The organism is Planctomyces sp. SH-PL14 (genome assembly GCF_001610835.1).
Classification (GTDB): Bacteria; Planctomycetota; Planctomycetia; order Planctomycetales; family Planctomycetaceae; genus Planctomyces_A.
On sequence record NZ_CP011270.1, the window covers coordinates 1,614,804 to 1,845,489 of the forward strand.

The 230,686-nt window shown below is 65.8% G+C and carries 159 protein-coding genes and 1 pseudogene (2 of these 160 only partly in view); 84 read left to right on the forward strand and 76 right to left on the reverse strand.

The annotated features are described in order from the left end of the window. Window positions 1-780, reverse strand: the start of a protein-coding gene (locus VT03_RS06380; protein WP_075092221.1) for a DUF4159 domain-containing protein. 1,650 nt of this gene lie to the left of the window's left edge; only the first 780 of its 2,430 coding nucleotides appear in the window; the start codon lies at window positions 778-780; its stop codon lies beyond the left edge, outside the window. A gap of 790 nt (window positions 781-1,570) precedes the next feature. Between VT03_RS06380 and VT03_RS06385 the strand changes: the two genes are divergently transcribed. From VT03_RS06385 to VT03_RS06395, 3 genes are all read left to right on the forward strand, one after another. Continuing rightward, the gene (locus tag VT03_RS06385) at window positions 1,571-1,945 is read left to right on the forward strand and encodes a co-chaperone GroES (RefSeq protein ID WP_075092222.1); all 375 of its coding nucleotides are present in this window, start codon (window positions 1,571-1,573) and stop codon (window positions 1,943-1,945) included. A 106-nt stretch (window positions 1,946-2,051) separates the two neighbouring features. Then, window positions 2,052-2,522 (forward strand): GNAT family N-acetyltransferase, encoded by a 471-nt coding sequence (locus tag VT03_RS06390; RefSeq protein WP_075092223.1) that lies wholly within the window; start codon window positions 2,052-2,054, stop codon window positions 2,520-2,522. 50 nt (window positions 2,523-2,572) lie between these two features. Beyond that, window positions 2,573-3,031: a hypothetical protein gene (locus VT03_RS06395; protein WP_075092224.1), complete on the forward strand. Its 459-nt coding sequence runs from the start codon at window positions 2,573-2,575 to the stop codon at window positions 3,029-3,031. A gap of 7 nt (window positions 3,032-3,038) precedes the next feature. Here the strand turns inward: VT03_RS06395 and VT03_RS06400 are convergent, their stop codons facing one another. Both VT03_RS06400 and VT03_RS06405 read right to left on the reverse strand, forming a co-directional pair. Next, window positions 3,039-3,839 (reverse strand): enoyl-ACP reductase, encoded by an 801-nt coding sequence (locus VT03_RS06400; protein ID WP_075092225.1) that lies wholly within the window; start codon window positions 3,837-3,839, stop codon window positions 3,039-3,041. After that, window positions 3,839-4,864, reverse strand: a complete 1,026-nt coding sequence (locus VT03_RS06405; protein ID WP_075092226.1) for a hypothetical protein — start codon at window positions 4,862-4,864, stop codon at window positions 3,839-3,841. Before VT03_RS06405 ends, VT03_RS06400 begins: the two co-directional genes overlap by 1 nt. A 167-nt stretch (window positions 4,865-5,031) precedes the next feature. Between VT03_RS06405 and VT03_RS06410 the strand changes: the two genes are divergently transcribed. The 3 genes from VT03_RS06410 (at window position 5,032) to VT03_RS06420 (ending at window position 9,482) form a co-directional block, all read left to right on the forward strand. Continuing rightward, window positions 5,032-7,407 (forward strand): FG-GAP-like repeat-containing protein, encoded by a 2,376-nt coding sequence (locus VT03_RS06410; RefSeq protein ID WP_197489220.1) that lies wholly within the window; start codon window positions 5,032-5,034, stop codon window positions 7,405-7,407. A gap of 132 nt (window positions 7,408-7,539) precedes the next feature. Next, window positions 7,540-8,484, forward strand: coding sequence for a prenyltransferase/squalene oxidase repeat-containing protein (locus VT03_RS06415; RefSeq protein ID WP_075092228.1), 945 nt, complete (start codon window positions 7,540-7,542; stop codon window positions 8,482-8,484). A 152-nt stretch (window positions 8,485-8,636) separates the two neighbouring features. Beyond that, on the forward strand, window positions 8,637-9,482 hold the full coding sequence (locus tag VT03_RS06420; protein ID WP_075092229.1) for a lysophospholipid acyltransferase family protein: 846 nt from the start codon (window positions 8,637-8,639) through the stop codon (window positions 9,480-9,482). Between the two features lie 227 nt (window positions 9,483-9,709). Here the strand turns inward: VT03_RS06420 and VT03_RS06425 are convergent, their stop codons facing one another. Together VT03_RS06425 and VT03_RS32590 are read right to left on the reverse strand one after the other, a co-directional pair. After that, window positions 9,710-10,993, reverse strand: coding sequence for a DUF1501 domain-containing protein (locus VT03_RS06425; RefSeq protein ID WP_075092230.1), 1,284 nt, complete (start codon window positions 10,991-10,993; stop codon window positions 9,710-9,712). Between the two features lie 110 nt (window positions 10,994-11,103). After that, window positions 11,104-13,029 carry a DUF1549 domain-containing protein gene (locus VT03_RS32590; protein WP_075092231.1) on the reverse strand — a complete coding sequence of 642 codons (1,926 nt, stop codon included), beginning with the start codon at window positions 13,027-13,029 and terminating at the stop codon, window positions 11,104-11,106. 258 nt (window positions 13,030-13,287) lie between these two features. Between VT03_RS32590 and VT03_RS34540 the strand changes: the two genes are divergently transcribed. The 7 genes from VT03_RS34540 (at window position 13,288) to VT03_RS06465 (ending at window position 25,875) form a co-directional block, all read left to right on the forward strand. Beyond that, entirely contained in the window at window positions 13,288-14,796 is a 1,509-nt protein-coding gene (locus VT03_RS34540; RefSeq protein WP_075092232.1) for a Clp protease N-terminal domain-containing protein, read from the forward strand. Window positions 14,797-15,547: 751 nt separating this feature from the next. After that, the gene (locus VT03_RS06440) at window positions 15,548-18,109 is read left to right on the forward strand and encodes an ATP-dependent Clp protease ATP-binding subunit (protein ID WP_075092233.1); all 2,562 of its coding nucleotides are present in this window, start codon (window positions 15,548-15,550) and stop codon (window positions 18,107-18,109) included. A gap of 468 nt (window positions 18,110-18,577) precedes the next feature. After that, window positions 18,578-19,219, forward strand: a complete 642-nt coding sequence (locus VT03_RS06445) for a TetR/AcrR family transcriptional regulator (RefSeq protein WP_075092234.1) — start codon at window positions 18,578-18,580, stop codon at window positions 19,217-19,219. After that, window positions 19,216-20,544, forward strand: a complete 1,329-nt coding sequence (locus VT03_RS06450; RefSeq protein ID WP_075092235.1) for an efflux RND transporter periplasmic adaptor subunit — start codon at window positions 19,216-19,218, stop codon at window positions 20,542-20,544. Before VT03_RS06445 ends, VT03_RS06450 begins: the two co-directional genes overlap by 4 nt. 104 nt (window positions 20,545-20,648) lie before the next feature. Further along, window positions 20,649-23,759: an efflux RND transporter permease subunit gene (locus VT03_RS06455; protein WP_075092236.1), complete on the forward strand. Its 3,111-nt coding sequence runs from the start codon at window positions 20,649-20,651 to the stop codon at window positions 23,757-23,759. Window positions 23,760-23,971: 212 nt separating this feature from the next. Next, on the forward strand, window positions 23,972-24,553 hold the full coding sequence (locus tag VT03_RS06460; RefSeq protein WP_075092237.1) for an RNA polymerase sigma factor: 582 nt from the start codon (window positions 23,972-23,974) through the stop codon (window positions 24,551-24,553). 209 nt (window positions 24,554-24,762) lie between these two features. Beyond that, window positions 24,763-25,875, forward strand: a complete 1,113-nt coding sequence (locus VT03_RS06465) for a prolipoprotein diacylglyceryl transferase (RefSeq protein ID WP_075092238.1) — start codon at window positions 24,763-24,765, stop codon at window positions 25,873-25,875. Window positions 25,876-26,060: 185 nt separating this feature from the next. Here VT03_RS06465 and VT03_RS06470 read toward each other — a convergent pair whose 3' ends face one another. The 5 genes from VT03_RS06470 to VT03_RS06490 all read right to left on the reverse strand — a co-directional run bounded on the left by VT03_RS06470 (window position 26,061) and on the right by VT03_RS06490 (window position 33,141). Further along, window positions 26,061-26,255: a hypothetical protein gene (locus VT03_RS06470; RefSeq protein ID WP_075092239.1), complete on the reverse strand. Its 195-nt coding sequence runs from the start codon at window positions 26,253-26,255 to the stop codon at window positions 26,061-26,063. A 759-nt stretch (window positions 26,256-27,014) separates the two neighbouring features. Further along, a complete protein-coding gene (locus VT03_RS06475; RefSeq protein ID WP_075092240.1) occupies window positions 27,015-29,099 on the reverse strand; it encodes a DUF1553 domain-containing protein in 2,085 nt (694 codons plus the stop codon). Further along, window positions 29,096-29,656, reverse strand: a complete 561-nt coding sequence (locus tag VT03_RS06480) for a sigma-70 family RNA polymerase sigma factor (RefSeq protein WP_075096960.1) — start codon at window positions 29,654-29,656, stop codon at window positions 29,096-29,098. Before VT03_RS06480 ends, VT03_RS06475 begins: the two co-directional genes overlap by 4 nt. A gap of 245 nt (window positions 29,657-29,901) precedes the next feature. Then, the gene (locus VT03_RS06485) at window positions 29,902-31,179 is read right to left on the reverse strand and encodes a DUF1501 domain-containing protein (protein WP_075092241.1); all 1,278 of its coding nucleotides are present in this window, start codon (window positions 31,177-31,179) and stop codon (window positions 29,902-29,904) included. Between the two features lie 309 nt (window positions 31,180-31,488). After that, window positions 31,489-33,141 (reverse strand): DUF1549 domain-containing protein, encoded by a 1,653-nt coding sequence (locus VT03_RS06490; RefSeq protein ID WP_231870608.1) that lies wholly within the window; start codon window positions 33,139-33,141, stop codon window positions 31,489-31,491. Between the two features lie 470 nt (window positions 33,142-33,611). On the opposite strand from VT03_RS06490, the gene VT03_RS06495 reads away from it, so the two are divergent. Then, window positions 33,612-34,592: a glycosyltransferase family 2 protein gene (locus tag VT03_RS06495; RefSeq protein WP_075092242.1), complete on the forward strand. Its 981-nt coding sequence runs from the start codon at window positions 33,612-33,614 to the stop codon at window positions 34,590-34,592. 138 nt (window positions 34,593-34,730) lie between these two features. Here the strand turns inward: VT03_RS06495 and VT03_RS06500 are convergent, their stop codons facing one another. Together VT03_RS06500 and VT03_RS06505 are read right to left on the reverse strand one after the other, a co-directional pair. Beyond that, entirely contained in the window at window positions 34,731-35,570 is an 840-nt protein-coding gene (locus tag VT03_RS06500; RefSeq protein ID WP_075092243.1) for a glycerophosphodiester phosphodiesterase, read from the reverse strand. A 107-nt stretch (window positions 35,571-35,677) separates the two neighbouring features. Continuing rightward, the gene (locus tag VT03_RS06505; RefSeq protein ID WP_197489221.1) at window positions 35,678-36,988 is read right to left on the reverse strand and encodes an MFS transporter; all 1,311 of its coding nucleotides are present in this window, start codon (window positions 36,986-36,988) and stop codon (window positions 35,678-35,680) included. 293 nt (window positions 36,989-37,281) lie between these two features. On the opposite strand from VT03_RS06505, the gene VT03_RS06510 reads away from it, so the two are divergent. The 3 genes from VT03_RS06510 to VT03_RS06520 all read left to right on the forward strand — a co-directional run bounded on the left by VT03_RS06510 (window position 37,282) and on the right by VT03_RS06520 (window position 41,907). After that, window positions 37,282-38,844 carry a hypothetical protein gene (locus tag VT03_RS06510; protein WP_075092245.1) on the forward strand — a complete coding sequence of 521 codons (1,563 nt, stop codon included), beginning with the start codon at window positions 37,282-37,284 and terminating at the stop codon, window positions 38,842-38,844. 160 nt (window positions 38,845-39,004) lie between these two features. Next, a complete protein-coding gene (locus VT03_RS06515; RefSeq protein WP_075092246.1) occupies window positions 39,005-39,874 on the forward strand; it encodes a DUF1570 domain-containing protein in 870 nt (289 codons plus the stop codon). A gap of 242 nt (window positions 39,875-40,116) precedes the next feature. Beyond that, window positions 40,117-41,907 (forward strand): hypothetical protein, encoded by a 1,791-nt coding sequence (locus VT03_RS06520; RefSeq protein WP_156514331.1) that lies wholly within the window; start codon window positions 40,117-40,119, stop codon window positions 41,905-41,907. A 457-nt stretch (window positions 41,908-42,364) separates the two neighbouring features. Here VT03_RS06520 and VT03_RS06525 read toward each other — a convergent pair whose 3' ends face one another. Continuing rightward, window positions 42,365-43,297: a dihydrodipicolinate synthase family protein gene (locus tag VT03_RS06525; RefSeq protein ID WP_075092248.1), complete on the reverse strand. Its 933-nt coding sequence runs from the start codon at window positions 43,295-43,297 to the stop codon at window positions 42,365-42,367. Between the two features lie 315 nt (window positions 43,298-43,612). Here VT03_RS06525 and VT03_RS06535 point away from each other — a divergent pair, with 315 nt between their 5' ends. The 8 genes from VT03_RS06535 to VT03_RS06570 all read left to right on the forward strand — a co-directional run bounded on the left by VT03_RS06535 (window position 43,613) and on the right by VT03_RS06570 (window position 52,675). After that, window positions 43,613-44,452 (forward strand): hypothetical protein, encoded by an 840-nt coding sequence (locus VT03_RS06535; protein WP_075092250.1) that lies wholly within the window; start codon window positions 43,613-43,615, stop codon window positions 44,450-44,452. A gap of 117 nt (window positions 44,453-44,569) precedes the next feature. Then, the gene (locus VT03_RS06540) at window positions 44,570-45,247 is read left to right on the forward strand and encodes a response regulator transcription factor (protein ID WP_075096962.1); all 678 of its coding nucleotides are present in this window, start codon (window positions 44,570-44,572) and stop codon (window positions 45,245-45,247) included. Continuing rightward, the gene (locus tag VT03_RS06545; protein ID WP_075092251.1) at window positions 45,244-46,683 is read left to right on the forward strand and encodes an ATP-binding protein; all 1,440 of its coding nucleotides are present in this window, start codon (window positions 45,244-45,246) and stop codon (window positions 46,681-46,683) included. The genes VT03_RS06540 and VT03_RS06545 overlap by 4 nt, the downstream gene beginning before the upstream one ends. Then, on the forward strand, window positions 46,680-47,690 hold the full coding sequence (locus tag VT03_RS06550) for a DUF1559 domain-containing protein (RefSeq protein ID WP_075092252.1): 1,011 nt from the start codon (window positions 46,680-46,682) through the stop codon (window positions 47,688-47,690). Before VT03_RS06545 ends, VT03_RS06550 begins: the two co-directional genes overlap by 4 nt. Before the next feature lie 485 nt (window positions 47,691-48,175). After that, window positions 48,176-48,820: a methyltransferase family protein gene (locus tag VT03_RS06555; RefSeq protein ID WP_075092253.1), complete on the forward strand. Its 645-nt coding sequence runs from the start codon at window positions 48,176-48,178 to the stop codon at window positions 48,818-48,820. Window positions 48,821-48,938: 118 nt separating this feature from the next. Beyond that, window positions 48,939-50,216: a UDP-N-acetylglucosamine 1-carboxyvinyltransferase gene (gene murA / locus VT03_RS06560; RefSeq protein WP_075092254.1), complete on the forward strand. Its 1,278-nt coding sequence runs from the start codon at window positions 48,939-48,941 to the stop codon at window positions 50,214-50,216. A 408-nt stretch (window positions 50,217-50,624) separates the two neighbouring features. Next, complete coding sequence (locus VT03_RS06565; protein ID WP_075092255.1) at window positions 50,625-51,296, forward strand: ABC transporter ATP-binding protein; 672 nt, start codon at window positions 50,625-50,627, stop codon at window positions 51,294-51,296. After that, complete coding sequence (locus VT03_RS06570) at window positions 51,293-52,675, forward strand: ABC transporter permease (protein WP_075092256.1); 1,383 nt, start codon at window positions 51,293-51,295, stop codon at window positions 52,673-52,675. Before VT03_RS06565 ends, VT03_RS06570 begins: the two co-directional genes overlap by 4 nt. Before the next feature lie 34 nt (window positions 52,676-52,709). Here the strand turns inward: VT03_RS06570 and VT03_RS34095 are convergent, their stop codons facing one another. Continuing rightward, window positions 52,710-54,215 (reverse strand): endonuclease/exonuclease/phosphatase family protein, encoded by a 1,506-nt coding sequence (locus tag VT03_RS34095; protein WP_197489222.1) that lies wholly within the window; start codon window positions 54,213-54,215, stop codon window positions 52,710-52,712. 164 nt (window positions 54,216-54,379) lie between these two features. Between VT03_RS34095 and VT03_RS06580 the strand changes: the two genes are divergently transcribed. Beyond that, entirely contained in the window at window positions 54,380-55,450 is a 1,071-nt protein-coding gene (locus tag VT03_RS06580) for an HlyD family secretion protein (protein ID WP_075092257.1), read from the forward strand. A 330-nt stretch (window positions 55,451-55,780) separates the two neighbouring features. Here the strand turns inward: VT03_RS06580 and VT03_RS06585 are convergent, their stop codons facing one another. Both VT03_RS06585 and VT03_RS06590 read right to left on the reverse strand, forming a co-directional pair. Next, on the reverse strand, window positions 55,781-56,992 hold the full coding sequence (locus VT03_RS06585) for an iron-containing alcohol dehydrogenase (protein WP_075092258.1): 1,212 nt from the start codon (window positions 56,990-56,992) through the stop codon (window positions 55,781-55,783). Between the two features lie 79 nt (window positions 56,993-57,071). Then, the gene (locus VT03_RS06590) at window positions 57,072-57,530 is read right to left on the reverse strand and encodes a glycine cleavage system protein H (protein WP_075092259.1); all 459 of its coding nucleotides are present in this window, start codon (window positions 57,528-57,530) and stop codon (window positions 57,072-57,074) included. A gap of 298 nt (window positions 57,531-57,828) precedes the next feature. On the opposite strand from VT03_RS06590, the gene VT03_RS06595 reads away from it, so the two are divergent. The 3 genes from VT03_RS06595 (at window position 57,829) to VT03_RS06605 (ending at window position 61,102) form a co-directional block, all read left to right on the forward strand. After that, window positions 57,829-59,880, forward strand: coding sequence for a carboxy terminal-processing peptidase (locus VT03_RS06595; RefSeq protein ID WP_075092260.1), 2,052 nt, complete (start codon window positions 57,829-57,831; stop codon window positions 59,878-59,880). 204 nt (window positions 59,881-60,084) lie between these two features. Next, window positions 60,085-60,546, forward strand: coding sequence for a nucleoside-diphosphate kinase (ndk, locus tag VT03_RS06600; protein WP_075096964.1), 462 nt, complete (start codon window positions 60,085-60,087; stop codon window positions 60,544-60,546). Between the two features lie 64 nt (window positions 60,547-60,610). After that, window positions 60,611-61,102, forward strand: a complete 492-nt coding sequence (locus tag VT03_RS06605) for a DUF420 domain-containing protein (RefSeq protein WP_075092261.1) — start codon at window positions 60,611-60,613, stop codon at window positions 61,100-61,102. Window positions 61,103-61,239: 137 nt separating this feature from the next. On the opposite strand, the gene VT03_RS06610 is transcribed toward VT03_RS06605, so the two are convergent. The 3 genes from VT03_RS06610 to VT03_RS06620 all read right to left on the reverse strand — a co-directional run bounded on the left by VT03_RS06610 (window position 61,240) and on the right by VT03_RS06620 (window position 68,558). Then, a complete protein-coding gene (locus VT03_RS06610) occupies window positions 61,240-63,957 on the reverse strand; it encodes an MGH1-like glycoside hydrolase domain-containing protein (RefSeq protein WP_197489223.1) in 2,718 nt (905 codons plus the stop codon). Between the two features lie 261 nt (window positions 63,958-64,218). Further along, window positions 64,219-66,771 carry a ComEC/Rec2 family competence protein gene (locus VT03_RS06615; protein WP_075092263.1) on the reverse strand — a complete coding sequence of 851 codons (2,553 nt, stop codon included), beginning with the start codon at window positions 66,769-66,771 and terminating at the stop codon, window positions 64,219-64,221. 110 nt (window positions 66,772-66,881) lie between these two features. Then, on the reverse strand, window positions 66,882-68,558 hold the full coding sequence (locus VT03_RS06620) for a SpoIIE family protein phosphatase (protein WP_075092264.1): 1,677 nt from the start codon (window positions 68,556-68,558) through the stop codon (window positions 66,882-66,884). Between the two features lie 300 nt (window positions 68,559-68,858). Between VT03_RS06620 and VT03_RS06625 the strand changes: the two genes are divergently transcribed. Beyond that, on the forward strand, window positions 68,859-69,143 hold the full coding sequence (locus tag VT03_RS06625; protein WP_156514333.1) for a hypothetical protein: 285 nt from the start codon (window positions 68,859-68,861) through the stop codon (window positions 69,141-69,143). A gap of 35 nt (window positions 69,144-69,178) precedes the next feature. On the opposite strand, the gene VT03_RS06630 is transcribed toward VT03_RS06625, so the two are convergent. Both VT03_RS06630 and VT03_RS06635 read right to left on the reverse strand, forming a co-directional pair. Further along, the gene (locus tag VT03_RS06630; protein ID WP_082845999.1) at window positions 69,179-70,426 is read right to left on the reverse strand and encodes an ABC transporter permease; all 1,248 of its coding nucleotides are present in this window, start codon (window positions 70,424-70,426) and stop codon (window positions 69,179-69,181) included. A gap of 54 nt (window positions 70,427-70,480) precedes the next feature. After that, window positions 70,481-71,635, reverse strand: a complete 1,155-nt coding sequence (locus tag VT03_RS06635) for a substrate-binding domain-containing protein (RefSeq protein ID WP_075092267.1) — start codon at window positions 71,633-71,635, stop codon at window positions 70,481-70,483. Between the two features lie 228 nt (window positions 71,636-71,863). Here VT03_RS06635 and cmk point away from each other — a divergent pair, with 228 nt between their 5' ends. Continuing rightward, window positions 71,864-72,517 (forward strand): (d)CMP kinase, encoded by a 654-nt coding sequence (cmk, locus tag VT03_RS06640; protein WP_075092268.1) that lies wholly within the window; start codon window positions 71,864-71,866, stop codon window positions 72,515-72,517. Between the two features lie 119 nt (window positions 72,518-72,636). Here cmk and VT03_RS06645 read toward each other — a convergent pair whose 3' ends face one another. Next, window positions 72,637-73,500 (reverse strand): tetratricopeptide repeat protein, encoded by an 864-nt coding sequence (locus VT03_RS06645; RefSeq protein WP_075092269.1) that lies wholly within the window; start codon window positions 73,498-73,500, stop codon window positions 72,637-72,639. Between the two features lie 59 nt (window positions 73,501-73,559). Then, complete coding sequence (locus VT03_RS06650; protein WP_075092270.1) at window positions 73,560-73,895, reverse strand: rhodanese-like domain-containing protein; 336 nt, start codon at window positions 73,893-73,895, stop codon at window positions 73,560-73,562. 494 nt (window positions 73,896-74,389) lie between these two features. On the opposite strand from VT03_RS06650, the gene VT03_RS06655 reads away from it, so the two are divergent. Beyond that, on the forward strand, window positions 74,390-75,415 hold the full coding sequence (locus tag VT03_RS06655; RefSeq protein ID WP_075092271.1) for a sugar phosphate isomerase/epimerase family protein: 1,026 nt from the start codon (window positions 74,390-74,392) through the stop codon (window positions 75,413-75,415). A gap of 107 nt (window positions 75,416-75,522) precedes the next feature. Here VT03_RS06655 and VT03_RS34100 read toward each other — a convergent pair whose 3' ends face one another. From VT03_RS34100 to VT03_RS06700, 9 genes are all read right to left on the reverse strand, one after another. After that, window positions 75,523-76,365, reverse strand: coding sequence for an HNH endonuclease signature motif containing protein (locus VT03_RS34100; protein ID WP_075092272.1), 843 nt, complete (start codon window positions 76,363-76,365; stop codon window positions 75,523-75,525). A 153-nt stretch (window positions 76,366-76,518) separates the two neighbouring features. Beyond that, window positions 76,519-78,066: an NADH-quinone oxidoreductase subunit N gene (locus tag VT03_RS06665; RefSeq protein WP_075092273.1), complete on the reverse strand. Its 1,548-nt coding sequence runs from the start codon at window positions 78,064-78,066 to the stop codon at window positions 76,519-76,521. Between the two features lie 27 nt (window positions 78,067-78,093). Beyond that, window positions 78,094-79,728, reverse strand: a complete 1,635-nt coding sequence (locus tag VT03_RS06670; protein ID WP_075092274.1) for a NuoM family protein — start codon at window positions 79,726-79,728, stop codon at window positions 78,094-78,096. Between the two features lie 98 nt (window positions 79,729-79,826). Beyond that, window positions 79,827-81,818 (reverse strand): NADH-quinone oxidoreductase subunit L, encoded by a 1,992-nt coding sequence (gene nuoL / locus VT03_RS06675; protein ID WP_075092275.1) that lies wholly within the window; start codon window positions 81,816-81,818, stop codon window positions 79,827-79,829. Further along, window positions 81,811-82,260, reverse strand: coding sequence for an NADH-quinone oxidoreductase subunit NuoK (nuoK, locus tag VT03_RS06680; RefSeq protein ID WP_075092276.1), 450 nt, complete (start codon window positions 82,258-82,260; stop codon window positions 81,811-81,813). The genes nuoL and nuoK overlap by 8 nt, the downstream gene beginning before the upstream one ends. Next, the gene (locus VT03_RS06685) at window positions 82,257-83,024 is read right to left on the reverse strand and encodes an NADH-quinone oxidoreductase subunit J (protein ID WP_075092277.1); all 768 of its coding nucleotides are present in this window, start codon (window positions 83,022-83,024) and stop codon (window positions 82,257-82,259) included. Before VT03_RS06685 ends, nuoK begins: the two co-directional genes overlap by 4 nt. Window positions 83,025-83,129: 105 nt before the next feature. Further along, entirely contained in the window at window positions 83,130-83,831 is a 702-nt protein-coding gene (locus VT03_RS06690) for a NuoI/complex I 23 kDa subunit family protein (protein ID WP_075092278.1), read from the reverse strand. Between the two features lie 78 nt (window positions 83,832-83,909). Further along, window positions 83,910-85,106, reverse strand: coding sequence for an NADH-quinone oxidoreductase subunit NuoH (gene nuoH, locus VT03_RS06695; RefSeq protein WP_075092279.1), 1,197 nt, complete (start codon window positions 85,104-85,106; stop codon window positions 83,910-83,912). A gap of 93 nt (window positions 85,107-85,199) precedes the next feature. Next, window positions 85,200-86,837: a molybdopterin-dependent oxidoreductase gene (locus VT03_RS06700; RefSeq protein ID WP_075092280.1), complete on the reverse strand. Its 1,638-nt coding sequence runs from the start codon at window positions 86,835-86,837 to the stop codon at window positions 85,200-85,202. Between the two features lie 319 nt (window positions 86,838-87,156). Here VT03_RS06700 and VT03_RS06705 point away from each other — a divergent pair, with 319 nt between their 5' ends. Beyond that, window positions 87,157-88,791 carry a DUF1549 domain-containing protein gene (locus tag VT03_RS06705; RefSeq protein WP_075092281.1) on the forward strand — a complete coding sequence of 545 codons (1,635 nt, stop codon included), beginning with the start codon at window positions 87,157-87,159 and terminating at the stop codon, window positions 88,789-88,791. 74 nt (window positions 88,792-88,865) lie between these two features. Further along, window positions 88,866-90,140, forward strand: coding sequence for a DUF1501 domain-containing protein (locus VT03_RS06710; RefSeq protein WP_075092282.1), 1,275 nt, complete (start codon window positions 88,866-88,868; stop codon window positions 90,138-90,140). Between the two features lie 479 nt (window positions 90,141-90,619). Here VT03_RS06710 and VT03_RS06715 read toward each other — a convergent pair whose 3' ends face one another. Then, window positions 90,620-91,189 (reverse strand): hypothetical protein, encoded by a 570-nt coding sequence (locus VT03_RS06715; RefSeq protein WP_075092283.1) that lies wholly within the window; start codon window positions 91,187-91,189, stop codon window positions 90,620-90,622. Window positions 91,190-91,197: 8 nt separating this feature from the next. Further along, entirely contained in the window at window positions 91,198-91,794 is a 597-nt protein-coding gene (leuD, locus tag VT03_RS06720; RefSeq protein WP_075092284.1) for a 3-isopropylmalate dehydratase small subunit, read from the reverse strand. A gap of 378 nt (window positions 91,795-92,172) precedes the next feature. On the opposite strand from leuD, the gene VT03_RS06725 reads away from it, so the two are divergent. Further along, entirely contained in the window at window positions 92,173-93,255 is a 1,083-nt protein-coding gene (locus VT03_RS06725) for a WD40 repeat domain-containing protein (protein WP_075092285.1), read from the forward strand. A gap of 136 nt (window positions 93,256-93,391) precedes the next feature. On the opposite strand, the gene VT03_RS06730 is transcribed toward VT03_RS06725, so the two are convergent. Then, entirely contained in the window at window positions 93,392-93,814 is a 423-nt protein-coding gene (locus tag VT03_RS06730) for an Hsp20/alpha crystallin family protein (protein ID WP_075092286.1), read from the reverse strand. Window positions 93,815-93,882: 68 nt separating this feature from the next. Continuing rightward, window positions 93,883-94,317, reverse strand: coding sequence for an Hsp20/alpha crystallin family protein (locus VT03_RS06735; protein ID WP_075092287.1), 435 nt, complete (start codon window positions 94,315-94,317; stop codon window positions 93,883-93,885). A 446-nt stretch (window positions 94,318-94,763) separates the two neighbouring features. On the opposite strand from VT03_RS06735, the gene VT03_RS06740 reads away from it, so the two are divergent. The 15 genes from VT03_RS06740 to lepA all read left to right on the forward strand — a co-directional run bounded on the left by VT03_RS06740 (window position 94,764) and on the right by lepA (window position 121,544). Beyond that, window positions 94,764-95,780: an AAA family ATPase gene (locus VT03_RS06740; RefSeq protein ID WP_075092288.1), complete on the forward strand. Its 1,017-nt coding sequence runs from the start codon at window positions 94,764-94,766 to the stop codon at window positions 95,778-95,780. Window positions 95,781-96,008: 228 nt separating this feature from the next. Beyond that, window positions 96,009-98,021: a PD40 domain-containing protein gene (locus VT03_RS06745; protein ID WP_197489224.1), complete on the forward strand. Its 2,013-nt coding sequence runs from the start codon at window positions 96,009-96,011 to the stop codon at window positions 98,019-98,021. 78 nt (window positions 98,022-98,099) lie between these two features. Further along, window positions 98,100-100,058, forward strand: coding sequence for an EF-hand domain-containing protein (locus tag VT03_RS06750; protein WP_197489225.1), 1,959 nt, complete (start codon window positions 98,100-98,102; stop codon window positions 100,056-100,058). Window positions 100,059-100,207: 149 nt separating this feature from the next. Next, window positions 100,208-101,119, forward strand: coding sequence for a DUF58 domain-containing protein (locus VT03_RS06755; protein ID WP_075092291.1), 912 nt, complete (start codon window positions 100,208-100,210; stop codon window positions 101,117-101,119). Beyond that, window positions 101,116-103,131 carry a BatA domain-containing protein gene (locus tag VT03_RS06760; RefSeq protein WP_075092292.1) on the forward strand — a complete coding sequence of 672 codons (2,016 nt, stop codon included), beginning with the start codon at window positions 101,116-101,118 and terminating at the stop codon, window positions 103,129-103,131. Before VT03_RS06755 ends, VT03_RS06760 begins: the two co-directional genes overlap by 4 nt. Further along, entirely contained in the window at window positions 103,128-105,326 is a 2,199-nt protein-coding gene (locus VT03_RS06765; RefSeq protein WP_075092293.1) for a hypothetical protein, read from the forward strand. The genes VT03_RS06760 and VT03_RS06765 overlap by 4 nt, the downstream gene beginning before the upstream one ends. A gap of 286 nt (window positions 105,327-105,612) precedes the next feature. After that, a complete protein-coding gene (locus VT03_RS06770; protein ID WP_075092294.1) occupies window positions 105,613-108,873 on the forward strand; it encodes a hypothetical protein in 3,261 nt (1,086 codons plus the stop codon). A 3-nt stretch (window positions 108,874-108,876) separates the two neighbouring features. Continuing rightward, complete coding sequence (locus VT03_RS06775; RefSeq protein ID WP_075092295.1) at window positions 108,877-110,133, forward strand: hypothetical protein; 1,257 nt, start codon at window positions 108,877-108,879, stop codon at window positions 110,131-110,133. 95 nt (window positions 110,134-110,228) lie between these two features. Continuing rightward, entirely contained in the window at window positions 110,229-111,083 is an 855-nt protein-coding gene (locus tag VT03_RS06780; RefSeq protein ID WP_075092296.1) for a hypothetical protein, read from the forward strand. A gap of 45 nt (window positions 111,084-111,128) precedes the next feature. Next, on the forward strand, window positions 111,129-112,229 hold the full coding sequence (locus VT03_RS06785; protein WP_231870610.1) for a squalene--hopene cyclase: 1,101 nt from the start codon (window positions 111,129-111,131) through the stop codon (window positions 112,227-112,229). Between the two features lie 5 nt (window positions 112,230-112,234). Beyond that, window positions 112,235-115,162: a TlpA family protein disulfide reductase gene (locus VT03_RS06790; protein WP_075092297.1), complete on the forward strand. Its 2,928-nt coding sequence runs from the start codon at window positions 112,235-112,237 to the stop codon at window positions 115,160-115,162. A 432-nt stretch (window positions 115,163-115,594) separates the two neighbouring features. Then, the gene (locus VT03_RS06795) at window positions 115,595-117,196 is read left to right on the forward strand and encodes a hypothetical protein (protein WP_075092298.1); all 1,602 of its coding nucleotides are present in this window, start codon (window positions 115,595-115,597) and stop codon (window positions 117,194-117,196) included. Window positions 117,197-117,357: 161 nt separating this feature from the next. Then, entirely contained in the window at window positions 117,358-118,545 is a 1,188-nt protein-coding gene (locus VT03_RS06800; RefSeq protein ID WP_075092299.1) for an archaemetzincin, read from the forward strand. Continuing rightward, window positions 118,502-119,500: a S1C family serine protease gene (locus tag VT03_RS06805; protein ID WP_075092300.1), complete on the forward strand. Its 999-nt coding sequence runs from the start codon at window positions 118,502-118,504 to the stop codon at window positions 119,498-119,500. Before VT03_RS06800 ends, VT03_RS06805 begins: the two co-directional genes overlap by 44 nt. 241 nt (window positions 119,501-119,741) lie before the next feature. Beyond that, on the forward strand, window positions 119,742-121,544 hold the full coding sequence (lepA, locus tag VT03_RS06810) for a translation elongation factor 4 (protein WP_075092301.1): 1,803 nt from the start codon (window positions 119,742-119,744) through the stop codon (window positions 121,542-121,544). A 472-nt stretch (window positions 121,545-122,016) separates the two neighbouring features. On the opposite strand, the gene VT03_RS06815 is transcribed toward lepA, so the two are convergent. Next, window positions 122,017-123,513, reverse strand: coding sequence for a DUF1501 domain-containing protein (locus tag VT03_RS06815; protein ID WP_075092302.1), 1,497 nt, complete (start codon window positions 123,511-123,513; stop codon window positions 122,017-122,019). A 321-nt stretch (window positions 123,514-123,834) separates the two neighbouring features. Between VT03_RS06815 and gltX the strand changes: the two genes are divergently transcribed. From gltX to VT03_RS06830, 3 genes are all read left to right on the forward strand, one after another. Further along, the gene (gltX, locus tag VT03_RS06820; RefSeq protein WP_075092303.1) at window positions 123,835-125,400 is read left to right on the forward strand and encodes a glutamate--tRNA ligase; all 1,566 of its coding nucleotides are present in this window, start codon (window positions 123,835-123,837) and stop codon (window positions 125,398-125,400) included. 47 nt (window positions 125,401-125,447) lie between these two features. Continuing rightward, window positions 125,448-126,704, forward strand: a complete 1,257-nt coding sequence (locus VT03_RS06825) for a 5'-3' exonuclease H3TH domain-containing protein (RefSeq protein WP_075092304.1) — start codon at window positions 125,448-125,450, stop codon at window positions 126,702-126,704. A 378-nt stretch (window positions 126,705-127,082) separates the two neighbouring features. Beyond that, the gene (locus tag VT03_RS06830) at window positions 127,083-128,687 is read left to right on the forward strand and encodes a protein adenylyltransferase SelO (RefSeq protein ID WP_075092305.1); all 1,605 of its coding nucleotides are present in this window, start codon (window positions 127,083-127,085) and stop codon (window positions 128,685-128,687) included. 60 nt (window positions 128,688-128,747) lie between these two features. On the opposite strand, the gene VT03_RS06835 is transcribed toward VT03_RS06830, so the two are convergent. The 3 genes from VT03_RS06835 to VT03_RS06845 all read right to left on the reverse strand — a co-directional run bounded on the left by VT03_RS06835 (window position 128,748) and on the right by VT03_RS06845 (window position 129,814). Next, a complete protein-coding gene (locus tag VT03_RS06835) occupies window positions 128,748-129,029 on the reverse strand; it encodes a hypothetical protein (protein WP_075092306.1) in 282 nt (93 codons plus the stop codon). A 145-nt stretch (window positions 129,030-129,174) separates the two neighbouring features. After that, a complete protein-coding gene (locus VT03_RS06840; RefSeq protein ID WP_075092307.1) occupies window positions 129,175-129,402 on the reverse strand; it encodes a hypothetical protein in 228 nt (75 codons plus the stop codon). Further along, window positions 129,395-129,814 (reverse strand): DUF6321 domain-containing protein, encoded by a 420-nt coding sequence (locus VT03_RS06845; protein WP_075092308.1) that lies wholly within the window; start codon window positions 129,812-129,814, stop codon window positions 129,395-129,397. Before VT03_RS06845 ends, VT03_RS06840 begins: the two co-directional genes overlap by 8 nt. Before the next feature lie 159 nt (window positions 129,815-129,973). Between VT03_RS06845 and VT03_RS06850 the strand changes: the two genes are divergently transcribed. After that, window positions 129,974-131,830, forward strand: coding sequence for an ABC transporter ATP-binding protein (locus VT03_RS06850; protein WP_231870611.1), 1,857 nt, complete (start codon window positions 129,974-129,976; stop codon window positions 131,828-131,830). A gap of 164 nt (window positions 131,831-131,994) precedes the next feature. Here VT03_RS06850 and VT03_RS06855 read toward each other — a convergent pair whose 3' ends face one another. The 5 genes from VT03_RS06855 to VT03_RS06875 form a co-directional block, all read right to left on the reverse strand. Further along, window positions 131,995-133,626, reverse strand: coding sequence for an ArnT family glycosyltransferase (locus VT03_RS06855; RefSeq protein WP_075092310.1), 1,632 nt, complete (start codon window positions 133,624-133,626; stop codon window positions 131,995-131,997). 28 nt (window positions 133,627-133,654) lie between these two features. Beyond that, a complete protein-coding gene (locus VT03_RS06860) occupies window positions 133,655-133,975 on the reverse strand; it encodes a lipid-A-disaccharide synthase N-terminal domain-containing protein (protein ID WP_075092311.1) in 321 nt (106 codons plus the stop codon). After that, window positions 133,972-134,823 carry a glycosyltransferase family 2 protein gene (locus VT03_RS06865; protein WP_197489227.1) on the reverse strand — a complete coding sequence of 284 codons (852 nt, stop codon included), beginning with the start codon at window positions 134,821-134,823 and terminating at the stop codon, window positions 133,972-133,974. The genes VT03_RS06860 and VT03_RS06865 overlap by 4 nt, the downstream gene beginning before the upstream one ends. Before the next feature lie 571 nt (window positions 134,824-135,394). Further along, window positions 135,395-136,519 carry a ribosome small subunit-dependent GTPase A gene (rsgA, locus tag VT03_RS06870; protein ID WP_075092313.1) on the reverse strand — a complete coding sequence of 375 codons (1,125 nt, stop codon included), beginning with the start codon at window positions 136,517-136,519 and terminating at the stop codon, window positions 135,395-135,397. A 309-nt stretch (window positions 136,520-136,828) separates the two neighbouring features. Further along, window positions 136,829-137,332: an FHA domain-containing protein gene (locus VT03_RS06875; protein WP_231870612.1), complete on the reverse strand. Its 504-nt coding sequence runs from the start codon at window positions 137,330-137,332 to the stop codon at window positions 136,829-136,831. 447 nt (window positions 137,333-137,779) lie between these two features. On the opposite strand from VT03_RS06875, the gene VT03_RS06880 reads away from it, so the two are divergent. The 7 genes from VT03_RS06880 to rsmD all read left to right on the forward strand — a co-directional run bounded on the left by VT03_RS06880 (window position 137,780) and on the right by rsmD (window position 145,888). Continuing rightward, entirely contained in the window at window positions 137,780-138,154 is a 375-nt protein-coding gene (locus VT03_RS06880) for an SET domain-containing protein (RefSeq protein ID WP_082846003.1), read from the forward strand. Window positions 138,155-138,710: 556 nt separating this feature from the next. Further along, on the forward strand, window positions 138,711-140,564 hold the full coding sequence (thiC, locus tag VT03_RS06885) for a phosphomethylpyrimidine synthase ThiC (RefSeq protein ID WP_075092314.1): 1,854 nt from the start codon (window positions 138,711-138,713) through the stop codon (window positions 140,562-140,564). Window positions 140,565-140,631: 67 nt separating this feature from the next. Beyond that, window positions 140,632-141,231 (forward strand): hypothetical protein, encoded by a 600-nt coding sequence (locus VT03_RS06890; protein ID WP_156514335.1) that lies wholly within the window; start codon window positions 140,632-140,634, stop codon window positions 141,229-141,231. Then, window positions 141,215-141,418, forward strand: a complete 204-nt coding sequence (locus VT03_RS06895) for a hypothetical protein (RefSeq protein WP_075092316.1) — start codon at window positions 141,215-141,217, stop codon at window positions 141,416-141,418. Before VT03_RS06890 ends, VT03_RS06895 begins: the two co-directional genes overlap by 17 nt. A 143-nt stretch (window positions 141,419-141,561) precedes the next feature. Further along, the gene (gene aroC / locus VT03_RS06900) at window positions 141,562-142,707 is read left to right on the forward strand and encodes a chorismate synthase (protein ID WP_075092317.1); all 1,146 of its coding nucleotides are present in this window, start codon (window positions 141,562-141,564) and stop codon (window positions 142,705-142,707) included. Next, window positions 142,674-145,166: an ArnT family glycosyltransferase gene (locus VT03_RS06905; RefSeq protein WP_075092318.1), complete on the forward strand. Its 2,493-nt coding sequence runs from the start codon at window positions 142,674-142,676 to the stop codon at window positions 145,164-145,166. The genes aroC and VT03_RS06905 overlap by 34 nt, the downstream gene beginning before the upstream one ends. An 80-nt stretch (window positions 145,167-145,246) precedes the next feature. After that, the gene (gene rsmD, locus VT03_RS06910) at window positions 145,247-145,888 is read left to right on the forward strand and encodes a 16S rRNA (guanine(966)-N(2))-methyltransferase RsmD (RefSeq protein ID WP_075092319.1); all 642 of its coding nucleotides are present in this window, start codon (window positions 145,247-145,249) and stop codon (window positions 145,886-145,888) included. Window positions 145,889-146,319: 431 nt separating this feature from the next. Here the strand turns inward: rsmD and VT03_RS06915 are convergent, their stop codons facing one another. Then, the gene (locus VT03_RS06915) at window positions 146,320-147,519 is read right to left on the reverse strand and encodes a BON domain-containing protein (RefSeq protein WP_082846004.1); all 1,200 of its coding nucleotides are present in this window, start codon (window positions 147,517-147,519) and stop codon (window positions 146,320-146,322) included. A 302-nt stretch (window positions 147,520-147,821) separates the two neighbouring features. Beyond that, window positions 147,822-148,217: a Dabb family protein gene (locus VT03_RS06920; protein WP_082846005.1), complete on the reverse strand. Its 396-nt coding sequence runs from the start codon at window positions 148,215-148,217 to the stop codon at window positions 147,822-147,824. Between the two features lie 365 nt (window positions 148,218-148,582). On the opposite strand from VT03_RS06920, the gene VT03_RS06925 reads away from it, so the two are divergent. Next, on the forward strand, window positions 148,583-149,911 hold the full coding sequence (locus VT03_RS06925) for a hypothetical protein (protein WP_156514336.1): 1,329 nt from the start codon (window positions 148,583-148,585) through the stop codon (window positions 149,909-149,911). Window positions 149,912-149,992: 81 nt separating this feature from the next. On the opposite strand, the gene VT03_RS06930 is transcribed toward VT03_RS06925, so the two are convergent. Then, a complete protein-coding gene (locus tag VT03_RS06930; RefSeq protein WP_075092322.1) occupies window positions 149,993-150,856 on the reverse strand; it encodes a formyltransferase family protein in 864 nt (287 codons plus the stop codon). A 713-nt stretch (window positions 150,857-151,569) separates the two neighbouring features. Here VT03_RS06930 and VT03_RS06935 point away from each other — a divergent pair. Continuing rightward, a complete protein-coding gene (locus VT03_RS06935; RefSeq protein ID WP_075092323.1) occupies window positions 151,570-151,995 on the forward strand; it encodes a CBS domain-containing protein in 426 nt (141 codons plus the stop codon). Window positions 151,996-152,081: 86 nt separating this feature from the next. Here VT03_RS06935 and VT03_RS06940 read toward each other — a convergent pair whose 3' ends face one another. Continuing rightward, window positions 152,082-153,968, reverse strand: a complete 1,887-nt coding sequence (locus tag VT03_RS06940; RefSeq protein WP_075092324.1) for a CocE/NonD family hydrolase — start codon at window positions 153,966-153,968, stop codon at window positions 152,082-152,084. A gap of 819 nt (window positions 153,969-154,787) precedes the next feature. On the opposite strand from VT03_RS06940, the gene dnaE reads away from it, so the two are divergent. Continuing rightward, entirely contained in the window at window positions 154,788-158,531 is a 3,744-nt protein-coding gene (dnaE, locus tag VT03_RS06945) for a DNA polymerase III subunit alpha (RefSeq protein WP_075092325.1), read from the forward strand. 386 nt (window positions 158,532-158,917) lie between these two features. Here the strand turns inward: dnaE and VT03_RS35190 are convergent. Then, a pseudogene (locus VT03_RS35190) lies at window positions 158,918-159,175 on the reverse strand (DUF1883 domain-containing protein); the annotation flags it as partial. A 1,556-nt stretch (window positions 159,176-160,731) separates the two neighbouring features. After that, a complete protein-coding gene (locus tag VT03_RS06960) occupies window positions 160,732-161,499 on the reverse strand; it encodes a hypothetical protein (RefSeq protein WP_075092327.1) in 768 nt (255 codons plus the stop codon). A gap of 515 nt (window positions 161,500-162,014) precedes the next feature. Here VT03_RS06960 and VT03_RS06965 point away from each other — a divergent pair. Together VT03_RS06965 and VT03_RS06970 are read left to right on the forward strand one after the other, a co-directional pair. Continuing rightward, a complete protein-coding gene (locus tag VT03_RS06965; protein WP_075092328.1) occupies window positions 162,015-162,734 on the forward strand; it encodes an MIP/aquaporin family protein in 720 nt (239 codons plus the stop codon). A gap of 314 nt (window positions 162,735-163,048) precedes the next feature. Then, window positions 163,049-164,251, forward strand: a complete 1,203-nt coding sequence (locus VT03_RS06970) for a class I SAM-dependent rRNA methyltransferase (RefSeq protein ID WP_231870613.1) — start codon at window positions 163,049-163,051, stop codon at window positions 164,249-164,251. Window positions 164,252-164,281: 30 nt separating this feature from the next. Here VT03_RS06970 and VT03_RS06975 read toward each other — a convergent pair whose 3' ends face one another. The 6 genes from VT03_RS06975 to VT03_RS07000 form a co-directional block, all read right to left on the reverse strand. Next, on the reverse strand, window positions 164,282-164,623 hold the full coding sequence (locus VT03_RS06975) for a type II toxin-antitoxin system RelE/ParE family toxin (RefSeq protein WP_075092329.1): 342 nt from the start codon (window positions 164,621-164,623) through the stop codon (window positions 164,282-164,284). After that, a complete protein-coding gene (locus VT03_RS06980) occupies window positions 164,620-164,877 on the reverse strand; it encodes a hypothetical protein (protein WP_075092330.1) in 258 nt (85 codons plus the stop codon). The genes VT03_RS06975 and VT03_RS06980 overlap by 4 nt, the downstream gene beginning before the upstream one ends. 101 nt (window positions 164,878-164,978) lie before the next feature. After that, window positions 164,979-166,010 carry a DMT family transporter gene (locus VT03_RS06985; RefSeq protein WP_075092331.1) on the reverse strand — a complete coding sequence of 344 codons (1,032 nt, stop codon included), beginning with the start codon at window positions 166,008-166,010 and terminating at the stop codon, window positions 164,979-164,981. Between the two features lie 142 nt (window positions 166,011-166,152). Continuing rightward, a complete protein-coding gene (locus tag VT03_RS06990; RefSeq protein WP_075092332.1) occupies window positions 166,153-167,538 on the reverse strand; it encodes a DUF1501 domain-containing protein in 1,386 nt (461 codons plus the stop codon). 122 nt (window positions 167,539-167,660) lie between these two features. Next, the gene (locus VT03_RS06995) at window positions 167,661-170,534 is read right to left on the reverse strand and encodes a DUF1553 domain-containing protein (protein WP_075092333.1); all 2,874 of its coding nucleotides are present in this window, start codon (window positions 170,532-170,534) and stop codon (window positions 167,661-167,663) included. A gap of 213 nt (window positions 170,535-170,747) precedes the next feature. Then, the gene (locus tag VT03_RS07000) at window positions 170,748-172,139 is read right to left on the reverse strand and encodes an AI-2E family transporter (protein WP_156514338.1); all 1,392 of its coding nucleotides are present in this window, start codon (window positions 172,137-172,139) and stop codon (window positions 170,748-170,750) included. Window positions 172,140-172,647: 508 nt separating this feature from the next. Between VT03_RS07000 and VT03_RS07005 the strand changes: the two genes are divergently transcribed. From VT03_RS07005 to VT03_RS07015, 3 genes are all read left to right on the forward strand, one after another. After that, window positions 172,648-173,175, forward strand: coding sequence for a MarR family winged helix-turn-helix transcriptional regulator (locus tag VT03_RS07005; RefSeq protein ID WP_075092335.1), 528 nt, complete (start codon window positions 172,648-172,650; stop codon window positions 173,173-173,175). A 125-nt stretch (window positions 173,176-173,300) separates the two neighbouring features. After that, the gene (locus VT03_RS07010; protein ID WP_075092336.1) at window positions 173,301-174,776 is read left to right on the forward strand and encodes an efflux RND transporter periplasmic adaptor subunit; all 1,476 of its coding nucleotides are present in this window, start codon (window positions 173,301-173,303) and stop codon (window positions 174,774-174,776) included. A gap of 103 nt (window positions 174,777-174,879) precedes the next feature. Then, on the forward strand, window positions 174,880-177,186 hold the full coding sequence (locus VT03_RS07015) for an ABC transporter permease (RefSeq protein ID WP_075092337.1): 2,307 nt from the start codon (window positions 174,880-174,882) through the stop codon (window positions 177,184-177,186). A gap of 112 nt (window positions 177,187-177,298) precedes the next feature. Here the strand turns inward: VT03_RS07015 and VT03_RS07020 are convergent, their stop codons facing one another. Beyond that, entirely contained in the window at window positions 177,299-178,330 is a 1,032-nt protein-coding gene (locus VT03_RS07020) for an aldo/keto reductase (RefSeq protein ID WP_075092338.1), read from the reverse strand. Window positions 178,331-178,969: 639 nt separating this feature from the next. Between VT03_RS07020 and VT03_RS07025 the strand changes: the two genes are divergently transcribed. After that, window positions 178,970-180,631 (forward strand): alginate export family protein, encoded by a 1,662-nt coding sequence (locus VT03_RS07025; protein ID WP_075092339.1) that lies wholly within the window; start codon window positions 178,970-178,972, stop codon window positions 180,629-180,631. A gap of 290 nt (window positions 180,632-180,921) precedes the next feature. Here VT03_RS07025 and VT03_RS07030 read toward each other — a convergent pair whose 3' ends face one another. From VT03_RS07030 to VT03_RS07050, 5 genes are all read right to left on the reverse strand, one after another. Then, window positions 180,922-182,325 (reverse strand): DUF1501 domain-containing protein, encoded by a 1,404-nt coding sequence (locus VT03_RS07030; protein ID WP_075092340.1) that lies wholly within the window; start codon window positions 182,323-182,325, stop codon window positions 180,922-180,924. Between the two features lie 40 nt (window positions 182,326-182,365). After that, window positions 182,366-184,894, reverse strand: a complete 2,529-nt coding sequence (locus VT03_RS07035) for a PSD1 and planctomycete cytochrome C domain-containing protein (protein WP_082846008.1) — start codon at window positions 184,892-184,894, stop codon at window positions 182,366-182,368. Further along, window positions 184,891-185,550: a FadR/GntR family transcriptional regulator gene (locus VT03_RS07040; RefSeq protein ID WP_197489228.1), complete on the reverse strand. Its 660-nt coding sequence runs from the start codon at window positions 185,548-185,550 to the stop codon at window positions 184,891-184,893. The genes VT03_RS07035 and VT03_RS07040 overlap by 4 nt, the downstream gene beginning before the upstream one ends. A 495-nt stretch (window positions 185,551-186,045) precedes the next feature. Continuing rightward, complete coding sequence (locus VT03_RS07045; RefSeq protein WP_075092342.1) at window positions 186,046-186,708, reverse strand: response regulator transcription factor; 663 nt, start codon at window positions 186,706-186,708, stop codon at window positions 186,046-186,048. Then, on the reverse strand, window positions 186,662-188,200 hold the full coding sequence (locus VT03_RS07050; RefSeq protein ID WP_075092343.1) for an ATP-binding protein: 1,539 nt from the start codon (window positions 188,198-188,200) through the stop codon (window positions 186,662-186,664). The genes VT03_RS07045 and VT03_RS07050 overlap by 47 nt, the downstream gene beginning before the upstream one ends. A 503-nt stretch (window positions 188,201-188,703) precedes the next feature. On the opposite strand from VT03_RS07050, the gene VT03_RS07055 reads away from it, so the two are divergent. Both VT03_RS07055 and VT03_RS07060 read left to right on the forward strand, forming a co-directional pair. Then, on the forward strand, window positions 188,704-190,914 hold the full coding sequence (locus VT03_RS07055; RefSeq protein ID WP_197489229.1) for a PSD1 and planctomycete cytochrome C domain-containing protein: 2,211 nt from the start codon (window positions 188,704-188,706) through the stop codon (window positions 190,912-190,914). 7 nt (window positions 190,915-190,921) lie between these two features. Continuing rightward, window positions 190,922-192,394, forward strand: coding sequence for a DUF1501 domain-containing protein (locus tag VT03_RS07060; protein ID WP_075092345.1), 1,473 nt, complete (start codon window positions 190,922-190,924; stop codon window positions 192,392-192,394). Between the two features lie 440 nt (window positions 192,395-192,834). Here the strand turns inward: VT03_RS07060 and VT03_RS07065 are convergent, their stop codons facing one another. Further along, a complete protein-coding gene (locus tag VT03_RS07065; RefSeq protein ID WP_197489230.1) occupies window positions 192,835-195,207 on the reverse strand; it encodes a prolyl oligopeptidase family serine peptidase in 2,373 nt (790 codons plus the stop codon). Between the two features lie 318 nt (window positions 195,208-195,525). Between VT03_RS07065 and VT03_RS07070 the strand changes: the two genes are divergently transcribed. From VT03_RS07070 to VT03_RS07080, 3 genes are all read left to right on the forward strand, one after another. Further along, window positions 195,526-196,161 carry a biliverdin-producing heme oxygenase gene (locus tag VT03_RS07070; RefSeq protein ID WP_075092346.1) on the forward strand — a complete coding sequence of 212 codons (636 nt, stop codon included), beginning with the start codon at window positions 195,526-195,528 and terminating at the stop codon, window positions 196,159-196,161. Next, window positions 196,154-198,457, forward strand: coding sequence for an ATP-binding protein (locus VT03_RS07075; protein WP_075092347.1), 2,304 nt, complete (start codon window positions 196,154-196,156; stop codon window positions 198,455-198,457). The genes VT03_RS07070 and VT03_RS07075 overlap by 8 nt, the downstream gene beginning before the upstream one ends. Before the next feature lie 165 nt (window positions 198,458-198,622). Next, a complete protein-coding gene (locus tag VT03_RS07080) occupies window positions 198,623-200,257 on the forward strand; it encodes a hybrid sensor histidine kinase/response regulator (RefSeq protein WP_075092348.1) in 1,635 nt (544 codons plus the stop codon). Window positions 200,258-200,636: 379 nt separating this feature from the next. Here the strand turns inward: VT03_RS07080 and mgtE are convergent, their stop codons facing one another. Then, window positions 200,637-201,935: a magnesium transporter gene (mgtE, locus tag VT03_RS07085; RefSeq protein WP_075092349.1), complete on the reverse strand. Its 1,299-nt coding sequence runs from the start codon at window positions 201,933-201,935 to the stop codon at window positions 200,637-200,639. A 580-nt stretch (window positions 201,936-202,515) separates the two neighbouring features. Here mgtE and VT03_RS07090 point away from each other — a divergent pair. Beyond that, window positions 202,516-203,307, forward strand: coding sequence for an SDR family NAD(P)-dependent oxidoreductase (locus VT03_RS07090; RefSeq protein ID WP_075092350.1), 792 nt, complete (start codon window positions 202,516-202,518; stop codon window positions 203,305-203,307). A gap of 40 nt (window positions 203,308-203,347) precedes the next feature. Here VT03_RS07090 and VT03_RS07095 read toward each other — a convergent pair whose 3' ends face one another. Together VT03_RS07095 and VT03_RS07100 are read right to left on the reverse strand one after the other, a co-directional pair. After that, on the reverse strand, window positions 203,348-204,460 hold the full coding sequence (locus VT03_RS07095; RefSeq protein ID WP_156514340.1) for a hypothetical protein: 1,113 nt from the start codon (window positions 204,458-204,460) through the stop codon (window positions 203,348-203,350). A gap of 139 nt (window positions 204,461-204,599) precedes the next feature. Continuing rightward, window positions 204,600-205,976 (reverse strand): DUF1501 domain-containing protein, encoded by a 1,377-nt coding sequence (locus tag VT03_RS07100; RefSeq protein WP_075092352.1) that lies wholly within the window; start codon window positions 205,974-205,976, stop codon window positions 204,600-204,602. Between the two features lie 278 nt (window positions 205,977-206,254). Between VT03_RS07100 and coaD the strand changes: the two genes are divergently transcribed. The 4 genes from coaD to VT03_RS07120 all read left to right on the forward strand — a co-directional run bounded on the left by coaD (window position 206,255) and on the right by VT03_RS07120 (window position 210,975). Then, window positions 206,255-206,776, forward strand: a complete 522-nt coding sequence (coaD, locus tag VT03_RS07105; protein WP_075092353.1) for a pantetheine-phosphate adenylyltransferase — start codon at window positions 206,255-206,257, stop codon at window positions 206,774-206,776. 212 nt (window positions 206,777-206,988) lie between these two features. Continuing rightward, on the forward strand, window positions 206,989-207,483 hold the full coding sequence (purE, locus tag VT03_RS07110; protein WP_075092354.1) for a 5-(carboxyamino)imidazole ribonucleotide mutase: 495 nt from the start codon (window positions 206,989-206,991) through the stop codon (window positions 207,481-207,483). Then, window positions 207,480-208,631 (forward strand): 5-(carboxyamino)imidazole ribonucleotide synthase, encoded by a 1,152-nt coding sequence (locus tag VT03_RS07115; RefSeq protein ID WP_075092355.1) that lies wholly within the window; start codon window positions 207,480-207,482, stop codon window positions 208,629-208,631. Before purE ends, VT03_RS07115 begins: the two co-directional genes overlap by 4 nt. Before the next feature lie 643 nt (window positions 208,632-209,274). Then, complete coding sequence (locus VT03_RS07120) at window positions 209,275-210,975, forward strand: efflux transporter outer membrane subunit (protein WP_075092356.1); 1,701 nt, start codon at window positions 209,275-209,277, stop codon at window positions 210,973-210,975. A gap of 351 nt (window positions 210,976-211,326) precedes the next feature. Here VT03_RS07120 and VT03_RS07125 read toward each other — a convergent pair whose 3' ends face one another. Further along, complete coding sequence (locus VT03_RS07125) at window positions 211,327-214,839, reverse strand: acyl-[ACP]--phospholipid O-acyltransferase (RefSeq protein ID WP_075092357.1); 3,513 nt, start codon at window positions 214,837-214,839, stop codon at window positions 211,327-211,329. Window positions 214,840-215,200: 361 nt separating this feature from the next. On the opposite strand from VT03_RS07125, the gene VT03_RS07130 reads away from it, so the two are divergent. From VT03_RS07130 to VT03_RS07140, 3 genes are all read left to right on the forward strand, one after another. Next, window positions 215,201-217,918: a hypothetical protein gene (locus VT03_RS07130; RefSeq protein WP_075092358.1), complete on the forward strand. Its 2,718-nt coding sequence runs from the start codon at window positions 215,201-215,203 to the stop codon at window positions 217,916-217,918. Between the two features lie 615 nt (window positions 217,919-218,533). Beyond that, a complete protein-coding gene (locus VT03_RS07135) occupies window positions 218,534-219,388 on the forward strand; it encodes a hypothetical protein (protein ID WP_075092359.1) in 855 nt (284 codons plus the stop codon). 106 nt (window positions 219,389-219,494) lie between these two features. Continuing rightward, entirely contained in the window at window positions 219,495-220,583 is a 1,089-nt protein-coding gene (locus VT03_RS07140) for a phosphatidate phosphatase App1 family protein (RefSeq protein WP_197489231.1), read from the forward strand. Here VT03_RS07140 and murJ read toward each other — a convergent pair. From murJ to VT03_RS07180, 8 genes are all read right to left on the reverse strand, one after another. Next, window positions 220,566-221,924 (reverse strand): murein biosynthesis integral membrane protein MurJ, encoded by a 1,359-nt coding sequence (murJ, locus tag VT03_RS07145; protein ID WP_197489232.1) that lies wholly within the window; start codon window positions 221,922-221,924, stop codon window positions 220,566-220,568. The genes VT03_RS07140 and murJ overlap by 18 nt on opposite strands. 82 nt (window positions 221,925-222,006) lie before the next feature. After that, window positions 222,007-223,806, reverse strand: coding sequence for an asparagine synthase (glutamine-hydrolyzing) (gene asnB / locus VT03_RS07150; protein ID WP_075092362.1), 1,800 nt, complete (start codon window positions 223,804-223,806; stop codon window positions 222,007-222,009). Window position 223,807: 1 nt separating this feature from the next. Continuing rightward, window positions 223,808-224,365 carry a sugar transferase gene (locus VT03_RS07155; RefSeq protein ID WP_075092363.1) on the reverse strand — a complete coding sequence of 186 codons (558 nt, stop codon included), beginning with the start codon at window positions 224,363-224,365 and terminating at the stop codon, window positions 223,808-223,810. Beyond that, entirely contained in the window at window positions 224,365-225,201 is an 837-nt protein-coding gene (locus VT03_RS07160; protein WP_075092364.1) for an aldolase/citrate lyase family protein, read from the reverse strand. The genes VT03_RS07155 and VT03_RS07160 overlap by 1 nt, the downstream gene beginning before the upstream one ends. A gap of 97 nt (window positions 225,202-225,298) precedes the next feature. Then, a complete protein-coding gene (locus tag VT03_RS07165; RefSeq protein WP_197489233.1) occupies window positions 225,299-226,480 on the reverse strand; it encodes a LegC family aminotransferase in 1,182 nt (393 codons plus the stop codon). A gap of 51 nt (window positions 226,481-226,531) precedes the next feature. Then, on the reverse strand, window positions 226,532-227,515 hold the full coding sequence (locus VT03_RS07170; RefSeq protein WP_075096972.1) for an SDR family NAD(P)-dependent oxidoreductase: 984 nt from the start codon (window positions 227,513-227,515) through the stop codon (window positions 226,532-226,534). Beyond that, window positions 227,512-228,582, reverse strand: coding sequence for a nucleotidyltransferase family protein (locus VT03_RS07175; protein WP_075092366.1), 1,071 nt, complete (start codon window positions 228,580-228,582; stop codon window positions 227,512-227,514). Before VT03_RS07175 ends, VT03_RS07170 begins: the two co-directional genes overlap by 4 nt. Before the next feature lie 156 nt (window positions 228,583-228,738). Then, on the reverse strand, window positions 228,739-229,896 hold the full coding sequence (locus VT03_RS07180) for an acyltransferase family protein (protein WP_075092367.1): 1,158 nt from the start codon (window positions 229,894-229,896) through the stop codon (window positions 228,739-228,741). Between the two features lie 160 nt (window positions 229,897-230,056). On the opposite strand from VT03_RS07180, the gene VT03_RS07185 reads away from it, so the two are divergent. Beyond that, window positions 230,057-230,686, forward strand: the 5' portion of a protein-coding gene (locus tag VT03_RS07185) for a dihydroorotate dehydrogenase (protein ID WP_075092368.1). The gene runs 318 nt beyond the window's last position; only the first 630 of its 948 coding nucleotides appear in the window; its start codon is at window positions 230,057-230,059; its stop codon lies beyond the right edge, outside the window.

A 230,686-nucleotide genomic window follows, 5' to 3' on the forward strand; every position in this document is an offset into this window, starting at 1 on the left:
TTCGCCGTTCGGGAGCACGTCTTTGTCGTTCTGCAGGAACGAGTCGATGATGCTGAGCGAGGCGATCCCCGCCACGGTCATGCTGCCGGTCGTCGCTCCGTTGGCTCCGCCGCCGTTGTAGGACCAGCCCGCCCCGCCCGGGAGCGTCGGGTTCCCTTCCAGGACCTTCAGCCAGTGGTCCCGGGACCGCGTCCAGACCTGCCGGTTGACCTGGTAGCCGGCCACCGACGCCTCCCGCAGGCCGAGCATGGCGAACTGCGTGTTGCTGTTGTCCCACCACGAGTCGTCCGCGTGGTAGCCCCAGGCCCCCGGCTGGTTCCGGCTGTTCTGCGCCTGCTCCAGCCGTTCGGCGAACTGGGCGATGCGGGCGGTGTCCCGCTTGGGGTTCCGGGCGGCGACGAGCGCCTGGATGGTCATCGCGATGTCGTAGATCTCGGTCGGCTCGGGCATCCGCCGGAGGTATTCGAGCCCGCGGCTGACGACCGGGTCGTCGATTGGCTTTCCGGAGTTGATCAGCGAGAGCGTCGCCAGTGCCGCGACCCCCGCCTGCCACCGCCCACCCTGGATCGAACCGAACGAGCCGTCGTTCTGCTGCTGGGAGGTGATGTATTTCTGAGCCAGGTCGATTGCCTGCAGGACGTCCCGGCGGAGCTGCGCGTCGTCGCCGCGGGCCGCGGCCGGCCCCCAGCTGGCGTCGTTCCCGACTCCGCCCAGTCCGAGCACGAGAACCAGCAGGGCTGACAGGAGCCGACGGATACCGATGAACCTTCCCTTCGCCATTCCGATCCCTCTGACGATCCGTGCGGAAACGATCCGAGGCGCAATCCTGCGACTACGTCGGGCAGGGGCCCGTCGTCGAAGCCATCATAGTCCCGGGGGAAAGATTTCCGAACCTGTCGGAAGACTTGATCGTCTATACGGTGTGTTCGGTGGATGGAGGTAGGTGGTTTTTCGCTCAAGCACAGACCGATCTGTTGCGCAGTCCACCGGGTCCAGGGGCACCCTGGTCAGGGGGTGCAGGGGGCAGAATGCCTCTTGCCCGCCGGAGGCCTGGCCGTCGAGAGGTGTCTGAAGAAGTGCGTGTCCAAACGCGGACACCGTGCCGTATGCCCCCTCACCAACCCGCGGGGATTGCAAAACAAGGGTTCTGATGTGAGGGAGACCTCAACGCCGGTACCACAAAGGGGACATCCGTTGTGTCCCGCGGTTCCGCGACGAAAGTGCCTCCGGCGGCAAGGGGCCAAGAAAACAACACAGGCCCCCTTGACCCCAGGCTGCCGTCGCACGTTGGGTTTGAGGTGGCATAGTCGTGCCGGCCAGCACACGGCTGGACCACCATCCAGCGAAGCGCCCGCCTCCATGTTGTGCGAGGCGGCAGTCTCGACCCAAACGGCACGCTCCCCTGCGCTGGACGTTCCGGAGCGACGGGAAGTGGCGAAGCGTCCGGACGTCTCGCTTCCCTTTTCAGAATCCGCGGAGCGAAACTGATCCCGTCGTCGCTCGCGCCCGGTGGCCTCCGTATATAATTCCGCACGCTCCTGAGGGGAGCGGATTCTGAGGAACACGCACCGTGACGGAATTCGTCGAGCCGCTTGGCCCCCGCATCCTGATCCGCAAGGACGAGAGCCGCCAGAAAACCAAGGGCGGAATCGTCCTGCCGGACAACTCCGAGATTCCGACCATCACCGGCCGGGTGGTGGAGATCAGCGCCGAAGTCGGGAACAACGAGGACTTCCCGGTCCAGAAGTACGACAAGGTCCTGTTCCACCCCAAGAACGCGATCCCCGTCGACCTGGAACCGGACAATGTTCTCTATGTCGTTCCGATTACGGACGTTGTGGCGGTGTTCCGCCGGAACACGGCGGCCACGCCCCGGCCCGACGCGCTGGAAGAGGACCTGAATGACTTGTCGGAACTGTCCGATTCCGACGATGCTGCCGACTAGCGGGAGGTCTTGTCGCGTGCGGAACGCCGGTTGCCCCTGACGTTTCGCCCAGACCTTTTTGCCTCGGCCGCGCGTTTCGCGGTCTCTCCTCCTCCATTTTGCGTCCATGCAGACCAGTCCCTCCGGGGCCGAACCAGCCGCCGCTGCCGCCGTTTCCGTCCAGCCGTCGGTTCACGTCCGCGCGGCCCGGCCGGAGGATGTCGACGCGATCAAGACCTTCATCGTTCCGTTCGTCGAGGCGAAGAAGCTCCTGCCGCGGACGACGCGCGAACTGAAGAAGCTGGCCCAGACCGGTTTCGTGGCGATCGTCGACGAGAAGGTCGTGGGGTTCGCCACGCTCGAAATCTATTCGAAGAAGCTGGCGGAGCTGCGGAGCCTGTGTGTCGATCCGGCACTGCAGGGGCTGGGGATCGGCAAGGCGCTCACGCGGGCGTGTCTCGACCTGGCAAAGGACCGGCACATCTTTGAAGTGATGGTCATTACGTCGGCAGACCAGTTCTTCCTCTCCTGCGGCTTCGACTTCACTCTGCCGGGCGAGAAGAAGGCGCTGTTCCTGCAGATGCGCGAGGAGCCGTAGCGGCCCGGCTGTTTTTTGCCCCGATCCGTCCGTTCCGACGGGGAATTCCCGTGCCCGCCTTCAGCGAGTTGTCACCGCGCCCGAAGCGGAACGAGATTGCCCGCTGGCTCCTGCTGGTACCCGGAGCGGTCCTGGCCAGCGTGGCCGTTCGCCAGACCGTCGGCGCGGTCGTGCGGGCCATGAGATTGGCCGGCTCCCTGGACTTGGGTGGGGCCGGCTTCTGGCTGGCGACCGTCTCGTACTACGCGCTCCCCATGTTCGCCCTCGTTGTCGCCGGAGGCCGGATCGCGCCTCGACGGCCGTTGGCGGCGGCGCTCGTGCTGGCGGGAGTGGGGGGCGGGCTGTCGCTCCTGAAGCACGTCGTGATGCAGCATCTCTCCGGGAATCGGGTCGGGGCGATCAACTGGATTCACTTCAGTCTGGAGATGACCGGGCTGGTGGCCGGCGCGGTGTGCATCTCCCGGTGGAGGAGAGTCAGCGGGTTTGAACCACCTCGCGACGCTCGCTGAGCGGCAGCTACTTCGACGCCCGGGAGACGAGTTCCTGGTCGAAGTAGTTCGTCTCCATTCCCGCGTCGATCACGAGCCCTTGGGAATTGATCCCGGACGATCGCGGGCTCAGCAGAAAGGCGATGGCGTTCGCGACCTCTTCGGTCTGGACCGCCGCTTTCCGGAGCGTCGCCTGCTCGGCGAAGAGGTAGCTGTCGACGTAGCCTGGGATCCCGGCCGAGGCGGACGTCTTGAGCAGTCCGGGGCAGACGGCGTTGAACCGGACCTTCGAGAACGCCGAGAACGACTTCGCCAGGAAGCAGACCGCGGAGTCGAGGGCTGCTTTGACCGGGGCCATGTAGCCGTAGTTCTCCGCCGCCATCCGGGTCGTGGAGATTGACGTCGCGACGACGCTTCCTTGTTCCTTGTTGAGAAGGTCGCGGAAGGCGTTCGAGAGGGCCATCAGTGAGAAGCAGGAGACGTTGACCGCCTGGAGGAAGGCGGCCCGCGGCGTTTCGTGGAAGGGGAGCCAGCCGGCGGAGTAGTCGGCGAAGGCGACGGAGTGGACGAGGCCGGTGATTTCGGATCGGTCGCGGGCGACTTCATCGCGGAGGCGGTCGATCTGGTTCTGGTGCTCGACATCGCAGACGTAGATCGGGGCTTCGCCGACGAGTTTTCGGAGGGAGTCCCGCCGGGCTTCCGAGCGGACCGAGTAGATCACATCGGCCCCGACCTCGCGGAGGACCTGTGCGGTGTGCCAGGCGACGCTTTTGCGGTTGGCGACGCCGACGACCAGCACCGTCTTGCCTTCCAGCTTCAGGAAATCCATTACGACCTCGGGGCGGATTTGGGAGGAGGGGGAGAATCGTCCGCGATCCCGGTCGGGTCAAGCGGGGACTTATCGCCGTCGGTTGTGGGACGCAGCAAGCGATCGTCAGTCTGCAGAAAAAGGTGACGTGCGATCATGGTTGCCGTCACCGCTCCGACGAGCCCAAACAGCAGGCCTGGCATCCAGTGACCGGGCAGAAACGGAGTCCCAAAAGTGCTGCCCAAGATCGGCGAGCCCAGGACCGCCCGCAGGATTTCCGACCGGTCCTCCGCGGTCCGGTAGTACCAGCCGGGCACGGCGAACCGCAGCAGGCATCCCAGCCCGAAGCCGGTCCCCGCACAGGCTGGAATCATCGCGGAGAGCCAGGGCAGAGGTCCGAGCCAACCGGCCAGCCCGATCGTGACAGCCCACGCGCCCCACCCGCCGATCAGAGCACCAGTGATCGCTCCGAGAATAGAAAGACCTACGTAGACGAAACCCGGAAGACCGTCGCGTCTCCAGACCCGGCGGCAGGCACTGTCCTGCAGGATTTGCCCCCAGCGGGCCAGGGTTTCGGGCTCCAGGCCGCAGGCGACCTGACGGCCGGTCGGAAGCACGATCATGAGACACCGTCGACGTTCCCCGGTGAACCAGTAACGGCGATCGTCGGACGTCCAGCCGTCGAACCAGCAGCACTGACGCAGGGAGTAGGACTGTCGGCTGGACTCCTCGCGGACCACGACGGCACCGTGAACGAAGGCCACGCTCCGTTCATGATCGAAACGGTCGAAGCCGACTCGGCTGATCCCCGCGGCGACCAGCACGGGGAGGGCCAGGATCCCCAGGAAGACGATCGCCTCGCTGGCGTTGAGTCCATGCCATGTCGCCACCGCACCCACGATCAGTGCTGAGACACCGGCGACCGCCACCAGGGCCCGGAGCGTCACGAACGGACGGTGCCCCGGGGACTCGCTCGGAGCGGCAATGGTCTCACGGAAGATGTCGGTCGCGTCGTTCATCGCGTCGTCGGCCGGCGAAATGGTCACTGGACTTCAATCGAAGAGAACGGACCGGCTGCACGGTGGATCATCGTGATTTCTGTACGTGTCGCGAGATCCGCCCTCGTGCCCGGTCCCTCCGGATTTGTGCTAGGTCCCCCACCTCGCTCAAATGTCCTTCTCAGATGGACGTCACCGCAGTGAAGGAGAATCGGGTGCGCAACACTCTGCGACAACTCTTGCTCGGGCTCGTGGCCCTGTCCGGAACCGCGGCGGCCCAGGAAGAAGCCTCCCTCGTCGAACTCTCTCAATACTACGGCTTCCTGCCGGTCGAGATCTTCAAGGTCGAGTATCGCTCCCACTCCCTCGTCCCCGGCGACTTCAACCACGACGGCAAGACCGACCTCGCCATCGTCGACGACAGCCACAGCCGCATCGACCTCCTCCTCCAACGCGCCTCCGCCCCCGCGAAGCTCGAGGAACTCGCGAAGGTCAACGACATCCGCAGCCACTGGCGGTTCGAAAAGAAGAAGATCCCCGTCGACCGCGAAGTCCCCTCGCTCTCCGCCGCCGACCTCAACGGCGACGGACGGACCGACCTCGTCTACTTCGGCAACCCCGACCGGCTCGTCGTCCGCTATCAGCCCGCCTCCGGCGAGTGGACGGAAAAGAAGGAGTTCCGGCTGGCCGATGTCCAGGCCGCCGCCTGGACCGTCGCGACCGGCGACCTCAACAACGACGCCCTGGCGGACATCACGGTCCTGGGGAAGAAGAGCACCTACGTCCTGTACCAGAAGAAGGACGGCACGCTCAGCACGCCGGTCGAGTTCCGGAACACCGGCGCCGACCTCGGCCTCGGCATGGTCCAGGACCTCAATGGCGACGGTCGGAATGACCTCTTCTATCTGGCGAAGGACCAGGACGAGCGGGTCCTGAGCGGCCGGCTTCAGGATGAGCGCGGCCAGCTCGGGCCGGAGATCCAGTTCGGCGTCAAGAATCCCCGCGGCGTCGCGCTCTACGACATCGACGGCCAGGGGGGAGCGGAAGTCCTGGCGATCGACAACCAGACGAACCGCCTGCGGGTCCTGAAGCTCAAGAACCCGCAGCCCCGCGCCGGCGAGCCGGCGACGCGGCTTGTCCAGTACGGCATCGGGAGCGAGGGACGGGACATCGGCGAGGCGGCAATCGGCGACATCGACGGCGACATGCTGGCCGACATCGCGATCACCGTCCCCGGCGGGGCCCAGGTGATGGTCTTTCGGCAGCAGCGCGGGAGCGGCCTCGACCTCGGGACCGCGTATCCGAGCTACCTCGGAGCTCAGCAGATCCGGATCGCCGACGTCGACACCCTGCCCGGCAATGAAGTCGTCGTCCTCAGCAACAAAGAGAACACGATCGGGATCGCCAAGTTCGCGGAGGGACGGCTCGGCTTTCCCGAGACGCTTGCGACATCGGGAACGATCGTCGCCTTCGAGCTGGCGGATCTCGACGGGGACAACCACCCGGAGATCGTCGCCGTCTTCCAGGAGAAGGCGGGACGCGGACCGGCGAAATACTGGATCGGCGCGGTGAAGCGGACCGTCGCCGGTGAGTGGGAGAAGTTCAAGTTCGCCGGCGACAAGACGGAGCTGGAGATCAAGCCGGAGGACACGCCGCAGCGGCTGATGGCGGTCGACGTCAATCAGGATGGCCGCAAGGATTTCCTCTGCATCCTCAACGGCAAGGCCCCCCTCCTCCTGCTGACGAACGACGCCGGCGTTCCGGAGCCGGTCACGGTTTCGGGAGGCGTGCAGCTTGGCGACGTCGAGCCGGGGACGATCGAGTTCGGCCAGTTGCAGGAGCCGGCGCTCCTGATCGCCCAGGGGAGCTTCGCCCGGCACGTCCGACTCGATGAAGACCGGCGGTGGCAGGTTAAGGACCAGTTCAACTCGACCGAGACGAACGCCAAGCTCAAGGGAGTGGCGACGCTTGACCTCGACGGCCAGCCCGGGAATGAGCTCGTCCTTGTCGACTCCGGCCTCAACAAGCTGCGGATCTTCCGCCGCGAGAAGGACAGCTACCTGCCGTGGCGGGAAATCGACATCGGCAAGTTCCCGTTCAAGTCGACGGCCGTGGCGGACCTCAACAACGACCGCCGCGACGACCTGATCCTGATCGGCCAGGGCCGGTTCGGCGTCCTGTACTCGGGCCAGTCGGACTTCGAGCTCGACGAGCTCGCTTCGTTCGAGAGCTCGCAGAAGGACGCGTACCTGATGGACCTGGCGGCGGGCGACCTGAACGGGGACGGCCGGACCGACATCGCCCTGATGGAGACGGAGAACCACACGGTTCAGGTCGTGACCCGGGCTCACGACGGCAGCCTCAAGCTGGCCCTGAGCTTCAAGATCTTCGAAGAGAAGAGTTTCAACGACCGCTCCCGCCGCGGCGGCGTGCAGCCGCGGGAAGGGATCATCACGGACGTGACGGGAGACGGCCGGGCCGACCTGGTCCTCCTGGCCCACGACCGGATCCTGCTCTATCCGCAGGACACCGGCCAGGCGCAGTCTCCGCCGCCGATGAAGGAACTCGGCGCCGCTGGCGCGCGGCCGTAGGTCTTCGAAGAGTTAAACACCAAGGCACCAAGAACACCAAGGGTTTCCTCTGCGAGTTGCCCCCTTGGTGTTCTTAGTGAGGTCTTTGTGTCTTGGTGTTGAACATTCTGCTTCCCCCCTTCTTGAGCCCGCTTGAACGATTCCTTCCTCGTCCGTCTCGCCACTCGCCTCAATGCGGGGGCCGCCGCCTGGACAGAGGAGCGCCGCGCGCGGCATCTCCGTTACCTCCGCTCGCTCCTGCGGGCCGACGGCGGATTTGCGGGGCGTGAAGGGGACTCGGACCTCTACTACACGAGCTTTGCCGTCCGCGGACTGGCGATGCTCGGGGGGCTGTCGGTGGACATTGCGGAGCCGATCGCCGGCTACCTGCGGACCTTTCAGCCGACCGAACTGGGGGTCATCGACGCCATGAACTGGGTGGCGACGGCGGTCGCCCTGCAGGTCGGAAGCGGGATCGACCTGACCGCCGCGCTCCCCGCCGGCTGGGACGACACCGTCTGCGACCGGCTCGAAGCGCTGCGCCGCGACGATGGCGGCTACGCGAAGGCTCCCGAAGGAGCGGCCGGGAGCACCTACCACTCATTCCTCGCAGTGCTGACGTACGAACTGCTGGGGCGTTCCGTCCCCCGGCCGAACCGTCTGGTCCAGTTCCTGTTCGACCGGCAGCGGGACGACGGCGGGTTCGTCGAGATCGGCCCCATGCGGCACAGCGGGACGAATCCGACCGCCGCCGCCTGCGTGATCCTGAACCGGCTGGGGGCGATGGACGACGAGATCCGCTCCGACATCCGGGCGTTCCTGGGGGACGTCCGCTCCGCGGAAGGGGCCTACCAGGCGAACCGCCGCGTCCCGTTCTTCGACAGCCTGTCGACTTTCACCGCCGTCCTGACCTGCCAGGAGCTCGGCATCGAAGAAATTCTGCGGCCGGAGGCGATCCGGGGAGCGTTCGAATCGCAGCTCGAGTTCCCGACGGGGGGGATGCGGGCGGCGATGTGGGACGAGTCGACCGATGCAGAATACACCTTCTACGGTTTGGGAACGCTCGCCCTCCTGGGGGCGACCGCCGTCGAACCCTGAGAATTTCCGAGCCGCCGCGGAGTGAAGCCCCCCGGCCGGCTGCGGCGAAATTGAACGCAAAAACTGCTCTTCGCGGGAGTTGAGGAAAGTCCCTAGGATTCGCACCCGGGGACTTCGTAGCCTCGCGAAGCCCCTGCGGAACATTCGGCACCATGCCCTTTCTGTCGATTTCTTCAGAAACCGTCGCTGTCCTGACGCTCGCCGCTTACGCGGCGGTTGCGGTCGGGGTCATTTACCGGCAGGCCCGGGACTGTCCCGATGGCTGGCAGGTGTGGGTTCTGCACCTGATCGCCCGCAGCTACGCCCCGTGGGCCTTCGCGCAGCGGATCGACCGCCGGACGCTCCAGCCCTCGACGGGAGGGGCGCTTGTCCTGGCGAATCACCGCGGTCCGGTGGACCCGCTGTTCATCTTCGCAGCGAACTCGTTTCGCCGGGATGGGCTGAAGGTCCGGATCGTCGAGTTCATGACCGCCAGCGAGTACTGCGAGCTCAAGGGCCCGCTCGGCTGGATCGTCCGGACGATGCGGGTCATCCCCGTCGACCGCGACGGCGGCGACATGGAAGCGGCAAAAGAAGCCCTCAAACGCCTCAAGAAGGGCCGGATCGTCGGCGTCTTCCCGGAAGGACGGCTCAATACGGGCGAAGGCCTGATGGCCGGGAACCCGGGGATCGCGTGGCTCGCCCTCCGCGGCGGCGTCCCGGTCTATCCGATCTTCATCGAGAACGCTCCCCGGGCCGGCGGCGGGATGGTGAAGCCGTTCTACACGTTCCAGAAGGTCCGCATCCACTACGGCGAGGCGATCGACCTGTCCCATTTCGGCCGCATGCGACCGACGCCCGAGAACCTGCAGATGGTCACCCGCTATCTCATGGAGCATCTCGCGAAGCTCGGCAACACCTTCGTCCAGCCCTGCGAGACGCGGCTGCCGCCGATCAACAGCGTCAAGAAGCCGGACACGTTGCCGCTGGATGAGTCGGCGTTGTCCCGCGCCGGCTGAGACCGGCCGACGGCTGAGGCGCCCCCAAAAGAAAAACCCCGGGACCGCTCCCGGGGTTCTCCCAAGCAGCAACATGCCGCCCGGGCGCGGAGGTACGGAGTGGGATGAGGGGCTAGGAACCAGAGTTTTGAGCCCGATGCTTCGCGGCCATCAGACCTTTGTGCTCTTGGTGCCTTCTTTGTGTCTTGGTGTTTAACAACCCGCCTCCGCACCACTCGACACGCTCTCTAACTGAACAGCTCCTGCACGACCTCCCCGCCGTCGACGATCTTCATCGGTCGGCCGAGCGGACTGACGGTCTCCTTGGCCGGGTTGACCTGGAGGCAACGGCAGATCGAGGAGAAGAGGTCCGGGACGCTGACGGGGCGGTCGTCAATCGCCGAGCCATCGGGGCTCGTCCGACCGATCACTTGCCCTCCTTTAATTCCGCCCCCGGCGACCGCGGCATTAAACGCCCGCGGATAATGATCGCGGCCGTCACGGGGGTTGACCTTGGGTGTCCGCCCGAACTCTCCCATCCAGGCGACAACCGTGTTCTCGAGCATTCCGCGGTCCTTGAGGTCGGCGATCAGCGTGCCGAACCCCGGATCGACCTGCTCCGCGAGCGTATTGACGCGGGTGTGGACGTCGTCATGGGTGTCCCAGCCGTTCGAGCGGACTTCGACGAACGTCACCCCCTTTTCGATCAGCCGCCGGGCCAGGAGGCAGCCCTTCCCGAACGCCGACTCGCCGTACTTCTGGCGGAGGGCTTCCGGCTCGCTGCTGGTATCAAAGGCCTGCGTCAGCGGGCTGAGGACGAGCCGCGACGCCTTGTCGTAGATCTTCTGCTGGTTGTCGACGACCACCTGCCCGCCGCGGGCCGCGAAGTCCGCCTCCAGCCGCTTGAGGTGCTCCAGCCGCCGTTCGAGCCGCGCGGGACTGACGGTCGTACCGACGTTGCTCGGAAGGGAACCCGGGTTGTCGACGATGAACGGCTCATAGTCGACGCCGAGGTAGCCCCCGAGTCCTTCGGTCCGGCCGATCGAGACGACCGCCGGGAGGTCGTGCCGCGGATCGGCCAGCTCCTTGGCGATATTCGACCCGAATCCCGGGTGCTTGACGCTCCCGGCGGGGACGTAGCCGGTGTGGAGCTGATAGCTCGCCCGCTGATGGTTCCCTTCCTTGTTGGTCATCGACCGGACGAGGGCGATCTCCTTCATGACGCCGGCGACGTTCTCCCAGCCTTCGGCGATCTGGATCCCCGGCACGGCGGTCGAGATGACCCGCGTGCCGCCGCCGTTCTCGTGGTCCGGCTTGGGATCGAAGGTCTCGAGCTGGCTCGGTCCGCCGGACATCCAGAGCAGGATCATGCTCTTTCCCTGCCGGCGAAGCTCTTCCGCCTGGACCGACATGTAGTCCGAGAAGGTCAGGGTGCCCGCGGCCACCGCGGCGGCGGAAACCGTCCGCAGGAACCCGCGGCGGGAAACGCCCCGGCGATTGCAGAGGACCGATTCGTGGAGGGTGGTGAGCATGGTGGTTGGGTGGAAGTATCAGGTGCCAGGTATCAAGTATCCGTCAGAGTGGAGGGTCGTGGCCGTCGCTTCGGTCCCTAGTCTCCTGACCCTCGTCCCTGGACGCTCCCTCATCTCTTCGTCACGAACTCGCTGCTGTTCAGCAGGCTCCAGAGGATGTCTTCGAAGGCTTCCGAGCGGTTGCCGATGGTGCGGATGAGGGCCAGGTTGAGCTCCGTCTCCTGCTTGGACGGCTCGCGGGCCAGAATGACGAGATAGAGCTCGATGAGAGCGTCCTCGTCGTTCGAGTAATCCTTGAGGATCTGCGCGAGCCGCGTGTTGCCGGTGCCGCCCATCATTCGCTGGATGGCGGGGTTGTTCATCATGAACAGGGCCTGCGGGACGGTCCCGAGGATGTCCTCCTGCGGCGTCGAGGGGTCAAAGCCGAACAGCACGGCAAAGCCCTGCCGCTGCGAGAGGGGAAGCCGCCCCATCGGCCCGCCCCGTCCGCCGGCGATCCCCAGGTTGGAGATGCCGAGGACCGAGGTCAGCTCGTTGTAAATCTGGTCGGACCGGAGCCGCGTCGGCGCGGCGGCCGCGAACGCTGGCCCGTTCAGCGACGTCCCTTCGCTCCCCGCCAGCTGCCGCTGGTAGGCATCGGTCAGGGCGATCGTCCGGTACAGCCACTTCACGTCGTAGTTCTGCGCGGTGAAGCCGCGGGCCAGGGCGTTCAGGACCTCGCCGTACTGCGCTTCGCGGAGCGGGCCCATGTCGTCGATCGGGGTGAAGAACCCTTCGCCCAGCATCTCCGCCCAGACGCGGTTGACGAACGCCTTCGCGAACCAGGGATTGTCTTTCGCCGTGATGTGCTCGGCGAGGGCTTCGCGGCGGTCGAGGTCGTCCGTTCCCGCCTTGAGCTTCGACTTGTCGAGGAAGAACGCCGGCTCCATCAGCGTCCCCTTGGACTGCGGGTCGTTGAGGTCCGGCATGTAGTGCTCGGCCGAGCCGCGGCCGGGCTGGTTGGCGTCGGGCCGCGGAGCGTCCTTGAGTTCCTGCGGGGTGAGCTTGCCGTCCTTGTTCTTGTCGGCGAAGCCGAGGATCGTGTCGAACCGCGCGGCGAGCGGACCGCTCGCTTCTTCCTTCACCAGGAAGCCGTCGCGGTTGCGATCCATGAAGCGGAAAATCTGCTCGGGGTCGTACTGCCGCCCCTGCGGCTGACGCTCGAGGAAATCCGCCGAGGTGACGACGAACGACCGCAGGGTCTGCGGGGACTCGCGGCGGACTTGGATCCGGGGGAAGTAGGCGGCCAGCGTGTGGAACTCCTCGCGAGTCCACTTGTCATATGGATGGTTGTGGCAATTGGCGCACTGGATCTGGATCCCGAGGAAGATCCGGGAGACTTCCGAGGCGATCTCGTTCGGGTCCCCTTCCTGGGCGAAGATCAGGCCGATCTCGCCGTCGGTCTCCGTGTTGCCGGTGGCGCAGATCATCTCCGTGGCGACCTTGTTCCAGGGGGTGTTCGCCTGGAACTGCTCCTTGAGCCAGCCTTCAAAGACATCCTGAACGAGCCGCACCCGCTGGTTCGTGGCCCGGGAGAAGACCACTTCCCGCCAGTAGCCGGCCCAGTTCTCCGCGAAGGCGTCCGAGCCGAGGAGTTTGTCGATCGTCTTCTCCCGCTTGTCGGGATCGGCGTTCAGGCAGAAGAGGGTGACTTCCTTGGCGGTCGGGACGGTCCCCGCCAGGTCGAGCGTGACGCGGCGGAGGAAATCCTCGTCGCTGGTCCGCGCGCCGGCCGTGACTGATTCCTTCGCCAGGTGGGCGGCGATCAGACGGTCGACTTCTTTTGCGATCGTCTGCGACGAGTTGAGCTTTCCCTGCGTCCCCAGGACCGGCTTCGCAGTCCCCTTGGCGGTTGACTTGGCCGTCGCCGATTTGCCCGCATCCGATTTGGCGAGCGGCTTGTCGGCGGTGAGCGCCCCGGTCGTCAACAGCGCCGAGCCAACCAGAACGCAGCCACCGAGCAGCAGAATTCGGAGTGGTCGGCGGAGTGGTTTCATGGGGCGAATCCAGGGAAAGGCCGCGAGCGATTGGGTGTGACATCCAGTCCGACAGGAACTGAAACACCGATGAAGGGCGTTCGGTTTCGCCGGATTCCCATCCGGGAAATCCGGATTTCGTTGTGTGAAGCAGGAGCGAAGGCCGTAGTCTGGCTCGATCTGAAAGGGTGAGCGGCCGAATTCTGGAATCGCGGCGGGCAGGAGACGGGTGTTCACCAATGGTGAGCCCCATTTCCCCGGTTCCAGACTGAGCCTCCCATGTACGAACGCTTCACAGACCGCTCCCGAAAGGTGATGCAGCTGGCCAACGAGGAAGCGCAGCGGTTCCAGCATGAGTACATCGGCACCGAACACATTCTCCTGGGTCTCCTGAAGGAAGGTTCGGGGGTCGCTGCGAACGTTCTCAGGAACCTGGGTGTTGATCGCGACCGGATTCGCATCGAGGTCGAAACGATCTTGCGGTCGGAACGAGACCGCGTAGACAAGGGCGATCTGCCTCGGCCGCCGTGGGCCAAGAAGGTGATCGAGTACGCGATGGAGGAGGGCCGACACCTCAATCACAACTACGTCGGGACCGAACACCTCCTGCTGGGGCTGCTCCGCGAACCGGAAGGAGTCGCCGCCCGCGTCCTCATGAACCTTGGCCTCAAGCTGGGAGACGTTCGAGAGGAAGTCCTCAACCTGCTCGGCCACGGGATCGCGCGGGTCGAAGCCCGGGCACCGAAACCCGCGGAATTGCCTTCCGAAATGACCGCACGGGTGCGGCGGGTTCTCGAGGTCGCTCAGGAGGAGGCGGAGCGTCTCAACGTCGGATTCGTCGGGACGGAGCATCTCCTTCTCGGCCTGGTGCGAGACCAGGCGTGTGTGGCCGTTCAGATCCTGAGACTGGCGGGGGGAACTCAGGACCTGATCCGTGCGGAAGTCGAGAGAGTCGTCGGCGCGGATCCGACAAAGGGATCCCCGCCCCTCAAGGGAGCCGTTCCGTATTCCGAGGCGTTCAACCGTGTCCTCACGCTGGCGGAGCAGGAGGCCCGCGATGGCGAACATCTGGGGACCGAACATCTTCTGTTTGCCCTCCTGTCCGTGCCGGAGGGGCAGGCGGCTCCTGTCCTGGGGCGATTCGGTATCACTATCGGCAAGGCGCGGGAGGCCTATCGGCGGTGGCTCAGCCGCGGCATCTCACCGAGCCGAAGGCTCTTTCCGCGAGAGTCGGACACGGCCTTCGAAGATCGAGTAGCGGACGGGACGGAAGTTCTTTCGCCCGCGCACAGCCGGAGGGCCGCGCGGGTGATGAGGTACGCCAACCAGGAATCTCAGCGGTTCAACCACGAATACGTCGACACGGAACACCTCCTTCTTGGACTTGTGCAGGAAGGGAAGAGTGTCGCGGTGAACGTTCTAAAGAATCTCGGCATCGACCCGCGGAAGATCCGCCTGGAAGTGGAGAAGAGGATGCAGTCGGGCCCTGACATCCTGGCCATCGGCCGGCTGCCGCAGACACCCCGGACGAAGTGGGTGAGGGAGTATGCCACCGAGGAGGCCCGGCTTGCCGGTCATCCGGTCATCGGGACGGAGCATCTGCTGCTCGGCCTCCTGAGCGTGAGCGAGGGGAAGGCGGCCGAAATTCTCGGCGGTCTGGGTGTGACGATCGATGCGGTCCGCGCGGGAATTCGGGACGTGCTGCCGGATCCGCGGATCGCGGAGGATCAGTTCCTGGGAGACGCCCCCCTCGGCGATGAGCCGCAAGACGACTTCCCAGCCTCATGATTCGGGCTGGGACAAGGGATGTTGGCGAATGCCGAACCATCCGTATGCGTGGCTGGAAAGTCGATTGTCCCTTCCGGGAGGGCGAAGCTCCCGCTGAGCCGCGCGGGTTCGCAAACACGTTCCTTCTGTCATTCGACCTCCCGCCCCTCTTTCGGAGGAGCGGTCCAACCGCGATGGCACCCTTCGGGCGGAGTGAAGGGACGTTCCGGCACCTTCTCCACCGCCGCGGCTCGGCCGGAGCCTCGCCCTCCCGAGGTCTTTACCTCGAAAAGCGAGGTTCCCTTGATCCTCCCCTTGGCAGTTATCACTGACTCTCGGGATATGCACACCGACTATCGCTCCTGGCCGCTGCCGCCCGAAGGAACACCCGTGATCATCCACGGTTCAGCCGGGAGGGGCCTCCGGCGGCAAGAGGTCTGGATTGTCGTTGGCCCCTTGATCCCAGTGGCCGTCGCACGATGTGAGCCAAGCATCACTGCGCCGGCCAGCCCGCGTCGTGAGTCTTCGCCAGGGGGCGATCCTGTCCAATCCGTCGACTCCCCCGGCCAAGCTGACAGTCGCCACCCCCTGCCCCACCGGTACTACCGGAATACGTGAATCCCGATTGCGTCCACCCCGTTCTAGACGCTTTCCAGAACGCGGCCTAGAATTTCGCCGGTTGCCGGATGTTCAGAGTTTGACCTGACGCTTGCCGAAGGGATCTCAATCGCAAGTGTTTGTCCGGCAGGAAGTTGAACCAGGGGAATAACGAATGTACGAACGCTTTACTGACCGTGCCAGAAAGGTCATGCAGCTGGCCAACCAGGAAGCGCAGCGGTTCAACCACGAATACATCGGAACTGAACACATCCTCCTGGGCCTGGTGAAAGAAGGCTCGGGGGTCGCTGCGAACGTCCTCAAGAACCTCGACGTCGATCTCCGCAAGATCCGTCTCGAAGTCGAAAAGATCGTCCAGTCCGGACCGGACATCCTGGCCATCGGCAAGCTGCCGCAGACGCCGCGGGCCAAGAAGGTCATCGAGTACGCGATGGAAGAGGCCCGGAACCTCAACCACAACTACGTCGGGACCGAGCACCTCCTCCTCGGCCTCCTCCGCGAACAGGAAGGGGTCGCCGCCCAGGTCCTGATGAACCTCGGCCTCAAGCTGGAAGACGTCCGCGAGGAAGTCCTCAACCTGCTCGGCCACGGCATCGAACAGTCCGAAACGCAGGAGCGGGGCGGCGCCGCCCAGCAGGGGAAAGCCAACAAGAGCAAGACCCCCGCTCTCGACAGCTTCGGCCGCGACCTGACGGAACTCGCCCGCGGCTCCAAGCTCGACCCGGTCATCGGCCGGACGAACGAGATCGAGCGCGTCATCCAGATCCTCTGCCGCCGCCAGAAGAACAACCCGGTTCTCCTCGGTGAAGCAGGCGTCGGTAAGACGGCGATCGTCGAAGGGTTCGCCCAGATGGTCGTCGAAGGGAACGTGCCCGAGATCCTCCGCGACCGCCGGATCGTCGTCCTCGACCTCGCCATGATGGTCGCCGGCACGAAGTACCGCGGCCAGTTCGAGGAGCGGATCAAGGCGGTCATGAACGAAGTCCGCCGGGCGAAGAACATCATCCTGTTCATCGACGAGCTCCACACGCTTGTCGGGGCCGGGGGAGCGGAAGGGGCGATCGACGCCTCGAACGTCCTCAAGCCGGCTCTCTCCCGCGGCGAGATGCAGTGCATCGGTGCGACGACCCTCGACGAGTACCGCAAGTACATCGAGAAGGACGCCGCCCTCGAACGCCGCTTCCAGTCGGTCATGGTCGACCCGCCGGGCAAGGACCAGGCGGTCGAGATCCTGAAAGGCCTTAAGGACCGTTACGAGAGCCACCACCGTGTCCAGTACACGGACGACGCCCTCGAGAAGGCGGTCGAGCTGTCGAACCGGTACATCACCGGCCGCTGCCTGCCGGACAAGGCGATCGACGTCATCGACGAAGCGGGTGCCCGCATCCGTCTGAAGTCGATGGTCCGTCCGCCGGATCTGAAGGACCTGGAAGAAGAGATCGAGCGCCTCAACGCCCAGAAGGAAGAGGCGGTCGCCAGCCAGGACTTCGAAAAGGCGGCCTCGCTCCGCGACTCGGCCGACAAGCTCAAGAAGAAGAAGGAAAACATCAACCGCGAATGGCGGCAGAAGTCCAAGGAGACCGATGGCGTCGTCGACGCCGAGGTCATCGCGGAAGTCGTCGCCAAGATGACCGGCGTGCCCCTGACGCGCATGTCGAGCGAGGACACCGTCCGTCTGCTCGAGATGGAGAAGGAGCTGCACAAGCGGGTCGTGAGCCAGGATCAGGCGATCAAGGTCGTCTGCAAGGCGGTCCGCCGGGCCCGTGCCGGCCTCAAGGACCCCAAGCGGCCGATGGCGGCCTTCCTGTTCTCCGGTCCGACCGGGGTTGGAAAGACGCTGCTTGCCAAGACGCTCGCCGAGTTCATGTTCGGTGACGAAGAGGCCCTCATCCAGATCGATATGAGCGAGTACCAGGAGCGGCACAACGTGAGCCGCCTCATCGGTGCCCCGCCGGGATATGTCGGTTACGAAGAGGGTGGTCAGCTCACGGAGAAGATCCGTCGCCGGCCGTACGCGGTCGTCCTCCTCGACGAAATCGAGAAGGCGCACCCGGACGTCTACAACATGCTTCTGCAGATCATGGAAGAAGGCCGGCTGACCGACTCGTTCGGTCGGAAGGTCGACTTCAAGAACGTGATCCTGATCATGACGACGAACGTCGGGGCGAAGTCGATCGCCAGCAGCCCGTTCGGGTTCCGGACCGTCGCCAACGAGGTCCAGGAGCACGACAAGATGAAGACGAACGTCATGGCGGAGATCAGCCGGGTGTTCAAGCCCGAGTTCATCGGCCGTCTGGACGAGATCGTCGTCTTCCAGAAGCTGACCGACGAGAACATGCGGCAGGTCGTGGACATCGAGCTGTCGAAGGTCCGCAACCGTCTCAAGGAGCGGGGCCTGACGCTGCGTCTGTCCGACGAGGCGAAGCAGCTTGTGATCGACAAGACGCACGCCGATGGCGAGCGGGACAATGTCGATTACGGGGCTCGTCCGCTCCGCCGGTCGATTGAGATGTATGTTGAGGATCCGCTCTCGGAAGAACTGCTCCGCGGCGTGTTCCAGGGGAAGAACCTGATCACGGTGAAGGTGCGGGAAGTCGGGACGGAGAAGCAGTTCGACTTTGAGGGGGCGGTGGACGACTCCCTGGGTGTGGACGCGGCTCCGGAGTTGGCGACGGCGGGTGCGTCGTCGGACGAGACGGAGTCGGGCTCGAACTAGAGTCGAACTCGACAAGTGAGTGACAACGACACCGCGTGATGAACATCACGCGGTGTTTTTTTGCGCCTAGTACCAACCCAACCGGGGTCCAAGGGCACCCTGGTGGGGAGTGCAGAGGGGCAACGCCCCTTTGCCCGCCGGAGGCCCTCTCGTCGAGAGCTGTCTGAAGGAGCAAGTGTCCAAGCGCGGACACCATGCCGTATGCCCCCTCACCAACCCGCGGGGAGCACAAAGGGGACATCCGTTGCTGACCACGGTTCCTCATGGAAGCGCCTCCGGCGGCAAGGGGTTGCCCCCTTGACCCCAGTGGCCGTGGCACGACGGGTTTGAGCGAACATCGTCGTGCCGGCAAGCGAGCTATGCACCGCCCCTCAGAATCGGGAAGCGCACAAACTTCTCTTGCGTCCACTTTCCCTCCCCAGAAATAATTGACGGACGCGTCCGTCCGGTAATCTCTTCCGCGGGTTCATGGAAACACAGCCGACATCGGTCCGAGGGCCAGGACGCCCCCGGGACGAAGACCTCAGCGCCCGCCGCTCCTCCGAAATCCTCGAAGGAGCGGTCCGGTTCTTCGCCGAATTCGGCTACGCCGACGCGGACCTGCAGGTCCTCGCGGACCGGGTCGGCGTCGGCAAAGGGACCATCTACCGCTACTTCCCCAGCAAAGAAACCCTGTTCTTCGCCGCCGTCGAACACGGCCTGCACCAACTCCGCGAAGCGACCGAAACCGCCGCCGCCCAGGCCGAAACCCCGCTCCAGGCGATCGAACTCGCCATCCGGGCGTACCTCGGGTTCTTCGACCGGCACCCCGAGATCGTCGAACTCTTCGTCCAGGAACGGGCCCACTTCCGCGACCGCCCCCAGGCGACCTACTTCATCCACCAGGAAGCCCACTCGCAGGGCTGGCGGCAACTCGTCCTTCAACTCATCGCGGACAAGGTCATCCGCGACATTCCCGTCGACCGCATGATGGCCACCATTTCCCAACTGCTCTACGGCACCATGTTCACGAACTACTTCCGAGGTCGAACGCACGCGGTCGAAGACCAGTGCCAGGACATCCTCGACCTCACCTTCCACGGCATCCTCGAGCCGGGAGTCCGCACATGACCAAGCTCCTTCCCCGCCTCGCCGCGGCCTCTCTCCTGCTCATGACTCTCGCCGGTCCGCTCTGCCTCTCCGGATGCCAGAAGGGAGAGGCGGTCGCCGACACGAAGGCCGACGCCAAACCGGATCCGATCGTCGTCACGACCGCCCCCGTCGAGTCCCGCAAGGTCGAGCGGCGGGCTTCAGTCGTCGGCACGCTCAGCGGGTTCGAAGAGTTCACCATGACCCCCAAGGTCGAGGGCCGGGTCGCGTCGATCCTGTTCGACGTGGGAGACCGGGTGGATCCCGGGACCGTCATGCTGGAACTCGATTCCGTCGATTACCGGCTGGCGGTCGATGAAGCCGAGCGGGGACTGGAGACGGAACTGGCCCGGCTCGGAACCGCCCAGGTCCCGAACGAGTCGTTCGACATCGAGAAACTCCCCAGTGTCACCCGGGCCCGGCTCGTGATGGAGAACGCCAAGCGGCGGGCTGACCGGATCAACACGCTCTTCCGCTCTAACGCCGCCTCGGAGGACAGCCACGAGCAGGCGCAGTCGGAGCTCGACGTGGCCGACGCCACGCTGAAGCAGACCCGCCTCGACGCCCAGACCGCCCTGGCCGGCGTCCGCCACCGACAGGCGCAGCTCGCCACGGCGCGGCAGAAGCTCGCCGAGACGAGCCTGACGGCACCCAGGTTTTCTCCAGGTAAGGAGTTCGGCGAGGCCGCCGTCCAGTATGTCGTCGCCAAACGGATGGTCTCGGTGAGCGAGATGGTCCGGGCCTTCCCGTCGACACCGGTCTTCGAACTCGTCATCGACAACATCCTCAAATTCCGGACCGCGATCCCCGAGCGGTACCTCTCGCAGGTCCGCCTTGGACAGATGGTGGAGATCCGGGTCGAAGCGTGGCCGGACCGGGTTTTCCCCGCGCGGGTCTCGCGGATCGAGCCGACGATCCATCAGGAGAGCCGGACGTTCCTGGCGGAAGCACTCGTTGCGAACCCGGAACACAAGCTGATGTGCGGCGGTTTCGCCAAGGCGGAAGCAGTCCTCGATGAAAACGCCCACGCCCTCGCCGTCCCGCTCGACGCCATCGTCCAGTTCGCCGGGGTGACGAAGGTCTTCCGCGTGGTGAACGACGCGGCGGAAGAAGTCGTCGTCCGCCTCGGCGGCCGCGGCCCCGGCTGGGTGGAGGTGATCGGCGGTCTCTCGGCCGGCGATTCCGTCGTCACGAGCGGCCACTCGAAGCTCTCGAACGGGACGTCCGTCCGGATTCGCGAAAGCCTGGACGACAAGCCGACTCTCCCGGCGGACCCGAAGCCAGCCGTGACCGCCGCCAGACACTGATGCTGTCATCTGGCTGGGCCGCCACTCGTGGCCGCCGCCGATCCTGATCCAGACTCCCCGTTCTGGCCCTGGGCTCTCGCCCCGGGCCCCAGGCCTCCCCCCAAATGCGTATCTGGGAACTCTGCATCCAGCGTCCGATCTTCACCCTCATGCTGGTCAGCGCGCCGGTCGTGATGGGGCTCGCCGCCTACCCGCGGCTGGGGGTCGACCTGTTTCCGAACGTCGACCTCCCAACGACGGTCGTCACCACGACCCTCAAGGGGGCCGGCGTCGAGGAGATGGAGACCTCGGTAACGAAGCTCATCGAGGAGACGGTCAACACGATCTCCGGGATCGACGAGCTCCGTTCCGCGACGAAGGAAGGGTTCTCCCAGGTCATCATCCAGTTCGACCTGTTCAAAGACGGCGACATCGCCGCCCAGGAAGTCCGGGACAAGGTCTCGTCGATCCTGAGCCAGCTCCCGGTCGGGACCGATCCGCCGCTGATCGACAAGTTCGATCTCGACGCGTCCCCCGTGATGACGCTCGCGATTTCCGGGAAGCGGAACTTCCGCGAAGTGACCGAGATCGCCCGCAAGCAGATCAAAGAGAACCTGGAGACGGTCGGCGGCGTTGGTGCCGTGACGCTCGTGGGGGGACTCAAGCGGGCGATCAACATCTATATCGATACCGACAAGCTCGTCGGCTTCCGCCTCTCGGCCGACGATGTCCGCCAGGCGCTGATCCGCCAGAACCTCGAACTCCCCGGCGGCCGCGTCGACCAGGGCTCGAAGGAGCTCGTGCTGCGGACGATGGGACGGCTCGACAAGTCGGCGGACTTCGATGAGCTGATCATCGCCGACCGGGGGGGCTTCCCGGTTCGGGTCAAGGACATCGGCCGGGTGGAAGACTCCTTCGAGGAGCCCCGCGGCCTGAGCCGCCTCGACGGCGACAACGCCGTGAGCCTCATCATCCAGAAGCAGTCGGGCAAGAACACCGTCGAGGTGGTCCACGCGGTCAAGGCCCGCCTGGCCAGCATCCGCGACACGCTCCCCGCCGACATCCAGACGGTCGTCATCCGCGACCAGTCCCGGTTCATCGAGGCGTCGATCGAAGAAGTCCAGTTCCACCTGCTGCTGGCGGCGGTCCTCGTCAGCCTGACGATCCTGCTGTTCATCCGCGACTGGCGGACCACGATCATCGCCACGCTGGCGATCCCGACTTCGATGGTCCCGACCTTCGCCTGCATGTACTACATGGGCTTCACGCTCAATAACATCACGATGCTGGGCCTGATCCTGGCGATCGGGATCGTGATCGACGATGCCGTCGTCGTGCACGAGAACATCTTCCGCCACATGGAGGAAGAGGGAAAGGACGCCATGGAGGCGTCGAACAGCGCGACCGCCGAGATCGCCGGCGCCGTCGTCGCCACCACGATTTCGCTGCTCGTGATCTTCATCCCGGTCGCCTTCATGGAAGGCCGCGTCGGCCGGTTCTTCAACTCGTTCGGGTTCACGGTCGGCTTCGCCATCATGGCAAGCATGTTCGTCTCGTTCACCATGACCCCCATGCTCTGCTCGCGGTTCCTGGTCCTCGAGAAGGGACACAAGACGAGCAAGGAGGGGTTCTTCACCCGGATCATCGACGGCAGCTACCTCGCCATCCTCCGGTTCTCGCTGCGCCACCGCTGGGTCATCATCCTGGCGACGGTCCTGACGCTCCTCTCGACGCCGGTCATCTTCGGGATGATCGGGAAGGACTTCGTGCCGAAGGACGACCAGAGCGAGATGGAAATCGCCATGACCCTCCCCGAGGGCTACACCCTTGAGCGGGGCGACAAGGTCCTGAAGGAGATCGAGGAGCGGCTCAAGAAGCTCCGCGGCGTGACGCACGTCTTCACGATCATCGGCGACACGACCGGCCGCGTGGCGAAGGGCCAGGGGGACGTGACGCAGGCCAACATCTACTGCCGGCTCGTCGACCTCAAGGAGCGGGACTACTCCCAGTTCGACGTCATGAACGACGCCCGCCTCCTGATGCGGGACTATCCCGACCTCCGCTCCGCCGTCCAGGAAGTCTCCGCCATCCAGGCGACCGGGTTCCGACAGGTCGACATCGACCTCAACCTGGTGGGCCCCGACTTCGATGTCCTGCAGTCGTACGCGGACAAGATCATGGACTACATGCGGAAGAGCGGGCACTACGTCGACATCGACACCAGCCTCTCGATCAGCAAGCCGGAACTGCGGGTCCAGATCGACCGCGAGCGGGCCTCGGACCTCAGCATCCCGGTGCGGACGATCGCCTCGACGCTCGGGATCCTGGTCGGCGGGGAGCCGGTCAGCAAGTACAAGGAGGCGGACGAGCAGTACGACGTCTGGCTCCGGGCCGAAAAGAACTTCCGTGACGACCCGACGAGCGTCGACACGATGACGATCCCGTCGGAGAAGGTCGGTCTCGTCCGGCTCTCGAACGTGGCGAAGCTCGAACCCGCCCTGGGACCGACGACGATCAACCGCTACGGGCGGATGCGGCAGCTCGTCGTGATCGGGAACCTGAAGGGGATCGCCCTCGGCGAAGGGATCGAGGAGCTCGACCGGTTCGTCCGGACGCTCAACCTGCCGACCGGCTACCACCACGAGTTCATTGGCCGGGCGAAGCTCCTGCGGGAATCGAACTCGAACTTCCTGGTCGCGTTCCTGCTCAGCTTCCTGTTCATGTACATGGTCCTCGCGGCCCAGTTCGAGAGCCTGGTCCACCCGATCACGATCATGCTGGCCCTGCCGCTGACGCTGCCGTTCGCCTTCCTCTCGCTGTGGCTCCTGCGGACGAACCTCGACGTCTACGCGATCTTCGGACTGTTCATGTTGTTTGGCATCGTGAAGAAGAACGGCATCCTTCAGATCGATTACACGAACGTCCTCCGGGGCCGGGGGATGGAGCGGGACGCAGCAATCATGGAGGCCAACAAGACCCGCCTCCGTCCTATCTTGATGACCACCCTGATGCTGATCGCAGCAATGGTCCCGATTGCCCTCGGCCAGGGGCCGGGCGCCGGATCGCGGGCCAGCATGGCCAAAGTCATCATTGGTGGACAGGCGCTCTCCCTGCTTTTGACTTTGCTGGTCACTCCCGTGGCGTATTCGCTCTGGGACGACTTTACGGCGATCATCCGCCGCAGGCTGTCTGTGGCCAGGCCGCAGCCGCTCGCCGCCGCGGAAGGGTCGACCTAACCCGCAGGGCTGACGGCGGTTCTGTGGCTGCCCGGCTTCGCCGGCCAAAGAAAATCTTGTCCCGGATTCCGGTCCCGCTTACCATTGAGAAGGGAAGAGATACCCGCACGGACGTCGATCATGAACCGCACGGCACGAACTGTGCTGGGCCAGAAGTGCAGGCAGCAGTGCCTGACCGCCGGAATGACCCGGGTTGAGCGAAGGGACGTGTCGTGGCCTTTACAGACGTCGACCGCCGTTTATTGAAGCAGTGCATCAGTCGGGCTCCCGGAGGCTGGGAGGCCTTCATCGACCGCTTCCTGGGCCTGTTTCTCCATGTCATCAAGCACACGGCGAGCGCCCGCAGCGTGGCGCTGACGTCTGACGACGTCGACGATCTCTGTTCCGAGATCATGCTGATGCTGCTCCAGAACGACTTCGCCGTCCTGCGGCATTTCCGCGGGAAAGCGTCGCTCTCGACCTATCTTGTCGTCATCGCCCGCCGAGTCGTCGTCCGGGAGCTGATCCAGCGGAAGCAGGCCGAGGCGCTCGGGCACGTCGCCGCGCACAACAACGCGATGGACGCCGCCGGGAACATTTCCGAAGTCCAGCGGATCGAGAACTCCGACGAAGTGAAGCTGCTGATGGGGGTCCTGGGTCCCAGCGACTCCGAGATCATCCGGAAGTACCACCTCGAAGGCCGCAGCTACCGGCAGATCAGCGAGGAGCTGGGGATCGCCGAGAACTCGATCGGCCCGACCCTCAAGCGAGCCCGCGACCGCCTCCGCGAGATCAACGTCCGCAGCCGGGTTTGATCCACGGATTCCCCGCGTTTTCGAGTCCGCCGACAGGCGGCGGAGCAAGGCGGGGTCGACTCTTTTTGCCGCGGCAACGTATCCTGATGCCGGGGAGTGGCGGAGGCCGCTCCCGCGAGCTCGAGCGAATGCGGAGAGACTCGCGCCCTCACAAGAAGGTGCGTGGAGTCCGTCTCGAGACGCCCGTTTGCCGGTGAAGGGATCTGCCGATGCGTCCAGTCCTCCTCCTCTTTTTCCTCGATTCCCCCTGGGCGATCTGGAAACACGATCCGGCGCAGGGGCTGTCAGGGCCCGGTCTGGCGGTCGTGGTGTCTGTCTTCGCTCTGGCCTATCTCGCGTTCGCGCGGCTCCGGTACGGCCGGGTTCCGGAGGAGGACCGTCCGCCGCTCGTCTTCGCCGGGATCGTGGTGGGCCTCCTGACGGTCCACTCCGTGCTGGGGATGCATCTGCTCCCGCGCTCGTTCCCCCTCTTCGGCTATGGCGTCAGCGTTCTGATCGGCGTTCTCTCGGCCCTCTGGCTCACGCGCCGGCGTGCGCTCAAGTCGGGCAAGGATCCAGAACTGGTCATGGACCTCGCCCTCTGGATCGTCGTTGGCGGCGTTCTCGGAGGGCGGATCGCCTATCTCGTCCAGTTCCGCAACCAGGTCTTCATGCCCGGCATGGGGCTCGCGGAGGCCCTGTTCGCAGCGATCAATCTCACCGCCGGCGGACTCGTTCTGATCGGGGCTCTGGTGGGCGGGACCGCGGCGATGTTTGCGTTCAGCCGTTCTCGGCAGATCTCATTTCTCGATGTCGCCGATCTCGTCATTCCATCGGTCTTTGTCGGCGTCGGCTTCGGCCGCATCGGCTGTCTGCTGAACGGTTGCTGCTACGGCGACCCCACGTCGATGCCATGGGGGATCTGCTTCGCTCCAAACACACTGCCGTTTAAGGCGCTTGTGGCTGATGGCGTCCTCCCGTCCAATGCTGTCGCAACGATGCCGCTCCATCCGACGCAGATCTACAGTGCCCTCGACGGCTTCTTCGAAGCGGCTGTCCTGAGCTGGTTCTTCTGGCGTCGGCGGCGCGTCGGCGAGGTGTTCATCCTGGCGTGCCTGATGTACGCCACGTCCCGCTTCCTGATGGAGTTCCTGCGAGGCGACTCGCCGGGGGTCTTCGGAACGCCGCTGACGATCTCGCAGGTGTATTCGCTGGGGATCTTTGGAGCCGGCGTGGCGATGTGGGTCTTCCTCTCGCTCCGCCCCGCACCGCCGGCCACAACGACCGCCGCGGCTCCGACTCCCCCTTCGCCTCCACCAGCCCTTCCGCATCCGACGCGGTAAGCGTGCGTGTCGCTGGACTCGCCTGAGGGTTCAGGTGCGGGGTGTCCGCCTTCCCGTACGAATCGGAGAGCGCGGCCACGGTCCCTGGGAGTCGGCGGAAAGCAGCCGACGCAACGTGAGCCCGCGCGTCGGGTGGCTGGAACAAGGCCGGATCGGAGGCGTCGCCTGAATCGGCGGCCGAGGGCTTACCGCATCTCGCGGCGGGTGTCCCAGCCGAGGTAGATCACGATCAGGGCGGAGATGATGAACAGGATGTCCATGACCATCGTGTGCTTCCCGGAGAACGGGATGCCGGTCGCGATGTCGAGAACCGCGACGGCGGCCACGATTCCGGCGATGGCCATGGAGGCGACAACGAGGGTCTTGGGGGTGTCAGCCATGAGGATCGAAACCGTTTCGCGTCACGCCGCGGAAGGGAAACTCGGTAGAATGTCAGTATAGAGCATGGTGGAATCCCTCCTCCAGCCCCTTCGACTGGTTTCCGGGGGTAGGGGCGGGGAGCCACGATGTATCCGTTATGATCCGACGAACTCCTGCCCTGCGAGTCGCCGCCATGAGATGTGTTTTCGGACGGTCCTGCTGCTGTGTCGCACTCCTTCTGGCTGCGGCCGGGCCGCTCTGGGCTCATCCGGGGCATGGGACGACGGATCCGGGGAGTGTGGCGCACATCGCCGAGCCGGTGCATTGCGGGGCGATCTTTGCGGCCGTGGCGGCAGTGGCGGTCGCTGGGATCGTGGTCTGGTCCTTCCGAAAAGCGCGATCGCAACGACGGTAAGTAAGACCATACCGGGGTCCAGGGGCTGGCCCCTGGTGGGGGATGCAAGGGGGCGAAGCCCTCTTGCCCGCCGGAGGCCTGGCCGTCGAGAGATGTCTGAAGGAGAGCGTGTCCAAGCGCGGACACCGTGCCGTATGCCCCCTCACCAACCCGCGGGGATCGCAAAGCCAGCGATGTAGTGTGGAGGAATCCTCAACGCCGGTACCACAAAGGGGACGTCCGTGGTGTACCGCGGTTCCTCATGGAAGCGCCTCCGGCGGCAAGGGGGCCAAGAAACAACACAGGCCCCCTTGACCCCAGGCTGCCGTCGCACGTTGGGTTTGAGCTATCGAGTCGTGCCGGCAAGGACGGTGTTTGAGCGTCCTCAGTGATTGACGGCGAACTCGCTCGAATTGAGATACGCCCACAACACGTCGCTCAGCCCCTCATTCAACGCGACTTCCACCGGCTGCCGCCCCTCCTTGCGATACTTCCGCACCAGCTCGACCAGCCGCGACAGCTCCCGCGGCGTCGGCTGACGGGAGAGCGCCGTCTGACAGAGACGCCGGATCTTCTCCGCCTCGCCCCCCGGCTCGTTCAGGACTTCGTAAAGCGACGTCCCCGGCTGACCGCTGACCGCCTGCCGGATCAGGTCGCCGTTCATCATCATCAGCGTCTGGGCAAACGACCCGTCGAACGTGCTGACCTCGGCATTCTCGTCGTTGTCGACCGCCGCATAGAACTGATCCAGCCACGCCTGCCGCCGCGTCTCCACCTCGTTCCACGACACGCTGCGGTGCGCGTTCGTCGCCACCAGCAGCGAATCGAACATCTGCTCCGCCGACAGCGGCTTCACATACATCCGGCTGAAGAGAGGCGTGACCCCCTCCGACGGCTCGTCCGCCTGGTTGTCCGTACCGAACTCGCTCGTCAGCTGATACGCCGAGGAAGTGCAGATCCAGCGGATGAGCTGCTGGACGTCATACCCGCTCGCCACGAAGGCGGCGGTCAATTCATCGAGAAGCTCCGGGTGCGAAACCGGCGTATGCGGTCCCATGTCATCGACCGGCGTCGTGAAGCCGCGGCCGAAGAAGTGATTCCACATCCGGTTCACCATCGCCCGGGCGAGCTGCGGGCGGTCGCCGTCCGCGAGGAGCCGGGCGAGTTCCTGCCGGCGGTTCACCCCGGCACGGGAATCGACCTCGTGGCTCTCCAGCTTCGGATAGGCGACCCGGACCACCCCGCGCAGGTCTTCGTAAAACGTCGGACCACTGCCGCTGGGGTCGTTGACGAGCGCCCGGACTTTCTGCCGCTGGCCGGTCTGCGGATTGACCTCGTCCCGCTCGGCGACCGAAGTCTGCTGGAAGAAACTGTTGAAGCCCCAGAACTCGTCCTGCGACGCGCCGGTCGTGGGATGCTTGTGGCACTGCATGCAGTGCATCTGCGTGCACAGGAACAGCCGCGACGTGATCGCCGTGGCGGGGACCGCCTCATTGTTGAGATGGGCCAGAAGGAACGCGCTCGCGCCGTTCTCCTGCTCCGTCCCCTCGGCGGTGAGCAGCTGCCCCACCGTCTCCGACCACGGACGGTTCTCATGGAACTGACGGCGGAGGAACCGGGCCAGCGAAACCCGGTCAACCGGCTTGTTCGACGACCGCCCCACCAGCAGGTTCGTCCACTGGGTGGCGAAGTGCCGGGCGAAGTCGCTCCCGGCGAGCAATTCGTTCACCAGCCGCTCCCGGCGATCCTCGCGGCGATCGGCCAGGAAGGCGTCGACCGCGGCGACGTCGGGAATGTGACCGGCGATATCGAGATAGACCCGCCGAACCCATTCGGCGTCGTCCGCCCGCTTCGACGGGGTGACCCCGGAGAGCGTCCAGCCGGCGTTCAGGTGCGTATCGATCAGCCCCACCACCGAAACGACATCGGTCCGGACGGCCGGCGTCGCGGGAGGCGAAACGGTCTCCGGCGCCGAAGGCGGATTCGAAGTCGTTGCCGGCGTGTTGGCCCCCGCGATGTGAATCGGCGGGATCATCGGCACCGAGGGAATGACCTTCGCCGTGCCGGACGAACCATCGCCGGCCGGATCGGGCGTGCCGGGGCCGTTCGTCTTGGGATTCGGCGTGTCGACGGCGACCGGGGCGGGCCCCAGAACGCCTGCCGGACGCACGAGCAGGACGGCCAGCAGAACAGCCGCCGCCGAAGCGACCGTAGCACCGGCCCGGACGAGCCGCGAACGGCGCCAGCCGGTGGTCTGGGCTACGGCCGGGACCGGTTCGGGGGACGCGACGCCGAGAGCGGCGTCCCAGGCCAGATTGCCGTGCAGGCAGAGATAGTCGAAATAGAGCGACTGGGCGTCGCGATCCGCGAGCACGAGCTCCTCGATCTGCGCAATCTGCTCCGGGGTCGCCTGGTCGTCGACCAGGAGATCCAGCAGCTGCAGCAGGCGATGGCGGGTGTCGTGGGTCACGGGGAATTCTCAGCCGCCAGTCGGCGGCGCATGCACTCCAGTAATGTTCGTCGGATCCGGCCGACCGACTGGTACACCGAATTGGCCGGCCGCTCTAACTCATCGGCCAGATCCTTGCCGTGAGTCCCGGGCTGATACCGCTGGCGGATCAGCTCCCGGTCCTCCGGCTTGAGCCGGGCCATGCAGGCCTCCAGGGCCAGCCGCTTCCGTTCCCATTCGTCCGAAAGCCCCTCCGACTCCGTGGCGATCTTGTCCATGAAGTCTTCGGAGAACCGGAGCCGGTCCCGGTGGCGGGACTGGCGAAACTGCAGGACTTCGAACCGGGCCACCTGGCAGGCCCAGGCGAAAAAACTCGTCCCGAGCTGAAACTGGCTCGCCTTGGTCAGCAGCACGACGTTCGTGTTCTGCAGGACCTCTTCCGCCTCCTGCGTGCTCCCCAGTTGCGAGAGGAGAAACAGGTAGAGCGGACGCTGGAACTTCGTGAACAGCTGAATGAACTGCTCACTCGGCGCGGCGGGCGCAGAGCCAGAATCGGCGACGGGTTTCGGTGGTTCCACGCGCGTCGTCAAACTCGAAACTCGGACGGTTCTTCGCGAAGGCGATGGCCGGAATCGGCAGGGACCGGAGACGGTCCGGACGGGGCGAACGAAGGCAGGAGAAACGGCCGGTGGAAGCGAACACGGGGAGCCTGATGGCTCCCCGCTTCGAATGTCCACCACCGCGAATCACGGGATGCCGCAGAATTCGCGGTCGGACGACCTCCTCCCCTTCAGCGACTCTCGCTTCAGGGAGATCGGTCGGCCTAGGAGATGAGTCCCTTGATCGGCGTACCGCCGTTGGCGAGCCGCATCGGACGGCCGCGGCCGGAGGTGTGGACCGTGTCGAGCGGAATCTTCATGGCGTGAGCGATCGTCGCCCAGATGTCGCCGGGGAGGTAGCTCTCGCTGACGATCCGCATCCCGTCGGCATCGGTCTCACCGATGGCGCGGCCACCCTTGAGTCCGCCCCCGCCGATCATCACGGACCAGCTCTGGGCCCAGTGATCGCGGCCGGTGTTGGCATTGATCCGCGGCGTACGGCCGAACTCGCCCATACAGACGATCGTCGTGTGTTCGAGCAGACCGCGCTGCTTGAGGTCGGCCGTCAGGCCGGCAATCCCCTTGTCGAGGATCGGGAGCCGCTGGTTCTTGAGGGTGTTGAACACGTCCTGATGGAGGTCCCAGCCGCCGGGGAAGTTGACTTCCACGAACGGGACGCCGACTTCGACAAGGCGGCGGGCCATCAGCATGCTGCGGCCGAAGGCGGAGGTCGCCGGACCGTACATGTCGCGGACGGCAGCCGGCTCCTTCTCGGTCTTGAAGGCGTCCATCTGGGCGGAGGTCATCAGGTTGACCGCCTTGGAGTAGACGTCCTTGTGAGCCTGGCCGATGTCGCCGCGGTCGGACTTGATGAACGTGTCTTCGACCGCTTCGAGGATGCCGAGCCGCTTGCTGAGCCGGCCCATCGAGGCCTGGTCCATTTCGGCGTTCTGGATCCGGCCGTTGGAGTCGACCACGAACGGAGCGTGCGACATGCCGAGGAAGCCGGGGCTCATTCCGCCCCCGCCGATCGACACGAACGCCGGGATTTCGAGTTCCTTCCGCTGCTTCGCACCGACTTCGTAGCTGACGACCGAGCCGAAGGTCGGGTGAACGACGGTCGGGTTCGGCACGTAGGCGGTGTGCATGAAGTAAGAGCCGCGGCCGTGGTCGGCTTCGCGGGTGCTCATCGAGCGGACGACCGACAGGTCGCTCATGACCTTCGCGGTTTCCGGCATGTGCTCGGAAATCTGGAGGTCCCCCTTCGTCGAGACCGGGGTGAACTCACCGCCGTTCTTCGAGCCCGGCTTGAGGTCCCAGATGTCGATCGTCGGCGGTCCACCGCCCAGCCAAATCAGGATGCAGGCCTTCTGGGCCTTCTTGACTTCGGCGGCGTTCGCCTGGAGGTGATTCAGGAAGCTACCGGCCCCCAACGTCACGGCCCCGCCCATGGCCAGGTGACTCATGAAGTGCCGACGGTTCATGCCATTGGGAAGGAGCATTGGAAAATCCCCGGTTCTCTGGAGAGTGACTGTTTGAAGACGAATACAGCGAAAGGCTGATTCTGGGAGACTGACTTCTGTCGACCGACGACCGCACGTGTCCAACTCAATTTCACCATCGCATGGGTCAGACGTCCACGCGAATCGCCTTGTCAAAACCGCCCGGCGGAAGCTTTCGCTTGCCGCCGGGGCCGTGTTTCACACTCACCCGGCTCGTGACTTCTGGACCGCTGAGCTTCGCCTGCCGCCAAAAATGACAGCCGTCGAGTCTCAAACCACGCCCCGGCACGAAATTACCGGCAAACCACCTCAGTGGTTCGTCACAAATTCGTTGGAATTCAGAAGTGCCCAGTAGACGTCCTGGAGCCACTCCATCCGGTAATTCCCGTAGGCGGCCATCGTCTTCCGCAGGGCCGTCACTTCGGACTTGCCCGGCGTCCGCCCGAGGGCGGCGATGTACATCGACCGAATGATCTCGTTCTCGTTCTTCGGGTTCGACTTCATCGTCGCGGCGATGAAGCTCCCGTCCTCCGTGCTGATCGCGCTCTTCACGAGCGGGCCGTTCATCATCAGGAGGGCCTGGGGAATCGTGCCGCTGAACAGCGTCGGCTCGGTGTCTTCCGCTCCGCCGAAGATCCGCTTGAACTCGGTCAGCCAGCGATCCCGCTGAGCCTGGGCCGCCTCGTAGCTCCCCTGGCCCGCCCCGTGGGCGTTCGTGGCGATGATCAGGGAGTCGTAGAGCTGCTCAACCTGCAGCGGCTTGACGTACATGTGGCTGAAGAGCGGCACTTCCCCGCCGGCCGGGTCATCCACGCCATTCTTGGGATTGAACTGGCTCGTCAGGTTGTACGCTTCCGTGTTGCAGATCCACTCGCAGAGCTTCTTGACGTCGTAGCCGCTCTTCACGAATTCTTCAGTCAGCTTCTCCAGCAGCTCCGGATGGCTGGCCGGGTTGTGTGGTCCCATGTCGTCGACCGGCTTGGTGAAGCCGAAGCCGAAGAAGTGGCCCCACATCCGGTTCACCATCGCCTTGGCGACCTGCTTCGTGGAGTCGTTCTTGGTCATCATGGAGGCGAGCTCCTTGCGGCGCTCCGAGCTCCCCGGGTCGATTTCCTTGTCCATGTACTTCGGGTAGGCGACCTGGACGAGCCCCGCCCGGTTCTCGAAGTACACCGGGCCGGTGTAGTTCCGGAACACCAGCTCCGAGTAATCGTCATCCATCTGGCCGGTCTTCGGGTTGTACTTGTCGTGGTCGACCCGGCGGACCTGGCGGAGGAAGCTGTTGAACTCCCAGAACTGGTTCTGCTTCCACTCGTTGAACGGGTGGTTGTGGCACTGCGTGCACTGGACCTGCATTCCCAGGAAAATCCGCGTCAGCCGGGCGGTCGCCTCGACCGCGTACTCTTCGTTGTTCGGATTGCCGGTGAGCTGGGCGAGGATGAAGTTGACCGCGCCGTTCTCGGTGAAGTGCCCTTCCGCCGAGACCAGGTCGAAGACCATCTCGTTCCAGGGCCGGTTCTTGGCGAACCCTTCCCGCAGGAACTTCTCGAGGGCCGCCCGGTCGGTCCGGTCCGGCGTGTTCCGCCCGAGGAGGACGTTCGACCAGACGGTCGTCATGTTCCGGACATAGCCGGGGTCGGCCAGCAGTTCGGCGATCAGCTTCGACCGCTTGGCTTCATCCTTGTCCCGAACGAACGCCTCAACCTTGCTGGCCGGGGGAATGTGGCCCAGCACGTCGAGATAGACCCGGCGGAGCCATTCCATGTCGTCCGCGACGTCGCTCGGCTTGACTTCGTTGTCGGTCCAGCCGGTCCGGATCTGCTCGTTGATGGCGGCAATCAGGGGATCCGAAGACCCCGTGGTGAACTTCGATTCCGCTGCGCCGGCCTGCGTCCCCGCACCCTGCACGGCCGCAAACGCCAGACTGGCCACCGCGACACACCCGATCAGCGATCGACGCATCCGCAGCATTTCGCTACCCCTTCCGACTCTGGTCACGCGACTGGATCCAACAGACTACCGCATCTACCCGACACGTCTCCCCTGCCGTGTTCCACCCGCCGTCAACACAGCTCGGGAGGAGAAGGGGGACTACGCTGCCGCATTTCATTACCGCACACCTGCGGTCGATGTTCGGAAGAATTCTTCGGAACATCGGAACGGCCCACCCCGCGGCAATCGCCACAACAGTATAGACAGCGGGATTTTCAGTCGCAAATCGGAATCAACATTGACTGATCGGTCTGTAGAACAGGGGGCCCGCCGGCCCCCGATCCCGGACCATTGATTCTTTCGGAACCATCGGCCCGGATTGAGGTTCCAGCTCGGCAAACCGCACATCCTCGACACCACCGGGCCGGTCTGCCATGCTGCCGACCGGCTAGTGCCCCGTCTCCCTCCCGCTCCCGCTTGAACACCCGGCTGACCAGGACGTGCGGAAACTCTCGATCGTCGTCCCCGTCTTCAACGAACAGGGCAGCCTTGCCGAACTGGAACGCCAGATTCGCGAGGTCGTTTCGCAACAGGCCCTTACGGCGGAGATCGTGTTTGTCGACGACGGTTCCCGCGACGGTTCCTGGGAGCTGATCCGGTCGCTCGCCGCAGCGCCCCCGACCCCGCCGCTGACGATCCGGGGGCTGCGTTTCCGGCGGAACTTCGGGAAGGCCCAGGCTCTCCGGGCGGGCTTCGAAGCGGCGACCGGGGACCTGATCCTGATGATGGACGCCGACCTCCAGGACGACCCGGCCGAGATCCCGCGGCTGATCGCCAAGCTGGAAGAGGGTTTTGACGTCGTCAACGGCTGGAAGCAGCGGCGGCTCGACCCCTGGCACAAGGTCTATCCGAGCCGGGTCTTCAACTGGCTCGTCAGCCGTGGAACCGGCCTGACGCTCCACGACCACAACTGCGGCCTGAAGCTCTTCCGGGCCGAGGTCCCCGGCGAAATCCCGCTTTACGGCGAACTGCATCGTTTCATCGCGGCGCTGGCTCACTCGCGCGGTTTCCGCGTGACGGAGCTGGCGGTCAACCACCGCTCCCGCGTCCACGGCCACTCGAAGTACGGCTTCCGCCGGTTTCAGCGGGGGTTCCTCGACCTCCTCACGGTGATGTTCGTCACCGGCTACGGCGAGCGTCCGCAACACCTTCTGGGGGCCGCGGGGCTGTTCTGCTTCGGCATCGGCGGGCTCGGGCTGGCCTATCTCGCGGCGGTCTGGATCCTCGGGCACGGCCTCGGCCTGCTTCCGGATGTCCCGATCGGCTCCCGCCCGCTCATGTTCTACTCCGGCGTGCTGCTGCTCCTCGGGGCGCAGTTCATGTCGGTCGGCCTCCTGGCGGAACTCCTCGTCGCCTACCTCAGCAACCTGCGGGAGTCCTCCCCGGTCGTCGAACGAATCGAGCCGCCGACTTCCGAATGAAGAGTTAAACACCAAGACACAAAGAAGGCACCAAGGTCACCAAGGCCCTGGTCTCGCAAAATCTTGGTGTTCTTAGTGCCTCCTTGGTGCCTTGGTGTTTAACAAACAGCCCCCAATCTCGCCTCACTCCGGCCGAGGTCACTCGGGCAGTTTCTCCTTGGCCGCCTGGATCACGGTCGGGATGTCGGTGCAGTGGACTTCGATCCCCAGCCCCAGGGCGAGGTAGTAGTCCTGCACGCTCCGGCCGGGCCAGCCGTTGACGAGGAGGCCGTTCTTCCGGGCCTCCAGGACCGCGGCGCGGGAGGTGCCGTTCAACTGGCAGGCGATCCGGTCCGCCCCGACCGCCTTGGCCCGCTCAATGAAGTCGGCTGAGCAGGGCTTGCTGGCGATCAGCGACAGCGGGGCCTTGGCGTCCAGGGCGTGCATCGCTTTCAACGGGCGCTCATCGAAGGAGCTGTACACATAGGTCGAGCCGGCCGCTTTGCGGGCCTCGGCGGCGGAGTGCAGCTTGCGGCAGTAGTCATCAATGCGGTCGTCGGGATAGAGCGTCTTGGTCCGGGTCTTCATCTCGAGCTCGATGTAGACGCCCGGCTTGTCGGCGAAGTAGCCGAGGAACTCATCGAAGAACAGCAGCTTCTGGCCCTTCTTCGTCGTGACCTCCTTGAGTTCCGCCGCCGTCTTCTGCTCGACGGCCCCGGTCGCGTTGTGGGTCCGGTCGAGGCTGTCGTCGTGGAGGATCACCAGGACCCCGTCCTTCGTCATCCGGACATCGGTCTCGAAACCGCGAATCCCCCGCTCGTAGCAGGCTCGGAAACCTTCCAGCGTGTTCTCTTCGAACTCATACGCGCCGCCGCGGTGAGCGAGGATGATCGGGCCGCTCGGCTTAGCGGGGCTTTTGTCCTCGGCGGAGGCGCGGTTCGATTGGGGGACCACGCTCCAGGCGAGCAGGAGGCAGGCGATCCACGGTCGGAGAGTCATTCGCATTTCCGTTTCCCAGTCCTTTCATTGCCGCGACGTTCCGGTCGCGGCGGTGGGCATTGTCGGCGTTCTGGATGCCAACGCGTTCGTTCGGCCGAACGGAGGGGTTACTTCGCGTCCTCAGGGGGCGTCGTGAGTTCGCTCGCGGTTTCGACGGCGACCGCCATCCTGGGGAGGATCCCCGCCCGTTCGTAGTGCGGACGGACCTCTTCCCGCAGGCTCGGATAGATGCGGGCGAACGCGAGGGCTCCGGCGATGCAGACGAGCCCCGCCGAGAACGGCGCCATCGGCGGACCGAACCGTTCCGCGATCGCCCCCGCGACCAGGCTCCCGATCGGCGCGGTTCCCATGAAGGCCATCGTGTAGAGGCTCATCACCCGGCCCCGCTTGTCCTCGTCCGCGAGCGTCTGAATCAGCGTGTTGCTCGAGGCCATCTGGAGCATCATCGTGAAGCCGGTCAGGACGAGCAGTCCCATCGAGACCGGGATCAGCCGCGAGTACGAGAAGCCGATCATCCCCAGCCCGAACAGCCCCGTCGCCCACGACATCTTCTTGCCGAGCCCCAGGACGGTCTTCCGCGAAGCGAGATAGACCGCGCTCGACAGCGCCCCGCAGCCCGAGGCCGCGCTGAGGAACCCGAACAGGAGCGGGCCCCCCTTCAGGATTTCCTTGGCGAAGACCGGCAGCACGACCGAGAGCGACATCCCGCACAGGCTCACAAGGGCCATCATCAGAAGCAGCATCCGGATCGGCCGGAACCCGAAGGCGTACCGCACTCCCTCTTCGAGCCCCTGCCGGATCGAGCCCGCGAGCTTGAGCTCCCGCTGGGGAAGGTTCCGCATCGCGGCCAGCGCAATCAGGACCGCGACGTAGCTGAGGGCATTCAGCAGGAAGCAGGCGATCGGCCCGCCGGCGGCGATGAGGAGTCCCGCCAGGAAGGGGCCGACGAGGCGGGCGGAGTTGACGATCGACGAGTTGATGGCGATGGCGTTCGGCAGGTCGCGGCGGTCGTCGATCATGTCGACGAGGAACGCCTGCCGGGTCGGCATGTCGAAGGCGTTGATGAGTCCGCTGGCGATGCTGAGGGCGATCACCTGCCAGACGGGGATCGTTTCCAGCAGGGCCAGGCAGACGAGCGCGAGGGCCTGGGCCATGGCGAGCGTCTGCGTCAGCCGCAGTGTGCGGTGGCGGCTCCAGCGGTCGGAGAGGACCCCGGCGACAGGGGAGAGGAAGAGGGCCGGGATCTGGCCGGAGAAGGCGACGAGGCCGAGGATGAACGACGAGCCGGTCTGTTCGAAGACCATCCAGGAGAGGCCGACCTGCTGCATCCAGGTGCCGATCAGCGAGACCCCCTGGCCGATGACGTAGAGTCGATAGTTCCGATGGGCCAGCGCTCGTCCCAGGTGGGCCAGCGGCACGATTCACTCCTCTTCGTTCTGAGCGCGACCAGATCGACCTCCCGCCGTCCGGCCTCTCGCGAGTCAGGATCCGCAGCCTGAGCGCTCCCGCCCCCGCATGCAAGCCACGGGCGAGCCTCGCGGCTCCGACGGCACGAAACGATGGGATTGAGTGACGGACGAGTGTTAAGGCAGCTCCCGTTGATCCTGAGCGCGGCCCTCTGTCCCGGCCGCGGGGTTCCTCTATCATCCGAAGCTCCGTTCCGCTCGCCGGTTCGGACCTCGTCGATGTCTTCGTCCCGCGAAACGAACTTGTGAATCGCTCCGGAATCCTTCGTTCGATCCTCCTTCTCATCGGAGTGCTGGCCACGGTCGGGGTGATCGCCAATCCGGCCGTCCCTCTGGGGGTTCCGAACGAATGGACGTGGCCCCGCCGCACGCTGGCGGGGGAGGACTGGTTTGACCTCGGCCTCGCGGCGGGAGCCGGGGGGCTGTACTGCTGGTGGGCGATGGCCGGACGGAAACGGCTCGCCCGCTCAGGGGCCGCGTGGATCCGTGCCTGGGTCGCGGGGCTGTGGCCGGTGACGCTCGTCTGGTGGGGAGTCCTCCTGAGCCTCCTGCCGATCGGAACGGGGCTCGACCGGTTCCCCTGGGTCCTGGGCTTTCCCGGATCGTCGGGGTATTTCACGCAGGCTCAGAACGACGTCCATTCCACGCAGGAGTTTCTGCAGACCTACCGGAAGCGGGTGACCGAGGCGGAGGGGATGGACCGGTATCTCCACCTCGGAACACACCCCCCGGGGCTGACGCTCGTGTTTCATGGGCTGCGGCAGTTCTGCGAGGCGTCCCCCTTGGCGACGCGGCTGGCCGAAGCATCCCGTCCCGGCCGGGTCGTGGAGGCGTTCCAGGTTTTCAACTCGACCGCTCCGCCGGACCGCAAGCTGACCGCGCCGGATGCGGCGGCCCTCTGGCTGGGTGGTCTGCTGGCGATGTTCGGGGCGGCGCTCGGCGGGCCGGCGATCTACGGTCTCGCCCGCCGCTGGACCGATCCGGCCGGCGCGTGGAGCGCCGCCGCACTGTGGCCGCTTGTTCCCGCCATCATCGTGTTCCTTCCGAAGTCGGATGCCCTCTTCGGCGGGCTGGCGCCGGCGCTGGCCTGGATCTGGTTCCGGAGCGTCGACAAGGGATCCGCGTGGCGGGCGGTGCTGTTCGGGCTGCTGCTGTATGGATGCGTGACGCTCAGCCTGGCGTTTCTGCCGCTTGCGTTCCTGATCGGCGTGGCGTCGCTGCTCGAAGTCGGTTTGGTTCGAGGCGAGTCCCCTGCGTCGGCGGGGGAACTTGCCACCCCAGGGAAAGGCGCCCTCGGACGGACGTTCCGGAACGTCGCCTGGGCCCTGTGCGGCTTTCTGATTCCGTGGCTCGGGCTCTGGATCTGGGCCGGCTACGACACGCTGGGGGTGTGGCTGCAGAACCTGCGGAATCATGCCGAGTTCTATGCCCATTCGCCCCGGACGTATCTCCAGTGGCTGTGGGTCAATCCGCTGGAACTCGCCATGGCGGTCGGGGCGCCGATCGTCCTGTCCCTGGCGCTGTCGCTCGCGGCGGCTGGGCGAATCGCGCCGCGGCAGCGGGCGCAGATCGCCGCGTGGGGACTCGTCTGGGGCATTCTCTGGCTGACGGGGAAGAACATGGGCGAAGCGGCGCGGCTGTGGTGCTTCCTGCTCTCCTGGCCGATCCTGGCCGTGGCGGTGCCGCGTCCGTCTCCGGACGATCCCTCATCCGGGGCCTCCTCGGCGGAGTGGATCGTCCTGCTGCTGGGCCAGCTTGCGGTGTGCATCGTCACGACGTTCTACGTGAACGGCTTCAGTTTCGGATGATTCGGGACGAGGTGAGGGGGCCGAGCCGGACCGAAACCGCCCTTGTTCCCGCGCGGCACGATCTGCCACTATCCGCGGTTGCCCTCCCCGGATTCCGCGGGAGGTTCGCAGCAGCGCGGACGGCCGCGCCGGTTCGATTCCGCACGGATGCAAACGGCGAATGCCGCGATCGACCGAAAGTTTGCCCGGTTCCGACACTCCATCCCCAGGCGGGGGTGAGGGGGCGGCCCTGTCGCGCCGGGGGTTTCTGACGCTGTCGCTAGCAGGCCTGGCCTCGGCCGGCTGCTCGTTCCACCGCGGGACTCCGGTCGCCGCGCTTCCCAACGACTATCAGGTCAAGCGCGACCAGCTCATGGTCCGCTCGGACGTCAAGATGGATGACAGCCACCCGGCCCTGCGGGACCTGGAGGATGTCCGGAAACGGGTCACGACGACGCTCCGCCTCCCCGCGCCGACCAAGCCGGTCATCGTCTACCTGTTCCGCGACCAGTCCCGGTACTCGGGATTCATGACGTCCCGGCATCCGAACCTCCCGTCGAGGCGGGCGTACTTCATCGGAACCTCAACGGAGCTGGCGGTTTACGCCTTCCTGGGGGACAAGACGTCCGAAGACCTGCGGCACGAATACACGCACGGACTGCTCCACGCCTCCCTCAAGTCCGTCCCCCTCTGGCTGGACGAGGGGATCGCCGAGTATTTCGAGACGCCGCCGCTTATCCCGGGGCACCTGAACCGGGAGCACGTCGAGCGGCTCTCCGTCGCGATTCAGAACGGGTGGCAGCCGGACCTGTCGCGGCTGGAGAAGCTGGAAGACGTCAGCGAGATGCAGCGGTCGGACTATCAGGAGGCGTGGGCCTGGGTCCATTTTCTTCTGCACGGCTCGGAGGACAGCCGGGGGCTGCTGCTGGCGTATCTGCAGGGGCTCAAGACAGCCTCACACGCCCCGTCGCTGGCGAAACGCGTCCGAAGCGAGATGTCGGAGCCGGAGTACCGGCTTGTGGCGTACCTCCAGACGACGCTGCCGGGCTGACCTGCCGAGGTTTGCTGTCCCGGGCACAGAGATCGCTTGCGAGTCTCGCATCATCGTTTCGTTACGAATCGTTTCTTGCCCGAAATTTTTGAATCTCCTATCCTTCCAAGCCTTTCTGACCGGACGTGACCAGTCCGGATCAGTGGTCGACGGAGCGATCAGCGTGGTAACCCGCGCCTCGGTGTCCGTCAGCGATTAAGACCGACATCGAGTTGATGACGATTGCAAGGAGTCGCGTAGCCATGCTGTTCAGGTCGATTGTTCTTTCCGCCTTGTGTGTGCTGACCGGTGCTCAGGCTGTTCGAGCAGAGGAAAAGCCCGCCCGCATCTTCATGGGTCTGGCGAGTGCGGACCGGCTCATCGAGGACCTGCAGTACATCGTCGTCGACCTGGCGGGCGAGAAGGAACAGTGGGAGAAGAACGTTCTCCCCAACATTGAGGTGTTCCTGATCGGTGTCACGACCGACAAGCCGGTCCGGATGGACACCGTCATCGATGCCGCCGAAGGGAAGCGGAGCGTCTTTGTGATCCCCGTCGAGAAGGGGAACCTCAAGGAGTTCCTGGAAGACAACCTGGCTCCGATCGGGATCGACGCCAAGCGGACCAAAACCGACAAGGCGCTCTACGAGCTGACCGGCGACGTCCTGCCGGAAGTGCCGTGGTGGCTGCGGCACGCGTTCGAATACGTCACGATCACCCGCACTCAGGCCGATGTGCCGGCGACCATCGCCGATCCGCAGGAGGCCAACGCTGTCCACTTCGAGAGCGATCCCTCTTATGACATCGCCGTCCAGCTTCTGACGACCAAGGACGACGTCCCGTCGCGGAAGAAGGCGATCGAAAAACTCCGGTCGGAGTCCGACGGGAATCTCAAGACGGCCAACGAAGGAGAGTCGGACGCCGCCTTCCAGCTCCGCAAGGCGCTCGCCAATCAGCAGCTCGACACGATGGACCAGATCTTCGTCCAGTCGCAGGAGCTGTTCTTCGGCTGGATCACCGATCCCAAGGCCAAGTCGGCCCGCGGGACCATCCGGTTTGCCGCGCTCGAAGGGACCAAGCTCTTCGAGGCCGGTTCGGACCTGGGGACGAAGCCGAGCTATTTTGCCGGCATCCCGGAGGCGGAGGATCCGGTCCTCAAGGGGCGGATCACTCTCAACCTCGGCGCACAGAGCCAGAAGCGGATTGCCGAGATCGCGAAGCTGTCCGGGCCGGTCGCCCATGAGAAGATTGACAAGAAGGAAGGGATCACCGCCGAGCAGAAGGCCGCCCGCAAGGCGATCATGACCACGCTGCTCACGCTCCTCGAGAAGAACGCCAGCCTGGGGGTCCTCGACGCATTCGGAGAGCTCACCGCCCAGTCCGGCGGCAAGCACGTCTTCGTTGCCGGCCTGCGGGCGAATGAGGGGGCGGCGATCAAGGAGATTGTCGAGCAGCTTCCCAAGTCGGACAGCCAGTGGGTGACGAAGGCGAACGTCGAGAAGATCGGCGACGTCGAAGTCCATCACATCCAGAACACCAAGCCGAGCGACGTCGTCAAGGACTTCTGGGGAACCGGCGACATCTACATCGCCGCCGGCCCCGAGTCGGTGTGGATCGCGAAGGGACAGGGGAGCCTGGAGGTCCTCAAGACCTATGTCGAGAAGCAGAAGGGGACGCCGGACATGGCGAACATGCACCGCTTCGCCTCGCTGCGGATGCACGCCAAGCCGATCCTGTACATCAACGAGTCGTTCTGGGAAGAGCTGGACATCGACCTCAAGAAGCTGATCCAGTCGTCCGGGCTGATGCCCAAGAAGAAGGAAGCCAAGGCGACCGTCGGGCGGGACGGCAAGAAGCAGAGCACCGCGGACAAGCTCAAGAACTACGACTGGGCCGATCCAGCGCTCAAGGCGATGGAAGGGAAGGTCGACGTCATCGACATTGTCCTTGACCACGACGACAACAAGGTCAACGGCATGGTCGACATCCAGGTCGAAGTGCTGAAGGCCCTGGGAACGGTGATCGCGGACTTTGCGAAGAAGAATCTTCAGTAGGATCGCGGCGGCGAGCCAAAGTGGTCATGCCAAAGGGACGTCCGGACGGACGTCCCTTTTTTTGCGCCGAGATGAGAGACGCACTTGCTTGATGGTTTCGCTGAATCGAACCGTGTCCTTGCCGGACGGACTCTGATAGCTCAAACCCAATGTGCCACGGCCGCTGGGGTCAAGGGGGCCACGCCCCCTTGCCGCCGGAGGCCTCTTCCATGAGGAACTGTGGAACACAACGGATGTTCCCTTTGTGGCGCCAGCGTTGAGGACTCTCTTAACGCACACCGCCGGCTTTGCAATCCCCGCCGGTTGGTGAGGGGGCATCCGGCACGTCGTCCGCGTTTGGACCCCCACTCCTTCCGACAGTTCTCGACGAGAGGGCCTCCGGCGGGCAAAGGGGCGTTGCCCCTCTGCACTCCCCACCAGGGTGCCCCTGGACCCGATATGGAGCAGGCAACGTCGCTCAGCGCTTCGACGCCTGAAGCTGCGGGAACTCGCCGAGATCAACAAGGTGCTGACGAATCGTCGCCACCTGCGGCTCCGACAACGGATGGATCGGCTCCGCAAAGATCGCAGAGCAGATGTCGACCAGGCTCAGCGCAGACTTGATGCCGGTCAGATATCCGGTCGGCGCAGGCCCGACCTGATAGATCTTCGACGACATCCGCATCACCCGGTGCTGCAGCTTGGCCACCAGCCGCAGGTCGTCGCTGACCGCCGCCTCGAAGAGCTCGACATACAGCCGCGGCAACAGGTTGGCCCCACCGCACACACCGCCGTGGGCCCCCGCCAGAACCGCCTGGGCCATCAACTCCTCCGGCCCCATGAAGACCGCAAAGTCCGGCCGCTCCCGGGCCAGCTCAAGCAGCTGGTTGAAGTAGAGCATGCTCCCGGAGCTGTCCTTGACCCCGACGATCCGCGGGTTGTCCAGCAGCCGGGCGACGGTCCCGATATCGAAGGAGACCTTCGTGTGCGTCGGCATGTTGTAAAGGAGCGTCGGCAAGGCCGACTCCCGGGCGAACTCCTCCGTGTACTGCAGAAGGTCCGCCTGATGGACCGGGAAGTAGAACGGGGCGGCAAGCACGACGAAATCGGCCCCCGCTTCCGAAGCGGTGCGGGCCAGATCGACCGACTCGACGAACGACGGGTCAGTCACGCCGACGAAGACGGGGACGCGCCCCGCGACGATCCGGCCGGTCTGGCGGATCATTTCCCGCTGGAGACGGTGGCTGAGGCTCGGTCCTTCTCCTGTCGTTCCCAGGATGAAGACGCCGTGGACGCCCCCTTCAAGGACGTGCTCGATCAGCCGCTCCAGTGCCGCGACATCGAGGCGGTCCCGCCCGGTCAGGGGAGTGACGAGCGGGGGGACGATCCCTTTGCACGGAAAGGTGTTCACGAATAGAGCCTCGGACGATGCGGAGTGGCAACGCGCATGGCATACGGGATCGGCCAATTGATGTCGAGCGTGGGTTCCCCCGACATCTCCCCCCACTGGGGCGAGGGGCAGGTCGAGGGGCACCCTGGTGGGGGACGCAAGGGGGCCTGTGTTGTTTCTTTGGCCCCCTTGCCCGCCGGAGGCCGGGCCGTCGAGAACTGTCCGAAGGAGCACGTGTCCAAGATGTAATCGGCGATTCTGTCGAAACTCGCGCCGGAAGTGTGCGACAATGACGGTCCTTCCTCATTGGCTCCCCGCCACATCACGGACTCCGCCATGCTCCGCCGCCCTCTCCTCGTCGTTGCCCTGACATTCACGGTCGCCCTCTCGGCAACGACCGCACCGGCCGCTCCCCGCAGCGGGCGCTCCGGCCGCATGGTTCAGGTCCAGCGGCAGCAGGAGATCGCCCGCCTGCAGAAGCAGCTCGAAAACGCTCGCGATGCCCTCGACCGGCTCGGCAGCAAGATGGCGCGGAGCGAATCCGACCTGGCCGAAGCCCGGACGCGGGCCGCCGCCGCGCGACAGGACATCAACGAAGCCTCGTCCGCCCACAAAGAGTCCCACAAGAAACTCGAAGAACTCGAACACCAGATCATCGACCAGCAGTCGGATGACTCCGAGTTCGCCAAGGCGCTCTCGGCCCTCGAAACCGCTCAGCACGCCCTCGACGCGGAAATGCACCGCATCCTCAAGTGGCCGGCGCCGGAGCCCGGCGAGAAGGAAGCCGACCGCCTCAAGGAGTTCGGAAACCTGACGCGCGAGCAGCGGACGACGCTCAAAGAGAACGCCGCCTACAAGAAGCGGCAGGAGGAACTCCACGACGCCTCCGACGCCCTGAATCGAGCGAAGACGAAGCTCTACTCGGCGAACGCGCAGTGGAAGCGGCTCCACGAGGAACAGATCGCCGCCGACAAGGCGATGACCGAAGCGGAGCACGCCCGCGGCGGAGCCTCGAATGACCGCCTGGAGGCGGACCAGTCGCTCCGGAGTGCCGCGGAGATCCGGATGTCGCTGCAGCAGTCGATCCAGCAGCTCGAGGGGCGGATTCGTTCGCTCGGGGGACGACCGGATGCTCCCTCGACGTCCAAGTCCCCGGCGTCGTCCGGAAAGAAATAGCGATCTCCGGGGCCACCGCCGGAAAATGAAAATTCCCTTATCTCGGGCCCGGCGGTTTTCGAACGACGAGGCGGACTGATAACGTCCGGGGTGGAAGATCTCACGGAAGAGGCAACGATGTCCAACGTTCTGGTCTTGGAGGACCACCAGTCGCTGCGTTCCAGTCTTGAACGCGGCCTGCGGGAAGAGGGGCACACAGTCTTCCCGGTCTCGAGCCGCGCCGATGGGATGAACGTCGTCCGCACGGAACCGCTCGACGCCATCATTCTCGATCTCCAGCTCCCCGACGGCGACGGGCTCCAGTTCCTCCGCGAGGTGCGGCGGGATGGTCTGGCGGTCCCGGTCCTCGTGGCGAGCGCACGGGACACCGTCGACGAGCGGATCCTCGGCCTCGATTCCGGAGCGGACGACTATCTCGTCAAACCGTTCGCCTTCGGCGAGCTCGTCGCCCGCCTGCGGTCGCTCCTCCGCCGGGCCGCCGTCGTCTCCGACTCGGTCCTGCGGCACGACGACCTCCAGATCGACCTCCTGACTCGCAAGGTGACCCGCCGCGGCGAGGAGGTCTCGCTCACGCGCCGTCTGTTTGAGCTTCTCGAATACCTGCTCCGGCATCGCAATGAAGTCGTGACCCGCGAGATGCTGGCCCGCGACGTCTGGAAAGCCTCCACGGCGACGTGGACCAACGTCATCGAAGTCCAGATCCGCGAGCTCCGGCGACGAATCGAGCGGCCGGACTGGAGCCGCCTCCTGCACACCGTCCGGGGCGAGGGCTACCTGCTGGGAGACCGCCCGTGAGCCGTTGGACCATCCGCTGGCGGCTGACGTTGCGAAACGCCGCCGTCCTGACCGGGCTGTTCGCGGCGTTCTGCGCCGTCATGCTCTCGCTCGTCCACGACCACCTGCAGCAGCAGGCGGACCAGTGGCTTGGCGAGGAGCTGCGGGAACTCGCCGAGGAGGTCAACCTGGCGAACGATTCCAGCGAGCTGCTGGGAACGTTGCGGAAGCGGTACGCCGTCCACTCGCACTTCCACTTCCGCGTTTTGACGGAGACGGGCGAGCCACTGTTTCAGAGCCGGTTCCTGAGCAACGTCACTCTCCCGACGCCCGGTCCCGCGGCGGAGCTCCGCGGGCAGGTCGTCCAGGATCTGGAGATCCCCGAGGTCGGGACGTTCCGACTCGTGAGCTCGGCGATTCGGGATCCCCAATCCAAGCCGCTCATGCTGCAGGTCGCAGCACCGAAGACCGCGTTCCGTCGCGAGTTCCAATGGTACGTGGGAACCGTGCTGGCCATGGTGCCGATCGCGCTCCTCGTGGCGATCGCCACGGGTTACGGCCTCGCGCGGCAGGCACTCGCGCCCGTCGACGAGATGGTCGCCACGGCGGAGCGGATCTCCGCCGAGCGGCTCGACCAGCGGCTGCAGGTCGTGAATCCCCGCGACGAACTCGGCCGGCTGGCGGCGACGCTCAACGCGATGTTTGACCGGCTGCACCGGTCGATCGACCAGATGCGGCGGTTCACGTCCGACGCCGCGCACGAGCTGCGGTCCCCCATTGCCGCGCTGCGGACGGAAGCCGAGGTGGTCCTCCGGGCTCCGCGCGACGCCGAGGCCTATCGCCGGACCGTGGAACAGACCGCCGACGAGGCGACCCGCCTCGGCGAGCTCGTCAGCCAGCTCCTGACGCTCAGCCGCCACGACGCCGGGCAGGTCCCGATCTTCGAAGAGACCGTCCGCGTCGACCTCCTGCTCCTGGACGTCCTGGGACGGTTTCAGAACCGGTCGGTGGAACGGAGTGTGGCGCTGTCGTGCGGACCGCTGCCGGCTTGGCTCGTCGTCGGCGACGACCTGCTTTTGAGCCAGCTGTTCTACAACCTGATCGATAACGCCCTCAAGTACACGCCGTCGGGCGGAGCGATCCGTCTCTGGGGACACGTCTACGGGGGCGATCTGGTGATCGGCGTTCAGGACACCGGAATCGGGATTCCAGACGATCTGCTCCGCCGGATCTTCGACCGGTTCTACCGCGTCGATCCGTCGCAGAACGGCGATCGCGGCGGAGCGGGACTGGGGCTGGCGATCTGCCAGGCGATCGCCGAGATGCATCGCGGCCAGATCGAAGTCACGAGCGAGGCCGGTGAAGGGAGCTGCTTCCAGGTCACGCTGCCGGGCGAGCCGGACCACCAGCCGCTGACCGAGGAGGAGGACATCGCCCTCGCGGGAGAGGCGATATGAGCGGGTCGCGGCGCGGTTTCTCGCTGATCGAGCTGATGGTCGTGACGGCGGTCAGCGGCGTGCTGATGTCGCTCGCCCTGCCGGCCATTCAACAGGCCAGGGAAGCGTCCCGCGCCGCCGCCTGCCGGAACAACCTCAAGCAGATCGGCCTGGCGCTCCACAACTACGAGAGCGCCCACGGCCGGTTCCCGCCGGGGTCGATTCCGTCGGGGGCGGGGTCGTGGTCGGTTCATGGACGGCTCCTTCCGTTTCTCGATCAGGCGAACGTCTACGACCGGATTCAGTTCGAGTACCAGTGGGACGACCCCCTCAACCTGGCGGTCGGGGTCCAGCAGTTGTCCATCCCGAGCTACCAGTGCGGCAGCGATCCCAATTCGAGTTCGCTTTGCGACGCCGGCCCGGAGGAGGGGCTCGTTCGCCCCGTGAACTACGGGTTCAGTTTCGGGACGTGGTTCATCTTCGATCCCAGGACCCGGCAGGGGAGCGACGGGCCGTTCTTTCCCGGGAGCAGCCTGGGCTCATCGGCGATCGCGGATGGGCTTTCGAACACGCTCGCCATCTCCGAGGTGAAGACGTTCCAGCCGATGTTCGTGAACAGCGTCGACCCGGGGCCCGCGGTTCCGACGTCGCCAAACCAGTTCGCCGCGTGGGCGGGGGCGGCGTCGTTCGAGCTGGGTCCAAACCTCAATGACAACGGCGGTCATACGGAGTGGTGTGACGGGAACGTGCACGACACCGGATTCACGACCGTTTTCACGCCGAACCGGATTGTCGAGTACGTCCATTCGGACGGGCGGACGTATGACATCGACTTCAACTCGCGGCAGGAGGGGAGCAGCCCGACGCAGCGGACGTATGCGGCGATCACCTCCCGCAGTTTTCATCCGGGGCTGGTGAACACGACTCTGTTCGATGGTTCGGTCCGTTCGATCCAGGACGGAATCGCCCCCGAGGTGTGGCGGGCGCTGGGAACGCGCTGCGGTCAGGAGCGTCTCGGAGAGTTCTGACGCTCGTGTGTCGGTGCGGAACGGGGCAGGGTGTTCGCAGCAAACGGGAGGGCGAAGCTCCTGCTGAGCTGCGCAGGTTCCAGACCGCTTCGAATCCGGTCACCTCGGGCACACGGATGAGAAACTGTTCGCTTTCACCACCGCCGCGGCTCGGCTGGAGCCTCGCCCTCCCAGGATCCTGGGCCTGACCTTGGGGCGCAGCCCAAGCCCCCCAGAGCGTTCGTTCGATGAACTCTTCCTTAGAATGACGGATGCCCCCGGGGAGCTCTCGCTCTGTCCACTAGGATCACACCGCTCGCCTTGAGTCACGGCGTCTCCCGTCCAGGACGGATCCTACTCCGGAGATCGACATGTCTTCTGTCCCTGTTGAGCCGTTCCCGCGGCCTCTTGCCCGTCCGGCCGCACGGACGACGTTTGCATCGCAGCTCCCCCCGTTTCGTCCGGAGCCGCGTCGTTCGACATCGCTGCCAGTGACGACACCGGTCTTGACCACCGCATTCACCCCCGATGAGGGGAAACCGGCGACGGCGACGCAGTCCGCGATCCCCAACGTCCGCCGCGCCCTGGCCTACCGCATCCGCCTCCCGTTGACCGCCGTGTGCATCGTGAGCGGGGTCGCGCTGACGGTCCTGACCCGGCCCTGGCTGGCGGCGGATTCCGCGGGCGGGCTGGCCCTGACCGGCCTGGGGATGACGTTCGTCGTCTCCGGGATCGCGGTCCGGCTGTGGGCCCTGGCCTCGATCGGCCTGCGGAAGACGAAGCAGCTCGTGACGACCGGGCCCTACTCGCTCACCCGCAACCCGCTGTACCTGGGGACGCTTCTCATCGTCCTGGGCTTCCTGGCGCTCTGGCAGAGCCCGGTGCTGGCGGCCCTGGTCGTCCCTCCGATCCTGCTTTATCCCTTCGGTGTTGTTCCGGCAGAAGAACGGGTCCTTCGAGGCGAGTTCGGGGCGGAGTTCGATGCCTATTGCGTCCGGACGCCGCGGTGGTGGCCGCGGCTTCGGGGTTATGTTGCCGAAAGGCAACTCGCGACCGGCACCCCTGGATTCCGCCGGGAAGCTCAATGCGGGGTGTGGTGGATGTTCTTTGCGGCGGTGACGATCGCCGTCGTGGCTCTCCGCGGCGTCTGAGCGACGCGGGCTCCGGGATCCCGGGAGGCGCTCTTGCCGGAATGACCGCCGCGGGGCACACTTCCGCCGCTCGGGCTGTCTGGGATGCCCGACGTCACCGGCGAGAGTAGAGGCCCGCGTGGAGCGACTGGCGATCCAGGGTGGCAATCCATTGCGGGGGATCGTCCGCATCGGCGGGGCCAAGAACGCCGCGCTGCCGATCATGGCTGCGTGCCTGGCGGTCGAGGGCCGGACGACGCTTCGCAACGTTCCCGATCTGACCGATGTCCGGACCCTCTCCGACGTCCTGACGCGCCTCGGCCTGAAGGTGACCCGCGACGTCGACAACCACCTGACCATCGAAGAGGGAGGGGGGCCGCGGTCGCAGGTGGCGGACTATGAGCTTGTGCGGCAGATGCGGGCCAGCGTCTGCGTCCTCGGTCCACTCCTGGGCCGGTATGGCGAGGCGCGAGTCGCTCTCCCCGGGGGCTGCCAGATCGGACACCGGCCGCTCGACCTGCATCTCAAGGGGTTGGAGGCGCTCGGGGCCAGCATCCGGATCGAACATGGCGACATCATCGCCTCCGCCACGAAGCTGCGGGGGACGACGATCGATCTCGCCGGTCCGCGGGGCAGTACGGTGACCGGGACCTGCAACCTGATGACCGCCGCCGTCTTCGCCGAAGGGGAGACGGTGATCGAGCATGCCGCCCGCGAGCCGGAGGTGTGCGATCTGGCGGAGTTCCTCCGGGACTGCGGAGCGATCATCAACGGGCATGGGACGGAGACGATCCGCATTGCGGGATCGGCTCCGCTCTACGGGACCGACTACGCGATCATTCCCGACCGGATCGAGGCGGCGACCTTCATGACCGCCGTCGCCGCGACGGGGGGAGCCGCACGGATTGAGGGGCTGCGGCTCGACCACCTGGAGTCCGTTCTGGAGTGGGCGGCCGCGGCGGGGATCAACGTGAAGCCGGCTGGTCCGGATGCGATCCATGTCGCTGGCGGCGGGGCCCTGAAGGCGTGCGACTTTGCGGCGAGGCCGTATCCCGGGATCCCGACCGACGTGCAGGCTCAGCTCTCGGCGATCCTGTGTACGGCGCCGGGGACGAGCGTGGTGGTGGATACGGTCTTTCCGGATCGGTTCCTGCATGTTCCGGAACTGCAGCGGATGGGTGCGAAGATCGAGCGGGACGGGAACCGGATCCGTATTACGGGCGTGTCGCGGTTGAGCGGGACTGCGGTGCGGGCGACGGATCTGCGGGCGAGTGCGGCGCTAGTGATTGCCGGGCTGGCGGCGGAGGGGACGACGGTCATTGACGATCTGCCGCATCTTGACCGCGGGTATGAGCACCTGGATCGGAAGCTGCGGTCGCTGGGTGCCAAAGTCGCGAGAGTCTCAGCAGAGCTCTGACGGAACCGGGTCCAGGGGGCCCCTGGTCAGGGGGTGCAGGGGGGAGAATCCCCCTTGCCCGCCGGAGGCCTGGCCGTCGAAAGATGTCTGAAGGAGTGCGTGTCCAAGCGCGGACAACATGCCGTATGCCTCCTCACCAACCCGCGGGGATTGCAGAGCGAGTGGGGAGTCCTCAACGCCGGTACCACAAAGGGGACATCCGTTGCGTACCACGGTTCCTCACAGGAGTGCCTCCGGCGGCAAGGGGGCGTGGCACATTGGGTTTGAGCTATCGACGTCCGTCCGGCAAGGACACGGCTGCCGTCTTCATGAAAATTTTGTGCATCTGCACACTGGCCGTCACTATGGACTCGCACCACCGCCCGCTAGACTCGAAAGATCGACGGATCTGAGACTGGCGGAGGTGCGATGTCCCTGTTGTTGGAGAATGTCCGGAAGACGTATCGCCAGCCGGATGGCACACGTCTGAACATCCTGGGGATTCGGCGGTTCGAACTTCAGCAGGGAGAACAGGTCGCCCTCGTCGGCGGAAGCGGCGGTGGAAAAACCACGCTCCTCAACGTCATCTCCGGCGTGACACAGGCGGACAGCGGCGTCGTCCGCGTCGACGGCACCGACATCGCCCGCCTCCCCGAAGCGGTCCGCGACCGGTTCCGGGCTGAGAAAATCGGAATCGTCTTCCAGACGTTCCACCTCCTCCCCGCCTTCACGGCCTACGAGAACGTCCTCCTGGGAATGTCGTTCTCCGGCAAGGCCAATCGCGACTACGCCCGCTCCCTGCTGGAACGGGTCGGACTCGGCCACCGGCTGCACCACCGGCCGGGACAGCTCTCCGTCGGGGAACAGCAACGGGTCGCCGTCGCCCGGGCCCTCGCCAACCGGCCGCGGCTCATGCTGGCCGATGAGCCGACCGCCAGCGTCGACACCGCGAACCAGTCGACGATCCTCGGCCTCCTCCGCGACGCCTGCCGCGAAGGGAACGTGTCGCTGCTGCTCGTGACGCACTCGCCGGAGGTCGCCTCCCAGTTCTCGCGGGTCGATCGCCTTGCCGACTTCAACCAGCCGGGAGACCTGACATGAACCGCTTCACGATCGCCCTCAAGAGCATCCGCCAGCGGGGTCTCGCGTCGTCGCTCACCTCGCTCAGCGTGGCGCTCGGCGTCGCGCTGATGATCGCCGTCCTGATCCTGAACAACGCGATCTCCGGGCTCTTCAGCCAGCGGAGCACCGGCTACGACATGATCATCGGGCCCAAGGGGAGCGCCACACAGCTCGTCCTGAGCACCGTCTACCGCATCGAGCCCCCCATCGAAAATCTGCCGTGGCGGTACTACCGCGAGTGGCAGGCCAAGCCTGAAGTCGAGTACGCGATTCCGGTCGCCCTGGGAGACACGACCCAGGTGGGACAGTTCCCGATCGTCGGCACGACCGTCGACTACTTCCGGATCCCGTCCGGCTACAACCGTGGGAAGCCGGTGCCGTACCTGCTTGACGGCGAACTCCCCGGGGGAGCCTGGGACGCCGTCATCGGCAGCGAGGTCGCCCGGAAGAACGGATGGAAGGTCGGCTCCCAGTTCAAAATGATCCACGGCGGCCAGGACGAGCACGTCCACGACGAGCTGTTCACCGTCCGCGGCGTCCTGGGAAGGACCACGACTCCGAACGACCGGACGGTCTTCGTGAACCTGGAAGGCTTCTTCCTGCTGGCCGGGCACGACAAGCCGATCGACGAGGCGGTCGCACGCGAGGCGGACTTCTACCGGGAATCGGTCGAGCAGGTGCGGGAGCGCTACAAGGCGGACCTCGCGCATCTCAAGGAACATGCCCACCACGATCACGGGGCGGGGCATGACCACGCACACCACGACCACGGTCCGGTTCCGGACCTGCAGCGGGAAGTGACGTCGATCCTGGTCGTCGCCAAGCAGGACCCGGACTTTCCGTTCCAGTCCCAGTCGTTCGTGATGGGAACGATGGCCGACCTCAAGGAGGGCTTTCAGGCTCAGGCGGTCAGCCCGGTCAAGGTCATGACCGACATCATGACGAAGCTCGTGGGGAACATCCGGCTGGCGCTGATGATCCTGACGGGCCTGATCATCCTGGTCTCGGGGATCGGGATCTTCGTCAGCATCTACAACTCGATGTCCGACCGCCGCCGCGAAATCGGGATCATGCGGGCCCTCGGGGCCAGCCGCACCGCGGTCATGACGATCATCCTGGCGGAGTCGATCCTCCTGTGCGTCGGCGGGTTCCTCGGCGGACTCGTCCTGGGGCACGGCCTGATCGCTCTCGGAGCCCCGTTCATCGAGGCCCGCAGCGGACTCGTGATCGAACGATTCAGCTTCGATCCAATCGAACTCACGGTCTTCCCGGCGATCCTCGTCCTGGCCACGCTCGTCGGGATCGTCCCCGGCCTGACCGCCTACCGGACGGACGTCGCGGACGCGTTGGCGCACTGAGGCGGATTGCCGGCCCTCGCGGTGGAGGCGGTCCTCAGGGCGTGTCCGCGAATTCAAGAATCGTCAGGACCGGGCGATGGTCCGAGGCGACCGGCTCGGCAATGACCCGCGTTTCGACGACGCGGCAGGCGGCGGCCGGCCGATAGCCGACGAAGTCGATCTGCTGCTTCGGCTGATCCGAGGGGATCGACGGAATCTCGCGGTCGCCGCAGAGCGTCCACCGCGACGAGACGGCGGCGAGCGTCTCGCTCCCGCGATCGTCGTTGAGGTCCCCGGCGAGGATCGCGAATGCATTTCCAGCCTTCGCCGCGCGGTCATTGATGACCTGCATGGAGGCCCGGCGCTCAGCGTCGTCGCGGCGATGGTCCAGATGTGTGGCGAAGGCCTTGACCGGGGCCGCGAGCATCGGAACCGCAATCTCCGCCATCAGGACGCCGCGCTGCTCCCCTTTCGCGACCACGGGCAGTAGCACGTTCTCGGAACGTGAGATCGGATACCGGCTCAAAAGGGCGTTTCCGTATGCGCCCCCCTGGAGGGAGAGATTCCCACCGAATGCAACGTGGAACCCGAGCGCCTTGCCGAGGACCGCCGGCTGATCGACGCGGCCGCTTCGGGTCACGTTCCGATCCACCTCTTGGAGGCAGACGATGTCCGCCGCGCTGACCCGGATCACCTCCGCGATCCGGTCGAGGTCGAGCTTCCCGTCCGTCCCTTCGCCGTGGTGGATGTTGTAGGTCAGCACCCGCAGCCGCCGGGCCGCGAGACGCTCGGACTCCGCCACGAGCACTCGCTTTCGGCCGCGGTCGATCCCGACGAGGCCACCCGTCACAGGATCGGCGGCAATCCCCTGGCCGGTGAACGCGATCGGAACCTCTTCGACAAACTCGAGAACGGTCCCCGTCGCAGGGAGCCGCAGCCGGAACGCCATCCGGTCGTCATGGCCGGTCACGAGCAAGGTGTCGTCCGTCCAAATCCCGCCCGAGAGGCTGAACTTCCCGAGCCGCCCGAACAGCTCCGGCGGATAGGTGAACCGCGCGAGTTCCTTCCAGTCGGCATCAAACCGGACCAGAAACGTCTCGACGTTGTGTTCGCCAAACTTCGCGAAGTTGCACCACCACTCGTCCGGCGCCCGCTTCGGCTGATGAATCGCCCACGTCAGGCTGCCGCCGTAGTTCCCGAAGTCATGGAACGTCGTCAGCTCGCCCGTGGCCGGGTCGAACCGCTTGATCTGGCTCGACTCCGGCGTCTTCGGATAGTTCGAGTGGGCGGCGTACAGGACTCCGTCCCAGACGAAGCCGCTGTTGAGGTGTTTTGCGTCACCGCGGCTTTCACTCACCCGTGCGTCCGTCGCACGGTCGAACACCACCACCCGGTCGTTGGTAATGGCGTAGAGGTAGCGCTCGTCCGCCGCGGCCGCCTGGTTCGCCTCCGGCGCGGGAAGCTGACGGACGGATTTCCAGGTCTCGCCGCGGGCGGCCTCCCCTCCGGCCAGGAAAAGCACGGCCGCCACGAGAGCTCGGGAGAGCGGAGCGATCGACATCGGGATGGATTCCACAGACCGAAAAAGAGCGGAAAGACGATCCGCCGAAACGAGTTATGCCGAGGTTTCCCCGCGACGCAATCGAGTACGTGGGAATTCACTCGTTCCGCGTAGGCCGCGATGCGGAACGCCGCCTAGAATTCGCCACCTTCCGCGAGTGTGGCATGCTTCGATCGTTCATTCTTCCGGCGATTGCCGCCATCACCCTCCTCTTCGCGACGTGGCACGTCATCTCCCGGCAACAGCCGGTCGTCCAGAGCCCCCCTCCGTTCGCCCCGGCCACCTCTCCGTATCCGAATCGGGTCGCGGGGGCCGGGATCATCGAGTCCCGGACGGAGAACATCGCGATCGGATCGCACCTCCCGGGGATCGTCGAGACGGTCTCCGTCAAGGTCGGCCAGAAAGTGCGGCCGGGGGACCCGTTGTTCGTTCTCGACACGCGGCAGATCCGGACCGAGGTGAAGCTGCAGGAGGCCAAGCTGGCGGCCGCCCAGGCTCAGTTCCAGCGGCTGGCCGACGAGCCGCGGAAGGAAGACATCCCCCCCGCCGAAGCGGCGCTCCGGCAGGCGGCCGCCCAGGTGGCCCAGATCGAGGACGAGTTCAAGCGGATGGATCGCCTCATCAAGAGCGATGCCGCGACCGAGTCGCAGCTCGTCAGCTCGCGGGAGCGGCTGGCGGCCGCCAAAGCCCAGTTCGACCGGTCCGACGCGGAACTGAAGCGTCTGCTGGCGGGAGCCTGGGAGGCGGACAAGGCGGTCTCCCGCGCGGGGATTCTGCAGGCCCAGGCGGAGCTGGAGCAGCGGCAGATCGAACAGGAGCGGCACCGCGTTCTGACGCCAACCGTCCCGACGTCCGACGCGCCGGAGCTGGAAGTCCTGCAGGTCAATGTCCGCCCCGGCGAGGCGGTCGACACGATGGCCGGCCGCTCACTGATCGTCCTGGGCGACGTCCGGCAGAAGCGGGTGCGGGTCGATATCGACGAGCACGACGTCCCGCGGTTCCAGCCGGAGTCCCGGGCGTCCGGGAAGGTCCGGGGGGACAGCCAGACGGAGTACCCGCTGCGGTTCGTCCGGGTCGAGCCGTACATCATCCCCAAGCGGTCGTTGACCGGGGACAATACGGAGCGGGTGGATACGCGGGTCCTGCAGGTGATTTACGAGATCGAGAAAGGGACGGAGGACGTCTTCGTCGGGCAGCAGATGGATGTGTTTGTCGAGGCCGCAGCGGCACAGTAGGACACTGCCTGCTCTCGGCGAGCTTGCGAGCGGAGAGCAGGGGGTCAAGGGGGGAACCCCTTGCCGCCGGAGGCACTCCTGTGAGGAACCGTGGGACACAACGGATGCCCGCTTTGTGGAACCGGCGTTGAGGCCCCCCTCACATCACACAGCTGGGTTTGCAATCCCCGCGGGTTGGTGAGGGGGCATACGGCACCATGTCCGCGCTTGGGCACTCACTCCTTCAGACATCTCTCGACGAGACGGCCTCCGGCGGGCAAAGGGGCGTTGCCCCTCTGCACTCCCCACCAGGGTGCCCCTGGACCCGGTGAGGCAGGAGGGCCGTCGTAATCACCAGGCCGCCCGGTAAATTGCCAGCACATCCGCCTCGCTCGGCTGACCGGGCGTCGTCGTCATCAGCCGCTTGATCCCGTACGCCTTCGCGGCAAACTCCGGCAGCATCGCCTCCGTCACCCCCAGGTCCCGCAGCCGCTCCGGGATCCCGATCCGCCGCTTGAGACCGACGACCGCCTCAATCGCCCGGTCCGCCGCTGCCTCCGGCGTTCTTGCCGCCACGTCTTCGCCCAGGAACTCCGCAATGCTCGCGAACTCCGCGAGCCGCTCCCGACGCGTGAACTCCATCACGAACGGCAACAGCAGCCCGTTCCCCTCACCATGCGAGCAATGAACCGCCCCCCCTACGGGATACTCCATCGCATGGACCAGGGCCACGCCGCAGTTCGAAAACGCCAACCCCGCCAGCGTCGCCGCGAACGCCATCCCCTCGCGGTCCGGCAGACTGTCGAGTTGCTCCACCGAGCGGACCAGATGCCGCCCGACGAGCCGGATCGCCCGCTCCGCCAGCAGGTCCCCCATCGGGTTCTTCCCTTCGTAAGCGGCCAGCTCGCGCGGCGGAGTCGGCATGTCGCCGAACCGTGTATTGGTGAACGCCTCAATCGCGTGCGTCAGCGTATCGATCCCGCTGTCGGCCGACGGCTTCCGCGGGCACCCCATCGTCAGCAGCGGATCGACCAGAGCCACCCGCGGCCGCAGATGCTGGCTCTGCATGCTCAGCTTGATGCGGTTCTCGGTATCGGTCAGCACCGCCGAATGCGACACCTCGCTCCCGGTCCCGGCGGTCGTCGGGATGCACATCAGCGGAATCAGCGGGCCGGGGATCTGATCGAACCCGAACAGCGTCCGGAACTCGACCGGATGCGAGAGCCCGACCGCCACGACCTTCGCCAGGTCCATGTTGCTCCCGCCCCCCAGCCCGATCACGCCATCAGGCCGCGCGGACTTGGCGGATGCCAACGCCCGGTCGGTGATCTCAAACGACGGTTCGGGAGCCCCGCCGGTGAACAGGATCGGTTCCAGTCCCGCCTCGCGAAGCGAGGCCAGGATCGGCTCGACCAGACCGCAACGTTCCAGAACGGGATCGGTGACGACAAGCGGCCGGGACATGCCGGCGCGACGGGCCGCCACTCCCGTCTCGTCGGCCGCTCCGGGACCGAACAGGAGACGGTTGCCGTCATGAAAATTCCAGATGCGTCGCGGCGTCATGGGCAGCCCTCGTCATCGAGCGTGATGAACGTGCGTGCTCGAAATCGAACCCCAAAGCACTTCTGAAAACTGACGACTCTCAACTGCTCTCGTTGATCTGCCCTTTGATCAGCCGCTGCGTGTCTTCCCACTTCGATTCCAGCAGGGCGACGTACTGCTCCGCGGAAAGGAACTCCGCGTCGGTCCGGAACTCGTAGAGCCAGCCGTCGGAGCTTCCGGCGGTGTTGATCAGCGAAGGGTCGCTCAGGACGGCGTCGTTGAACGCGGCGACGACCCCCGCGGCGGGAGCGTACAGGCTCGACACCGCCTTCGAGCTCTCGACCTGCCCGATCTCCTGCTTCTTCTGAACGTGCGTTCCGCCGTCGACGAGCCAGTCGAGGAAATAGACGTCCTGCAGCAGCCGGATCGAGTACGCCGTAAAGCCGACGCGGAGGACATCCCCATTCGGCTGGAGCCAAAGGTGGTTCTCGGAGTACCGGCGATCAAGGGGGATCCGCGCCTCGTATTTCCCCATCATGAAGGTCAGGTGAGCGGACATCCGGGCAGTCTCAGGAGAGCGTTCGACTCAACGGGACAGCCTCGTAGGGGAGTGTCCTGCTGTCAATGACGCCCGGGCGGGAAGAAACCGCCGCCCGGCTCCGCTTCAGAAATCCTTTGGTGGCCGCAACCTTGCGGAGCGACCAGAGGGAAACTGCATCTTGTGACGGTTTTTTTGTTGGACTAGGATTGCGGACGGCAACTGGACAGGTTGACACCGCCTGCGCGTCGGCATGGTGCTGAAGTGGCGGCCGACTGATCCCGACCGGAGTGGGATCGTTTCTAAAGCGAGACGCAAGATGATTTCAGCTTCACGACGTGTCCGTTACGCCCTGGCGTTGTCGCTGGCGGCGGTGCTCGGCGGACAGCTGGTTCGCCCCGCTCTCGGGGATGCGGATGACAAGGACACGACGAAGCTCGTGGTGCAGATGGTCTCCCGGTTCCACCTGAGCCGGCCGCAGGTGGACGACGCGGTGTCGAGCAAGTTCCTCGACCTTTACATCAAGCACCTCGACCTTCAGAAGCTTTACTTCCTCAAGGCCGACATCGACGAGTTCAACAAGCACCGCACGACGCTCGACGACGAGCTCAAGGCCGGTGACGTCGGCTTCGGCGTGCTGGTCTTCAACCGCTACAAGGAGCGGATGCAGGCCCAGGTCGCCCTGGCCCACAAGTGGATCGACGCCAACCACGACTTCTCCGTCGAGGAGACGATGGTCACCGATCGGGATCAGGTCAGCTGGGCCAAGGACCAGGCCGAGCTCGACGACCGGTGGCGGCAGCGGATCAAGTTCGACCTGCTCCAGGCCAAGCTGGACGGGACCGAAATGGAGAAGGCGAAGGAGCGGCTCCACAAGCGCTACCGGAATGCCCTCCTCAACATCAACAACATGAGCCAGAACGAGGCGGTCGAGTTCTACCTCACCTCGTTCACGCAGGTTTTCGACCCGCACTCCACCTACATGTCCCCGCAGTCCTGGGAGAACTTCCAGATCGACCTGCGGCTGAGCCTCGACGGAATCGGCGCGGCCCTCCGCTCGGATGACGGGTTCACCATCGTCGCCGAGATCGTCAAGGGGGGAGCGGCGGACCGCGACGGCCGCCTCAAGGTCGGCGACAAGATCCTCGCCGTCGGCCAGGGAGACAAGGGTGACCTCGAAGACATCTACGAGGCCAAGCTGAACGACGTCGTCCGCAAGATCCGCGGCGAGCGGGGGACGATCGTCCGCCTGCAGGTGAAGCCGGAGGCGGGTGGCGACGCCAAGACGTACAACATCACCCGCGCCAAGGTCGAGCTCCAGGAGCGGGCGGTCAAGGGGGAGATCATCGACACCCTTCCGCGGACCGGGCGGCCGGGGCGGATCGGCGTGATCAGCCTCCCCTCGTTCTACCGCGACTTTGAAGGGGCCCAGGGAGGCGCCGAGAACTTCAAGAGCGCCGCCAAGGACATGGAGCTCGTCCTCCAGAACTTTGCCCGCGAAGGGGTCGACGCCGTGATCGTCGACCTTCGGGACAACGGCGGGGGAGCTCTGAGCGAAGCGATCGAAGTCTCCGGCCACTTCCTCGACCAGGGTCCGGTCGTCCAGGTCAAGGAGCCGAACGGCCGCGTGCGGGCTCTCGACGACGAACTCCAGGGAGTCCTCTACAACGGCCCGCTCGTCGTGGTCTGCAACCGCCTCTCCGCCTCCGCCTCGGAGATCTTCGCGGGGGTCATCAAGGACTACCACCGCGGGATTGTCGTCGGTGATACGACGACGCACGGCAAGGGAACGGTCCAGAACCTGATGGAAGTGGCGGCCAGCGAGCCGTTCCGGATCTTCCGCGGCGTCGATCGCGGCAAGCTCAAGATGACGATCCAGCAGTTCTACCGCGTCAACGGCCACAGCACCCAGAGCCGCGGCGTCCGGTCGGACGTCGTCCTCCCCTCGATCCTGGACCACCTCGATCAGGGCGAAGCGTTCCTCGACAACGCCTTGCCGTTCGACCAGATCCAGGAAGCGAGCCACGAGGACAACCGGATGGTCTCGCCGAACCTGGTCGCTCAGCTGCAGAAGGGGAGCGAAGGCCGCGTTGCCCGCGACGAGGAGTTCGGCAAGGTCAACAAGGCGATCACCCGTTACCTGGAGCGGAAGAGCCGCAAGTCGGTCTCGCTGAACGAGACCGTCCAGAAGGCCGAGCGGGATCTCGACAAGGAGATCATCGACCAGGAAGGGGAGAACACGGACGAGGAAGGTCTTCCGAAGAAGAAGGACGAGAAGTTCTTCCCGGAGAACGCCTACAACAAGGAACTCCTCAACGTGACCCTGGACTACATCGCCGGCCTCAAGAACCACGTTGCGGTTCAGAAGTAGCAGGCCGGTAGACGATTCCGACATCGACGCGGAGACCGAGTTTTCAGGACTCGGTCTCCGCATGCTTTTGCGGGCTCGGGTTTTGCATTAAGGTTCCCCCAAATTACGTTGGCAAATTCCGCAGGCAAACTGCCATCGGCAGCGGGCCGGGTCGCCCGCCGCGAAACGATCACTGATATTCGCACAGGTCACAGCATCATGGGTTTGGAACGGACACTGATTCTCTTCAAGCCGGACGCGGTCCAGCGCCGCCTGTGCGGCAAGCTGCTCGGCCGGATCGAGGATCGTGGTCTGCGGATCATCGGCCTCAAGATGCTGCAGGTCACTCCGGAGCTGTCCCGCAAGCACTACGCGGAGCATGTGAGCAAGCCGTTTTATCCTCAACTGGAGGCGTTCATCGTCTCCGGGCCGATCGTCGCCCTCGCCGTGGAAGGGCCGGACGCCATCCGCGTCATGCGGGACACGATGGGGAAGACGAACGCCCGCGATGCCGCCCCGGGGACGATCCGCGGCGACTTTGCCATCTCGCGGCAGATGAACCTGATCCACGGCAGCGACGGTCCCGAGGCAGCTGTGCGGGAGCTGGCGCTGTACTTCGGACCGGGGGAGCTGTGCCCTTGGACGTCGCCGCTGGACGGGGTGATCCTCGCTCCCGACGAAGTCTGAATCGGGAAGGGGCGCCCTGCGGCGATGACGTCGGAGTGGGCGTCCGAAGGGCATCGGGACCGGTATGCAGAACGGATTTCTGGGATTCGGCGCGTCGTTCATGCTCGACTTTGTGGTCGTGGCACTGATCGCGGTCGTCCCGGTCGTCCTGTGGAGCCTGTACGCGGTCCGGATTCAGCGGAACTACGCCCTGCACCGGAGCCTTCAGATCCTGCTGGGGGTGGTGCTGCTGGTGACGGTGGTCGCCTTCGAAGTCGACATGCGGATGCAGGGGGGATGGCAGGCGATCATCAACAAGCCTGGCCTGACGCCGCGTCGTTCAGCGGAGGAGATCGAGACGATCCGGAAGGTGCTGTACTTCCATCTCGTGTTCGCGATCTCGACGCCATTTCTGTGGGGGACGGCTCTGGTGCTGGCGCTGAAGCGCTTTTCGCGGCCGCCGCTTCCGGGGCCGCACAGCCGCCTGCATCGACGGCTGGGCTGGACGGCGACGGTCGATCTGGTGATGACGTCGCTGACGGGGCTGGTGTTCTATTACTTCGCCTTCATCCGCTGACGGCTGCTCCGTCAGAAGCGGCGAAAGGCGTTAAACACCAAGACACCAAGGAGGCACAAAGAGCACAAAGTTGATGCTCCCGGATAAGCCTCTTCGTGGTCTTGGTGTCTTCTTTGTGCCTTGGTGTTTAACTCTTCTCAGCCGACCGGCGCCTCGTCGATACACGGGATCCGGTTCGCCGCGAGCTGCTCGATGATCGGCGCAATCAGCGCCGTCCAACCCGTCTGATGACTCGCACCCAGGCCCCGCCCCGTATCACCGTGGAAATACTCGTAGAACAGAACCAGGTTCTCCCAGTTCGGATCATCAATGAACCGGTTCCCCCGCGAATAACACGGCCGCTTCCCCTCATCCGTCAGCAGGAACAGCTTCGTCAGCCGCGCACGGAGCTCATTGGCCACCTCCCGCAGATTCATGAAGCAGCCTGAACCGGTCGGACACTCCACCCGCAGATCGTCGCCATAGAACTGGTGGTACCGCTCGAAAGCCTCGATCAGGATGTAGTTCAGCGGGAACCACACCGGCCCGCGCCAGTTCGAATTCCCTCCGAACATGCCGCTGTCGGACTCGCCCGGCACATACTGAACCTTGAGCTCGCTCCCGTTCACGTGGAACACGAACGGGTTCTTCTCGTGGTACTTGGAGAGCGACCGGATCCCGAACGGCGACAGGAACTCGTCCTCGTCCAGCACGTACCGCAGGATCCGCTCGAGCTGCTCCCGGGTCGGAATCGCCAGGAGTCGCAGCCCCGCCCCCGCCTGCTCGGTCTCGGGCCCCTGCTTCTCCATGTAGGTCATCGTGTCGATGACCTCCTTGCGGTGATCGAGAAACCACCGCATCCGCTTCTGGAACGCCGGGAGCTTGTCGACGACGCGGTCGTACAGGATGTCGACGGTGAACAGCGGGACGATCCCCACGATCGAGCGGATCCGCAGCGGGATGCTCTTCCCGTCGATGTGGAGGTGGTCGTAGTAGAACCCGTCCTGCTCGTCCCACAGGCCGCTGCCGTCGAGCGAGTTCATCGCCGCGGCGATGTTCATGTAGTGCTCGAAGAACTTCGACGCCATGTCCTCATAGGCGGGGTTGCCGTCCGCCAGCTCGAAGGCGATCGAGAGCATGCTCGAGCAGTAGTACGCCATCCAGGCGGTCCCGTCCGCCTGCTCGAGATGGCCGCCGGTCGGAATCGGCTTCGAGCGGTCGAAGATCCCGATGTTGTCGAGGCCGAGGAAGCCCCCGGTGAAGACGTGCCGGCCGCGGACGTCCTTGCGGTTCACCCACCAGGTGAAGTTGAGGAGCAGCTTCTGGAAGCAGCGGGCCAGGAACTCGCGGTCCCGCTGTCCTTTCTGGGCGGTCATCTGGTACACCCGCCAGCAGGACCAGGCGTGGACCGGCGGATTGACGTCGCTGAAGTTCCACTCGTAGGCCGGGATCTGGCCGTTGGGGTGCATGTACCACTCGCGGAGCAGCAGGATCAGCTGCTCCTTCGCGAAGTACGGGTCGAGGTTCGCGAACGGGATCATGTGGAACGCGCTGTCCCACGCCGCGTACCACGGGTACTCCCACTTGTCCGGCATCGACAGGACGTCGCGGTTGAAGAGGTGCGACCAGTCGTGGTTCCGCGTCCGCTCGACCCACTCGTGGGCGTGGACCCGCTCGGGAGCCTCCTTCACCCAGTCGTCGACCGCGTAGTAGTAAAACTGCTTCGTCCACAGGAGCCCCGCGTTCGCCTGCCGCAGGACCCGCTTCTCGTCCTCGGAGAGCCCCGGCGAGACGAGCGACTCATAGTAGGAGTCCGCCTCGGTGATCCGGTCGCTGAAGACCTGCTCGAACCCCTTGCCGAACGGGGTCGGCGTCTTGAGTCCGGCGTCCGTCAGACGGAGACGGACCTCGGCCGAGCCCTTGGCCGGGACGTTGAGGGCGTAGACCGCCGCGGCCTTGGTCCCCTCGAGCCGCGGATTGACGATCGTCGTCCGCCGCTGGATCAGGTACTGGTGGAACGCGTCCTTGCACGACGGCGAGCTCCCCTCCTTCCGCTGCGAGCGGAGGAGGTTCGTCTCGTTCTCCGTGAAGAGCCACTTGGGCGACTTGCCGTCGGGTCCCTTATCGGCGCGAAGGACGTACTTGCCGAGGGTCTGGTGCGCCGCGGTGACTTCGTCGGTCCCGCTCGCCTTGATCTTCGGCTTGGGGATGTCCTTCTCGAACCCCGACTTCCACGCCCAGTGATTCCGGAACCAGAGCGTCGGCAGCAGGTGCAGCGTCGCGGCCTTGTCGGCCCGGTTGTGGACCGTGATCCGGATCGCCATGTCGTCCGGCGACGCCTTGGCGTACTCGATGAAGACGTCGAAGTACCGGTTGTCGTCGAAGATCCCCGTGTCGGTCAGCTCGAACTCGAGGTCGTGCCGACCTCGCTGGCCGTTCGCGGACCGGAGCGCCTCGTAGGGGTAGGCCTGCTGCGGGTACTTGTAGAGTCCCTTGCAGTAGGAGTGCGTCGGCGTGGCGTCGAGGTAGAAATACGCCTCCTTGACGTCCTCGCCGTGGTTCCCCTCGGGCCCCGTCACACCGTAGAGCCGCTCCTTGAGGATCGGATCGACGCCGTTCCAGAGGGCGATCGAGAAGCAGAGCCGCCCCTGCCGGTCGGACCAGCCGAGGAGGCCATCCTCCCCCCAGCGGTAGGCGCGCCAGACGGCGTCATCGTGGGTGAAGTAGCCCCAGGGGAAGGCGTTCGTCGAGAAGTCCTCGCGGACCGTCCCCCACTGCCGTTCGGCCAGGTAGGTGCCCCACCGCTTCCAGTTCGCGCCCGTGTCGAGGCGGGCTTCCGCGGCCAGACGGGCCGCTTCCACGGTTTCACCAGGCACTCTCAAATCCTTCTCTCACACCGCGGCATACGTTCCGGGACCGAGCCCCGGCGGAATCGCAATCCGCCGTTGGTCGCCGGGTATGCGCATCCGAGCGGGAGATGACATGCCCGCACACCCAGGTTCTTCGCATGTTAAGGATTTCATCGACCGATTGCGCATCCGGCTTGCCGGAAAGTCGCTCCCATCGGCAAGGTCTCACACGACTCGACCCGTGCGGACGGCACAGGCCGAACGTCGGTTGGGATCGATTGCCGTCGATCATCGACTCTGGCTCATGCCCGACGGCGCGGGCAGCGTGTTCCTCCCGGGAGACGGTCGCGGGGCGGGTTTGAGCCACGAGTCGACCTGCATGGCCCCGTCCGCGGGGAACGAGACCGTGATGCATCCGGCCTCCCCCGTCGAGAGGATGGGCTCCGCGTGCGGGTACACCTGCCGCAGATGGTCGATCCGATCTCCGCGGCCCGCGCTCACGACAACGACGCGCGGCGTGGCCCAGCGAGCGAGGTCCGGCGTGTTGCACGTGCGGGAGCCGTGATGCGGCGCGAGCAGCAGGTCGCAGACGCGAGGTCTCTGAGCCAGCAGCCGCAGCAACCCGCTCTCTTCCAGGTCGCCTGTCAGAAGGAGACGCTTTCCACGGAAGAGAATCTCAAGCACCAGGCTGTTGGCGTTGTCGAGCGGATCCTGACCCTCCGCGGGTGGATGGAGCACCGCGACCTTCAGAATCGGGTCGACTTGCAGCTGGTCTCCCTGCGACAGAAGCCGGATCGGAACGCCCGCCGCGGCGATCTGATCGAGGAGCGCCGCCACGCTGGGCTGCGACAGATCGCAGAATGCGCGGGAGACGAAGACTGTCCCGACCGGAACCGAATCGAGGAGCCGCGGCAGGGCGTTGAAGTGATCGGCGTCCGCGTGGGAGAGGATGACGGCGTCGATCCGCTGGCGGCCGTGTCGCCAGAGCTGATTTCGGATGCTCCTGGCCGCGGCGTCTCCTGCCGTCATCGCTCCCGCGTCGTACAGGAGCGTTCGCCCGTTCGGCGCTTCGACGAGGATTCCACCGCCGTGGCCCACCGAGACGAACGTGCATCGCAGCGCCGGCTCCTGGTCCGCGAAGAGACCGGGCAGAAGACCGACGATGACCCAGACGGCGACGGAGTGCGCCGCCCACACGCGCATCCGGCCGCGGGCGAAGAACAGGCCTCCCAGCAGCAGGACGTAGTAGACCGCGGTCCACCACACCGGCGGCCCCGGGGAGTCGAAGTGGCCCCACGGAGTGTTCGCGGCTCCCTGAATGATGGCGTGAAAGAGCCAGAGCGCCGCGGAGAAGAGCGCGGCCAGCGGCGGCGCGAGCCAGGGGGCGAGCAGGCCCACCCCGAGGAGTGCATAGCCCGTCCCCAGGATGACGACGACGAGCGGCGCGAGCAGGACGTTGGCCCCGAATCCGATCGGCGCCGCGATGTGGAACGTCGCCAGTTGGATCGGCAGCGTGAAGACAAACACCGCCGCCGTCAGAAGGAGGAGCGTCCAGGTCTGGGCCAGGAACCACTCGGCGGCCTTCCGCCACCACGTCGGGTCGGGGCTCAGGTCTGGTCCGTCGACACGCTCCGCCCGAAGGGTGCTCCGAAGCCGGGCCATCGCGACGAGAGCGGCCACGGCCAGGAACGAAAGCTGAGCCCCGATGTCGAACAGGTGGTGCGGATTCGCGAGCAGGAGCACGATCGCCGTCGCCGCGAGCGCGTTGAGTCCGGGGGCGATGCGTCCCCAACGGAGCCCCGAGAGGACGAACGCCGTGAGCAGGGCGGCCCGCACGACCGGCGGACGCTGATCGGTGAGATAGAGGTAGAGCGCGACGGCGGCCAGGAGCAGCCACGCCATCCTCCCCGGAGACACGTTGAATCCCCGCAGGACGATCCCGACGAGCATCAGGAAGATCACCACGTGCTGACCGGAGATCGCCAGGATGTGCATCGTCCCGCTGGCAGCGAACTCGTCTTCGACTTCGTCCGTCATCCCGGTCCGGTCCCCCAGCAGCAGGGAGCCCGCGAGGGCCGCGTCCTCCGGAGACAGTACATCCCGCAGGAGCGCCAGGGCGTGAGCCCGCAAACGAGCCCGAAGCCGCGCGACGCCATACCGCCAGTCGGACGGGCCCTCACGACGGATGACGGCGTCAGGATGGTCTGACCGCACGATCCGCCGGATTTCGCGCCCCGCCAGGTAGGCGGGAAAGTCGAAGTCGCCCGGGTTCATCGGAGGCGACGGTGTGGAGAGCCGGCCGACAAGTCGGACCGGATCGCCCGGTTCGAGGCCGAGCACATGGCCGTCGACCGTGACGGCGACCCGCCCCGTCGCCGGCGTGGGGCGGGTCGCCACCACGGCGGTCACATCGAGGTCAAAGCGGGACCGCACAATCCGCTGCCAGGCCGGGGCGGAGTCCGGCGGGTCGTGAAACTCCGGCGCGGAGGCAATCGTCCCTTCCAGTTCGACCGGAGAGTCGGCCGCGGCGGGGAAGAGGCTTGAGATGTCCGAAGGGGCCGGCGGGCCGGCGGCGAGTTCCCATCGCACGGCGCCGACGATCAGCCACGCGGCGAGCGCCGACCAGGCGGCCGCGCGGCCTCGAAACAGACTGCCCCCGATGGCTGCGACGGTCCCTGCCACAGCCAGAGGAAGAGGAGCCAGCGGCAGCGACCAGCCAAGCAGGATTCCGAGCCCCAGCGCCGTGGCAATCGCCACCAGCGGCTCCCGCGGCAGCGTCCGCCCGATCCGGTCCGTCGGCCGCGGCGACGAAAGTGACGGCAGCGGCGGCTTCGGTTCCACGAGGCTGGCCCGCTCGGGAGGAATCGGAACACGAGGATTACGGATACCGTCCGCCGCTCGACCGCCTTCCCGCGATCATTCCATGCGGTCTCATCCGGGAAGATCCGGCTCTACCCCGGATTGCGGCCGAAGACCATCAGCGTGATATCGTCGTTCTGCGGACGGCCCGCCGCGTGGCGCTTCACGTCCGCCCGGATCGCAGGCCCGAGAACCGACGCCCGGGGCGAATTCTGGGCCACGAAGTTCCGCAGGACATCCGTGCCGTACAGGTCTCCCGCGTGATTCATCGCCTCGCTGACGCCGTCGGTGAAGATCACCACGGTCTCACCCGGATTCAGCGCCCGCGTCACGGCATCAAAGGGATAATCTTCGACGACGCCGATCGGGACCCCCACGGTGTCCTCGGTGAACTCCTCGACCGTCCCGTCGGGCTTGCGGATCATCGGCGACATGTGGCCCGCATTCACGAGCGACATCTTGTGGTTGACCGTGTCGAGGATGACGTAGACGAAGGTGACGAACCGTCCCTCGACCGCCTTCGCGCACATGTGGTTGTTGATCTTGAACACCGCCTCCGCGGCATCCTGCACGAACTCCACCGTCGAGCGGACGACGCTCGAGATCCGCGACATCACCAGCGACGCCGGAACCCCCTTGCCGGCCACGTCCCCGAACGCCAGGCAGACCTTGCCGTCCACGAGCGGGATGACATCGTAGTAGTCGCCGCCGACCGCCTGGGCCGCCTCGTAGGTCGTGTAGAACTCGTACCCCGGGAGGTCCGGCATCCGCTCCGGCAGGAGGGCCCGCTGGACGTCGCGGGCGATGTTCATTTCGCTGTCCTGCTTCTGCTTCTCCACGTAGGACTGCAGCAGCCGGGCGCTCTCGTACGACATCGACGCCTGTCCCGCGACGGCGATCATGATGTCGAGGTCTTCCTTCTTGAACTGCGAGAGCGGATTGAGCGTGTCGATGTTGATGAGCCCCATCGGCTCCCCCGACATCGAGATCAGCGGGGCGCACATCATCGAGCGGATGCTGAGGGACGAGATCGACTCGCTCGCCTGGAACTGCGTGTCGGACGAGGCGTCGGCCGAGAGGATCGCCTTCTTCTGCTCCAGGACCGTCTTGACGATCGTCCGGCTGAGCTTGACCGACTCGTCGGTCTCGTCCCGGCGGTGCTTCATGGCCCGCGGGACCATGTTGCCGGCGGCATCCTTGAGGATGATCACCCCGCGGTCGGCGTGCGGAAAGATCGCAAACAGGGTGTCGAGGACCTTGGGCAGGATCTTCTCGACATCATGGCTCCCCGCCAGGCTGCGGGTGATCTCGAGGATCGCCTTGAGCTTGGCCTGCGGCTGAACGTCGAGCAGGCCGAAGCCTTCGGTGTGCTCGGCGGCCCCCATGATCGTCGACGTGATCTCGTCGGCGGCGATCTGGACGTCGGAGTACTTCTCCGCCTGCCGCAGGACCGCGGAACTGGAGTCGTCCGGCGCGTTGTCGCTGGCCGCCTCGACGCGGAACATGATCGGCCCGAGCTTGAGCCGGTCGTTGTTCTTGAGCGGCGTCAGCCCCTCGACCTTGGTCGTGTTGAGGAAGGTCCCGTTGCCGCTTCCCAGGTCTTCGATGGAGACCTTCTCCCCCTCGCACAGGATGCGGGCGTGCTTGCGGGAAACCATGTTGGAGTTGATCTGGATGTCGCACTCCGGGAGGCGACCAATGATGTTGTCCCCCTGCTTCAGATCAAACGGGGTAGCCTGCCCCTGCTGGAGGAGAACGATCCGCGGCATCTCGAACCCTCAAAAAGAAATCCACGCGAAGCGACGTTTCTCTTGTGTATGAAACCTCCGAGGCGAAATCCAGTGTGGGAAAATGAATGTCGCGCAATTTGACTTGATTGCGACCGGCACGAAACCGGTCCCCGCCGGCCGCGGAGGACCGCCCCTCCGCACACGTGTTTTCGGAACCGTCATCCCCCTTCCGGCGGCCTCCGGCAGAATCCGCCGGAATCCCTCAAGGTCGCGGGACCGAGCGGCCGATGTCGAGGAAATGACGTTGCCTTGTCGGTCGAACGCCTTATGGCCCGTCGCATGATTCGCGCGCTTCTGTTCGCCTTCGGACTCAGCGGAACCCTGATCGGGGCGGGGCTGTTCTACGTCGACTCGATCGCGCTGAAGCCGACCGTGAAGGGGATCGACGCGCCGTTCGTCGACCTGCTGATGTCGGTCGGCGAGAGCGGGGAGATCGTGATCCGGCCGGCGGCCTGGCTCCCCTACACGCTCGTCGGGATGAGCGCACTGACTGTCCTGTACTCGATCGCCCTTCCCCCCCGCCGCCGCCACGAGCACTACGGCCGGGGCCACCACCATCACTGAGTCGGCTCGGCCCCCGCTTCCCGCCCGCCATCGCGTCAGCCGGAGGCCCGGCTGCGGATCGACTCCAGCACGCGAACCGCGGTCAGCAGGACCAGGACCACGCCGCCGGCGATTATGCCGATTCGCTCGCCCGCGGTGACCAGGGCCAGCACCCCGGCGACCACCGACAGGATCGGAATCGCCATCAGGCCGAGCTTGCCATCGAACAGCCGTCGGCCGCGGAAGATCTGGTCGAGCTGGCTCACCGTCACCGCCAGCACGACGACGATCCCCACGATCATCCCTTCGTACATGTTCGAGTTCGTCTTCACAATCCGCTGGACCGCGTCGACGACCGCCTGCAGGAAGACCGCCCCCAGCACGGTCCCGATCACTGTCCCCACGCCCCCCTGGAGGCTGCAGCCGCCGACGACCGCCGCGGCGATCGCATTCAGCTCATGCCCCCCAGCCATCGTGGTGGGACTCAGGCTGTGCTGCTTGGCGATGTAAAACACGCCCGCCAGGCTGGCCGCCAGCCCGCTGAAGGCGTAGGCGAACCACTTGACGTTGTTGGTCCGGATCCCGCTCAGGATCGACGCCTGCTCGTTGCCGCCGAGAGCGTAGACGTGGCGTCCAAGAACCGTGCTGGAGAGCACGACCCAGATCACGAGGGCCAGGACCAGCAGCACCGTCACCGAGATCCAGACGTTGGAGTCCAGGTACTCGATGAACGGCTCGTTGAACTGGATCTCCTCGGAGCCGGTTCCGCCGCCGCGGTAATTCCGGGTCACCCACGACGTAATCGCCCGGGCGAAGCTCCGCAGTCCCACGAGCGTGCCGAGCGTCACGATGAACGGCGGCAGCCGCAGCGCCACGATCAGCCAGGTGTGCAGCGTCCCGACCATCAGCCCTGCGAGCATCGATCCCAGACAGGAGACCACGACAACCCACGTCGCCAGCGGCTTTCCGACACCGAACGTCCCCTCCGGCGAGAGGACGATCATCAGCGAGATGCAGATCGTCGCACAGAAGGCGGCCGTCGAGCCGAGCGAGAGATCAATCCCGCCGGCGATGATGACGACCGTCGCTCCCAGGGCGAGCATCCCGATCGGCGCCAGGTTGCGGAGGTTGTCCTTCAGGCACTGCTGGGGCTTCCGCAGATAAGCGTGGTTCGAGTCGGCCATCGCCGTCGCGGCGATCACCGCCAGGATGGACGCGATCAGGGCCCACTCGTGCGTACGGAGCAGCCACCCGCGACGCGCGCGTGGGGAACCAGCCGGAGGGGTGGACGGAGCTTCAGACATGAGCGCAAGCCGGGTCGTGGACGAGGCGAGGTCGAAGACGGGCGGCCGAACTCACTACGAGCTGATGAGCTTGTACTTGTCGAGCCAGCTCTTGAACGCGGGGAGTTCCATGAACTCGACCGTCTTGGAGTCGAACATCTCCGGCTTCAGGGGGGACTCCGGTCCCGGAACCACGACCCGCAGGCCGGTCGTGTAGACGTCCGCGCCCGGCTCGCCCGCCGGCTTCGGGAACATCTCCTTGATCGTCGCCTCGTCGTTCGCCAGCATCGCCTTCATCATCCGCACGGCCTGGAAGCCCATGTCGAACGGATTCTGGACGACCATCACGTCGATGTTCCCTTCCCCCATGTCGACGATCGCCTGCTGGTCGGCGTCGAACGTGCAGACGGCGAACTTGTCGCGGGCTTTCCGCTCCTTCACGACGCCGGCGATGGCCGGAGCGTTGTAGGCCCAGATGCCGACGAGGGCCACGAGGCCGTCCTTTTCGAAGTTGTCGATCGCGGCCCGGACGTTGTCGCGAGCCTTGTCGCGAGCCATCTGATCCGGCATCCGGTCGAGCTCCTTGTAGGACTCGCCGATCGTTTCCTGGAAGCCGTTCATCCGTTTGCGGGCGTTGTCATTGTCGCGGAAGCCGGCGAACTGGACGTACGCGCCGCTCTCTTTCTTGCGGCTCGCAAGGACCTGCTTGGCCGCCGTCCCCAGAACGCGACCGGCGACGAGGTTGTCCGTCCCGATGTAGTACGAGCGATGTCCCGGGTAGGTCTCCATGTTCAGGTCGCCGTCGACCGTGATGACCTTCACGCCGGCGTCCATCAGGCTCTTCATTTCCTTGGCGATGCCGACGTTGTCCGCATTGACCACCGAGATCGCGATCCCGGCGATGTCGGACTCCGTGCCGTACTGCTTGAGGCGATTGATCTGGCCGACTTCACCGCCGCTGTTCTTGTGGAAGTCGACGGTCAGCTTGGCGTCCTGGAGCCCGAGCGTCTTGGCCGCCTCCTGGAAGCCGGCGTTGCAGGTGTCCCAGAACGGGTCTTCCCCGTTGGTCAGGAAGATCAGCCGCTTTGTCCCCGCCGGAGCGGACGCCGACGGTTCCGAGTTGGACTTGGCGACGGGTTTGTCCGACTCAGCGCATCCAACGAAGAGGATTGCCAGCAGGCTGAGGAGCGAAAATCCCCGGAGCGGGAAGAGACGGCCGGGCGCGGGCATCTGGAACTCCCAACAGGCGACAGACTTAGATTTTGAAGACGTGAGGCTCGCCAGATTACGGCTGCCCATCAGCAAAATCAAATCGGTATCGGGAGGGAATCGTCGATCCGCTCCGATCGCCGCCGTCTTGCAAATCCGCCGGGGGGATCAACAATGCGGATTCGCGCTCTCTCTTTCCGCGTCGATCCGCCTCGACGCCAGTCCGGTGTTCATGCGAGTCAGCTGCTCATGATTGTGACGATCGACGGTCCGGCCGGAACGGGAAAGAGCACCGCCGCGCGGCGTCTGGCGGAGCAACTCGGCTTTCAGTTTCTCGACACCGGGGCGATGTACCGCGTTGTGGCGCTGCGGTGCCTGGAACAGACCGCCAATCCCGAAAGCGACGAGGCGAGCGGGGCCCTGGCCCGGTCGGCGGAGATCACCTTCGAAGACTGCCGGACGTTCCTGGGCGGCCGGGACGTCTCGCACCTGATCCGGGAAACGAACGTGACACAGGCGGCGTCGCTCGTCGCGCGGAACCCGTCGGTCCGGTCCGCGATGGTGGAACTGCAGCGGGCCTTCGCGACCGGCCGGGATATTGTCACCGAAGGGCGGGACCAGGGAACCGTGGTGTTTCCCATGGCGGAGCTCAAGCTCTATCTGACGGCGGATCCCGTCGAACGGGCCCGGCGGCGGTTCGACGAACTCCGCGCTCAGGGGCAGTCGGTCACGATCGAAGAGCTGCTCGAGCAGCAGGGACTGCGGGACCAGCGGGACCAGACGCGGGATGTCGCTCCGCTCCGCGCGGCCGACGACGCGGTCGTGATCGACACGACGTCGCTCTCGATCGAGCAGGTCCTGGAGCGGATGCTGGAGCTCGTGACCGCCCGGCGAAGCCGCTGATCAGTGAGCCAACCGGTTTCGCGGAGGCACTTCCGATCTGTGTCCATCTGTGTTGATCTGTGGCTGGTCAATTTTGAGCCACAGATCAACACAGATTCACACAGATCAGAGGACAAGGCTCAGTAGAGCAGCGTCGCCAGCCGTCGGCGGTATTGGCCCGCCAGTTCGTGGTCGGCCATCGTGCTCATGATCGTGAGCATCGATTCCTTGGCCGGAACGCCCGCTCCCGAACGGTCCCGGGCGATGTGTGAGAGGCACAGTTCCAGTGCCTCTTCGTAGTGCCCCGACGCCGCCAGCGTGTCGGCCAGTTCCATCTGGAGCGTCATGTTCTGGGGATCAGCTGAGGCTGCCTTCCGGGCCTTGTCGACATCACCGGAGAACGCGGCGGCGCCCGCCTGGACGTCGACTTGGGCCTTGAGCTGCTCCGCTTCCGGCTCCATGTAGCCGCGGGCTTCGAGCTTTTCGAGGATCGACCGTGCCTCATCGAGTTTCTTCATGGCCGCCAGGACCCGCCCGAGTCCGATCCAGGCGAACCAGTTCTCGGCGTCCTCTTCGACAACTCGGCGGTACTTTGCCTCGGCCTGCGCCGGCTCGGACGCTTCCTGCTCCACCGCCTCGGCGAGGAGGCGGTCCATCTCGGAGGGAAGAATCCGGTCCAGCCATTCGCGGATCTGCTTCTCGGGGAGGGCCCCCTGGAAGGCGTCGATCGGGCGGCCGTCGACGAAGGCGACGACGAGGGGGATCGACTGGACGCCGAAGGCTCCGGCGAGCTCCGGGTTCTGCTCGGTCTCGACCTTCGCCAGGATGAAGCGGCCCGCGTAGTCGTTGGCGAGCTTCTCGAGGATCGGGGCGAGCATGAGGCAGGGCTGGCACCACGTGGCCCAGAAGTCGATGACAACCGGGACGGTCCGGGACTTCTGGACGACCTCCACGTCGAAGGTTTCGGCGGTCGGCTCGATGATCCAGGGGGAGGCGCTGGCCATGGGAGAGATGTCTTTCTGTCGAAGGTCGCAAAACTCGCGGCGGGGAGCCGGGGGAGGGCTTAGTAGCGGGGGATCGTCGGGTCGACCTGGAGGGACCAGCCGTCGATTCCGCCGGCCATGCTCTGGGCCTGGGAGAAGCCCTGGGCCCGCATCCAGCGGGCGACGCGCAGGCTGCGGCCGCCGTGGTGGCAGTGGATGACGATGAGGTCGTTTTTGCGGGTGTCGATTTCGCCGATCCGTTCCTGGATCTGGCTCATGGGGAGGAGTTCGGCGCCGGGGATGCGGCAGCGGTCGAACTCGTCCTGTTCTCGGCAGTCGAGGAGGAGGAAGGGTTCTTTGGCATCGAGCCGGCTCTTGACGGTGGCGATATCGGTTTCGAGGGGGAGCTCGGTCATGTGTGCCTGCGGCGGGTGGAGGTGTGGTGTTCCAGAATAGGGATGTCGTTCGCGACTGAGAAGAAGCCGCGAGCTTGCCGGGAGGACGGTGCTACCTCAAACCCAACGTGCCCCGGCAGCCAGGGGTCAAGGGGGCCACGCCCCCTTGCCGCCGGAGGCATTTTCGATGAGGAACCGTGGGACACAACGGATGGCCGCTTTGTGGAACAGGCGTCGAGAACTCACCACTCGATTCGCAATCCCCGAGGGTTGGTGGGGGGGCATACGGCACCCTGTCCGCGTTTGGACACGCGATTCTTCAGACATCTCTCGACGGGCTAGGCCTCCGGCGGGCAAAGGGGCGTCGCCCCTCTGCACTCCCCACCAGGGTAGCCCCTGGACCCGGTTCATGGGGCGCGGTAACTCAATACCGCGGACACTGGGACTCTTCCACCACCAGCGATACGATCGCCACTCGCCACTTCTCTGAATCATCGCACTGGGAACATTCCTTCATGTCGCACGCCTATCCCAAACTCCACAACGCCATGTGGCCGGGACTCGTCGGAAAAGAACCCGGGACCGACCACCCCCCCATCAGCCTCGACCGGATGCTCGAACTCACCGCCAAGGCGGAAGTCAACGGCCAGAAGTTCGAAGGCGTCGACATCTTCCTCTTCCACCCCCACACCGATCCCGACGCCAGCAACGACGACATCCGCCGCATGGCTGACAAGATCGCCGCCCACGGCCTCAAGGTCGGCTCCCTCGTCGCACCCGTCTGGCCCGGGACCGTCGGCGACTCCGCCATGGGCTCCCCCGAACAACAGGCCAAGTTCGTCCTCGCCGTCGAAAAAGCCTGCCGCATCGCCGGCCTCCTCAACAAGCACGGCGTCCGCCAGTACGGCCTGATCCGCATCGACAGCGCCACCAGCCCCAGCCAGTGGGTCGAAGACCCCAAGGCCGGCACCAAGAAGATCGCCGAGACCTTCCGCAAGGCCGGCAAGGTCGCCGCCGACCACGGCGAACGCCTCGCCGCCGAAGGGGAAATCTGCTGGGCCGGGATGCACTCCTGGCGGGCCATGGTCGACCTCCTCGAACAGACCAACATGCCCGGCACCGTCGGCTTCCAGGCGGATCTCGCCCACACCTACCTCTACCTCCTGGGCTACAACGCCCCCGAGCATGCCCTCCTGAAGAGCGGCTACTCGGAGGAGGAGTTCGCGACCGCCTACAAGAAGATGACCGACGCCCTGCGGCCCTGGACGCTCGACTTCCACGTCGCTCAGAACGACGGCTCGGTCCACGGCACCGGCAACCACGACAAGACCGGCCGCCACTGCCCGGCGGACGATCCGAACGGCAAGCTCGATATCGTGAAGTGCTCGAAGTTCTGGCTCGAAGGAGCCGCCGAACGCGGCATCAAGCACATCTGCTGGGACGGCTGCATGTTCCCGAACGCCATGCTTGAAGAGCAGAAGACCTGGAACACGATCCTCGGCAAGATGATCCAGGTCCGCGACGCCGCGGGCTGGAACTGATAGGAAACTCCTGTGTGCCCATCAGAGCCGTGTGAGCAGTCTCACACGGCTCTTCCTATGTCGGTAGGCTGCACGGGACCACCGCAGGTCCTCCTCAGTTCGCGACGTTATCCGTGGTGAGCCCGTCGGTGGCAGTTCGGACACAATGCCATTGCGTTTTCAACCGTATCAGGGCCACCATCGGCAAGACGAACTCGGTGATGGACTTCCAAGTATGGACTTCCATCGGAACGCTTCATGAAAGGAGCTTGCTTCAGACATGACTCGCATGTGCCATCTGCACGACGTAACACAGCGACAATGACGGCCGCATTCCGGATGAAGTCGAGTGACAGAACCATCCTTCGCTGAGGAAGCGCTGGAGCGGATTTCAGTCGAGTTCGCAATTCTTCGTCGGATAGCATGGATAGCTCCGCAACTTTGCGGTTCATGTCCAACGTAGCACTCTCATCTGACACGACATCGGCACCGATATCGCGGACTTCGCTCCACTTCCCAGCCCTTGCCCGCTCCTGATAGGGTTGACCATCGCTGCATTTGATCAGATGCCTAACCGGTAAGACGATCGCTAGGCGGCGCAAGCTGCGCACCGTGATCAGATTGACGGAGTCTTTCCCGGATGTCTGATTCCCGTCGAAAAGCTCCAGTTCATCCGGCTGGATTTCTTTAATTATCCGCCGGATGTGTCTGCGACGAGCAACGGTCAGTTCTTGCTTGTCCTCCCAACGGACGATTTCGCCAACGTAGTACACAAAGTTGAAGTCCGTGTGTGGTGAAGCATAGAGGCGGATAGGTGATTCAACAGACGGGGCCACCCTTCGAAACATGGCCACCCTTCCCGAGGAGTGAGGTTGCAGAAAGCATTCCTGACTCGGTCGGTCACGCTGTACCGCTTCGATGTCCTCCAGAACGTGCTCGAAGATCCCGTTGATGAACAACGCGCTGGTCATCACACCCTCAGCAGGCCCGCATGAGCAGCGATGGTACATGAAACAACATTACACACCCAATCTCTCTGTTGGTGTGTACAGAAACTCGCTCGCCTTCGTTTCGAAGGCGCAGTTCCTAAAGTCGCGATGGACCCGTTAAATAACTTTTCGCGATCACCGCGTGGAACTGATCGCCGTCTCATCAATTGGCGCAGGTTGGGCAGTGATCGGAGCCGCGGCCGGCCGCTTCCCTTCCGCGGCGTTCCAGACGTGCTTCGGAGCCGCGAAGAGCACAATCGTCAGGACGCAGCAGATGATCGCGGCCGCGACGGGCGCCGGAGCGGGATGGCTCGCGCTCGGGCCGACGCCCGGATTCAGGTACATCGCGCCGATCAGGCGCAGATAGTAGTAGGCGCTGATCGCCGCATTCACGGCGAGGATGATGGCGAGGTACTGGCCGGCCGGGCTGGCATCGGACCACGCGGCCAGGAACAGGTTCAGCTTGCCGAGGAAGCCCGCCGTCGGCGGCAGACCGGTCAGGCTGAACAGCAGGATCGCCATCATGAAGGCGGAGGCCGAATGGTGGCGGCTCAGCCCCGCCAGATCCTCGATGTTCTGGAGCGAACGGCCCGGCGGGCTGATCGCGGCCAGGATGGCGAAGACGCCGAGCGTCATGATCCCGTAGGTCGCCAGGTAGAACAGCAGGGCCGAGGTCCCGTTCAGAGACCCGAAGGCCCCGACGCTGAGGCCGACCAGCATGTAGCCGGCGTGAGCGACGCTCGAATAGGCCATCAGCCGATGGATGTTCTTCTGCCGGAAGGCCATCAGGTTCCCGACGATCATCGTCAGGGCGGCAAGCGCCGTCAGGAGCGGCTTGAGGAGCCCCGCCAGCAGGCCGGATTCCAGGAAGCCGACCGAGCTGCTGCCAAGAGTGGTGAAACGGATCAGCGCGACGAACCCGACCACCTTGGGGATGAACGACAGCATCCCAGCCATGAAGGCAGGGGAGCCTTGGAAGACGTCCGGAGCGTAGAAGTGGAACGGGACGGCGGTGATCCGGAAGGCGAGTCCCGCGATCAAGAGGCCGCTGCCCAGCGCCACAAGCGGCCCCCAGCCTGAGCGGAGGTACGCGGCGATCGTGGCGAGGTTCGTCGTTCCGGTCGCCCCGTAGAGGAGAGCCAGACCGTAGAGGACCATCGCCGACGAGAAGGCGCTGAGCAGAAAATACTTGATCGTCGCTTCGCGGCTCGCATCGTCGCGCCGCGGCAGGTAGAGCAGGATGTAGGTCGGGATGCTGACGAGCTCGAGGGCCAGGAACAGCGACACGAGGTCGTTGGACGCGGCGGTCAGGTTCGTCCCGGCGAGGATCGTCAAGAGACAGGCGTGGCACTCCGCCGAGCGGGAGTCCTCGACCTGGTTCCACATCGTCAGGACGATGATCGAACCGAGAAGGATCGACAGACCCCGGACATACCACGTCAGGCTGTCGAGCCGGAACGGGCCGGTGACGTCCGCCGCCAGCGGCGTCTTCCACCAGAAGACCCCCGCGGCCGCGAGCGCGAGCAGCGAGAGGAAGCCCCAGCGGTGCCGGAGGCCGCTCTGCGCCACGCCGCTTTCGCTGACGAGGAACGGGCCCGCCAGGAACATCACGCACACCGTGGCGATGAGCGCGATCTCCGGCAGGATGAATTGCGTGGCGTTGTTGATCTGGTCGAAGGTCACGTCAGTCGATCGCAGAATGAAGGAGATTTACTTGGCCGCAACGGCGGGAGTGGTCGCGGCAGCGCCGGCGTCGGCGGTCGCTGCCGGGGCGGGGACCGCCTCGTACAGCTTCACCAGGGCGTCCACGTCGGGACGGATCGTGTCGACGAGCGGAGCGGGAGTCACTCCGATCCACAGGCACAGGAGCGCCAGGGGAACGAGGGCGACCGCTTCGCGGAAGTTCATGTCCTCGATCGGGTCATGGACGTTCCGCGGCTCGCGGAGCGGACCGAAGAACCCGTGCTGGACCATCGTCAGGAGGTACCACGCTCCAAGGACCACGCCGCTCGCGCCGATCACGGCGTAGGCGACGTTGAACTTGAACATCCCCATCAGCGACAGGACTTCGCCGACGAACCCGTTGAGCCCCGGGAGGCCGATGCTCGCCATCGAGATGAAGACCATCGAGACGGCGATCAGCGGCAGCTTGTTGGCGAGGCCGCCCAGGTCATCCAGCATGCGGGTGTGGTAGCGGTCGTAGACCATCCCGACGAGGAGGAACAGGGCTCCCGTCGAGAGACCGTGGTTGATCATCTGCAGGATGCTGCCGGTGATCCCTTCGGCGTTCAGGGCGAAGAGGCCGAGCATGCAGAAGCCAAGGTGGGCCACCGAGCTGTAGGCGACGAGCTTCTTGATGTCCCGCTGGACGAGGGCACAGAGCGACCCGTAGACGATCCCGATCACCGACAGGAGGCCGATCAGCGGCGCCCCGCAGTGGACGCAGGCGTACGGGAACATCGGGAGGCAGAGCCGCAGGAAGCCGTAGCTGCCGAGCTTCAGCAGGACGCCGGCCAGCAGGACCGAGCCCGCCGTGGGGGCTTCGACGTGGGCCAGCGGAAGCCACGTGTGGAACGGGAAGAGCGGCACCTTGATCATGAAGCCGGTCGCGATGGCGAAGAACAGCCAGACCTGCAGGCTTCCCGGCATCGGGTGAGCGGCGAGGGTCCGGGCCAGATCCGGAATCGAGAACGGCGTCGTGAGGTCGGTGTGGCTGACGACCCACAGGACCATCGAGACGAGGCCCAGCAGCGTCACGAGGCTGCCGGCGAGGGTGTAGAGGAAGAACTTGAAGGCGGCGTAGACCTTCTGCGGTCCCCCCCAGATCCCGACGAGGAAGAACAGCGGGATCAGGGTGAACTCGAAGAAGACGTAGAACAGCAGGAGATCGAACGAGACGAAGACCCCGATCAGGCCCGCCTCGAGGACGAGCAGGCAGGTGTAGAACTCCGCGGCCCGGTCCTGGATCGTCTCCCAAGAAATCAGGATCGAGGAGACCGTCAGGAGCGTCGTCAGCAGGATCATCGACAGGCTGATGCCGTCGACGCCGAGGTAGAACTGGAAGGAGAGCTGCTTCGCCTGTGGCTCCTTGCCGGAGACGTGCCGGTCGAGCGTCAGCCACTCGTAACGGGCTTCGACGCGGGGCTGGGCCGCGCCGCGGTCGGCGGCGGGTGCGGGGAGTTCCTTGAACTGGGCCGCCGCGGCCAGCGACACCGCCAGCGTCGCCAGCGAGCCGACGAGCGCGATCCACCGCGGGACGGTCGGGCCGGCCGAGCCGCGGAACAGCATCAGCAGCACCGCCACCAGCAGCGGAAGGAACAACAGGCAGACGATCGTGGAAATCATGTTGGGGGGTCTGGGGACTAGGGTCCAGAGACTAGGGCGGCAGGAGCGGGGCTGTGTTTATCCCTCGTCCCTGGACCCGAGTCCCTCAACCGTCTCGATCACATTCCTGCCAGGGCCTGGAGTACGAACGCGACGCACACGAGGACGCCGATCCACATCACGAACGCATACGACTGGACGAACCCGCCGTGCAGCCGCTGCGGAGCGCTGCTGAGGATTCCGGGGATCTTTCCAACGCCATCGACGGCGGCGTCGACGACGTACTTGTCAAACAGCTCCGAGAGGTACGCCAGTCCCTTGAGGGGGAAGACGACCAGGAACATGAAGATCTCGTCGAAGTACAGCTTGCCGTACGAGGCGCGGTACAGCGGGCCGAACTGCCGGGCCAGGGTCTGCGGGACGTCGGTCTTGTCGACGTACAGGACCTTCGCCAGGAACCAGCCGGCCACCCCGATGACGATGCTCAGGCCCATCATCAGGAAGTTCATCCCATGCTCACCCTCGGGGATCCCGGTGGTGTGATGGAACGTGCCGCCGAAGAGGTGCGTCGGACCGACCGCAAGGCCGATGCCGAGGGCCGCGATCGCCAGGATCCGCAGCGGCCAGGCCATCGCCGGCGGCGCGTCGTGCGGATGGTGACCCGCTTCTTCGGGGAACCGCTCCGGACCGTGGAAGGTCATGTAGTAGGCGCGGAAGGTGTAGAACGCGGTCAGGAAGGCGGTGAAGAGGGCGATCCCCAGGATCACGGCAAAGAACATCCGGTGCTCGCCGTGCGTCGCTCCGCTGAAGAGGGCGGCCAGGATTTCGTCCTTGCTCCAGAAGCCGGCCAGCGGCGGGATCCCCGCCAGGGCGGCCGCTCCGCAGAGGAACGTCCAGTGCGTGATCGGCAGGGCATGCTTCAGCCCGCTGAACCGCCGCATGTCGATCACGTCCCCCATCGAGTGCATGACGCTTCCCGAGGCGAGGAACAGGAGGGCCTTGAAGTAGGCGTGCGTGAAGAGGTGGAACATCGCCGCCATGACGGCGAAGCCGACGAACTCTTTCCCCGCCGCTCCGGCCCCGAGGGCCATGAACATGTAGCCGAGCTGGCTGACGGTCGAATAGGCCATGACCCGCTTGAGGTCCGTCTGGGTCAGCGCGGTGATGGCGGCGATCAGGGCCGTAATCGCTCCGACCGCGGCGACCACCATCTGGGCCGTCGGGGCGAGCATGAACAGCGGCGTCGAGCGGGCGACGAGATAGACCCCCGCGGTGACCATCGTCGCGGCGTGGATCAGGGCGCTGACGGGGGTCGGGCCTTCCATCGCGTCCGGAAGCCAGACGTGCAGCGGGAACTGGGCCGACTTCCCCATCGCTCCGACGAACAGCAGGAGGCAGATCGTCGTGATCAGCTGCGGATCGGTCATCGCCAGCGTCTGCAGGCGATCGGCGTTGAAGACCTCGTCGAAACGGAGCGAGCCGAAGGTCGTCCAGATCAGGAAGATCCCCAGGATCAGTCCGAAGTCCCCGATCCGGTTGATGACGAACGCCTTCTTGGCCGCCGCGGCCGCGCTCGGCTTGCGGAACCAGAAGCCGATGAGGAGGTAACTGCAGACCCCCACCGCTTCCCAGAAGACGAACAGCATCAGGTAGCTGCTCGAGAGAACCAGCATGCACATCGAGAAGACGAAGCCGGAGACCGCGGCGAAGAACCGCGGATACCCCGGATCGTGGTGCATATAGCCCGATCCGAAGATCGCCACGAGGAGGCTGACGCCCGTCACCATCGCCAGCATGATGCCAGTCATGGCGTCCGCCCGGAGCTCGATCGGGACGTGGACCGATCCGACGTCGAGCCAGTTGTAGCCGACGGCGACGACCGGCCCCGACAGGACGTGCTCGGCATGTTCACCGGCGTGCGCCCAGGTCTTCGGCAGGATGTCGAACAGGAGGATCAGCGAGCAGACGAACGAGACGGCAATCGCCGCCGCGCAAGGCAGGTGGCTCTTGTACTTCCAGATCAGCTTGCCGGTGAGGGCGAGGAGGAGCGCCGCCGCCAGCGGAGCGCCCGGAATGAGCCACAGGATGAGATCGCGCGTCGATTCAGACATTGGTCGCGGTCTCCTTGCGATCGCCGCGGCTCAGCTCCAGCGGCCGGCCGGCCGGCGTGAGCTTCGGAAGATTCTCGTAGGTCGACTCGGGAAGCGGACGCGGGGCCCGTTCTTCCGGCGACAGCGGATCAGGGAGGTCGGACTCGTGGAACAGGCTCCACAGGTCGATGTTGAGCGACCGCGACTTCTGGTAGAGGTTCAGGATCAGCGACAGCGCCAGTCCCGCCTCGCACGCCGCGACGGTGAGGATGAAGATCGTAAAGACCTGTCCCTCGTTGTTTCCGTGCAGCTTGGAGAACGTCGTCAGCGTGAGCGAGACGCCGTGCAGCATCAGCTCCGCCGAGAGGATCATGAGGATCAGGTTGCGCCGCGTCAGGAACCCGATCCCCCCCAGGGTGAAGAGGATGGCCCCCACGGCGAGGTAGCCATTGATGGTGTTCATAGTGTTCCTTGCGCCCTTCGCGGAGCCATGGCGATCGCTCCGATGCTCGCCACGAGAAGGAGCGTTCCCGCCATTTCCACGGCGAAGAGGTAATCTCCGAACAGGGCGCGGCCGAGCCCGTGAAGGGTCCCGACCGGAGCCGCGTTTCCGTCCACGACCTTCGGAACCGTCAGTTCGCTGCGGGTTCCGGTGACGCGGGACATCGTCGCCGACGGCCCGTTCTTTCCGATCCGTTCGACGTCCTTGCCCGCGAGCTGCAGGCCGTAGAGCATCGTCCCGAGGAGGATGAAGGCCATGAAGGTCGCCCCGACCGGGTGACGGGACCGGCCGTCGTAGTTCGTCGCCCCCGCCTGCTGGGCGAGCATGATGACGAACAGGAAGGTGACGATGATCGCCCCCGCGTAGACGACGATCGTCGAGGCGGCGAGGAACGGAGCGTCCTGAAGAACGAACAGCCCGCAGACGCTGAGCGTCGTGAGGGCGAACCACAGGGCCCCGTAGACCGGGTTGGAGCTCGTCACCATCAGCGCGGCCGAACCGATCGCGCCGAGGGCGAAGACGTAGAACAGGACGGTCTCCACCGCGGCTTCGGCGGCAAGACTCTTCGGCGTGAGGATGTCCGCCAGGACGACGAGAGCGCCGATTCCGGCCAGGGCGCCGACGATCCGCGGACGCTGATAGCCGACCGGCATCAGCCACCACACCGCCAGCGCCCCCAGGAGGAGCGGCAGCAGCAGGTGCCAGTGGTCGAGGATGATGTTCATGGACTAGGGTGGATGGAGTGTGGCGACGGCTGGGGCGGTCGCCCAAGTATCAGGTCACAAGTATCAAGTATCAGAAGAGGCCGCTCCGGAAAGCGGGCTCTCGACTTAAGGGGCCTTCCCCTCGATCTTGTCGGCGACGTTTTCCCAGGCGGTCTCCATGACCGCCGTCCCCTTGATAACGCCGGCCGTCGCCTGCTTGGCCGAGCGGTCTTCCGCGACGACCGAGGTCGCCGGCCCGAGGGTGGCGAGCTCGACGATCTCCGAGGTCCCGCTGAGCTTGCCGCGGCGGGTCCGGATCGGGTCCTTGCCGCTGTCCTTCGTCGCGTCGAAGATGGCCAGCATCTTCTCCTTGTTGAAGGTCATCTCGGCGCGGCTCGAGCCGGTCATGTCGTACAGGTGCGTCAGCTCGATCGCATCGCACGGGCAGGCTTCTTCGCACATCCCGCAGTAGATGCAGCGGAGCTCGTCGAGGATGAACTCCATCGGGAACTTGTCCCGGTCGGGCCATTCCGGCGGAGCCTTCTCGGCGGTGATCTCGATGCAGTTCGCCGGGCAGGCGGTAGCGCACATCATGCACGCGACGCACTTGACCCGACCCTGCTCGTCCCGGTTGAGACGGTGGACGCCGCGGTAGTGCAGCGGCAGCTCCGGCTTCTCTTCCGGGTACTGCTCCGTCACCGGCTGGTAGTTCGTGACGTGGCCGACGGTCGTGCGGAGGCCTTCGACGATCGCCGGAAGGAACGTGGCCTCCCAGAAGCCGATCTTCGGCTCTTCCACCCAGGTGACATCTTTGGCGTCGATAGGCATGGGAATCGGTATCGCAGTTGGAGGGCTGACGGCCGGGCCACCGCATCCGTACGGAGGTCCCGGAAACAACTTCAACCCTTAGTGGGCATGGGCGTGGCCATGACCGGAGGTCTCCGAAGCGGCGCGGGGCCGGATGCGGCGGCGGCCGTGGGTCAGTTCGGCATGCGTGGCACTGACCGAGATCAGGCCGGCGATGGAAAACAGGGCGGCGGAGATGGCGAACAGCCAGTATCGGTTCCAGCCGAACTGGAGAACGAACATCACCGCCACGACGTTGGCGGTCGCCAGGGGAATCAGGACCTTCCAGGCGAGTCCCATCAGCTGGTCGAACCGGAACCGGGGGATCGTCCAGCGGATGAGCATGATGAACAGGATCACCACGAGCACCTTGGTGAGCAGCACGCCTAGCTTGAGGAGCCAGGCGATCGAGAGGCTTCCGGCGGGATCGGCAATCCAGGGGAACTGCCAGCCGCCGAAGAACAGGATCACGGTCAGGAAGCTGATCGTGATGACGTGCGTGTATTCCCCGAGGAAGAACAGGGCGAACTTCATCGCGCTGTATTCCGTGTGGAACCCGCCGACGAGCTCCTGCTCGCACTCGACGAGGTCGAACGGGAGCCGGTTCGATTCCGCCAGGGCGGCGGTGAAGAAAATCAGGCAGGCGAGCGGCTGCGTCCAGACGTTCCATCCCCAGAACCCGCCGTCGGTCTGGATCGCCATGATCTTCTCGAGGTTCAGCGTCCCGGCCAGGAGGGCGATCCCGACGACCGACATCCCGAGGGGGATTTCGTAGCTGACGACCTGAGCGCTCGCGCGGAGCGAGCCGAGCATGCTGTACTTATTGTTGGAGGCCCAGCCCCCGAGGATGATCCCGTAGACGGCGAGGCTGCCGACCGCAAAGACGAACAGGATCCCGATATCGATGTTCGGGCTGATGATGAACCGCAGCCAGGGCCGCAGGATTTCCGGCATCGACTCGACCGGCCCGAACGGCACGACCGCCAGGGCGAGCATCGTGGTCAGGGCGGAGAGGCAGGGCGCGAGCAGGTAGAGCGTCTTGTCGACGTTCGCCGGGATCACGTCTTCCTTGAGGATGAACTTCAGTCCGTCGGCGATCGGCTGGAAGAGCCCGATCGGACCGACGCGGTTGGGACCGATCCGGTCCTGCATGAAGGCCGAGATCTTCCGCTCGACGTAGATGAGGTACGAGACCGCCCCCAGCACTCCTCCCAGGAGCACGGAGATCGTGACGATAGTGGCAATCAGGTCTTGCATGGTCTCGGCAAATTCCTGCCAGTTCGAATTCCTCGACCGGGCTCGCTGTCGGTCATCCGCTAGCTTGCCCCGTCGAACACTCCCGGGCGCGTCCTAGCGGGCGCCGGCCAGGAAGACCCCATACTCCCCAAGCTGCCCTTCACCCATCGGAGCGAAGGCGGGAATCTCCTTCGCCATTTCGGCCCGCACGCGGGGGGCGTTGAACAGGGCTCCGCGGCCTGTGAGCTCGGAAAGAATTCGTCCGTCCGGACGGGCCTCTTCCGGGCCGTGGATGGCGCGGGTGATGTTCTGGATCAGGCCGGCGTGGTTCACGAACGCTCCGTCCCGTTCGGCCCACGATCCGCCGGCGAGCACGTAGTGCGCCCGGTCGGTCAGAGGCGAAGCGAGGAGGTCCTGGACGATCAGGAGCCGGGTCTTGGCGAGTCCCGCGACCTGAGCTTCGGTCAGCGTCCCCTGCGGGTCGCCGCCGGCGATGTACAGCGTGTCGAACGCGCCGCTCAGGACATCCCCGGCCGGAACGATCGAGCCCTGGAAATGCTGCAGGACTGCTTCGACGCCGCGGCGATTCGGAGCCTTCTCGGCCCGGATCGTGAACTTGACCGGATCGACCGGGCGTCCGTGGACGTCCTTCGGATAGGTATCGTCTTCCCCTTCCACGCGGGCCTTGGCTACGGCGAGGGTGATCTTGGGGGAGAGCGTCTTGAGGTACTTGGCGAGCAGGAAGGCCTCTTCGACCGTCATCCACGGCGAGAAGACGGCGGCCACCTTTTCCGGACGCTGCTTGGCGGCCGTTTCCAGCGCCTCGCGGAGGGCCGGAAGGATCGTGTCCCAGCTCGTCGAACGGACGGCGCCGTTGTCCCGCTGGACCGGGCCTTCCAGCCGCTTGTCCGAGGCGATGTACTTCCAGCCGAAGCGGCCGTCATCGCACATGAAGCTTCCCTGGGCCTGCGGGTTGTACCGCGGCTTGAGGCGGAAGACGGCGTCGTGGTTCTGGTCGATGACGACCGAGCAGCCGGTGCTGCAGTCCGCACAGACGCTCTTCTTGGTCTTGAGCCACCAGACCCGCTGTTCGTAGAGGAAGTCCTTGCTGCAGAGCGCGCCGACGGGGCAGAGGTCGACGACGTTTCCGGCCAGTTTGTTGTTGCAGGGCTCGCCCGGGAAGATGTCGATCTCTTCGTGGGTCCCGCGGCTTGTCACCTGAAGCTCCGCCGTGCCGCTCACCTCGCGGGTGAACCGGACGCACCGCGTGCACATGATGCAGCGGTCGGTGAACAGCGTGATCTGGTCGCCGATGTAGTCCTTGTCCGGCTTGATGTTCTTCGGCTCGTTGAGCCGGCTGTAGCCGCGGCCGTACTTGTAGCTGTAGTCCTGCAGGCCGCACTCGCCCGCCTGATCGCAGGTCGGACAGTCGAGCGGGTGGTTCAGCAGCAGGTATTCGAGCGTCGCCTTCTGGGCCGCCTTGACCTTCGGCGAGTCGGCGATGACGACGGTCCCGTCCTTGACCGGGGTCTGGCAGCCGGGGACGAGCTTGGGCTGCATCGCCACGGTGCCGTCGGGCTTCTTGTCTCCGACTTCCACCAGGCACATGCGGCAGCTGGCGACGACCGAGAGGTCGGGATGCCAGCAGTAGTGCGGAATCTCCACACCGGCTTTCTGGGCCGCCTGAATGCAGTTCAGACGTTCCTGTTCCCCAATCTCAACCGGCTGGTTGTTGATGGTGACTGTGGGCATGCTCTGCGTTTCTTTTGCCGCATCAACAACTTGCGAAAACACATGCCTTGAGCACACATGGTTTTCGCGGGCGGTGATGCCGGAGAACTCTCGTGGCGACCGAACGCCCCGCGCTCGGCGTGTCGCTCGACGGGCGCACAGAATAGAGAACGGTCCGGAGCGGGCCAAGGTTGGGCGGAGCCAAAGTCGGCGGTCCCCGGAATCGGGACGGAAAGACGGTCTTTTCCTTGCTGAAACGATGGGCAGCCCTGCATTCGTTTGAAACGGCGGCGGCCGGTTCCGGGTAGATTGCGGGGAATTGGCCCCCGGTGACGTCCCCATGACTGTCAAGAAATTCACGTTTCCGCTGCTGGTCGTCGCCGGGGTGTTTCTCGTCACCTCGCTGGCGGTCCGCAGTCCCGTGGCCGCCGTCGCCCGAAAACCGGACGGGGCTCTCGCATCGCCGGGCGCCGATGTCTCCGCCGTCGCCCAGGAGGTGGACCGGGAGCTGGGCCGCCTCTGGGCCGCCCACGGCCTGGAGCCGGCGGAGGCTGCGGACGACCTGACGATCCTTCGCCGCCTGTCGCTCGCCCTGCACGGGACGATCCCCTCACTGGAGGAGATCCGGCGGTTCGAAGGGGATTCCAGTCCGGACCGGCTCGCGATCCGGGTCTCGGAGATGCTCGAGGACACCCGGTTCTCGGATTACTTCGCGGAGCGCCTCGCCCGGGCGTTTGTGAGCGTCGACACCGGCCAGTTCCTGATCTTCCGCCGCGACCGGTTCGTGGAGTGGCTCAGCGAGTCGCTCCGAAAACGGGTCCCGTACGACCGGCTCGTCCGGGAGATGATCGCCGCCGAAGGGGTCTGGACCGGCCAGCCGGAAGTCAATTTCCTCACGCAGGCCTACGCCAACGACGAGTTCGATTACAACAAGCTCGCGGCCCGGACCGCCCGGGCCTTCCTGGGCCAGAGGATCGACTGCGCCCAGTGCCACGACCACCCGTTTGCCGAGTGGAAGCAGAGCCAGTTCGAGGAGCTCGCGGCCTGTTACGGGCAGGTCCGCCTGTCGCCGCTCGGCCTGAACGACGCCAAGGACCGCGAGTTCAAGGTCCTCGACGGAGACGGAACGACGGAGAAGGTCGTCGCCCCCGGTGTGCCGTTCTCCTCCGAATGGATGGCGGCCGAGGGGGGCCGGCGGACCCGGCTGGCCGAATGGGTCACGCACCCTAAGAACGAACGCTTCGCGCGGGCCACGGTGAACCGCCTGTGGGCCCTGATGTTCGGCAAGCCCTACGCCGCCAGCCGGCCCGTCGACGATCTCCCAAACCCCGGCGATCCCGCCACGGCGGACGACCTGCGGCTCCTCGATCTCCTGGCCCGCGACTTCCGCGACCACGGCTATGACCTGCGGCGGACAATTCGAGTCATCGCCGCCTCGCGGGCGTTCCGGATGTCGTCGGTCCACCCGCAGGCGGAATCGGACCGGCTCAACGACCTCGAACAGCACTGGGCGGTCTTTCCGCTGATCCGGCTGCGGCCGGAGCAGGTGATCGGGGCGATGGTCCAGAGCAGCGCCATCCGGACGATCGACCAGAACTCGCACCTCTTCTCGCGGGCGATCCGCTTCTTCCGCGAGCGGGATTTCGTCAACGAGTTCGGGGATCCGGGCGACGCCGAGCTCCAGGAGCGGCCCAGCACGATCCCGCAGGCGCTCCTCTCCATGAACGGCCAGTTCGCCGAAGAACTCGCGAAACCCTCGCCGTTCAATTCCTCCGGCCGGCTCGGACAGGTGGAGACCACCCCCGAGCGGCTGCTCGACGATGCGTTCCTGATCTGCCTGACGCGGCACCCGACGGCCGAAGAGAGCGCGGTCCTGCTGCCGGACCTTCAGAAAGGGGACCGCCCCTCGGAGGATTCGATCCAGGACCTCTTCTGGGCCCTGTTCAACGCCCCAGAGTTCTGCTGGAACCACTGACACGCCTCTCTGCAGAAGCCGCCACGTCAGACTGATACTTGATACTTGCCACCTGATACTTGGCCCCTCCTCCCATGTTCACTCGACGCGAAGCCCTGCAGATCGCCACCGCGACGGGAGTGTCTTTCCTGTGGCCGGGCCTCAGCCCGCGGGCCGCGGAGCGCCGCGGGCCGGAACGCGGGAAGTCGCTCATTACTCTGTGGATGGCGGGCGGGCCGAGCCAGATGGACTCCTGGGATCCGCACCCGGAGTCGGGGAACGCCGGCGGGATCACGGCGCTCCGGACCTCCGCTCCGGGGATCGAGATCGCGCAGCACTACCCGCAGATGGCGGAACAGATGCGGAACCTCTCGGTGATCCGTTCGCTCGTCTCCAAAGAGGGTGACCACGAGCGGGGGACCTACTACCTGCTCACCGGATACCGCCCTGATCCGACGGTCCAGCACCCCTCCGTCGGTGCGATCCTGACCGAGGAGCAGCCCGCCCCAGGCGTCGAGATCCCGCAGCACATCGTTCTCGCGACCGGTGAAGGCTTCGTCGTCCCCCGCGGCGGTTATCTGGGGGACCGTTACGACGCCTTCCGGGTCTCGAACCCGGGCGACAACCTCCAGAACATGGAGCAGCGGGTTCCGGCGGCGCGGCAGGCGCGGCGGCTGGAGTCGCTCGACGTCCTGTCCCGCTCGTTCGCCGCCGGGCGGAAGCGGCAGGTCGAGGGGACGATGCACGGCCACGTCATCGACGAGGCGCTGGCGATGATGAAGTCGCCGCAGCTGCGGGCCTTCGACCTCAAGACCGAGCCGGCCGAGCTCCGCGCCGCCTATGGCGAGAACGGATTCGGCCGCGGGTGTCTCATCGCCCGGAAGCTGGTCGAGGAGGGAGTCCGCTCGATTCAGGTCGTCCTCCACGGCTTCGACACGCACGCCGACAACTTCGACGGACAGAAAACCCAGGCCGTGATTCTCGATCCCGCGTTCGCCACGCTTGTCAACGACCTGAAGCAGCGGGACCTGTTCGACTCGACGATCGTCCTGTGCATTGGCGAGTTCGGGCGGACGCCGTGGATCAACCCGCTCGGAGGCCGGGACCACTGGCCGAGCGGGTTTTCGTGCGTGGTCGGCGGCGGCGGACTGCGGAGCGGCGTGCTGATCGGCCGGACGAACCCGGACGTCCGCGATGACGACGCGGGTAAGCTGGCCAAGATCCCGGCCGATCCGATCGAGGTTCCGGACCTCTACGCCACGATCCTGCGGCAGATGGGGGTCGACGGTTCGAAGGAGATCATCACGCCGATCGGCCGTCCGCTTGCGCTCTGCCAGGGGAAGCCGATTGACCGCCTTCTGCCGGGGTGATCTGCGGGTTGTGGTCAGTCAACGGGTGACGGGATGTTTTGTTCCGCTGGCTCAAACCGCGTCCTTGCCGGCACAGCGTCATAGCTCAAACCCAACGTGCCACGGCAGCCTGGGGTCAAGGGGGCCACGCCCCCTTGCCGCCGGAGGCATTTCTATGAGGAACCGTGGTACACAACGGACGTCCGTCTTGTGGTACCGGCGTTGAGGACTCACCGCTCGCCTTGCAGTCCCCGCGGGTTGGTGAGGGGGCATACGGCACCGTGTCCGCGTCTGAACACTCACTCCTTCAGACATCTCTCGACGGCCAGGCCTCCGGCGGGCAAAGGGGCGTTGCCCCTCTGCACTCCCCACCAGGGGTACCCCCTGGACCCCGGTTCTTGGGCCGATAAGCCTGGCGACGCCGATGCCGTCTCTATGGTTCACAAACTGCTACACATCAGCTCAGTCGCCACGCGCCTCCGACTCCCCCGATGCCGCAATCACTTCTCGCCGCTGAGACCAAGCAGCTTCTCGATCCGCGGCCACACCGTCTTCCGGGCAGTGTCGAACTCCGCGGCATTCTTGTCAGTCCGCTGACCGGCATAAGTCTTGAGCGCCTCAGCTTGGACCTTGAGCTGCCGGTAGATCGAGATCATCTCGTCAATCGCCTTGCCGTCATCTTCCGAGAGCTTCTTGCGATCCAGCCGCCCCATCTGGGCGATGACGTTGTCGCACATCGCCGAGACTTCGGTCATCAGCTCCCGCACCCGCTCCGACGGATAAACCTTCTTCGAGAGGGCGTCGGCCGTGACGCCGATGTAGCCGAACGTCGTATACATGTGGGAGGCGGTCAGGACCCCCACGATCTGAAGCGATTCCTCGGCCGGAACCGTCGCCCCGCCCGCCGTCGGCGCGGGGGCCAGTTCGCTCTTCTGAACCTCGACAACCAGTCCCGGCCCGCCGGCGGAGACATCACCCGCTTCCTGGGCGCTCGCACCCGCGGAGAGCTGCAGCGCGATGGCGACAACGATGGCGGCGCCTGTCAGCAGGCGAGAGAAGACCGAGTCCATGGCCAGCCTCAGCTCTTGGAGAATCCGGCGAGATACGGCAAGGTCGACGCAACCTTCTCGATCTGCGGCTTGGCGTCGAGAAGCTGCCCGAGGAAGTCCCACTGACCGGTGACCAGCGACTCGCGGACGTTCGCCGGCATCGTGATCGGCACCGACAGCGGACCGCACTGGACGCGGCTGCCGACGAGGTCGAAGGTCACTTCCGTCTTCGGGTTGGCCTCGATGGCGGCGGCGAGCTTCTCGAGGTCCGCCCGCGTGGCGACGCCGCAGGGAATCCCCAGCGACGTGCAGTTGCCGAAGAAGATCTCGGCGAACGATTCGGCGACGACCGCCTTGATCCCCCACCGCATGAGGGACTGCGGGGCGTGCTCGCGGGAGGAGCCGCAGCCGAAGTTTCGGCCGCTAACGAGGATGGCCCCCCCCTGGAAGCGGGCGTCGTCAAAGGGGTGCTTGGAGTCCTGCTTCCGGTCATCTTCGAAGGCGTGCTGGCCGAGCCCGTCGAACGTGACGCAGCGGAGGAACCGCGCGGGGATGATCCGGTCCGTGTCGATGTCGTCGAGGAGAAGGGGGACGGCGGTGCCGGCGACCTGGGCAATCTTTTGCATGAAACGACGTTGTCCAAAATGGCGGCCGTCCGGCTCGGCAAGGGGCGTCGCGGACGGGGATCGAGCATTCTGAATGCGTTCCGCCGCAGAATCAACCGGCTGACCGATCGCCAGCCGTCGCCCCTGACGTCACGGTCCCGTCTTTTGAACCACAAAGACGAGGAGGAGGGAGGGACCACAGAGGAACACAGATCGACACAGATGAAGACAGGGAGGTCGACGTCGCACTGCCGGGCGGTCCTGCCTCTGCCGGAATGTTCTGGATCCCCTGTACCCGGCGGGGCAAACTGGCGGCGAGGCCAGCCGGCCGCCGTGTCAGGCGCCGGATTTCCAATGGGGCCACGTCGAATTCGAAGCCGCTCAGGAAGGGGTCACCTGATGGTCCGGTCGATTTGCATTGCTCTGCGCAGTGCCGCGATTCTCCTGGCCGTCGCGGCGTCGGTCCGCCCGGCAGCGGCTGAGGACTTTCGGAACTGGCTGCTCGGCATGAGCTTCTCATCCGACAGCCGGAAGGTGGCGGTCTGCGGGGAAGCGGTGCAGATCGTCGACCTGGCTTCACGAAAACCTCTGGCCGGGGATCAATCCCCCGCTCAGGACCGCAAGTGGTTTCGAACCGTTGCGTTCTCTCCCCGGCAGCCCGACCTGCTGGCCATGGTGCAGGGCGATTCTCGCGTTCTCCTCTGGCAACTCGGCGGGAAAGAACCGCTTGCCGAGTTCCCGGAGGAGAAGGGAATCGTCAGCTCCCTGACGTTCTCGCCGGATGGCCACCAGCTCCTGGGGACGTTCACCTTCGGCGGGCCGGAAGGAAAACGCGGCAGCCGGATGCAGCTCTGGGATGTGGCGACCAGAAAGCCGCTGCGCTCGGAGGAACGCCTGGGCGTCTCGATCCAGGGCGTTTCCTTCTCGGGCGACGGGCGGCGGATGGCACTGGGAGTCGGTTCCACGGTAGAGGTTGTGGAAGCCGCCACCTGGGAAAAAGTGGCCTCGGTGCCGCTGCCCGCCGGCGGACAGAAGGGCGACCCCGTCGGACTCGCCACCGGTTTCGCCGCTGGCGACGAGACGGTCCTGGTGGCGGGCGGGATCTGCGTACCGACGACTCCCGATTCCTGCGATCCAACAGGGCTCTTCTGGCAGTGGAACCTCGGCGACATGACCACCCGGACCAGCGAGCCGGCAATGATGACCGTCAGCGGCTTTGCCCTGACCCCGGATCGCAAGGCCTGCGTTCTCGGATCCTGCGTCGGCACGGCCCACCGCGTCGCCCGGCTGGACTTGGAGAGCGGGAAAACGCTGTGGACGAAGGACATCCCGCTCCGAAACGGTTCGATCCACGACCTCCGCGGTTTGCAGGTGTCGCCGGACGGCAAGTGGGTCGGCTGGTGCAACTTTGACTCAGTCCATCTCTTACGACGCGACGACGGCGAAGAGGCGGTCACGCTGACCCCGGAAAACTGGCGCTAGACACGAGGCTGTCGCGACAGAAGCCACAATGCCATTTTGACACCCACTCAGCCGCAAGGGGCAGACTGCCAAAACAAAAAAAGACCTTCGAGCGAACTCGAAGGTCTCTGGCGAGGACGGGAGAAATCAGGGCGGACTACTCAGCCCGCTTCACCGCCACCTTGACAACGGCGGGCTGAGCCTTGGGGAGGGTCAGCGACAGGAGACCGTTCTTGACCGTCGCGTCGATCCCCTGCGGGTTCACGTTGTCGGCGAGCTTGAACGCCCGCTCATAGTGCCGCCGGCCGGCGGTGCCGTACACGGCCTTGAAGCCGTCAGGCTGCGGCAGGTCGACCTCGGCCGAGATCGTGAGGATGTCGCGCTCGACGCGGACTTCGACGCTGGACTCATCGGCTCCGGGAAGCTCGGCCCGCAAGACGTAGCCGCTGTCGGTTTCGAACATGTCCACACGGGGTCGGACATGGGCCACCGGACGGGCCTTGTCCGGCGCTGCGGGCGCGGTCGCTGGAGCGGGATTGGCGGTCGCGGCATTCATGGGGGTATCGGTCGTCTGACTCATATTCGGAATCTCCTGAGGAGCTGTGGAAAAACGGGGTGAAAACAGGCCGGCGCGGTAGACGGAAGGGACTACCCCGCCCGCACCACGACCTTGGCTTTGGACTGCTCCGGAGCACGGGCGGTGATCCTGAGGATCCCCTTCTGATAGACCGCGTCGAGCCGTTCGGCGTCGACCGGGAACGGCAGCGCGAGGTCGTAGCGGGTAGGACGCAATTCGCGCTCCTGGAGGAACGCCCGCTCGCCGCTGTGGTCCGACTCCGGATGCCTGAATCGCACGACGAGCTTCTGGCCATTCGGCAGGATCTCGAAGGCGTCCTCGGTCAGACCGGGGGCGTCGATCTCGATCGCCACGACATCGGTGCCGGCCCACATCCGGACCGCACTGTCGGTGTTGACGTGGGAAAACAGGTTCTGGACTTCCCCCTGAAACGCTTCGAGAAGCTTCCAGGGGCTGGCAGGCCAGTTCAGGGTCAGTGGGGTGAACGGAAGACGATTCGCAACCATCGATGGTCTCCTATGCCAAGACTGCCAGAGTGGCCGAACTGCATCCAAACCACAACAAGGCCATTTTGGCAGCACGTGTTGTCTGGGCAACGAAAAAGCAAGCGCCGTGCCAACTCTTCGGCGTCAGCCCGCCGGGAATCCGGAATCGGCCGGAAGCAGTCCGACGAGGTCCCCTGCGGATCCAAGGCGATCGGGGCGGACAAAATTCTGCAGCGCGCCCACACGGCCGAAATCCGAAACGTACGTCCCTCCGTTCCAGAGACAAATCGTCTACAATCGGGCCCGGGAACGGGCCTCAGACGGAACGGTCCAGCCTCTTCAGGCCCATTTCAGGGAACTCGGAGAGGCGATTTTTCGTCCATTCGATCGCGTTGCAGGAGCCCAGCAGGCCCTGTACGCTCGACCCCGCAACTCAATTTCCAATCTGAACCGGGCAGAAATCATCCATGTCGCAAGCGATGCCGGAACGGCTGAGTGATGATGACGTCAAGCACATCGACCAGCTGCGAGACATCCATTCGCGACTGAAGAAAGAGCTTGGCCGGGTGATCGTCGGACAGGCGGAGGTCATCGACCGCCTCGCCATCTGTCTCTTCGGTCGCGGCCATGCGCTGCTGATGGGGGTGCCGGGGCTGGCGAAGACGTTGCTCGTCAGCAAGCTGGCGGAGACGATGTCCCTCAACTTCAGCCGCATCCAGTTCACCCCGGACCTGATGCCGATGGACATCACCGGGACCGACATCCTTCAGGATACGCCGGAGGGACGTCGCGAGTTCCAGTTCGTCCACGGGCCGGTCTTCGCCAACATCGTCCTCGCGGACGAAATCAACCGCGCTCCGCCGAAGACCCAGGCCGCGATGCTCGAGGCGATGCAGGAGCACAAGGTCACGGTCCTCGGGAAGACCTATCGCCTCGCTCCGCCCTTCATGGTGCTGGCGACGCAGAACCCCGTCGAGCAGGAAGGGACCTATCCGCTCCCCGAAGCGCAGCTCGACCGGTTCATGTTCCTGATCGAGCTCGACTACCCCTCCGAAGAGGAGGAGATCCAGATCGCCCGCAGCACGACGGGGGACGCGCTCCCCGAGCTGTCGCACCTGCTCCATGCCGAAGACATCATCCGGCACCAGCAGCTCGTCCGCCGCGTCCCGGTTCCGGATCACATTTACCAGTTCGCCGCTCGACTCGTCCGTAAGACGCGTCCCAACGGCTCGACCGCCCCCGCCTGGATGAAGCCGCTCGTCTCGTGGGGAGCCGGGCCCCGCGCCGTGCAGTACCTGATCCTCGGAGCCAAGGCCCGCGCCGCGCTGCACGGGAGCTACATGGTCCGGTTGGAAGACGTGCAGGCGGTCGCCTCGCCGGTCCTGACGCACCGCATGATCACGACCTTCGCCGCCCAGAGCGAAGGGATCGACGCCCGCCAGATCGTGCATCGTCTCGTGGCGGAATCGATGGAAGAGCGATAGGCGAGCGGGGGGCGTCAGCCCCCTGATGACAGGTTCGCAGAAGGGTTTCGGAGTTCGAGCCCCGCGCCGCTCGGGGGGGCGAAGAGCCGAATCGACGGAGTCGCCGACCGACGTGGCCGGCCGTCTCCGCGACCGGCAGCAGCAGACAGGGAGGGCCCGCGGGGCCGCGACATGCCGTTCCGTCCGTCCCTTCTTCCGAGTGGCGACAGTTCCCCTACGAGGTTCGAGTTGACGAGCGCCAGCCAGCGACGACGAGCGTTCCCGGCTCTCGCTCCAGCGATGCTGTCGGCGCTCCTCCTGGTCGCGGCCGCGAGTCCGGCCCAGGAGCGTTCTGCTGCCACAACGGTCCCTGCCGCTGAGTCTCCCGCGGCGAAGGCGGACCGTGTCGTCACGGAAGCGTTCGCCAAGCTCGACACCGACTCCAGCGGTCAGCTCACCCGCGAGGAGTACGCGAAGCGCGGCGGCGGCCCGGCGGCGATGCTCGACCGAGACTTCAAGCTGTTCGACTTCGACGCCAGCGGGAGCCTCTCGAAAGAGGAGTTCTCGGCGATCCCCGGCCTCATTCCCGCCGCCGAGCGCGGCGCGGTCCCCGATCCCTTCGACATGCTTCTCGATCAGGCAGTCGCGGCGATGGATGAGATCTGGGGCGACTGGGACAAAGACCCGGAACGCCGCGTCGCCGAGTTCCCCTTCGTCCAGGGGTTCCTGAACTCCGTCGCCCCCGAAGAGGGATCGCAGCTCACGGCCGGGTTCCTCGACCTTGTCGATACCGACAACGACGGCATGGTGCGGCGCGAGGACGCGCGGCGGTTCCTCGCGATGCAGCTCGGGGTCCGCCGGCCGCAGGGGGACCTGCTCCGGCTCGATACCGGCCAGGTCGTCAACTACGCCCTGTTCCTCGGGAACGACGCCAACAAGGACGACCGGATCGACCGCGAGGAGTTCCTGGCGCACTGGCACGACAAGGCCCGCGCCCCGGAGACGTTCGACAAGGCGGACCTCGACAAGAACGGGAGCCTGTCGTTCGCCGAGTTCCGGGACAACACGACGTCGGGGCTGGTCGACGTCGTCGACAATTTCCGGAAGCTCGACACCAGCTTCGACGGCTTCGTGAGCCCCGAGGAGCTGAAGAAGGGGACCCCGCCGTGGCAGCAGTTCCTGGGAGAGCAGGTCTTCCCCCGCTTCGACCTCGATGACAACGGCCAGTTGAGCCTGTCCGAGTACCAGCTCACCATGCAGGCGAACATGATCCAGGCGTGGCAGATGCCGCGTTCGGATGCCAACCGGGACGAGCGGATCTCGTTCGGTGAGTTCGTGTTCAACAAGGACCTCTTCGTCCTGATCCGGCGGTACTACTTCAGCCGGCTCGACCGGGATGGCAACGGGATGCTCTCCGTCGACGAGTACGCCTTCCAGCCGAAGCCCCCCGACGCGCTCTATCTCGTCACCCCCGACGGGTCCCGCTGGACCAAGATCCACGAGTCGAAGGAGTTCCCGAACTGCGGCTCGCCCGCCGTCTCCCCCGATGGCCGGTGGATCGCCTTCGACGGCTACAAGGCGTCGGAAAGCCTCTCGCGTTCGCGGCTGTTCGTCATCTCGAGCGACGGCCAGGAGCGGCGCGACCTGTGCCTGGGGCTGATGCCGAGTTGGTCGCCGGACGGCAAGCGGATCGCCTGCTCGCGATACGAGAACGGCAACGTCGTCGCGATCGTGAACCTGGACGGGACGACGCACAAGACGATCGGCGACGGCTGGGGAGCGCAGTGGTCGCCCGACGGCAAGCGGATCGCGTTCACACGCGGCAAAGCGATCATCGCGTACGATGTCGACACCGGGACCGAGTCGGCCCTGCTCCCCGCCGAGAAGAATCCGTACTCCTTCGTGTACTACAACGCCGCCTGGTCTCCCGACGGCGGGCGGCTCCTCTTCAAGGCGATGAAGACGAACAGCCAGGGAGAGCTCGTGAGCATCCGGACCACGGGGGACGATCCCGACATCCAGGTCCACTACAACGGAACACAGTATTTCGACAACGATATCGGCTGGTCTCCCGACGGGCGGCAGATCGCCCTGGGGGCTCAGTCTCCGCCCGCCAAGAAGACGCTCCTGCACATGCTCGACGTCGAAGAAGGGGCGGTGCCGCGGCTCCTCCCCGGACAGGCGACCGGACTGGCGATCGTCTCGGGCGCGTCCTGGATGCCGGACGGAAAGCAGATTCTCGTACGGGGGCGACCAGAATAAGTGATGAGGGACCAGCGGATTTTCAGCACCGATCACCCGTGCCTTCGGCTCTCCAGCCGAGCGGCCGCGCGACAGGCCATGCGCTCCCGCCGGAGAGCGGTGGCGGTGTGCGCGGTGCTGGTCCTGTTTCTCCTCGCCGGGCGGAGCGCCACCGCTGATGAGACGCCGGCCTCTTCGGCCAAGCGGACCGCGAATTCGATCTTCGAGAAAGCGGACACCAACAAGGACGACCGGCTCACGCTGGAGGAATACCTCGCGATCGACCGGAACAAGCCGGAGGTGCTGCAGCGGGACTTCCGCCTCTTTGATCTCGACGGCAACGGCGCGCTCTCGCTCGATGAGTTCCGCACGATCCCCGGCCGCGTCCCGGAGACGGAACGCCTCGCCGTTCCCGACCCGGTCGACGCGATCCTCGACCAGGCGGTCGCCGCGCTCGACGAGACTTGGGGGGGCTGGGACAAGCAGCCGAACCGGCTCGTCCAGTCGGGGCTGTTCGTCGTCCGCCTCTTTCAGTCGCTCGACCCTGAAGGGGGGATCCCGGCGACGCAGTCGGAGATCCAACTCGCCGATCCCGACCGGGACGGCCAGACGACGCGGGAAGAGGCCCGCCGGTTCCTCGAAATCCACCTCGGCATGCGGGCCCCGACCGGGGAGCTGCTCCGCCGCCCGCCGAACCGGGTCGTCAACTTCGCCGTCTTCCTCGGCGTCGACGGCGACAAGGACAACCGCCTGTCGCGCGAGGAGTTCCTCGGGACGAGCTACCTCAAGGACAAGGGGGCGGATTTCGAAAAGGCGGACGGCAATCGCGATGGCTTCCTGAGCATCGACGAGTTCGCCAGCCTCCCGGGAACCGGGCTCATCGATCCGGTCCGCCGGTTCCTGCAGATCGACACGAACTTCGACGGATTCCTCGATGCCGCCGAGTTCGAAACGGGGGCCTACACGTGGCAGACGATGCTCACGAAGCCGACGCTCCCCGCCTTCGACGCGGACGGGGACGGACGGCTCAGCCTGCCGGAATACCTGTTCACGATGCAGGCGAACCCGGTCCTGGGGTGGCATTCCGAGATCCGCGACACGAACCGCGACCAGGCCCTCTCGTTCAAGGAGTTCACGTTCGGCCGGGGGCAGTTCGCGCTCCTGCGGCGGACCTACTTCTTCCACCTCGACCGCAACAGCGACAACCGGCTCGATCTGGAGGAGTTCCCGTTCAAGGTCCGGGAGTCGCACACGCTGTTCAAACTGGGCGCGGACGGAACCGGCTGGGCCAAGCTCTACCAGCAGGCCGATACCCCCGCCTGCGGATCGCCCGCGGTCTCGCCGGACGGGAAGTGGGTCGCCTTTGACGGGTACGGAAAGGACGGCCTGTCGACCTCGCACGTGTACGCGATCTCGATCAACGGGACGGGGCGTCGCGATCTCGGCGAAGGGCTCATGCCGACCTGGTCGGCCGACGGGAAGCAGCTCGCCTGCAGCCGCTACGGCGAGGCCAACGGGGTCTGGATCATCAGTGCGGACGGCACCCCGGTGAAGAAGGTCTCGCGCGGCTGGGGGGCGCAGTGGTCTCCCGACGGCAAGAAGATCGCCTACACGATCAACGAAGCGATCATGGTCTACGACGTCGAGAAGGACGAGTCGTCGTCGATCATCGAGGCGGGAGACAACCCCTACAGCTCGGTCTACTGGAACATGGGGTGGTCGCCCGACAGCACGCGGCTGATCTTCAAAGGGGTCAAGTCGAACGGCGAGTCGGGGATCGCGAGCGTCAGTGCCGCCGGCGACAAGCCGGACCTGAAGGTCCATTTCACGACGAAGAACACGTTCGAAAACGACATGGCCTGGTCGCCGGACGGCACCCGCGTCGTGTTCGGAATGAAAGCCCCCGAGGACCAGTACGTCGCCCTCTACGAGTTCAACCCGCAGATCAACGAGCCGCCGACGCGCGTGAAAGGGCAGGACCTGACCGTCGGCCCCCTGTGCGACGTCTGCTGGACTCCCGACGGCAAGACGATGGTTATTACCTGCCGAGGCAAATAGAAGGTTTTGAAGTGATTCCCAACACCAGCCCGAAGCGCGAGCGAGGGATTTTCAAAGTGATCCCTCGTTCGCGCTTCGGGCTAGTGTGACGCCGCACTCCCCGGCCACTGATACCTGTTACCTGATACTTCCCCTCGTCCCCCTCCCCCATGCTGCACGACCGCCGAACCGCGAGCTTCATCGATCCGCAGGCGCTGGCCCGCCTGGCGGCGGTGCCGCTGTTCGCCCGCAAGCCGATGCTGGGGAACGTCTCGGGGAAGCACGCCAGCCCCCACCGCGGAGCGAGCGTCGAGTTCGCAGAGTACCGCAAATACGTCCCGGGCGACGACCTGCGGCGGCTCGACTGGCGGGCCTACGGCCGGTCGGACCGGTTCTACGTCAAGGAGTTCGAGGCCGACACGAACCTGCGGTGCTGCCTGATCTTCGACACGAGCGGGTCGATGGACTTCGGCTCGACCGGGATCACCAAGATCGAGTACGCCCGCCGGATCGCGGGGTCCCTGGCTTACCTCGCGATCCAGCAGGGGGACGCGGTCGGCCTCTCGTGCGTCGCCGACCGGGTCGTCCGGACGATCCCGCCGCGGCGGACGCCGGCCCACCTGCGGGGGGTGTTCAACATCCTCGAGCACGCCGAGCCCAAGGGAGACACGAAGCTCGCCGCGCGGCTCCATGAGCTGGCCGAGACGATCCGCCAGCGGGCGCTCGTCGTGATCATCTCGGACCTCTTTATCGAGCCCGCCGAACTGAAGAGCGCCTTCGAGCATCTCCGGTTCCGCAAGCACGACGTGGCGGTGTTCCACCTCCTCGATCCTCTGGAGCTGGGGTTCACCTTCAAGCGGCCGATGCGGTTCCTCGACATGGAGGGGGGCCCGTCGATCTTCGCCGAGCCCAACGACATCGCCGACCGCTACCAGGCGGCCCTCAAGACCTACCTCGACGACATCAAGACCGGCGTGCTGGAGTCGGCCATCGACTACCACCGCGTCAGCATCGACGAGAGCTACGAACAGGTGCTGATGAGATTCCTCGTCGGCCGGACCCGATCGCGGGGTGCCCGATGACCTTCCTTCAGCCGGCGATGCTGGCGGCCCTGCCGATCATCGCCCTGCCGATCATCATCCACCTCATCAACCAGCGGCGGTTCCAGACGATCCGCTGGGCGGCGATGATGTTCCTCCTGGCCGCCAACCGGATGTCCCGCGGCTACGCCCGGATCCGGCAGTGGCTGATCCTGCTGTTCCGGACCCTGGCGGTCGCCGGCCTCATCATGGCGGTCAGCCGGCCGCTGGCGAGCGGCTGGCTGGGACTCGCCGCGGGGGGCCGGGCCGACGCGACGCTGATCCTCCTCGACCGCTCCTCCAGCATGTGGCAGCAGGGACAGGGGACGGCGCTCACGAAGCTCGAATCGGGGAAGCAGCAGCTCCACCGCTCGCTCTCGCTCCTCCAGTCGGGCCGGTGGCTCCTCGTCGACAGCGCCCACAACAAGGCGACCGAGATCGAAGGCGCCGATTCGCTTCTCTCGCTCCCGGACACCTCCCCTGTCAGCGCCTCGGCCGACATCCCGGCGCTGCTCCAGACCGCCTACGCCTACGTCCAGGCGAACCGGCCGAGCCGCACCGAGGTCTGGATCTGCTCCGACCTGCGTCAGAACGACTGGAACGCCGACGGCGGCCGCTGGCAGACGATCCGGGAGTCGTTCCAGGAACTGCCCCAGGGAGTCCGGTTCCACCTCCTCGCGTATCCCGATGCGGATCCCCGCAACCGCTCGATCCGCGTCACCGGCGTCCGGCGGCATGAGACCGCGGCGGGCGCGGAGCTCCTGCTGTCGCTCAAGGTCGAGCAGACCACGGGGAGCGAAGAGACGGTCAAGATCCCGGTGCAGCTCGAGATCGAAGGGGCCCGGTCGGAGATCACGGTCGAGCTCAGCGGCGGGGCGGTCGAGCTCAAGGACCACGCCGTTCCGATCGAGCGGGTCCAGACGCGAGGGTGGGGCCGGGTCTCGATCCCGGCCGACTCGAATGCTTCCGACAACGAGTTCTTCTTCGTCTTCGACCGACCGACGCCGCGGAAGACGATCCTCGTCAGCGACGACCCGGCAGCCGTCACGGCGCTGCAACTCGCGGCGGCGATCGGCCCCGATCCCTCGACGCCGTGCGAAGCCGAGACGCTCGGCCCCGACCAGCTCGCTTCGGTCCCGTGGGAAACGGTCTCGCTCCTGATGTGGCACGCGCCGCTCCCGACGGGGGAGATGGCGGACACGATCCGGGCCTTCGCCAAGCGGGGGGGGCAGGTGATCTTCTTCCCGCCGACCGCCCTCAGCAGCGACGGCTTTGCCGGGGTGAAGTGGACTGACTGGAACGACGCTCCCAACGCCATCCCGATCTCGACCTGGACCGGCGACCAGGGACTGCTGGCGAACTCGCAGAGCGGTGCCGCTCTCCCGGTCGGTCAGCTCAAGGTCCAGCGGTACTGCGAAATCGAAGGAGAGACGACGACGCTGGCCTCGCTTCAGAACGGAGCCCCGCTCCTCGCCCGCGCGATCACCGACGAGCGGAATATCTACTTCTGCGGCACCACGCCGGCCGCGAAGGATTCGTCGCTCGCGACCGACGGCGTCGTCCTGTACGTCATGCTCCAGCGGGCCATCGCCACCGGGGCTTCGGTCCTCGGCAACACGCGGCAGCTCATCGCCGGCGAGATCAATCCCACGACGACCGAACAGTGGCAGCCGCTCAGCCGGCGGGAGGATGTCCTCTCGACCGACTACGCCTATCAGGCGGGGGTCTATCAGGCCGAGGAAAAGTTGTTTGCAGTCAACCGCAGCGAAGCGGAGGACCGGCCGATGGTCGTCGCCGACGCGCCGCTCGCCGGACTGTTCCAGGGGCTCGACTTCGACCGCGTCGATGAGAAGGCGGGAAGCAGCACGAGCCTCATCGAAGAGATCTGGCGGCTGTTCCTGGCGATCATGATGCTGGCCCTGATTCTCGAGGCCGCGCTCTGCATCCCGCGGCGGCCGCAGCCGGAGACGATCACCGCCGGCTTCCCGGGTGCGACCAGGAGGGCCGCCGCTTGAACGCCACCTCCGAACTGACGTTTCTCGGCACGCCGCTGACCGCGGCGATGTCGATCCTCACGGTCCTCCTGACGGGAGGACTCTGCTACTACGCCTGGCGGCGGAGCGGGTATCACAAGGGGCACGGCCTCCTGGAGATCCTCCGCTTCACGATCGTCTGTCTGATCGCCCTGCTGTTCAACCAGCCGGAATGGGTCGAGGAATACCGGCCCGACGAAAAGCCGTCGATCGCCGTCCTGTACGACCAGTCGGGGAGCATGCAGACCCGGGACGTCGTCACCGGCCGGACGACCGGCAGCCCCCCGATCACCCGGGCCGAGGCGATCGCGCCGCTGACGAGCGCGGCGACTTGGGCCAAGCTCGACGAGAAGCTGCAGGTCGTCATCCAGCCCTTTTCCTCGACGCAGCCGGGCGTCGGCTCGAACCTCCACGACCCGCTCGCGCAGGCGGCGGACCAGGTCAAGAACCTGCTTGGCGTCGTGCTGATTTCGGACGGCGACTGGAACGAAGGGCCGCCGCCGGTCCAGGCCGCCTCGCGGCTGCGGATGAAGAACGTCCCGGTCTTCACGGTCGCGGCCGGAAGCCCGCAGCGGCTCCCCGATGTCGAGCTCCTGAACTTCGACCTGCCGACCTTCGGCATCGCCGGTAAGGCGGTCCGGATCCCGTTCACGATCGACAGCTCCCTCCCCCGTGAGTACGTCACGACCGTGACCCTCAAGTCCTCGGACGGCGAGACGATCACGAAGGATGTCCGCGTCGCCGCGATGGGCCGCACGAACGACTGGATCGCCTGGAAGCCGAACGGGACGGGCGACTTCACGGTCTCGCTCGAGATCCCGCGGCACGGCGAGGAGACGATCCCCGACAACAACACGCTCTCGGCCCCGATCGCGATCCGGCAGGAGAAGCTCAAGGTTCTGGTGGTCGAGTCGTACCCGCGGTGGGAGTACCGCTACCTGCGGAACGCCCTTTCCCGCGACCCGGGGGTCGAGGTGTCGTGCCTCCTGTTCCACCCCGGCCTCAGCAAGGTGGGCGGCGGGAACAAGGACTACATCAAGCAGTTCCCCGCCGGGATCGAGGAGCTCTCGAAGTTCGACGTCGTGTTCCTCGGAGACGTTGGCCTGGAAGACGGCCAGATCACCGAAGAACAGTGCCGGCTCCTGAAAGGGCTCGTCGAGCATCAGGCGAGCGGTCTCGTCTTCATGCCCGGTTTCCAGGGCCGGCAGGCGAGCCTCCTCGATTCGGAGCTCAAGGACCTGCTGCCGGTCGTCTTCGACGCCGGCCAGCCGGGGGGCTGGGGCTCGCGGACTGCCGGCCACTTCGAGCTGACGGAATCGGGACGCCGGAGCCTGCTCACGAAACTGGCCGACTCGCAGGAGGACAACGCCCAGGTCTGGGAAGACCTGCCGGGGTTCCAGTGGTACTCGGCCGTGACCCGCGCCAAGGCGGGCACCGAGGTCCTGGCGGTCCACCGCGACATGTCGAACGAATACGGCCGGCTGCCGCTGCTCGTGACCCGGACCTACGGGGCCGGGAAGGTCCTCTTCATGGGGACCGACGGGGCGTGGCGGTGGCGGAAGGGGGTGGAGGACAAGTACCACTACCGCTTCTGGGGCCAGGTCGTGCGGTGGATGGCGTACCAGCGGAACATGGCCAAGGGGGAGTCGATGCGGCTCTTCTACTCGCCCGATCAGCCGCAGATTCGCCAGACGGTCGCGCTCAGCGCCCACGTCATGGAGAAGAGCGGCGAGCCCCTCAGCAAGGGGGAGGTGACCGCCCGGATCGTCGCCCCGTCCGGGAAGGCGGAGACGATCAAGTTTCTCTCTCAAGGGGACGAGTGGGGGGTGTTCCAGTCGCAGTACATCCCGACGGAGCCGGGACAGCACCAGATCACGCTCGCCTGCAAGGAGACCGGGGCGACGCTGCCGGCGACGTTTTTCGTCCAGGGGGCGGCCCGGGAGCAGATTGGCAAGCCTGCCAGGCCGGAGGTGCTGGAGGAGATCGCCCGCGTCACCCGCGGGCAGTCGGTCGACCCCGGAAAAGTCGAAGAAATCGTTCAGAAACTGGCGAATTTGCCCCTGCCTCCCCCGTCGATCCGGCGTCTTCAGTTGTGGAGCCACCCGCTCGTCGCGGGACTCGTTGTCGTCCTGCTCGGAGCGTTCTGGGTCGGACGGAAGGTGGTCGGCCTCATCTGATGGCGGCGCATTCCCGGGAGCGGCCTGCCGCTCCGTCGGGACCAGCGGACGAGAAGATGGGGAACGACGGTGAAGGAAGTGGAAGCAGGAAAAGGGGATCGACAACTCCAGACGAACTGTCTGAATTTCCCCTTTTCGTATTTCAGAGTTCAGGTTTCAGATTGGTAAGATAACGCGGCTCTCGCCGTGGGTTTGTTCCAACGGATTGTGTCGGACGGACTGTTTTCTGGCATCGTTACGGACTGCTCTCTGGAATCGTTTCAGGGGCCCTGAGGGGACGTCGGCCATGTCGCTTGCGAATGCTCACCGGTTGGAGATTCCACACTCCCTCAGCGAAAAGCTCCTCGCCTTTCGCAAGCGGGTCTGGACGATCAAGCTGATCGAGGCGGTCGCCGGAGCCCTGATCGGGTTCTTCGTCGCCTTCCTCGTCACCTACACGCTCGACCGGTTCATCGACACCCCCAAGGGAGTCCGGATCGGGCTCTTCGTCGGGACGATCCTGGCGGCGGCGCTCGTTCCGATGGCCCTCGAACGCTGGGTCTGGCGGAACCGCCGGCTCGATCAGGTGGCCCGGCTCCTGTCGCGGAAGCACCCCAGCGTCGGCGACCAGCTCCTGGGGATCATCGAGCTCGCCGAGAGCGAGTCCGAGCAGGCGAGGTCCATGACCCTCGTCCGGGCCGCCATCACGCAGGTGGCCGAAGTCGCCGAGAAGCGGGACTTCACCGACGCCGTCCCGACGCCCCGCCACAAGTCCAAGGCAATCGTCGCCTCGGTCGTGGCGGCGATCGCGATCGCCCTCCTCGTCCTGACGCCGATTGCCGCCCGTAACTCCTTCGCGCGGCTCCTCGCTCCGTGGAAGCCGATCCCCCGTTACACCTTCGCTGCCCTCGCTCCCCTGCCGGAGCGGCTGGTGGTGGCCCACGGTGAAACGTTCCCCCTCCGGCTCAAGCTGGCCGATTCGACCGAATGGAAGCCGGAGTCGGGTGAAGTCGCCTTCGCGGGGAACGCCCCGGTCCAGACAAAGATCCAGGGGAACGAATACCTCTTCGAACTCCCCCCGCAGATCGAGCCGGCCGACCTCGCGATCCGGATCGGCGACTACCAGGGGACGCTCCGCATCGAACCGATGCTCCGTCCGGAACTGAGCGGGCTCTCCGCCAAGGCGACTCTCCCCGGATACCTGGAGCGGACCGCACCGGTCGAGCGGGAAGTCCGCGGCGGCTCGATGACGCTGGTGAAGGGCTCCGAAGCGACGATCACCGCCACCGCCACCCGCGACCTCGCCTCGGCCCAGGTCAACGCCCAGCCGCGGCAGCCCGACGGCAAGACGTTCGCCAGCGGCACGGTTCCGGTCACGGAAGCCAAAGAGCTGGAAATGCAGTGGCAGGACCAGCACGGCCTCTCCGGCAAGGAGCCGTTTAAGCTGACGGTCACCGCCGCCGATGACGAAGCCCCGTCGGTCGTCTGCGAAAACCTCCCGCGGCAGAAAGTGGTCCTCGACTCGGAAGTCCTCACGTTTGAAGTCCGGGCCCGGGATGACTTCGGCGTGAAGCGGGTCGGGATCGAATGGGAAGGGCTTGACCCCACGGTCGCCAAGCCGGCCAAGGGGGAACGGATCATCGGCGCCGGCGGGCCGGAGGCGGAAGCCCTCGACCTCGCCTCGACTTTCTCCGGCACCTCTTTCGGGATCGACCCGCAGCCGATCAAGGTCCGGGTCTTCGTGGAGGATTTCCTTCCCGGACGGCCCCGGAGCTACTCGCCCGCCGCGATCCTCGACGTTCTCAATGCCGAGCAGCACGCCGTGTGGGTCACCGCCCAGCTCAGCCGCTGGCAGCGGATGTCGCTGGAGGTCCGCGACCGCGAAATGCAGCTCCATGAAACGAACAAGGCTCTCCGCGAACTCGCCGAAGAGGATCTCGATCAGCCAGACACCCGCAAGCGGATCGAAGGCCAGGCAGCGGCCGAACGGGCCAACGGCCGGCGGCTCAATGCCCTCGTCGGCTCGGGCGAAGACCTGCTGAAGCAGGCGATGCGGAACCCCGAGATCGGCGTCGGCCACCTCGAGAAGTGGGCCGAGATGCTGCAGGTCATGAAAGACATCTCGGGGAACCGGATGCCGAGCGTCGCCGACCTCCTCAAGCAGGCGGCGGAGGCCCCGCAGCTCGCTCAGAATGCTCCGAGCAACAAGAGCCGGATGGCGGGACAGAACCGCGCCAATGCCGGTGGCCCGGGTGACCCGAAGAAGCCGGCCGACCCGCCGAAGGATCCGAGCAAGATCCCGACGATCACCGACGTCGAGTCGACGATGAACAGCCCCAAGCCGAAGGAGCCGGGGGAACCGCAGGAGAGCAAGCCGAAACCGCCCCGCCTGACGCTCCCCAACACGATGCTTTCCGGCAACGGCTCGGCCAAGAAGAAGCCGACCCCGGCTGGCGAGAAGGTCGAGGAGGCGGTCGTCAAGCAGCAGGATCTCCTGGCGGAGTTCGACAAGCTGGCCGACGAGCTGAACAAGGTCCTGGCGAACCTCGAAGGGACCACGCTCGTCAAGCGGCTCAAGGCGTCCTCGCGGCACCAGCACAAGGTCGCCACGCGGCTGGGGACGCTCGTGACCGGGAACTTCGGTCTCGATGAGCGGCAGAAGGAGCAGCAGTCGACCACGTTCACGGAGCTGGCCGAAGCGGAAACGACCGGCAGCCACGATGTCTCGAACATCATGGACGACATGCACGCCTACTTTGAGCGGAGCAAGTTCATGCGGTTCAAGACGGTCCTGGACGACATGCGGAAGCAGGACGTCACGGCCGCCCTCCGCCAGCTCGGCGACGACGTCCGCAAGGAGAATGGCCTCTCCATCTCGCAGGCGGAATACTGGTCAGAAACGCTCGACCGCTGGGCGGAGGACCTCGTCGAAGTGACGAAGTGCGGCGCCTGCCCCGGCTGCAAGGCCAAGGGGAGCCTCCCGCCGTCGATCGTCCTCGAAGTTCTGAAAATCCTCGAAGGGGAAGTGAACCTCCGCGAGGAAACCCGCGTTGCCGAACAGGCCCGCAAGGCGATCTCCTCCGAGGAGCACCTGAAGCGGGGCCAGCAGCTCTCCGACGGCCAGGGTGAACTCAAGACGCGGATCTACAAGGTCGTCGACCGGATCAAGGAGCTGCCGGACGCGGAGGCCGACTTCGGCAAAGAGCTGGCACTCCTGGGGCAGGTCGCCCAGGTGATGAACGAGGCCTACCTGATCCTGCGGACCCCCAATACGGGCGAGCAGGCGATCGCTGCCGAGACCGAGGCGATCGAGCTCCTCCTCCAGAGCAAGCGGTTCAACCCGAACGGCGGCGGCGGGGGCGGAGCGAACCCGGGGGGCGGCGGAAGCGGCAAGACCTCCGATTCGGCCCTGGCGCTCGTCGGGACCGGGACGAACGACAAGGAGATCCGGCAGGACACGGGAGTCCAGCAGGCCACCGGCACCGCCGGACCGGGGCTCCCCGAAGAGTTCCGCGCCGGTCTCGATGAGTACTTCAATCGCCTGGAGAACCGATCCGGAAAGGAGTGAGCAATGCTCCGGAACTGGAAGGGAATGGGGTGCGGGGCACGTAGCCGGTGGCAGAGCGGGGCGATGGCCCGGTTCGCCGCGACCGGCGCGATCGTGACCGGCGTGATCCTCGGCGGCGGGGGATCTCTCTCGCCACGGCCCGCCTCCGCGGCCGGAGCGGTCGCACCCGCACCGGTGCAGGTTCTGGTCGGTCGCGGCCTGCGAGGAGAGGCCGGAGTTGTCGGCGTCATCGTCCTTCAGGAGCGTGGTCCGCTCGCGAACGCGGCGGCCCCCGAGAAGGAACCGGCCGCGGCCAACGAGGCGGCGGCGAAAGCCCTGACCGACGCCGTCAACGATCTGTTCCAGTCCGGGGCGGTTGCTCCCGCGGCCGCGGATGCCAAGGCCGCCGCCGACCGGGAGGAGAAGGCGAAACGGGCCGACGTGGTGGAAAAGGTTCAGGCCGAAGTCCAGGCCGCCGCGGACAAGGCCAAGGACGCCGCGGATGCGAAGGGGACTGACAAGAAGAAGCCGGCCGTGAAGAAGAAACCGGTCGACGCCAAGAAGGAAGCGGCCAACAAGGCGGCGGCCGCGGCGCTGACGGAGGCGGTGAGTGACCTGTTCAACTTCGGCGTGGTCGCGCCGGCCGCGGCGGTCGCCAACATCGACGCGATGGATCAGCAGTTCCGTCCGCACGTGACGAACGTCCTCAACGCCGAGCTGCACTTCATCAAGAAGCTTTGCGGCCCGACCGCCGAGCAGTACAAGGTCATCAAGGCGGCCGGCAAGGAGGAGGCGAACGCGGTCATCCGCAAGCTCGCGCAGTTCCAGGCGCAGAACAACAACCGGGGGATCCCCAACTGGCCGAGCCCGCGGAAGCTCCTCTCGGACAAGTTCGCCACGGTCCTCGAGACCGCGCAGTCGCCTGAGGCGGCCGAGAAGTACCGCCGCGAAATCGCCCTGCGGGAGGAGAGCCGCAAGGTCGCCACGGTCCACTGCATGTCGGCCTGCCTCGACCGCAAGCTGGCGCTGACTCCGGAGCAGATCGACAAGCTGGACGCCGTCCTGATCGAGAAGTTCGAAGACAAGTGGATGCAGCAGATGATGGTCTACGTCTATCCGGAGGAATATCACCCCCGGCCGGCGGAAGCCCTCGTGCTCCCGATTCTCAACGAGGCGCAGCGGAAAGCCTGGAAGGCGCTCCCGCCCGCGCACATGATCTCGTTCGGCTGGGAAGGGGAAGCGAACTTCTTCGGCGAGATGGTGGGGTTTGAGGAACAATGAGGAATCGCCGCTCCCCGTCCGCTCCTGCAACCGCCCCCGCCCCAGCCTGCCCCGATGCCATCGGGGCGGAAGTCCTGTTCCCTCGCTCGCTCCCTATGGCTTGTCGCCGCCTCACCCGCTCCGTCGCTCCCCGGCTCGCGCTGGCGGTGATCGCCGTTGTGATCGGCGCCGCACCGACTCGCGCCGCCCGGGCCGATATCGTCATGATGGCGGACGAGAACGACATCACGATCTCGGAAAACCAGGTCGACCAGTGGATCTTCCGCAACAGCTCCACCAGCAACTCCCCCAAGGGGAAGCTCGATGACGCCCTCCAGACCCACATCAGCCTGATCGCCAACACGGTCGGTCTGACGGACGAGCAGCGGAAGCGGCTGGAACTGGCGGGGAAGGGGGACATCGCCCGCTTCTGGTCGCTCGTCGTGCGGCTGAAGCAGAAGTATCCCGGCGGACGGATGAGTCAGGAGAAGTTCAACCAGATGTGGCAGGAGGTCCAGCCGCTCACCACCCGTTTCGCCGCGGGGCTGCATGGCCGGTACTCGCTCTTCGAAAAGATGCTCCCCGGCATCCTCTCGGAGTCGCAGCTCCAGGCTTACACCGCGGAGGAGAAAGCCCGCCGCGTCCGCCACTTCCGGGCCAAGGTCGAGGCGACGGTCCAGATCCTCGATCAGCGGGTCCCGATGACCGACGCGCAGCGGAAGAAGTTCATCGAGCTGACCGTGACCAAGACCGAGCCCCCCCTCGCCTTTGGTCAGAACGACTTCTATCTCATCCTGTGGCGGATGTCCCAGATCCCCGAAGCGGACCTCCGTCCGGTCTTCGACGAGGAAGAGTGGAAAGTCCTGAACGTGCAGCTCGATCAAGTTCGCGGGATGCGGCAGTGGGTCGAGCAGATGGAAGGGAAGATCGAAGAGGACCCGAACAACCCCGCCCCCGCCATTGCGTTCTGATAGCCTGTCCTGTTTTCCACCCGTTTCCCGAGACCGACCGCGACCATGTCCCACTCCGATCCGAACGCCGATCTCCCGCCGGTCCGCGGTGGAGCCGCGGGGCTCCGGCGACTCGCGCGGGCGGTCGCCGTGGGGCTCCTGGCACTCCTGCCCGCCGTGACGCGGGCCCAGTCGCCGGAGATCCGCAGCGGCGAGTCGATCCCCCGCGACGTCCGCGAGATGTACGACCGTGGACTGCAGTACCTCGTCGCCACCCAGACGGAGAAGGGGGACTGGACCGGCGGGCAGAACGGGCCGGGGATCACCGGCATGGCGATCATGTGCTTCCTCGCCTCGGGCGAAGACCCGAACTACGGGATTTACAGCAACAACATCCGCCGCGCCCTGCGGAGCCTGATCCTGGAACAGGACGCCAACACCGGTTACTTCCAGAACAGCATGTACCACCACGGCTTCGCCATGCTGGCCCTGGCGGAAGCGTACGGCACGGTCGACGACCGGGCCCTGTGGACCGAGAAGTCCGGAACCCGGCAGCGCTCGATCGGCGAGGCCCTGGAACTGGCGGTCCGCTCGGCCATCACGTCGCAGAAGAAGAACTCCTATGGAGCGTGGCGGTACTCGCCGAGCGGGAACGACGCCGACACCTCCGTCGCAGGGGCCGTCCTGATGGGGCTCCTGGCGGCACGCAACGCCGGCGTCGAGGTCCCGGACGAGGCGATCGACAAGGCGATCTCGTACTTCGTCAAGATGACCGCCGACTCGGGGCAGGTCGCCTACGCAGGTGGGATCGGGGGCTTCGACGAATCGCTGGCCCGGATCTCGATCGGGACGCTCGTTTATTCGATCGCCCGCCGGAAGGACCTGCCGCAGTTCAAGTCGACGCTGGGCTACCTCACCGGCAAGCTCGACGGCGGAAGCCCCGGCCACGGCGGGGTCGAGTATCAGCGGTACTACCAGGCGCAGGCCCTCTTTCAGGGGGACTTTGCTGCCTGGGAGAAGTGGAACAAGTCCCTGATCCGGCAGCTCAAGACGATCCAGATGGAAGATGGGAGTTTCAAGGGGAGCTACGGCAACTCCACTTCGACCGCGCTGTCGCTCCTCGCCATTGCCGTCAACTTCCGGTTCCTCCCCATTTACGAGCGCTAGGCGACATGACTTTGTCTCCCACTTTTCCATCCCTGGCCCGCTCCTGCCGGTGGCTCGTCGGCGCGGCGGTCCTCCTGGGAGGGCTCGCGCCGGCCCTGGCCGCTCCGCCTCCCGCTCCCGGGGCGAAGTCGGGAGTCATCAAGTTCACGAACGGCGGCTCGCTGCCGGGCGAGCTTCAGCCCACTTCCCCGGCGGGGACCGTCCACTGGCAGGGGAGAGACTTCGTCGGCCCGTTCGAGTTCGAAGCGGGCCAGATCGCGGGTATCCAGCTGCCTCCCGTTCCCGGCGCCGCGCGGGCCGGCGACTTCTGCGTGGAACTCGCCAGCGGCGACATCCTGTTCGGCAACCTCGTCCGTTTCGATGACAAGGAGATCGAGCTGGCCGTTCCGGAGGGGACTCCGTTCGTCGTCAACGTCCCGGCGGTCAAACGGCTGTACCGGATGGACGCCGACAACGGCGTCATCTTCCAGGGTCCGGCGGGGCTCGCCGGATGGTCGGAGTCCGGTCCCGAAGGGGGCTGGAGCGAAGACGGGCCGACGCTGATGTCGGTCAAGCACGGCGCCACACTGACCCGCGACATCTCCCTGCCGGAAGACGCGGCGATCGAGATCCAGCTCGGCTGGGAGAAGACTCCCGCCTTCATCCTGGCGCTCGGCATGGACCCCAACGCCAAGGCGGACCACCGGCAGCACGGCTTCCGGTTCGAGGTCTGGGACGGGGATCTCGTCGTCGTCCGGGAGAACGCCGACCGCGCGGACGCGGCCTTCATCCGGACGCTGACCAAGGAGACGCACGAGCTGCAGCTGACGGTCTACCTCAGCCAGGCCAAGGGGGAGCTGCAGGTCTACGGGCCGGACGGCAAGCGGCTGGCGGCGATCAAGGTCCCGCCGAAAGCGGCCGCAACGTATCCGGGGATCCGGCTGATCAACGTGGCGGGGGACATCCGCCTCGAGAACCTCCGCGTGACCCGGCTCAAGGGGGCGATTCTCGACCCGCTGTCGGACGGGAATTCCCGGCTGCGGAAGATCGACGGCACGACGCTCGACGGCCGTTTCGAAGGCCTCGATCCGGCGGCGAAGACGTTCCGCTTCGAAGCGGCGGGCCAGAAAACCGAAGTCCCGCTCACCGAGTTCTCGCTGGTTGAGTTCTCGACGAAGCCCAGCGACGACAAGCGCGAAGTGACGGTCTTCTGCCAGGAGGGTTCGCGGCACTCCGGTCACTTGGACAAGATTGACGCCGGCAAGGTGTGGATCGTCACGCCCGCCGTCCGCGATCCGATCGGCGTCCCGGTCGACCGGCTGCGGACGCTGGTGATGCATCCTAAGGAGGCGGATACCACCGCGAAGACTTCGGCGGGCCGCAAAGGCCGGCTGGAGTTCGACCGGCAGAAGATGTTCGGCTGGCTGATGCCGGGCAAAGCGGAGGGGGAAGGGACCTGTCTCGTCTGGCAGCCGGAAGGAAGCCGGAACGCGAGCGCCATCCGGACCGGCGTCGCCGGCAAGGTCGTCTTCCGCGATCCCCCGCCCCCCGCTCCGGTCTCGCAGAACCGGGTTCGCAACGAGCCGCAGGGCAACTTCACGAACATTTTCCTCAAGAACCTCTCCAAGGGGCCGGCTCCTAAGGCCTCCGCCAAGCGGCCGCAGACGCTGCATCTGATCTCCGGAGACACGATCCCCTGCACGGTCGCGTCGATCGACGAGGAAGGGCTGACGATCGAGACGCCGCTCGCCTCGGCCCAAGTCGTGCCGCACTCGCAGGTCAAGGCGCTCGAGCTCGTCGCCGGCGCACCCGCTCCCAGTCTCAAGGACGCCAAGCGGGACCGGCTCCTGACGATCCCCCGGCTACAGAAAGGGACGCCGCCGACGCATCTGCTCCACAGCCGGACGGGGGATTTCCTCCGCTGCCGGCTGATCGACATGACTGACACGCGGGTCCGCGTCGAGGTCCAGCTGACGGAGGTCGACATCCCGCGCGACCGGGTGTCGCAGATCATCTGGTTCCATCCGGAGCTCGATGCGGTCGAAGAGAAGGCCGCCGACAAGACGGAGGAGAAGGGGGAGGAGAAACCGGAAGAGACAAAGACGCCCGCTGACTCAGACGACGCGGCGGCGGGTGAAAAGAAGACTGACGAGACGAAGCCGGAAGGGCAGGCGCCGGACAAGGCGGCCGCTCCGGCGGCGATCGCTGCTCCTTCGTGGCCGCTGCAGATCCTGCGGCGGGACGGGAACCGCGTGACGTTCTTCCCAGAGTCCGTCGACGAGTCGAAGATCTACGGACGGAGCATCGTTCTCGGGGAATGCCGGTTCGAGATCGCCGATGCCGATCAGCTGATCTTCGGTCAGGCGGTCGAAGTCGCCGCTGCGACGCTGCCTTACCATCAGTGGAAGCTGCATCCGGCCGTCGAGCCGCTGGTCGCCCAGGACATGGGGGGCGGCGAGGATGGGCGGCCGGCGGGGACCGAATCGGCGCTGGTCGGCAAGCCAGCGCCGGACTTCCACCTGGACCTTCTGGCAGGGGGAAAGTTCAAGCTGTCGGAGTCCAAGGGGCAGATCGTCGTTCTGGACTTCTGGGCGACGTGGTGCGGACCGTGCATGCAGACGATGCCGCTGGTGGAAGAAGCGATGGCCAAGTTCGATCCGGCCCAGGTGCGGCTGGTGACGGTCAACCTGGAGGAGCCGGCGGCGAACGTGAAGGCGGTGCTGGAGCGGCACAAGATGAATGTGGCGGTCGCGATGGACCAGGATGGGGTCACGGCCCGCAAGTATGAGGCGAATGCGATCCCGCAGACGGTGATTATCGACCGGGAGGGGAAGATCCACCGGTTGTTCGTGGGTGGCGGGTCGGGGATGGTGGAGGAGTTGACGGCGACGCTGCATACGCTGCTGGGCACGGCGAAGAAGGTGGAGGATCCCGCCCCAGCAACGGGATCCTGATCCGGCTCAAACGACGTCCTCGCCGGCACGGCTCTGATAGCTCAAACCCAACGTGCCACGGCCACTGGGGTCAAGGGGACCTCGCCCCCTTGCCGCCGGAGGCGCTTCCATGAGGAACCGTGGGACACAACGGATGTCCGCTTTGGGGTACCGGCGATGAGGACTCCCTCAAAATAAGCCGCTGGCTTTGCAATCCCCGCGGGTTGGATAGGGGGCCATCCGGCACGTTGTCCGCGTTTGGACACTCAGTCCTTCAGACATCTCTCGACGGCCAGGCCTCCGGCGGGCAAAGGGGCGTTGCCCCTCTGCACTCCCCACCAGGGTGCCCCTGGACCCGGTTTTTCTTCCTCTTCATTTCACGCTTAAGCCGCGCCTTCCCATTCCCTATCCTGCCCCACGCCACGTAATTGCGTCCCAACGCCAGAGGATGACATGTTCGACCGGTCGCTCATGCAGCGGAAAGCCGACGTCCGCGGAATCTACCCCAACCAGATCAACGAAGAACTCGCCTGGTTCACCGGCCGCTGCCTCGTCCGAAGCGTCCGCGAACTCAGCGGCAACTCCCAACCCGTCATCCTCGTCGGTCGCGACGGCCGCCTCTCCTCACCCGCCATCTACGCCTCCCTCATCCAGGGAATCGCCTCCGAAGGAGGCCAGCCGGTCCCCTGCGGCCTCGCCACCACCGACATGATCCAGTGGGGACTCGGCGAAAAGCTCGAAGGCGCCATCGCCGGCGCCATGGTCACCGCCTCCCATAACCCCCCGGAATACAACGGCATCAAGATGCTGTTCCGGAACGACAAGACCGGCGGGCTCGACATCATCAGCCCCGCCGCCCACCTCGCCAAACACTTCGACAGCGACAAGGGCTCGGCCATCGCCCCGGCCAACACCTGCGCCCCGTTCCCCGCCAGCTCGAACCTCAAACTCCACGAGCGGTTCACCACCGCCGCCCTGGAACTCGCCCCGAACATCAAGAAGGCCAAGGGCAAAATCGTCCTCGACCCCGGCAACGGCGTCGGCGGCCTCTTCATCCCCCTCCTCCGGCAGGCCCTCAAAGCCGTCGGGGCCGAAGTCGAAGTCCTCGCCGTTGCGGAACAGATCGACGGCCGCTTCCCGACCCGCCCCTCGAACCCCGGCCTCCCGGGCGCGGTGAAACTCCTCCAGCAGAAAGTCCGCGAGAGCGGCGCCGCCTTCGGAGCCGCCTTCGACGGCGACGCCGACCGCGTGTTCCTCGTCGACGAATGGGGCACGTTCGTCTCCGGCTCCCTCCTCCTGGCGGCCCTCGCCCAGAGCGTGGTCAACAAGAAGAAGGGGGCGGTGAAGGATCCGGCGGTCGTCTACTCGGCGGTCTCCTCCTGGCTCGTCGTCGAGACGCTGCGGAAGGCGGGGGGCAAGCCGGTCATCTCCCGCGTCGGCCAGGACGCCGTCAAGGTGGCCCTGATCCAGACGGACGCCGTCTTCGGCGGAGAGTCGTCGGCCCACTACAACTTCCCGGACTCCTACTGCCTCGACTCCGGCCTGTTCTCGCTCATGACCTTCTGGGACATGCTCCTCGAGACCGGCCAGAGCTGCTCCGCTCTTCTCGGCTCGCTCTCGCCGTGGCCGGCCAGCGGCGAAGTGAATCTCCGCGTCGAATCCGGCGACTGGAAGGCGACGAGCAAGAAGGTCATCGACGCCCTGCTGGCCCAGTACGGTTCGGCCGATTCCGACGCTTACGTCCTGACGATCGACGGCGTCTCGGTCTTCTCGCCGAAGAGTCCCAAGTTCAAGGCGGTCGACGACATCTTCCAGATCGACAAGAAGAACGACCCGACGGGCGCCACCTACCGGATCGTGGCCGACGGCTACTCACCCGACTGGTGGTTCAGCGTCCGGGCCTCGAACAACGAGCCGCTCCTCCGCGTGAACGTCGAAGCCAAGAACGCCGCCGACGTCACCGGCCGCAGCTTCGGCCTCATCTCTTGGATCCGCGAGTTCGTGGCCGAGTCAGGCGGTAAGGTCCACGTCGAGGACTGGGGCAACCTCGGCTGAGCGGCGGACGTCTTGGGACGCTATGAACGCGGCGTCCGAGCGTGCCGCGTTCTCTCAATCGATGCCCCGCTGGAAAAGACTTCAAAGTCTGTTCGAGCTCGGAAGTCCTCCGGCGTAGTTGGGAACGGGAACTTTTCTCGTCCCTCCTCGGATGCCAGACGATGTCGGCCGCGAACCGGCGTATTCGGTGGGCGATCTTCGTGATCGCCGCATCTCTGATGGCGTTTGTGATCCGGTACTGGGGCCGGGAAGTCCCCCCGGAGACATGGACGCCTCCCGCGGCTGCCGAACTCGCCGAGGCTCTGGGGGCCACGAACGATCTCCCGGAGCGGGACCGTCGAGTCTTCGCCGATGCGGGACATGAGCTCAAACGCAGTCCGCTGCCGAACGACTGGCTGGCTCGTCGCATTGAGTTCGGGGAAACCTACCGATCATTCGCGACGTCCACCGTGGGATCGGTCGATCCGCGGCGGCGGAAGATCTATCTCCAGGCGCTCGGTCGGCTTGAGCCGGATCGTGACCGTCTGCTCGAACAGCTCGCCGAGTTCGGACGCAGGTTCTTTGCGATGGAGGCCGAGATCCAGCCGCCGCTCGAGTTGCCGCCGGGCCTGACGCGACGGACGCGGCCATCGACCGGCCGTGAGCAGACCCTGGCCTCCGACATCCTGAGCTGGCTCTCACAAGAGGTCCCGGAGGACGCCCAGTGCCGTGTCGGGATCACGGCGGCCGATCTCTACCCTGCACCGGACTGGAACTCGGTTTTCGGCCAGGCATCGCTCCGCGACCGGGTCGGAGTCGTCAGCCTTGCCCGCTTCCATCCGAGCTTCTTCGGAGACCCGCCCCGCCCGGGAGACGACCTGCTGTTCCTGCGGCGGACGTTCCATGTCTTCTCGCACGAGATCGGCCACACGTTCGGCCTGCCGCATTGCCCCTACTACGAATGTCTCATGAACGGGGCGAACAACCTCGGAGAACTCGACCGGCAGTCGCCACATCCCTGCCCGATCTGTCTGAGGAAGTTGATGCATGTGTCGCCGTTCGATCCGGTCGCTCGCTGTTCTTCGCTGGCCGACTTCTATGCCCGGGCCGGCTTGAAGGAAGAGGCCGAATGGCTGCGTCGCCGGGCCCGGTGGATCGAGAATGGTGATGGCGGCCGAGAGTTCGCGGCTGACGGACGGAGGGCTGCTCGCCATCGCGCCGCGGGCTCGTGCGTACAATTCCGCACACCTTCAGCACCAGCCGATGTCGCATCGGAATCCGCAACCGCAACGATCGCGACGCCGGCGACGAACCATGAGTCCGATCATGCCGTTTTCCTTTCAGAACCTCACCGGCGAGACATTTCCTGAAGCTGGCCCAGGGCATCCGCGGCGTCGCGACGAGTCTCCGAACGCCGAAGTCCTCGACGCCTACTCCCAGGCGGTCATCCACGTCGTGGAAAGTGTCTCCCCGTCCGTCATCAGCGTCCGCGGTCCCGCCGGGACGCGGGGCGGCGCCGGGTCGGGATTCCTGATCTCGCCGGACGGCCTGGCGATCACGAACAGCCATGTCGTTGACGGGCGGACCGAGCTGCTCGCCGAGACGACGGAGGGGGACCGCATCCCCGCCCGCGTCATCGGCGACGATCCCGCCACCGACACGGCCCTCATCCGGCTCGTCGCCCGGGATCTTCCGTACGCCAAGCTGGGCGATTCCAATGCCCTGCGAGTCGGCCAGCTCGTGATCGCCATGGGCAGCCCGCTCGGGCTGCAGTCGACGGTGTCGACCGGCGTCGTCAGCGCCCTGCGGCGGAGCATGCGGGCGCAGGATGGGCGGCTGATCGAAGACGTGATCCAGCACGCGGCCCCGATCAACCCCGGGAATTCCGGTGGGCCGCTCGTCGATTCCCGCAGCCAGGTGGTCGGGATCAACACCGCCATCATCGCCATGGCCCAGGGACTCGGATTTGCCGTCCCCTCGAACACCGCCGAATGGGTCACGGGCGAGTTTCTCGCTCACGGCCGGGTCCGGCGGCGGCAGCTCGGGGTCTCGGCGGGGGTCGTTCCGCTCTCCCGCTGGCACGTCCGGGAACTCGACCTCCTCGGCACCACCGGAGTCCAGGTCGGTCAGGTCGTCTCCGGCGGCCTGGCGCACCGCGTCGGGATCGAGCCGGAGGACATCATCGTGGCTCTCCACGACCGGGTCGTGGAGACGATCGACGACCTGCATCGGCTGCTGACCGCCATCCCGGCCCAGACCGCGTTCGAACTGACCGTGATCCGCGACGACCGCCTCGTTTCACTGAGCGTCCCCGCCGAGAGCTGAGCGGCCGGCCGGAAGCCCCCACGACTCAATCCTCGCAACTTCAGGCGGCAGCGGGGATTGAGAAAAGTGGCCGATCGAAAATCCTCCCACAGCAAAGTTCTCCGTTCCTCGTTATACTCCCGCCCCAGTTTTTCCTAAGGATCCCCCCGTCCGGGACTTGCCGCCGGCCGCGCCTCGTCGGCCCGCCCGCCAACACCTCCCGGCCCCCTGGCCTTCGGGCCTCCGCCTTTTCAGCCGCGTTATGGAAACGAAGTTCATCCGCAACTTCTCGATCGTCGCCCACATCGACCACGGGAAAAGCACCCTCGCGGACCAGCTCCTGCTGAAGTCGGGCGCGATCACGAAGCGCGAGTTCCAGAACCAGCTTCTCGACGACCTGGAGATCGAGCGCGAGCGGGGGATCACGATCAAGGCCCGCGCGGTGGCGATCAACTACACGCTCGACGGCCAGGAATACGAGATCAACTTCATCGATACCCCCGGCCACGTCGACTTCCAGTACGAAGTCTCGCGGAGCCTCGCGGCGTGCGAAGGAGCCCTCCTCGTCGTCGACGCCTTCCAGGGTGTCCAGGCCCAGACGGTGGCGAACGCCTACCTCGCCATCGAGAGCAACCTGGAAATCATCCCGGTCGTCAACAAGATCGACCTGCCGGTGACCCGTATCCCGGAAGTCCTCGATGAAGTCGAGACGGTCGTCGGTCTCGACGCCTCGACCGCCCTTCAGGTCAGCGCCAAGGCGGGAATCGGCATCGAGGAATGCTTCAAGGCGATCATCGAGCGGATTCCCGCCCCCAAGGGAGACCCCGATGGTCCCCTGCAGGCGCTCGTCTTCGACAGCAAGTACGACTATTACCGCGGCGTCGTGACGTACGTCAGGGTCAAGGAGGGGACGCTCCGGAAGGGGGACCGGATCAAGTTCATGAAGGGGAACTCGCTCTACGACGTCCTCGACATGGGCCAGTTCCGTCCCGACATGGTCCCCTGCGAATCGCTCGGCCCGGGGCAGGTCGGCTACGTCGTCACGGGGGTCAAGGAAGTCCGCCACATCCACGTCGGCGATACCGTGACGCATGCGCAGCGGCCGGCTGCGAAGGCGCTCCCCGGTTACAAAGAGCCGCAGCAGATGGTGTTCTGCGGCATGTACCCGATCGACGCCACCGACTTCGAGCATCTCCGCGACGAGCTCGAACGGATGAGCCTCAACGACGCGAGCTTCACGTTCGCCCCCGAGACGAGCGACGCGCTCGGCTTCGGTTTCCGCTGCGGCTTCCTCGGCATGCTCCACATGGAGGTGATCCAGCAGCGGCTGGAGCGCGAGGCGGAAGTCGACCTGATCCAGACGGCGCCGAACGTCACCTACGAGCTCGTCCTGGAGAATGGCGAAGTCAAGACGATCTCGAACCCGGTCGACGTGCCGGAATCCGGGTTCATCAAGGAGTTCCGCGAGCCGATCGCCAAGGTCCAGTTCATCGTCCCGTCGACCAGCATCGGCGCGATCATGCAGCTCTGCGAGGACCGCCGCGGGATCTACAAGACGACCGAGTTCCTCGGCCCCGAACGCGCGCAGATCATCTACGAGCTGCCGCTGGCGGAAATCATCTATGACATGCACGACAAGCTGAAGTCGGTCAGCCGCGGCTACGCGACGATGAACTACGAGGTCATCGGCTTCCGCGACGCCGACCTCGTGAAGCTCGACATCCTCGTGAAGGGGAACAAGGTCGAGGCCCTGGCGATGATCGTCCACCGTTCGACGGCCGACCGTCGCGGGCGGGCGGTCTGCAAGAAGCTCAAAGAGGAGATCAGCCGGCACCAGTTCGAGATCGCGATCCAGGCGGCGATTGGGGGGAAGATCATCGCTCGCGAGACGATCAGCGCGGTCCGCAAGAACGTGACCGCCAAGTGCTACGGCGGGGACATCAGCCGTAAGAAGAAGCTGCTGAACAAGCAGAAAGAGGGCAAGAAGCGGATGAAGCAGTTTGGGGAAGTCGAGATTCCTCAGAAGGCATTCCTGTCGGTGCTGGAAGCCCGCGGCGACGAGTAGCGGCTCAAGGTGGCACCAAGCCCACCAAGGGTCAGGAAGCCAACCGGCGCGTTCGCTCATTGGTGGTCGACATCACCGTCTCGCTGGACCGGGCAGGCAATGGCTCACCGGGTCCAGGGGCACCCTGGTGGGGAGTGCAGAGGGGCCACGCCCCTTTGCCCGCCGGAGGCCTGTCTCGTCTCGATCTTTCTGAAGGAGCGAGGGGCCAAACGCGGACAACGTGCCGGATGCCCCCTCACTTAATCCGCGGGGATTGCAAAGCGAGCAGTTTGGATTGAGGGAGTCCTCAACGCCGGTGCCACAAAGCGGTCGCCCGTTGTGTCCTACGGTTCCTCATGGAAGTGCCTCCGGCGGCAAGGGGGCGAGGCCCGCTTGACCCCAGTGGCCGTCGCACGTTGGGTTTGAGCTATCAAAGCCGTGCCGGCAAGAACGCGGCTCGAGCCAGCGCCTCCTACCCTCGCCCGCACGCCACTCAGGCGATCAGCTCCGGAATAATCTCGGCCGTCTCCGGAACAAGCGGAACTTCCTGACCATCCCGGTTCTTGAGGTGCGTCAGGAACGGGTCGATGCCGAGCAGGTGATACATCGTCGCCAGCATCGACTTGGGAGAGATCGGACGGTCGGTCACCTGGCCAGCGATCGAATCGGTCGCCCCGATCACCTTCCCGCGAGGCGTCCCCCCGCCGGCAAACACGGTCGAATAGGCCTGCGACCAGTGATCACGGCCCCCGCCGCGAACACCCGCGATCTTGGGAGTCCGACCATGCTCGCTCATCAGGACGACGAGCGTGTCATCCAAGAGGCCCCGTTCTTCCAAGTCGAGGATCAGTCCCGCGAACGCCTTGTCGAGCCCCGGACAAAGCTGGTCGTGCATCCGCGGGAAGTGCTGATCGTGCGTGTCCCAGGCGTCCCCCGCCAGGCCGTATTCATCCCAGAAGACCGAAACGAGCCGTGAGCCCGCTTCCACCATCCGGCGGGCGGCGAGACAGGACTGGCCGAAGAGCGTCATCCCGTAGCGATCGCGGATCGCATCGGACTCGTGCCGGACATCCAGGGCCTCGCGGACCTTGGGCGAGGCGACGATCGAGTACGCCATCTGCTGGAACGTCGAGAGCGACTGGCCGGGGAGGCTGCGGTCGAGATCGCGGCGGCCGTCATCGAACTGCGACAGGAGGCTCTTGCGGCGGTTCAGGCGGTCGAGCGTGACGTCCGGATTGGAATCGACCGCGGCCAGGCGGAAGTGCGAGTCGCGGCTGCAGCCGACGTATGGCTCCGGTCCATCGTAGGCGAAGCCCGTCCGGTCCTTATGGACGTTCACCGTCCCCTGGCCGAAGAACTCAGTCCAGACCGGCTGGAACGAGCCTTCGAGGAACGCGCCGTACGGCCCCGCGCGGAACGGCTGGTCGGTCCGCTTGCTGCTGAAGGGAAAGGGAAGGGCCACGTTCTGGACGAACTCGTGCGGCTGCCCGCCCCGTCGCTGCCGGTCGACGTATTCGACGCAGGAGCCGAAGTAGGGGTGGTGCCGCTCGTCGCGAGGGTTGAGCTCCATCCCGACATCGACGAATCCCGTTCCGGTCATGGCGTAGGCGACGCCGTGGATCGGGTAGGGGTGGGTGCAGGAGCGGATGACCGAGCAGCGGTCCATCACGCGGGCCATGTTCGGCAGCAGCTCCGAGACGTCGAGGCCGGGGAGGGACGACGCGATCGGCTTGATCGTCCCTTTGACTTCGGCCGGGGCGTCCGGCTTCATGTCGAACGTTTCGAGCTGGCTCGGCGACCCGTAGAGAAACAGGACAATGCAGTTCTTGGCCTTACCGAAGCCCGGCCGGAGTTCGGAATGGGCGTGGGCGTTCTGCGAGAGCAACTGCGGCAGCGAGAGTCCGGCGAGCGACGCCCCGCCGATCTGGAGGAGATCGCGGCGCGTAACGCCATCACAGAGCTTTTTGGGGGATCCGAGAACGCGAAACATCTTTCACTCCGCAAGTTCTCGAGCGCGCAGGGAACTGATCCATAAGAGTTTATTCGTCCCGTGAGGATTGCTCAATGAGAAAGAACCTGGGATTCGCCGCGGTTTTCGGTGTGGAATCCGCGGAACCGTCAGCCCGGCGGCGAAGCTGCATCGTGATTTGCCGTCAGGAGTTCGGCATTCGCGAGACGATCCGGATCCGCACGAGACGTGTCCTGTCGACGGAATGGCATCGGCCCGGTGGAAGTTCCGCGGCGGCGTGGCATTTCCGGAACCGGGTCGGGACAATCGGCCCCTTTCGTCACCGTGACCTCGCCGCCTGCCATGACTGTCCGCACCCGCTTCGCCCCGTCCCCCACCGGCTACATGCACATCGGCGGCATGCGGACGGCCCTCTTCAACTGGCTGTGGGCCAAACGGAACGGCGGCAAGTTCATCCTCCGGATCGATGACACCGACCAGCTCCGCAACCGCGAAGAGGCCCTCGGTCCGATCCTGAACGCCTTCAAGTGGTTGGGGCTCCCCTGGGACGAAGGTCCGGAGATCGGCGGTCCGCACGCCCCGTACTATCAGTCCCAGCGCGGCGGGCGATATCGTGAGATGGCCGAGGCTCTTCTCCGGTCCGGCCACGCCTACAAGGACTTCGAGACGGCGGAGCAGACCAAGGCGGACCGGGAAGCGGCGGAGAAGGAAAAGCGGCCCTATCTCAGCAGCCGCAAGTCGCTCGAAATGTCGGACACCGAGCGGCAGGAGGCGGAAGCGAGCGGAAAGCCGTTCGTCGTCCGTCTGCTGGTTCCCCGCGGCGAAAAAGTCCGGCTTCGCGACCAGATCCGGGGCGATGTCGAGTGGGACGGCGGCCTGATGCCCGACCCGGTCATCCAGCGGGGGGACGGCTCGGCCCTCTACAACTTCGCAACGGTCATCGACGACATCGACTTCGAGATCACGCACGTGATCCGTTCGGAGGAGCACCTCACCAACACCGCCATCCAGGTCCTCGTCTATCAGGCCCTCGGCAAGGCGGTGCCGGAGTTTGCCCACATTCCGTTCGTGGCCGCACCGTCCAGCACGCAGAAGCTCAGTAAGCGGAAGATCGGCGAGTACCGGAAGAACCCGCAGTTCAAGAAGCTGTTCGAGATGGGGGACGCCGTCCTCCCGAAACTCGGCCTCGCTTCGAACGACGCCCTCAGCCCGGTGATGGTTGAGTTCTACGAGAAGATGGGGTTCCTTCCCGAGGCGGTCCTCAACGCACTGGCCCGGCTCGGCTGGTCGCTCGACGACAAGACCGAGTTCATGGACCTCGACTTCATCGTCCAGAATTTTTCGCTCGACCGCGTCGTGAAGGGACCGGCCGGCCTCGATCCCGACAAGCTCCTCGCCTACCAGGAGCACTGGATGGGGAAGAAGACCCTCGACGAGAAGCTCGCGCTGTGTCTGCCGTTCCTCATCAAGGCGGGATCTGTTCCCGCCACGCCGGACGAGACGCAGACGGCGTTCGTCCGCCGCCTGATTCAGGCTCTCGAGTCCCGGATCAAGCTCGCCAGCGACATCCTGCTTTACGACGAGTTCTTCGTCGCCGACGAGGCGATGACCTACGACGAGAAGGCCTTCGGCAAGCGGATCAAGGACGCTCCGGAGTCGATCGAACTGTTGCGGGCGTTCCGCGGCGAACTCGAACGGGCGCCGGACTTCACCGCCGCGGCACTCGATCGCCTCCTGCACGAGTGGCTCGCAGCCCGCGGGGCTCAGGTCGGTCAGATCATCCACGCTCTACGGATTGCCGTGAGCGGCAAGCCGGCGGGGCCGGGGATGTTCGATACCCTGGAACTCGTCGGCCGCGAACGGTGCCTCGCGCGGATTGACCGGACGTTGGCGAAGGCTGGAGCATAGCTTCAGCCGGATGAGTCTCTGATCGTTCACCACAGCCTGGGACGCCGATGTCCGACACCCTTTATCTCGTCGACACCTTCTCGCTCCTGTTCCAGGTGTTCTACGCCATCCGGCAGCCGATGACCGGGACGCGGGGGCAGCCGACGAACGCCGTCTATGGCTTCACCGGGGATATCGAGCACCTCGTCAAGGAGAAGAAGCCGTCGCACCTGATCTTCGCAATGGAGTCCCCGGAGCCCGGCGAGCGGCTCAACATCTTCGCCGAGTACAAGGCCAATCGGGACGAAATGCCGAACGACCTGCGGCCGCAGGTCGGGATGATTCTGGAGTTGCTCGAAGCGTACCGGATCCCGGTGGTCTCGTACCCGGGCTGGGAAGCGGACGACGTCATTGCCACGCTCAGCCGCCGGGCGGTGCGGGACGGGCTGGAGGTCCGGATCGTTTCGAACGACAAGGATGCCCGGCAGCTCCTCTGCCCCAAGTGCAAGATCTACAGCATCCGCAAGCGGCAGTTCTATCAGGAGCCGGAGCTCCTTGAAGACTGGGGGATTCGCCCCGAGCAGGTGATCGACTTCCAGTCGCTCGTGGGTGACGCGGTCGACAATGTTCCCGGGGTTCCGGGTGTTGGCCCCAAGACCGCCTCGACGCTCCTGCAGGAGTACGGAACGCTCGAAGGGGTTCTCGACAACGCGGACAGGGTGAAGGGGAAGAAGGTCTCGGAGAACCTCAAGGCGTTCCGGGACGTGGCCCTTCGCAGCCGGGAGCTGGTCACGCTGCGACAGGACCTGCCGATCGAGATCGACTGGGAGCTGGCTCGGCTGCGGGAGCCGGACTATGAGTCGCTGGTTCGGCTGTTCACGGACTATGGGTTCCGCCGTTACGCGACCGATGCGCAGGTGAAGTACCAGGAGGCCCGGGTTCAGGCTCCGTCGACGGTCGAGCGGACTTGGACGACGATCCGGACGCCCGAGGCCTTCGAGGCGTTTCTGGTGGAGCTTCGTCAGCAGCCGAAGTTCTGTCTGGATCTGGAGACGTCGAACGTGAATCCGCTGGAGGCCGACATCGTGGGGTGGGCCATCAGTTGGACACCGAATCACGGGTACTACATCGCCGTCGATGGTCCCGCGGGCGAGGAGTTCCTGGATCGAGACGGGGTGTTGGCGGCGATGAAGCCGATTCTGGAAGGGGCGGATCTGTCGGGGGCTGTCGCTCCCGTGTCTCCGGTTGTGAGGAAGGCTCCAGCGCCCGTTGCCAGGCCGGAAAACGGGGACAGTGCAAAGACCCAGGGGCGTCTCTTCGGCTGAAGCGGGCCAAAGAACCGGGTCCAGGGGCTACCCTGGTGGGGAGTGCAGAGGGGCAACGCCCCTTTGCCCGCCGGAGGCCGTCTCGTCGAGAGATGTCTGAAGGAGTGAGTGTCCAAGCGCGGACAAAGTGTCGTATGCCCCCTCACCAACCCGCGGGGATTGCAAAGCCAGCGGTGTGATGTGGGGGAGTCCTCAACGCTGGTACCACAAAAGGGACATCCGTTGTGTCCCACGGTTCCTCATGGAAGTGCCTCCGGCGGCAAGGGGGTTGCCCCCCCTTGACCCCCAGCGGCCGTGGCACGTTGGGTTTGAGCAATCGCGCTGTGCCGGCGAGAGCGATCTTTGCGCATTCGCGTGAACTGCCCCTACAATGTCCGCATGACTTCCGACAACCTCGACTCACTCCACTTCGACAACCGCTTCACGCGCGACCTCCCCGCCGATCCCGTCACCACCAACCACACACGCCAAGTCCACCGCGCCTGCTTCTCCCGCGTCCAACCCACCCAGGTCGCCGCCCCCCAACTCGTCGCCTTCTCCCGCGAAATGGCCGAGCGAATCGGCCTCTCCGAACAAGCCGCCCGCTCCCCCGAATTCGCCCAGGTCTTCGCCGGAAACCGCCTCCTCCCCGGCATGGACCCGTTCGCCATGTGCTACGGCGGACACCAGTTCGGAAACTGGGCCGGCCAGCTCGGCGACGGCCGCGCCATCAACCTCGGCGACGTCCTGACCAGCGGCGGAGAACACTGGACCCTCCAGCTCAAAGGAGCCGGAAAAACTCCCTACTCCCGCCACGCCGACGGCCTCGCCGTCCTCCGTTCCTCCGTCCGCGAGTTCCTCTGCAGCGAGGCGATGCACCACCTCGGCGTCCCGACGACACGGGCCCTGAGCCTCGTCCTGACCGGCGAGAAGGTCATGCGGGACATGTTCTACGACGGCAACCCGCAGTGGGAGCCGGGGGCCATCGTCTGCCGCATGTCACCCTCCTTCACCCGCTTCGGAAACTTCCAGATCTTTGCCGCCCGCAAGGACGTCGAGACGCTGCGGCAACTCGTGGACTTCACGATCCGCACGGACTTTCCGCACCTCGGCGATCCCTCGTCCCCCGCCGTCCTCGCCGCCTGGTTCGAGGAAATCTGCCGCACGACGGTCGACATGATCCTGCACTGGATGCGGGTCGGCTTCGTCCATGGCGTCATGAACACCGACAACATGTCGATCCTCGGCCTGACGATCGACTACGGCCCCTACGGCTGGCTGGAAGACTTCGACCCCGGCTGGACCCCCAACACGACGGACGCTCAGGGCCGGCGGTACTGCTTTGGCAATCAGCCGCAGATCGCCCTGTGGAATCTCTCGCAGCTCGGCAACGCCCTCGTCCCGATCTTCGGCGATCCCGAACCGCTGAACCGGGGCCTGGAGCTCTACAGCCGGCGGTTCAATGAAGGCTGGCGGACCCTCTCCGCGCAGAAGCTCGGACTCAGGGAGTACGTCCCCGAGACCGACCTCGACCTGACGAACGATCTCCACGAGCTCCTGCCGCTCGTCGAGACCGACATGACGATCTTCTACCGGCGACTTGCCGACCTGCCGATGCTCAGCGACGCCTCCCAAACCGAAGACACGCTCTTCGCCGGCCTCGCGGACGCCTACTACGTCCCCGACCAGCTCACGCCGGAATACCGACAGCGCATGACGGCATGGCTGGGCCAGTACCGCGCTCGGCTCCAACAGCAAGGCGAGTTGGACGCCGCCCGGCGCGAGCGGATGAACCGCGTGAACCCGAAGTACGTCCTCCGGAACTACCTCGCCCAGCTCGCGATCGACAAAGCGGAGCAGGGAGACTTTTCGCTTGTCGAAGAACTGCTGGAAGTCCTCCGCCGTCCCTACGACGAGCAGCCGGAGAAGGAACGCTTTGCAGAGAAACGTCCAGACTGGGCTCGATCCCGCGCCGGCTGCTCGATGCTCTCCTGCAGCTCGTGAGATCGTCTGCGTGGCCAGCGGCCGAAATGGTAACGAGTGAACAGGTACGCGCCCGCGCTGTCATTTAAGTCCCCCTATGGGGACTCTCGCTTCCAAATCTTTGCGGCGGACGATTTCTCCAGTGGGGGCTTGCTCCACTATGAGAAACCAGGAGTCGATGGCCGTGACTCCAAACTGGACGATCCGTTCGACTTGCCGCCGTTCATCGAGATTCATCAGCCCGATCGAGACTGTCGACTCATCGCCGTACTCCGCCAGGACGATTCCCAGGATTTCTCCGATATCGAGTCTTTGCAGCGCTCGCCCGCTATGAACCCTGACGGCAATTCTGGTTGCAAACATTCAATGGCTCTGTGCTCAGATATGTTGCGGCAGGGCGAGTGGCTGCCATAGTGGTGACTACCCGAAGTTGAGCCGCAACCGACCAGCCCGCTGGCAGCGGCTCCCGACCTAGATCGCCTCTCCATCGTGGTGCCACAAGTCGATCTTACTTTTTTGGCCAGCCTTTTTGCATCTCCTTATAGGCCTCGTCGGAGATCGTCGACTTGGCTTTGCTGCGGGACTTCCCCGCCTTCTTGCGGCGGTTGATGTTCCCCACGAGCGAGTTCTTCGCGCCGCTCTTCGTCTTGCCGCCGGTTCGCTTGGCCGCCTTCTTTCGGCTTGAATTGGCCGCCACTTTCTTCTTGGAAGTCCGACTGGCTGCTTTCTTAGCCATGGGAGGATCCCTTCGAGCGGGACGACGATGCTTTCTCCTGCGTCCGCGCGTAGCGTTCGAGAAGCCGCTTTCCCTTCGCGGCGAGTTTCTTCGCATCCTCCATCGTCTTCGGAACCGGTTCGTCCCAGGCGTGGGCCGACAGTGCGAGCTGCGTCGGTTCGCCGTTCTCGTCCTTCATCGGGCCGCGAGGATTCGCGAAGTGGCGACGGAGGAATGACCCCTTCCGGCGCATCTTCTCGGGCGTGTCCGCGGGACCTTTCACCCCGGGCCGCAGATGAGCCCCTTCCTTTCGACGAAACGCTTTCCGCCCCGCCGCGGTCAGCCCTCCCTTGGGATCCTTCTCCGGTTCCTTGCGTGTCAGGGAACGGGACGACCGAGGCTTGGTTCCCGTCGGTTTGCTTTTCGATGGCATGGCGTCGCTTCCGCTGAGGTCGAATGGTCTCACGAAGGGTCAGCAATCCCGGTGCCCGAGATGTGATTGGCGTCTTCGGCGAACGTCCTCCTTGATTCCACCGGTTTCCAGCCCCCTCATCCCGTGTCCGCAGCCGGGTCCCTAGCCCCGGATTCCTCGTTGCCACTACAACATCGGATTCCCGCCCCGCCCGCCTCCGCACGGATGTCCGAAGCCTCCCACCTCCAGCGATCGATCACCCGGCATATCGAACGGGAAGAGGACGCCCGTCAGCGGCCCCTCGATTTCCGCCTCATTGCCCGGCTGCTCCAGTACACCCGCCCCTACCGCAAGCTGCGGTTCTGGCTGTTCGTCACGGTCCTCCTCCGCTCGATCCAGCTCCCCGCCCTCACCTGGGCGCTGGCGGCTGTCATCAACGGGCCGATCGACCGGGGGGACGTCACCGGCATCACCTGGGGGGCGATCGGTTTCGCGCTGCTCGCGCTGTCGACGCAGTTCGTCATGCACTACCGCCAGCGGCTGGCGCTGGAACTGGGGGAGGAGGTCGTCAACGACCTCCGCAACGCCCTCTTCACGCACATCCAGCGGATGCCGATGCGGTGGTTCCACAAGACCCGTGTGGGCCGCGTCATCAGCCGCATGACCTCCGACATCGAAGACGTCCGGATCGGCGTCCAGGAGGTCCTGTTCGTCAGCCTCGTCCAGCTCGGCCAGATGCTCATCGCCTCGGCCGCGATGCTCTGGTACGACTGGTCGCTGTTCCTGATCGTCCTGGGGCTCGCCCCGGTCATCATCCTCACGAACCACTACTTCCACAGCAAACTGAGCGTCGCCCTCCGCAACATGCGGGAATCCTTCAGCCGCGTCACCGCGACGCTGGCCGAATCGGTCCTCGGAATCCGCGTCACGCAGGGCTTCGTCCGGCAGGAAGAGAACGCCCGGATCTTCGCCGAACTGGCGGAAGACCACTCGCGGTTCAACACCGTGGTCCTCAAGACCCACGGCCTCTTCATCCCGCTCCTCGAGCTCAACAGCCAGCTGTTCCTGGCGATCCTGCTTCTCGTGGGCGGCTGGCGGGTCCTGAGCTCCGAGCCAACGACCAGCGTGGGAGACCTCGTCGGGTTCTTCTTCATGGCGAACCTGTTCTTCTCTCCCGTCTCGGTCCTCGGCAACCAGTACAACCAGGCGATGACCGCCATGGCCGGGGCCGAACGGCTCTTCGGCCTCCTCGATACACCGCCCGAATGGGTCGATCCGCCCGACGCCATCGTCCCCGCCGACCTGCACGGCCATGTCGAGTTTCGCAACGTCGACTTCGCCTACGACCCCGGCCGGCTGGTCCTCAAGCAGGTCAACTTCACGGTGACGCCCGGCCAGACCGTGGCCCTCGTCGGGAAGACCGGCAGCGGCAAGTCCTCGATCATCAACCTCCTCTCCAAGTTCTACCTCCCGACCGCCGGCGAGGTCCTGATCGACGGCATCGAGATCCGACGTCTCCAGGGCGAAGCCCTCCATCACCGGATGGGGATGGTCCTCCAGCAGAACTTTTTGTTCTTCGGGACGGTGGCGGACAACATCCGCGTCGGCAAACCGGACGCGACCGAAGCCGAAATCCACGACGTCCTGAAGCGACTCGACTGCGAGGACCTCGTCGAGGACCTGCCGCAGGGGATCCACACGACGGTGGGCGAGCGGGGCGTGACGATTTCAGTCGGCCAGCGACAGCTCATCTGTTTCGCCCGGGCCCTGATCGCCGATCCGCGAATTCTGATTCTCGACGAAGCGACGAGCAGCATCGACAGCCATACCGAAATGCGGCTCCAGAAAGCCCTCGCGATCCTGCTCTCCGGCCGGACGAGCTTCGTCGTCGCCCACCGCCTCAGCACCATCCGCCACGCGGACCTCGTCCTCGTCCTCGACCACGGCGAAATCATCGAACGGGGCCGGCACCGGGAACTGGTCCAGGCAGGCGGCGTCTACGCCGGGCTCTACCGACGCTTCGTGCAGAGCCACTGAGTACAGGGGACGCCGGGAAGAAGATTAAACACCAAGACGCAAAGGAGGCACCAAGAACACCAAGGTGTGACGAAGTGTCTGCGACTCTTTGTGGCCTTTGTGGCTTCTTGGTGACTTGGTGTTTAACCACACAGCTCACTTTTCTCTGACGAGGTTCTGTCGCCTCAAAAGCAATCGCTTTGCTCTCGCGCGCTGGCCATCCGACATGCGCCGACCCATTCGATCGTCATGTCGCGGCGGTAGCGGTGGAGGACTTCGGCGGTCTCGAGGCCGGGATCGTTCCGCGCCGCGGCGGCCCGGATCACGACTCCTTCGGGGTGCTGCGACTGCCATCGCGCGAGCTCGTCCCGGCTCCGGAGTTCCGTGATCGGCGCGGTCAGCCGGCCGGCGAAGTGGAGTTCGCCGTGGTACTCCTGCTCGTGGGCCACGGGGACGCCCGCTTGCTGCAGCTCCGCGACGTGGCGGGCGATCGGATCGATGTGGAAGTCGGCGAGCAGGCCGGACCGAAGTCCGAAGAGCATCAGGACACTGTTGAGGACGGCGAAGCTCGCGATCTGCCGGGCCCGCCGGGCGGGCGGGAGCGGCGGTCCCCACAGGATCCACAGGCCGCCGAGCGCGATCGGCAGGCCGCACCACGGGCTGCAGAGTTCGGGGGCTGAGACTTTCGCAGGAAGAAAGCCGAGCAGTGGGCGAATGATGAGCAGCCCGCCCCAGACCGCGGTCGCCGTGCCGATGGCCGGGGCATTCAGCAGATGGGCGGCGGAGCGTTTGCGGCTGACGACGAACGCCAGCAGGAGGGCGAGCGCCGGGAGTTCGGGGACGAAGTAGTGAATCTGCTTTCCGCTGATGAGCGAGAAGACCACCAGCGGGACCAGCAGCCAGATGAGGCACAGGCGGACGCCGCGATCGGCTGTCTGCATCGGGATCGTTCGCCACGCCCGCCAGGCGAACGCCCACGGCAGGGCGAAGAACGGCAGAAGCGGCACATACCACCACACCGGTCGGGCGTGGGCGAAGGATCGTTCGAGGCGTCCCGCGGTCTGCCCCCACAGGATGGCATCGGCATACTCCGGCCCGCCGGCCGCCGCCGCCGGGATGGCCCAGCCCAGAGCGAAGATGGTCCCTCCGGACACGACGAGAAGAATCGCTCCATACCAGCGGAGCCATTGGTTCCCGGACCGAGGCGCGGCCCACAGCGGAGCCAGGAGGGCCGCCGGGAGCGTGTGGAGCAGGCAGACCGGTCCCTTGGCCAGGAGACCGCCGCCGACCGCCACCGCCATCACGACGTATCCGATGCGGTCCCCCACGCTCGCCCGCAGGAGGCCGAGCAGGAACGAGAGTGTCGCCACCGTCAGCAGCGTGTCGAACATCGTCATCGACACGAACAGCAGCCAGAGCGTTGACGTCGCCAGGACCAGCGGCGCGATGCCCGCGGCCACTGGGAACTCGGGCCAGAGTCGCCGGGCGATCCGGGAGGTGAGGACGAGGGAAAGAATTCCCGCCAGGGGAGCGACGAGTCGGGCAGACCACTCGTGGACGCCGGTAACGGCCCAGATCGCGTTGATGAGCCAGAACAGGAGCGGCGGCTTGTGGCTGTAGGTCTCGCCGTTGAGATGCGGAACGAGATAGTCGCCGGAGGCGTGCATGTCCCAGGCGACCGCGAGATACCGCGTCTCGTCAATCGGGAGGAGCGGACGGCAGATCAGATGCGCGGCCACGAGCGCGAGCGAGAGAGCGACGGCGGTCCAGAGCCCCGTCCGTCCCACGTCGCTCCAGGCCGGGAGGACGCGCGACACGGACCATTTAGAAGCCTGGGGGTTCCGCTCACCCCGGCGAGGGTTCGGGAGAGCCGACGGGGCAGGAAGCGTGGGAGCCGGATCGTTCGGCCTGCTCGGCGCGGATGAGCTGGAGATTTCGGGCATAGATCAAGAGTCCGGATGCCTGACCGGCGATGAAGACGGGATCGCGACGATGAACGGCATACGCCAGGAGGCTGACCCCGCCCCCGATGCTGAGATACCAGAACGCGATCGGAAAGACGCTTTTCTTTGCGGATTCGCTCGACAGCCACTGGACCAGGAACCGGGCGCTGAATACGAACTGTCCGCCGAACCCGATCGCCATCCAGATCTGGTCGTTCGTCATGGCCGCTCCCCTCCGACGGCGGCGGGTTCCGACCGCGAGAACGACCGAGCCATCGCGCGAGGAGACATCGCTCCGCGGCCCAGTTCCGGCATCGGCCGGGAGTCGACCGGGGAGGGACCGGGCCGATGGCAACGTTCCGTGACGCGCGGCACGCGCGACCGACGGATCAGCCACAGCATTCCTGCCAGATCGATGACGCCGGCCGTCAACCGGCTGAAAGTGCCGTAGTGGCTCCGTCCCTGGAGTCGCGGCCGATGCCGGACTTCGACCGAGAGCACTCCCGAACCGGCCCGCCGGAAGAGCGCGGGGAGGAACCGGTGCATGTGATGAAAGGCCGGGAGCTCCAGAAACGCGTCACGGAAGAAGACCTTGATTCCGCATCCGCTGTCGGGCGTGTTGTCGCCGAGGATGCGGCCGCGAATGGAGTTGGCGACGCGGCTGCAGACCTTCCGCCAGAGACTGTCCTGTCGCCGCCGCCGATGCCCGATCACCAGATGAACGTTCGCGTCCCGCGCGGCGGTCTCCAGGATCGACCACAGCCGCGGGAGGTCTCGCGGGTCATTCTGTCCGTCGCCGTCGAGCGTGGCGACCACGTCGGCCCGGGCCGCTTTGACGCCCGACCGGACCGCCAGACTCTGGCCGCAGGGGTGGGCATGGGTCAGCACCCGCAGCATCGGATGAGTGTTTTGAAGCGTCTCCAGAGCGGCCGCGGTTCCGTCCGTGCTCCCATCGTCCACGACGACGATCTCGAACTCGCACCATCCGTCGAGGACGCCAACGACCTCAGCGACGAGCGATTCGATATTCCCCGCCTCGTTCTGAGCGGGAATGACGACGGAAACGTCCACGCGGCCTCCTGCCACCGGTCCCGCCTCGACGGGGCCCATTGGCGGGCCTCGACTCAGATCGGGCGAGGCGGGAGTTTCCTTTCCGCCCGCAGAACCGGTCAACAGCATTCCGGCCCGCAGCCCTGGCAGGTGAACAAAATCTCATCTGGGGTGGTTCTGTTTGCCTGTTCGCGATTGACCGCGCGGATCGGTTGGGCTTTTTTTGCGTTTTGCGCGACCGAATCGAGGCACAGAGCGCAGTGTCGTCCCACCGGGTCCAGGGGCACCCTGGTCAGGGGGTGCAGGGGGCAGAATGCCTCTTGCCCGCCGGAGGCTGTCTCGTCGAGAGATGTCTGAAGGAGTGAGTGTCCAAGCGCGGACACGGTGCCGTATGCCCCCTCACCAACCCGCGGGGACTGCAGAGCGAGCGTGGAGTCCTCAACGCCAGTACCACAAAGGGGACATCCGTTGCTGACCACGGTTCCTCGTGGAAGCGCCTCCGGCGGCAAGGGGTCGCCCCCTTGACCCCGGCTGCCGTCGCACGTTGGGCTTGAGCTAAGAGAGCTCAGCCGGCGAGCACGCGGTTTGAAGCTCACTCTTCCTGGAGCGCCGCCAGGTCGATCGCATCGCTCTCGAACATCCGGACGTAGCTCTCGTACCGCAGCGGCGAGAGCAGCCCTTCGTCAACCGCCGACTTCACCCGGCAGCCGCTCTCGTGCGTGTGCGTGCAGTCCGGAAAATGACAGTGCGCCACGAAGGGAGGGAACTCGCGGAAGTACCCTTCGACCTCCTGCGGAGCGACATTCCAGAGCTGGAGCTGCCGGATCCCCGGCGTGTCGACCACCCAGCCCCCGCAGTCGAGCTCAAGCAGCTGCGACACGCGGGTCGTGTGCCGCCCCTTCCCGGAGTCGTCGCTCACCGCCCCGGTCTTGAGGCCGAGCCCCGGCTGGACCATGTTGAGCAGGGTCGATTTCCCGACACCGCTCTGGCCCGTGAAGACGGTCGTCTTGCCACTGAGAAGCCGCCGGAGGGCCTTCACTCCCTGGCCGGTCTGGGCGCTGAGAAGGATGCAGGGGTATCCGATCCGGCTGTACTGGCCGAGGATCGGTTGCAGCGGGACGGGATCGATCAGGTCCGCCTTGTTGACGCAGACGATCCCCTGAACCCCTCCGGCCTCGCAGCTCACGAGGAAGCGGTCGATCAGCGTCGGCTTGAGCGGCGGATCGGTGGCGGAGGCGACGATGACCGCCTGATCGACATTGGCGACGATCAGGTGTGCGTGCCGTCCCTGGCCGCGGGAAAGAGTCGAGCGGCGCGGTTCGATCCGCTCGATGATCCCGGCGGTCTCGTTCTCCGGCCGGACCAGAACCAGATCCCCGGTCGCGACGGCATTCCGGGTATCGCGAGCCAGATCACGGACCCGGCGACGGAGTCGGCAGTCGAGGATGCCGCGTTCGGTCCGGACGGAGCAGTGGTTCGCCCCGACCGCCCACAGGACGCGGCCGCGGATGCAGACGGATTCGTCGACGACAAGAGCCCCCTCGTCATCGGTGATGATCGTCCGCTGCCGAGTCAGGGCTCCCTTGCCGGACACCCGCTCATCGGACGTGAGATCCGCGAGGTCTTCGACGTCGTGCCGGGTCAGGTCGGTCCGGCGCGGACGGTGGTCGTGGTTCTTCTTGAAGGCGACGCGGGACTTCTTGCGGGGACCAGTCACGAGGGAGAGGCGGCGAGAGCGAGGAAAGGGACGCGGTTCTCAGCCCGCATTCTGCCGGTTTCCTTCCGAATTGTGCATGTCCAGACGGGCTGAATTACGCCGGATGCCATCGGAGAACAGCGTGGCCTGCGGCGGAGTTTCCGGAGGTGAAGCACCAAGACACAAAGATGACACCAAGGGCACCAAGCATTCCGAACGCTGGTGCCGAAGCCAGGTTGTCCCGACTTCCCAGTGTCCGCGTCGGCCCTGTTCCTAACCTTGGTGAACTTGGTGCCACCTTGGTGCCTTGGTGTTTAACTCGACCCGGCGTCAGTCGTCCCCCATCAGCCACTTCATCGCCTCGTTCTCATCCTTCGAGAAGCTCTGCTTCGGCGGCGGGGCCTTTTCCGACCGCGGCGGGAGCTGGCGCTGCGGTCGCGTTCCCTTGCGGCGCTCGAGGCCGGCCTTTTCCATCAGGCTCATGGCGAACGGATTTTCGTTCAGCTCTTCCTGAACCCGCGGCGGAGGCTCGTTCGACGCCTCGTATTCGATCTTGTACCGGCACTTGGCGATTGTCAGCTCGTCCCCGGGATGGAGGAACTGGCAGTCGACGCGCTGGTCATTGATCTTCACGCCGTTGGCACTGTTGAGATCCCGGACCTGCCAATAGCCGTTCAGCAGTTCCAGTTCGCAGTGCTGCGAGGAGACGTTGGGGTATTCCAGAACGATGTCGCATGAAGCCCGTCGTCCCACCAGCAGCTTCGGCTTCCGCAGCGGGATCGGGTCGCCACCGCCGCATGGCACCAGTTGTCCAAGCATCGTCGCAGCATCCATGGGGTCTTCCGATTCAGACGAGAACGCTCTCTCCACAGCCGTGAATCAGCGGACGGGATGTCCGACAACACAACCGGGTGGACCTCGGACCGCGATCGCGGACGCAGGATGAGGTCGATGTCTGCACGGAAAAGGATTGGCCTGTCAGCGACTCTATCCACGCCCCTGCGGCAAGTCAAACTTTGGTTTGTGCGTGGCCGTCGAAATTCCGGAGCGCGGGCATGGTGGGTCTTACGGTCGCGACAGTCCTGTTCGGAGGCACCGCCGGGAGTCTGGAAACCGCGTCGAATTGCGGCACTTGGAGCTCGCCTCACGACCGGCGGATCGACCGTGGCCCACGGTCGGGGCAATCGCTGCGAATCGCTCCATGCGTCGCTTGCAATCGGGCGAAGTTCGGGCAACATCCTCGCTCATTCGGCATCCGTTCGTTCTCGCTGGGTTGGCATCATGGGGCTGCGTCAGTCGGAGTACATTGAAGTCCGGCAGATTCCGGGGAAGGGGCGGGGCGTGATCGCCCGGACGCTCATTCCCAAGGGGACCATTTTTGAGAAGGCCCCGGTCCTGCTGGTGAAGTGGGACACCATCTCGTCCTCGGTGCTGGCGGATTACGCTTACGCCTGGGAGGGTGAGACGGCCTGCGTGGCGCTCGGTTATGGGTCGCTGTACAACCACAGCTACAGCCCGAATGCGCGTTACGACGACATTGGGAAGGCGACGAAGCACTTCACGGCTCTGCGGGACATTCAGCCGGGTGAAGAGGTGACGATTAATTACAATGGTGAGCCGCACCTGAAGAAGTCGGTCGGTTTCGACGTCAAGTAGGTGGGAGGGCTGATTGAACCGGGTCCAGGGGGACCCTGGTCAGGGGGTGCAGGGGGCAGAATGCCCCTTGCCCGCCGGAGGCTGTCTCGTCGAGAGATGTCTGAAGGAGTGAGTGTCCAAGCGCGGACACCGTGCCGTATGCCTCCTCACCGACCCGCGGGGATTGCAAAGCCAGCGGTGTGGATTGAGGGAGTCCTTATAGCGGGTACCACAAAGGGGACATCCGTTGCTTACCACGGTTCCTCATGGAAGTGCCTCCGGCGGCAAGGGGTCGCCCCCTTGACCCCAGCGGCCGTGGCACGTTGGGTTTGAGCTATGGACGCCGGGCCGGCAGGAACGCGGTTCGACCGAACCGGAGGATGCGGCCCGCTCCCCGCGTTGCAATCACCCCCCCGACAGATACGATTACGGTTGCTCGTCCCGAGTCGCGATCTGCGGTGACGAGACCGTGTTTCTGGATTGAGAGGGATCGCCGGAACTTCCAGTCGCGACAGAGGATGTCGCCGGGAGAACCGCTCCGACGGACTGCGGCTTTCCACCGCCAGGACCACCCAAGATGCCAAAGAACGGTCAGCCCGGCTACACCCTCCCCCCCCTCGGCCAGAACCCCTCTTCCACCGCCGCCGGCACCACCCCCGGCAGCTTCGCCAACCGCGGACACATCGCCCCCGGAGCCGAAGGCCGCTGGACCTTCTCCTCGCCCGATACGCCGGGGATGCCCGAACCCTCCGCCAAGACCGCCTGGGACTTCCTCCCCGAAGGCTGGAAGTCGGAAGTCATCACCTACGCCGCCGTCCCCGCGGAATACCGCCCGGGCGCGACTTCGGTCATCCTCCAGCAGTCCGACCAGACCCTCCGCAAGGTCGACTTCCCGGTCGAATTCCGGCCCATCACCCAGCTCGAACAGGCCCGCGTCGGCATCGTCTCCCCGGAGATGACCCGCGTCGCCGCCCGCGAACCGCACCTCACCCCGGTCCAGGTCCGCGACGAAGTCGCCGCGGGCCGGATGGTCATCCCGGCCAACAAAGTCCACCTCGGCTATCAGCTCGATCCGATGGCGATCGGCCGAGCCGCCAAGACCAAGATCAACGCCAACATGGGGGCCTCGCCGGTCTCCTCCAGCACCGACGAAGAGGTCGAAAAGCTCAAGTGGGCCGAGAAGTGGGGGGCCGACACCGTCATGGACCTCTCGACCGGCGGCAACCTCGATGAATGCCGCGCGGCGATCGTCCGCAACAGCAACGTCCCCATCGGCACCGTTCCGATCTACTCGATGATCATCGGGCGGAAGCTCTATGACCTCGACCACGCCACGATCCTCGAATCGCTGAAGCACCAGGCCCAGCAGGGTGTGGACTACTTCACGATCCACGCCGGCGTCCTCCGCGAGCACCTCTCCTACGTCAAGGACCGCCTCATCGGCATCGTCAGCCGCGGCGGCTCGCTGCTCGCCAAGTGGATGATCGACCACGGCGAACAGAACCCGATGTACGTCCTCTGGGAAGACATCTGCGACATCATGCGGGAGTACGACGTCACGTTCTCGATCGGCGACGGCCTCCGTCCCGGCGGACTGGCGGACGCCACCGACCGCGCCCAGCTCGCGGAACTCTCGACGCTCGGCGAACTGACGGAACGAGCCTGGCGGAAGGGCGTGCAGGTCATGATCGAAGGACCGGGACACGTCCCGTTCGATCAGATTGAATACAACATGAAGCTCCAGCGGACCCTCTGCCACGGGGCGCCGTTCTACGTGCTGGGGCCGCTCGTCACCGACATCTTCCCCGGCTACGACCACATCACGAGCTGCATCGGAGCGACCGCCGCCGGCTTCCACGGAGCGAGCATGCTCTGCTACGTGACGCCGAAAGAGCACCTCGGCCTGCCGAAGAAGGACGACGTCAAGCAGGGCTGCATCGCCTACAAGATCGCCGCCCACGCCGCCGACGTCGCTCTCGGCATCCCCGGCACCCGCGACCGGGACGACGAGCTGACGAAGGCCCGCGCCGCCCTGAACTGGGAAAAACATTTCGAATTGAGTTTCGATCCGGACACCGCCCGGGCGTATCACGATGAGGACCTGGACGTCGACACCGACTTCTGTGCCATGTGCGGCCACGACTGGTGCAGCGTCCGGATCAGCAAGGAGATCGTTCAGTTCGCCAGCGGCAAGGAGGACGGCTACCAGTGGGACAAGGCCAAGGTGAGCGAGGCCCTGACCGCGGAGCAAAAGGAAATCCTCGAAAAGCGGGGCGTCCTGGCTCCGCAGGAAATTCACCGCCTCGCCGCCAAGACCAAGAAGGGCGTCAAGGCGGACGAGGGGAAGGCCTCGTGCCACAGCGACTTCGTCGATGACGACACGGCGAAGAAGATCCAGTCGTCGGTGGAACTTGTGGAATTGGAGCTCTGAAATGATGCCGATCGCGACCACACGCCATCTGAAAGACGCGTGGTCGCGAGTTTGGCGTCTCATTTCCTTGTCTATTCAGATCGTTCGCCTTTCTCTGGCGATCGGTCTGGCGTACTTCGTAGTCGAAAGCTGCTTTGCTCTGACGTTCTTTCACCTGGTCCGAGATCGTCAGGCGTGGACGTTTCACCTTGAGAGAGGGATGCTGGCGATCCAACGCCTGGAGGGATGGAGGAACCCGCAGCCGCGGCATTACGGCGAACTCATCACGATCCGCAAACCGCTGGAGAAGCTCGCCCCGTGGAACTGGGCCTGGTCCGCATCCGCCCCTTCATGGTGGGGTGACGTCGGGTATGACGTCAGACGCCGCGGGCGTCTCCTGGGCTTCGAATTCGCATCAGGCATTTTCTGGCCCCCCTTCGTCACGCAGCATCCCAAAGTTCCGTTCACGATCTTCTCGTTCCCGTTGTGGCTGGCGGTTCCGCTCCTTGGCTACCGCCCGACGCGGTCGCTGATCCGCGGTGTTTCCCGGTATCGCGACGATCGCCGGTCGGGCCTCACGATCTTCCAGAGCCTGGACCAAACCTTCGAAACGCCAGCCGGATCAGTCCCGCTGTCGGCCCCGCTCTTGGTCGCATCGGAGGGAGGCGTCCATGACGGAAAGCTTTGAAAAGCGATACGAGGGCTACGGCTGGATCAAGGTCGGACGCCACCGGGACGATCCTGCCCTGAGCTGGGAGGAGCGGTTTCGGATCCTCGATAAGCACCACGTCGTCGAGACACAGTTCCTCATCGACGAAGTCCGGCGTCTCGCAAAGGAGTGCGATCGTCGGGCCGAGCCGGCGCCGGAGAGCTGAGCGGCGAACGGGGGAGGCCTCAACGCCGGGTTCACAAGGGGGGACACCCCTGCTTTCCCGCGGTTCGAGCCGTAGAGCCTGTTGCCACACAGAACCCGCGGCGTTCGAGCCCTATTCGCCCCGGCTTGGTGTATCATCCCTCCATGCCAGGAAATTCTTTCGGACAGTCCTTTCGAATCACCACCGCCGGGGAGAGCCACGGACCGGGAAATGTCGTCATCATCGACGGAGTCCCCCCCGGACTCGCCCTCACCGAAGAGGACCTACGTGTCGACCTCCGCCGCCGCCGCCCCGGCCAGAGTCACATCGTCACCCAGCGGGACGAAGCGGACGAGCCCGAGATCCTCTCCGGCGTCTTTGAAGGCAAGACCACCGGCACCAGCCTCGCCATCCTGATCCGCAACACGGACCAGCGGAGCAAGGACTACGGCAACATCAAGGAGCTCTACCGGCCCGGCCACGCCGACTACAGCTTCGACGCCAAGTACGGCTTCCGCGACTACCGCGGCGGGGGCCGCTCCAGCGCCCGCGAAACGACCGCCCGCGTCGCCGCCGGCGCTGTCGCCAAGAAACTGATCGCCGAGGAATTCGGCGGAAAGGTCCTCGCCTGGGTCACCCAGGTGGGCGGGATCAAGGCCGACATCGCCGATCCCGCCGCCGTCACGCTCGAGCAGGTCGAAAAGACCCCCGCCGGCGAACCGAACATCGTCCGCTGCCCCGACCCGGCCGCTGCCGCAAAGATGATCACCCTCATCGAAGAGTGCCGAAAGCAGGGGGACAGCATCGGCGGCGCGGCCGAGATCGTCGCCACCGGCGTCCCGGCGGGACTCGGTGAACCGGTCTTCGACAAGCTCAAAGCGGACCTCGCCAAGGCCCTGTTTTCGCTGCCGGCGGTGCTGGGGGTCGAGTACGGCATCGGCTTCGGCTGCGCCACAATGCGGGGCAGCGAGAACAACGACACCTTCCTCTCGACGGGCCGGAAGCCGAGCGGCGATCCCCGCATCGAGACGAACCCGAATCGCCATGGCGGAATGCTCGGCGGGATCTCGACCGGCATGCCGATTGTCCTGCGGGCGGCGGTGAAGCCGACCAGCAGCCTGCCGATCGAGCAGCAGACCGTCGACCGCCAGGGAAACCCGGCCACCGTCCAGACCAAGGGCCGGCACGACCCCTGCCTCCTGCCAAGGTTTATCCCCATGGCGGAAGCCATGGTGGCCCTCGTGATCGCTGACCACTGGCTGCGGTGGAAGGGACAATGCCGGACACTCGCGGAACGCGGAGCGACCTGATGGCCCGCTCCCCGCGCTCCGGCTCCCCGTCGCGATCCCCCCGGCCGACGACTCCCGCTCCCGCCGCGTCCATGCCGCAGGTCCCGGTCTCACCGACGGCCGAGAGGCTGCGGACCGCGGGGCTGGTCCTGTTCGCCCTTTTGGCGGCGGGCTTCTTCTTCACGCAGCTGCCGAACAACTCCGAGTGGACCCGGCTCGACATCTGGCTCAACCTGCCGGATCTCCTGCTCCTCAATCTCCCGGGCAAGGAAACGGCCAAAGAGTCCGGGTGGCAGTTCTTTCCGCAGCGGTTTGACCTGATCGGAGTCGCGACCGCGATCTGGCTCGCCGCCTGGGGAGCGGGCCGGCTCGCCCTCCGCGGCGTGAAGCTGTTTCCGGTACTCAACCCCTACGAGCGAAACCTGTGGGGTTGCGGCGTCGGGATCGGCCTCTTGTCGCTCGCCACGCTCGCTCTCGGAGCCTTCGGAATTCTGAACCGGTGGCTGTTCACCGCCGGCCTCCTGGCGGTCATCGCCGCGGAACTCGTCCTGACGTGGCGGGGCCGGACGCCGCGTTCCGGAGGAGGCTCGCTGCTCGAAGCCCGGTTCTTCGGCGACTCGAAGCTGCCGCTCTTCATCGGCCTCGCGGTCGCGCCGTTCCTGATGGCGATGCTCCTGGGGGCGATGCTCCCTTCCACCGACTTCGATGTCCGTGAATACCACCTGGAAGGCCCCAAGGAGTACTACCAGGGGGGCCGCATCCGGTTCCTGCCGCACAACGTCTACACCAGCTTCCCGTTCTTCACCGAGATGCTGCACCTGCTGGGTATGATCCTGCGGGCGGACTGGTACCGCGGCGCGATCATCGGCCAGACGGTCCTGATGGGTTTCGCACCGCTGACGGCGGCCGGGCTGTTCTATGCGGGACGACGGTGGTTCTCCGAACGGGTCGCCTGGCTCGCCGTCCTCGCGTGGCTGACGACGCCGTGGACCTATCGGATCTCGACGATCGCCTACACCGAAGGGGCCCTCGCGACCTACGTGCTGCTCTCGGCAATCGCAGTCCTCCGCGCCGGCGAGGAGTGGCGCGTGTCGACCGCGACGGGCCGGCGGTGGTTCCTCGTGGCTGGTTTCCTCGCCGGATGCGGCCCGGCGTGCAAATACCCCGGGGCGATCAGCGTCGCGATCCCGATGTTCCTCATGGCCGCCTGGACGGTGGTCGTCGCTCCAATTCTCTCAAGCCGTCGTGCCCCCGCGGAAGCCGAGCCGACGAACGACCAGTCCCGTGTCGACCTCCTGGCGCTGGTCCTGTTTCTCGGCGGCGGGGCGGTCGCCTTCGGGCCGTGGCTGGTCAAGAACCTGATCGAAACCGGGAACCCGTTCTATCCGCTCATGTACGGGCTGCTCGGGGGACGCGACCTCGATCCCGCGCTCCATGCCAAATGGAAGGCCGGGCACCCACTGCCGCTCGGGCACCTGGGGGGGCCGGTCGGGTTTGTCAAAGATCAGGTGCTGCGGTTCGCGGACGTCTTCCTGTGGAACGACTGGCAGACGCCGCTGGCCCTCGCCTCCCTCCCGCTGGGAGCGGGTCTGCTGGCGCTCTGGCGGACCGGACTCGTTCGCCCCCTTGTTCTGTCGGAACCGCAGCCGGCGCATCGCGGCCAGTTCACGCCAAGGACGCTGCTGGCCCTGCTCGTGCTCTACGTTTTCTGGCTCTTCGAAGGGTGGTGTCTCCTGTCGCATCGGCTCGACCGGTTCTGGGTGCCGATGCTCCCGATCGCCTGCTGGATCGCGGGCATCGTGCTGGATGCCCTGATCGGCACATCCGCCACGGGAGCCAGCGCACGAGGTCTGCTGCTCCGCGGAGCGACGGTCACGGTCCTCCTGGGGGCGATCACGCTCTACCACCTGGGCTTCGTCACCTCGGTCCTGGCGGGGAACAATTCGTTCCTGCTCGATGAACGACTGGCCCAGAAGCGGTTCCGGACCCCCAGCATCGCGATCCTGGAGGATCTCCCGCTTCCGCCGGAAGCCCGCGTCCTGTTCGTTGGCGAGGCCGAGGTCTTTGAGGCCCACTTCGACCACCTCTACAGCACCGTCTTCGACCGCTCCATCTTCGAAGACTGGTTCGCGGCCGGGCCGCCGGATGGGCCTGCGGCCGATCGGCCCATGAAGCCTTCGGAGGAGGTGCGGGCCATCCTGAAGGAGAACGGAATCACCCACGTCGCCGTCAACTGGAGCGGAATCCTGCGCTATCGCCCCACGTACGGGTACACGGACTTTGTCCATCCCCGGCGGTTCCAGACGCTCGCCGAGCAGGGGGTCCTGCGGCGTCTGCCGCGGGTCGGTTCTCTCCGAGAGCTGGAGCGAATCCCGGCTGACCAGCGGCAGGAAGTCGAGCGCTGGGCGCCCGACCTCGTCCAGATGTACGACGGGAAGGCGACGATTCCCGGCGTGCAGGTGTATGAGGTCCTGCCGTAACGGGCTCGCTGTCTCGGGGCCGCCGCCGTGGTTTGCTAAACTCCGTTTTTGATTGATCTCCAACGCCGTTTTTTGCCCGCATGCGCATCATCTCCGGACGTTTCCGTCGTCGAAAGCTCCTGTCGAATCCGGGGGACGTCACACGTCCGATCCTGGACCGGGTGAAAGAATCCGTCTTTCAGCGGCTCGAGGCGGACCTGGAGGGGAAGCGGGTCGCCGACGTCTTTGCGGGGACGGGGACGATCGGTCTTGAGGCGATGAGCCGGGGGGCGGCGACGTGTGTGTTTGTCGAGCAGGACAAGGTCGCGTCGTCGCTGCTGAAGCAGAATATCGAGACGCTGGAGGTCCAGGGCGACACGATCTGCTGGTGGACGGACGCACTTTTGTGTTCGTACCGGCCGAAGGGGCCCGACGTGGCCCGGTTTACGCCGTTCGATGTGATCTTCTTTGATCCGCCTTACAAGATGGCGGCGGATATTCGTCCGGACACGAAGCTGTACCGGGCGGTGAAGCGGCTGACGCGGCCTGAGGTGTCGGTGGCGGATGCGTTGTTCATCTTGCGGATTCCGGAGCGGACGGAAGTGACGATGCCGCCGCAGTGGACGGTGCTGTGGGAGGTGGAGATGGCGAACATGATTGTTCGCGTCCACCGGAAGACGGGCGAGGCGGAGGCTTCAGAGGAAGCCACGACGGAAGAGACGGAAAGTCCACCAGAAGTCTGAACCCAACCGGGTCCAGGGGCACCCTGGTGGGGAGTGCAGAGGGGCAACGCCCCTTTGCCCGCCGGAGGCCTGGCCGTCGAGAGATGTCTGAAGGAGGGCGTGTCCAGGCGCGGACATCGTGCCGGATGCCCCCTCACCAAGCCGCGGGGACTGCAAAGCCAGCGGTGTGCTCTGAGGGAGTCCTCAACGCCGGTCCCGCATAAGGGGACGTCCGTCGCTTACCGCGGTTCCTCATGGAAGTGCCTCCGGCGGCAAGGGGGCGTGTGTTGTTTTCTTGGCCCCCTTGACCCCGGCTGCCGTAGCACGTTGGGTTTGAGGTAGCAGAGCCGTGCCGGCAACGACGGTACATCAAAACACAAAAACCCCGGGGAACGGTTCCCCGGGGTCGCGTGTGTTCCATCTGTCCTTCCCGAAGGAGGACGCTCACCGGCTCAGTGCCAGTTGTGGGGGTTCATGAACCACCACCACTTGTCCGTCCGCGGGCTGAACCGCAGGCTCCACGAGCCGTCATCCCACTCGAGGGTCGCCTGACGCCAGTTCAGGGGGACCTGCGGGTAAGGATAGAACGGTCCCATGTACGGCCAGGCACTGGCATCATACTGGCTCGGATAGGTCACCGCCGCGTAGTTGTCGTACTGGGCGTAGGCCGGCCAAGCGTAGTTCGGAACGTTCGGCTGATTGTAGATCATGTGATGGCCGACCGGCTGGACGCCGCCCGGACCCATCTGCGGCTGCGGCGGAATCGGTCCGCCCGGAGCCATGGCCTGAGCCTGCATCATGCCGTTCTGCGGAGCCATCCCCTGGGGAGCACCGTAAGGAGCCCCGCCACCCTGCGGGCCGTAGCCAGCCTGGGGAGCATAGCCGCCCTGCGGGGCATACCCGGCCTGAGGACCGTAACCCGCCGGGGCGATCGGTCCGCGAGGACCGGCACCAGCCGGAGGTCCGGGAGGCAGGGCAAGCTGACCACGGACGGTCAGGCGGTTGATGACGTTCTGCACGCCTGGGACGCTGCTCGCGGCCCGGTGAGCGGCCATCGCCTGCTCGCGGGCTTCGACGTCGCCCACCAGGCTGCAGCTGCCGTTCTTGTAGCGGATTTCGATGTCGTAGCCGCTCAGGCCGCAGCTCGCGAGAGCGTCGGCAACGTTCTGGGCGACTTCCTGGTTGCTGGTCGGAGCCGCTCCCTGCGGAGCGGCGGGGGCGGCCGGAGCCGGGCCAGCGATCGGGGCGAACTCTTCGTTCGACACCTGCTGGATCCGTCCCCGCTTCTCACCCTGGAAACCGGCCTGCTCGATGCCGCTGGCCTTGGGGGCCGAGGCAGCCATGACTTCGAGGCGGTTATCGACCGAGCTGACGCCCGGAACCCGCTGGACGACCTGCGTCACGCGAGCCCGTTCGGCGGCGTCCGAGATCTGGCCGCTGACCGAAGCCACGCCATTGCGGACTTCGATCTGGATGCCCTTCCCCTTCGGGCGGGCCGCCTGGAGAGCCGCCTTGACTCCATCGGCGACCTCCTGATTCGACGGGGCGGAAGCGGACTCGGCCGACTTTCCGCCAAACGGCGCCGCCACAGTCATGGTCGGAACCGCCGCCAGCAGGCCCATGGTCAGGACCCATTTCCGTGGCAGACGCATGAATACTCTCCTTCGTATTCGCAGACATCGGCAGGTCCTCCGGTTCGGAAGGATCTGCCGGCCGAATCCGGAACGGACTCGATTGGAAGACACGCTGTCGGAGAGTTCATCGGCGGGGTTAGTCCGCCTGCATCAACTTTTCCGACGGATTTGGCTGTGACGGTTGGTCCGAACACAGCGAAATTGCGGGTCGTCCTGATGGCTGACGAAGACAAAGGATCGGCCCGCCGGATAGACGGGCTGAATGGCAACTGCTGAAATCACAACAAGATCGGCCGATCGCCCTCGAGCGGGCGTCCGGACTACGGCGTCCAGTAGTCGACGACGAAGGCGTCTTCCAGGATCGGCTTGAGCTGATCGACGAACGCCTTGTGGGCCGGGTGCGGCAGGTACGCCGCGCGGGCCGCCTCGTCCTTAAACGTCACGACAAAGACGTGGGTGAAACCTTTGTTCAGGTTCTCGGGGCTGTTGTTGGTCCCCGCCTCGTAAGCGGCGATCCCGTCGACCTTCTTGGGGAGTTCGGCAAACGCCTTCACGATCCCCTCGACCTGCTCCGGCTTGGCGTCCGGCTTGAACTTGAAGCAGACGACATGGCGCAGAGCCTTGTCCTTCTCCGAGGCGGCCCAATGAACGTTGGCCATGAGCGTGACTCCGAGCAGAGCGGCAAGAGAAACGGAAAGCAGCGACCGGACAGTCATGAGGATCTCCGAGAAATCTGGGATCGCTTCAGCCTACCGACGGCGGATTCGGCCGTCGATTCCGGCACGTAGGGCACCTGCCCGCCCGATCCGATTCGAATTCGCGGGCTGGGCCGATCGGCTTCCCGCTTTCACGGCGGTTTTCCGTACGGTTTCCGGGGACAGCCGAACAGCAGTCGTGGTCGACCATGGAAACGAGCACAACATCGAGGTCCGGGCGAAATCGCTTTCGATGGGGAATGGGGTCCCTGGCCTGGATGGCCACCGTGACCGTTCCATTCCTCGCTTCGCGCCCCGCACCGGAGTACGTTCGATCCACGATTGAGAATCCGCTTCCGCTGCAGTTCGTCGGGCCCAGGGCTCTTTTGCTGAGTGAATATACGCAGGCCGACTACGGGCATCCGATGCCGAACGGGCCCCTTTACTTACTGGACGTTCCGACCGGACGCATGGTCGAGTTAGGCAACGGGGATCAGCAGACCGGTCAGGAGGCGCCCGCAAAAGGGCAGTTCGGAGGCTTTCTCCAGGATCTTGCGGTCGCGGGCGACTTCATCGTCGCCAACATGTCGCACGGCGAGCACGAGCGCCGCCTGCGCATCTGGAACTGGAAGACCGGGCAACTCCGTGTGGATCGAGACAGCACTAGCTGCAAGTGCGGTGTGATCGGCGACCTCGCCTGGCTTCAGTTGGGGCCGACATTCGAACTGCTCCGCATGTCGGATGGTGCATCCGTTCCCTGGAACGGCCCGGCAGATCGAATCGACTTCTCAACCGCCATTCCAAGTCGGGACGGGCGATTCGTTATCAAAACGGATGCGATCGGAGTTCACGTCTGGAGACTGGACTCCGCGGCGGAACACCTCAAGATCGAAGGTGCTCAGTTGGCTGCATGTTCATCGGATTCGAGGTGGCTCGCCACCTTGTCCAGGATCCCCGCCAAGGACGGTCAGTCAGGCCGGTCACACGTCTGGCAGGTTTACGATCTCCAGTCTGGCCAACGAGACTCCGAGAGGAAGACTTCGGACGACGAGTTTTCGTTCGACGCCCTGGCATTTCATGACGAAGACCGATGTCTCGTTGCCTATTCAGTGGTCGCAGACACGTCCGGCGGCACCTATTCCATCAGCCAGTTCCACGAGATCGACGTCTGGAAATGGCGCGAAAACACGCTGGAACGACGCCGGGCCTCCCCGCGCCACTTTCAGGATCTTCGCGAGACCGCATGGGAGCGGAAGTTGACGACACCTCGGACCGTAATCGACCGCGATCACGTACTGGATGTCGTCACTGGAAAGCAGGTTGCGACACTGGATGAGTCTGGAGAGCCAACGCTGCTTGCAACCGCAGAACGTTGGGCTCTCGTATCCGGTCCCGCAGGGGAAGGTCACTATTCGCCCATCAGTACACGATTCGAAGCTCCCGAGTTGCTCGACGTGGCCACCGGTCGGCGGAACTCCGGAGTCACGGACTTTTGGGCCGGCAAGTTCTCCGAAGACGGAAACTGGCTGGTCGTCAGCGACAAAAAGGCATTGAGCGCGTGGAGTCTTCCGCTTCGCCGTCGAGGGCGTCTGAGCCTCGGCTGGGCTCTTCTCGCCTTCGGACCATTGCTGGCCGCCTTCGGTTTCCAGGCTGTCTTCAAGGGACGAACGTCGGCCCCGGTCCCAGTCGGTCCAAAGCGGATCTCCGAAGAGTGAACTTCCGCATCCGCCCGCTCCGAGACAGCAATCGTCTGAAGCTGCTCCGTCGTGCAGTGCTCGATCGACGCGGAACGACGCCTACTTCCGCGAGTTCTTGATGATCCGGTGGAAATGCAGCTCCACCTCCCGGTCGATGACCCGCCGCAGTCCTTCGCTCAGGACGTTCGGCTCGTTGTCGGTCTCGCCGATCCGCGTGATCTCCTCCAGCGGCGTCCCCGGGAAGACGTTGAACGTCCCCTGGTGAATGATCTGATCCCCGGCATCGAGCTCGGGGATGATGAAGTGGACCGTCGCCCCGTACGTCAGCATGTGCCGGACATAAGCGTCCTGGTAAGGCCGGAAGCCTGGGAAAGACGGGAGCAATCCGTGGTGCAGGTTGATGATTCGCCCGCCCGCGAATTCCCAGCAGATCCGCGGGGGCAGAACCCGCATGTACCGGGCGAGGACCATGTAATCGACCTGGTACTCGTCGAAAAGCCGCGTCATCTCGCCGTAGTCGGGATCGCCACCCTTTCCGATGTTGTGGAACGGGACGCCAAAGTCTTCCGCCAGCCCCCGGCAGGCGTTCCGGTTTCCGATCATCACCGCGCACTGCGCCTTCAGCCGGCCGTCGCGGATGTCTCGCAGGACGGCCCGGGCCGGCTCCGGCCGGTACGTCGTGCAGAGCGCAATCCGCGGCAGGTCCTTCCGCTCATCGCGGGCCCAGGTCCGGATCGACAGGCCCTTCCGCTCGCCGATATCCCGCATCGCCTCCCGCAGGGTGCTCACGGCCCCCGCTGACTCCGGCCACTCGACCCGCAGCAGCATCGCAAAGAGCTGCTCCGCATCGTGGTCGTACATCTGGATTTCGTGGATGTTGGCCCCGGCATCCGTCACATAGTGAACGATCGGATCGGCCAGGCCCCGGTTGTCAGGTCCGACAGCGGTGATGGTGACGTGCATTGGCTTGATGGCTCGCTACGGTGATCTCAGGAGTATAGGACGAAGGGGCCGCCGCGCGGAAAGCGTGGCCGGTTGGACACCAAATTCTTGCGGATCACGTCCTGCGTGGTTTGGATAGGCGCTCAAAGGTGTCTCCGGCAGCGGCTGCATTCGCCGATTGGTGGTCGCCAAATGCGGGTCCAGGGGCACCCTGGTCAGGGGATGCAAGGGGGAGAATCCCCCTTGCCCGCCGGAGGCCTGGCCGTCGAGAGATGTCTGAAGGAGTGAGTGTCCAAGCGCGGACGCCGTGTCGTATGCCCCCCTCACCAACCCGCGGGGATTGCAAAGTGAGCGGTGTGATGTGAGGGAGTCCTCAACGTTGGGACCACAGAGGGGACATCCGTTGTGTCCCACGGTTCCGCGACGAAAATGCCTCCGGCGGCAAGGGGGCGTGGCCCCCTTGACCCCAGGCTGCCGTGGCACGTTGGGTTTGAGGTGGCAGAGTCCTACCGGCAAGAACACGGTTCGGGCTGCACCCCGGATGCGGCGTCGGTTCACCCACCCTGCTTTCTCGACAACCACCAGTTCGTGCCGCCATCGCCCGATTCATCCCCCAAACGGCTTCTTCCACAACGAAATCCTGCGTCGGAACATCAGTTGCCGCGCTCTCTGGAACGCCTCAGCCGCGGGGTTCGCCTACGGCAACCTCCCACACCCCAAAAGGAGTTCAAACGATGCTCGTTTCAGAAATTATGACCTCACACGTGGAGTGTATTTCGCCCGACGAATCGCTCCGTTCCGCCGCAGAGATGATGCGCCGCCTTGATGTCGGGGCCCTCCCGGTCTGCCACGACGACCGGATTGAAGGGATCCTGACCGACCGCGACATCGTCATCCGCGCCATCGCCCAGGGCCGCGACTGCAACGAAACCCACGTCTCGGAGATCCTCACGGCCGGAATCCGCTTCTGCTTCGAAGACCAGGACTCCAGCGAAGCGGGGCAGATCATGGAAGAACACCAGATCCGCCGCCTCGTCGTCCTCAACCGCGACAAGCGGATGGTCGGCATCGTCTCGCTCGGCGACCTCGCGGTCCGCGAGCCCGATGAAGCGGTGTGCGCAGCCGCCCTCGAACACATCTCCGAGCCGGGCAACATGTAGCCGCCCCACAGCGGTACCGGCCCAGCCGGTCACGCCCCTGAGAGACAGACCGTCTCCTCATCCGAACCTCGCCGCCGCCGGCTACCTCAAGGGAGGACGCCGACAGTGAGCGAGGTCGGGTGATTTGTGTCCCGGTACAGGCGATGAGTCGCCTTCTGAAAATCCTCCGGCTTCGCAAAGTGGATATTCGGAACCCAGCTCTGCGGGTTCCGATCCACCAGCGGGAACCAGGTGCTCTGAATGTGGACCATCAGCCGGTGGTCCTTCTTGAAGCGGTGTAGCACGTCTAGCAGGTCGATCCGTACCCGCGTCGGAACGCCGGGCTCAAACGGCTCGGGCTTCTCGAAACTGTTCCGGAACCGCCCGCGGAAGACTTCGCTCCGGACCATCATCTGATACCCCGGCTGCTTCTCTTTCTCCGGGGCCGCGGGATTGACGTCGATCAGCTTCACGATGAAGTCGGCATCCCGCCCGGTCGTCGAGACCCACAGGTCGACCGTCATTGGCCCCGCCAGCACGAGGTCTTCCGTCAGCGGCGGCGTCTGGTAGACAAGGACATCCGGCCGCCGCGCCGCAAACCGCTGGTCGTCGACCATGTACTCAATCGGCATCCCTGGCGCGATCGTCTCGGTCGAGGGGACGGGCTTCGCGGGATCGCTGACGTATTCGTCGTACGCCAATGACGCTCCGCCCTTCTCGCCCCCTCCAGCCGACGGCTTCTGGCCGGCGTCACCAACCGCCAGCAGCCCTCCTTCGCGGAACAGATAGGTCCGCGGCTGAACGGACTTCGGCGGCCATGCATCGAACGTCCGCCAGGTGTTCGCTCCCGTCTCGAACAAAGTCGCCTCGGCCAAGCCCGGCGTATCGGCGTCCTTGAGGTACTTCTCGAAGAACTTCAGTTCGATCTCCGCCCGATAGAAGGCAGCCGTCTTTGAGCCGAACGTCGCCGGCCCCAGCTTCTCGCCGTCCGTCGAATACCACCCGCCGTGGTGCCACGGGCCGACCACCAGAACGTTGTTGACCTTCGGGTTCAGCGCCTCGACCGACCGATACGTCTTGAACGAGCCATACAGGTCTTCGGCATCGAACCATCCCGTCACAGTCATGACCTGCGGGGCCACGTTCTTGAGGTGCGGCAGGATGTCCCGCTTCTGCCAGAACTCGTCCCGGTTGGGATGGGCCATCATCTCGGCCCAGAACGGGACGTTCTCCTTGAGGTGCTGCTTGTAGACCGTGTCGGTCGTCGCGGCGTCGAGGAAGAACTGGTAACCGTCATAGGTCGCGTACTTGGCCGCCTCGGGACGTTCGGTGATGAGCTGCGGCCGCGGCTGAGCGTTGGCCCCCAGCCAGCGGTAGGCGTGGGCCAGGAAGAACGCCCCGTTGTGCAGGAAGTCGTCGAAGTACCAGTCCCCCACCGGAGCCTGCGGCGAGACCGCCTTGAGTGCCGGATGGGCGTCGATCATTCCCGCCGAGCAGTAAAAGCCGGGGTACGAAACCCCGAACATCCCGACCCGGCCGTTGTGCCCAGAGACATTCTTGAGGAGCCACTCGATCGTGTCATAGGTGTCGCTGCTCTCATCGACATCCTTCGGCCCCTTCTTGTCGACGACATGCGGCGTCACCTGCTGGAACTCCCCGTCGGACTGAAACCGCCCGCGGACGTCCTGGATGACAAAGATGTACCCCGCCTTCACCGCCTCCTCGCTCGGGCCGATCTTCTCGGCCATCTTGTCCACGCCGTACGGCCCGCTGCCGTAGGGGGTCCGCTTCATCAGGATGGGCCACGTCTTCGTCGTATCGCGAGGGCTGTAGACCGCCGTGAAGAGCTTCACTCCGTCCCGCATGGCCACCCGGTGTTCCTGCTTCGTGTAGTGAAGCTGGATGTAGCTCGCTAGCGGATTCGCCTCCTGAGCGAACGATGCCGGGGCGAGGACGTGAACGAAGAGGGCCAGCAGGAAAAGCATTGGGCGCATGGTCTCTCGAATCGTGGAGCCAGGGAGTTCGGAGATCCGACCGGCACGGGAAGCGTCGCCACTCCGATCTGTGTGCATCTGCGTTCATCTGTGGCTAGAACGAATTGAGCCACAGATGGACACAGATCAACACAGATGAGCAGCCATCGGCGCTGGTACCATTCCGCGAGCTTGGTCAGACGTCTGCAGGGTAAAGCGGATCGCCGGCCGTGGCGACAGATGGGCCGATTCTGATGGATGCAGAGTGTTGACGGGGTGAAATCGCCTCCTTGCCGGGACGACGCCCATAGCTCAAACCCAACGTGCCACGGCCGCCTGGGGTCAAGGGGGCCACGCCCCCTTGCCGCCGGAGGCATTTTCGATGGGGAACCGTGGTCAGCAACGGATGTCCCCTTTGTGGTACGAGCTATGAGGACTCCCTCAATCCACACCGCCGGCGATGCAATCCCCGCGGGTTGGTGAGGGGGCATACGGCACCGTGTCCGCGTTTGGACACGAGCTCCTTCAGACATCTTCCGACGAGAGGGCCTCCGGCGGGCAAGAGGGCGTTGCCCCCTTGCATCCCCCACCAGGGTGCCCCTGGACCCGGTTTATGAGCCCGAAGCTACGCCACGTCGCCCGGCCACCATCCAGCGAACGCACCCATGTCGACGCCGTCCATCTACCCTAACCCGCGACATCCACGGCCATTGCGCCGCTCCCCGTCAAAACCGCTCGGAGCCGGGCCGCAGCGCCGATCAGATCTGGTACAATCCCGGTTTCACTCCGGCGCGAATCAGTCGCGCTGTTCCCCGCCATCCCCTCCGCTCGCACGGATTCATGAGCGATCTCGCGACCCCCGCAGCCGAGGCTGCCCCGGTGCGGCCCTTCGCCCACCTTCACTGCCACACCCACTACTCCCTCCTCGACGGGGCCAGCAAAATCCCCGACCTCGTCAAGAAGGTCAAAGAGCTGGGGATGGACTCGTGCGCCATCACGGACCACGGGAACCTGTACGGCGCACTCGAGTTCTACACCAAGTGCAAGGACGGCGGCGTCAACCCGATCCTGGGGTACGAGGCCTACATCGCCCCCGGCCACCGCACGGACCGCAGCGCGTCGCGGATGAAGGACGCCACGTTCCACCTCACGCTCCTCGCCATGAACGCGACGGGCTTCAAGAACCTCTCGCGGATGGCCTCCAAGGCCTACCTCGAAGGGTTCTACTACAAGCCCCGCATCGACAAGGAACTGCTCCAGCAATACCACGAAGGGGTCATCTGCCTCTCGGGCTGCGCCTCGAGCGAACTCTCGCGACTCCTCCTGGGTGGCGAGAAGGAAAAGGCCGAATCGCTCGTGAAGTGGTACGTCGACCTCTTCGGCGACCGCTTCTACATGGAGATCCAGGACGGCGGCGTCGAGATCCAGCAGTCCTGTGCTGAAGCGACGATCGAACTCGCCGATCGCATGGGGCTGCCGCTCGTCGCCACGAACGACGCGCACTACCTCTGCCAGACCGACGCGTCGATGCACGACGTGCTCTTGTGTGTGAACACAAAAGCCCGCGTCACCGACGAAAACCGGATGAAGATCAACACCGATCAGCTCTTCATCCGTTCTCCCGAGCAGATGTACGCCGCCTTCCCGAACCGGGCCGAGGCGGTCGCCCGCTCGCAGGAGATCGCGAACCGCTGCAACATCGAGCTCGACCTCAAGACCCGGCACTACCCGGTCTTCACCCCGCCGCCGCCGCTGACCGACAAGGACTATCTCCGGCAGGTCGCCTACGACGGCATGAAGTGGCGGTACGGAGAGAACCCCGAGCAGAAGTTCGTGGACCGGCTCGAGTTCGAGCTCGGCGTCATCAACAAGATGGGGTACGCCAGCTACTTCCTCATCGTGTGGGACTTCGCCCGGTTCGCCCGCTCGCAGGGGATCCCCTGCACGGCCCGCGGAAGCGCCTGCGGGGCGATCGTCGCCTACCTGCTGGGGATCAGCGACGTCTGCCCCATCGAGTACGACCTGCTGTTCGAACGGTTCCTCGATCCGAGCCGGACCGAGGCGCCCGATATCGATATGGACTTCTGCCGGGACCGGCGGGAAATGGTCCTGAACTACGTCAAGGAGAAGTACGGCGTCGACAACGTGGCCCAGATCGGGACGTTCGGCACGCTGAAGGCGAAGGCGGCGATTCGCGACGTCGCCCGCGCGCTCGGGGTCGACCTCAAGCGGGCGGACGAAGTCGCCAAGATGATCCCCGAAACCCTCAACATCAAGATCACGGAGGCGATCGAGGAGAATCCGGAACTCAAGCAGCAGTACCAGGCCGATCCGCAGACGAAGGAGCTCGTCGACTTCGCGATCGCCATGGAAGGTCTCGCCAAGAGCGCCGGCACCCACGCGGCCGGCGTGGTCATCGCCGACCAGCCGCTCATCGAGTATGTCCCGCTCCAGAAACTCTCGGGCAAAGAGGACATCCTCACGCAGTGGACGGAAGTCGAGAAGGCGGGCCTTCTCAAGATGGATTTTCTTGGGCTGCGAAACCTCTCGATCCTCGACAAAGCCGTCCAGAACGTAAAGAAGCACCGCGGCGTCGACATCGTCCCGAAGGACCTGCCGCTCGACGACAAGCCGACCTTCGCCCTCCTCCAGCGCGGGGAAACGAAGGGGATCTTCCAGCTCGAGTCCGGCGGGATGCGGGACCTGCTGACGAAGATGAAGCCCGACAAGTTCGCGGACATCATCGCCACGTCGGCCCTCTATCGCCCCGGCCCCCTGGAAGGGGGGATGGTCATGACCTACGTGAACGTCAAGCACGGCCGCGAGCCGGTGCCGACCGTTCACCCGATCGTCGACGGCGTCCTGGACGAGACCTACGGGGTCATGGTCTACCAGGAACAGGTCATGCGGATCCTGAACCGCCTGGGAGGGGTCGAGCTCGCCAAGTCGTACCAGTGCATTAAGGCGATCTCGAAGAAGAAGTACGACATCATCGCCAAGTACAAGGAGCAGTTCCTGGAAGGCGCCGAGAAGAACGGCATGCCCCGCCAGCAGGCGGACGACATCTTCTCGCTGATCGAGAAGTTCGCCGGCTACGGCTTCAACAAGTCGCACTCCACGGCTTATGGGGCGATCGCTTACCAGACCGCCTATCTCAAGGCGCACTACCCGCAGGAGTTCATGGCCGCGCTCCTCTCGTGCGGCATGGAGTCGAGCGAGCGGATCGCGGAACACACCGACGACTGCCGCCGGATGCAGATCGAGATCGTCCCCCCGGACGTCAACCTCAGCGGCGTCGAGTTCACGGTCGTCGTCGAGGAAGTCCCAATCGCACCCGAAGGGGACGGGAAGGCTAAGAAGAAGAAAGCCGCCGATCCGAACGAGCCGGTCCCGACGAAGACGGTCCGCCGGGTCGCCTTCGGCATGGGCGCCATCCGCGGCGTTGGCGAAGGGGCCGTCAGGGCGATCATGGAGGAACGGGAGCGGAGCGGGGTGTTCAAAGACATCTTCGATCTCTGCGAACGAATCGACGGCAAGGTCCTGAACAAGGGGGCGCTGGAACTGCTCGTGAAGGCCGGGGCCCTCGATTCGTTCGGCCCCAACCGCGCCCAGCACATCATGGCGGTCGACCGCGCCATGCAGGCCGCATCGTCGAAGCAGCGGGACAAAGCCCGCGGCCAGAAGAACCTGTTCGAATTCGGCGGTGGCGGCGGCGGATCCAAGACTGCCGAAGCGGCCCCGCCCGACCTCTCGCTCCCGCCTGCGGACGACTGGAACTACAGCCAGAAGCTCGCCTTCGAGAAGGAAGTCATCGGCTTCTACCTGACCTCGCATCCGCTCAACGAGTTCTCGGAGCAGCTCCAGGCGTTCACGCAGAACCAGGTCAAGGATCTGCGGGACATCGGGGACGGCAAGGACGTCCTGATCGGCGGCATGGTCTCCTCGATCAAGAAGGCGGCCACCAAGAAGCCGAGCCGCAACGGCCACAGCAAGTACATCAACTTCGACCTGGAAGACCCCACGGGGGTCGTCCGCTGCATCCAGTGGCCGGACGATTTTGCGAGGGAAGGGGACAAGGTCGTCCCGGAGGCGATCCTCCTCGTCCGGGGCCGGGTCGACCTCCGCAGCCGCGAGCCGAACATCATCGTCAACAAGGTGATGACGCTCGAGCAGGCGGAGCGGGAGTTCACGAAGCAGATCCTGATCAAGCTCCGCCGCGGCTACCACACCGAAGACGACATGCGCCGCATCCGCGATACGCTCGCCGGCCACCCGGGCAAAACGCCGGTGGTCCTCGTCATCGAGACCTGGGAAGACAAGCCAGTCAAACCGCTCTCCGTCCAGAACGGAAATGGCAACGGCAACGGCTCGCACACCGCGGAAGCGAACGGGACGAACGGCCAGACCGCCCACACCGACGTGATCCGCAGCTACCTCCGCTGCTATCTGACCACCTCGGCCACGGTCGCCGCCAGCCAGCCGCTCAAAGACAGCCTGATCAACCTCCTCGGCCCGAAGGGTTTTCTCTTTCAGGCCAGCCAGCAGAACGGCAAAAGCTCGGAGTCGAGCGGCAACGGCCATTGAGGTCGCAATTCGTAGGCTGGGTCAAGACCCAGCAAAACCCGCCCTCGCTATCGAGAGACGCCGCCCATGAGGACGTACCGTCGAAGCTGCGAGGGCCGGCTCGACTTTTTACCGTTGTCACGCATGAGCGGCGTCCAATCCTGACGACGGATCTTGGCCGCGAGTCATTACGTCTCGCCATACGCCACGTTCGAGAGAGACATCCCTTCCGAATTGAGGCCATCGTCCTCCTGCCGGATCACAGGGGCGACGCAGCGCAGTCGGCGAAATAGATCGCATTGTCATTCCACCGACGGACGCACCGCTCTGGCGAACACGCGGCCCCATGTTCGCTCAGACGGCGGCCGCTACGAACCTTAAAGCTCCCCACGCCCGCGAGATCAGGACAGCATCCGCACCCCCGCACGGACAGAACCACGGAGTCCCTGCATGTCGACCGCTACGTGCCAGTGCCCCGATTGGGGAATCTGCAGGCGAACCGGAGTCCTACGGGCGAGACCGCCGATGAAATGGCAATTGCGACCATTCCGATAGCTCGAAAAGTTCGAGCTATCCAAGAGCCGGACGTGGGCCCCGGCGCTTAGCGTGATTTCAACGACTGCGCCGCTCTGGCACTGGCCGAGATCAAAGTGGATAAAGTTCATGGAAATGTCCTAAGAGATTGGCAGGCTTGACACTCGATGGTCGCACTGCCTGAAATGGTTCAGGGATAGGCGGTCGGGCGCCGTCCTCGGAACACCAGTTGCCGAATTCCTCGGAATTCCAATAGGCTCCCGCGCATCGCGGGACACCAAGAGCTACCCTTGTCCGAGAGGTGCCATATGTGGCAGGTCAAAGATCAAATTGTCTCGGACCCCGCCACGGGACTTACGATTCAGCTTGAGACCATGCCGGGTACCGATGCCCCGTATCGATTGCGACTTTTTGGGGATCTTCCGTTTGGGAATCGGGAGATCCTTTTCGACGCCGCCGGGAACGAGGCCGGTTCGGGAACGCTCCTTACCGGCCTGTGCAAACCGACTTGGTCAATCCCAGTCAGCGACCAGGCATAACCGAGTTGCAGGGGGGGAGCCGCCCGTAGTTCGCTAGGCATTCCGCAAGCAATTCCCGCTCACGGTTTGCAGCATCGATCGTCAACTCATACGCGTAGTACGAGGCTCGCTGGGTGCAAGGCCCCTCAGCTCCACTGAGATGATTCTGCAGACGGGACCGGATGGTGACCGTCGCTCCGGCAGCCCGACCGATATAGGTCAGACCACCTTGGGAGTCGTACAGGAGGTACACACCTTGGAGAGCTGGCGCGGCCGCGATCACGGCTGCACTGAAGGGAAACAAAGGCGTTCGGGGCATTGATAATGCTCCCAGCGGAAGTAGGATCGGCCGTTCGCCCCTAAGCTGGTAACTGGGGAGGCGCGCGTGCGGTACGACAGCCGGTTCTCCGCGAGGAAGCCGGCTGTTCTTTTGCGCGCACACATGCACACGCAGGTTTCCGAATCGAGGGGAGGGGAAGGGTCGCCAGCAGGGCGTTGGAAGAGAGTCTTGCCTGAAACTCGACCGCGCCGTCTTCTCGACTATTCCCAATGAACGGAAGAACATATCGCCAAGCGCATAATCGCGCCTAGCCGAGTTCCCCATTTTTTTGGATGCGGAGAAAAAGACGAGACGAGCCCGAAAAGGGCTCGCCTCGTACGCAGGAGTTTCAGGCAGGGGAAAAGTGTATCGGGCAAATACAGTTTCCGCAAGATCAGCTGTCCACAAGATGTAGTGTGTCGGTCATGCCCGGCCCGGGAAAGGGACTCCCAACATGTTGTGGTGAGGGGTAACCCACAAGCCCTTCAACCGCGTTGTCTGGACACTTAGATGTTCGTCTCATTTCCGCCGGATTGGGGAAATTTAGGAGCTCAACGTCTGGTATCACATCCTCTTGGGATCTGACATCAGAGCAGCCCAGCGTTCCTCACCACATCGCACGCTCGAGGCAGATGACTCCTAGTCAAACACCGCCTTCGCCGGGTCGGGTGGCTCTCGTCCCTGGAGGCTTTGCGGAAGGGCGTGGTTTGCGTTGGGCGACGTCTGAGTCCTCTTCGGCTGAATGACACGGCGGGTCGCTTCGGGGCAGCCGTGTCTGGGCGGCGCACCGGGAGCGGTCGGATGCATGGGCACGAAGTGCCCGGGGGGCCGCTTCCTGGACCATCCTTCCTCACGCCCGGGCGTCGTGGTGTTCGCTCGAACCCCGGCCTGTTCCCGGCGCGCCGATAGATCGGGGGCGGCTGGCCGTCCGACCGCGCCCCCGGGTTGGTGAACCTGACAATCGAGCCGATTTTTCGGCGCGTTTGCACGGGCAAAGGAAGCCCGTGCCGATAGACCGGCGTCCCCTCCTCGGAACGACGCCATGCCCAAACCTCTCACGACAAAACAGCAAGCCTTCCTCGAAGCCTACCGGACCTATGGCATCGTCCGGATCGCCGCCGCCAAGTCCGGCGTCTCCCGCGAACTCCACTACAACGCCCTCCGGGTCTCCGAAACCTACCGCCAGGCCCTCGCCGCCATCGCGAAGGAGCACGCGCTCCAGCTCGAAGAACAGGCCCGGACGATCGCCCGGAACCAGGGAGTCCCGGAACCGGTCTTCTACGGCCGGAAGCTCGTCGGCTTCAAACGCCGGTTCTCCGACAAGCTCCTGATCCTCCTCCTCGAAGCGAACCACCCCGAGAAGTTCCGCCGCCCCAAAGCCCCCCGAAAACGCCGCCCACCTGACAATGGGACGAAATTCCGGCCGCCCCGAACAGCCCGAACCCGTCCCGGGCCGATAGAGCGAAAACCCTCCCTCGAAGCGCTCCTCCTCGAAGAAGAAGCCCGGACCATTGCGATCCAGGGCCTCCCCGAACCGGTCTACTACGGCCGCCAGATCGTCGGCGTCCGGCGCCGATACTCCGACCGCCTCCTGATCTGTCTCCTCGAAGCCAACCATCCCCAGAAGTTCCGCTGGCGTCGCCGCGCCGCCCGGAGGAAGAGGAAACCTGACACTGGGGAGATTTTTGGGACGCCACACTTTCGGCTCGTCCCGCAACAGCGCTCCCAATCCGACTTCGTCTGCCAACGCCGCCGACGGACCCTCTGCTCACGGTTCGGAACCGCAGGCTGCGCCCAGGTGAGGGGGGCATCCGGCACCGAGCCGCGCCTGGACACACCCACCTTCAGACAACTCTCGACGGTCGGCCTCCGGCGGGCAAGGGGGGCCGCCCCCCTTGCATCCCCCGCCAGGGTTCCCCCTGGACCCGGGAAGGTAGCCCTCTCGCTCCGCGAGAGGAGCGCGCGACCGGCGCTCTCCCTCCCAATCCGAGCATCACCTCCCCCGAATTCGCGCACGAATCGCCCCGCAATTGCCCCAAACCTGTCCGTCGATTACAGCTCACCCATCCGGGACACCCACCGTCCCCCACCACCGCACGGCCTGCGCCGGCCCCAATCTGCGGAGTTCTCAAAGTGGCATCCCCCGCAACGGGCGAGTTCCTCGGAACACTCATCCTCATCCTCCTCGGAGACGGCGTCGTCGCCGATGTCCTCCTGAACCGGTCCAAGGCCCACAATTCCGGCTGGATCGTCATCACCGCCGGATGGGCCTTTGCCGTCGCCTGCGGCATCTTCACGTCGAAGGCGTTCGGCGGACCGGGGGCGCTGAATCCGGTCGGCCCCCTGACCGACATGGTCATCGGCGGCAAAGCGGTCGCGGACAGTCTTGTGCTCATCGCGGCCCAGTTCGCCGGCGCGTTCGCGGGGGCCGTTCTGGTCTGGCTCCACTTCCTTCCCCACTGGAAGGAGACGCCGGACGCCGCCGCCAAGCTCGGCGTCTTCTGCACCGCCCCCGCCATACGCAACGCTCCGGCGAACCTCCTCAGCGAAGCGATCGGAACCTTCGTTCTGGTCCTCGTGGCGTCGAGCGTCTCCCGGGCCGCCGTCGGCGGACTCGAACCCGCCGCTGTGGGCCTCGTCGTCTGGGCCATCGGCCTGAGCCTGGGTGGAACGACGGGATACGCCATCAATCCCGCCCGCGACCTCGCCCCCCGGCTCGCCCACGCCCTCCTGCCGATCGCCGGCAAGGGATCGTCAGACTGGGGCTACGCGTGGATCCCGGTGGTCGGGCCGTGCATCGGTGCCCTCCTCGGAGCGGCCCTGTTCGCCTGGGGCGCCGCGCCGGCCCCCTGATCGCCAGACGTCGCCTGACGCCGGACAAGCGGGGACGAGTTCGAACGATCACTCGTCCCTGAATTCTTGCGCCCCCCCGCGAAGTCTGGAATCCCATGCTCTGATCCGTATGCACCCGTGTTCCTCCATGGCGAAACCCAAGGGAGGTCCCGGATGACGGCAGATCGACATCGATAGAAAAAGCGGGAGCCGATCCGTCCTGTCTCGCGAAGTCGCGGATTTTCAGCGTCTCCCGGATTTCGAGTTTCGTGCGCCCGGCTTACTCTTCGCGGCAGCGGTTTCGCCGGAACCGCACTGTCCCGAATGAGCCCGCCGTGCCCCTCCTGCTGAATTCCGATCGCGAGCCCGTCGTCCTCCGTCTGGGGCGGGATCTCGTGCGGATGATCAAGCGCGGCCATCCGTGGGTCTACGCCGAAGCCCTCCGCGAGCTCCCCCGGGCCCCCGCGGGAGCCAGCGCCGTCCTGCTCGACAACAAGAAGGGCCGCGAGATCGCCCGGGGCTACTACGATCCCGGCTGCCCGCTCGCCTTTCGCGCCTGCACGGCCGAAGACCGGGTTCGCCTCGACGACCGCTGGGCCGAGCGGCAGTTCACGCGGGCCCTCGACCTCCGGCGACGGAGCTTCGGACCGTCAACGACCGGCTATCGACTTCTCAACGGCGAAGGGGACGAGGTCCCGGGACTCATCGTCGATCGCTACGGCGATGTCGGAGTCCTGCAGGTCGACGGTGCCGGACCGGCGGGCTTCTGGGATATCGACGGCATCGCCGAGTGGCTCCTCCACGAGGGTGGCCTCAAGGGGATCGACTTCAAACCCCGCGACCGCCAGTCGGAAAGCCGCCGGCTTGCCGGAGAGCTTCCGCCGGACGGCGTCGCGGAGTTCCTCGAGAACGGGCTCCGCTTCACGGCCGACTTCCGCCGCGGACAGAAGACCGGCTTCTTCCTCGACCAGCGGGACAACCGCGACCTGATCCGCCGCCAGGCCGAGGGGCGGAGCGTCGTCAACATCTTCGGCTACACCGGCGGTTTCTCGGTCGCGGCCGGCGTCGGCGGAGCCTCGCACGTCACCACCGTCGACCTCGCCGCCCCCGCGATCGCCGCCGCGGCAACACACTGGACGCTCAACGACTTGCCCGCCGAGCGCCACGAGGGGGTCGCGGCCGATGCCTTCGCGTTCCTCGAAGGGGCCGCGAGCCAGCGGCACACGTGGGACATCGTGATCGTCGATCCCCCCTCGTTCGCCCCTTCGGAAGCGGCTGTCCCCCGCGCCCTCGCCTCCTACGGAAAGCTCCTGACCGACGCCGCCCGGTGCACGGCCGACGGAGGCCTCCTGGCCGCCTCCTCCTGCTCCAGCCACGTCGGAGAATCCGCCTTCCTCGAAGTCTGCGAGGAGTCCGTCTCCGCCGCCCGCCGCCGGGCGACCATCGTCTCGATCACCAGCCAGCCGATCGACCACCCCTACCCGCTCGTCTTCAGCGAGTTCCGCTATCTCAAGTTCATCCTGCTGCGGCTGGACTGACCGGCGACAAGCCTGTCCGCTGCAGGCCGATCAAGACTCAAGCTCGGGATCTTCCAGCTCCCCTTCCCCAACGAAGTCCCGCCCGGGGGCGCGGACATGCATGACGAACACCGTTCCCTCGCGGATCGTGAACAGCATCCTGTAGACCCGTCCCCGTCGCGTCTTGAACAGGATCTCCCGAACCGAAATCGCCACGAACTCATCTTCAGCGGCCAGCGAACACGACTCAGCGTGGTCGGATAGCCTCTTCAAAGCTCGGTCGAGCGCCCGGATCCAGGAAGCCGCTCCCGCGACAGATCGCCCAGCGAGATGCCGGACAATTTCGTCGATGTCCCGCCTGGCCCGGGAAAGAATGCGAACAGCGTGGCTCATCCGTCCACGACCAGCCCGAGGCGTCCGTAAAGATCGGCGATGACCTCCTCCGCGGAGGTTCCCGTCTCCCCTCGATCCAGCTCAGCGGATGCCTCTCCCAGCGCGCCGAGGCTCTCCCGCAGTTCTTCCGCCTGGGGATGGCGGCTCCTCCAGGCGGCGTAGATCTCATCGATCGAGATCCCGCCGGACTCCAACCCCGCGTGCTCCGAGGCGAACCGATAGAAGCTTTCGAGTTGTTGCCGCGTCGACATCATTCGCGTGTTTTCCAATCCGCAGTCCGGCGGGAGTCGCCACTGGCGATTATCCGCGAGACGGGCGCGATCCTCCAGACGAAAGCGGCCGAAACCCGCGGCCATCACTTCGCCGCGGTCTTCCGCACCGGCGCATTGACGAGCGCAATCCCGAGGGCCACGCAGATCCCCGAGAGGAACAGCCACGGCGAAAGGACGTCGCCGCGGATCAGGACGCCGAGGGCGACGCCGAAGATCGGCGTCGCGAAACTGAAGACCGAAACCTGCGACGCGCTGAACCGCCGCAGGAGCCAGACCTGCAGCGAGAAGCAGATCCCCGACACGACGAGTCCCGCGTACAGGACCGCCGAGACGGTCCGCGTGTCCCAGCGGATCGGCCCGTAGTCCTCGGTCGCAAAGCTCACGGCCCCCATCGCGATTGCGGCGAAGAAGTTCCGCCACAGGATCAGGGGGCCCGCTTCGATCGCCCGCAGGGCGGGCCGCGTGGCGATCGTCATCAGGCCGAACAGGAGGCCGCTGACCGCGAGCACGACATCCCCCAGGACGGTCGGCTCGTCGAGCGACGTCGCCCCGGCCCGGCGGTCGGTCGCCATCAGGAGGACGACCCCCGCGGCCGCCACGAAGAGCCCGATCGTCTGCCGGACGCTCAGGCGGAAGGTCTTCAGGACCCAGGTCTCGATGGCCGCGACCCAGAAGACGTAGGTGTTGACGAGGAGCGTCGAGTGCGACGTCGTGGACCAGGCAGTCCCGAGCTGGAACGTGCCGATCTGAAAGAACATGTAGAGCGACATCACGACGACCGGCCGCCACTGGCCGGGGCGGATGCGGATCGAGGTCCCTTCCCAGCGGCACCAGCCATACATGAAGACGGCCGCCAGCAGGAAGCGGAACGTCGCCAGGAGCATCGGCGGAATGCTGTCCGTCGCGATCTGGCTGGCGACCGACACGCCCCCCCACAGCACCGTGCAGAGAACCGAGAGCACGACCCCCGTCGTCGTCAGGGGCGCCGGCCCCGCCAGAGCCTGCGCCGAGGAAGGGGCGACGGCGGCGGGCGGAGGGAGGGCGGTGGTGCTGGGAACAATGGGGGCGGAAACAGCAGGCGCGACAACCGGCTCCCGGGCGGGATCCTCGGACACTCTGACCTCAACACCTCGGGACACGACGGCGAGCCGCGGGAAACCGGGGATTGTAGGAGCGCGCGGGCGCCGAGTGCAGTCGAAGGTCCAAAATCGAGCCCGGGACGCAGCCAACGGCCCCTCGATTTCGAGCGGCCGTTTCTCACGCCAGGATGTCGTGGACCACGTTCCCGGCGACGTCCGTCAGCCGGAAATCGCGGCCGGCGTAGCGGTAGGTGAGCCGCTCGTGGTTGAGGCCGAGCTGATGCAGGATCGTCGCATGCAGGTCGTGGACGTGAACCCGGTTGCGGGCCGCGTGGTAGCCGACCTCGTCCGTCTCGCCGTACGAAATCCCCGGCTTGACCCCGCCGCCGGCGAGCCAGGCGCAGAAGCCCTGCGGGTTGTGGTCCCGCCCGTTCCCCCCCTGCATCGTCGGCGTCCGGCCGAATTCTCCGGCCCAGACGACGAGCGTGTCGTCGAGGAGCCCGCGGGCCTTGAGGTCGGCCAGGAGAGCAGCGATCGGCTGGTCGGTCGCCAGCGAATTCTTCTCATGCCCTTCGCGGAGGCCGCCGTGCTGGTCCCAGACGTTCCCCGTGGAGAGCTCAACGTAGCGGACCCCCGCCTCGACGAGCCGCCGGGCCAGGAGGCACTGCCGGGCAAAGTTGTCGGTCGCCTTCTGGCCGACGCCGTACTGGTCCTGCGTCCCCTTCGACTCCTTCGACAGGTCGAGGGCACCGGGAGCACACCGCTGCATCCGGCTGGCGAGGTCGTAAGCTTCGATCGTGCCGGTGATCTCGTTGTCGGGCCCGACGCGGTCGAGGTGGGCCCGGTTGAGCGACTGGATCAGGTCGAGCCGCTCCTGCTGCCGGTCGGCCTTCTCAGTCGACGCGAGGTGCTCGATCGTCGCCTCGCCAAGTTTTCCCTGCCGGCCGATCGTCGTTGCCTGGTGCTCGGTCGGGAGGAAGGCGGCCCCGTAGTTCCGCGGGCCGCCGTGGCCGCTCGAGGGGCCGATCGAAACGAACGTCGGCAGGTCCTGGTTCTCCTTGGCGAGGCCGTACGAGACCCAGGCGCCGACGGAGGGACGGACGAGGTTGTCGCTCCCGGTGTGCATCATCGAGACCGCCTGGCCGTGAGACTGGCCGCGGCTGTGCATCGAGCGGATCACGCACAGGTCGTCCGCCTGCCCGGCGATGTGCGGGAGGAGCTCCGAGACCCACAGCCCCGACTCGCCGTGCTGCCGGAACTTCCACGGCGACTTCATCAGGACCGGCTTGGCGTCGAGGTTGGCCGGGGCTTCGAACGGCAGGGGCTGGCCGTCCCGCTTCTGGAGCTCGGGCTTGTAGTCGAAGGTGTCGACGTGGCTCGGCCCGCCGTGCATGAACAGGAAGATGACCCGCTTGGCCCCCGCCGGATGATGCGGCGCGAGCTCCGCCGGTGCCGAAGCGGCTTCCAGCGTCCGGCCGGTCATTCCGGCGAGAGAGAGGGCCGCGGCGGCGCTGCCGAAACGCTGGAGGCAGGTGCGTCGGGTCGTGCTGGAACGAGTCTTCATCAGAGCGACTTCCGAAAACGTGTGGTCTGTTGCAGAGGCAGGATTCGCCGGCGGTCGTTGACGTTCGCGGCTCGGCAGGAGCCTCGCCCTCCCGGGCGGGAGCCTTGCCCCACAGGGGCCGGTCAGTCGAGCATCCGGAAGGAGGAGGAGGCGAAGATTGCGTGGACGAGCTCTCTCCACGCCTCACGGGCCTTCGCATCGGTCAGCGAATCGAGGCCGGCCCGGTCGACGAACTTCTGGGCGATCGTTGCCTCCTCGATCGTCGGGGGACGGCCGAGGGTGAACCGGTAAAGCTGGTCGATCCGCTCGCTGACGGTCGAGAGGTCATCCTTCAGGGCCCGGTCGACGACCCGCTGGGACTGAGCCGCCACGAACTCGCCGTTCAGCATCCACAGCGCCTGGGCCGGGACGTTCGTCTCCGACCGCTGGCCGGTCACGAAATCGGGATCGGCAAAATCGAAGACCCGCAGCAGCGAGGGGAGCTCCGTCCGGATCACGGGGGTGTAGACCGTCCGGACGTTCCCCTCGGACTGCGAATAGCCGCCGTCGTCCGCCCGGTTGACGGTCACGAGCGTTCCCAGGCCGCTGACGGCGGAATCCGACTGGCGGCTGTCGAGCTGCTGCCCGGCGGACAGCATGGCGTCCCGGATCGCCTCGGCCGGGACTCGCTTGCGGTGGGCCCTCCAGAGGAGCTTGTTCTCAGGGTCCGCCGACCAGCTTCGCTCTTCATAGGCGCTCGAGAGCTGATAGACGTGGCTGAGGACGATCTTGCGGACGAGCCACTTCGTCGACCAGTCGTGCGCGACGAACTCCACCGCGAGCTGATCGAGCAGTTCCGGGTGCGTCGGCCGGTCTCCCAGCATGCCGAAGTTGTCGACGCTCCGGACGAGTCCCGCCCCCAGGAGGGCGTGCCAGACGCGGTTCACGTAGACGCGGGCGGTCAGCGGATTGCGGGAGTCCGCCACCCAGCGCGCGAGAGCCAGCCGGCCGCTCTCGTCGGCCGCGATCGCGGGGGGCTCATCGAACATGGCGACCTGCAGGAACCCGCGGGCCACCTTGGGGCCGAGCATGTTCGTCTCGCCCCGGATGCAGATATTGCAGTCCCCCTTCTGGGGAGCGTCGTTCACCGCCAGGGCGACCGGCGCGGGGGGCGGAGCGGATTCGGTGAGCGCCTTGAGCTCCTGCTTGAGCTGCTCGAGGTCCTTCTGAGCCTCTTTGGCCATCGCGCCTGAGGCGGGCTTCTCGCCATCCTTGGACGCCACCGCCATCTGCAGCTCCTTCTTCGGGACGAACTGGACCGCGTCGACGATGACGTATCCGTCGGTTCCGGCGTTGGAGATCGTGACTTCGGCCGGCTTGTCGGCGTTGAACTCGAAGATCCCGATCGGCCGCAGGAGTTTTTCGAGCGGGGCGACCTGGGACTGGTCGACGGTGACCACCGATTCGCCCGCGGAATGGACCACCGTCACGGGGACGTTCGTCGCCCGGCCGTTGCTCCCCGGATAGGAGATGCGGACTTCGTATTCACCGTCGGCCGGAAGGTTCGTGCGGAAGGTGACCCGCTTCTGCCCCTTGTCGAGCTTGTCGTCGTGGATGTACCCCTTGCCGACGAACTCCTTCGAATGGACGGAGGCTTTCCACTGCCCGACGACCTCGGCCTGCGTGTCGTCGACCGTGATGCCCTGCTCCAGGTAGCTCGTCAGCGACGCGGAGGACTTCTGCTTCTTGAGGGTCTCCTCCGCCGCCTTGATCCGGTTCTTGAGCTCCTTCGACTTCTCCTCATAGACCTTGAGGGCGGCGGCGTGCTCGGGTTCGATCGGGAGGGGCTGGCGGACCCAGTTCGAGACATACTTCTGAATCTCTCCGTCGAGCACCTGCGTGCTGCGGAAGATTCCGGCGAGGGCGTAATAGTCCTTCGTCGGGATCGGGTCGAACTTGTGGTCGTGGCAGCGGGCGCAGCCGAGGGTCATCCCCAGGAAAGCGCTGCCGACCGCCGAGACCTGCTCGTCCACGACGTCCATCCGCAGCTTTTCCTTGTCCCGCTCGCTCAGCATCTTGGTCCCGAGCATCAGGAACCCGGTCGCCACGGTCTGCCGCTCGCGGGCCGCCTTGTCAGCCGCCGGCAGAAGGTCGCCCGCGATCTGCTCGACGATCAGTTCGCTGAACGGGCGGTCGGCGTTGTAGGCGTTGATGATGTAGTTGCGGTAACGCCAGGCCTCGTGGAACGTGGCGTTGAAGTCGCCGCCGTTGGAGTCGGCGTAGCGAGCGACGTCGAGCCAGTGCCGGCCCCAGTGCTCGCCGAACTGCGGCGACCGGAGGAGATGGTCGACGTACCGCTCGACCGCCTGGGGGTCCTCGCTGTCGAGGAAGGTCTTGAGGTCCTGGTCGGTCGGCGGCAGGCCGACGAGGTCGAACGAGATCCGCCGCAGCAACGTCGCGCGGTCGGCATCGGGCTGCGGCGCGACTCCCTTCGCTTCCTGCTGGTTGAGGACGAACCGGTCGATCCAGGTCTTCGGCCAGTCGGCGTTCTTCACCTCGGGGAGGACATGCGACTCGGCGGGCTGGAAGGCCCAGAACGAGCGGCCGGCTTCAATGTCGAGCCCTGCCTTGGCCGTCGGCCGGGTGACCGATTCCGTCCGCGGGTCGGGGGCCCCCATCGAGATCCAGCGCTCGAAGTCCTTGAGGACATCCTCAGGCAGCTTGCCGGAGGGGGGCATCTCATAGTTTTCGTACCGCAGCGCCTGCAGCAGCACGCTGTCTTCCGGCTTCCCCGGGAACAGCGAGGGACCGCTGTCCCCCCCCGTCTTGAGCCCTTCCGCGGTGTCGACGAGCAGCCCCCCCTTGAGGGACTTCGATTCCGCGGAGTGACACTCGTAGCAGTGCTTGATCAGGATCGGGCGGATCTTCGCTTCAAAGAACTGAACGCCCGCGGGATCCGCGGCCCAGGCGGGTGCGGAGAGCAGGGCGATGATGGCGATCAGTCGTATCGTGCGCAAACGACATCCTCCCGACCCGGAGACCCACGAATCAACGCCCCAGCATACGACAGCCCGTATCGGCCCCGAAATGGAAAGTGGGAGAATTTTTCCGCGTCGCCGGGAGTGACCGCCGGAATCGCGCCGGCTCCTCCTTCCGGCAGAACCGAACGGGTCCGGGTCAGGCGTTCGAGCGAGCGGGCCGACTGAGACCTCCGACCGCTTCCATCCTCGTCAGGGCTCACATTGAACGCCCTCCTCGATCGTCCCCCCGTAGGCAGTCCGCCGCTTCCAGATATGCAGCAGGGCGTCGGCGATGGCGAGCAGCACCGGTCCGAGGATGATCCCCGAGGCCCCGAACTGCGCCAGGCCGCCGAGAATGGCGAAGAACACGAGCAGGGTGTGGAACCGAAGGCGTTTCCCGACGAGAAACGGGTTCAGGAAATTGTCGATCAGGCCGATCGCCAGCAGCCCCCACGCCGTCAGGATCGCGGCCCGGCCGAGGTCGCCTTGAATGGCGAGGTAGGCCGCCGTCGGGGCCCAGATGACGAACGTTCCGAGCATCGGAACAACTGCCAGCAGTCCCATGACCGACCCCCACACGAGCGGTGAGGGGAGCCCCAGCCACCAGAACATCAGTCCTCCCATGGCCCCCTGCACGGCTGCGACGACGACTGCGCCGAAGATCGTGGCGTGGATCGTGTCGTCGACCCGCTGAAAGACCTCTTCGGTCTCGGGGCGGGAGAGCGGCATGAGCGAGCGGACCACCTCCAGGGCATGGTGCCGGTCCCGCAGGAAGAAGAAGAGGCAGAGCGTCGTGATCAGGATCTGCATCCCCAGCCAGACCGCCCCGGCGACTGCGACGCCGACCCCCTGGCCGAGCATCTCCAGCCCTCGGGCCCACGGAACGGTCGTCTCGTTCGCCTCCGGCGCGACGAGTCGGGGATCGATCGCCACGGCCCCGTTGTCTGGTGTCGTTTCGTCCACGGAGGCCGGTGCCGCGTCGCCCGCCGCTCCCGCATTGGGTGTTGCGGTGCCGGGGGCCATGGCGTCGGGGGGCGTATTGTCGGGTGCAGGCAGGTCCCCCTGTTCCGCGGCCTCCCGCGCGAGACCTTCTGGCTCCGCGGGCTTCGTCGACGGGAATCGGGCGTCGAACCAGTCCAGGACCGGCCGGAGGCGAGGGTTCTTTTCGAGCCGTTCGCGCCATTCCTGAGTCCGGATCTGCTCCTGGACAATCCGTGCCGCGGATCCCGCTTCGCGGACGAGGTGCGCGGTGACGAACAGGATCGGCACCACGACGAGCACGACGACGCTGGCGACGGCGAGCCCGGCGGCCAGGTTGGCGTTGGTGACGTAGCACCGAATGCGGGCATGAATGGGATAGGCGACTACCGCCAGCGCCAGGGCCCAGGCGAGTGCCGGAAGGAACGGCAGCGCGAGGCGGTAGCAGAGGTAGAACACGATCACCGAGACGGCCACGAGCACCCCGGCGAGGGCGCGTTCCCGGGTCAGCCACCCGTCGTTGTCCTCGGGGGACTTTTCGTTCGGGGCCCCTCCGCTGGTCATCGGCGGGACCGGTGGGATCAGGGTCACCGGCGGGGCGTTGTTAGGCGGGCCGGCGGTCATGAACGGGCTCGTGAGGCTTGGACCGGCGACCCCGCGCAAGGTCCGTCCCTGCACCGGGTTGCCGGTCACCCGAACGAGTCAGCAGCTTCCGCGCCATCTGTCAAACGCCAGCCCGATTTCCGCCCTCCACCAAACCGGGTCCAGGGGCACCCTGGTGGGGGATGCAAGGGGGCAACGCCCCCTTGCCCGCCGGAGGCCGTCTCGTCGAGAGATATCGGAAGGAGATCGTGTCCAAGCGCGGACACCGTGCCGTATGCCCCCTCACCAACACGTGGGGATTGCAAGGCGAGCGGTGCGATATGAGGAGTCCTCAACGCTGGTACCCCAAAGGGACATCCGTTGTGTCCCATAGTTCCTCATGGAAGAGGCCTCCGGCGGCAAGGGGGCGAGACCCCCTTGACCCCGGCTGCCGTAGCACGTTGGGTTTGCGGGAGCAGAGCCGTGCCGGCAAGGACGCGGTTCGAGCCCAGCACCTCCAAAACTTTACGCTCATGAACAATTCAGGTTCGTGAAGTATGTTGGCCAGTCCTCGAACTTTCCCTGCGCCGCGGTCCCGCCCGACATGATCGCCCCCGAGCCTGCCACCCCCACCTGCCGCACCGCCTCCGACGCGGAACGGCTCCTGCGCAGCCTCCACCATGTCGTCCGCGAACTCATGATCGTCGACGACGGAGCGGCCGACCTGCCCCTCCGCCAGTACCGCGTCTGCGTCCTCCTCTTCGAGCGGCCTTGGTCCATGACCGAGATCAGCCGCGAAATGGGGATGTCCTCCAGCGCCATGTCGCAGATCGCAGACCGCCTCGAACAGGCCGGCTTCGTAACCCGGCATGTCGAAGACGGCGACCGCCGCGTCCGCCGCCTGCGGCTGACGGAACGGGGAGAAACCCTGATGCGGTCGCGCGAAGCGATCCGCCTCGATCGGACCCACCGCGTCCTTTCGCACCTGACAACGGCCCAGCGGCAACAGACCCTCGACGCCCTCGACCTCCTGGTCCGCTCCGGAGTCCGCGCCGCCGAAGCCCCTCCCGATTCCTGACCTCAGTCCGCGTTTCCTCTCCGTCTGCCGGACGGAGAGGAAACCGGCATCAACTCGTTCCGTCACCGCCAACCGCGTCCAGCCCTTCCCGTTCCACCACGCCATCCGCACCCGCGCCGCCCGCCATGCGAATCTTCATTGCCTTCATCCTGCTCGCCGGCGTAGTCGCCGGCGGCGCCGCGCTCTACGAGAAGTACGGCCATCCCGATACGACCTCTCCCTTCCGCACGACGCAGGTCGAGCGGGGTGAAGTCCAGGTCACGGTCGGAGCAACCGGGACCGTCCAGGCCGAGGAAGTGGTCGACATCGGTGCCCAGGTCGTCGGCCGGATCAGCGAACTCGGCCCGGATCCACGCGGCGAGACCGATCCCGCCTTCAAGGGAAAGACGGTCGACTACGGAACGCAGGTCGAGGAAGGCTCGATCCTGGCGCTGATCGACAAGTCGGTCTACCAGGCCCAGCGGAACCAGGCCCAGGCGGCGGTCGACCGGGCCAAGTCCGACCTGCTGCAGCTGCAGGCCAGGGCCCGGCAGACGGAAGCGGAGTGGAACCGGGCGGAAAAGCTCAGGCACCTCAACCTGGGAGGCGAATCCCCCACGGGCTCCCGGTCCAGCGTCCTCTCGGCATCGAAGATCGTCGGCATCACCGACGCGGACTACATCCTCGCGAAGGCCAACTTCGACGTCGCGACGGCGAACGTCGAGGTCGGCAAGTCGACGATCGCCCAGCAGGCGTCGACCCTCGAACTGGCGGACACCAACCTGGGATACACCGTGATCCGGTCCCCCGTGCGAGGGACCATCATCGACCGCCGCGTGAACATCGGCCAGACGGTCGTCGCCAGCTTCAACGCGCCCAGCCTGTTCCTGATCGCCAAGGACCTGACCCGCATGCAGGTCTGGGCCTCGGTCAACGAGGCGGACATCGGCAAGCTCAAGGTCGGCCTCCCGGTCCGGTTCCGGGTCGATGCCTTCCCGGACGACACCTTCCGCGGTGTCGTGGCCCAGATACGCCTCAACGCCACGATGAGCCAGAGCGTCGTGACCTATACCGTCGTCGTCAGCGCCAACAACCCGGACCTCAAGCTCCTCCCCTACCTGACCGCCGACCTCAAGTTCGAGATCGACTCGCGGCCGGACGTCCTCAAGGTCGCCAACGCCGCCCTGCGGTACGAGCCCCCCACCGCCCTGATCGACCCGGCGTTCCGCACCGACTCTCCTTCGTCCGAAGAGGCCGGCCAAGGTCCGCGAGGCGAATCGCGGGGCGGCCCCCCCCGCCAGGGTCCGCCATCCAACGGCCCTGCGCCAAACGGTCCCGCCCGCGGCGCCGGTGAGGCGTCCCACAAGGGAGGGGATGCGGCGCATGGGCCCAAGTCCAACGAGCGGGTCCTGTGGGTCGAGAACGGTCAGTTCGTAACGCCGATCTTCGTCAAGGTCGGCCTGACCGACGGCGTCTCGACCGAGATCATCAGCGACGAGATCAAGGAGGGGATGGCGGTCGTCATCGGCGAGCGCCGCGCCAACGAGGCGCCGCAGGAGAAGGTCAACAACCCCTTCGCCCCGCCGCCATTCCGCCGCGGCGGCAGCGGCGGCCGCCGTTAGTCCGGTCCTCCGGCACGAACCTGTTCGCGCCGGCCCCCCCCCAGCCCGAGCCAGTCCCCCTGGCTCTTGCCCCATCCGACTTCCCATCGACGACGGAAACGTCATGCCCCCCACCGACGAGCTGATCCGCGTCGAGAACATCACCAAGACTTACCATCTCGGTGAGGTCGATGTCCCCGTCCTGAAAGGGGTCTCGTTCACGATCCGCCGCGGCGAGATGGTGGCCCTGATGGGGGCCTCGGGCTCGGGGAAGAGCACGCTGATGAACATCCTGGGCTGCCTCGACCGGCCCACCTCCGGACGGTACAGCCTCGACGGCCAGGAGATCAGCAACCTCTCCTCCGACCAGCGGGCCCTCGTCCGGACGGCGAAGCTCGGCTTCGTGTTCCAGAGTTTCAACCTCCTCCCGCGGACGACCGCGGTCAACAACGTCGTCATGCCGCTCGACTACTCCTCGACCGCTCCCTCGCCTGGCGAAGCGGACCATCGGGCGGTCGAGATCCTGACGCGGGTCGGCCTGGGGGAGCGGCTGGATCACGTCCCGTCACAGATGTCCGGGGGGCAACAGCAGCGGGTCGCCATCGCCCGCTCGCTGATCAACCGTCCTGCTCTCCTCCTGGGAGACGAACCGACCGGGAACCTCGACTCGAAGACGAGCGTCGAGATCCTGCAGATGTTCCAGCAGCTCAACGAGACCGGACTGACGGTCATCCTCGTCACCCACGACCCCAAGGTTGCCAGCTACGTCCACCGCGTCATCCGGGTCGTCGACGGACTGATCGAAGAAGACACGGCCGGCGGCCGGGCTCACGTTTCGCCCTACGCCGGAATCGCCGCAACGTCGCCCTCACAGAACGGCACCTCCGCGGCGCCCGACTCCGATCCGGAGCTTCCCGCCACGGAGTCCGACGGCGGCGGCGTGGCGGTAGCCGCTCCTCCCAAGGTTCGCGTCTCAACGACGGCTGTGGCCGCCACTCCGACGGTGAAGACCGCCGCGGCCCCGGCACCAGCTCCGAGTCATAAGTGGAGCCTGGCGGCGGCCCTGATCCCGTCTCCGCTGCGGACGGCGGTCAACGCCCTCCGCCGGAACAAGATGCGGTCCGCGCTGACGACGCTGGGGATCATCATCGGCGTCGGCGCGGTGATCGCGATGGTCGAGATCAGCCAGGGCTCCCGCAACGCCCTGATGAAGACCATGACCTCCATGGGGGCCAACAACCTCTCCGTCCGCTCGAGCGACGCCCGCAGCGGCGGGATCAGCATGGGCTCGGGGAGCAGCAAGACCCTCACGCCGGACGACGCGGTCGAGATCGGCCGGCAGTGCCCCTCCGTCTCCGCCGTGGCCCCCACGGTCCGGACGCGGGCGCAGGTCATCCGCGGCGGAAAGAACTGGGTCCCCGACCAGCTCATCGGAACGGCGCCGGGGTATCTCGTGGTCCGGGACTGGAGCCAGCTCGACGACGGGACGATGTTCACCGAACGGGATGTCGCCGGATCGGCCCGCGTCTGCGTCATCGGCCAGACCGTCGCCCGCGAGCTGTTCGGTCGCGAGTCGCCGGTCGGCCAGGACCTCCGCGTCAAGAATGTCACGCTCAAGGTCGTGGGGGTCCTGAGCGCTAAGGGGGCCAACATGATCGGCATGGACCAGGACGACGTCCTGATGGCCCCGTGGACGACGGTGAAGTACCGGATCTCCGGGGACACCGGCAACGCGACGACGGTCGCCGCCCCCGCGGCTTCGGGAACGACGACCACCAACAGCCTGAGCAACCTCTACCCGACGGCCAAGCCGCTCTACCCGGAGCAGTCTGCCGCGCAGCAGATGAACACCCCCAAGCCGGTCAAGTTCGTCAACATCGACCAGATCGACGTCAAGGCGGCCTCAGCTGAATCGATCCCCAAAGCGATCTCGGAGATCGAGGCCCTGTTGCGGGAACGGCACAACATCCGCGAGGAAGACGAGTCCGACTTCTACATCCGCGATATGAGCGAGTTCCAGAAGGCCCTCGGCTCGACGTCGGAGCTGATGGGAGGACTCCTCATGATTGTGGCCATGATCTCGCTCGCCGTCGGCGGCGTGGGGATCATGAACATCATGCTCGTCTCGGTGACCGAGCGGACCCGCGAGATCGGGCTGCGGATGGCGGTGGGCGCCCGGGGCTTCCACATCCTGCGGCAGTTCCTGATCGAGTCGATCGTCCTCTGTCTCTTTGGCGGAATCGTCGGGATCATGCTGGGGCGGATCGCGTCGACGATCGTGTGGTACTTCCTCCGCTGGCCGATCGAACCATCGCTGTTCGCAATCATCGGGGCCTGCGCAGTGTCGGCCGCGGTCGGGATCGGCTTCGGCTTCTACCCCGCCTGGAAAGCCTCGCGCCTCGACCCGATCGAAGCGCTCCGGTACGAGTAGGGCCCTGACCGGAATTGCTCCTATCTGTATGCATCTGTGGCTGAGTTTTTTGCCACAGATGCACACAGATCAACACAGATAGGAGAAGGGCCTGTGACGGAGTCGTGGAACGTCACACCGGAAACGGATTTCGTTCCTTGAATCCCGCCTGATGCCAGTACGGATAAGCGAGGGGGGCGGCGCTCGCCTCGTCCAGGGTCTTGACCTGTTCCGGCGTGAGCGTCCAGCCGACCGCGCCGAGGTTCTGCCGGAGCTGCTCCTCGTTACGGGCGCCGATCACGAGCGTCGAGACGCTCGGCCGCGTCAGGAGCCAGTTGAGGGCGATCTGCGGAACCGTCTTCCCCGTCTCCTTGGCCACGGCGTCGAGCGCGTCGACGACGCGGTACAGATAGTCGTCCGCGATCTGCGGACCGACATCGACCGCCAGCTTGCTCTGCAGCCGGCTGTCCTTCGGCAATGGCTGGCCGCGGCGGATCTTCCCGGTGAGGCGGCCCCAGCCGAGCGGGCTCCAGACGACCGCCCCGACCTTCTGGTCGAGGGCCAGCGGCATCAGCTCCGACTCGTAGTCGCGGCCGACGAGCGAGTAGTACGCCTGGTGGGCCACGTACCGCGTCAGGCCGTAGCGGTCGGCGACGGCGAGCGACTTCATCAGATGCCAGCCGGAGAAGTTCGAGCAGCCGATGTAGCGGATCTTTCCGGCCTTCACGAGACCGTCGAGGGTCGCGAGCGCCTCCTCGACGGGAGTCGTCGCGTCGAACCCGTGGAGCTGGAACAGGTCGATGTAGTCGGTCCCGAGCCGCTTAAGAGCCGCGTCGACGCTCTTGAGAAGGTGATGCCGCGATGAACCGACGTCGTTAGGGCCGTCTCCCAGGCGGAAGGTCGCCTTCGTCGAGATCAGGACCTTGTCGCGGCGGCCCTTGATTGCCTGGCCAAGGATCTCCTCCGCGACCCCTTTCGAGTAGACGTCGGCCGAGTCGAACATGTTGAGGCCGGCGTCGAGGCAGATGTCGATGAGCCGCGACGCTTCGGCGACGTCACTCGTCCCCCACGCCTTGAACAGCTCCGTCGTCCCGCCGAAGGTTCCGGTGCCGAGACTCAACACGGGGACCTTGAACCCCGATCCTCCAAGCTGTCGGTACTCCATCGCAACACTCCCGTAAAACATCGAAGAACAAACGGACCGATCATTGGAACAGACCCCGGCGGGTCCCGAAAGTCACTGTCCCGCTGGTTCGAACTGCGTCCTTGCCGGCACAGTTATGCCACGTCAAACCCATCGTGCGACGGCAGCCGGGGGTCAAGGGGGGCAACCCCCTTGCCGCCGGAGGCCCTTCAATGAGGAACCGTTGTAAACAACGGACGTCCCCTTTGTGGGAACAGCGTTGAGCACTCCCTCTACCCACACCGCTTGCTTTCCAATCCCTGCGGGTTGGTGAGGGGGCATACGACACGTTGCCCGCGTTTGAGCACGTACTCCTTCAGATATCTCTCGACGACCAGGCCTCCGGCGGGCAAAGGGGCGTTGCCCCTCTGCACTCCCCACCAGGGTGCCCCTGGACCCGGTGGGACAGTGACGTCGGGTTACGCGTCGGCCCGTCCCCGATTACCGTCAAACTTTGCGGATTATGACGGTGGCGGAACCCGCCCTACCGAACAATGCCCGCCTCCCACTCCCTTCGAAACCGTCTCCTCTCCTCCATGTTCCGATGAAGAGTTTGTCACGCGCCCACACGGACGAACTGTTCAATCACGCTCCCCACCCGGGGGATCACGGAGGATCGACGTGTCTCGGTCATCGTTTTCGCTGCTGGTTCTTGCCGGAGCCCTCGGCCTCGGAGTCGAAAGCTTCGCCGATGAGCTGATCGCGCCTCCCCCCTCCGAGTTCGCCACGGACGAATTCACGCCGGCCGCCTCCCCGATCACCGGGGAATCGCTCTCCGCGGACGAGATCTTCACCGCCGACCCCGCGGCCGCTCCGGCAGACGCCGCCGTTCCTCCCGTCTCGGCCGACATCCCCGCCCCGGTGCCCCCCAAGCCCAAGCCTCCGGCTCCGAAGAAGAAGACGCCTCCCGTCTTCCCCGGCCCCAAGACCCTGCCCCCCACTGGCCCCTACAAGGTGCTCTTCTTCGAGAACGACTTCTCGTACAAGAAGGACCCCAACCACGAGCACGTCTTCGGCGAAGAAGCGAAGCTCATGCCCTTCGAGCTCTTCGACGTCGACATGGTCCTCTCGACCGGGGGCGAACTCCGGCATCGGTTCATCGACCAGTCGAACCGGCTCCAGCCGGGGGGCCCGGACCACACCGACTACAACCAGTGGCGGTGGCGTCACTACATCGACCTGAAGGCCGGCGACCGCCTGCGGTTCTACGTGGAAGGGCTCCACGCCGACACTTTCGGCGAGGACCTCCCCGAGCAGCCGATCGACGTCAACCGCTGGGACATCCAGAACGCCTTCGTCGACTACCTGCTGTTCAAGACGGATACCGGAACGCACACTCTCCGGTACGGCCGCCAGGAGCTTCTCTTCGGCCGGCAGCGGCTCGTCTCGCCTCTCGACTGGGCCAACGTCCGCCGCAACTTCGAAGGCTTCCGGTACCTGGTCAAGGAGCAGGACTGGAAGATGGACCTGTTCTGCGTGAACCCGGTCAACAGCGCGACCGGTTACCAGTCGATTGCCCTCCAGGATGACCGGTTCGACCACGCCAACCACAACGTCTTCTTCAGCGGGGCGTACTTCACCTACACGGCGATCGAGAACGCCAACCTCGACCTTTACTACCTGTGGCTGCAGGACAAGATCCCCTCCGCGACGCGGGCGGACGGCGAGCGGCACACGGTCGGGTCGCGGTACTCGTGGCTCGTGCCGGTCGAGCAGCAGCGGGTGTGGGACTTCGATGTCGAAGCGGCGTACCAGTTCGGCAACGACAACGCCCAGAGTGTCCAGGCGGGCTTCGCGACGATGATCGCCGGCCACACCTGGAAGGCGGCTCCGTGGTCGCCGCGGCTGAGCGGTCTGTTCTATTACGGCTCGGGGGACGTGCAGCCGGGCGATGGAACGACGAACACGTTCAGTGTTCTCTTCCCGCTGAACCACGCCTACTGGGCGCTGAGCGACAACCTGTCGGGACAGAACCTCTACGATTACTGCCTGCAGGTCGACGTGAAGCCGACGAAGAAGACGGCGATCACGGTCGCGCACCACTTCTTCGAGCTCGCCTCGAACGGGGACCGGGCTTACAACGTGGCCGGGAACGCGGTCGGCACGCCGGGAAATGGAACGTCGATGGGGAATGCGCTGGACCTGTACGGGTACTACGCGTTCAACCCGAACTTCGACATTCAGGCTGGATACTCGTGGTTCTGGTTCGGCAACTTCATCGATCGCACGACCCCGCGAGGCGACTGCCGTCAGTTCTATGTGCAGACGAGCATTCGTTACTAAGCCTTACCGGGTCCAGGGGCACCCTGGTCAGGGGATGCAAGGGGGAGAATCCCCCTTGCCCGCCGGAGGCCCTCTCGTCGGGAGATGTCTGAAGGAGTGAGTGTCCAAGCGCGGTCACCGTGCCGTATGCCCCGTCACCAACCCGCGGGGATTCCAAAGCGGACGTCCGTTGTTTACCAAGGTTCCTCACAGGAGTGCCTCCGGCGGCAAGGGGGCGTGGCCCCCTTGACCCCAGCGGCCGTCGCACGATGGGTTTGACGTGGCATCGCCGTGCCGGCGAGGACACGGTTTTACGCCAGGATTTCCTTCACGACTGAGCCGTGAACGTCGGTCAGCCGGAAGTCCCGCCCCAAATGACTCCACGTCAGCCGCGTGTGGTCGAGACCAAGCTGGTGCAACATCGTCGCATGCAGGTCATGGATATGGACCTTGCCCGCAACGACCCGATACCCCATCTCGTCCGTCTCGCCATACGTCAGCCCCCCCTTCACCCCCCCGCCCGCCATCCAGGCACAAAAGCTCTCCGGCTGATGCTCCCGGCCATGCTTTTCGATCGGCGCCGTGCCGCTCAGGTCCTGGCTCCACGGAGTCCGCCCGAACTCCCCGGACCACACCACAAGCGTCTCATCCAGGAGCCCGCGCTGCTTCAGGTCCGTGAGCAGCGCCGCCACCGGCTGATCGGTCTGGCGACACAGGTTCGGCAGAGCCCCGCGGATGTCGCCGTGATGGTCCCAGCCCCCCATCGTGACCTGAACAAAGCGGACCCCCGCTTCGCTCAGCTTCCGGGCCAGCAGGCAAGCCCGGCCGTGACGCTCCGTCTCCTTAGTCCCGATGCCGTAAAGGGACAGCGTGGCAGCCGACTCCCGTGAGAGATCGACAAGCGCCGGCGTCGTGGTCTGCATCCGGAACGCGAGTTCCATCGACTCGATCATCCCCTCCATCGCGGCGTCCTGCTCCAACCGGCCGACAAGACGGCGGTTCATCTTCTGCATCAGAGCGATCCGCTCCCGCTGAACGTCGGCATTCGGCGAAAGGTCCCTCAGGTTCTCGATCGGGGAAGTCTTGTCGTCCAGCGGAGCGACCAGGCGTGTTCCCTGGTGCGCCGCCGGCAGCCAAGCCGAACCGTAGTAGCGGACGTCGGCGTGCGGATTGATGGTGATGAAGCTCGGCAGGTTCCGGTTCTCGGTCCCCAGGCCGTAGCTGATCCAGGAGCCCATCGAGGGCCGCACATCGTTGAGGGCCCCGGTGTGGAGCTGAAGCTCCGCCGGCATGTGCTGCGGATTGTCCGCGTTCATCCCCCGCAGCAGACAGATGTCGTCCGCCACACTCGCCAGGTGCGGCATGAGGTCCGAGATCAGCATCCCCGACTCGCCGCGGGGCCGGATCGGGACGGAGGTCCCGAGCGCCAGGAACTTGTCGGTCCCGACCTGCAGCACGTTCTTGGCCAGCGGCGACTCGATCGTCTGCCCGTGCTTCCGCTGGATGAACTCCTTGGAGTCAAAGAGATCCATCTGCGACGGCCCCCCCTGAATGAACAGGAAGATGACCCGCTTGGCCCGGACGATCTGGTGGGCCGCCCGCGTGGCGAGCGGACTTTCGGCGGCCTGGGCCAAGTCGCGAAGCGCGAGAGCCCCGAACCCACATGCGGAACCGGCGAGCCATTGGCGACGGGAGAGAGTCAGCGGAGAGCGCATCGGAAGAATCCTTCGCCGGGGACCGGCGCGTCGAGAGCAATCAGAGCCGGTGGAGGAACTCGTTCGAGGAGAGGACGGCATGGCAAAGCTCAGTCCAGGCAGCGAGCTCGGCGTCCGGTCGGTCCTTCAGCAGCGGAGTCAGCGTGGTCAGGAACGCCGCGGCGTCCTCCGCCTCGGCGGGCGTGATCGGACGGTTGAGAACCCGCAGCCAGAGCTCGCGAAGACGCAGCTCGGTGCCCGTGGCCTCCGAAGTCAGCCGCTTCGCCAGGGCCGCCGCCCGTTTGCGGACGAGGTCGCTGTTGAGGAGGAACAGAGCCTGCGTCGCCACCACGGTCTGGGACCGCTGCCCCGCCATCTGGGCGGGCTGCGTGAAGTCGAACACATCGCGGAACTTGCCCGGTCCCTCCTGCGCTACACGGATCACCGGCAGGTAAACGGTCCGTTCGAATTCCTGCGACGGCCGGAACTTTCGCAGCGCGAAGGCGGGCGGATTCACCGCCTGCGGCTCCAGCGAATTGCTGTTCTCCGGATATTCGAGCGGCAACCCTGGCCCTCCGGCACTGGCGAGGAGCTCGCCGCTCACCGCCAGGAGCGAATCCCGCAGCGCCTCGGCGTCGAGCCGCTGCCGGTTCATCCGCCAGTAGAGCCGGTTCTCGGGATCGACCTCCGCCGCGCGATGATCGGGACCGCTCCCCATGCGGTAGGCGCGGCTCAGCGTCAGCTCGCGGAGGAGCTGCTTCTGCGACCAGCCGCCGCGCATGAAACGCGTCGCCAGATGATCGAGCAGTTCCGGATGCGAGGGACGCTCGCCCCGCGTTCCGAAGTAGTCGACGGACCGCACGATTCCCACCCCGAACAGCTTCTGCCAGGTGCGATTGACCGTGACCCGTGCCGTCAGCGGATGCCGCTCGTCGGCGAGCCAGTCCGCCAGCTCTCGCCGGCCGCTCTGCCCCGCAGGGATCGAAGGAGATTCACTCCAGGCCGCCACGCGCATCACGCCGCGGGGAACCGTCGCCCCCGGCGCGTACGGATTGCCGCGGATGTAAATGGGCATGTCCCCGACCTGCGCCGCATCCTGCACGCCGAACGCCTTGGGAACCGTGGGAGCAAAGAACGTGGCATGCGTGATCCGCCCCGGGTACCCCCGCAGCCGGCCGGCAATCTCGTCCCGCTTGCGGGTCAGGCCATCCTTGTCCGCTTCGGGCTGCTTGAGCTGCTCCTCGATCGCCGCCTGCTCCTTCTCCAGCTCCGCCCGTTCGGCCTGCAGGCGGTCCATTGCCGCCTGGTGCTCGGCGGTCCGCCGCTCGCGGTCCGCCGTCTGCTCCGGCGTCTCGGGCAGCTCGACGACCTGGATCCCGCTCCAGATGCCGTTCGGAATCCGGCAGGTCGAGACCGTACTTCGCAACATCCCGGCGATGCCGTAGTAGTCCTGAACGCCGATCGGATCGAACTTGTGATCATGGCAGCGGACGCAACCGAGCGTCATCCCCATGAAGGTTTGCCCGATTTTGTTGACCTGCTGGTCAATGTGATCGGTTTCCATCTTGAGCTTGTCGGGATTCACGATCTCGACGTCGCCGAGGACGAGGAAACCGGTCGCCACAAGGTTGGCCGCCCGCTCGGCGGGGGAGTCGTAGGGAAGCAGGTCCCCGGCGATCTGTTCCCGAAGGAAGCGATCGAACGGCTTGTCGGCGTTGAAGGCGTCGATGAGGTAGTCGCGATACCGCCATGCATGCTCCGCGAAGACGCTGTTCGACGTTCCAACCTGATCGGCGTACCCCGTCAGGTCGAGCCAGTGCCGGGCCCACCGCTCCCCGAAGGCACGCGAGCCGAGCAGGCGATCCACGACGACTTCATATGCCCGCGGGGATTCGTCACCCAGGAACCGCTCGATCTCCTCCGGAGACGGCGGCAGCCCCGTCAGGTCCAGGCTGACGCGTCGCAGCCACGTGGCGCGGTCGGCGTCCTCAACTGGCTTCAGGTCCGCGGCATCGAGCTTCGCCAGCAGGAACCGGTCCAGCGGATCGAGCGGCCACGTTGCGTCACGCACCTCGGGGGGAGCGGGATCGGCGACCGGCTGGAACGCCCAGTGCCGGCGTCCCTCTTCAATGTCGATCGTCCGCTCCGGCTTCGCCCCGCTCCCTTCACGGGGATCGAAGGCGCCGGCGGCGATCCAGGCTTCAAAGTCCCGAATGATCGCCTCGGAGAGTTTTCCCTTCGGAGGCATCTCGACGTCGTCATATCGGAGGGCTTTGACCAGCAGGCTCTCCGCCGCGTTTCCGGGGATCACCGCCGCCCCGCTGTCGCCCCCTTTCCGCAGCCCTTCCCGGTGGTCGACCCGCAGGCCCCCCTGAACGATCTTGGAGTCCGCGGCGTGGCACTCGTAGCAGTGCTCCACGAGAACCGGGCGGATCTTGGTCTCAAAGAACGCCTGTTGCGCGGCCGGGTCCGCCGGCGGGGCAGTCGTTGCCGAAGCGTCTGTTGGCGGGGTCTCGGCACGAATCACGGTTCCGAACAGGCCGAGGGCGGTTATCGCCACGCCGAAGAGTTTGACTTGCCATCGTCTCATGACGCCGCCCCCTCGCTGGCGAGGCGTTCCAGAACCGCCTGCATGTGCTGCCGCATCGCCCGCTCGGCGGCGTCCGGATCGTGCTCGCGGACTCCCTTCAGGATCGCCCGGTGCAGCCGGCGGCCGAGCTGGTTGTCGGCGGGCGAGGGAGTGGTGCGGGCCATCTGCGTCAGCATGAACTCGTAGGTGACTTCCATCAGATTCCGCATCAGCGGATTGCCGGCGATCTCGATGAGCCGGCGATGGAACCGGAAGTCAATTTCCAGTGCCTCGGCGTAGGAGAGGGTGTCGTCGTCCAGCCGTTTCAGGTCTGCGGCGAGTTCGGCGATCTCCTCTTCGGTCGCCCGTTCGGCGGCCTGCCGCGCGGCTTGGACCTCGATGGCCGACCGCAGTTCGACGTAGGACCGGAGTTCCTGGGGGGAGATCGCGACAGCCGACTGCAGGAGCCGGACGCAGTTGGCGAGGCTGGTGCCGTCGCCAACGAACGTTCCCCGCCCGCGTTGGATTTGGACGAGTCCTACGCTCTGGAGCCGGGCCAGGGCTTCGCGGAGGACGGGGCGGCTGACCTGAAGCTGATCGACGAGTTCGTGTTCGCCGGGGAGGCGTTCGCCGGCCTGGAGGCCGCGTTCTTTGATGACTCGTGTGATTCGATCCACGACGAGATCGACGGTTGACGGCCGTCGGATCGCCTCGAGTTGCATTGGGATGCCCTCCCGAACGGCCCATAGATGACAGATGTCAGACATGTTGGCCGAGGAGCGGTCGGATGGCAAGCGCGCGCAAACCTCGTCCTTGCCGGCACGGCGATGCTACCTCAAACCCAACGTGCCACGGCAGGCTGGGGTCAAGGGGGCCACGCCCCCTTGCCGCCGGAGGCATTCCTGTGAGGAACCGTGGTGAGCGACGGACGTCCCCTTTAGGGAACCAGCTATGAGGACTCCCTCACCACACACCGCTCGCCCTGCAATCCCCGCGGGTTGGTGAGGGGGCATACGACACGGCGTCCGCGCTTGGACACAAACTCCTTCAGACATCTCTCGACGAGACGGCCTCCGGCGGGCAAAGGGGCGTTGCCCCTCTGCACTCCCCACCAGGGGTACCCCCTGGACCCGGTCGGGGCTTGCTCTGAGATCGCGAGTGTTCGTACCCACTCAGCGGAGCGGCCACTCCTGCTCGACCGTCCGCAACTCCGCCAGCACCCGATGCGTAATCGTCACTTCCAAAAGCTCAGCGACCGACCGCACCCCCAACCGCTGCATCAGCCGCTGCCGACGCAACTCCACAGCCCGCAGCGTAATCAGAAGCCGCGCCGCCATGACCTTGTTCGGAACCCCCTCCAGAATCATCTGCAGCGTCTCACGATCCGTCGGACTCAACTGCTGCACAATCCGATCCAGCGAGTTGTACCGGTCATCACTCTCCCGCCACGACCGATCGACAATCAACGCCTTCTGAACACGATCCGCCAGCGTCACCTTGTCGAACGGCTTCTCCAGGAACTCAATCGCCCCGGTCTTCATCGCCGCCACAGCCGTCGTCACGTCCGCATGAGCCGTGATAAAGATCACCGGCAACCGCTTCCCCTCGTGGACAAGGTCCGCATACATCTCCAGGCCGTTCTGCCCCGGCATCCGGATGTCGAGCAAAAGACACCCCGCCCGCGGCTCCGTGTAGGAGGCGCGGAACTCCTCCGCCGACGCGAACCCTTCGCAAAAATGGCCGAGGGCTCGCAACAGCGTCAGAAGGGAATCGCGGAGGTCTCCGTCGTCATCGACAACAAAGACGGTCGGAGTGGTCGTTACCGGAGTCAACATGCGCCACGGGAAGGGTGAAAGTCAGACGCGCCCCGCGCGGTTCGATATTCCGCGCGGTCAGTCCGCCATGATGGGTTTCCAAAATGGTGCGGCAGATCGAAAGTCCCAGCCCCATGCCATCCGCCTTCGTGGAGTGGAACGGCTGGAACTCCGCCTGCAGCACGGAGAGGGGCAGGCCCGCTCCAGTATCTTCGACTTCAACAGCGACAGTGTCATCGAGACAACGCGTCCGAAGGCTCAACCGCCGCTCCTCGGCCGGAACGCCTGACATCGCCTGCGTCGCGTTGCGAACAAGGTTCACCAGCACCTGCTGGATCTGGATCGAATCGACAAGAACAAGACGGTCCTCCGCCGGATCCAGCTGCAGGTCCACCCGCACGCCGTTCTCCCGGAGGTCTGATTCACACAGGGCTACCACCTCGCGGACGAGCCCCTGGATCGATTCCGGCCCGCGAGGAGCCGACCGGGACCGGACGAAGTTCCGCATCCGGCTCACGATCCGACCGGCGCGGATCGCTGCGTCGCGGAGCCGCCCGGAGATGCTCTGGATCTCCTCCGGGACAACTCTCGGTTTGGACGTCAGCACGCTCAGCGCCTCGGCGTAGTTCGTAATCGCGCCGAGCGGCTGGTTGATCTCGTGGGCGATGCCGGTCGCCAGCTGCCCCAGGCTCGTCACGCGGGCGGCATGAGCCAACTGCTCCTGGAGCTCGCGCGTCCGGGTCTGGGCCTCTTCCTTCTCCTCATGCTCCCGTTCCAGCGAGGCGTTCGCCTCGGACAGCTCCCGCGTCCGCTCGTCGACCCGGATCTCGAGCGCGTCCCGCGCCTCGCGGAGCTCCTGTTCACTCTTGGCAAGTCGAAGCACCTGATCGCGGATGAGCCGCGAAGCCGGCGCCAGTACGAGCCCATAAAGCCCGGTCATCAGTCCGATCGCCGAAGCGGTCACGATCCCCGCCAGGATCCGCAACTGGTGCCCCCGGGCACGGGCCTCCTCCTGGAACATCCGGACGATTTCGTCCATGACGCTCAGGTACGCCTTTTCATGCCGCAGCATGTCCGGCACCAGCGCGTCCGCCGCGCGGGGATCGGCCAGAATCCGTTCGACGCATTCGGTCATGCCGACCACGTCGGAGTCGAGCTTGGCGAAGGCCGCCCGAATCGCCGGGGTCGAGGTTCCGGGGAGGTCCAGTTCCGAGTCCCCTTCCTGCAGGCCGCGATGGACCCGCGTCCAGTCGGTCAGCGAGCCCCGCAGTTCCTGGCTCCACGTTGCGGCGTCCTGGGGAGCCCGGGCCACCGCCAGGCTCCCTTTCGTGAGCCGCTGGCTCAGCATCCGCTGCCGTCCGGCAAGGTTGATGACGGGGGCGTAAAGGTTGAGATGAATCAGCAGCGGCTGCAGCACCGCCTGGTCGACCAGCAGCAAGCCCGCCACCACGACCAGGACGGTGACATACCGTCGGCCAAAACTCTGGATCAGGGCTTCAGAGCGTTCCGGCATTCCCATCGAGCGTCGAGGGGGAAGGGGCTGGGCGGCCGGGGAAGTCGTCGGTCGCGAGGAACCACTTGGAAAATGACGTACCATACTCGATGAATCACCAGGAAATGCCCCCCGCCCGCTTAGCCAGTAGGCAAAATGCTCAGGGCGGGAACACGGTTCTTTTCCATGTGCCCGCGTGCTGATGCCGGGATTCAAGGCACGGCTGCCGGGGGAATCCGCAGCAAACCCCAACCGGTACGCGACTTAGGTCCACGCCCTGTTCGGTTAACCGAACAGGGCCTCCGTCGTGCGTCGTTGGGTTTGTGCATCATCGTCCCCACACGGGCCTCCGGAAAAAATTCCGCGGAGCCTCGCGGGGGTGCGAATCTTTTCCAGAAGACGGATCGGAATCGTCCTACACATCGCCAGCTTCGGATACGATCAGCGGGTCGTAATGTGGACATCAACCTGCTCGCGTTGGTCAAAGCATGGGACGTCTTCTTCGCGCCCTCGCGGCGTGCGTCTTGGCAATTGGCACCCTTCCCGGACAGGCGGCCGCCGATCCGGTCGACTATCTCCGCGACATCAAGCCGCTCCTCCGCAGCCGCTGCGTGACCTGCCACGGTGCGATCACCCAGGAGGCGGGCCTGCGGGTCGACGCCGCGAAGCTGATCCTCAAGGGGAGTGACGAGGGCCCGGTCGCGCTCGCAGGGAAGAGTCGCGAAAGCAGCCTCATCGCCCGCATCAGTTCGACCGATCCCGACGAACGGATGCCCCCTAAGGGAGCCCCTCTGACGCCGGCCGAGATCGCCACACTCGCGGCGTGGATCGACAGCGGAGCGCCGGCTCCGGCCGACGAGCCGATGACCCCCTCGCCCAGAGAACACTGGTCGTTCCAGCCGCTCCGTCCGGTCCCCGTCCCCGCAGTCCGCGACGCGAGCTGGTCCCGCAACCCGATCGACCGGTTCGTCCTCTCGAAGCTGGAATCCCGAGGATGGACGCCGAACCCCGACGCACCGCCAGCCGCGCTGATGCGGCGGGCCTACCTTGACCTGCACGGCCTGCCGCCCACCCCCGCGGAGCAGAAGGAGTTCCTCGCCACGGCAGACACGGACGCATACGACCGCCTCGTCACGACACTGCTCTCGCAGCCCGCATTCGGCGAGCGTTACGCGCGGCACTGGCTCGATGTCGTCCGCTACGCCGACTCCAACGGCTACGAACGGGACGCCGCCAAGCCGGACGTCTGGCGCTACCGCGACTACGTGATCCGCGCGATGAACGAGGACCTCCCGTTCGACCGCTTCCTCCTCGAGCAGGTCGCGGGGGACGAGCTCGCCGACGCCGACTTCGACTCGATCGTCGCCACCGGCTTTCACCGCCTCGGTCCCTGGGACGACGAACCAGCCGATCCGACGGCGGACCGCTTCGATCAGCTCGACGACATCGTCAACACGACGAGCCAGTCGTTCCTGGCCCTCACGATGGGGTGCGCCCGCTGCCACGACCACAAGTTCGACCCGCTCACCCAGCGGGACTACTACAGCCTCGTCTCGATCTTCAATCCCCTGGCCCGCCCGCAGAACGGCCGCACGGAGCTGACGCTTCCCGCCATGCTCCCCGGAGCGCGGCGACAGCTCACGGACGACCAGAAGAAGGCAGCCCCGCAGGGATACTTCTTCGAGGAGAAGGGGACGCCGCCGAAGACCCACATCCTCCTCCGCGGCAGCCCCGGCAACCCTGGCGACGAAGTCGCCCCCGCGATGCCGGCGATCCTGCTCGCCAGGTCGGTCGACTTCCTCTCACCCGGCGAGCATTCGAGCCGCCGCCGCCTGACCCTGGCGGAGTGGCTCGTCGAACGCGAGAACCCGCTCACCGCGCGGGTCATCGTGAACCGCGTCTGGCAGTGGCACTTCGGCGAGGGACTCGTCCGGACCTCCAACGACTTCGGCCTCAACGGCGAACGGCCGACGCATCCGGAACTGCTCGACTACCTCGCCGGGTGGTTCGTCCACGAGGCGGACTGGTCGCTCAAGAAGCTCCACCACCTGATCATGACGAGCCGCACCTACCAGCAGAGCCGCGCCGTCCGGACCGAGTACGAGGCAGCCGATCCCGAGAACCGGCTCCTGTGGCGGCGGTCGCTCCAGCGGCTGGAAGTCGAGCCGATCCGCGACAGCATCCTCGCCGTGAGCGGCCAGCTCGACCGGACGCTCTTCGGACAGCCGATGTACCCGCTCATCCCCCGGGAAGCCCTCGAAAGCCACGCCGACAAAACGTCGATCTGGCCCGCCTACAACGAGCGGGCCGCCGCCCGGCGGACGGTCTACGCCTTTACGAAGCGGTCGCTGCTCGTGCCGCTTCTGGAGGTCCTCGACCTGTGCGACACGACGCGGTCCTCCCCGCGGCGGAACGTCACGACCGTCCCGACGCAGGCGCTGACACTGTTCAACAGCGACTTCGTCCTCCAGCAGGCGCGGCACCTGGCCGACCGCCTTCAGGCCGAGGCGGGAGACGATCTCGATCGGCAGATCGACCTCGCCTGGCAACTGGCCCTCGCCCGGGCTCCTCGCGACGAGGAACGGCAGGCGATGCGGGCCTTCGTTGCCGATGAAATCCAGACCCTCCGCGCGGAACGGGGCGCCACCGCCACGGAGGCCGAGGTCCGTCAGGCCGCCCGCGTCCAGCTCTGCCGCGTCCTGTTCAACCTGAACGAGTTCGTCTACCCCGAGTGAGGCGACCATGCGTCCCAATCCATCGCCAGAGACCGCCGGCGCCGCCTCCCGTTTCGCGGAGAACCGGACGCCGTGCGGCCGGACCCGGCGGGAGTTCCTGTGGGAAGTCGGCGGCGGGTTCGCGGGGCTCGCGCTCTGCGATCTGCTGTCGCGAGAGACGGCCTTCGCCGGAGCCCTTGCCCCGCGGACATCCCACTTCCCGGCGCGGGCCAAGCACGTCATCTTCCTGTTCATGAACGGCGGCCCGAGCCAGGTCGACACCTTCGACCCCAAGCCAGAGCTCGACCGTCTGCACGGCCAGACCTACTCCGGACCGCTTGCCGTCGGATCCAACGGACGTCCGGTCGGCCGGCTCGCCAAAAGCGTCTTCCCGTTCTCGCAGCACGGCGAAAGCGGCCTCCCAATCAGCAGCCTCTACCCGCACCTCGCGCAGCACGCGGACGAGCTGTGCGTCATCCGCTCGATGCATACCGACACGGCGGCCCACGCCTCCGGCTGCCTGCAGATGAACACCGGCGCCGTCCTGATCGGTAAGCCGGCCCTCGGCTCGTGGCTCAGCTACGGGCTGGGGACGCTCAACGAGAACCTGCCGAGCTTCGTCGTCATGACCGACCCCCGCGGCGGTCCGATCGGCAGTGCCTCAAACTGGTCGAGCGGCTACATGCCCGCCAGCTACCAGGGGACGCTCTTCCGCAGCGGCGGCACGCCCCTGCTCGACCTCGCCACGCCGACCGGAACGAGCGAGACGACGCAGCGCCGCGGGCTCGACCTGCTCAAGACTCTCAACGAGCAGCACCTCGCGCGTCACGATCAGGACGGTGAGCTGATGTGCCGGATCGAGTCCTATGAGCTCGCCTTCCGGATGCAGACGACCGCCGCGGAAGCGGTCGACCTCGCCCGTGAGACGGCCCACACGCGGGCCATGTACGGCGTCGACGAACCGCGGACGGCGGACTTCGGCCGCAAGTGCCTCATCACCCGGCGGCTTCTGGAGCGGGGAGTGCGGTTCGTCCAGCTCTACTCCGGCGGCGGGCACATCGAGGACACCTGGGACGGCCACACCGACTGCATCTCGAACCACACGCTCCACGCGGGCGAGACCGACCAGCCGATTGCGGCTCTGATCACCGACCTCAAGCGAACGGGGCTGTGGGACGAAACGCTCCTCGTCTGGGGGGGCGAGTTCGGCCGGACGCCGACGAGCGAAGGGGTCGACAAGCCGGGCCGCGACCACAACTGGCACGGCTTCACGATGTGGCTCGCCGGCGCAGGAGTGAAAGGGGGCCAGGCGATCGGGGCGACGGATGAGCTCGGCTTCGGGGCGGTGGAGGACCGCTGCCACGTCCGCGATCTCCACGCGACGATCCTGCATCTCATGGGACTCGACCACCGGTTGCTGACTTACTTCCATCAGGGGCTCGACCAGCGTTTGACCGGAATCGAGCATGAGGCGGAGCTCGTCCGGAAGGCGTTCGCCTGACGACTGAGCCGCCCCCCAGCACCACCGGTCATAAGAACCGGGTCCAGGGGTCACCCTGGTGGGGGATGCAAGGGGGCCTGTGTTGTCTTAAGGGGCCCTTTGCCCGCCGGAGGCCCGTCTCGTAGGGGACAGTCTGAAGGAGCGCGCGTCCAAGCGCGGACACCGTGCCGTATGCCCCCTCACCAACCCGCGGGGAGTGCAACGCGGGCGGTGAGTCCTCAACGCCGGTTCAACAAAGGGGATGTCCGTTATGTCCCACAGTTCCTCGTAGAAGGGGCCTCCGGCGGCAAGGGGGCCTGTGTTGTTTCTTTGGCCCCTTGACCCCAGGCTGCCGTCGCACGTTGGGTTTGAGCAAGCAGAGCCGTGCCGGTCAGGACGCGGAGACGGACCACTCCCGTCGCGCGAGGCACACTCTTCGCCTCACCAGCACACCGCCCGCCTCAGCGACGATCGACGAGATGCCGGAGGAGAAACTCCATCCGAGCCCGCGAGCCATACGGCGTTTCCGCCGCCCCGTGCCCCGCCCCGACGATCGGGAGGTAGTCGAAGGTCTTACCCGCCTTCTGGAGCGCGCCAACCACCTGCGTCGTGCTCGCCGGATCGACGTTCGTGTCGAGCTCCCCGACGATCAGGAGCAGCCGCCCCTGGAGCTTGTGGGCGTCGTCCCGGTTCGAACTGGTGGCGTAACTGCCGTCGACCGGCCAGCCCATCCACTGCTCGTTCCACCAGATCTTGTCCATCCGGTTGTCGTGGCAGCCGCAGTCCGCCACTGCCACTTTATAGAAGTCGTGATGGTCGAGGAGGGCCCGCATCGCACTCTGACCGCCGGCGCTTCCGCCATAGATCCCGACCCGCGACAGGTCCATCCACGGCCGCGTCCGGGCCGCCTCGCGGATCCAGGCGATCCGGTCCGGAAACCCCGCGTCCCGGAGGTTCTTCCAGCAGACGTCATGGAACCGCTTGCCGCGGTGGTTCGTCCCCATGCCGTCGATCTGGACCACGATGAACCCCAGGTCCGCGATCGCGTGCTGCCGCGGCAGGAGGCCGAACTCTTTGGGAACGAACGCGGAGTGCGGGCCGGCGTAGATCTCCTCGACGACCGGGTACTGTTTCGACGGATCGAAGTCGGACGGCTTGATCAGGATCCCGTGGATCTCAGCATCGCCGTCGCGTCCTTTGGCGACGAATCGTTCCGGCATCGACCAGCCGGTCGACACTAGTCGCTCCGCGCTCCCCGTCTCCAGGGGGGTGACGAGGTCTCCGTCGCGGCTGCGGCGGAGTTCGTGGACCGGCGGATGGTCGGCCCGCGACCAGCGGTCCAGGAAAAACTCCCGGTCCGGTGAGAACTCGACGCGATGGTCGCCGTCCCCTTCGGTCAATTGCTGGAAGCCGGTCCCGTCGAACCCGACGCGGCAGAGATGGCGATGGTACGGATCCTCCCCCGCCTTGAGCCCGCCCGCCAGGAACCAGACTTCCCGCGCGGCCTCATCGACGTGGAGCACCTCCCGCACGACCCACTTTCCGTTCGTCACCGGGTTCCTGACTTGTCCGGTCCGGGCGTCGTAGAGCCACAGGTGGCACCAGCCGCCCCGTTCGCTCGTCCACAGCAGTTCGCCGGTCCCGTCGAGCCAGTGCCGCCAGGTCTTGGACCGGGAGTCGATGAAGGTGGGGCTGGTCTCCTCGACGACGACCCGCGCCGCGCCCGTGCGGGCGTGGACGGCGATGATCCGGTAGAGCTGATGGCCGCGCTGATCGTAACTGAAGGAGAACTCACTGCCGTCCGGCGCCCAGCGGACGTCGATCTCCGGTGACTCGGTGAACGGTTCGGGGAAGAGCGCGGTATCGACCGCCTGCCACGCGGGTCCCTCTCCGGCGACCCGGAACAGGACCGGCCGCGGTTTCGGCAACGGATCCCCCGGCTTGCGATAGTCGAACGTCTTGAGGACCGGCTGTTCCCCTCCCTTCGGCGAGGAGTCGACGATCGTCACCTTGCGGGCGGGAACCTCCGCGGCGCTGCTGACCACGAAGGCGGTCGAGTCCGGAGACCACGCCACGCGGCCGTGAAAGGGGGCCGACTCATCGAGGTCGGTCTTCAGCGGCTTCGAGTCGCCGGACGCTCGATCGACGAGGATGACCCGTCCCGATTCCACGCGGGCGGTCCACCGTCCGTCCGGCGAGTCCCCCGCGCGGTCCGCCCCGCGTCGCCGGCTGCCGGCGCCCGCTCCATCCGGTCCCCGTCCGCGGTCTTTCCCCCGGCCGTCGATCACGATCGCGGGGTGATCGTCCTGCGCTTCGATCACCGCCAGCGCCTCGCCGGTCGGGAGCGCGATCAGCCAGACGTGCCCGGCGAAGGTGCTGAGCTCCCGCCGGTCCTTGGCCGAAATCCCCTGATACGAAACCCGTTCGCCTTCGGGATCGACCCAGAACAACTCGACGTCCTGCGAGAGTTCGTTGGAGAACGTGAGCGTCATCGCATCGCCCGTCCTGCGACTGCGGCGGACCGCGGTCGACGCCTCCGACGTCTTGAGGGGGTCAGACTCGGGGAGGCCCAGCTGATCCCGCCGGGCCGCGGTCCGCCGCTCACCCGTCCGGAGATCGATGAGGACGTACTCTTCGGTCCCCGCCCCGGTCCCGACGCGGTACCAGAGGGCGTTCCTGTCGGGCAGCCAGTTCGGCCGGATCTGGTCCCGGTCGAGCCGGCCGTTCCACTGCCCCCGTTTGGCCAGGGCCTTGTCGACGCGATCGTCCGCTGCCGCAACCCCGAACGCGGCAACCAGCAGGCACGCCATGACCACTCGGACGGGAAGACTCATCGTTCCGTGTTCCAGACGGGTGCGGTTTGCTATCGCGGCGAGTGTATCGGGCATGTCGGTTCGACGCAGCCGGCCTCCTCAGACGCCGCCACCGCCCGGGGAGGTTTTCACGACGAGGGTTGCGGCGAATGACCGCGGTTCTCAAAGTAATTGGAAGCGAAGAGTGTCAGTGCTCTGCGGGGATTGCCGGCCCCACGATGGCCTGCACACGAGACGCCGCCGCCAAAGGGTGGGGCGTGCCTTCGTTCTCCAACTCTGATCGACGGCACTGTGCAACCTGGACAATCCGACGCCCCTTCTCCTCTTCCGTCCGCATCGTTGCGGGCCGCGACTCACTTATCTCATTCCCGTCTGGAAGAGGCGGTCGACTGGAAAGCGTTCCTGTCGGACACCCGGCGGTACCGCGCCCTCCTGACGGGCTTTCTGAGCCTGGCCCGCCCCGCGGACCGAGCCATCTGGCAGGCTCTCGGCTCGCAGACTCCTCCGGACTTCGCCAGTCGCCGGACCGCGGACTGGATCGCCGCGGACCTGGCGGCTCTCGACCGTCAGGAGGGCCGCGGGCAAGACAGCGCGACCGCCGCGGTTCCCGAGGCGGACTTCGGGTTCATCAACTCTTTTGCCGCGGCGGTCGGAGGCCTCTATGTCCTCGAGGGCTCGACGCTCGGGGCACAGCTCCTGTCGCGAATGCTGCACGACGCGCTCGGCTGCACCGCGGAATCGGGAGGCCGGTGGCTGGCCGCCTACGGTGACGAGACCGGTCCGCGCTGGAAGCGGTTTCAGGCTTGGCTGAACGCAGTCCTGACGACTCCCGCCGAGGTCGACGAAGCCGCGCGGGCCGCGGTCGGGACGTTCGAACGGTTCTCCGAGTGGCTCTCCCGATGCGCCCGCGAGCAGGGGATCGTGCCTTCCGCCGCGTCGACTCCAGCAGTGGCGAACGGAGGCCGCCATGAGTGAGCCGACCGCCGACGCTCCCGACGCTCCGTTCACCGTCGACCTCGACAACTGCGAGCGTGAGCCGATCCACATCCCCGGCTCGATCCAGCCGCACGGCCTGCTGCTGGCATTCGATCCCGAAACGGAGCAGATGATCCAGTGGAGCGGGAACGCGCCCGCCGTTCTCGGAATCAACGCCGAACAGATGGGCGGCCGGCCGATGTCCGAGGTGCTCGACGCCGAAACCTGCGCCCGGTTGCGGGAAACGGTCCGCACCGGAATCGCGGCCATGACCGTGCCGCTGCGGACGCACTTCGTCGGCGAGCCGGACGGAGCGGCGAGACTCGGATCGGCGCATCTCTATCAGGGCATCCTGATCGTCGAGTACGAGCTGGAAGCCGCCGATTCGATCCACCTCCACACGACCGTACCGGGGACGACGACATCGCTCGCCGTCCAGCTGCGGCAGGCGACCGCCCACCTACAGGCCTGCCGGGACATGACGTCGCTCTACGACGCGATGGCCCGCGAGATCCGGGGGATGAACGGATTCGACCGGGTCATGATCTACCGCTTCCTGGAGGACGGCCACGGGGCGGTGGTCGGCGAAGCGAAAGCGGACCACCTGGAGCCGTTCCTGGGGCTGCACTATCCGGCCACCGATATCCCACCGCAGGCCCGGCGGCTGTACACCGTGAACCTGATCCGCCTCATCGCGGACATCAACGCGGAGTCGGTCCCCATCGTCCCGCCGCGGTGCCCGGTTCACGGCGGCCCGCTCGACCTGACCTACAGCGCCTTCCGCAGCGTGTCGCCGATCCACATCGAGTACCTCCGGAACATGGGGGTCGCGGCTTCGATGTCGATCTCGCTCCTCCGCGGCGAGGAGCTGTGGGGACTGGTGGCGTGCCACCACTACTCGCCGCGGATCCTTCCCTTTGAGCTGCGGGCGGGCTGTGAGCTCCTGGGGAATGTCGCGGCGTCGCATCTCCAGACCCGTCTGGATGCCGAATCGGTCGACGAACGGGAACGCCGCCGCGTCCACGCCCGGCAGGCGCTCCAGATCGCCGATGCCGCCAGCACGCTGTGGCCCGGCGTGACCGCTGCCTCGGAGGAGTTGCGGAGAACGCTGGCGGCGGAAGGGATGGCGCTTGTTCTCGACGACGAACTGTTCGTCGCCGGGACGACACCTCCCGCGGAGACCGTGCGGAAGATCGCCCGGCGAGCCTTGGCGGCTCCAATCGAGCAGATCACCGCGACCCCCTGCCTGAGCGAGTTCCTGGGGACGGACGCAGACGCGGCGCCCGGAGGCGGACTGGCCTTCCGGATCGGCCCGGAGGGGCAGTTCGTCGTCCTGGTCTTCCGGCCGGACTACACCGAGGAAATCCTGTGGGCCGGAAACCCTGACAAGGCGGTGGAACCGACGGACGACGGCTTCCGGCTCTCCCCCCGGAAGTCCTTCGCGACGTGGAAACAGGTCGTCTCCGGCCGCAGCCGCCCCTGGACCGAACTTGACCACGCCATGGCCCAGGAGCTGCGGAACGGCCTGCTTGCCGTTTCGGCCCGGCAGCTGGCGCACATCGAACGGGCGAACCTCGAACTGTCGCGGCTCAACTCCGATCTGAACGCATTCTGCTATTCCGCTTCACACGATCTGAAAGAGCCGCTGCGGGTGATGCAGAAGGCCCTGGTACGTCTGGACGAAGCCGCCGGATCGGCTCCGGCGGAGGACGTCCGCTCACGGATCGCCTTTCTGCGGCAGAATGTCCAGAGAATGGACGATCTGCTGGAGGCGCTGCTGCGTCTCTCCCGCGCCGGCCGGCGGGATCTGCTGACGGAGCGGGTCGACGTCGCCCAGGTGGCGGAAGAAGCGGCGGAGATGTCGCTCGGCGATCAGCTCGGCCGCTCGGTCCAGCTCCAGATCCTCACGTCGAGGAAGGTCACGGCGGACTACATGTGTCTGCGGGACGTCCTGTGCAATCTCTTTTCCAACGCCTCTCGCTATAACATCCAGCCGGTGCGGACGATCGCCGTTGGAGAATCCGACGGCTCCCATCCCTCCCCCCCCCATCCACTGAAAGGGCCGCAGACCGTTCTGTTTGTCCGCGATAACGGTATCGGAATTGCACCGTCGCACTGGGAGGCTGTCTTCCAGATCTTCAGGCGTCTGCACCCTTCCGATGCCTACGGCGGCGGGACGGGGGCGGGACTGACGATCGCCCGGAAGATTCTGGAACGACACGGCGGGATGCTGTGGGTCTCCTCCGAGCCCGGTTTGGGTTCCACGTTTTATCTGTCACTCCCTGACGGTGAGTGATGAGCCAAGTGACCGACCTAACACAACGATCTCCGGTACCGCTCTGCACAGGTTTGAGGGCGACCCGCCGGCTGATCCTCAAACGAAAGTTGGAGTTTCTGCGTCCAGGCTGTGCGGCCCCGCCCCAGTTCCTCTCGCAAAGACTCTGGCACAGTGCGTGAGAATATGACGTCCCTTCCGATCCGTCGGGTGCTTGTCGTTGACGACACACCCGAAGACCGCGATACGGTAAGGCGAGCGTTGATTCACGATTCGACCTGTCGCTACCAGTTTGTGCAGGCAGGGTCCGGCCAGGAGGCCTTGGCTCTTCTGAAGAACGACACGCAGCCGTTCGATCTCGGGTTTCTGGACTGGCATCTTCCCGACATGACCGGGCTGGAACTTGCCCGCGAATTGAAAGGGGAGAGCGGGATCCCTCCCTTTCCGATCATCATGATCACCGGGAGTCATCCGATTGATGTCTCCACGGCGGCCATGGAGAGCGGGATCCAGGATTTTCTCTCGAAGGAGACCGTAGATCCGGCGAGCCTTCCGCACATCGCCCGCAACGCGATCGACCGCTACCGGCTCATGAAGCGGCTGGTGGAGAGCGAGCGGGAAGCCCGCGAGGCCCGGATCCGGGCAGAGGACGCCAGCCGGGCCAAGTCGATGTTCCTTTCGAGCATGAGCCACGAGCTGCGGACGCCGCTGACGGCGGTCGTGGGACTCGCCGATCTGCTGCTCGAAAATCCCGCCGCCGCAGACTCCCGGCAGATGCTGGAGATGATTCGCAGCAACGGGACGCACCTGGCCGAGCTCCTGAACGACATTCTCGACTTGGCCAAGATCGAGGCGGGGACGATCGACGTGGAGCTCGTCGAGTGCGACCCGCTGCTCCTGACCCGGGAGCTGTGCGATCTCATGCGGCTGCGGGCCCAAGACGAAGGGCTCTCCTTCGAGCTGGCGTTCGACACGCCGGTCCCGGCGCGGATCCGGACCGATCCGCTCCGGCTGCGGCAGATTCTGATGAACCTGCTGACCAACGCGATCAAGTTCACGGACAAGGGGAGCGTGCGGGTCTCGCTGTGCTATCAGCCAGAGCCAGAGCCCTGCCTGGAGTTCACGATCTCCGACACCGGCGTCGGGATCAGCGAAGCGGACCTGGAAGTGATCTTCGAGCCGTTCGTTCAGGTCTCGGAGGACTACCGGCACCGCAAAAACGGAGCGGGGCTGGGTCTTTCGATCAGCCGCTCGCTGGCCCGGCTTTTGGGCGGGAACTTGACGGCGAAGTCCCGCGTCGGAGGGGGAAGTCAGTTTTCGGCCTCGATCCGGGCCGAAGGGGCGGGGCAGGTGGCGCGGTACGATCCCCGTCTGTACGCCGCGCCGCGGAAGGCGGCAGAGCAGCGGCCGGAGCTTCTGGATGGCTGCTGGGCTGGTCGCCGGATTCTGATTGCGGAAGATACGGCGGCGAACCAGTACCTGCTGCGGCGGATGCTGGAGGCGACGAAGGCTCAGACGACGTTTGTGGAGACGGGCGAGCAGGCGGTCGATGCGGTCTGCCGTTCGATCGACGCGGGCCGGCCGTTCGATGTGGTTCTGATGGACATCCAGATGCCCGGCATGAACGGGTATGAAGCGACCCGCGCCATTCGCCGCGAGGGGGTGACCGGCCCGGTCATTGCGCTCACGGCGGCGGCGATGGATGGGGACCGGGAGCGGTGCTTGGAGGCGGGCTGTACGAGTTATCTCTCGAAGCCGATCAACCGGCCGGCGCTGCTGAAGATGATTGCGGACTCGATGTCGCAGGACGGAGCGAATTAGAGACTGAGTCCGAGTTCTGATCCGTCGTAACCGGGTCCAGGGGTACCCTGGTGGGGAGTGCAGAGGGGCCTGTGTTGTTCTATTGGCCCTTTGCCCGCCGGAGGCCGTCTCGTCGAGGACCGTCGGAGGGAGCACGTGCCCGAGCGCGGATAACGTGCCGGATGCCCCCTCACCAATCCGGGGGGATTGCAAAGCCAGCGGTGTGTCTTGAGGGAGTCCTCCACGCCGGTTCCACAAAGCGGACGTCCGTTGTTTGCCACGGTTCCTCGTGGAAGTGCCTCCGGCGGCAAGGGGTTGCCCCCTTGACCCCGGCTGCCGTGGCACGTTGGGTTTGACGTGACATAACCGTGTCGGCAAGGACGTAGTTCGAGGCCCGCGCCTACATCAGCCACCGCGAAAACAGGCTGGCGATCCCCAGAAACGCCGCAAAGCCAATAATGTCCGTCACCGTCGAAAGAAAGATGCTCGACGACTGGGCCGGGTCGCTGCCAAGAGCCCTCAGGATCAACGGAATCGCCGCCCCGGCCAGCCCGGCAACCGTCGTGTTCACGATCAGCGCCAGGCTGATCACGGCACACAGGCCGGGACTATGACTCCAGACCAGCACAGCCAGCGACGTGACAAACGCCAGAGCCACACCGTTCAGGAACCCCGCCAGCGACTCCTTCAAGAGCAGCGACCGCACATTGCCGGGACTGATCTCCTTCAGCGCCAGGCCGCGAATCACAACCGCCAACGTCTGAGCCCCGCTGTTCCCCCCCGGCCCCGACACAATCGGAAGCAGGATCTTCAGAGCCGCAATCTTGACCAGGATCCCCTCGAACATCCCGATGACCGCCGAGGCCATGAAGGCGGTCACCAGATTGACGAGCAGCCACGGCAGCCGGGATTTCACCGTGGCGGCGAGCGAGGTGCTGACAGTTTCGCTCCCGCTCGCCCCCACCATCTTCTGCAGGTCTTCAAACGCTTCCTGCTGAACGGTCTCGAGGACCTGTTCGTGCCGGACGACCCCCAGCAGCCGGTCCTCGTCATCGACGACAGGCAGGGCGACGAAGCCACGGCTCCGCATCAGCTCGGCCACTTCTTCGCGGTCCATCGTCGCGCGAACCGTCGCCACGTTCCGGCGGACGATCGCCTCCAGCGGTTGCTGTGGCAGAGCGAGGAGGAGGTCCCGCATGCTGAGGACGCCGATCAGGCGGCCGTCGCGCTGCGTGACGTAGAGGTAATGCAGCGTCTCCCGCGGCGCCTGGCGGATCCGGGCGATCGTCTCCTGGACCGTCAGGTCGATCGGCAGGGACGTGACGGGAAACTCCATGAGTCCCCCGGCGGTGTCGGGCGGGTAGCGGAGCGCGCTCCGCACGAGCTGGATCTGTTCGGAGTCGATCCCGGACAGGAGGTGTTCGCGGAGCTCGGCGTCGAGGTGTTGGAGGACGACCGCCGCCTGCCGCGCGGTCATGCGGTGGATCAGGCCTTGCGTTGCCTCCGGTCCGAGGTGCGCGAAGACAGCGGCGGCGCGGTGCGCGGCGAGCCGTTCGAGGACCGGTCCCATGACGGCCGAGTCGAGCTCGGCGATGATGGCGGCCGACTCCGGAACATCGAGCTCTTCGATGGCGTGGGCCGCCGCATCGGGATGCGTCTGGGCGAAGGTCCGGATGAGGTAGGCGACCGATTTTTCCATCACGCGAAGGGGGGTACGGCAGAGGTCCAGAGGGAGGGGAAAGGGAGGTTTGGATGATGCCGGAATTGGCCGGAGCGGGCCACTCCGATCAGTCGTCATTCCGGAAGATGCGGGGATTTGCTCAAGCACGAGTTCTCCTCGTTGCTCGAACACCGTCCTCGCCGGCACGACTGTGCTTCCTCAAACCCAACGTGCGACGGCGGCCTGGGGTCAAGGGGGCCACGCCCCCTTGCCGCCGGAGGCATTTTCGTCGCGGAACCGTGGGACACTGCGGATGTCCCCTTTGTGGTCCCAGCGTTGAGGACTCCTCCACGCTAAACCGCTCGCTTTGCAATCCCCGCGGGTTGGTGAGAGGGCATACGACACGTCATCCGCGTTTGGACACGCGTTCCTTCAGATATCTCTCGACGGCCAGGCCTCCGGCGGGCAAAGGGCCAATAGAACAACACAGGCCCCTCTGCACTCCCCACCAGGGTGACCCTGGCCCCGGTTCAGGGGCGCGCGATGTGTTTCCGTGACCTCGGCACTGAGCTACCTTTGTGACCGCCTGCCTCCCCACCACCCCGCTGACCAACCTCGCATGGCACAGCCCCCCTCACCCCCTCGCCCCTTCGCCGACCTGACCGGCCGCACCGCCGTCATCACCGGCTCCTCCTCCGGCATCGGCCGCGCCATCGCACTCGAACTCGCCGCCGCGGGAGCCGACGTCGTCATCCACTGCCGCCGCTCCCGCGATCGAGCCGAAGCCGTCGCCGGCGAAGTGCGGGCTCTCGGCCGCACCGCCCACATCCTGACCGCCGACGTCGGCCAGGAATCGGAACTCACTCCCTTCGTCGAAGCCTGCCTCAACGCCCTCGGCAAACTCGACATCTGGGTCAACAACGCCGGAGCCGACCTCCTGACCGGCGACGCCCCCAAGTGGACCTTCGAAGAGAAGCTCGAGATCCTCCTCGATGTCGACGTCCGCAGCGCCGTCCTGCTCAGCCGGGACGTCGGCCGCCGCATGCAGGAGGCGGGACAAGGCGTCATCCTCAACATCGGCTGGGACCAGGCCGACCGCGGTATGGACGGAGGAGGAGACAGCGCCGAACTCTTCTCGGCCGCCAAGAACGCCATCATGGGGTTCACCCGCTCACTCGCCATGACGCTCGCCCCCGCCGTGCGTGTCAATTGCATCGCCCCCGGCTGGATCCGCACCGCCTGGGGAGACGGCGCCAGCAACGCCTGGCAGGAACGCGTCCTCCGCGAAACACCGCTCCGACGGTGGGGCCTTCCCGAAGACATCGCCCGCCTGGCCCGATTCCTCGTCAGCGACGAAGCCAGCTTCATCACCGGCCAGGTCATCAACTCGAACGGCGGAGCGGTGCGATAGCGGCCGATCGCGCCGCAAGACCGCGTACGGCGTGGCGTTGCTACTGCAACCGAATCGCGCGCTGATCGATGTTCAAGAGCTTCCCGACAACAATCGCCCGACCGTCCCACTCGAAGCGTTTGTCGACTCGCCCCTCCACGTTCACCGGCGTTCCGACCGAAATCCGCCCGCCCGTCTTCAGCGTCGGCGGTGTATCACCAGTCGGCAGCCCCCACTCCGATACCCGAACCTCGCCTTCAAACTCCCGAGTTTCCGAGCCGCCCGCCAGCGGCATCAGATACCAGACGTGGAACCCGACGATTCGCGGCCGCCCCTCGACCACCCGAAAACGGAAGTCGTCAAGCACCAGGTTCGTGGCCGTGTGGATATCCGTGGAATGCAGGCCGGACTTCTCCCGGCTCAACTGATCGATCGTCTTCAGGCCCCATTGATGGTGCCCCTCCCGGGCGCACTCGATTCGGCGGGGGAGATAGCCGAGCCGCGGATCCAGCCACATCGTCCGCTCACCGAAACGCGTCCACGAAACGATCCGAACGGTCTTGTGCCCATCCACGAGAGGTGAGCCGAGGACACTCTGCCGGTTCCCCTCCCGCGCCACGTCCCACAACGACAGCCCATCGTCGCCAGGCAACGTCCCGAACAGAACAGCCACGAGATCCAGGTGGCGAAAAGCTTGCCATTCAGCCGCCATGGCGGACGGCGTCGCCCGCATCGATGTCGACTGGTCCTTCGCGCCGTTCTCCATCGCAAAGGTCATGCGGATGACCCGGAGCGCCGGAGGTGCCGCTCCGGACATCGGATCCGGAACGCCAGCCCGCTTCATCGCGGCTTCGTCGAACGGATTGCTCCCCAGGATCAGTTCGCTGGTTTCATGGATCGTGATTCGCCGTTCCTGATAGGCCGACAGACCAAACGTGCGTCGCACGATCTGCCACCGCTCCCCATCGCGAGAGACCTCCAGGTCACTCGTCCGGACGTAGCTCTCCGACGTCAACTTCGTCGTCGCGTGAAAGTGAACGCGTGGAGGAATCGCACACGAGGCCTCCAGACGGTCCAGACAGTCGTCGACCTTCGGGACGTCCTCGGCCGCTGCCGTCGTGGCCGCAAAGATCAGCAGACTCCCGATCATTCGCCCGCCAAGTCGTCGCATCATCCGCCTCCAGCCACAGCAAGGCGAAATTGTTGTCGCCGCCCCGCTCCTCCGCCACCTCGAAGCGGGCTGCGCAGAACGATCGACCACGGACGCCTCGGGCGAGGGGCGGGTCGCGCGGAGGACATCGGACTGCGGCCCGTCAGAACAGCTCCGAGATCGCGGCGGCGTCATCCACCAGCGGGATCGGGCGGCCGGCGAAGTCCGGGAACGACTGGCTGCCGTCGATGTCGAGGACGCGGTAGACCGTCGCCAGGAGGTCGTGGGGCTTGAGGGCCCGCTCGACCGGGAACTCCGCCTTGGGGTTCGTCGCTCCCACGACCGTCCCCTGCTTGAGTCCGCCTCCGGCAACCATGACCGAGACGGCGTCCCCCCAGTGGTCGCGACCGGGGATCGGATCGTTCGGGAGGCCGGTGTTGACCTTCGGCGTGCGGCCGAACTCGCCCATCACGATCACCATGACCTTGTCGAGCATGTCCCGCTCGACGAGGTCGGTCATCAGGGCTCCGACGCATTCGTCCATCGCCCGCATGTTCGGGGCATGCCCCTCGACGAGCCGCGAGTGATGGTCCCAGTGCGGCATGTCGACGGTGACGAACGTCACCCCCGCCTCGACCAGCCGGCGGGCCATCAGCGTGTATCGCCCCCACGGGTGCTTCGGATAGCGGGCGGCGACCTTCGGATCTTCCTGGGAGATGTCGAACGCCTTGATCGCCGCCTGGCCGAAGACGAGCGACATCGCCTCCTGGTTGCAGGCGTCCATCGTGTCCATGATCCCCGACCGGTCGACCTCGCGGCGGATCCGGTCGAGCGAGCCCATCAGCTCACTCCGGCTGCGTCCTCGCCCTTCGTCGATCCCGGCGGTCGCCTGAAAGCACTTCGGACGGTTGATCTCGATCACGTTCCCGTGATGCAGATACTTGCGCTCGGTGTCGACGTCGAACGGGTTGTAGGCCCCGCCGAGGTACGCCGCGCCGTGGTAGCCGGGGAAGAGGTAAATGCTCTCGGCCGAGGGAAGGCCTACGTACGCCGGCAGCCCTGGACGCCGCGGCCCCCGGACTTTCGAGATGGCGGCGCCAAAGGACGGAAACTTGATCCCCTGGTTGACTGACGTTGCCCCGAAGCGGCCCGTCAGCATCCAGTGCCCGGCGGCAAAATGGTCCCCCGTGCCGTGGTGGATCGACCGGATAAAGTTCATCCGGTCCGCGAACTTCGCGTGGTTCGGCAGGAGTTCCGAGAGGTGGATCCCCGGAACCTTCGTGTCGATCGCCGTGAACGGCCCGCGGCACTCCTCGGGGGCCTCCGGCTTGGGGTCATACGATTCGAGTTGGCTGGGACCGCCGTCGAGCCAGATGAGAATGACGCTCTTGTCGTTTTTCGGGGTCGCACCGTTCGCCAGCAGCCGGTTCTGTCCGGCGAGGGTCATCCCCGCCATCCCGAGGAAGCCCGCCTTCAGCGCCGCGCGGCGGGTGACTCCCGCGCAATTCGTTCCCCGGCTCGATCCGCGAATCTCCAGCATCGTCCACCCCTAGTCGAATCAACGGGCGCTGATCGATACAGTATGCAGATTGTCAACAATCGGCCAGTCCGGACGCAGGAAACAGGCGACCTGTGCGGGGAGCGGGGAGAATTTGCCGTCAGAATCCGGGATCGGGAACTTCCGGCGCTTTCCGGACCTCTCCGGGATGGCCGAGAGAGTAGGTTGAACTGAAATCCGTATTCGGTGCAGGAGCCGCGGCCCGGGTGTCGCCGTCCCCGCCGGACGAGAGAAGCATCCGTTCGGTCGGAACGTCTGAAATGACAAAACTTTCCGCTCGCATCGCCGTCTACGCCGGGAGTTTCGACCCGATTACGCTCGGTCACCTCGACATGATCCGCCGGGGTTCGGGCCTGTTTGAGCACCTGATCGTCGGCATCGGCATCAATCCCGACAAAAAGCCGCTGTTCTCGCCGCAGGAGCGGCTCGACCTGATGCGGGAAGTCGTGAAAGACATCTCGAACGTTTCGGTCGAGACCTTCGAGGGGTTGACCGTGGAGTACGTCGCCCGGAAGGGGGCGGCGGTCATGCTCCGCGGGATCCGGACCGTCTCGGACATCGAGGCGGAGTTCACGATGGCCCTCACGAACCGGACGCTGGCCCCCGGGATTGAAACGGTGTTCCTGATGGCGAGCGAAAAGTATTCGCACGTCTCCAGCACGCTGATCCGCCAGATCGCCCTCATGGGGCGCGACGGCAGCGGCGAGAGCCTGAAGCAGTTCGTCCCGCCGACCGTGATTCCCCCGCTGATGCAGAAGGTTCGTCTCCCCGCCGGGGGTTGAGCCGAAGTCTCCAGCGTTCCGTCGAAAAGTCCTCCCCGCCGACCGGAGCCTCCCATCTCCGGCAACCGGCGGCGGGTCGATTTCGTCGTCCTTCCTGCCCCGCTACCATCGTCCTCCGCTCGCGGTTCCTCCGGAGCGAGGATTTCCTGCCGGTCGGCGTTCCTGCGCTTTCCGGACCGGTGGCGTTTTCCTTTCCCGATGCGCGTGAACGAATGACAGAACCCGAACGACCGCTCGTCGGTGTCATCATGGGAAGCAAGTCCGACTGGGACACCATGAAGGCGGCGGCGGACATCCTGACCGAGTTCGGCGTCTCCCATGAATGCCGGGTCGTGTCCGCCCACCGGACTCCGGAGTGGATGGTCGAGTACGCCAAGTCCGCCGCGGCGCGGGGGCTGGAAGTCATCATCGCCGGCGCCGGAGGGGCCGCTCACCTTCCGGGAATGGTCGCGTCGATGACGCTCCTCCCGGTCCTCGGCGTGCCGGTCGGCTCGAAGTGGCTGCACGGCGTCGATTCGCTGCTCTCGATCGTCCAGATGCCCGGAGGGGTTCCGGTCGGCACGATGGCGATCGGCGAGGCCGGGGCCAAGAATGCCGCCCTTCTGGCGATCCGCATCCTGGGGAATACCCGGCCGGCGCTGCGGGCTCACCTGGAGTTCTTCCAGAGCTGTCAGACACAGAAAGTCCTGGAGCAGAAGCTGCCATGAGTCGGAGTCTGGTTCCGGGGGACGTGATCGGGATCGTCGGGGGAGGGCAGCTCGGCCGGATGGCCTCGATCTGCGCCCGGCGGATGGGCTATCGGACGATCATCTACACCGAAGAGGCGGCGAGTCCCGGACCGCAGTGGGCGGACCAGTGCGTCGTCGGTGCGCTCGACAATACGGACCTGCTGACGAAGTTCGGCCGGCAGGTCGATGTCGTGACCTATGAGACCGAGCACATCCCGCTCGCCAGCATGCACCTGCTGGAGCGGCTGGTCCCGGTCTATCCGTCGCCGCACGTCCTGTCGATCACCCAGCATCGGCAGCTCGAAAAGGACTTTCTCCTGCAGAACGGGTTTCCGCTCCCGGCCTGCGCGACGATCCGCTCGTACGATCACCTGGTCCAGGAGGTCAGCCGGCTGAATCGCCCCTGCGTGCTGAAGACCGCCACCGGTGGTTACGACGGCAAGGGGCAGTGGAAAGTCGGCCTTCAAGACGGGGACGTCGCGGCTGCCTGGAAGGCGGCCAACGGCCGAGGGACGGTCCTGGAAGAGTGGGTCGACCTGGCCTTCGAGTGCTCCGTGATCGGGGCCCGGGCGGTCGACGGGACGATGGCCTTCTATGGCCCCCTGCTCAACGACCACGCGAATCACATCCTGGACGTTTCGGTCTGCCCGATCGTCGAGTCCCGGATGTCGGATTCGTTGCGGGCGGAGGCCCGTGAGATCGCCGCGGCTCTTTGTACGAAGCTGGATGTTGTGGGGCTGCTGTGTGTCGAGATGTTCGTGACGACGAGTGGAAAACTGCTCGTCAATGAGCTGGCTCCGCGGACGCACAACTCGGGGCACCTGACGATCGAGGGGCACGTCACGAGCCAGTTCGAGCAGATCATGCGGATCGTGGCCGGGCTGCCGCTGGGTGCGGTGGACCAGATCCGGCCGGCGGCGATGGCGAACCTGCTGGGGGATCTCTGGTCGGCCGGTCCGCCGCGGTGGGACCGTCTGTTGCGGCATCCTGCCGCCAAACTCCACCTGTACGGAAAACTCGATGCCAAGCCGGGCCGCAAGATGGGCCATGTGACGGCGACGGCGGACACGCCGGAAGCGGCGGCGGAGACCGTCCAGCGGGCCCGGGCGGATTTGGTTGGCGGGTGAGCCCGCTGGCTCAAACCGCGTCCTCGCCGGCACGACTCCGCCCGCTCAAACCCATCGTGCGACGGCCACTGGGGTCAAGGGGGTCTCACCCCCTTGCCGCCGGAGGCATTTTCAATGAGGAACCGTGGGACACAACGGGCGTTCCCTTTGTGGTACCGGCGTTGAGGACTCACAGCTCGCTTTGCAATCCCCGCGGGTTGGTGATGGGCATACGGCACGTCGTCCGCGCTTGGATACGTGCTCCTTCAGACATCTCTCGACGAGACGGCCTCCGGCGGGCAAGGGGGCCAAGAAAACAACACAGGCCCCCCTTGCATCCCCCACCAGGGTGCCCCTGGACCCGGTGGACAGAGAAGCCCAGGTCTCTTCGTAGCTGCGCGACTCCTGAAGATTCCCTCAAGACGGCCCCCCTCTACCCAAGTCCGGCTGTAGCGGTCCTTCGACCTGTTCCTGCCACACCGGCCTCCCTCCCCCCATTCCCGGCTCCCTGGACGACCAGTCGCGCAGTGGAGAGCCTCTTCTGACGATGTCCCTTGTGCAGCCCCCACAGCTCCGGGGCAGGACGTCCCGGAGCCCCGTGCGGACCGCAACGGAAGTAAGGATTCTTCCGTAAAGACCGACGTCGGACGAAGGAGCGTTCGGAATGAAGCCGATCCTGCGCTCGGTGGCAACCGCCACCGTACTGGCTCAGATGCTGGCTGGCGCGGGCTGTCAGCACGTCGAACGGTACATCCATAACGGCTTCAAGGTCGGGCCCAACTACTGCCCCCCCGCCGCTCCGGTCAAAGACCACTGGATCGACTCCGCCGACCGCCGCGTCCGCTCCGACACCGACGACCTCAGCGACTGGTGGACGGTCTTCGGCGACCCGCTCCTCAACCGCTTCATGCGGGACGCCTACACGCAGAACCTGACGCTCCGTCAGGCCGGCTTCCGCATCCTCCAGGCCCGCGCCATCCGCGGCATCGCCGGCGGAAACTTCTTCCCGCAGCAGCAGAACGCCGACGGAAGCTACCGTCGGTCGGTCTCCAACCTGAACTTTTTCGACAGCTGGGACTTCGGTTTCAACCTCTCCTGGGAACTCGATTTCTGGGGCCGCTACCGCCGGGCGATCACTTCGGCCGATGATGCCCTCGAAGCGTCCGTCCTCGACTACGACGACGTCCTCGTGACCCTCCTGGGGGACGTGGCGGTCAACTACACCGTCATCCGGACGAGCCAGGAACGGATCCGGCTCCTCTCCGAGATCATCCTGATCCAGGAGGACGTCCTGGACTTCATCAAGGGGCGGCTCCAGGCGGGGGCGGTGACCGACCTCGACCGCGCCCAGGCGGAGAGCAACCTGGAGCAGAGCCGGGCCCAGATCGAAACCCTCAAGATCGATCTCCGGACCTCGCAGAATCAGCTCTGCGTGCTGATGGGGATGTCGCCTCAGGACCTCTCGACGATCCTGGCCTCGGCTCCCAATACGAACATCCCGAAGGCCCCCGAGTTCATCGTGGCCGGGATTCCGGCGGACCTCCTCTCCCGCCGGCCGGACGTCCGCCGCGCGGAACGTCTGGCGGCGGCCCAGGCGGAGCAGATCGGCATTGCGGAGACCGACTGGTATCCCGCAATCACGATCAACGGGACGATCGGCTGGCAGGCGAACAACTTCTCCGATCTCTTCCGTCCGCGGGCGATGAACGCGAGCGTCGGCCCTTCGTTCCAGTGGAACCTGCTCAACTACGGACGGATCCTCAACAACGTCCGGCTGCAGGACGCGACGCTGCAGGAGTTGCTGGTGCAGTACCAGTCGACGGTGCTTCAGGCGGACCTCGAGGTTGAGAACGGGATCACGATCTATCTACAGTCGCACGAGCGGGCCCGGCACCTGGAGACGAGCGTCGACAATGCGTATGTCGCGCTGCGGGTTGTGGTGTCCCAGTATGAGGCGGGTCTGCAGGGGGTCGACTTCAACCGGTACGCGACGATTCTGCAGCAGTTGATCAACCAGCAGGATTCGTGGATCCAGTCCCGCGGTCAGATTGCGCAGGGGCTGATTCAGGTTTACCGGGCGTTGGGTGGTGGTTGGCAGATCCGTTGTCAGCCGGAGGTCGACAAGCGGGGGACGTTGTCGGCGTTCCCCGAGGGGAAGCCGGAAGACGCGGAGGCGACCGAGATGCCGCTGCAGGCCGGTCCGAATCCGCTCCCCGTGCCGCCGGATGCGGCACCTTTGCCGGCGGCTGCGAAGCCGGCTGAGGAAGCTGGGGAGAAGGTTGATCCGGCTGTGGATGCGATCAAGGGGGCGTGGCAGCGTCGGAATGCGGCGATCCAGAATTCGTCGTTGTCGAACGCAGACTAACGGCGACCGCTCGAACCACGTCCTTGCCGGCGCAGCTTGGTAGCTCAAACCCAACGTGCCACGGCAACCAGGGGTCAAGGGGGCCACGCCCCCTTGCCGCCGGAGGCACTTCTATGAGGAACCGTGGCAAGCAACGGATGTCCCCTTTGTGGGACCCGCGTTGAGGACTCCCCGCTCGCCCCGGAATCCCCGCGGGTTGGTGACGGGGCATACGACACGGTGTCCGCGCTTGGACACGATCTCCTTCAGACATCTCTCGACGAGACAAGCCTCCGGCGGGCAAGAGGCATTCTGCCCCCTGCACCCCCTGACCAGGGTGCCCCTGGACCCGGTTCTTTGGGACGCGAATGCTTATGACGCCTGCGTCCGCGCAATCGCCAGATCCTTGATCCCCTTCAAATCCAGCTTCCCCGTCCCAAGGAGCGGAATCCGCTCCACCTCAAAAAAACAGTCCGCCGAAGGCAACCACAAATTCGGCAGGCCCATCGCCGAAAGCTCCTTCAGCACCTCCGGAACCGGCTTCTTCAGCGGCTTGTGCAACACAATCAACCGCTCACCCCGGTTCGGATCACTCACCGCCGTCACCGCGAGACGCAGCTCCGCATCCTCATCACTCGGATCCTCAGTCAGCCGCGTCAGATGCTCCTCGAGCAGAATATGCGGCACCATCTCGCCGCCAATCTTCGAGAACCGGCTCTGCCGACCGGTGATCTCAATAAACCCTTCATCGTCCAGCTTGGCAAAGTCCCCCGTGACATACCACCCGTCACGGATCACCGCCGCCGTCTTGTCCGGCTGCTGGAGATAGCCCTTCATCACGTTGGGCCCCTTGATCAGCAGCAGTCCCTCGCGGTTCACTCCCAGGTCCGCGCCGGTATCGGGATCGATCACCTTGGCTGCAACCCCCGGCAGAGGTCGGCCCACCGTCCCGAGCTTCGTCCCCTTCTGCTGGACTTCCGACGAGCGGTGATCGGGAATATTGACCGCCGCCACCGGCGAGAGCTCGGTCGTGCCGTACCCTTCGGACGGCATCACCTTGAACTTCTCGTGGAACTGGTGAGCCAGGTCCGTCGGGAGTTTCTCCGCCCCCACGACGACCATGTCGAGCGACGCGAACTGCGACGGCTCGACCCGCTTGATGTACGACTTCAGGAACGTCGGCGTCGACATCAGGATCGTCGCCTTGTGCTTCTCGACCAGCTTGCCGATCGTCTTCGCGTCGAGCGGATTGAAGTGGTAGACCCCCTTCGGCTCAAAGCAGAGCGGCAGCCACATCGAGGCCGTATAGCCAAACGAATGGAAGAAGGGCAGGATCCCCATCAGACCGTCGGTGATCTCCAGATGCAGGAGCTGATCGACGGCATCAATGTTCGAGGCGACGTTGTGATGCGAGAGCATCACCCCCTTCGGCTCACCGGTCGAGCCCGAGGTGAAGATGATGCTGAGCGTCTCATCCGGATCGACGGAGTGCAGACCGAGCATCCGCGTGACGATTCCCGTCGGCAGGGCGTAGGCCATCAGCCCCGCCACCGCCTTGTCCATCTTGGTGACCTTGTCCTTGAGGTCGTCCAGGAAGACGAACTCGGCCCCTTCGGGCTTGAAAGGCCGGCGATCCAGGAACTGCCGGCTCGTCAGGATGTGCTTGATCCCCGCCGTCCGGATGCAGTAGTTGAGGGTGTCGTCCGAGAGCGTGTAGTTGAGGTTGACCGCCACCCGCTTCGAGAGGCTGACCGCCATGTTGGCGATGCAGCCGCCGGTCGACGGCGGAAGCAGGATCCCGATGTTCTGCTCGTCGGGAGCGAAGGTGGTCCGCTCCAGGATCCGCCGGGCGATGATCGTCCGGAGCAGGAGCATCGTCCCGGAGACTTCCTGGCCGAGCGAATCCGCCACCTTGATCCGTTTTCCGGTTTCGCGGCACTGCTGCACGAAACGGACCGCCGGAATCGGCGAATACGGCTTGTCAGATTTCACGGCGTCCACTCCGAGCTGCTCGACGGCGAGCCGGACCTGGCTGACGTCGTCCGGCTGGGGCATCGGTTTACCAAAATGAACCGCCACCCGGTAAGGCCAGTGTTTCGGCCACTTCCAGAAGAATTTGCCCCCCGCAAAGCTGAAAACGCTTCCCCACAAGCCGTGGAGGTAGGCCGGGATCACCGGGGCGTTCGTCCCCTCGACGATCTTCATCAAACCCCGCTGGAACGGCTGCAACTGGCCGGTCCGGGTCAGGGCCCCTTCGGCAAAAATGCACACCAGCTCGCCGTTCGCCACCGCCTCCTTGGCGGTCTTCAGCGCCATCACGATCGACCGCGGTCCCTCGGAGGCCTTGATCGGAATGACGTGCATCACCTTGGCCAGACCCGTCAGGAGCGGGTTCCGGACGTAATCGGCATAGACCAGGAACCGGACGAACCGCGAGGAGCTCGTCAGCATCAGGATCCCGTCGACCCACGAAACGTGGTTGGCGACGATCAGCGCCCCGCCCCGCTCCGGAATGTTCTCCCGGCCGACGACCTGCAGCCGGTAAACGGTGTGGCTCGCCAGCCAGAAGACAAACCGGGCCGTGATCTCCGGCATCAACCGGAGGGCATAGATCAGGATCGGGATCGTCCCCAGGCCGGCCAGGGCGAAGATCGCCCCCGGGGAAATCCCCAGGACCGCCTTGAGAACAAAGAACACCGCCGCGGAGAGCAGGATCCCCAGGAACACGACGAAGTTCGTCGCCGCCAGGATCATCCCCCGCAGCCGCGGATCGGTCCGGTGCTGCAGGTACGACTCGAGTGGAACGTCGAACAGTCCGGCGCTCGCCCCCAGAAGGCAGAGCGACGCCGCGCACAGATAGAACATGACCTGATGGGTCGCCGGCGCGTCGGCCGTGACGAACCGGCCCGTCAGGTAGACGAGGACCGAGCTGATGACGACGCCGAGCGCCCCGATCGGGACGATCCCCAGCTCGACCTTCCCCTCGGACCATTTCCCCGCGAGGAGGCTTCCCCCGCCGAGTCCCAGCACAAGGACCGCCATCAGCATCCCGACGCTCTGCTGCGGGAGGTGCAGCCACTCCTTGCCGAGCGGGTCGGCATTGAGCTGGGCGAGCGATGCCAGGAACCAGAAGAACCCGATCCCGAGGGCGGTCCGGAAGAGCTTCGTCTCCCGGGCCAGCGTCCGCAGGGCCGGAAGCGTATGAGAGAAAGGGTCGATCTCCAGCGGCCGCGTCGGCGAGGCGGCCACGAGGGGCTCGATCATGATCGCCGTCGCGGTGCCGGCCACCGCCATGCCGATCAGGGCCACTATCACCGGCCAGAGCTCCCAGGGGCTGAGCCCCCCTCCCAGGCTCGGAGTGACAACGCCATAGAGCGAATAGCCGCCGATCATTCCCAGGGCCGACCCGCACACCGTCACCAGCCCCATCCAACCGTTGCCGGCGGTGAGCAGGGGAGGCGGGAGCATCTCGGGAATCGCCCCGTACTTGGAAGGGGCGAACAGGGCGCTTTGGGCCCCGATCAGGAACACGAGGAAGTAGAGGAACGTCAGGTTGCCCAGGACGAGCGCCAGGATCGCGAGGGCCATGATGACCACTTCGGCGACTTTGCAGGCAACGATGACGACCCGCTTGCTGTACCGGTCGGCCAGCGATCCGGAGAACGGGGCGAGCAGCAGGTAGGGGATCGTGAAGCAGGCCGCCCCCAGGACGAGCGCCGTATCGCTCCCGATCCGTCCCGTCCCCATCGCGTAGCAGACCGACAGCCACTTGAAGACGTTGTCGTTGATGCAGCCCAGAAGCTGCGTCAGGACAAGCCCAAGGAAGCTCCGGTTGCGAAGCGGCGAATCCGGCGGTGGGGGGAGACTGTCACTCGGCGGGGACATTCCGCAAGGTCTCGGCGTCAGTCCGGAAAGGTGGGGATGGGGCCCCTCGATCGCGCGGGCGCGGCGCCGCCCGGCCGTCGGACGAGGCTTCGTCCGCGTTTCCGGGTCGTCACCAGCGAGCTGAGTGCGAGCGGGCGTGGTCGAAGCGCGCAGACCGGTCACATTCCGCTCAGCAGCTTCGCCCCACAACTCTAGCTGTCGATCGAAATTCGGAGAACCAAACCGCTCCCCCGCGCGGGATGTTCACAATCTGCCTCACGTCCGTCCCCTACAGGCGATCCAACCCCGGGCGACACAATCCCTCGGGACCGCTATCTTCGGAATCCCCGTCGTTCCGTGTCGAACCGGTGAGGTCCGTCCCATGCGTTCGATCGCGCTCCTGTGGTTCTTCCTCATCCCCGCCTGCGGCCGCGGGGAATCCCTGATCCTCGACCTGCGTGACGCGGAGACCACGCGCGGCTGGCGGGGACTGCACGACCTCGCCCCGCTGGAGCGGACCGCCAAAGGCCTCGTGACCCGGTCGACCGGCGACGACCCCTATCTGGCGACGACGCCCCTGAACGTTCCGGACGGCCGCCCGCTGATCCTGACGATGCGAGCCCGCAACCGCGCTGGGGGCTCGTTCCAGGTGTTCTATTACGCCGACGGCGACGGTCCCTCGGAGGGGCGCTCGGTCCGCTTCTCGCTCCCCGGCGGCGACCTGAGGGAAGTCTCCGTCGCCCTGCCGCCGCTGACGGCGAAGACGCGGTTCCGCTTCGATCCCCCGGTCGGCGAAACGCTCCTCGAACGTGTCATGCTCGAACCGCGACTGGAGATTCCCGATCCGCCGCTTCCCAGGATTGATGCCGCCCGCGCGGACCCGGCTGGTCCGGGACTTCACCACAGAACGTCCAGCCTCGTCTATTCGACGACGTCGTGGAACCACCTGGCTCTTTCGGTCGGCGGGAAGACGGTCGCCGTCGGACATCCGCGGCCCCTTGTCGGCTATCGTCAGGGAGACCAGGTCCGCTGGCTGGACATCAACGAGGCTCCTGGCGGGACGCAAACCGACGCCGCAGGTCCGCTCCTGACGTGTGTCCGGCGCGTTTCCGACCCCGATGGTGGAACCTGGACCTTTCGCCACGAGGTCGCGCCCGGTTCCTTGCCGGGCACGTTCAACCTGGGAGCGACCGTCGCGTGCGATCAGCCGCGCGAGATCGTTTTCGTCCCGCTGCTGCTCGTCTGCCCTAGGCTCGGCACGTTCGGCGAAGCCAAGACGCAAGGGCTCTTCGCGGGAGTGGAGTACCTCGATCACGACCCCAGCCGGTCCGAGGCGGACGTCCGCGGTCCCGGAGCCGCGCGACGGGTCCCGGCGGCCCACAAGGTCACGTTCCCCCTGATGGCGATCCACCACGACAACGCCTGGTCGGCCCTGCTCTGGCACCGGTCGAGCGAGGTCGCCCCGCTGTTCGATTCTCCGGACCGGACATTCGGTTCGGGCGCCCACCTGATGGGCCTGATCGCTCCGGGGCCGGATGCGAACCTCCGGACCGACGGGGATCTCTTCCCGTTCCGTCCGGGGCGGCTGGAAGCGAATCAACCGCTGACCGCGCGGGCCACGCTGGCAGCCGGCGAAGGGACAAGCGTCGTCCCGGCCATCGAAACGTACGTCGCCTCGCGGCCCGGAGCCGGCGCGTTCGCAGGATCCTCGTCGGCCAGCTCGCTGGCCGCCGCGGGACAAGGACTATCGCCGCTGCCGGAAATCGGCGATCCCCAGGCCCACCTGACCAACGCCGCGCGAGGCTGGCTCGACACCCCGATCCGCGACGGAGACCGGTTCCGGCACGCCCTCCCGGGGGAGACCTTCGCGGCCCAACCGGCCGCCGATGCCGCGTGGATGATGGAACAGCTCGCCCATCTTTCGAAGGACGCCGCGCTCTCCGGGCGGCTCCGCGAAACCGCCGAATCCGCCTGGAAAGCGGTGGAAGGGCGGGACCTGACGGCCCATCGGGTGGGGCACCTCACCACGCCGGTTGCCCCGCTCCTCCGCGGGGAGATGAAGGACTCGCTCCGTCATGCCCGGGAGCGGGCGGAAGCGGCCGATCGCCGTTTCGATCCGGAGGGGCGAATCCTCTACACACCGCGGCCGGACAAGGACTATTCAACGACGCACTGGTCCAAGGAGGCGAACGGGCTCGCGGCGCAGGTCGTGGCCCAGTTCCTCGAAGACGCGGCGTTCTCGGGAGACCGGGACCTGATCGCCCGCGCGGTCGGACGCCTCCGCGGCCTCGACAAGTTCGCCCGCACGGTCCCCCGAGGAGCGCAGACGTGGGAGATCCCGCTCCACACTCCCGACATTCTGGCCTCCGCCCACCTGATCCGGGCCTACGTCCTCGGGTGGGAACTGACCGGCGAGCAGGCGTTGCTCGAATCCGCCCGCTACTGGGCCTGGACCGGCGTCCCCTTCGTCTACCTGGAAAACCCGACTCCGCAGCCGATCGGTCCGTACGCGACGATCGCCGTGCTCGGGGCCACGAACTGGGAAGCACCGCTCTGGATCGGCCTCCCGGTCCAGTGGTGCGGCCTGTGCTACGCCGACGCCCTCCTGCGTCTGGCGCGGCACGATGGCAGCGGTCCGTGGCAGCACATCGCCGAAGGAATCGCCCGCAGCGGTCTGCAGCAGGCCTACCCCGCCGACCATCCCCGGCACGGCCTGCTCCCCGACTCCTTTACGCTCGACATCCAGCAGCGGAACATCTTCGATATCAACCCGGGCACGCTCCACCCGGTCACGATGGCGGCCGTCTTCGGCCAGCCCCCGTATTCGCTGGCGAGCCTCGATTCGGGCAAGCTCCTGATTCACGCCGCCGGCCGGGTCGTCGCCACGGGAACGCCAGCGACGGAAGTCCACATCGGCGTCGTCCCCTCCTTTCCCGGACCATCGCGCGTCCTGATTCACGGCTGCGGTCCGCAGCCGCGGGTGAGCGTCGATGGCCGCGAGATCCCGCTCCAGAATGCCTCCACATGGCTTCCCGGGTCCCAGACCTGCGTGCTGACGATCACCGGGAAGGCGGCCATCGAGATCCGGCCCGCCGAGTGAACACACGAACACAAATGGTGAGCTGCGCGACTCTTGGAGGACTCCGGCTCCCCGACATTGCCCTCAGGCGGGACCGCTGTTATGCTTCCCGACCCGCCTCCCCCCGGAGGCCGGATTGTGTATTGCATTCCAGCACGTGAGAAAGGGGAGTCCGGCAAGTCATGGGTGTGAAGAAGACAGGTAAAGGGCGGCGGAAGCAAGGTCGGAAGAAGCGTCGCATGCGTGCCCGGATTCGGCACCGCAAGTAATCTTCGTCGCCCTGTCAGACACTCATCGACAGTTGCCGGCCCCGTTTGGGGCCGTTTTCATTGGTGGAGTGCGAGCGGGCGCCCGGACTTGGGCAGCGCCGGAAGGTGAAACACCAAGGCACCAAGACGGCACAAAGGCCACCAAGGATTGGGGACAGGCTGCTGGACGGTCGTGCATTCGCGCCAGAAACGCTTGGCGAAACCAACTTCCTCCCTGTTTCCTTTGTGTTCTTGGTGCCACCTTGGTGCCTTGGTGTTTAATCTCTTCGACGACGCTTTCGATGAGAGAACGGAACGGAGGGGATATGGAGCGCCCGACCTCTGCTCCTGAGCTTCGTCCGTAACCCTCGCCCCGCGAAGAGACCTCATGCCCCTTCTCGACCGGGAAGAGTACATCGAGCAGGCTTACTTCTTCCGGGTCTACCGGGAGCGGATCGCGGAAAACGTCCCCTCCCAGGAAGTCCTGCGGATGGTCCGCGAGGAAATCCTCGCCACCACCAAGCTCCCGCTGGCGATCGACTTCCTCTGCGGCGAACTCGAACACCGGGGCCGGCTCTCTCCCGGAATGGGGCAGCTCGCCCATTACTTCACCCCCTTCCAGACGTTCCTCGTCGAGAAGGCGGAAGAGGACAAATCGAAGTTCGACTTCCGGATCGCCCTCCAGGTCCTGGAACGGGAGGCGGGCCACCGGGCTGAGCACACGAACCCGGCCGCCCTGTTCGTCTACCAGTTCGAGTGCCTCGCCCGGAACCGGCTGGGGTACGACCACGGCCTCAGGGCGGTCGCTGCCGACCCGATCTACGGTCCGGAGTGGAAGGAGTGGATCGTCCGGGTCCGCAAGCAGCTCGGGACGGTCGACTTCCCGGACATGATCTACGCCCGCTCGGAGTACTTCCTCGAGGAGCTCCGCCGCCAGGAACGGAACCCGGACCTCCCGGCCCCGTACCCGATGCTGTTCGGCCGGCAGGAAGGGCGGATCGCGAAAGCGAGCCACGGCCGCGACCCGCTCTACATGTTCGGAGCCCTCCAGCGTCAGCTCGGCTATCCGACGGTGCCGCGGCCGACCCCGGCTCGGACCGGCCCCCTCTTCGACCCCGCGACCGAGCTCCGGTTCCAGAAGGTCGAGACTCGGCTCATGCTCCTCGAACAGGAGTCGAAGGGGACCGTCGACCTTTCCAAGCTGGCATCGCCGTTCGCGACGGACGATCCTGATACCCAGTAGAGGCGAGCCGGCTGGGTGAGTGGAACCTCTCGCCATCGGACGCCGGAGTCATCAGGGAGTCGCGTCGATGCGCTGGCCGGCCGCACTTCTGATGTGGGGAGGACTGATGCTGTCATCCGTTTTCGGGCAGGACCGGATCAAGAGCGACGAGCGGGTCGTCTTCTTCCCGACCGCCGGGACCTGGAATGACGAGACTCGCGAGTGGACCGCCGACATCCACGGCTGGATCTACGAGCCGGAGGTGAACGACTTCCTCCGCCGGCAGCTCACGGAGCGGATCCTCGCCGTCATGGGCCGCGGCCGAGACTGGGACGACGCGACCGAGGAGCGGCTTCGAGGCCGGATCTCCCGCTTCCTCTACGACAACGAGCGGTCCAAGCAGCTCCGCATCACGATCGGCGAAGCGGCCTGCGACCTAGAGCCCTCTGCGGCCGACGGCCATTTCACCGGCCAGGTCCGTATCCCGGAAGCCGTCCGCGGAAATCCTGGACGCGATGGGACAATTGAGTTCCGGCTGCTCGAGTCCGGCGAACAGGAGATCCGCGGGACTATCCATCTCCTGGCTCCCCGCGGCCTCTCGATCGTCAGCGACGTCGATGACACGATCAAGGTGTCGGACGTCCGCAACCGCCAGCGGCTCCTGGAACGGACGTTCCTCGAGGAGTTCGTCCCCGTCGAAGGGATGGCGGCCCTCTACCGGGACCTCGCCGACCGCGGCGCCACGATCCACTATCTCTCGAATTCCCCCTGCCAGCTCTATTTCGATCTGGAAGCGTTTCGGGCCGAGCATCGTTTCCCCGCGGGGACTTGGTCGCTGAACCGCTTCCGCCTGAAGGATCCCGGGAGCTGGGACCGGATGCTGACTCCCGAAGTCTCGAAGGGGACGCGGATCGAAGCGCTGCTCCGGCGGTTCCCGGGCCGGCAGTTCGTCCTTGTGGGCGACAGCGGCGAGCGGGATCCCGAGATCTACGGCGAACTGGCCCGCACGTTTCCCGAGCAGGTGCGGCAGGTCTGGATCCGCAGCGTCGACGAGACCGTCGATCGCGAGGCCCCGCGGTTCACGGCCGCCTTCCGAGAGGTGCCGGCCGATCGCTGGATTCTGTTCCGCGACCCGGCCGTCCTGAAAGAGTCGCCCTTCGTCCGGACGTTGCGAGAGACCGCCCCCGTCCCCGCCCCGTCAGGCGGCCCGCGCTGACGGCGGCGAGTCTTCGTCGGCCGGAGTCGCGACCGCCATCGCGTCGTTCGAAAGTCCGCGGACCGTCAGGATCAGCGTGTAGGCCCAGGCGGCGACGACCGTCGCGGCGACGACCCCGTGGATCCCCCATTCCCGCTCGGCGAGCCACATGCCGGGGACCAGGAGGGCAAAGACCGCCAGCCCCCAGCGGAGCGGCGTCGATGTGTTCTGCCGGGCATGGAATCCGGCCATCGCCAGCGACGTCAGGACCGCCGCGGGGACGCCGAGGATCGAGACCCGGGCCAGGTCGGCGACAAGCCGGGCGGCGTCATGATCGAGCCGACCGTGGCGGAAGATCAGACCTACGACGGGGTCGGCGAGCCACTGGAAGGCGATGATGACCGGGACGAGTCCCAGGAGGATGAGCTGGGCCGATGTCCGGATCATGGTCCGGGCGCCGTGGGAGTCGCCGGATTGAATCGCGCGGCTGATCCGCGGGAGGACGATCATCGAGATGACCGCGGTGCAGATCCCCGCCGGCAGTTCGCCGAGCTTGAGGGCGTACGACACCGCTGCGGCAGCGCCGGGCTGGTGACTGGCAAACGCGCGGGCCGTGACCGGCAGGAGGACCAGGAGACCGATTGCGGCGAGTGCCTGGACGTATCGCTGTCCGATCCCCGGCGGCAGCCGGTCAAACCGCAGGATCCGCGAGAACGCGCCGTTGAGACCGCCGTCCCGCGCGGCCGCGATCCCCTGCATGACAACGCGGGCGAGAGCTCCGGCGACGACCGCCCAGGCGGCGGTCCGTCCGGTGTGACCGGACGCGAACAGGCCGATGACGAGAACTGCCGTCAGGTTGAAAGCCAGCGTTCCGAGCGTGGCGAAGGTCAGCCGCTGGTGAATCTGCAGGACCGCCGACAGGACCGCCGTCGCGGCACTGAGCGGGAACGCCAGCAGGGCGACGCGGGCCATCTGGAGAGCGGCCAAATGGTCGGCCCCGTCGAAGCCGGGGGCCATCAGCTCCACCCACAGGGGGGCGAGGCCCGCCAGGATCACCGCCAGGATCGATCCCAGCCCCGTGATCATCGTGAACGACTGTCCGAGGAACCGCCGGGCCGCCGGTTCGCCGTCGCGGCTCGCCTGGCGGTGGTATTCCGGGACCAGGACCGCCGAGACCGCGCCGCCGATCAGGAGGCTCGTCAGGAGGTCGGGGAGCGTCATGGCGAACATCGCCAGGTCGGCGGCCCGGGTCAGGCCGTAGACCCGCGCCAGAACCATTTCGCGCAGCAGTCCGGAGGCCCGTCCGAGGAGCATTCCTCCGGCCACCGTGAGAACACCAATAATGAGCGCCCGACTTCGCATTCTGTTTTCAATTCGCCTCCGAAGGAGGCTGGGAAGGATCCGGGGGGCCGCTCCGTCTCGGAGGCGGCACCACGGTCGATCCCTATGCGGCCCTGCGGAGAGCGACGGAGCTCGTCTTCGCATCGACGAACGTCCGGTTCCACCACTCAACGGCAATGAGGGCCCGCAACTCCCGCGTTCGATCCTGTTCGCCCGATTGATGCTGGTCGAGGAGCCGCGCCACCTCGCGGCGTTCGAACAGCCCCCGCTGCGCCGTCCGCGCGGAGAGGAGCATGTCCCGGCAGTAGGATGCCTGTCCGCTCTTGAACCACTCGCCGACGGGGACCGTAAACATCTGCTTCTTCCGGTCGGCGAGCTGGGTCCCGATGAGGGGCCGGACCGCCTTCTTGTAGATCGACTTCGTCTCGCCGCCGCGGAGCTTGAGGTTCCCCGGCATGCGGAACGCGAGCTCCATCATCCGGTAGTCGAGGAACGGGGCCCGCGTCTCCAGGCCGACCGCCATCGCCATCCGGTCCGGTTTGACGAGGTTGTTCCCCGGCAGGAGGTGCATCATGTCGACGTACAGCGCCTGGTTGATCCGGTCCATGTGCCGCGACCGGTCGAACAGCGGCTGCAGGGAGTCCCAGGCCGCTTCGCTCAGGTCCGCCGTCCCGCCCGAGACCCGCCGCCGCTCGTCGTCCGCGAAGAGGCAGAGGTTGCGGTAGTAGCGCCGCTGGAACGACTCCGGCGTCCCCTCCAGAACGGAGGGATCAGCGAAGAAGTTCTTGTACTTGTCGTAGCCGGCAAACAGCTCATCCGCGCCGTCGCCGGTGAGGACCATCTTGACGTGCTCGACCGCCAGCTCCGCGACCCGGAGGGTCGGCAGGAACGAGATGTCGCCGTGCGGCTGGTCGCAGTGCCACGTCGCACGCGGCCACAGACCGAGCATGTTGGCATCGACCTTCCGCATGACGTGCCGCGTCCCGAACCGTTCCGCCGCCGCCGCCGCAAAGGGGGACTCGTCGTACTTCGCTTCATGGAAGCCGATACAGAACGAGCGGACCGGCTCGTCCAGATGGCGGGACATCAGGCCGACCACCGTCGACGAATCGACCCCGCCGGAGAGGAAGGCCCCGAACGGAACGTCGGCCCGGAGCCGGATCCGGACCGCGTCGTCGAGGGTCGCGTTGAACTCCTCGATCCACGCCTCTTCGGACCGCTCTTCGGATTCGATCGCCGCCAGGTCCCACCAGCGGACGGTGCGGGCCCCGGTCCGGGTCACCTGCATCCAGTGTCCGGGGGGGACATGGGACACTCCCTTGAACATCGTCCGCGGCGGGGGGATGAAGTTGAACGCCAGGAACTGCTCAAGGGCGACTTCGTCGGTCTCGGTCGAGACACCGGCCCGGAGGAGCGACTTGATCTCGGAGGCGAACAGGAGCCGCCGGCCGTCGTCGGAGACATACAGCGGCTTTTCCCCGATCCGGTCCCGGATGAGGTAGAGGCACTCCTCTTTCGCATCGTGAATCGCGATGGCGAACATCCCGTTCAGCCGGGAGACGAAGTTGATCCCATGCCGCTCATAGAGCCGCAGGATGACCTCGGTGTCGCAGGTCGTCTCGCAGACGATCCCTTCGCGGGCCAGCTCTTCGGCCAGCTCGATGAAGTTGAAGATCTCCCCGTTCTGCACCACGGCAATCCGGCCATCCCGCGACAGGAACGGCTGACCGCCCCCGGCGACATCGAGGATCGCCAGCCGCTGGTTGCCGATCGCCACGCCCCCCGCAACGTGCCGTCCGTGTCCGTCCGGTCCGCGGTGGGCAATCGCTTCCGCCATCCCGTTGAGGGTCAGGCCGTCGATGGTCCGGTGCCGCCGGTCGAGAACGCCGTAGATTCCGCACATCTCAGTTCCCTCCCGTGAACACGACCTGCCGGACGGTGAGCAGGATCAGGCGGACGTCGAACCACAGCGAGGACCGCTGCACGTACTCCAGGTCGAGCGTGTTCCGCTCCTCGACGGTCGCGGCGGACCGCTTCGTCGCCTGGGCGAGACCGGTGATCCCCGGCTGGACGGAGTTCCGGAGCTCCCACTCCTCCCCGGTGTACTGCGACCGCTGTTCGAAGACGTTCGGCCGCGGGCCGACGATCGACATGTCCCCCAGGAGGACATTGAGGAGTTGCGGGAGCTCGTCGAGGCTCGTCTTACGGAGCAGCCGTCCGACGCGCGTGATCCGCGGGTCGTTGTCGCTCGTGAAGTACGGCCCGATCTTCGGCGCGTCAGGGACCATCGAGCGGAACTTGAAGATCCGGAACGGGGCCCCGAAACGGCCAACGCGGGTCTGCCGGAAGAAGACCGGCCCCCGCGAGTCGAGCTTGATGAGGAGAGCGATGAGGCAGAACACCGGAGCGAGCAGAACGAGCGCCGCGCCGCTGACCGCGATGTCGAACAGCCGCTTGAACATCAGGCCGCCTCCTGCTGGGACCGGCTGGCGACGATCTCCGCGACGATCGACTGCAGCCGGAGCTGGTCCTGCAGCGTCTGCTCGGGAGTCCTTCGGGCCAGGGAATGCTCGAAGGCCCGGACTGCCGAGACCGACGCCCAGAAATCATCCCGCTGGCTCCGCGCCAGCTCGACTTCGCCGAGCCCCTTGTGGAACGCCCGCGAGAGGATGACCGATTGCGATCCGAGGCGGACATGCTCGCCGAGGACCAGGTCGCCGGGGAGCGTCCCTTCCCCCATGCGGGCGATGCCGCCGAAGCCGAACCGAAGCCCGGCCTGCTGGACGACGTCCGAGATCCGGTCGACCGTGCCGTTCGCCAGGAGCTCGAACATGAACTTGAGTCCGAGGCTCAGATGCAGGTCGTTGAGTCCCAGGAATACCTCGTGAAGGCCCGGCACCCGGACCACGCGGCGGATGTCCCCCGCCGCCTCCCGGGTCTCGACAAGCGGAATGATCCCGACCCGGCCGTTCACGATCTTCGAGAACCGCGCGAGCTCGTCGGCGCTGCGGAACATCGGGAGCATCAGGAAGTCCGCCCCCGCCTCGATCGCGCCGTCGACCTCCCGATCCGACCCGGTATGCAGCGGGTTGAGCCGGACCATCAGCTCCGCCTTCGGAACGGCGGTCCGGACCGAAGCGACGTCGTTCAGCGTATGGTCGCTGATGACGGTGTTGAGATTCCCCTGCCGCTCGTGTTTTCCCAGGATCTCCATGTCGACGAAGATCCGCTGCACGCCACAGGCATGGACATGCCGGGCGACGGACGGGTGCTTCGTGATGAGCATCAGGGTGAGCATGGCGGGCAGGTTAGGCGGGGCTGGGGGGGGCGGGGGAGCGGGCGGATCGAGGAGGCAGGATTCCGGATCGAGGCCGGAGGGGGGAGAGGCCGAGGGCTTACGCGGCCTGCCGCTCGGCGGCGCTCGCCGCGAGGCGGGCGCTGCTGGGGATGTTGATGACTTCTTTCTGGAGCGACCGGGCGACGGTCAGGTCCATCTGGGGATGCCCCTGGTACATCGGCAGGTCCGGAAGCAGGTCCCAGACCGGGCGGGTCATGAGCCCCGATTCGTGGCTCGTCGCCAGGACGTGGTCGCGGACCACCTTGCCGCCGGGGACCAGGAGGGCGTTGAGCCAGTAGTTGCTCTCGCCGAACTGCGGCTCGATGAAGAACTTCGCGTCGTTGCAACCGGCGAACGCCGATGCGAACTGGAGAGCGAGAGCCCGCTTGCGGGCCCGCATCTCCGGCAGCCGCTCGAGCTGGGCGCACCCGAGAGCGGCGTTCAGGTTTGGCATCCGGTAGTTGAACCCGACCTCGTCGTGGACGTACTCCCAGCGGTGGGCCCGCTTGGCGGTCGTCGTCAGGTGCTTCGCCCGGTCGGCGAGGGCGTCGTCGTTCGTCAGGATCGCCCCGCCGCCGCCGGTCGTGATGATCTTGTTTCCGTTGAAGCTCAGGGCCCCGACCCGGCCGATCGTCCCGGTGTGCCGCTGCTTGTAGTACGTCCCGAGCGACTCGGCGGCGTCCTCGACCAGAGCGATCTTGAACCGCTCGCAGACTTCGACGAGCGGATCGAGGTCGACCGGATGGCCGAGCGTGTGCATCGGAATGACCGCCCGGATCCGCCGGCGGCTGAGCCGGTTCCAGGCGACGCCGTTCCGCAGCGTGACGATCTTCCGCAGGTAGCCGTCGAGCTTCCGCGGATCGAGGCCGAGCGTGTACCGCTCCGAGTCGACGAAGTGCGGAATCGCCTGGCAGTAGGAGATCGCGTTGGCGGTGGCGACGAAGCTCAGGGCGGGGCAGAGGACTTCGTCCCCCGGCTGGACGTCGCACAGCTTGAGGCTGATGTGCAGGGCGGCGGTCCCGTTGACGACCGCCACGGCCCGCTTGGCCCCGGTGTACTCGGCGAGCATCGACTCGAAGCGATCGACATATTTGCCGACCGAGGAGACCCATCCCGACTGGACGCAGTCGGAGACGTACTCTTTCTCGCGTCCCTGGAATTCCGGTTCATGGAGAGCGACCTGAGCCGCATCTCCCACGACGAGCCTGAGGCGGCGAACGATGTCCTGTGCGGCGTCCATTCCCAGCATCCTTTCCGGGTCGGGCCAGTCGGCGGCAATCCGCGTTCCGCTCTAAACGGTGTACTGTCCCGGGCGATACCGATCGAGGTGCGCGCGCATCCACTCGATCGTCTTGAGGAGTCCTTCGTCGAACGAGACCTCCGGGGTCCAGCCCAGGAGCGTCCGCGCGAGTGTGTTGTCTGCGAGCAGCCGGTTGACTTCGCTCTTCTCGGGGCGGAGCCGCTGCTCTTCCGTCACGATCGGGACGTCCCGCCCGACGAGCCGGATGATCGATTTCGCCAGTTCGCCGACGCTGATCTCCTGGTTCGAGCCCAGGTTGATCGTCCGTCCCTCGACCCCCGGGACCGAGGCCCCCTTGAGGAATCCGGCGACAGTGTTGGCGACGTAGTTCAGGTCCCGCGTCGGGGTCAGGCTCCCGAGCCGGACTTCGCTCCCGCTGAGGGCCTGCGTGATGATCGTGGGGATGACCGCCCGGGTCGACTGCCGGGGGCCGTAGGTGTTGAACGGGCGGATCGTCACGACCGGCAGGTCGAACGAGCGGTAGTAGGACTCGACGAGCTTGTCGGCCCCGATCTTGGTCGCGGAGTACGGGGACTGCCCCTGGAGGGGATGCTCCTCGTCGATTGGGACCCGCAGCGCGGTCCCGTAGACCTCGCTCGTCGACGTGTGGACGACCCGCGGGGTCTTAAGCAGCCGGGCCGCTTCGAGAACGTTGAGCGTTCCGTCGATGTTCGTCCGGACGTAGGAATCGGGAGCGTGGTACGAGTAGGGGATCGCAATGAGAGCGGCGAGGTGCAGGACGACGTCGCAGCCCTCCATCGCCCGGCGGACGTTCCCGCTGTCGCGGATGTCCCCGGCGAAGACGTCCATTTCCTTGCTGAGCGGAGAGTCGTCGAGCCAGCCCCAGCGGCCGGCCGAGCCGTAGCGGACCATCGCCCGGACGCGGGCCCCTTCACGGACGAGGCGCTCCGCGAGATGGCTGCCGATGAACCCGCCGGCGCCGGTGACGAGCACGCTCTTTCCCTGCCAGCTCATGCCGCCCATCCCAGGCTCTGGACGTCCCGCTGCGCCCGTTGAAAGTCCTCGATCTGGCCGATATCGAGCCAGTATTCCACCACCGGGAAGGTCACCACCTTGCGGCCCTCCTCCAGCAGCGCGCCGATCAGGTCCGTCATGTCGAACCGCCGGTCGGCCGGAATGTATCTCTTCACATCCGGTTCGAGAAGATAGATCCCCGCGTTGACGAGGAACTCGTATTTCGGCTTCTCGCGAAGGGCCCGGACGACCCCCTGTTCCGCCTGGACGACCCCGTAGGGGACCTTGAATTCGTACTGCCGGACCCCGACGGTCAGGGCCGCCTCATGCTCGCGGTGGAACCGGACGAGTTCCTGGAAGTCGACCCCGGTCAGGATGTCGCCGTTCATCACGAGCAGCGGTTCGTCGCTCTCGGGAAGGAGCGACAGGGCCCCGGCGGTCCCGAGCGGCTTTTCCTCGGCGACGTAGTTGATCCGCACGCCGAAGTCGCTGCCGTCGCCGAAGTGGTCGTGGATCTTCTCCGGGAGGTAGTGCGTCGTCAGGCTGACGTTCCGGATCCCGCTCTTGCGGAGCCGTTCGACCGTCCGCTGAAGCAATGGCTGTCCGCCGATATTGAGCATCGGCTTCGGTGTTTCGTCGGTCAGGGGGCGAAGCCGGGTCCCGAAGCCCCCCGCCATGATGACCGCCGAGACCGGGATCTCCGGCGTCGTTTCGAGTTCTTCGCGGATCGCCAGCCGGACAAGCCGCCCGCCCCGGTCGAGGACCGGGACATGCCGGATCTCATGGTGGGCCATGAGTTCTTCGAGCTCGGCGTCCGAGGCTTCGGCGGGAGCGGTGATCGGTTTGCGGGCGTTCGGGGGCCGCCGGACGATGAGGGACGTGACCGGCGAGTCGAGACCGACGCCGGCGAGGATCGCGCGGCGGATGTCGCCGTCGGTGATCGTCGTCACGAGTCGTTCGAACTCATCCGTGACCAGCGCGATCCCTTTCCCCGACCGGTCGATCGCCGTCATGGCGTCGCGGATCGTGGCGGATTCGTCGATCAGAAACCTGGTCAGATCATCCATGATCGGAGCCGAACGCGATGAGAAAGGCCTCTTTCCACGGCCCATCAGACCTGAGCGCCTCTCATCTCACGGTGCAGCGTAGCCGCAAAGGGGGAACGGAGGCGAGATCACTCCACAGGGATTTGGGGCAGACTAGGAGACCTGGGCAAAGTGCCGTCAGGCCGCTCGGCGCACGGGAGCCGCCGGAAGAGCCACTGTCTCCGCAGCCCGGGTCGGAGCCGGCCAGAGTTGCTCCGTGATTCGCTTCCCGACCCGGATCATCGGCACCTCGAGCCAGCGGTAGCTGCACCGTCCCACCGCGATCGTGGCGAGAGCCGAACCGACCACGAGGCTGCCCCGCCAGTCCCCGGGAACGAGCCGCTGGAGCACGGTGAACACGAGGAAATGGCTCAGGTAGATGGAGTAACTCCACTCGCCGAGGCGCTCCAGCACGGGAGAGAGAAAGCTCCGGCCTGCCGGTCGCCGAGCCACAGCGGCGCAGCCTCCGACCGTTACGAGGAGCAGGGCTCCCCGCCGCCAACCGGTGACAAGATCGACGTCCGGCACTCCCAGGCTCAGGGCCGCAAAGAGCCCGAGGGCCAGAACGATCCACGCGGAGTTCGCCGCTCGATTCGCCTGCGGTCCCTGCGAAGTCCCGCGGACCAGCAGCATTCCGGCGACAAACAGAAGAAGGTGATTGGCGACGCTGGCGTAACAGGCGGACTGAGACGCGAAGTTCAGGAGCGGGTCGAGCAGCACGAACGCGAAGACCGCCGCCGGAACCGCCGAGCCCGCGAGGAGAAGCGGTCGCCAGGTGTCCCGCCGCGTCATCAGCCACATCAGCGGGGGAAAGAGCAGGTAGAACACCATCTCGATCCCGATCGACCACCCGGCAATCACCAGACTCTGCGTCGGATCGACGAGGCCGAACAGCAGCGACAGGTTTCCCACAACCTCCGCCAGCGACGGCATCGCGACGCCCGGCGTATGAAGGACATGAACGGCCGCCCATTTCAGCACGAGCGTCGCGGCCAGCACGGCATAGAACAGTGGGGCGATCCGGAAGAACCGCCGCACAAAAAACGTCCCGACCGTCCGCGGCCGCGAAAAATCGGTCCGCTCGTAAACGAACGCGAGACTCATCCCGCTGATGACGAAGAACGCCTCGACAGCGTAGAAGGCGACCGCGGAAAGCAGGCCGGAGAACCGGGGGCCGACATCAATCCCTGCCCACACCGTGTAGTGATAGAGCATCACCGAACAGGCCAGGATCCCCCGCAGCCCGTCGATCCCGTGGAGCCGCGGGGCAGGCGGGGCAAGGACGGATGTCTGCATGGAGGAGCCCTGCCGCGAGGAATCGAACAGCCGGCGAACGCTATCGGCCCAGTTTCGGTCGGGTCAATCCGAATCCGCGGCGGCCGATCGGCTGACAGGGGCCGGCAAATCCCCGATACTTCGCTCCCTCTCCGTTTCCCGTTGCCGCCGAAGCCCCTCCATGCCGGACCTGTCCGTCACCCTCAACCGCCTCCGTCTGAAAAACCCGATCCTGGTCGCCTCGGGAACCTTCGGCTACGCCCGCGAAATGCAGGCCTTCGTCGACTTCCGCAAGCTCGGCGGGATCATCCCCAAGACCGTGACGCCCCATCCGCGGGCGGGCAATCCCCCGCCGCGGACGGTCGAGACCTCGTCGGGAATGCTGAACGCGATCGGCCTCGACAACGACGGGATCGAGACCTTCATCACGAAGCACGTCGACTACCTGACGTCGCTCGGGACGGCGATCATCGCCAACATCGCGGGGACGAACGTCGATGACTTCGCGCGGATGGCGGAGCGGCTGACGCAGTGCCCAGGCCTGGCGGCGGTGGAGCTCAATATCTCGTGCCCGAACGTGAGCTGCGGGGTCGACCTGGCCCAGAACCCGGACGCGGCGTTCGCCGTCGTGGCGGCCGCCCGAAAGGCGTGCGACTTCCCGATCATCGCCAAGCTCACGCCGAACGTGACCGACATCGTCTCGATCGCCCGGGCGGTCCATGCGGCGGGGGCGGATGCGGTCTCGTGCGTGAACACGTTCCAGGGAATGGCGATCGACTGGCGGCGGCGGAAGCCGATCCTCGGAAACACG

Coding starts and splice junctions, on each gene's coding strand:
- VT03_RS06975 (WP_075092329.1), bottom strand. CDS start 164,623: ATGAGCCACGCTGTTCGCATTCTTTCCCGGGCCAGGCGGGACATCGAC.
- VT03_RS07080 (WP_075092348.1), top strand. CDS start 198,623: ATGACGTCCCTTCCGATCCGTCGGGTGCTTGTCGTTGACGACACACCC.
- VT03_RS06400 (WP_075092225.1), bottom strand. CDS start 3,839: ATGGATTTCCTGAAGCTGGAAGGCAAGACGGTGCTGGTCGTCGGCGTC.
- VT03_RS06470 (WP_075092239.1), bottom strand. CDS start 26,255: ATGGCTGACACCCCCAAGACCCTCGTTGTCGCCTCCATGGCCATCGCC.
- VT03_RS06830 (WP_075092305.1), top strand. CDS start 127,083: ATGACTTCCGACAACCTCGACTCACTCCACTTCGACAACCGCTTCACG.
- nuoH (WP_075092279.1), bottom strand. CDS start 85,106: ATGCAAGACCTGATTGCCACTATCGTCACGATCTCCGTGCTCCTGGGA.
- VT03_RS07060 (WP_075092345.1), top strand. CDS start 190,922: ATGCGTCCCAATCCATCGCCAGAGACCGCCGGCGCCGCCTCCCGTTTC.
- VT03_RS06735 (WP_075092287.1), bottom strand. CDS start 94,317: ATGGTTGCGAATCGTCTTCCGTTCACCCCACTGACCCTGAACTGGCCT.
- VT03_RS06390 (WP_075092223.1), top strand. CDS start 2,052: ATGCAGACCAGTCCCTCCGGGGCCGAACCAGCCGCCGCTGCCGCCGTT.
- VT03_RS06700 (WP_075092280.1), bottom strand. CDS start 86,837: ATGCCCACAGTCACCATCAACAACCAGCCGGTTGAGATTGGGGAACAG.
- VT03_RS34095 (WP_197489222.1), bottom strand. CDS start 54,215: ATGTCGATCGCTCCGCTCTCCCGAGCTCTCGTGGCGGCCGTGCTTTTC.
- dnaE (WP_075092325.1), top strand. CDS start 154,788: ATGAGCGATCTCGCGACCCCCGCAGCCGAGGCTGCCCCGGTGCGGCCC.
- VT03_RS06840 (WP_075092307.1), bottom strand. CDS start 129,402: ATGGCTAAGAAAGCAGCCAGTCGGACTTCCAAGAAGAAAGTGGCGGCC.
- VT03_RS07000 (WP_156514338.1), bottom strand. CDS start 172,139: ATGACCGCCGGCCCGCCTAACAACGCCCCGCCGGTGACCCTGATCCCA.
- VT03_RS07130 (WP_075092358.1), top strand. CDS start 215,201: ATGCGTTCGATCGCGCTCCTGTGGTTCTTCCTCATCCCCGCCTGCGGC.
- VT03_RS06785 (WP_231870610.1), top strand. CDS start 111,129: ATGTCCCACTCCGATCCGAACGCCGATCTCCCGCCGGTCCGCGGTGGA.
- VT03_RS06620 (WP_075092264.1), bottom strand. CDS start 68,558: ATGCCGCGGATCGTTCTCCTCCAGCAGGGGCAGGCTACCCCGTTTGAT.
- rsmD (WP_075092319.1), top strand. CDS start 145,247: ATGCGCATCATCTCCGGACGTTTCCGTCGTCGAAAGCTCCTGTCGAAT.
- VT03_RS07100 (WP_075092352.1), bottom strand. CDS start 205,976: ATGCTGGAGATTCGCGGATCGAGCCGGGGAACGAATTGCGCGGGAGTC.
- VT03_RS06590 (WP_075092259.1), bottom strand. CDS start 57,530: ATGTCCGCTCACCTGACCTTCATGATGGGGAAATACGAGGCGCGGATC.
- VT03_RS07140 (WP_197489231.1), top strand. CDS start 219,495: ATGCTGTCATCCGTTTTCGGGCAGGACCGGATCAAGAGCGACGAGCGG.
- VT03_RS07045 (WP_075092342.1), bottom strand. CDS start 186,708: ATGTTGACTCCGGTAACGACCACTCCGACCGTCTTTGTTGTCGATGAC.
- VT03_RS32590 (WP_075092231.1), bottom strand. CDS start 13,029: ATGAAACCACTCCGCCGACCACTCCGAATTCTGCTGCTCGGTGGCTGC.
- VT03_RS07120 (WP_075092356.1), top strand. CDS start 209,275: ATGAAGCCGATCCTGCGCTCGGTGGCAACCGCCACCGTACTGGCTCAG.
- VT03_RS06550 (WP_075092252.1), top strand. CDS start 46,680: ATGAGCGGGTCGCGGCGCGGTTTCTCGCTGATCGAGCTGATGGTCGTG.
- VT03_RS06920 (WP_082846005.1), bottom strand. CDS start 148,217: ATGACTGTCCGGTCGCTGCTTTCCGTTTCTCTTGCCGCTCTGCTCGGA.
- VT03_RS34540 (WP_075092232.1), top strand. CDS start 13,288: ATGTACGAACGCTTCACAGACCGCTCCCGAAAGGTGATGCAGCTGGCC.
- nuoK (WP_075092276.1), bottom strand. CDS start 82,260: ATGAACACCATCAATGGCTACCTCGCCGTGGGGGCCATCCTCTTCACC.
- lepA (WP_075092301.1), top strand. CDS start 119,742: ATGGAAACGAAGTTCATCCGCAACTTCTCGATCGTCGCCCACATCGAC.
- VT03_RS06825 (WP_075092304.1), top strand. CDS start 125,448: ATGTCCGACACCCTTTATCTCGTCGACACCTTCTCGCTCCTGTTCCAG.
- VT03_RS06535 (WP_075092250.1), top strand. CDS start 43,613: ATGCTCCGCCGCCCTCTCCTCGTCGTTGCCCTGACATTCACGGTCGCC.
- VT03_RS06715 (WP_075092283.1), bottom strand. CDS start 91,189: ATGGACTCGGTCTTCTCTCGCCTGCTGACAGGCGCCGCCATCGTTGTC.
- VT03_RS06690 (WP_075092278.1), bottom strand. CDS start 83,831: ATGCCTATCGACGCCAAAGATGTCACCTGGGTGGAAGAGCCGAAGATC.
- VT03_RS06570 (WP_075092256.1), top strand. CDS start 51,293: ATGAACCGCTTCACGATCGCCCTCAAGAGCATCCGCCAGCGGGGTCTC.
- VT03_RS06585 (WP_075092258.1), bottom strand. CDS start 56,992: ATGACGCCGCGACGCATCTGGAATTTTCATGACGGCAACCGTCTCCTG.
- VT03_RS06655 (WP_075092271.1), top strand. CDS start 74,390: ATGTCGCACGCCTATCCCAAACTCCACAACGCCATGTGGCCGGGACTC.
- VT03_RS06770 (WP_075092294.1), top strand. CDS start 105,613: ATGTCGCTTGCGAATGCTCACCGGTTGGAGATTCCACACTCCCTCAGC.
- VT03_RS06515 (WP_075092246.1), top strand. CDS start 39,005: ATGCCGCGATCGACCGAAAGTTTGCCCGGTTCCGACACTCCATCCCCA.
- VT03_RS06775 (WP_075092295.1), top strand. CDS start 108,877: ATGCTCCGGAACTGGAAGGGAATGGGGTGCGGGGCACGTAGCCGGTGG.
- VT03_RS07175 (WP_075092366.1), bottom strand. CDS start 228,582: ATGGATGATCTGACCAGGTTTCTGATCGACGAATCCGCCACGATCCGC.
- VT03_RS06635 (WP_075092267.1), bottom strand. CDS start 71,635: ATGCCCGCGCCCGGCCGTCTCTTCCCGCTCCGGGGATTTTCGCTCCTC.
- VT03_RS07125 (WP_075092357.1), bottom strand. CDS start 214,839: ATGTCCCCGCCGAGTGACAGTCTCCCCCCACCGCCGGATTCGCCGCTT.
- VT03_RS06445 (WP_075092234.1), top strand. CDS start 18,578: ATGGAAACACAGCCGACATCGGTCCGAGGGCCAGGACGCCCCCGGGAC.
- asnB (WP_075092362.1), bottom strand. CDS start 223,806: ATGTGCGGAATCTACGGCGTTCTCGACCGGCGGCACCGGACCATCGAC.
- VT03_RS07180 (WP_075092367.1), bottom strand. CDS start 229,896: ATGCAGACATCCGTCCTTGCCCCGCCTGCCCCGCGGCTCCACGGGATC.
- VT03_RS06500 (WP_075092243.1), bottom strand. CDS start 35,570: ATGACTCTCCGACCGTGGATCGCCTGCCTCCTGCTCGCCTGGAGCGTG.
- VT03_RS07010 (WP_075092336.1), top strand. CDS start 173,301: ATGCGAATCTTCATTGCCTTCATCCTGCTCGCCGGCGTAGTCGCCGGC.
- VT03_RS06605 (WP_075092261.1), top strand. CDS start 60,611: ATGCAGAACGGATTTCTGGGATTCGGCGCGTCGTTCATGCTCGACTTT.
- VT03_RS06705 (WP_075092281.1), top strand. CDS start 87,157: ATGACTGTCAAGAAATTCACGTTTCCGCTGCTGGTCGTCGCCGGGGTG.
- VT03_RS06540 (WP_075096962.1), top strand. CDS start 44,570: ATGTCCAACGTTCTGGTCTTGGAGGACCACCAGTCGCTGCGTTCCAGT.
- VT03_RS06490 (WP_231870608.1), bottom strand. CDS start 33,141: ATGCGTCGATCGCTGATCGGGTGTGTCGCGGTGGCCAGTCTGGCGTTT.
- thiC (WP_075092314.1), top strand. CDS start 138,711: ATGCCAAAGAACGGTCAGCCCGGCTACACCCTCCCCCCCCTCGGCCAG.
- coaD (WP_075092353.1), top strand. CDS start 206,255: ATGACAAAACTTTCCGCTCGCATCGCCGTCTACGCCGGGAGTTTCGAC.
- VT03_RS06420 (WP_075092229.1), top strand. CDS start 8,637: ATGCCCTTTCTGTCGATTTCTTCAGAAACCGTCGCTGTCCTGACGCTC.
- VT03_RS06935 (WP_075092323.1), top strand. CDS start 151,570: ATGCTCGTTTCAGAAATTATGACCTCACACGTGGAGTGTATTTCGCCC.
- VT03_RS07090 (WP_075092350.1), top strand. CDS start 202,516: ATGGCACAGCCCCCCTCACCCCCTCGCCCCTTCGCCGACCTGACCGGC.
- VT03_RS06520 (WP_156514331.1), top strand. CDS start 40,117: ATGCTGTTCAGGTCGATTGTTCTTTCCGCCTTGTGTGTGCTGACCGGT.
- VT03_RS07095 (WP_156514340.1), bottom strand. CDS start 204,460: ATGATGCGACGACTTGGCGGGCGAATGATCGGGAGTCTGCTGATCTTT.
- VT03_RS06650 (WP_075092270.1), bottom strand. CDS start 73,895: ATGACCGAGCTCCCCCTCGAAACCGATATCGCCACCGTCAAGAGCCGG.
- VT03_RS06685 (WP_075092277.1), bottom strand. CDS start 83,024: ATGAACATCATCCTCGACCACTGGCACCTGCTGCTGCCGCTCCTCCTG.
- VT03_RS06875 (WP_231870612.1), bottom strand. CDS start 137,332: ATGGATGCTGCGACGATGCTTGGACAACTGGTGCCATGCGGCGGTGGC.
- nuoL (WP_075092275.1), bottom strand. CDS start 81,818: ATGTCTGAATCGACGCGCGATCTCATCCTGTGGCTCATTCCGGGCGCT.
- VT03_RS07015 (WP_075092337.1), top strand. CDS start 174,880: ATGCCCCCCACCGACGAGCTGATCCGCGTCGAGAACATCACCAAGACT.
- VT03_RS06580 (WP_075092257.1), top strand. CDS start 54,380: ATGCTTCGATCGTTCATTCTTCCGGCGATTGCCGCCATCACCCTCCTC.
- VT03_RS06440 (WP_075092233.1), top strand. CDS start 15,548: ATGTACGAACGCTTTACTGACCGTGCCAGAAAGGTCATGCAGCTGGCC.
- VT03_RS06455 (WP_075092236.1), top strand. CDS start 20,649: ATGCGTATCTGGGAACTCTGCATCCAGCGTCCGATCTTCACCCTCATG.
- VT03_RS06790 (WP_075092297.1), top strand. CDS start 112,235: ATGACTTTGTCTCCCACTTTTCCATCCCTGGCCCGCTCCTGCCGGTGG.
- VT03_RS06485 (WP_075092241.1), bottom strand. CDS start 31,179: ATGCTCCTTCCCAATGGCATGAACCGTCGGCACTTCATGAGTCACCTG.
- VT03_RS06895 (WP_075092316.1), top strand. CDS start 141,215: ATGACGGAAAGCTTTGAAAAGCGATACGAGGGCTACGGCTGGATCAAG.
- VT03_RS06755 (WP_075092291.1), top strand. CDS start 100,208: ATGCTGCACGACCGCCGAACCGCGAGCTTCATCGATCCGCAGGCGCTG.
- VT03_RS06645 (WP_075092269.1), bottom strand. CDS start 73,500: ATGGCCAGCGCCTCCCCCTGGATCATCGAGCCGACCGCCGAAACCTTC.
- VT03_RS07030 (WP_075092340.1), bottom strand. CDS start 182,325: ATGCGCTCTCCGCTGACTCTCTCCCGTCGCCAATGGCTCGCCGGTTCC.
- VT03_RS06595 (WP_075092260.1), top strand. CDS start 57,829: ATGATTTCAGCTTCACGACGTGTCCGTTACGCCCTGGCGTTGTCGCTG.
- VT03_RS06465 (WP_075092238.1), top strand. CDS start 24,763: ATGCGTCCAGTCCTCCTCCTCTTTTTCCTCGATTCCCCCTGGGCGATC.
- VT03_RS06710 (WP_075092282.1), top strand. CDS start 88,866: ATGTTCACTCGACGCGAAGCCCTGCAGATCGCCACCGCGACGGGAGTG.
- VT03_RS07155 (WP_075092363.1), bottom strand. CDS start 224,365: ATGTTCAAGCGGCTGTTCGACATCGCGGTCAGCGGCGCGGCGCTCGTT.
- VT03_RS07050 (WP_075092343.1), bottom strand. CDS start 188,200: ATGCCGGAACGCTCTGAAGCCCTGATCCAGAGTTTTGGCCGACGGTAT.
- VT03_RS07020 (WP_075092338.1), bottom strand. CDS start 178,330: ATGGAGTACCGACAGCTTGGAGGATCGGGGTTCAAGGTCCCCGTGTTG.
- gltX (WP_075092303.1), top strand. CDS start 123,835: ATGACTGTCCGCACCCGCTTCGCCCCGTCCCCCACCGGCTACATGCAC.
- VT03_RS06630 (WP_082845999.1), bottom strand. CDS start 70,426: ATGTCTGAAGCTCCGTCCACCCCTCCGGCTGGTTCCCCACGCGCGCGT.
- VT03_RS06845 (WP_075092308.1), bottom strand. CDS start 129,814: ATGCCATCGAAAAGCAAACCGACGGGAACCAAGCCTCGGTCGTCCCGT.
- VT03_RS06930 (WP_075092322.1), bottom strand. CDS start 150,856: ATGCACGTCACCATCACCGCTGTCGGACCTGACAACCGGGGCCTGGCC.
- VT03_RS06880 (WP_082846003.1), top strand. CDS start 137,780: ATGGGGCTGCGTCAGTCGGAGTACATTGAAGTCCGGCAGATTCCGGGG.
- VT03_RS06425 (WP_075092230.1), bottom strand. CDS start 10,993: ATGCTCACCACCCTCCACGAATCGGTCCTCTGCAATCGCCGGGGCGTT.
- VT03_RS06940 (WP_075092324.1), bottom strand. CDS start 153,968: ATGCGCCCAATGCTTTTCCTGCTGGCCCTCTTCGTTCACGTCCTCGCC.
- VT03_RS07170 (WP_075096972.1), bottom strand. CDS start 227,515: ATGAGCTGGCAGGGAAAGAGCGTGCTCGTCACCGGCGCCGGCGGGTTC.
- VT03_RS06565 (WP_075092255.1), top strand. CDS start 50,625: ATGTCCCTGTTGTTGGAGAATGTCCGGAAGACGTATCGCCAGCCGGAT.
- VT03_RS06750 (WP_197489225.1), top strand. CDS start 98,100: ATGCGCTCCCGCCGGAGAGCGGTGGCGGTGTGCGCGGTGCTGGTCCTG.
- VT03_RS06740 (WP_075092288.1), top strand. CDS start 94,764: ATGTCGCAAGCGATGCCGGAACGGCTGAGTGATGATGACGTCAAGCAC.
- cmk (WP_075092268.1), top strand. CDS start 71,864: ATGATTGTGACGATCGACGGTCCGGCCGGAACGGGAAAGAGCACCGCC.
- VT03_RS07065 (WP_197489230.1), bottom strand. CDS start 195,207: ATGAGTCTTCCCGTCCGAGTGGTCATGGCGTGCCTGCTGGTTGCCGCG.
- purE (WP_075092354.1), top strand. CDS start 206,989: ATGACAGAACCCGAACGACCGCTCGTCGGTGTCATCATGGGAAGCAAG.
- leuD (WP_075092284.1), bottom strand. CDS start 91,794: ATGCAAAAGATTGCCCAGGTCGCCGGCACCGCCGTCCCCCTTCTCCTC.
- VT03_RS34100 (WP_075092272.1), bottom strand. CDS start 76,365: ATGACCAGCGCGTTGTTCATCAACGGGATCTTCGAGCACGTTCTGGAG.
- VT03_RS07135 (WP_075092359.1), top strand. CDS start 218,534: ATGCCCCTTCTCGACCGGGAAGAGTACATCGAGCAGGCTTACTTCTTC.
- VT03_RS06730 (WP_075092286.1), bottom strand. CDS start 93,814: ATGAGTCAGACGACCGATACCCCCATGAATGCCGCGACCGCCAATCCC.
- VT03_RS07115 (WP_075092355.1), top strand. CDS start 207,480: ATGAGTCGGAGTCTGGTTCCGGGGGACGTGATCGGGATCGTCGGGGGA.
- murJ (WP_197489232.1), bottom strand. CDS start 221,924: ATGCGAAGTCGGGCGCTCATTATTGGTGTTCTCACGGTGGCCGGAGGA.
- VT03_RS06725 (WP_075092285.1), top strand. CDS start 92,173: ATGGTCCGGTCGATTTGCATTGCTCTGCGCAGTGCCGCGATTCTCCTG.
- VT03_RS06625 (WP_156514333.1), top strand. CDS start 68,859: ATGATTCGCGCGCTTCTGTTCGCCTTCGGACTCAGCGGAACCCTGATC.
- VT03_RS06990 (WP_075092332.1), bottom strand. CDS start 167,538: ATGAAGACTCGTTCCAGCACGACCCGACGCACCTGCCTCCAGCGTTTC.
- VT03_RS06450 (WP_075092235.1), top strand. CDS start 19,216: ATGACCAAGCTCCTTCCCCGCCTCGCCGCGGCCTCTCTCCTGCTCATG.
- VT03_RS06915 (WP_082846004.1), bottom strand. CDS start 147,519: ATGCGTCTGCCACGGAAATGGGTCCTGACCATGGGCCTGCTGGCGGCG.
- VT03_RS06835 (WP_075092306.1), bottom strand. CDS start 129,029: ATGTTTGCAACCAGAATTGCCGTCAGGGTTCATAGCGGGCGAGCGCTG.
- VT03_RS06960 (WP_075092327.1), bottom strand. CDS start 161,499: ATGGTTGGCTTCGAGGAGACAGATCAGGAGGCGGTCGGAGTATCGGCG.
- VT03_RS06805 (WP_075092300.1), top strand. CDS start 118,502: ATGCCGTTTTCCTTTCAGAACCTCACCGGCGAGACATTTCCTGAAGCT.
- VT03_RS06795 (WP_075092298.1), top strand. CDS start 115,595: ATGTTCGACCGGTCGCTCATGCAGCGGAAAGCCGACGTCCGCGGAATC.
- mgtE (WP_075092349.1), bottom strand. CDS start 201,935: ATGGAAAAATCGGTCGCCTACCTCATCCGGACCTTCGCCCAGACGCAT.
- aroC (WP_075092317.1), top strand. CDS start 141,562: ATGCCAGGAAATTCTTTCGGACAGTCCTTTCGAATCACCACCGCCGGG.
- VT03_RS06780 (WP_075092296.1), top strand. CDS start 110,229: ATGGCTTGTCGCCGCCTCACCCGCTCCGTCGCTCCCCGGCTCGCGCTG.
- VT03_RS06980 (WP_075092330.1), bottom strand. CDS start 164,877: ATGATGTCGACGCGGCAACAACTCGAAAGCTTCTATCGGTTCGCCTCG.
- VT03_RS06760 (WP_075092292.1), top strand. CDS start 101,116: ATGACCTTCCTTCAGCCGGCGATGCTGGCGGCCCTGCCGATCATCGCC.
- VT03_RS07075 (WP_075092347.1), top strand. CDS start 196,154: ATGAGTGAGCCGACCGCCGACGCTCCCGACGCTCCGTTCACCGTCGAC.
- VT03_RS07165 (WP_197489233.1), bottom strand. CDS start 226,480: ATGGACGCCGCACAGGACATCGTTCGCCGCCTCAGGCTCGTCGTGGGA.
- VT03_RS07035 (WP_082846008.1), bottom strand. CDS start 184,894: ATGAGACGATGGCAAGTCAAACTCTTCGGCGTGGCGATAACCGCCCTC.
- VT03_RS07160 (WP_075092364.1), bottom strand. CDS start 225,201: ATGCTCACCCTGATGCTCATCACGAAGCACCCGTCCGTCGCCCGGCAT.
- VT03_RS06815 (WP_075092302.1), bottom strand. CDS start 123,513: ATGTTTCGCGTTCTCGGATCCCCCAAAAAGCTCTGTGATGGCGTTACG.
- VT03_RS06860 (WP_075092311.1), bottom strand. CDS start 133,975: ATGACGAACGACCAGATCTGGATGGCGATCGGGTTCGGCGGACAGTTC.
- VT03_RS06905 (WP_075092318.1), top strand. CDS start 142,674: ATGCCGGACACTCGCGGAACGCGGAGCGACCTGATGGCCCGCTCCCCG.
- VT03_RS06800 (WP_075092299.1), top strand. CDS start 117,358: ATGTCGGCCGCGAACCGGCGTATTCGGTGGGCGATCTTCGTGATCGCC.
- VT03_RS06670 (WP_075092274.1), bottom strand. CDS start 79,728: ATGATTTCCACGATCGTCTGCCTGTTGTTCCTTCCGCTGCTGGTGGCG.